This is a genomic window from Amycolatopsis sp. MEPSY49 (assembly GCF_051337345.1).
In the GTDB taxonomy this organism is placed as follows: Bacteria; Actinomycetota; Actinomycetes; order Mycobacteriales; family Pseudonocardiaceae; genus Amycolatopsis.
In genome coordinates this window covers 1-226,297 of record NZ_JBDLYJ010000009.1, presented here as the reverse complement: position 1 = coordinate 226,297, position 226,297 = coordinate 1, and the positions used below count along the sequence as shown (strand labels likewise).

The following is a 226,297-nucleotide window of genomic DNA, read 5'->3' as shown; positions in this document are numbered from 1 at the left end:
CGAGCGGCTCGCCAACTACAAGACCCCGCGGTTCGTCGCGTTCCTGGACGAGCTGCCCCGCAACGCTTCCGGCAAGGTGCTGAAGCGGCTGCTGACCGAGGAGAACGCATGAGTGAACCGGTGGTCCGCGCCGAGCGGCGCGGGCCGGTCGCGGTGGTCACGATGAACCGGCCGGACTACCGCAACGCCCAGAACTCGGCCATGACCTACGCGCTCGACGACGCCTTCACCGAGGCCGTCGACGATCCCGAGGTGAAGGTGATCGTGCTGGCGGGAGAAGGCAAGCACTTCTCCGCCGGGCACGACATCGGCAGCCCGGGCCGGGACGCGGACCAGTCCTTCGACCGCCGCGCGGTGATGTGGTGGGACCACACCGACCGGGCCGGTGGTGACCAGCGGTTCGCCCGCGAGTCCGAGGTCTACCTCGGGATGTGCCGCCGGTGGCGGGAGATCCCGAAGCCGATGATCGCGAGCATCCAGGGGGCGTGCATCGCCGGGGGACTCATGCTCGCCTGGGTGTGCGACCTGATCGTCGCCGCGGACGACGCGTTCTTCGCCGATCCGGTGGTGCGGATGGGGATCCCGGGTGTCGAGTACTTCGCGCACCCGTGGGTGCTCGGACCGCGCGCGGCCAAGGAAGTGCTGTTCACCGGTGAACGGTTCACCGTGCAGCAGGCCAAGGAATGGGGGATGGTGACCCGGATCGTGCCGCGCGCCGAGCTGGAGCAGCACACCCTCGAACTGGCGGAGAAGATCAGCGGGATGCCGCAGTTCGGGCTGGCGCTGGCGAAGAAGGCCGTCAACCAGGCCGAGGACCTGATGGGCCTGCGGTCCGGAATGGACTCCGTGTTCGGGCTCCACCATCTCGCGCACGCGCACAACGCGGAGACGTCGGAAGACTCGCTCGGCGGGCAGTCCGCGCGCTCGATGCGTGACGCGAACAAGGGGGCGTGATGGACCTCGACATCGACGAGGCGTCCGCGGCCTTCCGCGACGAGGCCCGTTCGTGGCTTTCCGAACACGTGCGGACGCTGCCGTCGATGGACACCGCCGAAGGCTTCGTGGCGCACCGCGAGTGGGAGGCCGAGCTGGCCGAGGCGCGGTGGTCGGTCGTGTCGTGGCCGCGCGAGTACCACGGCCGGGACGCCTCGATGCTGCAGTGGCTGTTGTTCGAAGAGGAGTACTACGCGTCGGGGGCGCCCGGGCGGGTGAGCCAGAACGGGATCTTCATGCTCGGGCCGACGTTGTTCGCCCACGGCACGCAAGAGCAGCGCGACCGCATCCTGCCGGCGATGGCGACCGGCGAGCAGGTGTGGGCGCAGGCGTGGTCGGAACCCGAGGCGGGCAGCGACATCGCCGCGGTGCGCAGCACGGCGGTGCGCGCCGACGGCGGCTGGCTGTTGTCGGGGCAGAAGACGTGGAGTTCGCGGGCGGCCTTCGCGGACCGCGCGTTCGGGCTGTTCCGCACCGATCCTGCCGCCCAGCGCCACCACGGGCTGACGTACTTCATGGCCGACCTGCGCGCGGACGGCGTCACGGTCCGGCCGATCCCGCAGCTGGACGGCGAACCCGGGTTCGCGGAGATCTTCTTCGACGAGGTGTTCGTGCCGGACGAGGACGTGATCGGCGAGGTCGGGCAGGGCTGGCGGGTCGCGATGACGACGGCGAACAACGAGCGTGGCCTGTCCCTGCGCAGCCCGGGCCGGTTCCTCGCCGCGGCCGGCCGTCTCGTCGACCTTTGGCGGTCCCACGGCGCTGCGGAGTCCACAAAGGACCGGGTGGCGGACGCGTGGATCGGGGCCCGTGCCTACCAGCTCTACACGTTCGGCACGGTGAGCCGCCTGGCCGAGGGCGGCGAGCTGGGCCCGGAGTCCAGTGTGAACAAGCTGTTCTGGTCGCACCTGGACGTCGAGCTGCACGAGACGGCTTTGGATGTGCTCGGTCCGGCCGCGGAGACGGACGAGGCGTGGGTGAACGGCTACCTGTTCTCCCTCGCCGGGCCGATCTACGGCGGCACCGACCAGATCCAGCGGAACACGATCGCCGAACGGCTGCTGAAGCTGCCGAGGGAGGCCCGCCGATGAGGTTCCAGCTCTCGCCGGAGCACCGGCAGTTCGCCACGACGCTGCACGAACTGCTGGGCGGGGCGGACACCGCGGCGACCACCCGGGCCTGGGCGGCGGGGGAGCACGACCGCGGCCTCAAGCTCTGGCGCGCGCTCGCCGACGTCGGCGTGTTCGGGCTGCTCGTGCCCGAGGACGACGGCGGGCTCGGCGCCGGCCCGGTCGACCTGGTCGTCGCGTTCGAAGCGCTCGGCTACCACGCCGTCCCGGGCCCGCTCGTCGAGTCGGCGGCGGTCGCCCCGGCGTTGCTGACCGGCGACCGGCTCGGTGCTCTTGCCGAAGGTGACCTCCTGGTCACCGTCGCCGCGCCGCCGGAAGTCCCCCTGGCACTGGACGCCGACGTCGCGGGAGTGGTGCTGGACCTCACCGGTGCCGAGCTGGCAGCGGAGCCCGAACTCGTCCGCTCGGTCGACCCGGCCCGGCGGCTGTTCCGGGTCCCCGCCACCGCGGCAGCCGAGACCGCCGCGTTCGACCTGGGCGTGCTGGCCGTGTCCGCCCAGCTGCTCGGCGCCGGCCAATGGCTCCTCGACACCTCCGTGGCGTACGCGAAGCAACGCAGCCAGTACGGCCGGGCCATCGGCGAGTACCAGGCGATCAAGCACCTGCTCGCCGACGTCGCGACCCGGCTCGAACTGGCCCGCCCGCTGCTCCACGGCGCGGCCGTCGCCCGAGAGACCTTCGCCCGCGACGTCTCGGCGGCGAAGGTCATGGCGGGCGACGCCGCGTACCTCGCCGCGCGGACGGCCCTGCAGGTCCACGGCGCCATCGGCTACACCGCCGAACACGACCTCGGCCTGCGGCTGACGAAGGTGCGGGCCCTCGCCGGCGCGTGGGGGACCGGGTCGTTCCACCGGACGCGGGTGCTGCTATGACCGACCCGCTGGAGACCGAGGAGGCCCAGGCTCTGCGAGACGCCGTCCGGGCCCTGCTGACCCGCCGGTCGGGGCCGGAGGCGGTGCGGGCGGCGATGGCGTCCCCGCTCGGCTACGACGACAAGCTCTGGTCGACGCTGTGCGAACAGATCGGTGTCGCCGCCCTGGCGATCCCCGAACACTACGGCGGCGCGGGCGCCGGCCTGGCCGAAGTCTGCGTGGTCATGGCCGAACTCGGCCGGACGCTGACCCCCGCTCCGATGCTGGGTTCCGCCGTGCTGTGCGGGGAAGCGTTGCTGCGCACGGGAAACGACGAAGCCTGCGAACGGCTGCTGCCGGGCATCGCCGCGGGCACCACCCTCGCCGCGTTGGCCTGGTCGGACGAGAACTGGTCGCCCGGGCTGACGGCGTCGGACACCGGACTCGACGGCCGCGCCCACTACGTCCTCGACGGCGACCTCGCGGACGTCCTCCTGGCCGTGGCCCGGACGGCGGACGGCGCCGGCCTGTTCGAGGTGCCCGTCGAGGGCGTCCGCCGCGAGCGCGTCACCACGCTCGACCCGACCCGCCGGCTGGCCGTGGTGGACTTCGCGTCGACGCCGGCCCGGCGCCTCGACACCGACGGGTTCGGCCGGCAGCGGGGGAAGCTGCGCGACACGGCGGTGATCGCGGTGGCGGCCGAGCAGGTCGGCGCGGCGGCCCGAGCCCTCGAACTGACGGTGGAGTACACGAAGCAACGCCGCCAGTTCGGCCGCCCGATCGGCTCGTTCCAGGCGCTGAAGCACCGGATGGCCGACGTGCACGTCCACGTCGAAGCCGCGCGTTCGGCGCTGTACGCGGCCATTGTGGACGGTGACCCCGAAGCCGTCACGACGGCGAAAGTCGTGTGCGGCGAAGCGTTTTCCCACGCGGCGGCGGAGATGATCCAGCTCCACGGCGGCATCGCGATCACCTGGGAGCACGACGCCCACCTGTACTTCAAGCGCGCGCACGGAACCGCCCTGCTGTTCGGCGATCCCGTGCGCGCGCTCTCGGGCTAGGAGAGGTGGTGCACCTCCTGCAGCCCGTAGACCGGCGTCGGGATGCCTTCGGCACGGGCTTTCAGCTGCAGGGCCAGGTAAAGCGAGTAGTGCCGGGACTGGTGCAGGTTACCGCCGTGGAACCACAGCCCTTCCTGCTGCGTGGGCTTCCACATGTTCCGCTGCTCGCCTTCCCACGGCCCCGGGTCCTTGGTCGTGTCCGAGCCCAGGCCCCACACCTTGCCGACCTTGTCCGCGACCTCCTGGCTGATCAGGTCGGCCGCCCAGCCGTTCATCGAGCCGTAGCCCGTCGCGTAGACGACCAGGTCGGCTTCCAGCTCGGTGCCGTCGTCGAGCTTCACGGACGTCTCGGTCAGCTCGACGACCTGGCCGTGCGCCAGCTTGACATCGCCGTTGGCCACGAGATCCGCCGCGCCCACGTCGATGTAGTAGCCCGAGCCGCGGCGCAGGTACTTCATGAACAGGCCGGAGTCGTCGTCGCCCCAGTCGTGGCGGAAGCCCGCGGCTTCGAGGCGGTCGTAGAACTCCTGGTCGCGCTCCTTGATCGCCGCGTACACCGGCTGCTGGAACGTGTGCATGATCCGGTACGGGAGCGAGGCGAACGTCAGGTCCGCCTTCTGCGTCGTCATGCCGGCGGCCAGCGCGCGCTCCGAATAGAGGTCGCCGAGGCCGAGGTCCATCAGCGAATCCGACTTCACGATGTGCGTCGAACTGCGCTGGACCATCGTGACGTCGGCGCCGGCCTCCCACAGCGCGCCGCAGATGTCGAACGCCGAGTTGTTCGACCCGACGACGACGGCCTTCTTGCCGCGGTAGGCGTCCGGGCCGGGGTGCTGCGAGCTGTGGTGCTGCTCGCCGCGGAAGCGGTCCTGCCCCGGCAGCACCGGGATGTTCGGCTTGCCCGACATGCCGGTCGCGAGCACCAGCTGCTTCGGCTTGAGCACGACCTCCTCGCCGTCGCGGTCGAGGACGACGGTCCACTCCTTCGCCTCTTCGTCGTAGGAGGCGCTCTTGCAGGTCGTCGACGACCAGTAGTTGACCTCCATGACCTTCGTGTACATCTCGAGCCAGTCGGCGATCTTGTCCTTCGGCGCGAAGACCGGCCAGTTGCGCGGGAAGTCCAGGTACGGCAGGTGGTCGTACCAGACCGGGTCGTGCAGGCACAGCGACTTGTACCGGCCGCGCCACTGGTCGCCCGGCCGCGCGTACCGGTCGACGACCACGTGCGGCACGCCGAGCTGGCGCAGCCGCGCGCCCAGCGCGATCCCGCCCTGCCCGCCGCCGATGACGACGACGTACGGCTGGCGCGTCGTGCCCAGCTCCGCGGCTTCCGCCTGCCGCGCCTCGGCCCAGGTGACGCGCTCGCGGTTGATGCCGTGCTCCGCGCCCTTCGGCCGCGCGGTGCCGAGCGGCTCCTCGTGGCCCTTCAGCTCGTACAACGTCGTCAGGAACGTGAACGCGCCTTCGTCGTTGAGCCGCAGGTGACCGCGGCCCCGGCCGACCGCCGTGTCGAACCCGATCCACGCCTCGACGATCCCGCCGGCCTCGGTCGGCTCCTCGGTCGCGTGGAAGCCGGTCGCGTCGGTGCTGTCCATGGTGGCCAGCAGCAGATCCTTGACACCGTCCCGGTTTTCGACCGTCTTGAGGTTCCAGGTGAACGCGATCAGGTCGCGCCAGAACGACGTCGTGGCGAAGAGGGCGGCCGCGCGGTCGGCGTCCCGGGCCGCGAGCGCGGCCTCGAAGTCGGCGAGCCAGCCGTCGACGCGCTGCCGGGCATCGAGGGCCGCGGCCGGTTCGAGGGTCTGGGTCATGAGCGGACCTCCCCGTCTCGGGCACCGTCGTCGTCGGCGGCGCGTTCAGCGCAGCCAACCCCGCCGGCCCGGGTCCGCGTAAGGGTTGCCCTAAGGTTGCATCAGCACGACTTCGACGCCCGGCGCGAACCGGTAGGGGCGCGCGAGCAGCAGGCCGCCGATCAGCTTGCGCAGCCGCGACAGCTCGGCGCGCACGGTCACCAGGTGCGTGCGGTCGCCGTAAAGCGTCTCCGACAGCTGCGCGGCCGACACTCCGGCCGGTCCCGCGGTCGCGATCAGCCGCAGCAGGTCCGCCTGGCGCCTGCCGAGCGGGTGCGTCCACCGCGCGGAACCTTCGACGATCGCGCGCGGCGGGCCGAGTTCGAGCGTGAGCCTCAGGGTTTCGCGCCGGCTCGGCCGCAGGAGCCAGCCCCCGGGCACCGGTTCGGGCTCGCACGCGCCGAGGCCGCGGACCGCGACCGGGACGCCGTGGCGGGGCGCGGCGACGCGGTCGATCCCGTGGACGCCGTGCTGCGCCGCGACCCAGCCGTGGTCGTCGACGACCAGCCCGGTCGTGCCCAGCAGGTGGCCGGACAGCCGGCGCAGCGCTTCGAGCCGGGCCTCGTGCCGCTGGTGCAGGACCGCCTCGGCCAGCCGCACCGACGTCCCGACCAGGGCGACGGTCATCGGGTGGACGGTCTCGGCCGGGCCGCTGACGTCGACGATCCCGAGCAGCTCGCCGGTCCGCGGGTCGTGCACGGGGGAGGCGGTGCAGGTCCAGGTGTGGTGCGAGCGCACGAAGTGCTCGGCGGCGAACATCTGCACCGGCGCGGCTTCGGCCAGCGCGGTGCCGATCGCGTTGCTGCCGATGGCGGGCTCCGACCAGATGGCGCCCTCGGTGAAGCCGAGCGAGTCGGCGCGGTGGCGCACCCGGCGGGCCCCTTCGCGCCAGAGGACGACGCCGTCGGCGTCGGTGACGACCATCAGGTGGTGCGCGTCCTCGGCGACCGACGTCAGCGCGCCGCGCAGTTCGGGCAGGACCTCGTTCAGCCGGCACACCGTCCGCCGCCGTTCGACCTCGGCGGTCCCGACGGGCTCGGGCGCGGGCGGCCGGTCGGGATCGACCCCCTGCGCGGCGACGCGGCGCCAGGACCGTTCGACGAGCCGGCGCGGCGCTTTCGCGGGCGCGCGCCCGGCGAGGACGGCGTCGTGGATGCCGGCGAGCAGCCGGGCGTGCCCGGCGACGTCGGTGCCGGGCCGGACCGCGCAGACTTCGTCGTCCACCGCCACCTCCTGGGCCTGCTTCACGGTAACCCGGGGGAGCGGGGTCGGGGCAACCTTCGCGCAACGGTGGTGCGGACGACGTGAATGACTCATTCCTGTCACCAGGCGACAGGAATGAGTCATTCACTACGTCCGGAGGTGGTCAGCCGGTGAGGCGGGCGGCCGAGCCCGGCAGCTCCCGGTTCGCCTCGTCCAGCCCGCGCGCCACCGTCCGGCACGCGCCGCAGCCGGCGATGTGGTCCGTGACCACGCTCGCCCGGAGTGGGGACAGCGCGCCCCGGACCCACGCGCCCATCCGGCGGCGGGGCTCGCGGCACACCGGCTCCTCCGCGTCGGGCACCTGGACCTGCAGGTACGCCTGCCGCAGCCCCTCGCGCGCCCGCTTCGCCAACGCCGACACGCTGTTCGGCGACAGGCCCAGCAACGGGACCGCCTCCGTCGGCGTGTCGCCCTCGGCCTCGGTCCGCCAGAGCACCGTCCGCCACCGGCCCGGCAGCGTGCAGTACGCCGACCACACGAGCTTTTCGTTCGACCGGTGCAGGGCCAGCTCGTCGGCGCCGCTCGAGCTCGTCTCGGGGACGTTCTCGCACAGCTCGACCCGGCTGCCCTGCCTGCCCCAGCGGCACACCAGGTTCCGCAGCGTCACCACGAGGTACGGCCGCAGGTCGCCGTCCGGTCCGCCGCCCGCGCGCACCACGGCCAGCACCCGGGCGAACGTCTCGGCCACCAGGTCGTCGCGTTCGGCGGGCTGCTTCGCCCACGCCGCCGCGGTCCGGCGCAGCGGCTCGGCGTGCCGGCGGAAGAGGGCGGCGCCGGCGTCGAGGTCACCCGCGCGGAAGGCCGCGAGCAGCACGGCGTCCGGCGGCTCGTCGGCGGCTGTCCACATCGGCACTCTCCGTGACCAGGCGACACTCAAAGTAAGAGGTACGGCAGTGTACGGTACGGCTTCCCCCGCCGCGCGTCCACAGTGGACTCCTGGTGCGCGAGCGCCGTCCCGCCCTTACGCTCGCGGCACACACGGGAGCGGGGGAACGGATGGGCGTCGGCACCTGGCTGGTCACCATCGGCGTCATCGTGGCGCTGCTCGCGATCGACCTCGTGCTCGCCGCGGTCCGGCCGCACCGGGTCCGGTTCGGCGAGGCCGTCGCCTGGTCGGTGGGCTACATCCTGGTCGCGGTGGCGTTCGGCGTCTGGCTGACGCTGGCCCACGGCGGCGAATTCGGCGCCGAGTACTTCGCCGGCTACATCGTCGAAAAGAGCCTGTCGGTCGACAACCTGTTCGTCTTCGTGATCATCATGACGACGTTCGCCGTCCCGGAGGAGCACCAGCACAAGGTGCTCACCTTCGGGATCGTGCTCGCGCTGGTCATGCGGGCGATCTTCATCGCGCTCGGCGCGACGCTCCTCTCGCTGTTCTCGGTGATGTTCCTGCTCTTCGGGCTGCTGCTGATCTACACCGGCGTCCAGCTGTTCCGGCACCGCGACGCCGATCCCGACATCGAGTCCAACGTCGTGGTCCGGACGGCCCGCCGGGTCCTGCCGGTCTCCGACGCCTACGACGGCGGCCGGCTGCTCACCCGCGAGGGCGGCCGCCGGGTGGTGACGCCGCTGGTCGTGGTCCTCGTCGCGATCGGCGGCGTCGACCTGCTCTTCGCCCTCGACTCGATCCCGGCGGTCTTCGGTGTCACCGAGGAGCCATACATCGTCTTCGCCGCGAACGCCTTCGCGCTGCTCGGCCTGCGTGCCCTGTACTTCCTGGTGAAGGGCCTGCTCGACCGGCTCGTCTACCTGTCCGCTGGGCTCGCGGTGATCCTCGCGTTCATCGGGGTGAAGCTGATCCTGCACTGGGCGCACGTCGACATCGACGCGCGCGTCCCCGAGATCGCCACGCCGGTGAGCCTCGCGGTGATCATCGGGGTGCTGGCCGTCGTGACCGTCGCCAGCCTGGTCAAGACCCGGCGCGACCCCGGGGCGAAGGCGCACCCGGGCTCGCTGCGCGCCTCGGACTCAGACCGCGAAGACCTGTGAGTCGTCGGCGAAGGCCTTGAACTCCAGGGCGTTCCCGGCGGGGTCGAGCAGGAACATCGTCCACTGCTCGCCGGGCTGCCCCTCGAAGCGGACGTAGGGCTCGATCACGAACTCGGTCCCGGCGGCGCGCAGCCGCTCGGCGAGCGCCTGGAACTCGGGGATCGTCAGGATCAGCCCGAAGTGGGGGACCGGCACGTCGTGGCCGTCGACCGGGTTGTGGATCCGCTCCGGCCCCTTCGGCGCCAGGTGCGTCACGAACTGGTGGCCGTGCAGGTTCCAGTCGACCCAGGTGTCGGCGCTGCGGCCCTGGTCGAGGCCCAGGACGTCGCCGTAGAAGCGGCGGGCGGCGGTCAGGTCGTCGACGGGCATGGCGAGGTGGAAGCGCGGGATCGTCATGTCTGAATGTTAACATTACGACATGAGTGCTCAAGTGGCTCCCGCGCGCCGGCGCGGGCTCGCCGACGAGGTGGCCGACCGCATCCGTGACGCGATCTTCGACGGCACCTACCCGCCGGGCGGCTCGCTGCGCGAGGTGGAGCTGGCGGACGCGCTGGGCGTCAGCCGCGGCCCGGTGCGGGAGGCGCTGCTCAAGCTCGAACGCGAGGGGCTCGTCCGCGGCGAGTGGCACCGGGGGACAACGGTGACGGCACTGTCCGATGTGGACGTCGCCGAGCTGGACAGCCTGCGGGCGGCGCTGGAGCAGCTGGCCGTCGCGCTGGTGGTCGACCGCGGGGCCGACCTGGCGGCGGTCGACGCCGTCGTCGTACGCATGGACCGCGCGGCCGACGAGCACGAGATGGTCCGCTGCGACCTCGACTTCCACGACGCGGTCTACGCCGCCGCCGGCCACCGCCGCCTGCGCGAAGCGTGGGAAGCGATCCGCTCGCAGGTCCACCTGTTCCTGCTGACCCGGATCGGCGTCGAGTCCGAGGGCTACCTCGCGGGCATCCCCGCGGAGCACCGGCAGCTCGCCGAGGCGCTGCGGGCGGGCGACCGCGACACCGCCCTCGCGCTGTTCGCCGTCCACCGCCGCCACGCGTTAGACGTCCTCACCGGAAGGTCCTGACTACGCCGGCAGGTGGGCGGCGATCCCGGCCAGCACCCGGTCCAGCCCCGCTTCGAAGCCCCGCTCCTGGCGGTCGGCGGCGTGCGGCAGCTCGGCCTCGATCATCACCCGCGTGAACCGCGGGTACTCGCCGCTGTCCATGATCATCGGGCCGTACTCGCCTTCCCGCTCCATCCACTGGTCGTGGCTGAGGCCCGACCGCCGCGCCGCCTCGCGGTCGGTCAGCTCGCCCAGCACGTGGCCCAGGACGAACGCCGAGAGCGTGCCGAGCGCGGCGAGCATCTCGTCGGTGCCGAGGTCCATGCCGTCGAACGCCGAGAGCGTGCGCTCGCGCCAGCGGAGGCTGTGCGGGCCGTGGATCGCCCGGCCCGCCACCACGTTCGCGAACCACGGGTGCCGCAGGCAGACGTCCCGTAGCGAACGGGCGATCGTGCGAAGGCCCTCTCGCCAGCCGGCGGGTAGCGCGGTGTCGCGCAGTTCGCCCAGCACTTCGTCGCCCATCAGCTCCAGCACTTCGTCCTTTTTGGACACGTACCGGTAGAGCGACGTCGTCCCGGCGCCGAGTTCGGCCGCGACGCGCCGCATCGAGACGGCGTCGAGGCCTTCCGCGTCGGCGATCCGGATGGCGGCCAGGGCGACGTCGCGCCGGGTGTGCGCGGGCTTCGGGCCGCGCGTGCCCTGCTCGGGACGCAGCCAGAGCGGTGGCTGGTCGTTCGCCGGCACCGCGGACCTCCTTCGTTATTGCGAACACTGTACCCAGTTCGCTAGCGTGATTATTACTGAGCACACTGTTCCGGGTTCTGGGGGCGAGGATGGACTTCGACGTGGTCGTGGCCGGTGGCGGCCCGGTGGGCCTGCTGCTGGCGGGCGAACTCAGGCTGGGCGGCGCCCGGGTGCTGGTGCTGGAGCGGGCGGCGGAGCCGCCGCGGGCGCGCTTCGGGTCGATGGGGGCGAGGGCGCTGAACACGCCCTCGGTGCACGCGCTGCACCTGCGTGGCCTGCTGCCCGCCGTCGAACGGGCGGCCGCGATGTGGGTCGATCCGCGGATGCTGCCGGGCCCCGGAGATTCGCCGGGCGACTTCTTCGTCGGGCACTTCGCGGGGATCGGCATCCGGGCCGACCGGCTGCGCCCGCCCGGACCGGGCGAGGAGTTCCTCGGCGCCGGGGTGATCAGCCAAGCCGGCCTGGAGGAGATCCTCCGCTCGTGGGCGGACGTGGAGGTGCGGTGCGGCGTCGCGCTGACCGGGTTCGACGAGGACGACGACGGCGTGACCGTCCACACCGGACAGGGGACCGTCCGGGCCGGCCGGCTGGTGGGCGCGGACGGCGGCCGCAGCACCGTGCGCCGGCTGGCCGGGTTCGACTTCCCGGGCGAGGACCCCGTCTTCACCGGCCGGCAGGCGGTGGTGGACCTCGACGCGCCGGAGAAGCTCGTCGCGGGCGACTGGCAGCACGGCGAAAACGGCTCATACGTCGTCGGCGGCTGGGGCGACGGTGACGAACCGCCACGCGTGCACACCGTCGAGTACGAGGTGACCGCCGACCGCGACGAGCCGGTGACGGCGGCGGAGATGCAGGCCAGCCTGCGGCGGGTCAGCGGCACCGACGTGGTGGTCACGCGCGTGCACGTCGGCACCCGGTACGCCGACACGACCCGGCAGGCCACGACCTACCGGCGCGGCCGCGTCCTGCTCTGCGGCGACGCCGCGCACGTGCACTCGCCCGCGGGCGGGCAGGGCCTCAACCTGGGCCTCGGCGACGCGGTCAACCTGGGGTGGAAGCTCGCCCTGGTCGCGCGCGGGCTCGCCCCGGAGTCCCTGCTGGACACCTACACGCGCGAACGGCACCCGATCGGCGCGTGGGTCCAGCGCTGGAGCATGGCGCAGACGGCGCTGAGCACACCGCGCGGACCGCGGGCGGAGGCGTTGCGCGAGGTGGTGGCGGACCTGCTCGACACCCCGGACGGCGCGACCCACGTGGTGTCCCGCATCGGCGGCGGCTGGCAGCACTACGACCTCCCGGGCGACTTCCCGCTGATCGGCCACCGGGTGCCGGACCTCGCGTTGGCCGACGGGACGACGCTGGCGACCCGGTTCCGTGCGGGCGGCGCGGTGCTCCTGGACACGGGGACGGGAGCGGCGCCGGTGGCGGCGGAGTGGGGGAGCCGGTGCCGGGTGGTGACGGCGCGGCCGCTGGCGTTCCCCGACGAGCGGCTGGCGGCCCTGGTGCGTCCGGACGGTTGCCTGGCGTGGGCGTCGGTCGGTGATCTTGCCGTGGAGGAGCTGCGCGCGGCACTGACGACCTGGCTGGGGCCGGCCGGCGGTTCTTGACGGCGGCGCGGTCCGGCGCGGATCGTGGATCCATGGCGACACGCATGGGCGCGCGGTTCACCGGGGACCTGACCGCGCTGCGCTACGAACCGGTGGCCAAGCGGGTGCGGGCCGTCGCGAGTGGACAGACCTTCGCCGGCTCGCGGCGGGCCGTGCTGGTCTGGGAACCGAAGCGGGTGGTGCCGTCGTACGCCTTTCCGCCGGCCGACCTGCACGCGACGCTGAGTCCGGCGGACGAAGCGGCGGCCTCGGAACACCCGGTCCGGCTGGCCGAAGGCGGCCCGCCGGTGCTCGACCCGCGCACCGCGTTCGCCGTGCACACCTGCCCCGGCGAGCCGCTGACCCTGGCCGCCGGCGGCGTGACCCTGCCGGGCGCGGGCTTCCGGCCCGACGACCCCGACCTCGGCGAGCATGTCATCCTCGACTTCGCCGCCTTCGACGAGTGGCTCGAGGAGGCCGAACCGATCGTCGGCCACCCGCGGGACCCGTTCTCGCGCATCGACATCCGGCGCGGCGACAGCCGGGTGCGGGTCGAAGTCGACGGTGTCGTCGTGGCCGACTCGGCCGCGCCCCGCATGCTGTTCGAAACCGGCATCACGACCCGGTACTACCTGCCGCGCGAAGACGTCCGGATGGAGCTGCTCACGCCGTCGGACACCCGCACCACCTGCGCCTACAAAGGACACGCCCGCTACTGGTCGGTGGGGGAGCACCGCGATCTGGCCTGGACCTACGACGAACCGCTGTCCGACGCCCGGGACATCGCCGGGCTCATCGCCTTCCTGACCGAGCGCGTCGACGTCGTCCTCGACGGCGAACGGCTGCCGCGGCCGGTCACGCCGTGGTCATAGCACCAGGTCGCCCGGGCCGCCGACCTCCCGCACCGAGCCGGTCGATTCCAGGCGCTCCAACGGATCCGCGTCCGGCAGCGCGCCGAACGACAGCCCGGTGAGCGACTCGATGCGCCGCACCGGAACCTGGTACGTGCGGTAGGCCCCGTAGCTGAACTCGCCCGCGACCTCCAGGCCGCGGATCAGCTCCTCCTGGCTCAGCAGGTACGCCGTGGCCGACAGCGTCCCGTCGGCCTTCACCATCGCGACGACCTTCCAGAACTGACGCGGCAACCGCACCCCGCGGTAGCGGTCGTCGTCCTCGGCGAGCACCGGGCCGGTCACCACGCTGACCTTCAGCGCGGAGTTCTCCGCGTTGTTCAGCACGTAGTCCTCGAGCCCGGCCCACGTCGTCTTGTTCTGGTTGAAATCCTTGTGCTGCGGCGAGCAGTTGGTGAAGTGGAACGTGTCGTCGTTGCCGAGCTGGGCGAGCGCGCCCCACGCCGGGTCGAGGCGGCGGACCAGGTGCCCGCGGTCGAGCGGGTTGGCCGTGTAGATCTCCTCGCCGACCTGCTCTCCGACGTCGACCCGGGGGTCCAGCGACCAGTGGTCGGCCTCGCGGCGCAGCGCCTGGCTGGTGCGGCCGTCGATGTTGACGGCCGTGAAGAACGCCAAGCGCCGCACCTTGTTCATGACGACGCTGAAGTGGTGGTACGGCAGGACGTACCTCGGTTCGCTCGTCGCCTGGCGGTTTTCCGCGGCCAGCGGGACGAGTGCGTCGGGCAGGGTGGGCAACGGCACGGTGTGCCGGGGCAGGAAGCCCGGGTCGTAGCCTTCGCGGTTCGAGTAGTCGGGGTCGATCCGCCCGGCCTCGGCCGTCGCGGCCGGTTCGGCGCGCAGCCGGATGTCGACCGGCGTCGTCAGGGTGAGCACCCGCGGACCGCCGTCGGCGAGCGGCCGGGCGCGCTCGGGCCGGGTGGCGAGCCGGTCGAGCAGCGCCTGCCGATCGGGCGAAAACCGTTGTGCGCGCAGGAATGCCAGCAGCCGGCTGACCCGGATCCCCTCGTTCAGGAACCCGCCGTACTCCGCGTGTCCCTCGGCCGGGACGCTGGCGTGGTGCAGGGCCACGACCTCCCACTGGTCGTTGAACACCGGCGAGCCCGACGAGCCGGGTTCGGTGTCGGTTTCGTAGTGCAGGAACTTGTCGAGGACGTCGACGATCCGGTTTTCCCGCAGCGCGATCTGCTTCTTGCCGCCGCGCGGGTGCTGGATGATGGTGACGAAGTCGCCGACGATCGCCTTGCCCTCGCTGCCGATCAGCCGGTTGAACCCGAACGGGCGCAGGTCGGCCGCGGTCGCCTTGACCGCCACGAGCGCGAAGTCGAGGTCTTCGTCGGCGACGAAGAAGCGGTCCGGTTCGAGCCCGAACGCGCGCACCGGCCGGGGCAGGCCGTCGACGCCGTCCTGGTAGTCGAATTCGACGACGCTGAACCCGGCCGTCGCGGCGTCGGGCAGCACGTGGTGGTTGGTGAGCAGGAGCTCCGGCGACACCAGCGATCCGGTGCCGTAGCCGGTCAACCGGCCGCGCTCGTCGCGGATGTCGACCCGGCCGACGGCGGCCGAAGCCGTGACGCCGCCTTCGAGGTAGCCCACGCCCAGGAGGTCGTCGGTGAGCACGATCCGTTCGAGGATCGCGCCGGCTGCGGTCATCGCCGCCGGGTCGCCGGCCGCGATCGCCGCCGGGTTCACCGGCCGGACATCGGGGTAGTAGCGGCCGAGCCGGTCGATCCGGGTCGCGACGCGGCTGGGTTCGTCGGCTTCGGCGATGCCGCCGGGCTTGCGCAGCAAGGCGATCTTCGCCCGCCGCTGCCCGGCCCGTTCCGCGGCGCGCGTGGCGGCGGCGCGTTCCTGTTCGGACTGCTGGTCCGTCTTGACGTCCACGGTGCCTCCCCGGCGAATCGGAGCACCGCGTTAGTCGTGCCGCCGCGGAATTCGTTACAGAAACCCGGGTCGACTGCCGGAAAGTTCTTTTCCAGCAGCTTACGTCCGGACCGGGAGCACGATCGCCGACGGGTGCGCCGGATCGTGGTGGACTTCCTGGTCCGCGGCTCGCAAAGTGGTCGCGGTGGCGTGCGGTTCGCCGGTGCCGGGATTGCGGGCGTAGCGGGGGAACGCGCCGCTGGACACCTGGACCCGGATGCGGTGCCCGCGCCGGAAGCGGTGCGCCGTCGGCCACATCCGCACGCTGACCGCGGCCGGTTCATCCGCGTTCCGCAAGCTCGTCAAGCCGTCGCAGACGTTGGTCGACCGGCCGCCGGGGTCGACGTCGCAGAGCCGGACGAAGACGTCGGCGAAGGGCAGGCTGCTGCGGAACCAGATCTCCGCGCTGACGTCCCCGACGACTTCGACGTCTTCGTCGAGCACGGCCGTGGTGTAGGTGAGGACGTCGGCGCGGGCCTCCAGCGCCGCGTTGTCGACCCGGCCGGCGTCCGGGGCCATGCGCACGCCGCCGGCCGCGGGCGTCGGGTCCGCCGGGTCGTAGCGGTAGCGGCCGGGCTCCGACTCCGCCGGCCCGTCCACCGACAGCGATCCGCCGCCGTGGAGGTGGAACCGTTGCGGCGCATAGCCTTCCGGCGGCCAGGAAGCGAAGTCGCGCCAGGCTTCCTCGCCCATGACGAACAACCGGACCGGCGCGCGCTCCGGCGGCTCCTCGCCGCGGGCGTGCGCGAGCCCGAAGCCGAGCGTCTCCCGGAGCGTCGCGCCCGTGCCGGCGAGCAGGTCGGGCCGGCCGGCGTGGGTCCAGGGCCCGACCGTCAGCCGGGGCCGCCGTCCCGCGTCCTGCAGCGTCCGGAAGTCGCGCAGCTGGCCGGGCAGGAAGATGTCGTACCAGCCGCCGATCGCGCTCACCGGCACGGTGACGTCCGCGACGCGCGCCCGGTGGTCGGCCGCCGCCCACCTCGGGTGGGTTTCGGGATGCGCCAGGACGTCCTGGATGTAGTCCGAGCGGTGGCCGATGGCGACGACGTCCGCCTGCGCGAGCGGCAGCGTGGCCAGCGCCCGCTCCAGCTTCTTCGCCTGGCCGCGTTGGCGCAGCAGCGCGAACCGGCGCTCCTGGACGGCGACCTGGACGCCCCAGCCGAACGGCGTCTCCAGCGAAAGGCCGTCCTCCCGCAGGAACTCCAGCGTCAACCCCGATTCGGTGACTTGCGGAACCATCGCCTTCACCTGCGGCGGCAGGCGGTCGGCGACCGCCCACTGGACGTAGCCGAGGTAGCTCGCGCCGACGAGCACCATCGCGTCGCCGAACCACGGCTGCCGGACGACCCAGTCGAGCGTCGCGAGGCCGTCTTCGCGTTCCTGCCGCAGCGGGTCGAAGACGCCGCCGGAGCCGAAGCCGCCGCGGGTGCTCTGGATCAGCACCTGGAAGCCGCGTTCGGCCAGCGGCCGGGCGAACAGCGCGCCGAACGGGCCTTTCCGCCCGTAGGGACTGCGCACCAGCGCGGTCGGCAGGCCGTCGCCGCCCGTGCGGGGCGCCCACCGGTCGGCGAGCAGCTCGGCGCCGTCGGGCATCGGGACGCGCAGGTCGCGCTGGACGACCAGGTGCCGGGTCGCCGGGGCGGGCAGCTCCAGCAGGCGTTCGAGGACACGGCTGATCACCGGTCGGCCTCCTTCGTGATCGTCGCGGTGACGACCGACCGGATCCGCAGCAGCCGGTCGGTGAATGCGTTCGCGTCGAGCGGGTCCGGCCCGCCGACGACCCAGGCGTTGACGACCGCGCCCGCCCCGCCGGTCAGGAACGTGGCCAGGTCCTCGACCTCCCGGTCGCCGAGCCGGTCGCCGAGCGCCTGGCCGAGGTGGCGGCGGTTGAGCGGGAGGAACAGGCCGGTGAGCGCCTCGGTGAACGCGAACGCGGACGTCCCGGTCAGCAGCGCGCGGTAGAAGCGCCGGTGGGCGGCGAAGTGCTCGGCGAGGGCCAGGAGCGCCGCGCGTTCGTCGCCGGGCGGGTCGGCCAGGAGTTCCCGGCGGACGAGGTCGAGCGCGGCCTCCAGGAGGAGCGCGTCGCGGTCGCCGAACTGCTGGTAGAGCACCTGGCGGCTGACGTCCGCCGCCTCGGCGATTTCGGAGACGGAGACGGCGGTGGAGTCCCGTTCGGACACGAGCCCGACGGCGGCGCCCATGAGCGCGGCGCGCGACCGCCGCACCCGTCGGTCCTTGACGGGTGCTTCGGTCGTCCAGTCGGCGCGCATGGCTTCGATAATGGACACTTGTCAATAAAATGGCAAGTGTTCGGTAACTACCGGGCGTCTTGCCAACCCGACGCCCACAGGTGCGTCGGCGACGCCTCGCCACGGAACACCGCCGCGTGCCGCCCGGCGAACTCGGCGAAGGTCGTCGGCCGGACGCCGAACCGCTCGTGCGTGCTCAGGTCCACCCGGGATTCCTCGGCGCCCGTCCGCCGCTCGGCGAACAGCTCGTCCATCGCGTCGGCGAAGAACGCTGGGATCCCGGCGGCGAGCAGCGCCGCCCGCTTGGCTGCCGCGTCGGTGTCGACGTAGCGGACCGGCCGGCCGGCGACCACGGCGATCCGCTCGGCGACCTCGGTCATCGTCAGCGCTTCGGGCCCGGTCAGCTCGTACCGCCCGCCGTCCTCGCCTTCGCCGCGCAGCAGGGCGACGGCGACGCGCGCGATGTCATCGACGTCCACCGGCGCGAGTCTCGCGTCCCCCATCGGCAGGGCCAGCACGCCGTCGCGGCGGATCGACGGCACCTCGCGCAAGTACACCGGCATGAACTGGCTCGGCCGCAGGACCGACCAGGCGAGCCCGGAACCGGCGAGGTACCGCTCGACCTCGGCGTGCATCCGCGCGAACCGGAACCCCGACCCGCTCCGGCACCCCCGCCCGGACATCTTGACGACGTGCCCGACACCGGCGCGCTTCGCGGCGTCGACGAACGCCTGCTGCGTCTCGATGAGCCGTTCGTCGGCGGAGGAGATCAGCAAGGCCCGGTCGACGCCGTCGAACGCGCTCGCGGGCGGGTCGAGCAGGTCGCCGGGCACGACGTCGACGCCGTCCGGGAAGCGGGCGGCCTTCGCGCGGTCACGGACCAGTGCGCGGACCGGCAGCCCGTCGGCCAGGCACGCGCGCAGCACCGCGGATCCGGTCAGCCCGGTCGCCCCTGTCAGCAAGATCATGGTTCTTCCTCTCTCTCGCCTAGTCGGACAACCGAGCCGCCCGAAAGTGATCGCGGAGGCGGATGCGAGCATGCAGCCATGTCGTCGACCATGCGGGCCTTCGTGCTCACCGGCCCGCGCGAAGGGGCCGTCCAGGAGGTGCCCGTCCCGGAGGCTGTCCCCGGGGAGGTCGTCGTCGACGTCGAACGGGCCGGCGTCTGCGGCACCGACGTCGAGTTCTTCACCGGCGAGATGACCTACCTGCACCAGGGCCACGCCGCCTACCCGATGCGGCTCGGGCACGAGTGGTGCGGCACGGTTTCCGCGGTGGGCGCCGGCGTCGACCCCGCGTGGCTCGGACGGCGGGTCATGGGGGACACCATGCTCGGCGACCGGACGTGCCGCCGCTGCCGGAAGGGCCACCAGCACACCTGCGAGAACCGGCAGGAAGTCGGGATCCGCGGCGGCCGGGCCGGGGCGCTGGCCGAAAAGCTCGCCGTCCCCGCGTGGTCGCTGCACGCCCTGCCCGACGAGGTCGACGCCGTGCTGGGCGCCTTGGTCGAACCCGGCGGCAACGCCTTGCGGGCCGCGCGGGCCGCCGGCGTCGGACCCGGCGACCGGGCTTTGGTGCTGGGCCCGGGGACGATCGGCCTGCTCACCGCGATGTTCCTGCGTGCCGCCGGCGCCGAGGTGCACGTCCTGGGCCTGGTCGAAAGCGAGCACGTCCGGACTCGCGAAACGCTCCCGGACCTGCCTTTCGACGCGGTCGTCGACGCCACCGGCGCGCCCGATTCGCCCGCGCTGGCCCTGGAGCTGGTGGAGCCGGCCGGCCGGGTCGTCTACATCGGACTGTCCGGCCGGCCCAGTACGCTCGACAGCCGCGCGCTGGTGCTGAAGGACGTCACGGCGGTCGGTGTCCTGTCCGCGTCACCGGGGCTGGCCGACACGATCGCCGCCTACGCCGCCGGGACGGTCGACCCGCGCCCGCTGGTCGGGGCGACCGTCGGGCTGGACCGGGTCGCCGCGGTACTGGCCGGCGAGCGGTTCGCGGCCCCGAAGGTCCACGTCGACCCGCGGCGCTGACCCTGCTGACGGCTGGCCGGACGACATGAACGACTCGTTCAGGTCGTCGGACGACAGGGTTCCGGCAAAGTCGTGGCCGCGCGGTCTGCCCGGCGTCGCGGCGATGTCATGAAAGGGTCGTTCATGTCGTCTGACGAGGTGAACGACCCGTTCATGACGTGCGGGCGACCGGATCGGCCGCGCTGACCTGACTCTGCCGGAACCCTGTCGTCGGACGAGGTGAACGAGTCGTTCAGTGCGTCGCCGCGAACGACTTGCGACCCGCGGCGCTAGCGCGGCGAGGCCAGCGTCGTCGGGCGGCTGCGCCCGCGGAGGGTGACGTCCTCGGTGGCCGTCCACCGCTCGGCTTCCTCCACCGCCGCCGCCTCGACCGCCGTCCACGACGCGAGGAGGCGGCCCGGTGCGTTCTTCGCCAGTTCGGTCAGCCGGGCGGCCTCGTTGACCGGGTCGCCGATCACCGTGTACTCGAACCGGCGCGGGTCGCCGACGTTGCCCGCCACCGCGTCGCCGGTCGCCACGCCGATGCCGGCCGGGCCGTCCGGGACTTCCAGAGCGAGCCGCCGGGCGATCGCGCGCCCGGCGGCCAGCGCGCACGTCGCGTGGTCCTCGAGCGCGGCGGGTGCCCCGAAGACCGCCAGCGCCGCGTCGCCGACGAACTTGTTGATCAGCCCGTGGTGCCGGTCGACCTCGTCGACCACCACCGCGAAGAACCGGTTGAGCAGGCCGACGACCTCCTCGGGCGGGCGGCTCGCGGCCAGCGCCGTCGAGCCGACCAGGTCGACGAACAGCACCGACACCGTGCGCACCGACCCGCCGAGCTCCGCCGACGTCCGCATGGCTTCGACGGCGACCTCGTGGCCGACGTGCCGGCCGAACAGGTCGCGCATCCGTTCCCGCTCGGCCAGCCCGGCCGCCATGTCGTTGAACCCCGCCTGCAGCAGGCCCAGCTCGGTGCCGTCGTAGACCGGGATGGCGACGTCGAACTCGCCGGCCCGGACGCGGCCCAGCGCGTCCCGCACCGACGTGATCGGGTTGACGACCGCGCGGGCGGTGAACACGGTGACCAGCAGGCCGAAGCAGAGCACGACCAGCCCGAGCGCGATCACCGACACCGCGAGCTTCGTCGTCGAGACGTCGCCGCGCACCCAGGCCAGCACCGCCGTCACCACCAGCCCGGCGACCGGCACCCCGGTGCCCAGGCACCAGAACAGCAGCATCCGCAGGTTGACCCCGCCGCTGAGCGGCCGCGGCGGCGCGGTCCCGGCCAGCGCCCGCGCGGCGTAGGGCCGCAGGGCGAACTCGCCGAAGAGGTACGCGATCGCGCACACCACGACGCTCGCGAACGCGACGACGAGGAACACGGTCAGCGCGACCGCGGGCTGCATGAGCACGGCCTGCGCCGCGAACACCACGGTCGCGACGCCCCACAGGACGGCCTGCATGAGCGTCAGGCGCAGGGGGACGCGCAGGCTGGCGACGCGTTCGGCCTCGGTCGGCGGCCGGCCCTCGGCCGCCCAGTGCAGCGTCCGCAGCGCGCCCCGCGTGCCCCAGAGCGTCCCGACGACGACGGCCGCGACGACGTACGCCGGCACCGCGAACGCGGTGACCCGCACGAGGTCGCCGGACATGCCGGGGGACGGCATGAGCAGCGCGGCGAGCCCGACGACGACCAGCGCGCCGATGACGTTCGTGGCGATCAGGGTGGCGGTCAGCAGGCGCTGGACGCGCCGGCGCAATACGGTGACGTCCTGGTCGAGGGGGCCGAGCAGGCCGGAGCCGAACGGCCCGGTGGGGATGTCGCTTCGTGGGTGCACCGGTTCCCTGCCGTTCGACGCGATTGAGTGAACGAATGTACACCGAAGCTGTGGCGGCTCGCGAGCCGGTGCACGCCGTCGGGTGGCTCACCACAGGACCGTCGCGAGCGCCGCACCGAGCAGGGCCAGGTACGCGACGGCGTGGGCGCGGTCCGGGATGGCGGGCGCCCACCGGCGCAGCACCGCGATCGCCGGCAGGGACCCCGCGAGCAGCAGGCCCGCCGCCGCCGGGTCGACGGCCGGCGGGCCGGGGGCGGCCAGGTAGACGGCCGTCGCCACCGCCGCGACCGGCAGGCTCAGCGGGTTGGCCGGCGCGGTCGCGTCACTCATCGGCAGGCCGCGGCGGCGCAGCAGCGGCACGGTCAGCACGCTGCCGCCGACCCCGAGGAACGCGGCCACCGCACCGATCCCGGCGCCGCCGGCGGACGCCGTGCCGAAGCCGAGCGGCCGCCGCGGAACCCTCGGCCGCAGCACGCTGTCCACGATGCTCGCGCGAGGCAGGCAGCGACCGACGCGTGCAGCAGCCCGTCCGCGATCCCGGGAGCGGCCAGTGCGCCGAAGGCGACGAACCCGCCCAGCGGCCAGGCGTACTCGCGGTGCGGCCGGCCCCTGCCACGGTGACCATCGCGATGAGCGAGTTGACCAGCATCACCGCGGACGTCCCGACCACGACGTGCATCGCCACTGTCACGGCGTAAATCACCGGAACGGTCAGGAATCCGCCCCCGAAGCCGAAGAGCGCGGTCGTCGCGCCAGAGCGGATCTCGAGTCCGAAAGGACGATGAAGGTGTGGGCTCGACGCGACCGCGCGACCGGTGGTGGGCATTCGCGATCGGCCACTCACCTGCTGGTTCGAGCAGGTGGGCTCGCCGGGTGCGCACCGTCCCCGTCGACCGGCTCGGCCGCGAAGTCGTGGCCATCGGCACCGGCTACCAGCCCGGGCACATCCTCGCCGAGCACCGCACCGCCACGCCGAGGTCCTGTACGGCGACACCGGATCGATGCGCGTCGACACGGTCGGCGGCGCCTGGACGGTCCCGCCGGAGCGCGCTGTCCTGATCTCCGCCGGGGTGCGGACGGACGGCGTGCACACGCGCGGTTTCCCACTCGAACCGCGGGCCGTCCCGTGGTTCCCGACCCGCTGCCGGGGCATCGCCGCTGCTGCGCGAAGCCGTCGACGTCGAGCCGCGGTACGCCGTGCGCGGGCGGGACGCGGCGGTGCTGCAGCCGGCCCTGCACGAACTGCGCCGGGCCACCCCGCTGCCGCTCGACCTCCCGCTGCCCGCCGACCCGGCGCCGAGACGGGCCTCGCGCTCGCGCTGTGGCGGCGCCGGACCTGCGTGCTGCACGCGTTGCCGCTGCTGGCCGTGGGCACCCCGGTGGCGGAAGTCGCGGCCGCGCTCGGCTACGCGGGGCCCGGGGCGTTCACGACGATGTTCCACGGCCTGCTCGGCGTCCCGCCCAGCGCGTACCGCGGCGGTTGAGTCGACGGATGTGCACCCGAACAGATATGTGTTACGGTTGGTAACAGTGAACTCGGGTAACACCTGACAAGGAGGTCGGCGATGACCAGCATCAGCGAACGCGAAGCGGAAACTGTGGTGTCTTCGGACCGCGAGACGACCGCGCGCCGGCTGCTGGACTCGTCGGAGCAGCTGTCCTACGACCCCGTCAAGGAGGTCGATTGGGAGACGCCGCTGGACACGGACTTCCACGGCGCGAGCCCCGAGTGGAGCACGCTCTACGGCACGTCCTACTGGGCCGACATGACCCCGGAGCAGCAGCGTGAGCTGACCCGCCAGGAGGCGGCGTCGGTGGCCAGCACCGGGATCTGGTTCGAGATGATCCTGCAGCAGATGATCCTGCGGGACTTCTACGCCAAGGACCCGACCGACCCCGCGTTCCAGTGGGCGCTGACCGAGATCGCCGACGAGTGCCGGCACTCGATCATGTTCGCCCGCGGCGCCGCCAAGCTGCGCGCGCCCGCCTACCGGCCGCGCCGATTCGTCGTCGAGGCCGGCCGGATCTTCAAGGCGACCGCGACCGGCGAGGCGGCCTACGCGGCGATCCTCGTGGCCGAAGAGGTCCTCGACGTGATGCAGCGCGACTGGATGCGCGACGAGCGCGTCGTCCCGTTCGTCCGGACCATCAACAACATCCACGTCGTCGAAGAGTCGCGCCACATGAAGTTCGCGCGCGAGGAGACCCGCCAGCGGCTCGAGGGCGCCGGCTGGGTGCGGCGGCAGATCAACGCGCTGGTCGTCGCGATCGCGTCCTACGTCATCGTCGGCAGCATGTGGAACGCCAAGGTCTACGAAAACGCCGGGCTCGACGGCAAGCGCGCGCGGCGCGAGGCCAAGGCCAACGAGCACCACAAGTCGATGCTGCGCTCGAGCTGCTCCGGCCTGATGGAGTTCCTGCACTCCGCCGGGCTGCTCACCAAGCCGTCGCTGTGGTTCTACAAGCGTGCCAACCTGATCTGACATGGCGTTCGCGATCACCCAGACCTGCTGCGCCGACGCGTCCTGCGTGTCGGTCTGCCCGGTCAACTGCATCCACCCGACGCCGGACGAGCCGGACTTCGGGACGACCGACATGCTCTACGTCGACCCGGCGACCTGCATCGACTGCGGCGCCTGCGCCGACGCCTGCCCGGTCGACGCGATCTTCCCGGCCGGCGACCTCACCGGCCCGCTGAAGGTGTACGAGGAGATCAACGCGGAGTTCTACGCGGGCCGGGACGTCCTCGCCGAGGCGACCGTCGCCCCGAACTTCCACCGCTGGTCCCCGCCGGCGTTCGCCCGGGTCCTGCCGAGCGACTTCGCGCCCCTGGACGTCGCGGTCGTCGGCACCGGCCCGGCGGGCATGTACGCCGTCGAAGACCTGTTGCTGCACACCAATTCCCGCGTCACCCTGATCGACCGGCTGGCGACGGCCGGCGGCTTGATCCGCTACGGCGTCGCGCCCGACCACCCGTCGACGAAGAAGATCGGCGAGACGTTCGCCCGCTTCCACGACCACCCGCGCCTGCGGCTGCGCCTGGGCACCGAGGCCGGTCCCGAGCTCGCCGAACGGCACGACGCGGTGATCTACGCGGTCGGCGCCACGGACGCGCGCCGCCTCGGCGTCCCCGGCGAGGACCTGCCCGGCAGCCTCCCGGCGGCGACGGTCGTGAACTGGTACAACGGCCACCCGGACATCGCGCCGGACGCCGTCGACCTCTCGGCGGAGCGGGTGGTCGTGGTGGGCACCGGCAACGTCGCCCTCGACATCGCCCGGATCCTGACGGCCGACCCGGAGTCCCTGGCCGGCACGTCGCTCGCTCCGGCGGCGCTGGCCCGGCTGCGGGCGAGCAAGGTGCGCGAAGTCGTGCTGCTGGCCCGGCGCGGCCCGTCGGATGCCGCGTACACGCGGTCGGAACTGGTGGCGCTGGCGGCCCGAGGCGACCTCGTTGTGGACGGGCACGACCCGCGCGTCGCCGCGGCGATCGACGCCGGGGACGGCAAAGCCGCGTTGCTGCGGGGCCTGCCGCGCGAGGCGGTGGACTGGTCGTCGCCGCCCCCGGACGGCGGGCGCCGGGTCGTCCTGCGCTTCCACTCGGCCCCGCTGGAGTTCACCGGCGACACGGAGGTCCGCGGGGTCCGGGTGACCGGTGACGTCGAGATCCTCGCGGGCCGGGTCGTCCGGGCGGCCGGGTTCCGCGGCGCGCCCGTGGCCGGTCTGCCGTTCGACGAGGCCACCGGCACGGTCCCGAACGAGTCGGGCCGGGTCTCGCCCGGGATCTACGTGGCCGGGTGGATCAAGCGTGGCCCGTCGGGTGGCATCGGCGCGAACAAGGCGTGTGCCCGCGAGACGGTCGGGGCCCTGCTGGAGGACGCGGTCGCCGGGCGGTTGCGCACCCGGCGGCGCGGACTGCTCCGCCGCGCCTGACTCAGGGCCGGTGGCTGGTGTGGGTGAACTCCACAGTGGACAGCATCGAATCGGCCGTCCTCGAGCGCTTCCGGCCAAAGGCCAGCACCTTCGCCGGCTCGACCGCGAACACCGCCACATCGTCGTGGGTGCCCTGCCGGAACCCATCGTCCGTCGCCTCGTAGACCCAGCTGCCGTCCCACTTGGCCAGCCACGCCTCGGCGAGCCGTTCCAGCGTCGCCCGGTCCGTGACGCGCCGGGCTTCGCCTTCGACCACGACGTCGAGGGCGTCGTCCCAGGAGTCGCGGCCCGTGGTCAGCACGACGTTCGGGTTCGCGGTCAGGTTGAGGTACTTCTGCTCGGTCTCGCCGGTCGAGAAGTACAGGACGCCGTCGAGCCACACCGCGACCAGCGGGGTCACGTGCGGCCGGCCGTCGGCGCGCACCGTCGTGAGCCAGCTGATCTGGGCGTTTTCCAGCGCTTGCACGGTTTCGGCCCAGCCGGTGGCTTCGGTGCCGGGGTCGCTGAATCGTTCGTCGAGCCGGGTTTCCATGGTCACTCCGTTCGGTCGGCCGCTAGCCGGCCAGCCGGTGCAGGACGGCGGCCGCCAGCGCGGTGCGTTCCATCATCCCCTCGACGCTGATGTGCTCGTGGCGCGCGTGGGCGCCGTCGCCGACCGCGCCGAAGCCGTCCAGGACGGGGTGGCCCAGCGCCGCCACGAAGTTGCCGTCGCTCGCGCCGCCGACCGAACACTCCCGCAGCGTGACGCCCAGGTCCGCGGCCTCCTCGCGGGCCAGTTCGTACAGCCGCGCGATGGCGTCCGACCGTTCCATCACCGGCCGGTTCCAGCCGCCGGTCACCTCGACCGTCGCGCGCGGGTCGTGCGCCTTCAGCGCCGCGAGGCCCGCGTCGATGCGGGCCGCCTCGGCCGCGCTGGACACGCGGACGTCGATCTCGCCCGACGCCGCGCCCGCGATCACGTTCTGCCGGGTGCCACCGGTGATCACGCCGACGTTCACCGTCGTGCCCGCGTCCACATCGGACAGCCCGTGCAGCGCGAGCACCGCCCGGGCCAGCTCGTCGACCGCGCTCGCGCCCTTCGCCGGGTCCAGCCCGGCGTGCGCCTCGACACCGGTCGTGTGCACCTGGAACAGGCCGACGCCCTTGCGCGCGGTCTTCACCGCACCGTCGGCGCTGGCCTCGAACACCAGCGTCGCGCGGGTGCCCGCGGCGGCCTCCTCGATCACCGGGCGGGACGCCGGGCTGCCGATCTCCTCGTCGCCGTTGAGGACCAGTCGCACGGCCGGGCGGGGCAGCCCCGCCGCGTCGAGCGCGCGCAGTGCCCACACGGCGTGCACCAGACCGGACTTCATGTCGAAGATCCCGGGCCCGGTCGCGCGGTCACCGTCCACGGTGAACGGCCAGCTCGCCAGCGTGCCCAGTGGCCACACCGTGTCGTAGTGGCACAGCAGGAGCACCGGTTCACCGGCGCCGGGGAAGTCGTAGACCTTGATGTCGCCGTACCGCCCGCCGTCGATGTCCCGGACGTGGTCGGGTTCGCCGAGGCGTTCGCGCAGCCACCTGTCCACCCAGGACAGTCCTGCGGCCAGCGCCGCCTTGTCGTCGCTCGGTGTCTCGATGGAGACGTAGGCGGCGACGTCGGTGAGCAGGGCGTCGCGGTGCGCGCGCACCCATTCGTGCAGTTCGCGGATCACAGCGCTCGCTCCAATTCGACGAGGTGGTCTTCGGACATCGTGGCGGCGCCGGTCTCGACGTCGCGCAGCCGGGTCAGCATCGCCCGCAGCAGCGGGACCTCCGCCGCGGCGAGCACCGGCGCGTAGTGGTGGTGCACTTCGATCGGGCGGTGCCGGACGGCGATGTCGCGCCAGATGCCGCTGCGGTCCTTCGGCTGGGTCCGCAGCCACGCGACCAGCCGGTCGGTCGCCGCCTCGCGGCCGGGCGCGCCGGGCAGGTAGGCGGCCGGGTCGAACTGGTCGAACGGTTCCAGGACCCGGTCGCCGGCCGCTTCGAGGACCTCGGCGGTGAGGGCGTGCATGAGGGGACGGTGCCGGTCGATGAGGTCGGCCATCGGCGCGTCGGCCAGCGCCGTCGTGGTGAGCATCGCGCCGAAGCCGAGCTTCGCCCACAGATAGCCCTCGACGTTGGCGGTCGCCTTCGCCGGACCCCAGGCCTGCAGGTCCGCGACGACCTCCTCGACCCGGTCGCTGATCCGGCCGTCCGGCTCGCCGACGACCAGCGCGCCGAGGCCGCCGTCCCGCACGACACCGGGCTCGACGACGTCGGCGAAGAGGTTCACGAACGCGCCGACCGTCCTTTCCGGACCGATGTGGGCGGCGATCAGGCCCTCGTTGAGCCCGTTCTGCAGCGATACGACGAACCCCTCGGCCGCCAGGCGCGGTGTCAGCCACGGCAGCACGGTCTCGGTGGCCTGGGCCTTGACCGCCAGCAGCACCCGGCCGAACGTCGGCGGGGCGTCCTCCGGCAGGAAAGCCGGCAACGCCACGGTTTCGTCGCCGTCGGGGCGGCGCAGGGTGAGACCGCGGACCGCGATCGCGGCCACGTGGGCCGGGTCGGAATCCACAATGGACACCGCGTGGCCGGCGCGGGCGAGGTGGAACGCGAGCGTCCCGCCGATCGCGCCGCCGCCGACCACGGTGTACGAGCGCCGGTCAGACATGCGCTTCCTTTCCTCGCTGGACGGCCGTCTCGCCGTCCCAGTGCAGCGGCAGGCCGGCCGCCCCCGCCGTCGAACCGCCGTCGACGCGCAGGACGGCGCCGGTGATCCACGCGGCTTCCGGGCCGGCGAGCCAGTACACGGCGTCGGCGATCTCGCGCGGCTCGCCGCGTCGCCCGAGCGGGTTGACCGACACCGCGGCCGCGTACGCCTCGGTGACCGGGTTGGCGTCGCTGTCGACGGTGACGAAGCCCGGGCTCACCGCGTTCACGCGGATGCCGTGCGGACCCAGCTCGACCGCGCAGGCCTTGGTGACCATCTCCAGGGCGGCCTTCGACGTCGCGTAGTGCGCGGCGCCGGGACGCGCCCGGGTGGCCGCACCGGAGGAGATGTTGACGACGGCGCCGGTCGTGCCGGCTCCGACGTGGGCGCGTCCGAAAGCGACGGTCGTGAGCAGCGCGGCCCGCACATTGACGTCCTGCACGCGGTCCCACACCGCCGCGGTCATCTCCAGCAGGGGAGTGGCGGGGTAGATCCCGGCCGCGTTGACGAGGACGTCGACCGCGCCGGCCCGCTCGACGAGTCCCTCGACGTAGTCGGTGTCGGCGAGATCGCCGGGCAACTCGACGACGTCTGCGGATAGCCGAGAGGCTACTGTGGACAGTTCCGCGGCACGGAGGTCGCTCAGGACGAGCCGGTCGCCCGCTTCGGCGAACCGGGCCGCGATCGCGGCGCCGATGCCGCCGCCGGCCCCGGTGACGAGCACGGTCCGCACTACAGCTCCTTCCCCTTGGTTTCCGGCATGGTGAGGTAGACCGCGACGCCGATGAGCGCGGCGACGGCGACGTAGACCCACACCAGGTTCCCGAGGTGGTGGGCGTTGAGCCACGTCGTGACGTACGGCGCGGTGCCGCCGAAGATCGCCACGGCGAGCGCGTAGGGCAGGCCGATGCCGGTGGTGCGGACCTCCGGCGGGAACTGCTCGGCCATGATCACCGCACAGTTCGCCGAGTACCCGACGATCAGGACCAGGCCGATCAGCTCGATGACGAAGACGCTCCAGAAGCTGTTGCCGAGGAAGTGGAACGCGGGCCAGGCGAACACCACGAACCCGCCGGCGAACATCGTCATCGTCGCCTTGCGCCCCAGCCGGTCCGACAGCAGGCCGCCGAAGGGCAGCAGCGCGATGAATACGACCATGGCCAGCGTGTTGGCCAGTAGGGCGGTCTTGAGCGGGATGCCGGTGGCCAGGTGGGCGTAGGCCGGCATGTAGGACACCCACACGTAGTAGATCAGCGTCCCGGCGATCGTCACGCCGGCGACGCGCAGCGCGGCTTTCGGGTGGTCGCGCAGCATCGCCACCAGCGGGTTGCGCCGCGGCTTCGCGCTGATCTTGCCGAACGCTTCGGTTTCGTGGACGGAGACCCGCAGCCACAGGCCGACCAGGCCGAGCAGCCCGGCGAGGCCGAACGCGAGCCGCCAGCCCCAGCCGCGCAGGTCGGCGTCGGACAGCGTCGAGTTGAGGATCGTGCCCATCAACGCGGCCAGCAGCGAACCGAGGCCGACCGACACCTGCTGCCACGAACCGGCGAACGCGCGGCGGCCCGGCGCGGCCGACTCGATGAGGAACGCCGACGACGAGCCGAATTCGCCGCCCGCCGAGAAGCCCTGCACGAGCCGGGCCAGCAGCAGCACGATCGGGGCGAGCACGCCGATCTGGGCGTAGGTGGGAGTCAGCGCGATGACGATCGACGCCCCGGCCATCAGCGAGATGGTGAGCGTCAAGCCCTTCTTACGGCCGCGTCGGTCGGCGTAGGCGCCGAGCACCGCGCCGCCGATGGGCCGCATGACGAACCCGACCGCGAACACGGCCAAAGTGGACAGCAGGGCGGTGGTTTCGTTACCACCGGCGAAGAACTGGCCGGCGAAGACCGGGGCGAACGTCGCGTAGACGGCCCAGTCGACCCATTCGACGGTGTTGCCGACGGCGCCGGCGACGATCGCCTTGCGTTGCTGGGCCGTCAAGCGGTGGCTGACGACGGTGTCCACAGTGGTCATGACAGCTCCTGGCGGACGTGGTCGACGATCTGCGCGTGCGTGGCGAACCAGACGCCGTCGTGGCCGGCGATGTGGTCGAGGAGCTCCGCCAGGATCGCCAGGCGCGAGCGGTGACCGATGATGTGCGGGTGCATGGTGAGCTGGAAGATGCCGCCGTCGGCGTAGGCCGCGTCGAACTCGTCGCGCCAGATGGAGAGCACGCCGCGCGGCGGGGTGTAGGGCCGCAGCGACGCGAACCGGTCCATCATGAAGTACGGCGCGTCGTCGCGGATCCACTCCACCGGCAGCTCGACGACCCCGGTCGGCTCGCCGTGCTCGAGGAGCTCGTAGCAGTCGTCGTCGGCCATCAGCGAGGAGTCGTAGGTCAGGCCCAGCTCCCGCGTGATGGCGAGGGTGGCGGCCGAGAAGTCCCAGGACGGCGTCCGGATCCCGACCGGCCGGGTACCGGCGAGGCCCTCCAGGACGTCGGCGGCGCGGAAGGCGAGGTCGCGTTCCTCGGTCTCGGTGAGCGCGGTGTTGCGCTCGTGGATCCAGCCGTGCAGCGCCACTTCGTGCCCGGCGTCCACATAGGACTTCACTTCGCCTTCGTGGAGCAGCGCCGACACGGCGGGCATGAAGAAGGACGCGGGTGCGTTGTACTTGCGCAGCAGTTTGAGGATGCGCGGTACGCCGACGCGGGCGCCGTATTCGCCCTGCGCCAGCTTGCCGGGCAGGACGTCGCCGTCGCGCAGGGCGGGCGTCTCGTGGTCGGAGTCGAAGGACAGCGCGACGGCGACCTTCGCGCCGCCGGGCCACGCGGCCGGGCGCAGCGGCCGCCCCGCGCGCACGTGCTCGACGTGCCCGCGCCACGTCTTTTCGTCCCACTGCCAGGGTTGTCCGGTCATGCGTCCTCCAAGCTGGCGGCGGGCGTCGGGGCCCACGCGCGCTTGAGCGTCGAAACCTGCAGGGTCACGTCGGCCTCCCGGAGCCCGGGCAGCGCGCCGACGACGTCGGTGGTGTGGCGGTAGAGCTCGCCGTAGTGGCGCAGGACGATCTGGCCGACGAGGTTGAACCGCCCGGTGGTGGCGGAGAGGTACTTCGTGCCGGGGTGGGCGGCGAGCTGCTGCCCGGCGCGGTCGAGCTCGCCGGGGACGACGGAGAGCCAGAGCATGAATTCGAGGGCGTAGCCGAACATGGCGGGCTCGGCGAGCGTCCGGAAGCGCAGGCAGCCGCGTTTGACGAGCGAATCGACCCGGCGGGCCACAGTGGACTCGCTGGTGCCGACCAGTTTGGACACTTCCTTGAACGGCAGCCGGCCGTCCTCGCCGAGGGCGGCGCAGAGGGCGAGGTCGAGTTCGTCGAGCTGCTCGGGCGGGCGTTCCCAGTGCTGTTCTTCGAACGGCCGGACCTCGCCGCCGCGCAGGTCTTTCGCGGCATCGGGGCTCAGCTCGCCGGAGTCCCAGTCGTGGTTGGAGGTGAAGGTCCGCATGACGGCGAAGGTCTCGGCGTCCCGGATGGCTTCGGCCGCGGGGAAGCCGTTCTCCTGCAGGCCGGCGATGTCGGCGTAGGAGGGGAGGACGAACTCGGCGGAGCAGTCGGCGCTCCCGGCGAGCACGCTGGCGTACCGCACATCGGGCCGGGCGGCCAGGGCCTCGGCGACGGTGGCGGCGGCGCCGGGCCGGCAGTTGAGCCGGGCGATGACGGGGACGCCGAGACCGCAGCGCAGGATGTCGACGACGCCGATGACCCGCAGCCGGCCGCTTTCGGTGAGCTTCTCGGCCCGCCGGAGCACGGTGGACTCGCTGGCCCCGACGTGCCGGGCGACGGCACCCCAGGACGCCCGGCCGTTGAGCTGCAGGGCTGCGACGATGCGGCGGTCCAGCTCGGAGGTCTTGGCTTCGTTCTGCACAGGAGGCATCTTGAATGCAGGAATTCGTCAAGTCAAGGGGCGGTGATGCGGGAAAGATGCACTCGGTGCGGTCGGGCGCCCCAATGTGGCCTTCGGTGCGTGAGACGCAACCAAGGCCGCCTCAGGTGCGGCAGACGCAACCAAGGCCGCCTTGGGGCGCTGGGGTCAGTGGGTCGCCGCGCGCGCCGGCCCGCCGGCGGTGATCGGGGGAGATCGGGCGGCCGGCGGAGCAGGTTGGGCCGGCCGCAGGCGGGGTTCAGGCTCGGCTGCCTGCGGAGGGGCAAGATGTCAGCGAAGTCCGGCTCAGGCCGCCCGAAAGCCAGGGCCGGACGGCCGGCGGAGTCAGGGCGCGCCGCCGGCGAACTCCGGGTCAGTCGAGCGGGAGCACCGGTGTCGCCGCCGCGAAGGCGTCTGCCGCCGCCAGGTCGAACTCGCCGTGGTCGCTGCCCAGCCCCTGGGCCACCAGCCCCGCCGCCGCGCAGCCGAGCACCGCCGCCTCGCGCAACGACCGGCCGAGGCCCACCCCTCGCAGGAACCCCGCCGAAAACGCGTCGCCGCAGCCCGTCGTGTCCACCACCGGGACCGCGAACGCCGGCACCGCCAGTGTCGACTCCGGCGTCACCACCAGCGCCCCGCGCGCACCGCGGGTGACCGCCACGCACCCGACCCCGCGCTCCAGCAGCGCGTGCGCGCCGTCCTCCAGTGAGGCCGCGCTCGTCAAGCCGAGGACCTGCTCTTCGTTCGGCAGCAGGTAGTCCACAAAGGACAACGCCGGGTCGAGCCAGGCGAGCACCCCCGGATCGCCGGGCGCCAGCAGGTCCGCAGACGTCACCACGTCCGCGGACCGAGCCGGCCCCAGCAGCGAGGCAGCCGCCACCCCGCCCATCAGCTCCGGCCCACCCAGGTGCAGGTGCGTCGCGGAAGCAATCGCCTCGAAAGGAACCTCCGCGGGCTCGAAACCCAGGTTCGCGCCCGGCACGTGGAACGCCGGCCGGCTGCCGTCGGGACGGATCGGGAGCACCGACGCCGACGTCTGCGCCCCCGTCCGCCGCAGCACCAGCGACGTGTCGATGCCGTACTGAGCGAGCATCGTCAGCAGCAGGTCGCCGATCGGGTCGGCGCCCACCGCGCCCGCCGTCCGGACGCCGGCGCCGAGCTTCGCCAGCGTCACCGCCGTGCCCGCTGCCGTCCCCGCCGGGCCGAAGCGGATCTGCTCCACCAGCGCCGCGCCCTGGCCCTCCGGGATCGCCGACACCGGCCGGACCTGCACGTCGAACACGTGCGCCCCGAGTGTCACGACGGTCTGCGTCACCGGTCCTCCACCGGCCGTGGGCGGCCGTAGCCGCGCTGGACCGCCGCGGTCACGACGGCTTCCTGCTGCACGTCGTCCAGGGCCCGTGGCACGCCGAGCGTCGCCGCCCGGACGTACAGGCCGCACGCCCACTCCAGCAGCAGTGCGTGGTCCATCGCCGCTTCCAGGGTCGGGCCGTGGACGATCGCGCCGTGGTTGGCCAGCAGCGCCGCCGCCTTGCCTTCGAGCGCCGCGAGGGTGCCCGCGGCCAGCTCCGCCGACCCGAACACCGCGAACGGCGCGACCCGGACCGAGCCGCCCAGCGCGAGCTGCTGGTAGTGCACGCAGGGCAGTTCGTCGAGCACCAGCGACACCGCGGTGGCCTGCGGGGAGTGCGTGTGCACCACCGCACCCGCGCCGAAGCGCCGGTAGATCCCCAGGTGCAGCTCCAGTTCCGAGGTCGGCGCCAGCTCGCCGTCGACGACCGTGCCGTCGAGGTCGACGACCGTCACGTCCGACGGCCCGGCCGTGCCCAGCACGACGCCCGTCGCGGTCACCGCCACGTGGTCACCGGCCCGGACGCTCACGTTGCCCGCCGTTCCGATAAGCAGGCCCTCCGCGGCGAGGCCGTTGCTCGCCCTGGCCACCGCCCGCCGGGCGTCGTCGAGCACTGAACTTCCCGCTGCCATGTCCCGAGGCTAGGATAAACCCGAAACAAAGTCACGTTCAGGTTTGGGGAGGCGCATGCCGCGGCGAGTACCGCGCCAAGCCCGGGCCCGCGAGAAGCTGGCCCGGGTGCTCGAGGCCGCGGACCGGTTGCTCGCCGAAGAGGGCGTCGAGGCGCTGACGACGACCCGGGTCGCCGCCGCGGCCGGCGTCTCGGTCGGGACGCTGTACCAGTACCTCCCCGACCGCGACGCCATCACCGAAGCGCTGGCCGACGGCTACCTCGCCCGCCTCGAAGACCTCATGACGGCCTTCACCGACCAGGCCGCGCGGGAGACCTGGGACGATCCCGTCGGCCTGCTGGTCGACGCCTTCGCCGCGCTCTACCGCGCCGAACCCGGCTTCCGCGCGCTCTGGCTGGGCCGCGGCCTCACCGCGGCGACGCGGGAAGCCGACGTCGCCCACAAGCGCGTGATGGCCGCCGGCGTGCACCGCGTGCTCGTCGCCCAAGGCCGGCTCCGCGACGACGAAGCGGCCGCGACGGCGTGCCGCACCGCGTTCCTCGCCGCCGACGCCGTGATCCAGGAGGCCTTCCGGGCCGACCCCGACGGCGCCGCCGCGCTGCTCGACCAGCTGAAGGCCATGCTCCGGGCCTATCTGGAGCGGCTCGTCTAGGCTCGCGGGCATGCCCGACACGCAGTACGAAGACCTGCTCCGCCACGTTCTCGACACCGGCGCCCGCAAGGCGGACCGCACCGGCACCGGCACGCGGTCGATCTTCGGGCACCAGCTGCGCTACCGCCTGGCCGACGGCTTCCCGTTGATCACGACGAAGAAGGTCCACTTCCGCTCGGTCGCCTACGAGCTGCTGTGGTTCCTGCGCGGTGACGGCAACGTCCGGTGGCTGCAGGACAACGGCGTCACGATCTGGGACGAGTGGGCCGCGCCGGACGGCGACCTCGGCCCGGTCTACGGCGTCCAGTGGCGGTCGTGGCCGACCCCGGACGGCGGGCACGTCGACCAGATCGCCGAAGTCCTGCGCACGCTGCGCGAGAACCCGGACTCGCGGCGGATCATCGTGTCGGCGTGGAACGTCGGCGAGATCCCGCAGATGGCGCTGCCGCCGTGCCACGCGTTCTTCCAGTTCTACGTCGCCGACGGCGAGCTCTCGTGCCAGCTGTACCAGCGCAGCGCCGACCTGTTCCTCGGCGTGCCGTTCAACATCGCCAGCTACGCGCTCCTGACGCACATGATCGCCGAGCAGGTCGGGCTCCGGGTCGGCGACTTCATCTGGACCGGCGGCGACTGCCACATCTACGACAACCACGAGGAGCAGGTCCGCAAGCAGCTCGCCCGGGACGCGCGGCCGTTCCCGACGCTGAGCCTGAAGGACGCGGGCAGCCTCTTCGAGTACACCTACGACGACATCGCGCTCGACGGCTACGACCCGCACCCGGGCATCAAGGCGCCGGTGGCGGTGTGATCGGGCTGGTCTGGGCGCAGTCGGCGAACGGCGTCATCGGCCGCGACGGCACGCTGCCGTGGCACCTGCCGGAGGACCTGAAGCACTTCCGCACGCTGACGGCGGGCGCGACCGTCCTCATGGGACGCCGCACGTGGGAGTCGCTGCCGCCGCGGTTCCGGCCGTTGCCGGGCCGGCGCAACCTGGTGCTGTCGGCCACCCCGCAGGAGGGCGTCGAGACGTTCCCGGCGTTGGCGCCGGCGGTGGACGCGGTGCAGGGCGACGGCTGGATCATCGGCGGCGCGGCGGTGTACCGGGCGGCGCTGCCGTTCGCGGACCGGATCGTCGTCACGGAGATCCGGGAGACGTTCGAGGGCGACACGCGGGCGCCGGAGGTGGGTCGGGCTCCGGACGTGACGGGGGAGTGGCAGGAGTCGTCGACCGGGCTGCACTACCGCTTCCTGACCTGGGGCTAGCGTGACCCGGATCGCGCGCGGTTCCGAGCACCTGGCCGCGGTGCTGCGGGAACGGGTCTACGGCGGCATCACGTGCCTGAGCACCCTGCTCGTCACGACATCGACGGCGAGCGCGCCGACGTCCGGCTGCTCCTGCGGGCCAGTGGCCAGATCCTCGAAGCGGCCGTGCCCGGCGTGCTGCTGGTCGCGGGCGCGCTCGGGGTCGTCGTCATCGGCCTGAAAACCGCCCACTGAGCGACTTTCCGCCATCCGCCGGTTGACGCGGGAATCCCCGGAGGTCAACAATTCACCCGTAGCCCGGAATGTTAACGCTAACATTTTTCGACGACGAAGTCGGAGCCCCGCCATGAAGCTGCGCCACGCGTTGTCCGTGCTCCTGCTGATCGCCGGCATGCTCCTGGGAGCGGGGACCGCGAGTGCCGCGGAAGCCCCGGTCCCGGCGCCCGCGATGGGCTGGGCGTCCTGGAACTCCTTCGCGGCCAAGATCGACTACTCCGTCATCAAAGCGCAGGCCGACGCGCTGGTCTCCACCGGTCTGAAGGACGCCGGCTACAGCTACGTCAACATCGACGAAGGCTGGTGGCAGGGCACGCGGAACTCCGCCGGCGACATCGTCGTCGACGAAAGCGAATGGCCCGGCGGCATGCAGGCGATCGCGGACTACCTGCACGGCAAAGGGTTGAAGGCCGGCATCTACACCGACGCCGGGCGCGACGGCTGCGGCTACTACTTCCCGACCGGCCGTCCCGCCGCGCCCGGCTCCGGCAGCGAAGGCCACTACCTGCAGGACATGTTGCAGTTCCAGCGCTGGGGCTTCGACTTCGTCAAGGTCGACTGGTGCGGCGGCGACGCCGAGGGCCTCGACCCGGTGCGCACCTACCGCGCGATCAGCGACGCCAACAAGGCCGCGACGGCGCAGACCGGCCGCACGCTGACGCTGTCGATCTGCAACTGGGGCAAGAAGAACCCGTGGAACTGGGGCGCCGGGACGGCCCCGATGTGGCGCACCAGCACGGACATCATCTACTACGGCCAGACCGCGACCCTCCCGCAGGTTCTGACCAACTTCGACCAGGCGCAGCACCCCGTCTCGCAGCACACCGGGTACGTCAACGACCCCGACATGCTCACCGTCGGCATGCCCGGCCTGACCGCCGCGCAGGGCCGCACGGAACTGGGCATGTGGGCGATCTCCGGCGCGCCGCTGCTGGCGGGCAACAACCTCGCCACGATGAGCGCGGACACCGCGGCGATCCTGAAGAACCGCGAAGTCATCGCCGTCGACCAGGACCCGCGCGGCCTGCAGGGGGTGAAGGTCGCCGAGGACGCCGCCGGCCTCCAGGTGTACGGCAAAGTCCTGAGCGGCACCGGTAAACGCGCGGTGCTGCTGCTCAACCGGACGTCGTCGGCGGCGACGATGACCGTGCGGTGGACCGATCTCGGCCTGACGCCGGCGTCGGCGAAAGTGCGGAACCTCTGGGCCGCCAAGGACAACGGCAGCTACGCCACCGGCTACAGCGTGAGCGTCCCGGCCAACGACTCCGTGCTGCTGACCGTGCAGGGCACCGACACCGCGTCCGCCCACTACCCGCCGAACACGGCGATCGCCGCGGCGGCAACGGGGTTGGTCGTCGCCACGTTCACCTACCGCGCGACGACCGCGCAGACCCCGACCCTGGCGGTCAACGGCCAGCAGCCGACCGTCCTCGCCTTCCCGGCGACCGGGGGAGCGGCCGAGACCGTCTCCGCGATCGTCTCCCTGGGCAAGGGAACTAACACCGTCACGGGCATCCCACCGCAGGTCACCGACGTCGCGATCCTGCCGCTGCCCGGTACCACCGGCGTCCAGGTGGCCGGCACCCAGTCGGGCCGGTGCCTCGACGTGAACGACAACAGCATCGCCAACGGCGTCCAGGCCCAGCTGTGGGACTGCGCCGCGGGCCCCAACCAGACGTGGGTGCCGGTGCGCGGCCAGCTCGTCGTCAACGGCACCAAGTGCCTGGACGCCTACGACAACGGAACGGCCAACGGCACCGCGGTCGTCATCTGGGACTGCAACGGCCAGCGCAACCAGCAGTGGACCCTGAACGCCAACGGCACCATCACGAACGCGTTGTCCGGGCTGTGCCTCGACGCGAGCGGCGCCGCCACCGCCAACGGCACGAAGATCATCCTCTGGGCCTGCGGCGGCGGGGCCAACCAGCAGTGGACCCGGCGGTGACCTACGCCGTCGAGTCCCGGATCACCAGCCGGCACGGCCGCGTGTGCCGGCCGGGGGACGGCTCGCCGTTGATCGCCGCCAGCAGCAGGTCGGCGGCGGTCCGGCCGAGCGCCTCCAGCTCCATGTCGACGCTGGTCAGCGGCGGCTGGCAGGCCAGCGCCATGACGTCCCAGTTGTCGAAGCCGACCAGCGCGACGTCGTCGGGCACGCGCCGCCCGGCCGCCTGCAGGGCGTCGGCGACGCCGCGGGCGATCTGGTCGCTGCCGCTGAACACCGCGTCGAACGGGACGTCGGCGCCGAGCAGGATCCGCACCGCCTGCCGCCCCCACGCCTCGCTCCACTCGCCGAACATCGGCGCGCCGACCAGGTCGAGCCCGTCCTCGGCGAGCCGTCCGGCGGCGGCGGCCGCGCGCACGGTAGCCGAGTGGTGGTGCTCGGGGCCGGTGATGTGGGCGACGCGGCGGCGGCCGGTGGCCAGGAGGTGGTCGACGGCCTTGCGCGCGCCGCCGGCCTCGTCCGGCACGACGGAGCAGTCGTGCGGGTCGGCCGAGCTGATGAACGCGTACACCACGGGGATCGGCAGCGCGGCGCCGATCGGCGGGCGGCCCTGGGTCCGGCGGCCGGTGACGATGATGCCGTCGACCCGGCGCGACAGCAGCGTGCGCAGGTAGTACTGCTCCCGGATCGGGTCGTCGCGGGCGTCGCAGAGGAAGACCGACATCTCGCCGGCGCCCAGCGCGTCCTCCGCGCCCATCATGAGCGGGATGCTGAACCGGCCGATCGTGTCGGTGGTGATCATCCCGACGGTGTACGTGCGGCCCGAGTTGAGCGTGACGGCCGCCCGGTTGGGCTGGAAACCCAGCTGCTCGGCGGGGCCTGGGCGACGGTGAGCTACCCGCCGACCGCGGGCTGGGGCCGCTTCGGCACGGTCTCGACGCCGGTGAACCTCCACGCGGGCTACAACGTGATCCGGCTGGCCAAGGGCGCGCCGTTCTTCGCCGGCGGCACCGGCTACGCCGAACTGGACTACTTGCAGCTGAACTGACGTCGTGTGTGGTGATTCGGGTCAGAACCCGAATCACCACTCGCGACCAGCCGCGGCGGGCCGGAAAATCAGTGCTGCAAGTACCGGTCGAAGAAAGCGCTCAGCGCCGCGCGCTGCCCGGCGATGCTGCGCCCCGCGTCGACGGTGCCGATGAGCGGCGCGAGCGTCGCCGGGTCGAGGCCGAGCCGGGGGAGGAGCGCCTGGTAGTCCGTGTAGCTGAAGTGCTCGCCGTCCGCCAGGTGGCGTTGGTGGACCGGCCCGCGCTGGTGGTTCAGGAACTCCTGCCACGAAGCGTCGGACGCCGCGCTGTGGTCGCCCGCGCTCAGCAGCAGGAACGGCCGGTCCAGGCCTTCGTCGGCCACCCGGCCGAAGTCGCGGGTGGACTGGGAGTACGCCATGCTGCCGTCGAGGTCGGCGCCCGCGGCGACGCGGCGGTCGTGCACCATCGTCTCGCCGGTGGTGAACCCGCCCGCGGAGTGGCCGAACATGCCGACCCGGGTGAGGTCGAGGGACAGCCCGGCGGGCAGCGCCGCGTCGGGGTTTTCGCCGCGGGTAAGGGTTTCCAGCGCGTCGAGGACGAACCGGGTGTCGGCCACCCGCGTGGCGATCAGGAGCTTGCCGTCGGTGCCCGGTGGCAGCGCCCGCCGTTCGACGCGGCCGCCGGGGAACTCGACCGCCGCCGGTTCGTGGGTGTGGTCGAGGGCCACGGTCACGTAACCCTCGCTGGACAGCTGCTCCAGCAACGCCGTCCCGACCGAACGCGGGTACTTGGCGCTCGGCGAATAGAGCACCACGGGCCGTCGCCCCGCCGCGGCGGGCGCGTCGGCGCGGGCATGCGCCGGGAAGGTGTAGTCGAGCCGGTCGGCGGCGATGCCGAGTTGACGCGCGTCCTCTTCGGCGATGAGCTGTGCGGCTCCCGGCGCGATGTACGGCGTTTTCGGGCCGCCGCCGGGCCGCGCCGGGTACCGGACCGTCACCATCAGCTCCCGCGTCGTGCCCGCGACCCACGGGTCCGGCCGGGCGTGGTCGACGAGGTGCAGCTCGGTGCGGCCGACGGCGTACGGCCCGGCCGGCGCGGGCAGGCCGAGCCGGGCCGGCGCGGCGGCGGCCGCGGAAACCGTGGTGGTCAGGAGGACGCCGGTGAGCCCGGCGAGAAGGGCTTTTCGCATGGTTCGACCGTATTGTCGCCGTGCCCGGGCGCCATCGGGACGATCACCGATTTCGTCCCGGTCAGGGTCAGCCGAGCCGGTGCGAGACCGGCAGCCCCGGCGGCGTTCCTCTCCGCTCGCGCCTCGGCACCCGTCGGCGCGGACCTGAGGTGGTCCCTCCCGCAGCTGGACAAAAGCGGGACAATCCGCGCGGGTGCCTTGTGTCCCCGTTTGTCCGCCGCCGATCGTGTGAGGAAATCGGCCGGTGTAACGAGTCCGCGGCGCTGCACGACCTGGAAGGGAGCGGGTGCCGGGGGAATCGTAAGAACAGCGCGAAGCGCGGCGAGGGCGAGCATGCACGGGAGTTTCCACTCGAAGATCGTCGATCCCGGCGTGTTCGACCTGACTTGGCTCAAGATCGCTGATCTTGGGTAGGGTGCTGGCTGTTGAGCTGCGGTTTCGTCGTGTGAACGGCGAAAATCTGCGCACTAAGCGGCCGGTTCCAGGGGTCTGCCCATCGCTTCCCGGTTACGGCTTCAGCGACAAGCCGGCCGCGCCGGGGTGGGGGATCGAGCGGATATCCGACGCGTGGTGCGAGCTGATGGCCCGGCTCGGCTACCGGCGGTTCGGCGCCCAGGGCAGCGACTGGGGCACCAGCATCGCCACGAGCATCGGTCAACGGCAACCCGATCGGGTCGCCGGCATCCATCTCATGCCGCCGCTCGCACCGCCCGATCCGGCCACGTTGGACGACCTCACCGGTGCCGAGCGGGCGGCGCTCGCGACACTGCGGGAGGCGGACGAATGGGGCTCCGGATACTCGGCGCAGCAGTCGACCCGGTCGCAGACGGTCGGCTACGGGCTGGTCGACTCGCCGGCCGCCCTCTGCGCCTGGATCGTCGAGAAGTTCTGGTCGTGGACCGACTCCGGTGGCGACCTGCATCGGGTTATTACCCGGGATGAGCTGCTCGACAACCTGATGCTCTACTGGCTGCCCGGCACCGGTGCCTCATCCGCCCGGCTGTACTGGGAAAGCCTCCGGCAGGTCAACGAATGGATCTCCGGGTCGGCCGGCGCGCCGGTGACCGTACCCACCGGCTGTTCGGTCTTCCCCAAGGAGCTGCAGCGCCCGTCTCGGCGGTGGGCGGAGCGCCGGTTCCCGAACATCCGGTACTGGAACGAGCCCGGCAAGGGCGGCCACTTCGCGGCGTTCGAGCAGCCGGCGTTGTTCGTCGACGAGGTCCGGTCATTCTTCCGGCTGGTCCGCTGATGGTCACCCGTACTCGGTAAGCGGCTGGCTAAAGATCAACAAGTGCCCATCGGGTGTCCGTACGTTGAAGTCGCGCATCCCGTAGGGCCGGTCAGCCGGTGGCTCGACGATGTCGGCGCCGCGGGCGCGCAGCTCGTCGTGGCAGGAATCGACGTCGTCGACGACAACCGTCACCCTGGCCGGGCCGACGCTGCTTTCGGCGTACAGGTGGAACTCGGCGGTGTCGCGGATCACGGCCGCGTAGCTAGGTGGGGTCTCCCAGGTGAATATGGTGTCGAATCCGAGCGCGTCCGTGAAGTATGACCGCGCTGCCTGCACATCTCGGCACGGCAGCACGGGAACCGCCACCCGCATGACCATTCCGTCACCTTACCTGACTTTGGCTCAAGATCGCTGATCTTGGGTAGGGTGCTGGCTGTTGAGCTGCGGTTTCGTCGTGTGAACGGCGAAAATCTGCGCACTAAGCGGCCGGTTCCAGGCTGTCTCTCGTGGCGTATGTGCGCACGGTGAAGACGGCGTCGGGGGCCAGGGTGGTGCAGATCGTGCACTCCTCGCGTCGCGGGTCGCGGGACATCGAGCACATCGGCTCGGCGCATGACGATGCGGCGTTGGAGGCGCTCAAGGCGGTGGCGAGGCAGCGTCTGGCTGTGGGGCAGCCCGAGCTCGACTCTGGCCCGGACTTCGCGGCGTTGCAGGCCGGCAGTGGTGCTGGTGGTGGGCCGCTTGCGATCACGTCGTCGCGGATGGGGTACCTGTGGGACGCGCTCGGCCACGCCTACCAGCTGTTGGGGTTCGAGGAGGCCGCTGGTGGTGACGAGGTGTTCCGATCACTGGTGCTGGCACGGATCGTCGAGCCGACCAGCAAGCTGGACAGTCTGCGGGTGGTCGAGGAGGCAGGTTTCGACCCGCCGGCGTACGCGACCCTCAAGCGGCGTCTGCCCGCGTTCGCGAAAGAGTCCTGGCGGCAGAAGTTGGCCGCGGCGTGCGCCCGCACCGCTGATCTGGGGCCGGCGTCACTGGTTCTCTACGATGTGTCCACCTTGTACTTCGAGACCGATGCCGGGGACGGGTTCCGTGAGCCCGGGTTCTCCAAAGAACGCCGCCTGGAGCCGCAGATCACGATCGGGCTGCTCACCGACGCAAGCGGGTTTCCGTTGATGGTCAACGCGTTCGAGGGCAACCGGGGCGAGACCACTACGATGCTGCCGACCATCCGTGCGTTCATGGATGCCCACCAGCTGGCTGATGTCACGGTCGTGGCCGACGCTGGCATGATCTCTGCGGCCAACCAGCAGGCCATCGAGGCCGCGGGGTTGTCGTTCATCCTCGGCGCGCGGATACCCGACGTGCCGTACGTGGTCCAGGCGTGGCGCCACGAGCACCCGGATGAGCAGATCCCCGACGGGCACATCTTCACCCAGCCCTGGCCTGCCGGCCCCAAGGACCAGCGCCGCGACCAGATCATCTACTACCAGTACCGGGCGGACCGGGCTCGGCGCACCCTGCACGGCATCGACGAACAGGTCGCCAAGGCCGAGCAGGCCGTCGCCGGCAAGACCGCGGTCAAACGCAACCGGTTCATCCAGCTCACCGGCGCCACCAAGAGTGTCAACCGGACCCTGGAAGCCAAGGCACGCGCCCTTGCCGGCCTCAAAGGCTACGTCACCAACCTCCCGGACGTCACCGCCGAGTTCGTGATCGACGCCTACCACCGACTGTTCCACATCGAGAAGTCGTTCCGAATGTCTAAACACGACCTACGTGCGCGGCCGATCTACCACCACAAGCGCGAGTCGATCGACGCGCACCTGACGGTCGTGTTCGCCGCCCTGGCCGTCAGCAGGTGGATCGAGCAGACCACCGGCTGGTCGATCAAGAAGTTCGTGCGCACCACCCGCCGCTACCGCACCATCAGCATCCAGGCCGGCGAGCACACCCTCACCGCCGTCGACCCGCTACCCGACGACCTCCTCGATGCCCTCACCCGCATCCACGACCGCGGTGCGCACTAATTTGAGCCAAGTCAGGCGGCGATCCTCTCCGCTCGCGCCTCGGCACCCGTCGGCGCGGACCTGAGGTGGTCCCTTCCGCAGCTGGACAAAAGCGGGACAATCCGCGCGGGTGCCTTGTGTCCCCGTTTGTCCGCCGCCGATCGTGTGAGGAAATCGGCCGGTGTAACGAGTCCGCGGCGCTGCACGACCTGGAAGGGAGCGGGTGCCGGGGGAATCGTAAGAACAGCGCGAAGCGCGGCGAGGGCGAGCATGCACGGGAGTTTCCACTCGAAGATCGTCGATCCCGGCGTGTTCGAGAAGGGCGACACGTTTTCCTTCCGCTCCCAGCCGTACCTGCGGGAGCTGTTCGAAACCGTCCGCGACCGGGAGCTGCCGCTGACCATCGTCGTCGGCGCGGGGGTTTCGATGAACTCGAGCCTGCCGTCCTGGCGCGCGCTGATCGACAAGATGACCGCGACGATAGGTGACCCCGAGGTCCGCAACCTCGCGAGCCGCGATGGCGCCGACCTCATGCGGAAAGCCGAGATCATCCTTCAGCTGATCAAGGACGAGAACCGCAACATCCAGGACCACGAGATCATCCGGGACGCCCTGTACCAACGTGATCTGCAGGTGATCCCGGGCGAACTGGCGAAGTCGATCGCCCGGCTGACCTACGCGACCCGCGCGGACACCCGGCTGCTGACGACGAACTTCGACATCATCCTCGAGGAGTCCCTGCTGGCCTACTTCGACGAGAAGGACGTCAAGTCGTTCTCGATGAGGCCCGGTGGGAGCGCGGCGTGGACGGACTGGAACCGGCACCCCGACCACGTGGGCGTTCTCCACCTGCACGGTCTGGTCCGGCAGGCGCGCAACCCGGAAGAGCCGATCATCCTCACCGAATCCCAGTTCCTCAAGTACGGCGCCCAGGTCCGGGAGATCATCTCGGCTTCCCTCGAGAACGCCTGCACCCTCTTCATCGGGCTGGGCATGTCCGACCCGAACCTCGTGGGGCCCCTCTACGAGAGCGCACCGGCGACCTCGCCCCGGTTCTCGCTCGTGGTGCCTCCGGCGGTGGACGACGTGTCACCGACGCAGGCCGCCCGCTACGCCATCAGCTCCGCGCGCTACCTCGAAAAGATGCTGGGGCTCAAGCCGATCTTCCTCAAGTCCCACTCGCAGCTGAACCAGGCGATCTCCGACCTCGCGCTCGCGGTGGTGGAGCCGGACCGCTACCGGCCCGGGGTGGAGAGCGCCGATTCGCTCGTCTACAACCGCCGGCTCACCAAGGCGCTGGACACGTGCTACACCGCGATCGGCTGCGAGCCGCTCGCGGAGATCCCGGCCGGCGACGCCGCCGAAGACCTCACCACGAGGCTGCACGACGCGCTCGAGATCCCGGGTGGGCCACTCGACGTCCTCCGCGATCTGGCCCAGGATTACGACGAGCACGCCCTCGGGAGCAACACCGGCGAGAACTTCGGCCTGTTCCTGTGGCTTCGCACCCGCGGTCAGGAGAACGGGCGGCGGCGCTACACGATCAACCTGGTCGGCACTTCCGTCTACACCCACCGCGAGGAATGGTCGCTCCGGCACCACGTGACCGTCGACCGCGGTTCGGACTTCGCGGCCGCGCAAGCCGTGTTCACGGGCGCTCCGCAGGCGGCGAACCTGACGCCGTCGCCCATCGCCCAGATCTGGCGGGGCATCCTCGCGGCGCCGATCCTGATGTCGGGGACGGGGAGCGATCAGCTCATCGGCGGCGAACCGGCCGACGTGCTCACGGTCGGGGCGATCACCTTGAATTCGACGTTCGTCGTCAACCCGAACGGGGACGAAGTCGCGCCCGGCGACCTGTCGCTGATCAGCAAGCTGGACTCCGAACGCACCAACCAGCTCCTGGTCAGCCTTCAGCTGGCCGCGGAGTACGCGATCAACCTCGGTTAGCGAGCTATTTCTTCGACGACCTGGCCTTGATCTTCGGGACCGGGCCGGGCACCGACACGTAGACGGAATTGCCGACCTTCCGGCGCGGCGACTGGTCGATGATCGATTCTCCGGGAGGGTCCGGAGAGGGGGCTTCCCGCTCGGGAGCGGCCGCATCGGTGGTCATGGCTTAGCACCTTTCGCGTCGCGTGCCGGGTACCTCTGCGGGGACGGTCTCACAGCGGCCTGGAAAAGCGGTCGAACGACACTCTGCGCTGTTCAGCGTACGCCGATCGGGGCTTGATCCCGCGATTGTCTCGGTCGAGGTCCTCATGCGATGACCCTCCGCATCGGATCTGTCGATCGGTCGTCCGGAATGCCTCCCGCGCGAGCATTCAAACGGTAGCAGTCCGCGTGCCTCGTGTTACTGCCGGTAGCACGATCGTGATAGCGGTCAGCACCCCGGAAGTCGCGTTTTTCGCGGGCGTTGTTACGTCGGCCGTTTTCACCGGGAAACGCGACAGCCCCGAGGCGCTCGCCCCGGGGCCGCCGCGCGTGCGATCAGAAGCCGTAGATCGTTTCGTAGACCTGCTGCTGGTTCGTCGCCACGAGGCCGTTGGCCCACAGCGAGTTCACCCGGGCGCGCTCGGTCGCGTTCGGCACCGCGTTGGTGCAGGACGGGCCGGGGCCGCCACCCGACATCAGTTCCGAGCACGGACCCGAGTAGTGGTCCGGCAGCCCGAGGGCGTGGCCGGTCTCGTGCGCCGCGATGCGGGTCGGGTTGTACTGGCGGGCCTGGGTGTAGTCGATGAAGATGGTGCCGCTGCCGTGCCCGTTGGTCGAGGCGTAGGAGCCGCGGGGGTCGTTGCCCTCGGTGTAGCGCAGGCTGGCGCCGGAGTTGCGCTCGACCAGTCTGACGTTGGTGACGCTGCGGTTCCAGTTGGCCGCACCGGCGTTGATGACCGACCGGAACGTCGGCGCGCTGGCGGTGCTGTAGTAGACCGTCGTGACGGCGGCTTCCTGCTGGGTGGAGGCCGGCGCGGCGGACGCGGTGCCCGCGGCGATCGGCGTCACGGCCAGAGCCAGCGCGACAGCGCCGGCCAGGGCGAACTTCCTCGACATCGGAAGACTCCTCGTGGGGGACGGGGATTTGCCGGATTTGCGCGCGCTGTCGAAAATTTACCGGTTGTTAGCCTGCGCCGGAGCCGACTTCCGTAGGGCGGTGCAAGTGGTGATTTCCCAATACTGACTACGGGTTGACAAACCGGTCGCGGTGCCCCGGCGATCAGCACCGCGGCTCGTAAGGCCGGTCGGGGATGTAGCGGGTCCATTCCGCCTCGGTGATCCGCTGCCCCACCACGGCACAGATCTGCGTCGCGGCTCGGCCGGGATCGGTCTCCCACAGGCGGATCGCCTTCTCGGCGGTGCCGGCGGTGAGCGTGTGCCCGTCCGGGGTGAACTCGACCACGAACACCGAGTCCTGCGCGGCCGTAAGCGTCGCGAGCCAGCGTGGCGCGCCGGGGTCGGTGATGTCCCAGGTCCAGACGGTGTGGTCGTACCCGCCCGCGGCCAAGGTGCCGCCATCGGGGCTGAACGCCACCGAATAGACGTAGTTCGTCGCGCCGACCAGGGGATTGCCGAGGGCGCGGGGTGCGGCCGGGTCTCCGAGGTCCCACAGCCGGACGGTCTTGTCCGCGCTGCCCGCCGCGACGAGCCTGCCCTTCGGCGCGAACACGACGGAGTGGACGTAACTGTCGAAGCCCGTGAGCGGCGGGAAAGCTCGCGGCGCCTCCGGGTGGCTCACGTCCCAGAGCCAGATCTTTCCGTCGAGGCTGCCGGCGGCGAGCAGGGAATCGTCGGCGCTGAAGGAAAGCGAGTAGACGCTGTTGCCCGGGCCTTGGAGCGTCGCCACCTGCGTGGCGGACCGCGGGTCGTGCACGTCCCAGAGGGTGACCGCCCGGTCATCCGTGCCGACGGCCAGCAGCCTGCCGTTCCGGCTGAACTCCACCGTTTCGACCAAGCTGTCGCTCGCGTGCAACGGTGGGCCGAGCACGTGGGGAGCACCGGGGTCGGAGACGTCGAAGAGCACGACGAAACCGTCGTCGAGTCCGGTGGCGGCGGTCCGGCCGTCCGGGCTCAGGGCCACCGACCCCGAGAAGGTGCCGCCGGCACCGGGATTCACCAGCGGCACACCGCGGCGCACGGGCCGCGCCGGGTTCGTCGTGTCCCAGAGTTCGGTCGTGTTCGCCACGATGCCCGCGCTGGTGATGAGGGTGTCCTGGGTGCCGGCGTATTCCAGTGAAAGAGCACTGTTGACCCGGTTCCCGATCCGCTGCCCGGGTATCGGCCACACGCGGGTGACGCCGTCGGCGGCCACGCTTGCGAGTGCCGCGCCGCCGTCGAGGAACTGCACGCCGGTCACCGGTCCAGGGTGGGGCAGGGACACGATCACCCGGCCGGTGGTCCGGTCCCAGACGCGGATCGAGCTGTCGGAGCTCCCCGCAGCAAGCGTGGTGCCGTCGGGAGCGAACGCGATCGCGTTCACCCGGCCGGTGGCCCCGGTCAAGGCCGGTACGGGCACGGGACGCCGGACGTCGGCGGTGTTCCACAGGTAGACGTTCTTGTCGGCACTCCCGGCGGCGAGGGTGCGCCCGTCCCGGGCGAAGGCGACGGCCAGCACCTTGCCGGTCGAGCCGCCGAGAGCACTGCCCAGCGGCGCCGGCCGGGCCGGCGTGGCGACGTCCCAGAGCCGGACGGTGCGATCGGCGCCGCCCGCGGCCAACGTGCGGCCGTCGGGCGCGAAAGCCACCGCCTGCACGAAGCCGGTGAACCCGGTCAACGTCGCCACGAGGGCGGGCCGGGCCGGGTCCGCCGTCGAGAACAGCCGGACGGTCTGGTCCGCCGACCCGACCGCGAGAAGGGTGCCGTCCGGGCTGAAAGCTGCTGCGTACACCGTGTTGCCGAAGCCGGTCAGCGGATCGCCGAGCGGCACCGGATTCTCCGGTTCGGTGACGTCCCACAGCCGCACCCGGCGATCGCCTCCCCCGGTCGCGAGCACGGAGCCCCGGTGGCCGAAAGCCACGGTGAAGATCGTGTCGTCCGCGGCGGAGAACGCCCGCCCGGCCTTGACCGGCGGTTCGCCGGCGCGGCGGGTCCACAACTGGACCTCACGCCCGGTGCCGCCGGTCGCGAGGAGTGTGCCACCCGGAGTGGTGGCCACGGCCTGCAGCACCTGCAGGGGACCGAGCAGCCGCGTGGCGAGCGGGCTGGCGGTCGCGTCCAGGACGCTCGCCCTGGCCTGGGGAGTCGGCGAGATGCGGTAGGCCTCGAGGCTCAGCTGCGCGGCCAGCGACACGTCGCTCGTGCGGAACCGATCGGCCTGGGTGGCGAGTTCCCGGGACTGGCTCAGGTCCCGCTGCCGGTCACTCGCCGCCGACTGCGTGATGGCATAGCTGACCATCGCACTCGCGAGCAGGACGCTGACGGCGATGATCGAGATCAGCACGCGCCGGATTCGCCGCTTGGTGCGCAGGTCGCGTTGCTCCGCGCGGTGGCGCTCGTTCGACGCGTCAAGGAAGTCGCGCTCGGTGGCGTTCAGCAGCGTGTCGTGACCCGGCTGTCCCACCCATTCGTTCGCCCCGGCGAGCAGGCCGCCGCGGTACAGCAGGTCGCTGTCTTCGCGGGATTCCCGCCACGTCTGCGCGGCCGAACCCAGTCTCCGGTGCAGGGCGTGACCGGCTCTGTCGTCGTCCAGCCAGGTCCGGAGCCGGGGCCAGGCCAGGATCAGTGCCTCGTGCGCGATCTCGACGCCGTCTTCGGCGATGGTGAGCAGGCGCCCGTTCACGAACCGGTCCAGCACCTCCGCGGAAGCGTCGTCCGCCGCGCCGGCCTCGATCTCCGCGGCGGGCACCCGGCGGCGGGTGTCCGGCAAGGCGTCGCCGGTGTGCACCAGCCGCAGGAAGATCCCGCGCGCCCGGGTCCGCCCGGCCGGCCCGAGCTCCTCGTGGATGGCTTCCGCCGTCTGGGCGACGGCCTGCCTGATGCCACCGCACTCCTTGTACCCGGCGACCGTGAGCGCGCCGTTCTGCCTGCGCTCCCAGGTCATCCGCAGCGCGTGGGCCAGCAGCGGCAGCGCACCCGAATCGCAGGCCGCGGTCGAGCCCGCCGGCGCGAGGTCACGCAGGATGAGGTCGACCAGGCCGGGTTCGAGCGAGAGCCGGGCCTTCGAAGCGGGCCCGGTGATGACCTTGGTCAGCTCCTCGCGCGACATCGGCGGGACCACGACCTGGCCGTCGTTGAGCGCGCCGGCGAGCATGGGGTCATCGGTGGCCTGGGGGAAGAAGTCGGCGCGCATCCCCAACACGACGACGGTCGGCGCGGCTCCACTGGCGAGCCCGTCGGCGAGGTAGGCGATCGCGTGCAGGAAGGCCTGGCGTTCGGTCTCGCCGGTTTCGGCGCTGAAGAGTTCTTCGAACTGGTCGATGACGAGAACTGCGCCTTCGCGGCCCCCGGAGTCGAGGCGTTCGCGAAGGGCCGGGTGCAGCAGGTGCCGGGAAAGCTCCGACGGATCGGCCTCGATTTGCCGTGCCACGTCGGCCGGGTCGACCCCGAGCAGGCCGGCGAGCCGTGAACACGGTTTCTGCCCGGGTGTCATGACCAGGACGAGCCGATCGCCGGCGCGGGCGAGAGCCGGTATTACGCCGGCTCTGAGCACGGACGACTTGCCGACACCGGACGAACCGACGACGAACAGGGGACGTCCGCGCGAGGACCGGGTGCGGATCCGGCTCAGGATCAGGTCCGTGATCCGGGTTCGTCCGAAGAACCACTCGGTGTCCTGCTCGTCGAACGCTTCCAGGCCGCGGTAGGGGACCGGTCGGCCCGCGGGTTCCGGACCGGGCCGGCGACGGATCCGCTCAATCGCGGCCAACCATTCGTCGTGCGCCTTTTCGTCATGTATACCCAATACTTTCAGGAGTGCGATGAACTCCTGACCGCGCCCGCGCTGGGGCAGATTTCGGCCGCGCACGTAGCCGTGGAGTGTTGTCACGGGCAGTCCGGTCCGGCGCGCGGCCTTGTGCAGGCTCAGGTCGGCCCGCAGGTAGAGCGCTTCGAGGGCCCGCCCGAATTCCGCACGATCGTTGATCCGCTTCGGATCGGGCTCGGGATGCGTCACGAGTCGTTTCTCCCTTCGGGTCCGAGGTGATCGCTGCCGAACTGCCGAACGCGATTAATCCGGGCGAGGACCGGCGCGCGGTCCTGAGCGTTCGTCCGAACGGCCGATCGGCGGAGTCTCCTGCTGTGTACGAGAACGTACGAGTTTCCGGACACGCGGCGCGCTGTCCGTCCGAAGATGTTCGAGGATTCGGCGCGGAGTTCCGGAGTGGCGGTGTTCGCGCTTGACTGGAGAGTGGAACCCGCCGGGGAAAGGTGCTTCCGCGATTCGGTGTCGCGGTCGCACTGCGGCATGGACGCGCCTCCGGAATTCGGGTGTTCTCCACGGAAGCGCACAGCGTGTTCGTGGTCAAGGACAGACGCTGGACAATTCTGCACACGGTGGGATCGGAGCGAAGATTTGGTGATCGAATGTGGATCTGCGTGGTCATCCGATGATTTTTCGCCGCCGCGCCGTTGGGCGGCGGGACCGCCGAGGGGGTATCGGAAATGATCGTCTACCGGCTGCCCGATCTGCTCACCGTCGAGGCGTGGGAGAGCCGCTTGAGCGGTGCCGGCAGTCCGTTCACCGGTGCCGACGGCTGGCGGCCGGAAGTGGCGGCGGAAGGGTTCCGGCTCGACTTCGCGTTGGTGGAGTTCGTCCACTTCGAGACGTTGGCGCGCGCACTGGTGCTCCTGGACGCGGCTGTCCGTGACGGTGTCCGGGCGAGTGTGGTGCTGCCCACCGGACACCTGCCGGTCGTGGAGGCCGGGGAGCGCGAGGAGCCGGCCGGCGGCGGAATCGCGTTCGAGTCGCTCGAGCGGCGGGTGGCCCGGCAAGCCCGAGCCCGGGAGGAGGCCAGGGCGTTCATGCGGGACGTCGGCTTCCTCGAAGCCTTGCACGCGTCCCACTGGCCGGAGGGCGCCGTGCGGGTCGAAGACTCCGCCGCACCCTGGCTGGGCCAACCGGGACCGGAGAGCACGCCCGGGGCCGCGCCCACCGCACTCGACGAGGCGAAGTTGCTTCGCCGCCGGCGGATCCTCCCGTTTCGGTGGGTCCCGGTCGACGCGCACGGCGCGGTGGCCGCGGATGTCCTCCGCGACGCGCAGAGACGGTTCAAGGACATGGGACTCTCGCGCTCGGACGCGCGAGCCATCACGCTCGCGGTCGTTTCGGGTCTCGTCGAGAACGTCGGCCTGCACGCGGCGTCCGGCCCGCCGGGTACGACGTACGCGCTGATCGCCGCGGTGCTGGTCGACGACGACGTCTACGTCGGCCGCGGCCGTGACCTTCCCCGTGCGGCACAAGAACTGGCCGAAGCGCTGGCGAGCGGCGTCCCCGGGGGCCAGGTGCTCCAGCTCGTCGTCGCGGATTCGGGAATCGGCCTGTTCCGGCGGCTGTCCCTCGACCGGGATCCGTCGGCGGACCGGGTGCCGACCCGCGATCTGGTGCTGCAGGCTTTCGAGCGGAACATCGCCGGCAAGGGCTCCGACGGGCAGGCGGGAGCGGTGGGGCTCTGGCGGGTCGCGCGGCTGGTCCGCAGCTACCACGGCAGCGTCGTGACGCGCTCGGCCGACGCGGCGATCGGGAAGGTGTACCCGGGTAGCACGGTCGAAGACTTCGACGAACCGCAACCGGCGTGGGCGCCGGGCACCGTCGTGGAGGTCACCTTGGTCATCCGCGACTACCTCACGCGGGCGTTGTCGGTCCCGTGGGAGTGGCGGTCCAGCGCCCGCTCCGACACCCGGTGGGAAGTCATCCCCTGCGAGTTCGACCCCGAGCACGGCATCGGGGACGCGGATCGCGCCCGGTTGGACGAGGCGGCGCTGTTGGCTCAGGACGGCGGGCGCTCGGCGGGGGTGGTGGCGACCATCGCCGTCAGGCAGGCGGACCACGCGCTCTCCGACGCCGCGGTGCAGACCGCGCTGTCGCGGGCCCTGCACGTGGCCAGCCTGACTCCGCACCAGGCCACGGTCGTCCTGGTCTTCCCGAACGCCGACCCGCGGCTGCTCGACCTCATGGTCGCCGGGCTCAACGTCGACGAGGAGCAGGAGTGGGAGCTCACCCAGTGGAGCCGCACACCGAACCCGATTCTGGTGCTGAGCGCGTCCGGTGCACCCCTGTGGTGCGGCGGCTCGGTGTGCCTGCGCGCCGTACTGGAGGGGCTGACCGCGGCGGGCGGGGCGTTGCCGGTGGCCGACGTCGTCCGGCTGTGGGCGGCGGCGGGCCGGGCGCCCGACGAGCTGTGGCCGACGCTCGGCAGGCACTCGCACCTGATCACCGTGACGGCGGCCGAGGTGATCCTGCACGTCTCCGCCGGCGACGCGGTGCGCGCCCTCGGTGATTACGTCCGGGACACGCTCGCCGAGGCGATCGGGCAGAGCGGCCCCGGGGTGGTGCCCGGGCTGTTCCGGACGCCGATGCTCCGCCTGGCCGACCGGTGGATCGACGTCGATTCCCTGTTGCGCGGCACGGTCGGGTTGGACCTCGCGGCCTTTCTCCTCGCGCGGGCGGTCGAGGAAGCATCCCTGGCCGATCAGGAGCACGACGGCTCCTTGGTGGTGGCCCGTGCCTCGACGACACCCGCACAGCTGGCGGCTCAGCTGAGCGAATGCCTGTACCGCGACGGGCGGTACTACGACCTCCCCGGCGAGCTGGATCTGGACGGTATTCCCGTCAGCGAGCAGGTGCCCCGCCGGGCGAACGTCGTCATCTGTGCCGACATCCTCGCAACGGAGAACACCGCCCGGCGCGCGGCGGCCGCGCTTGTCGGCAATCGCGCCGTGCCCGTCGCCGTGGCCTGTGTGGTCGACACGAGGACCCACTCGGGTCCGATCCGGATGTTCAACCGGGACATCGCGGTGCTCTCCCTGGTCACCGCGGAGGTTGCGGTGCCACCGCGGGCCGGTGCCGTGCCGGTCGACATCAACCCGATCCACCGGCGGCCGGTCGCGCCCGACGAGGTCGGTACGCCGCCACGCACCCCGATCACCGAAGAAACCCTGCTCGGCTGGTGCGCGAGGGACGACGACTCCCTGCGGCTCGGCCACGTCGAGAGCATTCCGCGCGCCCGCCACTTCAGTGCTTATCCGCAGCTGGACCACCTGTTGTTCGGCAAGGGGGTGAGCGACGAGGTGCGCTCCGCGATCCGCCACAGCGTGCACGACGTGACGCGCCAGTGGGAGGCGGACGGTCCGGGGGCGGGGGACCTCGGCCGGTGCCGGATCTGGCACCCGGGCGGGCCCGTCGACTACGCGGCCAAACTCGCCCAGCTGGTGCGGAGCGTCCTCGTCGAGGAGGGGACGACTGTCACCGACGTGCTGCCGATCCCGCGGGCGGTCGCCGGGAACCGGTGGATGTTCCCGGCCAGCCTGCCGGCGCCACGGGAACTGGGCACCGTGGTCGTCGTCGACTGGGGTGCGCTGAGCGCGAAGTCGATCCATCAGATGATCCGGCTCGCGGCCGAGGCAGGAGCATCCGCGATCCTCGCGCTCGTCCTGCTCAACCAGCTCGGGGACCAGGAGTCCGACGTTCTGCGGGCGGTCAGCGCGCTGCGCGCCCGCCGGAGCGGCCGGGCCAGGCCCGCGGTGCCCACCGAGGTGCGTTTCCTGGCGACGAGCAGCCTGGGCCGCATGGCGGTTCCCGACTGCTCGCTGTGCGAGACGAGAGACCTCTACGAGGAGTACGCGGAGTCGGCCCCGCGGGCTCTGCGGGGCCATGCGAAACGGCTCTGGGAAAGGACCCGGCTCCGCACCCGGACCGAAGTCTTCGGTGAGGTGCCGGTCGACCTCTTCAAGGTGCCGATCCGGGCCGAGGACATGGCCGACTACCTGCGGTGGCGGGGCCTCCTGCTCAGAGCGCTCGAAGACACGGCGGCGCGGCAGGAGGTGCTCGACCGGATCGGCGGGCTCGACGACATCGACACGGAAGCCGTGCCCCGCGTGAAGTGGACCAGGGACAGTCTCGTGCGGCTGACCGCGGCCGAGCAGAACTGGCTGAAGCTGCCGCCGCTGCGCTTCGCCGACGCGCGGGAGCGGCTGGCCGCGATCTGCGAAACCGCGGTGCGACGATCGCAGACCGGCCACGCCTGGTTCCGCACCCAGGCCGTGATGGTGATGGCCGCCGCGAAGCCGGAGACGTTCGTCGAGCTCCTGCCCAAGCTGCTCGCCCGGGCTGTCGCCATCGACGAGCGAGAGCTCAGCGACCAGCTCTTCCTCGAGTGCCACCGCCTGCTTCGCCGGCCGCTGGAGGACATGCCGATCGACCACGCCGCCCTGCGGTCGGCGCTGATCCGGTGCCGCGACCGGCTCGAATCCCTGCTCGGCCCGGGCGACACCGACGTGGTCCGCAAGTCGGTCGGAGTGGTCAAGGAACTGCTCGCGGTCGTCGACGCCAAAGCGTGGCCGCGCCCGCGCAACCCCCAGCACGGATGGTGGCTGCTGCACGAAGAGCTCAGCAGGCACGTGCAGGACCACCGGATGGAGGCGGTTCTGCTCCGGGTCCGGGACTTCGTGGAAGACCTCGTCTTCGCGCAGCCGCCGCCCCCGCGCAGCAGAGAGGCGCTCTCCGACTGGGAACAGTGCCGCACGCAGCTCTGCCAGCGAGCCCTCGTGAACATGACCGCGCTGACGGACATCATCGCCGGTGACTACGTGTCCGACCGCGTCGGGCGGCAGGACCAGCGACGACTGCTGGCCGCGATCTCCGATCCCGATTTCTCCGAGCTCCAGCGGGTGCACGACCAGCTCGAAGACATGATCGATCGACCGTGGACACCCACGGACCCGGACTGGCTCCGGGAACACCGGCACCTGCTGGCCCGGCTGCGCTGGTGGCATCGGATGTTCACGGCGACGCACCTCGACGCCGGGCGTACCGCGGTGTTCGTCGAGCTCGTGGAGTCCGCGCCGGTCGTACCCGGCCCCCGCGTCGACCGGGTCGTGCAGGGGGCAGGAGTGGACTTCGCCACCCTGGCGCGGGAAGTCGGGGACCGGACGGAGGTCTTCTGCCCGGCTTCCCTGCTCGACGAGGTCGTGACGCACACGATCGCGAACATCCGGCAACACGGGGGCGGAGCCGCGACGCCGATCGTGCGCGTCGAGTACAGCGTCTGCGAAGGCCGACGGCTGTCGCTGGTGATCCGGAACACGGGCACCCGTCCGAGCACCCAGCCCGGGCACGGTCTTCGAACGCTCAACGACAAGCTCCGCCCGTTCGGCGGTTCGATCACCGCGACACCGCTCGACGACGAGTGGACGTTCGCGACGGAGATCGGCTTGTCCGTCTGGCAGGGAGCCTGAATGGAACACGTCATCCGCGGACTGATGGTCGACGACGTCGAAAAGAACCGGAACTCGGTCAGCCTCCGGCTGAGCCAACAGCTGAAAGCGAAGGGCTGGACGGTCAACTGGACCATGGTCGGGGATCCGAACGAAGCGCATCGGCTGCTCGCCGACGAACCGCCGTTCGACCTCTGCGTGATCGATCTGCTCTTCAAACGCCCGGATCTGGACGGCGGCGACGAGCCACGAGGGCTCGAGCTGGTGCAGCGCGCCGTCGCGGTCGCCCCGGGAGCCTACGTCTTCGCGATCAGCACCGGTGACGGCCACCGGCACGATCTGTTCTCCAAGGCCGAGGAGCTGGGGGCGCACAAGGTGCTCCGGCGAGCGGAGTTCAGCACCGAGACGACGACGAGCCCGGCCGTGGTGGCCGCGGCGATCCGCAACCACCTGCTCGGCAACGGAAGGGTCACCGAGGTCGAGGTGCGAGCGGACCCCACCGACCCCGCCGTCCAGGCCCTTCTGTTCGAGGTCAAGGAGGCGACGCTGACGCAGCTGCACCGGCTCGTGCTGGAAGCCACGGACGACGTCGCCGATACCGTCGAGGTCAAGTGCCTGGTGCCCGGCGCGTCCGGGGCGAGCGTGTGCAGCACGACCGCGCGGGTACGGCGAGGACCGACCGTGCACCACGTGCTCAAGGTGAGCCGGGCCGAGGAGAACCTCGTCCGTGAGACCCGTGGTGCCCTGCACGCGCGTCAGCTGCTGCCGCAACGGTTCGTCGTTCCCCTCCAGCCGGAACGGCCGGTGGGCCCGGTGAACGGCTGGTGCGCGACGGGCGCGCACCTCGACCGGGACGCCGTGCCGCTGCACACGTGGCTGGCGGCCGGACCGGCGCCGGAACTGGTGCGGGACCTCTTCGACCTGCTGTTCTCCGATTGCCTTGGCGTGCTGTACGAAACGACCGGAGAGGATCGCGACGGAAGCGCACCCTCGCTGTTCATGCTCCCGTACTACAAACAATGCCTCGTGCTGCGCGCGCTGGAGGAGCTCGCGCCGCTGCTCATCCACCCACGGGGTGGCCGGCTCGAGGACGCGTCCACGCTGCTCGCCGACGTCGAGGCGTTCGTCACCGAGGGACGGCTGCCCGGTGTCCAGGAACGGAACCTGCCCCAGCGAAGTCATCTCTGCTTCGGCCACGGCGATCTCCACGGTCGCAATGTGCTGGTTTACCCGGGGCGCCACCCGTCGCCCGCGTTGATCGACTTCAGCGATTTCGACAAGGCGCACTGGGCGGTCGATCCGGCTCGGTTCGCGGTCGACCTCCTGATGTACGGGATCGACTCGGGCCCGGAATCGGCTTTCTTCGAAGGAGTTCCGGTGTGGCGGAAGCTGGCGGCCGCGGTCGGCGCGCTGTCCGGCGACCTGTGCGCGGTCTCCACGGACCCGTCGACGATCGCGTGCCTGAGCGGCCTCGGCTGGCTCACGGCGCAGCTCCGGCAAATCTGTCCGAAGCTGCGGGAGAAGGCCGATTTCCGGCGGAGCCGGTGGGAATGGCACCTTGCTTTGGGAAGCCAGCTGCTGCGAGTCAGCTACCACCGCGACATGCCGCCCCCGAAAAGAGTCGCCGGGTTGGTCGCGGCGCATGATCAGCTGGTCACCGCGGCGAGCGCGGTCCCCGAGCGGGAGCGGTGATCCGGCGCGCGAAGGGCGGTGACCGGGCAGTCTTCGCGCGCCGGTTGATGGATCCAAGCGCGCGTGGCGACTTCCTTGACCTTCAGTGGCACTGCGGTGTACTCGGTCGGCGCGGTTCCGCGATGCCCGTGCCGCACGACCGCCTGGTGGACCACGTCCGAGAGGGCGACGACCAGGTCCGCGCACGGCCGGCGGACGAGTTCTTCCCGCAGCGGTGCCGAATCGACCAGCCGGCACGTCAGGTTGAGGTCGGCGCCGAGCCAGCCGTACGGCCCCCGGACCACCTCGCCGGCGTGCACCGCGAGGCGGACGCGGATGCGGTGGACCGCCTCCGCCTTCGCGTTGTGCTCGTGCAGGAACGTGCTCAACTGCGGGACGAACGGCCGGACCAGCACGGCTTTGGAGACGGTCGCGGGGACGAACACGATCACGCCGTCGCCTCGATCTTCGAACACGAGCCGCGCCCGCGGCAACCCCGACGCGCGGCAGGCCGCACGCACGATCCGGTCCAGGCTGCTTCTGACCCGCACCTGGGCCGGGTCCGGGCGTCGTCCGAAGCCGGCTACGTCGATGACGATGATCGAGCGGTGCTGCGGGTCGGTGTGCCGCCGACGGTGCAAATCGCGGAGAGCGTGGTGGATTCGGAATGTCATGGGGACGGCCTTCCGCTGCGGGAGGGAATCACCGGTCGATCGTCCGGCCCGCGGGCCTGCGATCCACGAACGGCGCCATGAACTACACCGAGCTCGACGAACGCGGACGGCGATGAACGCGCTCGGTACTCCGTTCCCGCGAAACCGCTGGTGATCAGTTGACGATTTCTGACAGGGTTGAACGCCGAAGCGAGGAGACGGCGTGGCGCTCAAGCGTGAACGGACCCCGGCCGGCGCGATCACCGAGCTGTTCGACCGCCTGCACGACCTGCACCTCGACGCGGGCGAGCCGGGGGTCCGCCAGATCGCCACCGGAATCGGGCGCGGCGTCGTCAGCTACACGACCGTGCACAACGTTTTCCGTGGACCGAGGGTGCCCAAATGGGGGCACCTGGAGCTGATCGTCGACCAGCTCGGCGGCAGTCCCGAGGCGTTCCGTTCCCTGTGGCGCGCCGCGCGGCTCGCGGAACTCGCCGCGCCCGGAACCGCGGCCGAACACGTATCCGTGCCCGATCCCGCGAGCGGGGGAGTCCCGGAGATCGGCGCGGTCCCCCCTGCGGAAGCGGAGTCCGTGAGCCGGACCTTCGACTTCGTCCTGGTGACGAACCGGATACCGGTCCACGCCCACAACCGATCGCGTGCGGGAGTGCGGAACGACTACAGCCCCGGCCTGGACCAGGTTTTCCGAGATCTCGTCATCGAGCAGCATGGGGTGTGGGTGGGGTGGTCACGGCACGACGAGGATGCCGGCGGTCTCGAGCAGGCCGGCGCGCCGCCGCTCATGAGGGTGGTCTTGACCGGACGCGAAGTCGAGTGGCACATGGAGGGGCAGTGCAGCTCGACGTTGTGGCCGCTGTACCACGGTTCCATCGAACGTCCGGAATTCCGGCGGGATTGGCGTGAAGCCTATCGCGCGGTGAATGAGCGGTACGCCGACGCGGTGGCTCTCGTCGCCGCGCCCGGTGCGGCCGTCTGGATCCACGACTACCACCTCCAATTGGTTCCGGCGCTGCTGCGAGCGCGGAGGCCCGATCTGCGGACCGGCTTCTTCCTGCACATTCCGCTTCCGCCGGTCGAGCTGTTCGGGCAGCTGCCCGGCCGTGACGAAATCCTGCGCGGCCTGCTCGGCGCCGACGTGGTCGGTTTCCAACGTCCGCGGAGCGCACAGAACTTCCTCCAGCTCTGCCGGGACATCCTCGACCTGCCGACATCCGAAGGCTCGGTCCGGACGGGCACGCGAACCGTCTTCGTGGGTGCCTACCCCGTCTCGATCGACGTGGCGGCGATCGAGCGGATGGTCGGCCAGTCCCGGATCAGGCGACGCGCCCAGCAGATCCGGGCCGAAGCCGGGAACCCCGAGGTGCTCGTCGCCGGGATCGACCGGCTCGACTACACGAAGGGCATCGAACAACGTTTGCTGGCGTACGGAGAGATCCTCAACGAGCTGGGGTCCGCGGCGAACCCGCCGGCGTTCATCCAGGTCGCGACCCTGAGCAGGGAACGAGTCGCGAGGTACGCGAGCCTGCGTGAACGCGTCGACCGGCTCGCGGGACACCTGAACGGCAGCTACGGCCGGATGGGCAGCCCGGCGGTCCGCTACACGAACAGTGCTCTCGACTTCACCGAGGTGGTGGCGCTCTACCGCGCGGCCGACGTGATGGTCGTGACGCCGTTCAGCGACGGCATGAACCTGGTGTCCAAGGAGTACGTCGCGTGCCGCGTGGACGACCGCGGCGTGCTCGTCCTGAGCGAATTCGCCGGTGCGGCCGCGGAGCTCGAGGAGGCCATTCTGGTCAACCCGAACGACGCCGACGACCTAAAGGAGGCGATCCTGCGCGCGATCGCGATGCGACCGGTCGAACAGAGGCAGCGGATGCAGGCGATGCGGGAACGCCTGCGAGTCCACGGCAGCCAGGCCTGGATCGCGGCTTTCCTGAACGCCCTCGAAGGGGCCGTCCGGCCGGTCTAGTCGCCCGCCGCGGTCAGCGTCAGCTCGATGAGCTGCTGTTCCAGTTTCCGCGCCGCGGCCACCTCGAGGCCGACGCCCCACAGCGGCGCGGTGCTCGCCCCGTCCGCCGCCGAGATGACCAGGGTGACCACGTGGTCGGGGAGGCCGTCGGCGCTGAGTTCGTCGTTCCACTGCTCCGCGTCCGCGCGGGCGAGCTCCGCGATCTCGGGGATCGAAATCAGCTGGGCGACCAGGGCGATGTTCTCGCGGACGGCGATCTCGTCGTAGGAGGTGTCCAGCGACGCGCGGACGTACGCGCGGGTCAGGCGCCCGGGGGCCGTGTCCGCGGGGTCCAGCGCCGCTCGCACCTCGGCGCGGTAGGTGTCCAGGATGTCCTGCGCGAGGGCGCGCACCAGGGCGTCTTTGGCCGGGAAGTGGTACAGCAGCCCGCCTTTCGACACCCCGGCCGCTTTGGCGATGTCGTCGAGGGACGCCGAGATTCCCCGGGTGCGGATGACCGACCCGGCGGCGTCGAGCAGCGCCCGGCGCGTCTCTTCCGGGCTGCGCCCGGCTTTGCGAGGCATGCTCAGTCCTTTCCGGACGGAATGGTCCGCCAGGCGATCACCGCCGCGATCGCGGTGACGACGGCGGCCGCGGCGGACGTTACCTGCATGGCACCGGTGAACGCCTCGCGGGCGGCCTGCGCGGATCCGGACGCCGGATCGAGCACGGCCACCGCGCCGGCGAGGGAGTCCCGCGCCGCCGCGGGGACCTCCGCGGGCAGGAACGCGCGGTAGACCACGGTGACCAGCGAACCGAGGAGCGCGATGCCGAGCGCGGCGCCGAGCTCGTAAGCGGTTTCGGAGATCGCCGACGCCGAGCCGGCCTTGTCCCGGGGCACGGCGGACAGCACCGAGTCGACGGTCAAGGTCAGTGCCAGCCCGACCCCGAGCCCGACCGGCAGCAGTGCCAGCGCAAGCCAGCCGTAGTGCGACGCCCGCTCCGCCACGGTGACCAGCAGCAACCCGAGCGCGGCGACCCCGAGACCGGCCGCGACCGCGCGGCCCCGGCCGAGGCGCGCGACGACCACGCCCACCGCGGCGACGATCACGATCGAGGCCAGCGTCGCGGGCATCTCCGCCAGCCCCGCCGCCAACGGACTGAAGCCGCGGACCAGCTGCAGGTACTGGGAGAAGAAGAACAGCAACCCGGTCAGCGCGAAGACCGAAACGAAGTCCGCGAGGACGGCTCCGCTGAACGCGCGGTTGCGGAACAGGGCGACGTCGATCAGCGGGTCGGCCACCCGCCGCTGCCGCCGGACGAACGCCGTCCCGGCGGCGAGACCGATCCCGGCGGCGCTCGCGACTCGACCGTCGACGCCCGAGCCGACGGCGTGCTTGACCGCGTAGACCAGCGGGACGATCGCGGCCATCGACAGGGCGGCCGAGAGCGCGTCGAAGCGGCCGGGGTTCGGGTCGCGCGACTCCGGCAGCAGGATCGCGCCGGCGATCAGGAACACGATGACGATCGGCACGTTGATCAGGAACACCGAGCCCCACCAGAAGTGCTCGAGCAGCGTCCCGCCGACGAGCGGGCCGAGGGCGATGCCGCCTCCGGACCCGGCCGACCAGATCGCGATGGCGCGGGTGCGCTCGCGCGGGTCGGTGAAGAGGGTGCGGATGAGGGAGAGCGTCGACGGCATGATCGTCGCGCCCGCGATGCCCAGCAGCAGCCGGGCGACGACGAGGACGCCGGCGGTGGGGGAGAAGGCCGCCAGCGCGGAGGCCAGCCCGAACGCCGCGGTGCCGAGGAGCAGCACCTTCTTGCGGCCGAAGCGGTCGGCCAGGTTGCCGGCCGTGACGAGCAGCCCGGCCAGCGCGAGCGAGTAGACGTCGCCGATCCAGAGGACCTCGACGGCGCTCGGCGCGAGTTCGCGGGTGAGCGACGGGACGGCGAGGTAGAGGACGGTGCCGTCGACCGCGAGGAGGAGGACCGCGCCGACCAGCACACCGAGCGCCGCCCACCGGCGTCGAGGGCTCAGGACGGGGTTCGGCGCGGTGATGGTCATGCCGGTTACTATACCGTCCAGACGGTACAGTAACACGGGTGAAGTCGGTCACCGCGCTGGTCGGGACGCGGGGTCAGGTGCGACGCGGGTCTTCGCGTAGTTCTTCGGCGAGGATGAGGTTGACGTGCACGGCGGCGTGGCCGAGGACCCGCCGCGCGGCGGCGAGCGCGGTCAGGGCGACGAGCACGCTGGTCCCGACGAGCAGCCCGCCGACGGTGTCCCCGGGAATGACAGCGGCGATGGAGGCGGCGAGCAGCATGGGCGGCCACCACCGCGCGGGCAGGGCGTGCCGCGGCCGCCGGACGACGGCTCGGGTGCGGTGCCGGTGCATCGCCATGGGTCGCCTCCGTCCGCCGCCGGGTGGGTTCTGCATCATGACTGACCGGCTCGTCCGGGTTACCGGGTATTCGCGGTCTGTACACGATCGCCCGAAATACCCGCCGAACGGCCCAACGGTGCCTGCTGAGGGTGGCGGGTCAGCGTGTCGACGTCACCGCATCGGGGCTCGCAGTTTCTTCGATCATTTGTTAGCCGGCGGCGCCTACGATGGAGGGTGGAGGTGGACATGACGGCGGAGGAGCTGATGGTCGAGTTCGCCTTGACGCGGTTGGACCACCCGGACCTGGACCTCGAGGACCTGGCGGCGCTGGTCGTGCGGCGGGGTGGGCCGGAGCGGGTGCTGGAGTTCGCGGCGGAGAACTTGGCGGAGCGAGGCGAGCTGAGGGGAGCCCCGTTCCCGACGGCGGTCGAGCACGTGCTGCGGGTGGTGCTCACCCTGCGGGGGCCTTCGGACTGATCAGGTGGTCCGTGGGGGTGGCTGAGCTGGTCGTTCTTGCGCGCCGGGCGGTCTTCCGGCGAACTCACCAGATAGTCCACCTCGTGCCCGCCAAGGCGACCGATCATTCCCCCGCGCAGGGCGGCCTCGGGCGAACTCGCGGGATGGTTCATGGCGCGAAGGGCAAGGGCGACCGATCATTCTCCCCGCAGCGTGACCGGTCGTTCTCCCGTCAACCCTCGCCAGCCGCCCGGCGCAGACCCCGCCGGTCGAACACCAACTCCCGAGCCGTCCCCAGCGCGGTCGCGATCGCCCCCGCCAACACCGCGTCCTCACCCAGCTGCCCCGCCACGATCTCCGGCACCACCGGCACCGTCGCCGCGAGCGCCCGCCGCATCGGGGCGGCCAGCAGGTCCGCGTTGCCGCCGATCCCGCCGCCCAGCACGATCAACCGCGGGTCCAGCACCGCGGTCACCGCCGCGACCACGTAAGCCAGCTTCTCGGCTTCCTCCGCAACCACCCGCGAAGCCCGCGCATCCCCACCTCGGGCCAACCGGAAAACATCCTTCGCCGACCGCACCGTCAACCCCGAAGCCCGCGCGGCATCCACCACGGCCTGCCCCGCCGCCGCGGTCTCCATCGGACCCGGCCGGCGCGCCCCCGCGGCCGACGGCGACGGGCCGAACGGCAAATCCGCGATCTCGCCCGCCGCGCCGTGGGCGCCGCGGAACAGGCGGCCCTCCACCAGCAAGCCCATCCCGATGCCCGTCCCCACCGTCAAGCACACCAGCACGTCCACGCCGAGCGCCGCCCCGAGCGCGTGCTCGCCCACCGCGCACAGGTTCGCGTCGTTCTCCACCACGACGTCCGACCCCGCGCCGCCCAGCGCCGCCACCAGCTCGTGCAGCACCCCGCGCCGCTCCCAGCCCGGGAGGTTCGGCGCGCGGTGGACCGTCCCGGTGGCCGGGTCGGGGACGCCCGGCGTGCCGACCACCGTCGCGACGACGTCGTGCGGCATCAGCCCGGCCGAAACCACCGCCCGTTCGACCGATTCGCTTACGGTGCGCACCAAAGCGCTCGCGGAACGGCACCGGTTGGGCTCGTCGAGCCGCGCGACGATGCTGCCCTCCAGGTCCGCGACCGCGATCCGGATCGCGCGGCGTCCGATGTCGACGCCGACGACGTGGCCCGCGTCCGGCGCCGCCCGGTACACGACCGCCGCGCGGCCCGGGCCCGGCAGGCTGCGGCCAGTGGTCCGGACCAGTCCGTGCTGCTCGAGGTCGAGGAGTGCCTGTCCCACCGTGGGCTTCGACAACCCGGTCTCGGCCGCGATCTGCGGTCGGGTCGCTTCACCCTGCGTGCGCAGCCGGTCCAGCACGAGACGCTGGTTCAGCGCCCGCATGCTCGCCGGAGTTCCGACCTGCGGCCCGTTTTGCCCCACGAGTCCTCCTGTGTTGCCGCAAGTTTATCGACGGAACTCTTTCGACCCCGCCCGTTCTATGTTAAGAAACTTTACTAACTACTAGCCGGAGGCACGTCGTGAGTTCACCCACTCGTTCAGGGGAGCCGCAGCCCGCCCTTGAACGCAAGATCGGCCCCCTGCAGGCCACCGCGATCAACATGACGCAGATGTGCGGTATCGGCCCGTTCGTCACGATCCCGGCCATGGTCGCCACCATGGGCGGCCCGCAGGCGATGTTCGGCTGGATCATCGGGGCGATCGTCGCGCTGGCCGACGGGCTCATCTGGGCCGAGCTCGGCGCCGCGATGCCGGGCGCCGGCGGCACCTACCTCTACCTGCGCGAGGCGTTCCAGTACCGCACCGGCCGCCTGATGCCGTTCCTCTTCGTGTGGAGCGCGGTGCTGTTCATCCCGCTGATCATGTCCACCGGCATCATCGGGCTCGTCCAGTACCTCGGCTACCTGATTCCCGGCGTCACCGACGACGCGGGCACGACGCCACTGGGCAAGATCATCGGCGTCGGCATCACGCTCGTGATCATCCTGGCGCTGTTCCGCAAGATCGGCCAGATCTCCCAACTCACGACGGTGCTGTTCGTGATCATGCTCGCCGCCGTGCTGACGACGATCGTCGCGGCGTTCTCGCACTTCAGCGCGGCGCAGGCGTTCGCGTTCACCCCGGGCGCGTTCAGCTCGGCCGGCGACGGCACGTTCTGGGGCGGCCTCGGCGCCGGCCTGATCATCGCGATCTACGACTACCTCGGCTACAACACGACCGCCTACCTCGGCGGTGAGGTGCGCACGCCGGGCCGCACGCTGCCCCGCTCGATCATCTTCTCGATCCTCGGCATCATGGGCCTGTACTTCCTGCTGCAGGTCGGCGTGCTCGGCTCGATCCCGCTCGACCAGCTGAAGGACGCGAAGTCGGTGGCGTCGTCGGTGCTGGAACAGGTGTGGGGCACCGGCACGGCGAAGGCCATCACCGTGCTGATCGTGATCGCCGCCATCGGATCGGTCTTCGCCGGGCTGCTCGGCGGCTCGCGCGTGCCGTTCGAAGCCGCGCGCGACAAGGTGTTCCTGCCGATGTTCGGCAAACTGCACCCCAAGCTGAACCTGCCCACCGCGGGCGTGCTCACGATGGGCGCCATCACGATCCTCGGCTCCCTGTTCACCCTCACCACGGTGATCAACGCGGCGGTCGCGACGCTGGTCATCATCCAGTCGCTGGCCCAGGTCGCCGCGATCGTCGTGCTGCGGCGACGGCAGCCGGAGCTGCGGCGGCCGTACCGCCAGTGGCTCTACCCGGTGCCGACGCTGATCGCGCTCGTCGGCTGGGTCTACATCTACATCTCGGCCGACTGGCTTTCGATCGGGCTGTCGGTGGGCTGGATCGTCCTCGGCGCGCTCGCGTACCTGGTCTACGCCAAGGCCGAGCGCACCTGGCCGTTCGGACCCAAGGAGATCAAGGAGGCTTTCGCCTCCGCCGACACCGAAGGGGCTCAGGCATGACGAAGAAGCTCGCGGCGCTCGCCGCGCTGCTGCTCGTTCCCGGCGTGCTCAGCGTCGCCGGGCCCGCCGCCGCGCAGGACGCCCAGACCGAGACGGCGAAGCCGCACGGCCTCACCACGATCGGCGCGCAGGGCTGGCAGGTCCTGACCACCGCCGATGTGAAGGACGGCGGCGACAAGGTCTCCACGCCCGGGTACGCCACCCGTGGCTGGCTGCCGGTCAAGCCGGACGACGCCGGCGCGCCCGGCACCGAGATCAACGCCCTGGTGCAGAACGGCAAGTGCCCCGACGTTTTCTACTCCGACAACATGCGCAAGTGCTTCGGGTACGTCGACAAGCTCGGCCCCGTCGTAACCAAGCCGTTCGCCGACCCTTGGTGGTACCGCACCGACTTCACCCCGGACTTCAAGACCGGCCAGCACGCGAAGCTGACCATCCCGGGCATCGTCGGCGAAGGCGATGTCTGGGTGAACGGCAAGCTGGTCGCCACGAAGGACGTCGTGAGCGGCGCGTTCGCCGGGCACACCTTCGACGTCTCGAAACTGGTCAAGCCGGGCAAGAACACCCTGGCGATCAAGGTCTACCCCAACGACCCGCTGAAGATGTACACGCTCGACCAGGTCGACTGGGGCCAGATCCCGCCGGACAACAACACCGGCATCCAGTTCGCGCCGACGCTGCAGGTGGGGAACGCGCTCACCGGCGACAACGCGCACGTCGTCCAGGACAACGCCGCCGACCTGTCCAGCTCGAAGCTGACGGTGAAGGTCGACGTCACCAACGACGCCGCCACCCCGCAGACCGGCGACGTCGCCGCGACGATCGCCCCGCCGTCGGGCGCGCCGATCGTGGTCAAGCAGCGCGTGACGATCCCGGCGAACACCAAGCAGACCGTCACGTTCGCGCCGGTGAAGATCGGCAAGCCGCGGATCTGGTGGCCGTACTCGATGGGCGACCAGCCGCTGTACACCCTGAGCACCGCGGTCTCGCAGGACGGCGTGCTCTCGACGTCGTCGAAGAGCACCTTCGGCATCCGCACGGTGACTTCGCGCCTGGTCGGGAAGTCCGCGCCGCTGCCCGAGGGCGCGCGCCAGTTCACGATCAACGGCAAGGACTTCGTGTTCCGCGGCGGCGGCTTCGCGCCGGACCTGTTCCTGCGCTACGACAAGGCCGACACCGCGCACCAGATCGCGCTGATCAAGAACATGGGCCTCTCCGGCGTCCGCCTGGAAGGCCACGACATGCCGCAGGACTTCTACGACCAGGCCGACCGCGCCGGTCTGCTCGTCATCGGCGGGTTCCTCTGCTGCGACGCCTGGCAGCCCGAGGACGCTTCGACGCTGACCGAGCGCGACTACCGGATCATGCACGACTCGGCGTACACGATCGCGCAGATGGAGCGGAACCACCCGAGCGTCTTCAACTACGGCTGGAGCGACAACGAGCCGGTGCCGCGCCAGGAGTCCGAGACGCTGAAGGCGTTCGAGGAAGCCGATTTCCAGGTGCCGGTGATCGCCTCGGCGGAGTACAAGAGCACGCCGACGCTCGGGCAGTCGGGCGAAAAGGAAGGCCCGTACGACTGGGTCCCGCCGGCGTACTGGTACGACACGTCGCACTTCGACGCCGACGACTCCTCGCGCACCAACGCGGGTGGTTCGTGGGGCTTCGCGAGCGAGCAGAGCGCCGGGCACACCGTCCCGACGCTGGACTCGATCAAGCGGTTCCTGTCGCCCACCGAGCAGGCGAAGCTGTGGCAGGACCCGGAATACAACCAGTACCACGCCAACTTCGAGCCGGACCACGGCGGTTACGCGTTCGGCACGCTGTACACGCTGGACCAGTCGATCACCCAGCGGTACGGGAGGTGGAACTCGCTGAAGTCCTATGTGGACCTGGCGAACATCGCGAACTACGAGAACACCCGCTCGCAGTTCGAGGCGTTCCTGCACCACTCGACGGACAAGAACAACCCGTCGACCGGCGTCGTCTACTGGCAGCTGAACAAGGGCTGGCCGACGCTGCTGTGGTCGCTGTACAACGACGACGGCGACCAGGCCGGCGCGTTCTTCGGCGCCAAGAAGGCGAACAAGCCGCTGCACGCGATCTACGGCTACGACAACGGTTCCGTCACCCTGGACAACCTCGGCGCGGCAACACAGTCCGGCCTTTCGGTGCAGGCGCGGGTGATCGACACCGCTGGCAAGGTCCTCGACGACCGGACGGCGTCCGGGATCTCCTTGGGCAGCCAGGGCGTGCGCACCGGGGTGCTGACACCGAAGGTGCCCGCGGAGACGAAGGCGCCGGCGCCCGCGCAGGTCTACTTCGTCGAGCTGCAGGTGAAGCAGGGCGGGAAGGTCGTCGACCGGAACGTCTACTGGCTTTCGACGCAGAAGGACGTCGTCGACTGGGGCAAGACGCTGGGCAACCCGCAGGCGACGCTGTCGCAGTACAGCAACCTGCAGGCGCTGCAGAACCTGCCGAAGTCCCAGGTCGGTGCGGTGGCCTCGACGCGTTCCAGCGGTGGCGACCTCGTCTCGACGGTGACCGTGACCAACACGTCGAAGACGCCGGGGGCGGCGTTCTTCCTGCGGGCCGACGTCCGCCGCGGCACGCCGGACGGGCACGAGGCACCGGGCGACAACCAGCTCGCGAACGCGACCTGGGACGACAACGACATCACGCTGTGGCCGGGCCAGTCGCAGACGCTGACCGTCACCTACAAGGCGGCCGACCTGCGTGGCGCGGTACCGGTGATCAGCGTCGACGGGTTCAACACCGGCCGGATCGTGGTCAAGGCGGCCGGCGGGTACGGCCACCACGGGGACGCGGCCGTCGCGCCGCAGATCGAGGGGTTCAGGGAGTGACTGAGGAACGGATTCTCGGGATCGACTTCGGCGGCACGAAAGTGGCGCTGGGGCTCGCCGACCACGACGGGACCCTGCTGGCCACGCGCCGGCTGGACACCGACGCGCAGGCGGGGGCCGAGCAGGTGGTGGTGCGGGCGCTGGCCGGGGCGCGAGCGCTCCTGGCCGAGTCGGGCGCGGAGCCGGCCGCCATCGGCGTCGTCAGCCCGGGAATCGTGCTGCCGGACCGCATCCTGCTCGCGCCGAACGTCCCGGGCTGGGAGGAGCTGCACCTGGCCGAGCTGGTGGCGGCGGAGTTCCCGGACGTGCCGATTTCGGTGGGCACGGACGCGAAGGCGGCGGCGCTGGCGGAGTGGCGCTGGGGCGCTTTGGAGGGGGCGGACCCGGCGGTGTTCCTGTCGCTGGGCACGGGCATCGCGGCGGCGGTGCTGGTCGGCGGCCGGTTGCTGACCGGTGCCAACGGAGCTGCGGGCGAGATCGGGTACAACCTGCTCTCGCCGCAGGACACCGAGGGTTTCGCGAGCGGAGCGGCGCCGCTCGAGGAAGCCGTCGGTGGGCGTGGGCTGGGCGGCCGGGCGAGCAGTCTGCTCGGCCGCCCGGTCACCGCGGGCGAGTTGTTCGCACTGGCCAAGGAGAACGTCGAGGCGAAGGAGCTGGTGACGGCGGCGCTCGACGAGTTGTCGATGCACGTGGCCAACTTGGCGATCGCGCTGGACCCGCAGCGCATCGCGGTGGGCGGGGGACTGGTGCGCTCGGCGGACGTGCTGCTGCCGGCACTGGCGGACCGGCTGGCGCACGCGGTGCCGTTCCCGCCGGAGCTGGTGTCGGCGCGGTTCGACCAGGACGCGGCGCTGCTGGGCGCGGTGGCGCTGGCGCTGGGCGGGTAGGCGTCCGGGTGGTGTGCCGGTGCCCCGACCCGGCACGCCACCCGGTATCAGCTTCGCGTGGCTTCGGCCAGCTCACGTTCGGTGCGCTCGAACGCCGCCGGTGACAGGGTGAACCACACCAGCACCGCGCTGACCGCCTGGATCACCGCGGCCATCACCCACACCGCGCGCAAGCCCCAGTGCGCCGCCACGAAACCGCCCGTCAGCGCGCCCAGCGGCGTCAAGCCCCACGCCAGCGCCCGGTGGCTCGTCAACACCCGGCCGAGCAGGGGCGCCGGGGTGAAGCGCTGGCGGCTGGACTGGGAGCACACGTTCCAGATCAGCACCGTCGCCGTCAGCAGCACCAGCACCCCGCCGACCAGCGGTGGCCACGGCGGAACCAGGGCGATCAGCAGGTTCGTCACCACGCCGAAGCTCTGCCCGAACCGCATCGACCACGAGTAGCCGATCCGGTCGACCACCTTCTGCACGACGAACGACGACGCGATCCAGCCGAAGGCCAGACACGCGAGCAGCAGGCCGTAGCCGACCGAGCCGACGTGCAGGACCTGCGTCGCGTACAGCACGAACATCGAGTTGCCCGCGCTCGCGGCGAACGAGCCGAGCGCGACGTTCAGCGTGATCGACCGCAGCAACGGCGTCCGCACCAGGTGCCGCAGCCCGGCCGACAGGTCCCGCAGCGGGTGCGTCCGCGCGGCGACGACGGACTCCGAGTGGATGCGCCGGACCAGCATCAGCGCGAGCAGCGCGAAGGCCGCGGCCAGCCACGCCGGCGCCCCGGTGCTGACGACGATCAGGAACCCGGTCAGCGGCGGCACGACGAACTGCACGACCCCGCGGTCGATCACCGTGAGCCGCGCGTTGGCGTGCGCCAGCCGGTCCGGTGGGACGAGCTCGGGCACCAGCGCGCCGCTCGCGCCGTCCCCGAGCACCTGCGCGGACGTGACGACGAAGGCGACCACCAGCAGCACCGGCAGGCTGAGCAGCCCGGCGGAAGCGACCGCGGCGAGCACGACGGCGGCCGCGATCTGCACGGCGTAGGCCCACGCGAGCACGGCGGTCCGCCGCACCCGGTCGATGAGCACGCCCGCGAAGAGGGAAAGCAGCAGCCACGGCGCCTGCCCGGCGACGTTGACCAGCGACACCTCACGCGGGTCGGTGGTGACGGAGACCGCCAGCAACGGCAGCGCCGCGAGCATCAGCCCTTCGGCGGACGAACCGGACACCGCGACCGCCTGCAGCCGCACCCACCTGTTCGTCACGCCCGAAGCCCCATGATCGGCATCATGCCCAAGGGTCGTACGCAGTTCAAACGATTTATGCTCACAGCGTGACGAAGCTGCAGCTCACCGTGCCTTCGCCGCTCGTCGAGCTGCGAGACGTCGAACGCGGGGTGCGCGTGCTGCTCAAGCGCGACGACCTGATCCACCCGGAGCTGCCCGGCAACAAGTGGCGCAAGCTCAAGCACAACCTCCGGGACGCGGCCGACGCCGGCGCCACCCGCCTGCTGACCTTCGGCGGGGCCTACTCCAACCACCTGCTCGCCACCGCCGCGGCCGGGCACCACTTCGGCTTCGAGACGGTCGGCGTCGTCCGGGGCGAGGAACACCTGCCCCTCAACGAAGTGCTGCGGGCGGCGGCCGCCCACGGCATGACGCTCACCTACCTGGATCGGACGGCGTATCGCGCCAAAGCCGATCCCGATGTCCTCGACGGGCTGCGTCGCGCGTGGGGCGAGTTCTTCCTGATCCCGGAAGGCGGGGCGAACGCGGCGGGCGTCCGGGGCTGCGCCGAGCTGGTCGCCGAGATCGACCGGCCGTTCGACGTCATCACCTGCGCCGTCGGCACGGGCGCGACCCTGGCGGGGATCGCCGCCGGGCTCGGACCCGGGCAGCGCGCGATCGGGTTCTCGGCCCTGAAAGGCGGCGGGTTCCTGCGGTCCGACGTCGCCCGGTTCCAGCGCGAAGCGTTCGGGCACGAGCTGGGGGAGTGGTCGGTCGACACCGGCTACCACTTCGGGGGCTTCGCACGGCGGAGCCGCGAACTCGACGCCTTCGTCGACGAGTTCGAGCGGCGCCACGGCGTCCGGCTCGACTGGGTCTACGAGGCCAAGATGATGTTCGGGCTGGGGGACCGCATCCGCGGCGGGGAGTTCCCCGAGGGCACGACGATCGTCGCCGTCGTCGCCGGGTAGGACTCAGCGGCGTACGCGGGTGGATTCGCGGACGACCAGCTCCGGGGTGAACACCACTGCCTGGTGCTCGACCGTCGTGTCGGCGGTTTCCGCCAGCAGCAGCTCCGCCGCCGTGCGGCCCAGGCGCTGCGCCGGCTGGCGGACCGACGTCAGCGGGACCGCCGCCGCGCCCGCGAACTCGATGTCGTCGTAGCCGACGATCGCCATCTCGTCCGGGACGCGCACGCCCGCGCCGACCATCGCCTGCAGCACACCCAACGCCAGCAGGTCGTTCGCGCAGAACACCGCCGTCGGGCGGGGGATCGTGCCCAGCAGGCGGGCGCCCGCGTCGCGGCCCGATGCCACGTCGAGGCCGATCGCCTCCAGCACCGTCAGCTCGACCGCCGCACCCGTCAGCGCCGTGCGCAGGCCCTGCTCGCGGTCGCGGCACTGGGCGAGGATCGCCGGCCCGTTGACGAACGCGATGCGGTGGTGGCCGGTCTCCAGGAGGTGGCGGCCCGCGAGCGCGCCGCCCGCGATGTCGTCCACCGCGACCGAGCTGGCTTCCGACGTCGGCGCCTTGCGGTCGACGAACACGTACGGCGTGCCGCTGCGGCGGAACGCGCGCAGGGCCTCGCCGGACGTCCCGACCGGGCTCAGCAGCACGCCGCGGACCCGCTGCTCGGCGAACATCGCCAGGTAGGACGCCTCGAGGTCGGACCGCTGGCCGCTGTTGCAGGTGATGATGTTGAGGCCCTCGGCGTGCGCGGCCTGCTCGGCGCCGCGCGCGACGTCGACGAAGAACGGGTTGCCGAGGTCGAGCACCAGCAGGCCCATGATCCGGCTGCGGCCGGCGCGCAGCTGCCGGGCCGACTCGTCGCGGACGTAGCCGAGCTCCTCGATGACCGACAGCACCCGGTTCCGGGTGGCCGCGGCGACCACGTGCGGCCGGTTGACCACATTGGACACCGTGCCGATCGAGACGCCGGCCCGCTTCGCGACGTCCTTGATGCCGACCACCGCACCCCCTAACCCCTGAGAAGGGCGTGAGCCTACCACGGTACTGAAACGTTTCAGACCGACATTTTCCCGCCGTTCGTCGGATGATCGCGGCGCTAGGCTCCCGAGCGGTGTGCCTGCCGCTGGGAGGAGTCCGGGTGCGGATCTTCACGATCGTCCTGTCACTGGTGCTGACGTGGGTGCTCTCCGGGGCGGTCGCCTCGGCGGACCCCGTGCTCGAACACGACACCGACGACCCGGTGACGGCGGCGCCCGCGGTGACCCGGCCGGACACCGCGCACTGCACGGTCACCCTCGCCGACGCCTTCCGCTCCAACACCGCCGACGGCACGCCCCAGTACTACGAAGGCACGCTGGCGCCCCCGAAGGCGTGCCCCGGCCCGTGGGCGAAGGTCGTCATGGACCAGACCGTGACCGTCAGCGGCCGGCAGTACGACCGGATCGGCGACCTGCGGATCGGCGGCACCGAAGTCTGGTGGGGGACCACGGAGGAACCCAGCGGCGAGGGCACCCGGCCGATCACCTACCACTTCGACAAGGACCTCACGCCGTACACCGCGCTGCTGCGCACGCCGCAGCCGTTCCACGGCGGCATCGAGAACTACAACTCGCCGGTCTACACCGGGGTGTACGCCCAGACCGTGACGCTCACCTACTACCAGGCCGACCGGAAGCACCCCGCGCCCGAGACGGCCGACCACGTGGCCGGGTTCGCGCACGCCGACGCGACCCCGGCGGCGCCCACCGTCCACTTCAGCGCGAAGGACCTGCCGCGCAACATCACCCGCGCCTACCTCGAGGTCACCCTCGAAGGCCACGCCTGCGACGAGCAGTGGTTCGACGACGTCCCGGACGCCGTGTCGGCGAAGTACCCGGCCGCCGGGCTCTGCGGCAAGGGCCCGTACCGCGAAGCGAACTTCGCGCTCGACGGGACACCCGCCGGCAGCGCGTTCACCTTCCCGCACATCTACTCCGGCGGGATCGTGCCGCAGCTGTGGCGGCCGATCGTCGCGATCGACACGTTCAGCCTGCACGCCGAAACCTACGACATCACGCCGTTCGCGGGCCGGCTCGTGGACGGCGCCGCGCATGACCTCTCCTTCTCCTTCCCGGACATCGGCGGTGAGTTCACCGTCGTCCCGACGCTACTGCTCTACACCGACAAAAACGCCGCGCGGACCTCCGGCGCCCTGGTCCAGCACGACGTCGCCGCGGCCCCGGTGCGGCAGGAAACGGTGAAGGACATCCAGGACGGCGTGAACGTGACAGTGACGGCGAAGCGCCACGACGTGACCGCCGGCTACGTCGACACCTCCGCCGGCCGCGTGTACACCCGCGTCGAGCGCACCCGCGACTACCGCAACAGCGACGACGTCACCGGCGGCGGCTTCACCCAGCACGTCGTGCAGGGCGACTCGGGGCAGCAGACCTCGACGTCCACTGTGGACGGCCGGGTGCGCTCGGCCGCCCGGCACACCTGGTCCTACCCGCTGACCACCGACGCCACCGCGAACATCACCGACGACCAGAACCTGCGGATCTCCGGCGCGGCGCAGATGACGCAGGTCCTCGGCGACCTCACCGGCGACGGCCGGAGCTGGCGGCCGGTCCGCGCGTCGACGGAGTGGCTCGGCTCGTCCGGCGTGCTGGCCCGCACGAACGGCGTCAACACGGAGGCGGACGGCCGCTCGCGCACGTCGTACGCCGGCACCGACGACCTCGGCCGGCCATACTTCCACTACGTCGCGAGCGAGCACGGGCGGATCACCGAGAACCGGGAAGTCCCGCCGCGGAGGTGAATCCCGTCTCGCTCCGCCTCACCCGATCGGGCTAGTGCGGTACTGTCGGATCCATGGGGAGTCTCCGCTCACGGGTCCTGGGCTGGGTCGGGCGCCGGTACCTCGCGCGTCAGTCGAAAAAGGGTTTCGACCTCGAAAAGATGTCGGCCATCCTGCCGGACTCGGCGCTGGAGCCGCTGCGGCGGGAGGGTCTCGACCCGGTGCCCGCGATGGCCGAGCGGCGCGCCGAAGCCCCGATCAGCAAGCTCGACCTGCCGTTCGGGATGAACGCGTGGCTGGTCACGGGCTACGACGAGGCGAAGGCGGTGCTCGGCAAGGCGACCGGGTTCTCCAGTGACTTCGGCAACCTCGTCGGCAACGCGGGCGTCACCGCGGACCAGAACCCGGGCGGGCTGGGCTTCGCGGACCCGCCGGTGCACACGAGGCTGCGGAAGCTGCTCACCCCGGAGTTCACGATGCGGCGGCTCAGCCGGCTGACGCCGCGCATCGACGAGATCGTCACCGAGCAGCTCGACGCGATGGCCAAGACCGACGGCCCGGTCGACCTGTGGCAGGCGTTCGCGCTGCCGATCCCGTCGCTGACGATCTGCGAGCTGCTCGGCGTGTCCTACGAGGACCGCGAGGACTTCCAGCGGCTGAGCACCGCCCGGTTCGACCTCTTCGGCGGCGCGGGCGCCTCGCTCGGCGCGATGTCGGAGTCGCTGACCTACCTGCTCGACATCGTGAAGAAGCAGCGCGAGGAGCCCGGCGACGGCCTCCTGGGCATGCTGATCAAGGAGCACGGCGACGAGATCGACGACCGCGAGCTGGCCGGTCTCGCCGACGGCGTGCTCACCGGCGGCCTGGAGACGACGGCCAGCATGCTCGCGCTGGGCGCGCTGGTGCTGCTGCGCGACGAGAAGGCGTTCGACGCGGTCCGCGGCGACGAGCAGTCGGTGCACCGGTTCGTCGAGGAGCTGCTGCGGTACCTGACGGTCGTCCAGATGGCGTTCCCGCGGTTCGCCAAGGAGGACATGGAGATCGCGGGCGTGCGGATCGGCGAGGGCGACATCGTGCTGGTGTCGCTGTCGGCGGCCGACCGCGACCCGAAGCTGGGCCCGGACATGGAGAAGTTCGACGCCACCCGCGAGCCGACGTCGCACCTGGCGTTCAGCTACGGCATCCACCGCTGCATCGGCGCGGAGCTGGCCCGGATGGAGCTGCGCACGGCGTACCCGGCGCTGGTCCGCCGGTTCCCGAACCTGCGGCTGGCGGTGCCGGCGGAGGAGCTGTCGTTCCGCAAGGTGTCCATCGTGTACGGCTTGGACGAGCTGCCGGTGCTGGTGGACTGAAGGATCAGTGCGGGATGTCCCGCCGCGGCCGCCGTTCGACGCGGTCCCGGTGGGCTTCGATGACCATGGCGACGTCGACGGCGGTCTCGGTGCCGGCGAGCTCGCCGAGGTAGCCGACCCTCTCGGCGAGGGTCGGCAGATCGACGGTGAAGTAGACCCCCATCAGCGGGTTTACGAAGAGTTCGCTGCCGGCGGTCCGCGCGCTGAACTGGGCATCGCCGAACTGACCCCGCAGAGCGGCCGCGATCTGCCCGTGCACGATGCTGGGCCGCTCCGGAGTGGCGCGTTGAGCATGGGCAACGGCGTCGAGGTAGGCCTCGGCTTCCGGTGACCGCGAGGGAATGGAGAGGGCCCCGAGGTACCCGCCGACCCGATCGAGGGCGGCGAGGTTCTCGAGGACATGGGCGTGGCAGACGCCGTGAAAGGCATCGATGCCGAAGCCGAGACTGACGACGAGCCGATCGACGCCGTCGAGGGCGGCGACGGCGGCAAGGCTGGTCATGTCCTCTTCGGGCGTACCGAGCCCGGCTTCATCACCGCGAAGCAGAATGTCGGTCCCGCCATCGACGAGCACGACGGCATCGACACCGAGATGGGCAACGAGGTGCCGGTAGGCGTCGCGCAGCGGCCGGACGCCAACGCGGGGAAAGGCGTGCACAACGGAGGGCCGGCCCCGGGAATCGAGCCACCGGGCGAGGGTCCGTTCGGGAAAGTAGGCATCATCGCCGGAGCTGCCGGGCCGCACGGCGGCGACACCGGGGTAGAGCCAGTCGTCGAGATCGAGCCGGTTCAGATCACTGAAGGCAAGGTTGGCGAGGTGGACGTCTTTGCCTTGCGCGCGAAGGGCAATGGCAAGCGGAAGCCCGGCGTAGACATCGAAGCCCCCACCGGCCCCGGCAACGAGAACGCGACGAGCAGAGCGAAGCCTGCCAAAGAGGGGCGGCTCGAAAAGACTGTGCACAGCACCATGGTACGGAGTTTCGGAAAGGTCCTATGTGGACTAACCTCATCCCCGGCCCCCGGCCCCCGGCCCCCGGCCCCCGGCCCCCGGCCCCCGGCCCCCGGCCCCCGGCCCCCGGCCCCCGGGGAGTCCCTCAGTTAACCCCGCGAGGCCGGAACTGAATGCTGATCCGCGGCCCCACGGGCTTAGCCGTCTTGGGAACCGCGTGCTCCCAGGTCCGTTGACAACTCCCACCCATCACGAGCAAATCCCCATGCCCCAGCGGCCGAGCCAACGTCTTACCCCCACCGCCTCGGGGCCGCAGCGCCAAATTCCGCGCCGCCCCGACAGACAGAATCGCGACCATGGTGTCCTCCCGGGCCCCCCGCCCGATCCGGTCGCCGTGCCAAGCCACGCTGTCGCGGCCGTCGCGGTAGTAGCACAACCCCGCCGTCCGGAACGGCTCGCGCAGTTCCCGCAGGTAGTGCCGGCTCAACGCGTCCCGCGCCGCGGCCAGCACCGGGTGGGGGAGCGGCACGTTCTCGCGGTAGTAGCTCAACAACCTCGGCACGGCGACGACGCGGTCGTACATCTTCCGCTTCTCCGCCTGCCACGGCACGCCCTCGACCAGCGCCGCGAACAGCTCGTCGGCGCCCTCGAGCCAGCCGGGCTGGATGTCCACCCACGCGCCCGAGCCGAGGTCGGTCCGCTCGGGCGCGAGGGGGCGCAGCGCGATCGACCCCTGGGTGTCGAACAGCGAAGACTGGAGACCAGGGTTCATGGTCTCCAGTCTACACCAAGATCGAACACCTGTTCTAGTGAATCACGTCGTAGACGAGCTTCTGGATCCCGTTGCCGTAGGTCTCGCTCTCGACGACCTTCAGGCTCTGCTTGTCCTTGTCGGCCGCGCTGAACAGCCGCTTGCCCGCCCCGAGCAGGACCGGGAACACGAGCAGGTGGTACCGGTCGATCAGGCCGGCGTCGCCCAGCGCGCGGTTCAGGGTGGCGCTGCCGTGGACGGTGATCGGCCCGCCGTCGGTCTCCTTGAGCGCGGCGACCTCGTCGAGTGACCGCAGGAGGGTGATCTCGCCCCAGTTCGTCACCAGGTCCTGCTCGGACAGCGTCGTCGAGACGACGTACTTGGGCATCGCGTTGTAGCCCGGGAACTCCTCGGTCATGCCCGGCCACACCGGGGCGAACGCTTCGTAGCTGACCCGGCCCATCATCATCGCGGTGGATTCGCCCTGCTCACGGCCCTTGAGCTCGTAGGCCGCCGGGTCGAACTCGATGTCCTTGAAGGTCCAGCCGGCGTTGCGGTAGCCGGGCTCGCCGCCGGGGGCCTCGACGACGCCGTCGAGCGAGACGAAGGCGGTGGCGATCAGGGTGCGCATGGGTGCTCCTCGGTGGTCGTTCCGTGCTCTCGTGAGTCTGTCGAACGGCCCTCGCCGGATTCGACACCGGTCCGCGGAAAAAGTTCAGGGGGTCTTGTCGACGGCGGCTCCGGCTCGTACAGTCGTGCTCACGCCGGGTAAAGGTCTGAACCTTTGTCCGCCACCGCCGCCTCGAGTGCTACAGGAGGTTGGACGGTGCGCAAACTTCGCGGCGCGGGCGTGCTCGCGGCGGTCGCGACGGGGCTCGCGGTACTCACCCCGGTCGCCGACGCCCAGGTCGGGACCGGCCCGTGGATCTCGGACTCACCGGGTTACTCGGAGCAGGAGCGGGGGTGCGGCGACGTCTCCGGGCTCACTTTCAAGCTCACCTGCTCGACGGCCAGCGGTGACCAGCGCGCGGAACGCCGCTACACCACCTACTCCGGCGGCACCCACCAGTTCGAGGGTTCGTTCAAGATCACCAGCATGTCCGGCTCGCGGATCAGCCTCAAGCAGACGTTCCGCGACGGCTCCAGCGCGGGCCCGTACTTCCTGCTGGCGGTCGAAAAGGGCGGCCGGATGTACGCGGTGGAGGGCGGCGCGACGCTGGGCAGCGGCGCGACCGTCGGCACGTCGGTGCGGGTCAACACGATCAACCAGGTCGGCAGCTCGCACAAGGTCTATCTGAACGGTTCGCTGAAGCAGACGATCTCGAGCCCGGGCGGCAGCTACTACGACAAGTTCGGCAGCTACCGCACGAGCAGCGGCGCGGGACCGATCACGGTGCAGTGGAGCGGCATCAAGTTCTGGCACAAGTAGGGTAGGTAGGGCCTGACCTGCGGTTTTGTGGGTTTGAGGTCGTCAGGCCGTCACTAGGCCGTCTCGGGATTTTCAGGCCGCGCCGCCCCGGTGTGGCGCGGTTTGAAAATCCCGTCGGCTGCCTCTCGCGCCCGGCGACAGCTCGACGGGACCAGGTGGGTATAGATGCGGAGTGTGTAGCCCGGGTCGTGGTGACCGAGGTACTCGGCCAGCTCCTTGACCGACACTCCGGAGGCCAGGGCGACCGAGGCGTAGAAGTGCCGCATGCCGTGCATGCCGTCTCGTCGCGGGATGTAGTTGAGCCTGGCTGCAGCGTAGGCCGGCTTCCAGACGGCGAGGTTGTACTCCGGGCCGCTGATCATCCCGCTGGCGGCACGAGCGCCGAGGCGTTGAAGACCTTCGGGCTTGCGGATGAGCAGCCGGGCGGTAACCGGACGCCCTCCGGGTTCGAGCCAGGGCAGGGGGACTGTGACAGGCTCGAAGGAGGCCAGGTGTGCGTCGATTTCTTCCAGGACTCCGGCCCCGATCGGCACCAGCCGGGTCTTCCCGCCCTTCGGGGGAGCGAACACGGGCGTGTTGCCGAGCCAGCGGATCTGGCGCTGGATGTTCGCCACCATCTCCCCCCGATCGACGTCGTCCGGGCTGAACCCGAAGATCTCCATCTGCCGCAGTCCCAGGCCGGCCCCGAGTGGCACAACGACCTGTTGCGGAGCGGGCAGGGCCAGCTTCACCTGGTATACCTGAGACTCCCTCCAAGGAACTATCTTCCGCCGCTCGGGCTTGGGGCGTTTGATGCTTTTCGTCTTGCACGGGTTGCTGCGGATCCTCTGGTCCACCCGGGCGGCTTCCAGGATCGCCGAGACCATGTCGAACAGGACGGCTCGATAGGATGCGGCCAGCCCGCGTCCACCCTCACTCCTCGGGCGTTCCATCCAGCCGAGCCAGTCACGGATTGTTTCCGTCTTCTCGGCGGCTCGCAGCGACTTGTCGCCGAGAAACGGGAAGATGCCGTTGTCGAGGTGGCGGTGCTGGCGGCCACCACGCTGCTCGAATCGGGCGACGAGGAAGCGAAGCAGCTCTACCTGCCGGCGATCGCCGACGGCAGCCTGATCGCCACCGTCGCGCTGACCGAAGAGGACGATTGCTGGGACGAAAGCGGCATCACGGTGCCGGCCACGCACACCCCGGATGGCTGGACGCTCAGCGGCACCAAGCACTTCGTGCTGGACGGCCTTACCGCGAACCTCATTATCGTGCCCGCCCGCACCACGAGCGGGGTCTCGTTGTTCGCCGTCGACCCCGCAGCCTCGGGAGTCAGCCGGCGGCCGTCGACCACGCTCGACGAAACGCGCAAGCTCGCCGTCGTCGAGCTCGACACCGCTCCCGCACGGCTGATCGGCGCCGAAGGCGGCGGCTCGCCCGTCCTGCGTCGGGTGCTGGACTTCGCCGCAGTCGCTCTGGCCTCGGAGCAAGCCGGTGGCGCCCAGGCCGCGCTGGACATGTCCGTCGAGTACCTGAAGACCCGGGTCCAGTTCGGTCAGGTGATCGGCGCATTCCAGGCTCTGAAGCACATGGCCGCCGACGTCCTGATCGAGGTCGAGTCGGCGAGGTCGGCGGCGTACTACGCGCTCGACGCAGCGGCTCAGGACAACGACGAACTCCCGGTCGCCGCCTCGCCGGCCGAGGCGTACTGCAGCGAAGCCTTCGTCACGGCCGCCCACCAGAACATCCAGTTCCACGGCGGCATGGGCTTCACCTGGGAGGTACCGGCGCACCTGTACTACAAGCGCGCCCGCTCTTCCGAAATCTTCCTCGGCGACGCCTTCGCTCACCGGGGAGCGCTGGCTCAGCGCATCGGAATCTGATTCAGCCTCACGCGAGGCCGCGGACGACGTGCCAGCACTCGTCCGCGGCCTCGTCGTAGCCGTCCGCGGGAACTTGGCATCGGCGGCGGAAGGCAGCGGTCCTGAATGCCGGGTTTCTCGGTGACAGGTCGCGGAGGGCGTTGATCAGCCGTCCCAGATCGACCTCATTCGCCCAGCGCCTGCGACGAAAGCGCGGAAGGTGTCGGCTCGTAGGCGAACGCTCACCGGGTCCGGGAGTGTCGGTTGCCGGGATCGTGTCCACCGTCGGCCGCGGGTTGGCCGAGGTCGCTGGAGGATCGGTCAGTTCGACGGCATGGCTCGCTCCGGTGAACGGGGCGAATTCGGCGGTCTGATCCCGGTCCGGCCGGCGGCGGGCAAGCTCGTGGTCTGCTTGCGCGGTCACCGCCTTGATCTTGACCTGTACGACAAGCTCCGGCCCTACAGCCACCACTATCGGCTGCACGGCACGCTGTGCGAGGTCTGCCGGGCCCAGTAAGGCTGTGAGCCCGCGGCCCGCCGCCTCGCCGAATGGGCCGACTTCGACGTCATCACCCAGCACCCGTCCGACGCCGTACCGGACAGCGGGCTCGTCCTGGTCGTCCATCCGCCCGCCGCGCAGTCTTCGATCGGCCGGACCGAGCTGTACCTCGACGGCGCGCAGGTCGGCGTTGTCACGTTGTCGATGTGCGCCCCGTGTCGCATCGCCACCCTCGACAACGTCCACGTCACGGTGCGTGGACGAAGGTCGAGAAGGCGACGCCGTCAGGATTGCGGCCAGTCTGAACAGTGCCGGCGACGCTCAGGTCACCCACCCGGATCGCGGTGAGCGATCCGGCAGGAGCGCAGGCGGTGTACGCGACGGCGCCGGTCGGATCCAGAAGCATCATCTGCGGGAAAGGTGGAACGTCGCCCACGGCCGCGATGTCGAACGTCTTCAGCTCGAGACGAGCCACCTGGGCACCGCCGCGCAGGGCCACGACCAGGTTGAGCCCGTCGGGGGTCAGTGCGGTTCCGAAAGCGATGGAGGGTAGCGCGACCCAGCAGTCGATCGAGCCCGTGGTCAGGTCGACGACGGCCAAGCGCGGTCGGTGCTGGTCGGCTGTGAATGCGAAGGCGCCGTCCGCGGAGAGCGTGATGCGGTTGATCTCCGCGGCGATCTCGATCGTGCGCAGGAGAGTGCCGCTTTCGAGGTCGATCTCGGAGATCGAACCGGGACGGACGTTCGCGGTGTAGCCGCGCGTGCCGTCGGGAGACAGTGCGAGCATGTGGGACTGCGCATGCCCGGTGTTCAGGGTCCGCACGACCGACAGGGTGGCGGGGTTCAGCACCGTGACCGTCCTGGTGACTTCGGTCGTCACGTAGAGCAGGCCGTCGCCGCCGAACACGGCGCAGTGCGGACGGCAGGGCACGTTCAGCTCGATCGTCGCCTGGCGCCGCCCGCCGACGAGATCGATGACATCGATGGTGCTGCAGTCGGTGCCCGGCGCACCAACCGGGGCGTCGCTGTAAATCGGCACGTAAGCGATCGGGAGGTCGGGGTGTGCCGCCACCTCATGACCGGGGCCGCTCAGTTCAACGACATCCACGACTCTCATGGTCTGAGCGTCGACCAGTCCCAAAGTGCGGTCACCCTTGTCGACCACCAGAACGGTTCCGGCGACCGGGGTTTTCTGACCCGGCAGCGACGTCGAACTCACAGTGGACATCCTTTCGGTGCGGTCGCGTCGGAGGGGCGGCGCAGGAACATGGCCCGCCGGGTCAAAATCCCAGCAGGTGGTGCGGAGTGGTGCCGAGGATCTGCCGGCGGTCACCGGCGTCGGCGATGTGGCGGGGGAGAAGGTCGAGGAGCGGCGCGTAGTCGATGCGTTCCGGTGCACGCAGGAAGGGCCAGTCCGATCCCCACACGCAGTGGTCGGGACCGAATTCTTCGAGCAGTGCGCGGATGAACGGTGCGAGGTCGTCGTGGGGGTACGGCTCGCGGGATGCTTTGGCCAGGCCGGAAAGCTTGACGAACGCCCGTCCGGTCTTTCCCCAGCGCAGCAGTTCGCGGAAGCCGGGGGTGTCGAGCCCCGCGGCTGGGTCCGGTCGGCCGCAGTGGTCGACGAGGATGCGGGTACCGGAGGGCTCGAGCACCGGGGTGAGCTCGAGAAGCTGGTTTCCCGTCACCTGGACGTCGGCGATCATGTCGAGTGCGGCGAGGTCGCGCAGCAGCCGGCCGGCGTCGGCGTAGCGGTCGGTGCCGAGCAATGCCGCGTTGAGGGTGATTCCGGCGATCCCGCGGCTCCGGAGTTCGGCGAGCTCGGCTCGGGAGGTGCGGGTGGGGACGACCGCCATGCCGCGGTATCGGCCGGCGCCTCGCTCGAGGGTGTCCAGCAGGCAGCGGTTGTCCTCGCCGTAGCCCGAGTTCGGGCCGACGAGGAGGGCGTGGGTGACGCCGTGCGCGTCGAGCAAGGCCGTGAGCCGTTCCGGGGTGCCGAGTTCCGGTCCGGCGGGGGAATAGAACGTGTCGGCGGCGTAGGGAAAGCGCGCGGGGTCGAACACGTGGACGTGACAGTCCACGACCATGTTCGCGGTCACGCCTGTTCCCCAGCCGGGCCGCTCGACTGCCGGATCTTCAAATGGGATGGCACGACGAGCCGCTGGGCCGCGGTTTTGACCGGGGGTCTCGCCTGGAGCAGCAACTCGACGGCGACGCGACCGGCGTCTTCGAGCGGCGCGGCCACCGTGGTCAGGGGCGGGGTGCAGAAGTCGGCACCGAAGATGTCGTCGAAGCCCGCGACGCTCACCTGCCCTGGCACGTCGATGCCCCGTTCGGCCAGCCGGCGGAGGATGCCGATGGCCAGCAGGTCGTTGTGGGCGATCACGGCGGTCGCGCGCGTGCCGATGGCCGCGTCCGCCGCGGCCGGACCGCCTTCGATGGACGGTGGGAACGGCCCCAGACGGATCGCCGACATCCCGAGTTCGCGAGCAGTGCGGTCGATGGCGGCCCACCGTTTGGCGCCCGACCACGACTCCCGCGGTCCGCTGAGGAAGACCACGCCGCGGTGGCCGAGGGAATGCAGGTGCCCGACGAGCTGCCGCGGTCCCTCGGTGTGATCGGTGACGACGCTGGAGATGCCCTCGGCCTCCCGGTTGACCAGGACGACGGCCTTGTCGGCCGCGTAAGCGCGCAGCTCGGAAGTGCGCAGCCTGCTGGCGGCGATCAGCAGGCCGTCCACCGAGCCGAGAGCGCGGTCCACGACCTCGCGTTCGGCCCGGGGCGATTGCTGCGTGTCGCCCAGGATCAGGGTGTAGCCCGCGGCCGACGCCTGTCGCTCGGCGCCCCGGATGAGCGTGAAGAAGTGCGGGTTGGTGATATCGGAGACGACCAGCCCCAGCATCGACGTCTTGCCCGAGCCCAGCGCGCGGGCGGCCTGGTTCGGCCGGTAGCCCAGCCGCGTCGCCACCTCGTGCACGTGGACCAGCGTCCGGGAGTTGACCCGGCCGGGGCGGGAGAACGCGCGGGACACCGTCGAGACGGCGACCCCGGCAGCCTCGGCGACGTCGGCCAGCGTCGTCACTCGCGGCCGCTCAGGTCCGGTTTCCTGGCGCGCCATCACCGGTGCCCCTTTCCTCGCTCGTCGGACGCAGCTTAGCCAGCCGTGGCAAATAATGGCAAACGCTTGCCACATTTCTGGCCCTGATCGTAGCTTTCGTCTCGACCACGACCCTTCGTGTTGGGACGTACGATGACTGAATCGACGATGGCCGAAGACGTCCATCCGCGGCCGGCCGCGCACCCCGAGCGGACCCCGAAACGGGCCGCGATCGCCGCGTGGACGGGAAGCGCGCTCGAGTACTACGACTTTTTCTTGTACGCCTCGTCGGCGGCGCTGATCTTCCCCCATGTCTTCTTCCCACCGGGGGACCCGGCCGCGGCCACCCTCGCGTCGCTGGCGACGTTCGGGGTGGGCTACCTGGCGCGCCCGGTGGGCGCGTTCTTCATGGGGCACCTGGGCGACCGGCTCGGCCGCAAGAAGGTTCTCGTGCTGACGCTCGTGTCGATGGGCCTGTCGACCTTCCTGGTGGGGTGCTTGCCCGGGTACGGCCAGATCGGGTTGGCCGCGCCGGTGCTGCTCGTCGCGCTTCGGCTGATGCAGGGGCTTTCTGCCGCGGGCGAGCAGGCGGGAGCGAACTCGATGTCCTTCGAGCACGCGCCCGACCACCGGCGTGCCTATGTGACCAGCTGGACCCTGGGCGGCACACAGGCCGGGCAGGTGCTGGCGAGCGCGGTCTTCATCCCGCTGGCCGCCTGGCTGGACGACCGCGCGCTGTACTCGTGGGGCTGGCGGATCCCGTTCTTCCTGTCCGCTGCGATGTTCGTCGTCGGGCTGGTGGTCCGCCGGGCATTGCCCGAAACTCCGTCGTTCGTAGCCGAGCAGCAGCGTGGCACCACGCCGCGCACGCCGCTGGTCGAACTGTTCCGCCACCACCGCGGGGCGGTGCTCCGGGTGTTCTTCGCGGCGTGGATTTCCAATGTCGGAACGGTGTTCGCGGTGTTCGCCCTGGCGTTCGCGACCGATTCGAGCTACGGCGTCGGCCTGGACAAGACCCTGATGCTGTGGGTCGCCGCGGGCGGGAACGGTCTCGCGGTCGTCACCGCGCCCCTGCTGGCGCTGGTTTCGGACCGGGTCGGCCGCAAGCCGGTTTTCGTCGGCGGCATCGCCGGCAGCGCAGTGCTCACCGCCCTGTTCCTGGCGTCGATCTCGGCCGCCAGGCCCGTGCTGGTGGTGGTGACCGGAGTGGCGCTGCTCGGCGTGGCGTACGCGGCGACGGTGGCCGTGTGGCCTGCCACCTACGCCGAGATGTTCCCGACCCGGGTCCGGCTGTCCGGCATGGCGGTCGGTACCCAGTTCGGGTTCGCCACCGCGGGGCTGACTCCCTTGATCACCGCGGGCATCGCCGGGCATTCGCCGGGAGGCTGGGTTCCGGTGGCGATCTACACCGCGGCGATCTGCTTGGTGTCCGCGGTCGCCGTGCTCGCGGGACGCGAGACCTTCCGTGTTCCCTCAGCCGAATTCGACCGGAGGTAAGGGATGACGAAGTACCTGGAGGCACCCGTCGCCGTCGTGACCGGCGGGGGCGGTGCTCTCGGCGCGATCATCGGCCGGGTGCTCGCCGAGGACGGGTTCCAAGTCGTGCTCGTGGATCGCGACCGAGCGGCGGTCGAGGCGGTCGCGGAAGAGGCCGCCCCACCGGGACGCCCTCCGGTCGCGCTGGCCGCCGACGTCACCGAAGCCGCGGCCATCGAGACGATGGTCGGCGAGGTGGGCGGCCGGTTCGGGCGGCTCGACGTGGTGGTCAACAGCGCGGGGATCGAACGGGTGCACGCCCTGGAGACCATGGACGAGTCCGACTGGGACCTGACCATGGACGTCAACGTCAAGGGACCCATGCTGCTCTCGCGCGCCGCGGTGCCCTTCTGGCGCAAGCAGGGCTCGGGCGCGGTGGTCAACATCAGTTCACGAGCCTGGTCCGGCGGCTCGGCCAACACCGCCTACGCCAGTTCGAAAGCCGCGCTCGTCGGCCTCACCACCGCGATGGCCGTCGAGCTCGGGCCGCTGGGGGTGCGAGCCAACGCGGTCGCGCCGAGTTTCGTGCTGACACCGTTCAACCGGCAACGCACCGACATCGACAACCTCGCGAAGATGGTCGAGCGCTACACCGCCTTCACTCCGCTGCGACGTCTGGTCGAACCGGTCGACGTCGCCAACGCGGTCGCGTTCCTGGCCTCGGAACGGGCCCGGAACATCACCGGTGAAGTCCTGCACGTCTGCGCCGGCTCCCAGCTGCCCCCGGTGGTGGGCGAGCCTTGAGCAGCCTCACCTGCAGCGCGAACACACCTTGCGGCACGCGAGCCCGCGCAGCCGGATCGAAGCGGCCGAAACGGCCGGTTTCGGCGGAATCGGGCTGCGGCTGGACGACTGCCGGTCCGCCGGGGCCGCGCTTCGCGACCTGCTCGACGAACACGGAATGCGCGTCATGGAGCTGGAGCACATCTGGGACTGGGCCGCGCCGGTCCCATCGCCTGTCGAGCACGAGCTGTTCGCCGTGGCGGACAGGACCGGGTACCGGCAGCTGAACGTGCCGATGCTCTTCGACCACCCGATCGAAGACCTGATCGCCGGGTTCGGTGGCCTGTGCGACCGGGCGGGGCGGCACGGGCTCCTCGTCGGCCTCGAGTTCATGCCGTACAGCTCGGTGCCGACCCTCGGCCGCGCCTGGGACATCGTCGCCGGGGCGGAGCGTGAGAACGGCGGAGTGATCATCGACCTGTGGCACTGGAACCGATCCGGAGCGCAACCGCAGGACCTCGGGATGATCGACCCGGACCGCGTCACGTCGGTCCAGCTGTGTGATGTGCGCGCCGAGCCGATGCGCGACCCGGGGCACGAGGCCCGCCACCACCGCCACCTACCCGGCGACGGGGCGGGCGACCCGGCCGGAGTGCTCAGCGCCCTGCGCCGGCACGGCCTCGGTTGCCCGGTATCGGTCGAAGTCTTCTCCGACGACCTCGATGCCCTGTCGCCCGAGGAGGCGGCATGGCGTGCCGCGCGCGCCGGCGCCTCCTGCCTGGAGGCGGCCGGATGGGCTCTTCCGCCGTGGCGGACCAACCTGGAGGAAGCACCGTGAAATTCCTGATCATGCACGGACCCAACATCAACCGGCTCGGCAAGCGGTGGCCCGAGAAGTACGGTCACCACACCCTTGCCGACATCACCGCCGATGTGGACACGACCGCCAGGGCACTCGGAGTCGAGGTCGACCACGTCCAGTCCAACACCGAGGGGGACCTCGTCGGCTGGCTGCACGACCGGCAGGACACGGCTGACGGGGTCGTGCTCAATCCGGCTGGTCTGACCTACTACGGCTGGTCGCTGCACGACGGGTTGCATGACGCCGGGTTGCCGATTGCCATTGTCCACATCGGGCAGTTCTGGGCCTACGAGCGGGGCCGTCGCCCCGACATCTTCGCCGAGCTCGCGACGATCCACCTCACCGGCGCCGGCTGGCGCGGGTACCAGTTCGCGCTCAGGGCGCTCCACGGGAAGATAAGTGCTGCGTGAAGGTGGGGTTGCTTTCTTGGCTCGACTCGGTACCGGCGCTCGAACGTCGCCCACTTCGGTGCCGGAGCGGGCGACGTCCTGAGGTGCGCCGTGTTCGACAGCTAGACCACGACGATCTTGCCGGTGTTCTGGGGGAAGATCGGGTCGTTGTAGAAGAACTCGCCCTTCTTCGTGAAGGTGTGTTTGAAGGACTGTCCCGGCATCAGGGTGCCGCTGTCGAACTCGTACTCGAAGAACGAGACTGCGCCGTGGGCGAACGCGTTGCCCTGCGGGTTGACGAACGTGATCTCCGTGCCCGCCGGGACCGTCAGGTTCTGCGGCGACATCGCCGTCTGCGCCACCGTGTTCTCCACCGTGCCAGGAGCGCCCGTCGCCGTGTCCCAGACGCGGCCCAGCGTCACCGTGTTCTTGGCCGCGGCCGCCGTGACGGCCGCGGCGCGGATCTGGTTGCGCTTCGACGGGGGAGTGGGCGCCTTCGCCGGGGCGACTTTGCCGCCGAGCTTGAACGCCCAAAGGTGGTCGCCCTTGGGGATGTCCGGGTACGGGAGCCCGTTGCCGCCCGCGAAGACCGCGAGGTACTGGTCGCCGTCGATCTCGTAGCTGATCGGGCTCGTGTGGACACCGGCGCCGCACTGGAAGCGCCACAGCTCGCGTCCGTCGGTGTCGCTCATCGCCAGGAGGTTGCCGTCGGGGCCGCCCTGGAACATCACGCCGCCGTCGGTGGTCAGGATGCCGTTGCCGTGGGCCAGGGACCACTCGCTGTCCTTGCTCCACACCAGTTTGTTGGTACGGGGGTCGACAGCGGCGAGCCCGCCGGCGAAGTATTCGCCGTACGGGCGCGCGGTGTTGACCCGGCCGCCGATGGTGTTGGAGTAGGCGGAGTTGATGAGGCCGTAGCCGACGTACACCCAGCCGGTGTTGGGGTTGAACGAGACGTGCGACCAGTCCGCGCCGCCACCGGCGCCGGGGAAGATGATCGTCGCGCGGTCCCAGTGCGTGGCGAACAGGCCGCCGGTGGGGTAGAAGGGCACCGGGCGGGTCGAGTTGTCCAGCCGCGGCTCCTGCGGGACGAACGGGTCGCCCTCGGGGAAGGGCTGGGTGGGCGAGGTCTTGTGCCGCGGGTCCTGTGGCACCGGACGTTCGGTGATGCCCTGGATCGGCCTTCCGTTGGTGCGGTCGAGGATGTAGTACATCCCGACCTTGCTGCCGTAGACGACGACCTTGCGCAGCTTGCCCTCGATGCGCAGGTCGATCAGGACCGGCGCCATGACGTTGTCGTAGTCCCAGATGTCATGGTGCACGGACTGGAAGTGCCAGCGGCGCTTCCCGGTCTTCGCGTCGATCGCGACGATCGTGTTGGCGAAGAGGTTGTCGCCCCCGCGCGTGGAGCCGTTGGTGCGGGGGTAGGGGTTGCCGAAGGTCCAGTACACGAGGCCCAGTTCGGGGTCGACCGCCGGGTGGATCCACGGCACGGCGCCGCCGGTCTTCCAGGACTCGCCTTCCCAGGTGTCGTGGCCGAACTCGCCCGGGCCGGGCACCGCCCAGAAGGTCCAGGCGATCTTGCCGGTGGCGGCGTCGAGCGCGTACGCCCGCCCGCGGGCGCCGGCCGTGCTGCCCTGCATGCCCACGTAGATGAGCCCGTCGGAGTAGACGACCGCGCCGGCGAGGCTGCCGATGCTGCCGCCGCACTGGCCGTTCGCCGGGTCGCACGGCTCGGGCGTGCCCTGCGACGCGTCCTCGGTCAGCAGCTGGGTCTTCCAGACGACGGCGCCGGTCTTCTGGTCGAGCGCGTAGAGGATGTTGGCGCCGGAGGTCGAGAAGACCTTGCCCTGTCCCAGGGCAACGCCGCGCATGTTGGTCGTTTCCGTGCCGACGTTGGTCTTCCAGCGCACCGCGCCGGTGCGGCCGTCGACGGCGAAGACGTTCTGCTGGGTGGTCTGGACGTAGAGGACGCCGTTCTGCGCGACGATGGTGCTCTGCTGGGCCCGCGACGTGTCCCCGCCCTCGAGGTTGACGTGCCAGGCGCCGCCGAGCCGGTTCACGTTCTGCCGGGTGATCTGGCGCAGGGGAGTGTGGTTTTGGTTGCCGAGGTCGCCGCCCACCTTGGTGAAGTCCCGGCCGGGCTTGCCGAAGGCGTCGGGCTGGCGCGGGGTGTCCACTGTGGCCGGTGCGGCGGCGGCCGGCCGGGCGGCGAGCACGGTCCCCGCCACGGCGGCTCCCGTCGCACCGGTCAGGAATTTGCGTCGATCCATCGGTTGAGCCCTCTCTTCGTTGAGGAAGCGCGCGCTGCGACGAGATGATCCAGGCGACTAATAGGTCCATCTAGTGGTACTCTTGGACCGCTCGACGGTTGAGTCTAGGACGGCGCCGTGCGAGTCACAAGAGTGTTCGCCTCTTGTTCCGGCCGCGATCGCCGGGTACGGTCACGGAACGCTAGGCGGACCATTAGGACCGCTCTGCGGACCGAAGTTCCGTGACTCGAAGAGGAGTGCCGGTATGCCTTCTGCTGTGGAAACCGTTGTGGCGCAGGGAGACGAGCGAGTACTCCCGCTGTGGTCGGAGCCGGCGGTCGAGTGCTACGAGACTCGTCCCGAGGTCACCGCGTACGCCGGCGAGAGCGGGCCGTGGCGGGCCCGCTGAGCCGGGCGGAGCTGTCCGACGCCCTGCTCCGCCTCGAGAAGCGCTACTGGGCTCATCACCCGTTCCACCTCCGGCTGCACGAAGGCCACTGCACTCCGGCGGACCTGCGCCGGTGGGTGGCCAATCGCTGGTACTACCAGAAGTGCCTGCCGCAGAAGAACGCCGCGATCATCGCGGCGTGCCCGCTGCCCGAAGTCCGCCGCGTGTGGGTGGACCGCATCGTCTTCCACGACGGCGCAAACCCGGGCGAGGGCGGCATGGAACAGTGGCTGAGCCTGGCGGAAGCGGTGGGGCTGAGCAGGGCGGAGGTCCTCGACGAGCGGCACGTGCTGCCCGGCGTGCGGTTCGCCGTCGACGGGTACCTGCACTTCTGCCGCACCAAGCCGTGGATCGAAAGCGTCGCGGCCGCGTGCACCGAACTGTTCTCGCCGGGGCACATGACCGACCGCGTCAACGCGTGGCGGGAGCACTACGACTGGATCGCCCCGGATGGCTTCGCCTACTTCGACCGCCGGATCCCGGCTGCTCGCGAAGACAGCGCCTTGACGCTGCGTCTGGTGCTCGACCACTGCGTCACCGCGGACCAGCAGGAGGCGGCGATCCGGGCGCTGAGCTTCAAGTGCGACGTGCTGTGGGCCGTGCTCGACGCGGTGGACTACGCGGGGGCGTCATGACGGTGACCGCCGAGAGCCGCCTCGGCCTGCGCCGCGGCGTCCGGGTGGAGTTCGACGCCGTCCGCGGCCGTCCGGTGCTGCTGTTCCCCGAAGGGGTGCTGCTGCTCAACGAGACCGCGGTCGCCGTCCTGTCCCGGTGCGACACCCGCCGCTCGGTGACCGAGATCGTCGACGACCTCGCCACCGAGTACGCCGGCGTCTCCACCGGCTCGGTGCTGCGGACGCTGGCGGACTTCGAGAGCCGCGGGCTGGTGAGGGAGGGGCCGGAGGCCCGTCCGGCCCCGATTTCCCCGAGGCCTTCGGAGACGTCGGCCCCGCTGAGGTCGCCGATGCCCCTCGGTCTGCTCGCCGAACTCACCTACCGCTGTCCGCTGCAGTGCACGTACTGCGCGAACCCCCTCAACCTCGCCGACTACCGGGACGAACTGGACACGGCCACCTGGCTGGACGTGCTCGCCCAGGCCCGGGACCTCGGCGTCCTGCAGCTGCACCTTTCCGGCGGCGAACCCGGCCTGCGCCGCGACCTGGTCGACTTGGTCGCGGCCGCGCACCGGCTCGGCCTCTACACGAACCTGGTCACCAGCGGGATCTCCCTGAACGCGACCAGGATCGCCGGGCTGGCCGAGGCCGGTCTCGATCACTTCCAGCTGTCCCTCCAGGACGCCGAAGCAGCGCCCGCGGACCGGATCGCCGGGCGGGCGGCGCACGAGCGCAAGCTCGCCGTCGCCGAGGCGGTCCGAGCCGCCGGGTTGCCGCTGACCATCAACGTGGTGCTGCACCGCGGCAACGTCGGGCACATCCCGGCGATCGCCGAGCTCGCCGCCGGCCTGGGCGCGGGCCGGCTGGAGCTGGCCCACACCCAGTTCTACGGGTGGGCGCTGCGCAACCGCGCCGCGCTCATGCCCACGCGCGAGCAGGTCGACCAGGCCGCCCACGACGTCGCCGGCGTTCGGGAGCGGTACGGCTTCGAGGTCGTGCACGTCGCCGCCGACTACTACGACCCGCGTCCCAAGCCGTGCAACTACGGCTGGGGTGCGCGGCAGCTGACCGTGACGCCCAACGGGCACGTGCTGCCGTGCCTGGCGGCGGAGACGTTGCCCGGGCTGGAAATCCCGTCGGTACGGTCGGACTCCCTCGAGCGGATCTGGTACGAGTCGTCGGCCTTCCGGAAGTTCCGGGGCACGGACTGGCTGCCGGACCCGTGCGGGAGCTGTGCCCTGAAGGAAATCGACTTCGGGGGCTGCCGCTGTCAGGCCTACCAGCTGACCGGCGACGCGACGGTGACCGACCCCGTTTGCGAGCTCTCGGAACACCATGACCTGGTGCTGGACGGCGTCGCCCGCTTGTCGCCGGAGCCCGCCGTACCCCGGCGGATGTCATGAAGATCCGGTTCCTCGGCACGGCCGCCGGCGGTGGGGCGCCGCAGTGGAACTGCGGGTGCCGCGTGTGCGAGGCCGCGCGTGACGCGGACGTTTCGCGAACCCAGGACGGCCTGGCCGTCAGCGGGGACGGCGACGCGTGGTACCTCGTCAACGCCTCCCCCGACCTGCGAACGCAGCTGCTGGCGAACCCGGAGCTGCGTCCGCCCGCGGGCACCCGGGACGTCCCGATCCGCGGAGTTCTGTTCACCAGCGCCGAACTCGACCACACCCTGGGTCTGCTCGGCGTGCGTGAAGCTGCCGAGCTGGACATCTACGCGACCGCGTGGGTGCACGAGGCCCTCACGACAGCGTTTCCGCTGCAGGCCGTCCTGTCCGGCTACACCCGGGTGCGGCGGCACGCCGTCCGTGACGGCGAGCCGGTCGAGCTGGCCGGTGGTCTCCGGGTCACGGCGACCGTACTCAGTGCCAAGCAACCCCGGTACGCGAGCGCGTTGGCCGCGGGGGACTCGGTGTGCGCGTACCGGTTCGACGCCGACGGACGGTCCTTTGTCTACGCTCCGGGCCTCGCCGCCTGGAGTCCCGAGTTCGAGAAGATGATCGCAGGCGCGGATGTCGTCGCCCTGGACGGCACCTTCTTCACCGAAGACGAGATGGGCGCGACCCGCCCGGCGTCGAGCATGGGACACCTCGCCGCGCGCGATCAGCTCCCGCTGATCGAGGCCCACCCTGGGCCGTGGTACCTGTTCACCCACCTGAACAACACCAATCCGCTTGTCCTGCCGGACGCCCCGGAGCTGGCCGACGTCACCGCCGCGGGAGCGGCCGTGGCCGCCGACGGCCTGCTGCTCGAGCTGTAACCCGCTCCCTCCCCCCCATGAACCCCGTGGCACCGCCGTGCCCGGAGAAAGGTCGGAACACCATGAAGAAGAGATCAACAACGTTGGTGACGATGGTCGGCAGCGCGGTGACCGCGGCGCTGACCACGGCCGCGCTGATCGGGATGCCCGCCTCGGCCCACGACGGGAAGAACCAGCAGGGCGCCCAGGCGCTCGGCGACCCGGACTACGGCGTCTGCCGCGGCCTCGACCCGCGCTGCTATCACAACTGGGGCAATTTCGACCTCAGCAAGGGCGTCAAGGTCCTGGTCTACTCGCGCACAGCCGGACCGCGCCACGCGAACCTGGGGCCGGCGCTCGGGCCGGGCCTGAACCCGCCGCTGACCGCGGCGAACGTCGCGCAGAACGGGCTGATCGAGCTGGGCAGGAAGAACGGGTTCGCCGTCGACTGGACCGAAGACGTCACCCAGCTCGCCAGCCCGAACACCCTGTTCAAGTACAACGCGGTCATCTTCATGAGCACCACGCGCGACACCCTGGACGACGCGGCGCAGACGTCGCTGCGGCAGTACATCCGGGGTGGCGGCGGGTTCGTCGGCATCCACAACGCCTTCGGCACCGAATACAACTTCCCCTGGTACGAAGGCCTGCTCGGCGGCGCGAACTACTACGACCACGGCCCCGCACAGGCCGGCGTGGTGCAGACGGTGGACCGCAACGACGTGTCGACGAAGGGCCTGCCGAACCGCTGGGCCTTCACCGACGAGTGGTACAACCTCGTGCCGTTCCCCAGCAACGTGCGGTTCCTGGCCAAGGTCGACGAGTCAACGCTCGCCAAGGGCGTGAAGGGCTCGATGGGACATCCCGGGCACGGGGACAATCACCCGGTCGCGTGGTGCCAGTACTACGACGGCGGCCGGTCGTGGGTGACCACGCTGGGCCACGAGAGCTGGGCGTTCACGAACACGACGACCGCGGACGGCGCGGCGTACTTCCAGACGCTGATCGCGAACGGCATCAAGTCCGCCGCGGGGGCAGCGCCGTTCTGCCGCTGAAACCTCTGAGTGGCGAGACGTCCGGCCGGAATGTTCCCGGCCGGACGGTCCGGCGACCCGGCGGTCCGGACCGCCGCTAGCGCTTCACCCGGGCGCGAATCGCGAGTACCGCGAGAGCCAGCAGGAGCGGTCCCAGGAACCGGGCGATCATGACTGTCCAGTTGCCGGGACTGGTCAGCTGTTGACCCGCATCCCGAAACACCACAGCGTTCGTCGCGATCCGCAGCGACTGATCGATCCGCGGCCAGGTTCCGGCCTGGGTTGCCGGCATGCCGACGGTGAAGAGCAGCACAGCCACCGTCGAGACGAGCACGCCCAGTGCGGTGACTGCGCGTCCGGCACGCTGCCCGTACCCGGAAAGGAGCCAGTAGGCCCACAAGACCATTCGCTCGGCCCAAGGGGCTCCAAAATGCCGGCGACGTGCCTCCATTTCGCCATAGTAGAAATCCCCGGCTCCGGCCTCGTTCTTGCTGTCCTCGAGTGCTTTGCGCAGTGACCGGTACAGGCCCGCGACTCGTTCCCACGGGACGAACACCTCTATATCGGGGACGAAGGGGTGGTGTTTGAACAAGGGGCCCCCGTTCGCAAGGTACTCCTCAGCGAGCATCGTTCGCCGGGTGGCAATCCTGCGATCGGCCAAGCTGTTCCACCAGCAGTCCCCTTCGAAGCGAAGCTGATCCAGGCGGTGTGCACCGGCGAACAGACACCAACGCAAGTCGACGTCGACCAGCACGAGCTTGCTCACGTCGGTTTCACGTAGCGACAACAGCGCCGGGGTGGCTATATCCGCGTCGCGAAGCTGCTTTTCCCAGGAGGGATACCAGTCGAATTCATTCAACGCCGAAGCGTCGGCGACGGCACTCGCAATCGTCGAGGGGGCTCCCAGGACCACTCTCTCCGCGACAATCAGAGAGTTGCACGTTCGGAGCGTCACGCCGTTGTCGAACCGAGTGCCCACACAGCTCACCCAGGTGGCATGCGCTTCGATGACGACGTCCCGCGCGAACGTGGCCTCATCGAGAATGAGCCGGCGGGCAAGCAGTGGCCCGAGCTTGCCGGTATTCCCGAATTTCGCCATGGCCAAGTTGAGCTCGCCGAAGACGCCGGTTGCCTTCACGAGTTCGGCGACGAGGTCCTCATCGAGTGAAGTTCCTCGGGCATCGACGTCGGCGCCTGGTTCGAGGCGGTCGAAGTAGAGAGCGCGGTCGGTCGGGTCGAGGTGAACGAGACACCGACGGAATCCCTCGACCCGGGCTCCAGAGCACGGCTCGCTCTCGTACACCGCCAACCCGCAAGCCGGCCAGTCAACGGCCACGTGTGCCGCCGAAGTTTCGCATGCCGCATTGTAGGCGCGGCCGACTTGGGTATGCACCGATTGACACGCGGCTTCACAACTGCATTTCGTCGCTCCGCTTTCATCAACTGAGGTGAGCAGAGGGGCCGCGGTCGCCGCCGCCGCGACCCGGCTCTACCCGGTCGGCGAGCATCGACGGCGAGCTCCGGGTGGACACCTTCAGCTGCCTCCGCCGGTGCGGAGCGACGCACACCACAAGTGGGAAACGGCTCGACTGCCGCAGCACCAGCCTGCAAAGCGACGACGACACTTGCTGAGCACGGAGAAACGCCCGGCCGTGGACTCCACGGCCGGGCGCGCGACGCAAGTCCTACAACCCGAGGTAGATCTGGCGGACCAGCGGATCGTGCGCCAGCTCGGCGGAGCTGCCGGTCATCGCGATCCGCCCGTTCTCCATGACCACGCACGTCTCCGTGGCCTCGAACGTCAGCTTCGCGTTCTGCTCCACCAGCAGCAGCCCGAGCCCCGACGAGGACAGCCGCTGCAGCGTGCCGAGGATCTCCTCCACCAGCTTCGGCGACAGCCCCATCGACGGCTCGTCCAGCAGCACCAGCCGGGGCTCGGACATCAGAGCGCGCCCGATCGCCAGCATCTGCTGCTGGCCCCCGGACAGCGCCCCGGCGAGGCGGTGCTGCATCTCGCCGAGGACCGGGAACATCTCGTAGACCTCGGCGAGCTTCTCCTGCGTCTTGCCCTTCCACGAGCGCAGGTACGCGCCGAGCAGGAGGTTCTTCTCCACGCTCAGCCCGGTGAACACGTGCCTGCCCTCGGGGACGTAGCCGATGCCGTGCCGCACGATGTCCTTCGGCTTCACCTTCGTCAGGTCCTGGTCACCGAGGCGGAGCGTCCCCACCTTGCGGGGGACCAGCCCCATCAGCGCCTTCAACGTCGACGTCTTGCCGGCGCCGTTGGCCCCGATGATGCCCAGGCAGCGGCCGGCGCCGACGGTGAACGACACGGAGTTGACCGCCTGGACCCCGCCGTAATGCACGGCGAGGTCCTCGACGACCAGGTCGCCTCGGGTCGAGGGGTTCACTGCAGCGCCTCCGTCTCCACGGCTTCCACGACCTCGGCCGTGCTGAACGAGTCGCCGAGGTAGGCCTCGATGACGTCCGGCTGGACGGCGACCTCCGCGGGCGTGCCTTCGGCGATCACCCGGCCGCTCGCCAGCACCGTGACCCGGTCGCACAGCGACATGACCAGGCCCATGTTGTGCTCGATCAGCACCACCGTCACGCCACTGTCGCGAATGGACCGCACGATCTCCCGCAGCTGCCCGACCTCCTGGCCGTTGAGGCCGGCGGCGGGCTCGTCCAGCAGCAGCAGACTGGGTTCGGCCGCCATCGCCCGGGCCAGTTCGACCCGCCGCTGGATGCCGTACGGCAGTGAGCGAGGAGCGGCGTCGGCGAAGTCCGTCAGGCCGAAGCGGTCCAGCAGCTCCGCTGCCGCGCGTCGCAGCCGCCGTTCGTGGCGCCAGATGCCGATCGGCCACACCACATACTGCCACGCCGAGCGCATCGGCGTGCGGTCGAGGGCGACCAGGAGGTTCTCCTCGACCGTCATCTGCCCGAACAGCCGCAGGTTCTGGAACGTCCGCGCCATGCCGTGCTGGGACAGCTGGTGCGGGCGTTGCCCGAGTAGCTGCCGGCCACTGAAGCTCGCGGTGCCGCCGCCGGTGGTGTAGATCCCGCTGATCACGTTGAACAGCGTGGTCTTCCCGGAGCCGTTGGGCCCGACGATGCCGCGGATCTCGCCGGGCGCGACCGACAGCGTCACGCCGTCGAGGGCGCGGAGACCCTTGAACTGCTTGGTGATCCCGGAGATCTCGAGGGAACCGGCGGTCGCCTCCCCGGTGGTGGGCTCGTACGGGCGGAATTCCCGCAACACGCCCGCCTGCTTGTGCCTCCGGCGTCGCACCGCGGTCCGGATCCGCTGGGGGAGGCCGGCCAGCCCGGTGGGCGCGAAGACGACCATCAGCACCACGACGGACCCGTAGCCCAGCTGCGCGTAAACGGAGAAGTCGACCAGCGCTTCGCGCACCAGGGAGAGCACGATCGCGCCGATCACGCAGCCGACGATGCTCTGCCGGCCGCCGATGATGACCATCGCCAGCAGCAGGAACATGTTGGCCACGCTGAACGATTCGGGTGCGATGTAGTGGATCAGCCCGGCGTACAGGACGCCCGCGGCACCGCCGTAGACGCTGGCGGTGAGGAACGCCGTCATGCGCAGCAGTGACACCGGTGCGCCGACCGCGCCGGCGGCGAGTGAATCGTCGCGCATCGCCCGCAGCCGCCGGCCGAGCGCGGTGCGGACGAGGAACACGGCGAAGGCGATGGCGAGCCCGAAGACGATCAGCTCGAAGTAGTAGTACAGGTACTCGTTGGTCAGGTCGATGCCGAACAGCGGCGGGGCCGGGATCCCGTTGATACCCGACGCGCCGCCGGCGATCTGGGCGTTGGTGACCCAGTTGGTGAACGCCAGCGCCAGGCCGAGGGTCACGATGCCGAGGTAGTGCGACTGGACCCGCAACGCCGGGATGCCGACGAAGAGCCCGGCCAGCGCGGTGGCCAGCATCGCGAGCACGGCCGAAACCCAGAAGCCGAGCCCGGACGTCGTCGTGAAGATGGCCAGGGCGTAGGAGCCGATGCCGAAGAAGGCGACCTGGGCGAGGTTGATCTGCCCGGCCACGCCCATCGCGAGCCCGAGGCCGACGGCCAAGAGCGCGAACACCACCGCGATGTTGACGACGTGGATGCCGTAGGTGTCCAGCCCGTAGGGCAGGAACCAGGCGGCGACCGCGATCGCGGCGACGGAGATCACCTTGATCGCGGCGGATCTGGTACCCAGCAAGGTTGCTTTTCGGGGGTTCCGGGTGGCGGAGCCCCCGGCCCGGGGCGAAGCTCCGGATGTCCCAGTGCTCATGCCCGGTTCACCGTCCGTTCGCCGAAGAACCCGGTCGGCCGGACCATGATGATGACCGTGAAGGCCAGGAACACCACCAGGTCCGAATAGCCCTGGAACTGCCCGGAGGCGTACGAGTCGAGCAAGCCGATGGCGAGCCCGCCCGCGATCGCGCCGCCGATGTTGCCGAAGCCACCGAGGATGGCCGCGGCGAATCCTTTGATGCCCAGGGTGCCGCCCAGCGTGGGACTGACGTACAGCAGCGGGCCGACCAGCCCGCCGGCGAGGGCGGCTAGGCCCGCGCCGATGGCGAACGCGATGGCGTTGCTGCGCCCGACGTGGATGCCGACGGCCGTCGCGGCTTCGTGGTCCATGGCCACCGCCTGCATCGCGGCACCGCGCTTGGTGCGCTGCAGGAACAGCAGGAGCAGGACGGTGGCGACGGCGGCGATGCCCAGCACCACGAGGTTGTAGGTGCGGACGCGCACACCGAACAGGTCCAGCGGCCCGGTCTCCACGGGCGTGGGGACCGCGTGCCCGGTGGCACCCCAGATGATCGTGGCCAGCGATTCGAGCACGACGCCGAAGCCGATCGTGCCGATCAGCATGAGGTCGAAGTCCTTGTTCTCCAAGGGCCGCAGTACCCGCTCCATGACCAGCGCGATGAGCCCGGTCACCACCATGGCGACCACGATGGCGAGGATGAACGGGAGCCGGGAAGACATGTAGAACGTCGAGGCGGCGTAGGCGCCGACCATGACCACCTGGCCGTGGGCGAAGTTCACCAGGCCCATGGTGCGGTAGACGATCGAGAAGCCCATCGCGACGAGGGCGTAGACAGCGCCGAAGCTGAGCCCGCCGACGAGGGTCTGGAGCAGAACTTGCATGGGGGTCCTTTCACCGGCGGGGGCCGCGCGGGTCCGCGCGGCCCCTCGGGGCGAGTCAGCTGGCGGGAGCCGCGATGAGCTTGCCGCCGGTGATGACACCGATCGACGTGGCGTGGATGCCGACCCCGGTCTGGTCGAACGTGAAGGTGCCGAGCAGGCCGGGGTACTTGGTGCCGCGGATGGCGTCGGCCAGTTGCTGGCCGGTGGCGCCGTTCGAGGTCTTCAGGGCGGTGAGGAAGATGCTGGTGCCGTCGTAGGCCTTGGCGCCGTGCAGTTCCGCGTCCTCGTTGTAGGCCGCCTTGTAGGCCTGGGCGAACTGGCGGGCCGCGTCGCTGGTCTCGTTGCTCAGGTACGGGCTGCTGACGACGGTGCCCTCGGCGTTGCTCGCGCCGGCGGTGGTGAGGTACACCGTCGTGCCCATCGGGGCGGCGCCGGCGATGGTCGCGGTGATGCCCAGCTCGCGGGCTTGCTTGACGATCAGCCCCGCCTCGACCTCCTCGGTCCCGACGAACAGCACCTGCGGGTTCTTCTGCCGGATGGAGGTCAGCGCGGCGCTGAAGTCCTTCTGGTCGGTGGTGACGACCTGATCGTCGACCGGCGTGACGCCGCGACCGGCCAAAGCCTTGCCGAACGCGTCGTGCTCGCCCTTGCCGTAGGAGCCGTTGTTGGTGATGAACGCGATGTTCTTCTGGCCCTTCTGGTCCACGAGGTACTTCGCGAGCGTCTCGTCGTAGGTCGTGCTCGTCGGGCCGTTGAGGAACTGGAAGGGGCTCTTCACCGCGATGATGGACGGCGACTGCCCGGAGGTGATGCTCGGGATCTTCGCCTGCTGCAGTACCGGCGCCATCGCCACGGTGACCGCGCTCTCGGCGGTGCCGATCATCGCGATGTAGCCCTCGCTGGAGATCTTGCGCGCCAGGTTGGTGCCGACGGTGGGGTCGCCGGCGTCGTCAAAGACGTCGAGCTGGATCTTGCGGCCGTTCACCCCGCCCTTGGCGTTCCACTGGTCGACCGCGAGCTTGGCGCCCTTGTACTCCCACGCGCCGAGCGAGCTGAGCTGGCCGCTCTGCGCGTTGACCACCGCGATCTTGACCGGGCCGCTGCTGTCCGAAGTGGACTGCGAGGAGCTGCCGGGCGCGCTGCAGGCGGCGGCCGCTCCGGCGGCCAGCAGTGTCATCGACGCGACGAGTCGTCTGATTCCGGGTCGGTGCATGGCGGACACTCCGTTGTGTGCGGTGGCGGGGGTCATTCGAAGACGCCTTGGTAGATGTCGTTGATGTTCCAGTGGCCGGGCGTCGGCACCGGCTCGTTGACCATGGGGACGTCGAGCACGGCGGGGCGCCGGTTCGCGATCGCCTCACGCAGTGCGGCGGCGAGGTCCTCGGGGCGTTCGACGGTGTAGCCGTCGGCGCCGCAGGATCGGCCGAAGGCCGCGAAGTCGGGGGAGAAGGGGTTGCCGTCTTGGTCGCGGAACTCGCAGCCGAAGCTCTGGCCGAAGTTGTGGGCCTGCAGGTCCGCGATGGTGCCGTGCGCCCGGTTGTTCATCACGACGAACAGGACGGGCAGGCCCTGCTCGACAGCCAGGGGCACCGCGGGGAGCTGGGCGCTCATCCCGCCGTCACCGACCAGCGCGACGACGACCCGGTCCGGCTGGGCCAGCTGCACGCCGACGGCGGCCGCCGGGCCGAAGCCCATCGTGGACGCGCCGCCCGGGGTGATGAACCGGCCCTCTTCGGGCAGTTCGTAGCACTGGGCGACGCCGTTCTTGTTCCAGCCGACGTCGGTGACGAGCACGGCGTCCGCTGGGAGCGTCGTGCGCAGGTCCTCGAGGATCCGTTCGGGGCGCAGCGGGAAGTCGGTGCTGCGGCCGCGTTCCTGGCTCGCCGAGAAGAGGTCCGCGCGGACGGTGCCGATCTGCTCGCGGACGTCGGCCCGCTCGACGGGCTCGGGCACCAGGTCCATGACGGCGGCGGTGATGGCCGGCACGGCGTGGTTCACGTCGGCGACCGCGCCGATCTCGACGGGGTAGTTGCGGCCGATTTCGGCCGCGTCGAGGTCGATCTGGATCAGCCGGCCGGGCGGGAAGGCCCAGGTGTACTCGTCGTTCCACGAGCTGGCGTCGGTCTCGGCGAACCGGGTCGCGAGCGCGAGGACGACGTCGGCCTTGCGGGTGTACTCGTTGGTCAGCTCGAGACCCCAGAACCCGGTCATGCCCATGACGAGCGGGTGGCGGTCGGGCAGGGTGCCCTTGGCCATCAGGGAGTGGGCCACCGGGATGTCGAGGTGCTCGACGAGTTCGAGCAGGGCCGCGCGGCCCTCCGGCGAGCGCAGGCCGCCGCCGAGGTAGACGAGCGGACGTTCGGCGCCGGCCAGCACCTGCGCGATCCGCTGGGCGTCGGCGTCCGAGAGCGCGGGCTTCGCCGTGTGCGCGACGAGCGGGTACTCGACGAGCGGGACTTCGCGGGAGAAGTGGTCCATCGGGACGCTGAGCAGCACGGCACCGGGGCGGCCCGAGGTCGCCGTCCAGAACGCGCGCTCGGTGAACCGGGCGAGGTCCTCGGCGCGGTGCACCTGCCAGGCCCGCTTGACGAAGGGGCGGTAGATGGCGGTCTGGTCGGCGTCGGCGTGCAGGTTGACTTCCTGGTGCGGGTGCCGGCCGTGGTAGTACGACGGGATGTCGCCGGAGATCGTGATCAGCGGCACGGAGTCGAACGCCGCGGTGGCCACGCCGGTGACCGCGTTCATCATCCCGGGCCCGACGTGGACCAGCAGGACGCCGGGCTTGCCGGTGGCGCGGGCGTACCCGTCGGCGGCGTGCGCGGCGGCCTGCTCGTGACGCGCCATGACGAACTTGATGCTGCTGCGGCCCAAGGCGTCCAGGAAGGCGATGTTGGTGTGCCCGCACAGGCCGAAGACGTACTCGACGCCGTAGGACTCCAGCTGGCGCACGAGCGCGTCGGCGGCGGTGATGGTCGGGGCGGGGGCGCTCATCGAAGTCGAACTCCTCGGTCGCTCGGCGGTTTCGGTCACTGCTCGCCCCAGATGGACAGGTTGCGCAGCACGAGGGTCTTGACGACGGTGTAGTCGTCGATCATGGGCGCGGGGGACTCGCGGCCGAAGCCGGAGTCCTTGACCCCGCCGAAGGGCACGTGGTCCAGGCGGAAGTTCGACGAGCCGTTGACGATCAGCCCGCCGACCTGCAGGTCGCGCCACGCGGTGAAGATCGCGCTGATGTCCTGGGTGAAGATGCCGGCCTGCAGGCCGAACCGGCTGGCGTTGCACGAGGCGATCACCGTGTCGAGGTCGTCGAACGGCAGCACGGCCACCAGCGCGCCGAAGACCTCCTCGACGACGACGGTGGCTTCCGGGGAAGGGTCGGCGACGATGGTGGGCAGCAGCGTGGCCCCGTCGCGAGTGCCGCCCAGCAGTACTCGCGCGCCCCCGGCCGCCGCTTCGGAGGTCCACTTTTCGACGCGGGCCGCGGCTTCGTCGTCGACCATCGAACCGACGTCGGTGGCCTCGTCCAGGGGATCGCCGACCCGCAGGCCCTCGACCTCGGTGCGGAACGCGGTGAGGAAGTCCTCGAACCGGCTGCGGTGCACGTACACGCGCTGGACGGAGATGCAGCTCTGGCCGGAGTTGCTGTAGCCGGTGCGGGCGCAGGTCTTGGCGGCGAGGGCGATGTCGGCGTCCGCGCACACCAGCGTCGCGGCGTTGCCGCCCAGTTCGAGCACCAGCCGTTTCGCCCCGGCGGCCCGGGCGACGGCGTTGCCGGTCTCCGCGCTGCCGGTGAAGCTGATGACGGCGACTTCGCGGGCCGCGCACAGGGCCGCTCCGACGTCACCGCCGCCGTGCAGCAACTGCACCGCTTCCGGCGGCATGCCCGCTTCCAGCAGCAGTGCCACGACCGCGGCCGTGGTGGCCGGGGCCTGGGGCGGGGCCTTGACGAGCGTGGTGTTCCCGGCGGCGAAGGACGCCCCGAGCTTGTGGGCGAGCAGGTTCGCCGGCGCGTTGAACGGCGTGATCGCCAGGGCCACCCCGGCCGGGGCGCGGTAGGTCAGGGCGGTGTTGCCGACTCCGCGTTCCCAGCCGGCGACCGGCAGGTTCTCCCCGCCGATGTGGCGGGTTTCGGCGGCGCAGACGGCGAAGGTGTCGGCGACCCGGTCGAGCTCGCCCCGCCCGTCCTTGAGCGGCTTTCCGAGTTCGAGGGCGATCAGCCGGGCGATGCCGTCCCGGTGCTCGTGAGCCAGTCGCGACGCTCGCTCGAGGATCGCCGCGCGGGAGGCCGGGGCCAGGCGTGCGACGACGGGCGCGGACGCGGCGGCGTACCGGACCGCGCGGGCGACCTGGCCGTCGTCCGCGGTGAACGACGTGGACACCACTTTTCGCAGGTAGGGGCCGATGCGATCGGCCCGTGATCCGGCTCGGGACCACTGCCCGGCGACGAACGCGGCGGCCTCGATCGGGCTATCGGATTTCGCGGCTTCGAGGATCTGCTCCAGCACCGCCACACTCCCTTGTGAACCATCAAACGGCACATCTGGACCGCTCTACGGACTCCGTGTAACGTACGGTCAGCCGCCTACCGGTGGCAAGAGCGGGATCTGAAACTGTTGCCAACTGGTCCACCGGCCGGGGACCCGCAATGCGACGAAGGGTGTGCAGAGATGAAGGCTGACGGGGCCGAGGAGCAGGGCTCGTCCGGTGAGGGGGGCGGCGTCCGGAGCGTGCAGCGCGCCCTGGACATTCTCGGGTTGCTGACCGACGAACGGCCGACCGTCACGATCTCCGACATCGTGAAAGCGACAGGTCTCGCGAAGACGACGGCCATCCGGCTGGCGCAGACCTTGGAGCTCAACGGGTTGCTGTGGTCGACCAGCAAGGGCTACATGGCCGGACCCGGACTGTGGCGGTGGGCTCACCTCGCGCGGCAGAGCTGGGAGCTGCCGGCGGAGATGATGCAGCTGATGCGCGAGCTCGGCGACCGGCAACGGGAGACGGTGAACCTCTACGTCCGGCGGGACATGTACCGGGTTTGCGTTGCGCAGCAAGAAAGCCCGCAACCCCTGCGGCACGTCGTGCGGGTCGGTGACGAACTCCCGTTGTGGGGCGGCGCTTCGTCGAAAGTCTTGCTCCGCGACGCTTCTCCTGCTTTGCTGAAGAGGATCGCGCGCAGTTCCCCGGCCGGTGCCGACTACGCGGACAGCATCCACAAAGGACTGACCGAGGCGGCGGACCAGGGGTACGCGGTGAGTCACGGCGAACGCGAAGCAGGTCTGTCGGCCGTGGCGGTTCCCGTGCTCGGCAAGAACGGTGCTGTCGCCGCCGCGTTGTCGTTGAGCGGTCCCACCGTCCGGTTCTCGGAAGACCGGATCGCCGAGTTCGTCGCCGACCTCACCGAGTCCGCAACGCGGATGAGCGAGCGGGGATTCGACCATCCGTTCGCCGGCTGACTCCGGCCGGGCTCGTCGCCAGGTGCAAGGAGAGGGAATGACGAAACGACCGCTTCGCGGGATCCGGGTGCTCGACCTGACCAACGTCCTCGCCGGGCCGTACTGCAGCTACCAGCTGATGCTGTTCGGCGCCGAGGTGGTCAAGGTCGAGCTGCCGGGTTCGGGCGACCTCGCCCGGAACCTGGGGCCGGACGCGGCCCTGAACCGGGCCGGGATCGGCACGTCGTTCCTGGCGCAGAACGCCGGCAAGAAGTCGATCGAGCTGAACCTGAAGGACACCGGTCAGCGAGAACTCTTCCAGGACCTGGTCCGCGGCGCGGACGTCGTCCTCGAGAACTACCGCGCCGGCGTGCTCGACCGGCTCGGCTTCGGCTGGGAAAGCCTGCGCGCGCTGAATCCCAAACTGGTGTACTGCGCCATTTCCGGGTTCGGCCAAAGCGGACCGATGAGCCAGGCCCCGGCCTACGACCAGATCATCCAGGGCCTTTCGGGCATGATGAGCGTGACCGGCACGCCGGAGACAGCACCGCTGCGCGTGGGGTTCCCGGTCTCCGACACCGTCGGCGGGCTGATGGCGGCCCTGGCCATCTCGGCCGCCCTGGTCGGCCGGGACCGCACCGGCGAAGGGTCCTTTGTGGACCTTTCGATGCTGGAGGCGTCCATTTCGGCCATGGGCTGGGTGGTCTCGAACTACGTCATCAGCGGCGTCCCACCGGTCCCGATGGGGCGCGACAACGCGACGGCGGCGCCCTCGGGCACCTTCTTCGCGGCGGACGGCCCGCTGAACATCGCGGCGAACCGGCAGGAGCAGTTCGTCACCCTGTGCTCGCTGGTCGGGCGGCCCGAACTGACCACCGACCCCCGCTTCGCCGACCGCGAGGACCGCAAGGCCCACCGCGCGGACCTCGACGCCGAGCTGAACAAGGCGCTGCGCGCGCGGCCCGCGCTCGAATGGGAGCAGCTGCTGTCCGCCGCGGGGGTGCCGGCGGCCCGGATCCTCACCGTGCCCCAAGCGCTGGAGTCCGAGCAGCTCGCCCATCGCGGCTTCTTCACGGAACTGCCGTTTCCCGGCGAGTCCGAGCGCGTCCTGCGCGCCAGCGGCAACGGCGTCCTCCTGGACGGCGAACCGCTGCGGCCGAGCGCGCGGCCTCCGTTGCTCGGCGAACACAACGAGGAAGCCATCTTGCTGGCCCGCCGGTGGAACGACGAACCTCGAATCCCGCGGCCCGCTCCGGAACGGTCGTTCGCGCCCGTGGACAAGGACTGAAAATGGACGCCGGAACGACTGCCGTGGCCGACTGGTGGGCCACCGCGATCTGCCGCATGGAACCGGGCGTGGTCGAACTGCGCGGAATCCCGGTGCAGGAGCTGATCGGCTCCCACGGTTTCGTCGCCACGATCTGGCTGATGGTGCGCGGGACGAGCCCGTCGGCCCGGGAAGCGGCGTTGCTCGAAGCCGCGATGGTGGCGTCGGTGGACCACGGTCCGCAAGCGCCGTCGATCGCGATCGCGCGGATGACGGCGACCTGCGGAGTGGGCCTCAACAACGCGATGGCATCCGGGGTCAACGCGCTGGGCGACTCCCACGGCGGCGCCGGGCAGCAGTGCGTCGAACTGCTGTCGGCGATCGTCGAGCGCGAAGCCGCCGGCGAGTCCCTCGAAGCCGCGACCGAAGCCGTCGTGACGGACTTCCGGAAGCACGGCCGCTACCTGCCCGGCTTCGGTCACCGCTTCCACCCGCGTGACCCGCGCCGGGATCCCTTGCTGGGGCTGGTGGACGAGGCCGTCGCCGATGGTGTCGTGGCGGGGAGCCATCTGCGCGCGGCGCGTGCGGTGGAGGAACTGCTGAACAGGGGCCGGTCCAAGCCGATCCCGATGAATATCGATGGCGCCACCGCGGTGATCTACGCCGAGCTGGGGTTTCCGCCGCCGCTCGCGAGGGGGTTGTTCGTGCTCAGCCGCAGCGTCGGGATCCTGGCCCACGCCTGGGAAGAGACGACGCAGGGCCGGCGGAACAAGGGCCCGATGCCGCCGTCGATCCTGCCGACCGTGCTGCCGGCCCAGGCGTGACCGAGGTCGACCTGCTCGTCCTCGGCTCCGGCGCGGCCGGCCTCGCGGCGGCCGTCGCCGGGGCTGCCGAGGGACTTTCGGTGCTGGTGCTGGAGAAGACGGAGTGGCTGGGTGGCACGAGCGCCTACTCGGCCGGGACGTCATGGATCCCGGGCCACCGGCACCAGCCCGACCCGGCCGCCGACGTCGCGGAGGCGGGCCGGTACCTCGACGCGCTCGTCGGCGACCGGGCGCCGCGCGAACTGCGGGAGTCCTACCTGCACCACGGGCCCGAGGCGATCGAGTTCTTCGAACGGCTTGGGCTCGGCTTCCTGCACTCGGCGAGCGTCGTCGACTACCACCCCGACCTGCCCGGATCCGGTGTCGGCAGGGCGCTCGAGCCGCACCCGTTCGACGCCCGGCGGCTCGCCGGCTTCGGCCGGGTGCGGTGGCCGATACCGGAGTTCGCGTTGTTCGGCGGGACGCTCATGATCCGCCGGCGCGAGGCCGACCAGCTGGTGAAGGTGTTCGACGTCTCGGTGCGCGCGACGGCACTGGCCCTCCGCCTCGGCGCGAGGTGGGTGTTCGACCGCCTCCGCCACCCTCGCGGGACGCGCCTGACCATGGGCAACGCGCTCGTCGCCGCCCTCTACGACCAGCTCACGCGCCGCTCCGGGGACGTCTGGTTCACCGCGCGCACGACCGAGCTGACGACCGATGCCTCGGGCCGGGTGACGGGTGCGGTCGTGTCCCACCGAGGGCGGCTGGTGCGCGTGACGGCCCGCCGCGGCGTCGTCCTCGCCGGCGGCGGGTTCCCGGCGAACCCGGACCTGCGCGCCGAGCACCTGCCGTCGCCGACGCCGCAGTTCACACCGGCCGCCGAAGGCGCCACGGGTGACACCATCGCGTTGGCCCGGTCGGTCGGCGGCGTCCTGGCCGAGCCGCGCGACGACAACGCGATGTGGTTCCCGAGTTCGCTCGGGCGCCGGCGGAACGGGTCCACGGCGGTTTTCCCGCACATCTGGGATCGAGCCAAGCCGGGCATCGTGGCGGTGAACGCGGCGGGCCGGCGGTTCGTGGACGAGTCGGTGTCCTACCACCGTTTCGTCCGGGCGATGTACGCCGCGACGGACGCGATCCCGGCGTGGCTGATCCTCGACGCGCACACGCTGAAGCGGCACGGGCTGGGCATGATCCGTCCCCACGCCCGGGGGAACGTTCTCCGCCGGCACATCGAGGATGGCTACCTCCACATCGGACGGACCATCGAAGAACTCGCCGAGACGATCGGCGTCGACCCTTGTGGTCTGAAGAGGACTGTCGGTGCGGCGAACCACGTCGGAGCCATCGAGCAGCCGCCGTTCTACGCGATCGCCGTGGTCCCCACCCCGTTGGCGACCACGTTGGGCCTCCGCGTCAACGCGAACGCCCAGGTTCTCGCCGAGCACGGTGATCCGGTGCGCGGGCTGTACGCGTGCGGCAACGACGCGATGTCGACGACCGCCTCGGAGTACCCGGGGCCGGGGTGCCAGATCGGAGCCGGGCTGGTCTTCGGATACCTGGCCGCGCAGCACATCTGCCGATCCTCCTAGGGAACGTTCGTGCGGCAAAGCTGCCCTGAATACTCCCGTCCGCGCCGCGGGCCCGAGACTGCCGGCCCGTCGGGTGTACAAGGTGGTGGGGTGCGGTCGACGGGGGGACGCTGTGGAGCGGACGACGTGTTGCGTCGTGGGCGGTGGCCCGGCGGGCATGGTGCTGGGGCTGCTGCTCGCGAGGGCCGGGGTCGAGGTCACGGTGCTGGAGAAGCACGAGGACTTCCTGCACGACTTCCGCGGCGACACCGTGCATCCGGCGACCCTGCAGCTGCTCGACGAGCTGGGACTGGGGGAGCGGTTCGCACGGCTGCCGCAGACGCGGATCACCGACGTGGTCCTGCCCGACGGCGACGGCGGGGTCCGGCGGATCGGTGATTTCGGCGCGTTGCGCAGGTGGGGCGTGCGGCATCCGTACGTGGCGATCGTTCCCCAGTGGGACCTGCTGAATCTGCTCGCCGACGCCGCGCGGGCGGAGCCGGCGTTCCGGCTCGAAACGGGTACGGCGGTGACCTCGCTGATCCACGAGCGCGGCCGGGTCGCCGGAGTCCGCTACCGCACGAGCGGGCCCGGCGGCGAGGACGTCGAAGGCGAGATCCGGGCCGACCTCACGGTGGCGTGCAACGGCCGGAGTTCGGTCCTGCCCGCGGCGGCCGGGCTGGGGGTGACCGAGTTCGGCGTTCCGTTCGACACCTGGTGGTTCCGGCTCTCGCGTCGGGCAGGCGAACAGATCGGCCGGCTGACGCGGCGGCCGGGCCGGGGACGGTTCGCGATCGTCATCCCGCGGGAGGGCTACTTCCAGATCGGGTATGTCGCCCGCAAGGGCACCGACAGCCGGCTGCGTGCCCGCGGCATCGACGCGTTCCGGCGTGATGTGGCCGAACTCCTCCCGGAGTACGCCGACCGGGTCGGCGAGCTGGTCTCGATGGACGACGTCAAGCTTCTCGACGTCCGGCTCAACCGGCTGCGCCGGTGGCACGTCGAGGGCTTGATGTGCATCGGGGACGCCGCGCACGCCATGTCGCCGGTCGGGGGTGTGGGCATCAACCTCGCCGTCCAGGACGCCGTCGCGACCGCGGCCCTGCTGGCCGGGCGGCTACAGCGGGGCGCGGTGAGCGCGGTGGACCTGGCCCGGATCCGGCGGCGCCGGTTGCCGTCGCTGCTGCTGGTGCAGGCCCTGCAGCGGATCATGCACGCCGACCTCGCCGGCCCCCTCGTGTCCGGAGGCAGGCAGGTCCGGCGGGCCGGCTCATGACCGCGGCACAGTGGTTGCCGGTCCTGCGCACGTTCGCGGTGTATCTCGTCGGCGTGGGGTTGCGACCTGAGCGAGCTCCGGCGTTCGCCCGGCGCGCAGGCACGCCGGACGATCAGTTCGCCGCCTGAAACCTGACCGCGTCGAGGTGGCGGCGGGTAGCGGCGAGGGCGAGGCGGGCGTGTTCGCTCGCGCCGACTTGGGCGACGAGCATCGCGCGAGGGATCTCCAACGTGTACGGGATTCCGGGTGGGAGCGCGGCGAGGATGCCGGGCACGTCGAGGCCGCCCTCACCGGGGAACAGGCGCTCGAAGCGAGCGGTGTAGATCAGTCCGGCGGTCGTGGCGGGGATTTCGCCGGGTGCGTCGCAGACGTGGGCGAAGTGGAACCACTCACGCGGTAGTTCGCGGAGTTCGTCGATGCTGGAGCCGGACCGCGCGAAGTGCAGTACGTCGATCAGGAGCCCGGCGTTGGGCCGGCCGGCGGCGCGCAGGACGCGGACGGCCTCGGTGAGGTCGCCGGTTTCGGTCCAGGACGGAAATTCCAGGTCGAGGGTCAGGCCGAGCGGGCGGGCCAGGTCGCACAGTTCGGTGAAGTGGTCGACCTTGCGGACCGGATCGGGGTCGGGAAGTTGCGTGATGACGTGCCGCGCGCCCAGCTCGGCGCCGGCTTCGAGGACGCGCAGGAAGTCGCGTGGCTCGTCGGTGGGCCCCATCCGGGCGAGCTCGATGTCGAGGACCTCGACACCCGTGGCCGCCAGACGTGCCTTCGTCGCGCGCATGAGCGCGGGATCGGTGGCCAGCGGGTAGTGCGGTTCCTCCCGGGTCACCCGGGTCAGGCGCAGGCCGACGTAGCGATAGCCGGCGTTCGCCGCCGCAGCCACCAGTTCGGGCGGGGACAGGCTCAGCGCGGTCAGGTGGGCCAGGGAGTAGTCGTGCCCGTGGTCGTGGGCGTCCGCCGTCTCCCGGAGAGCGCTCAGCCGGCTGCGGCGGTGCGCGGCCATACGCACGGGGGTGTTGGCCGCGCCGTACCCGGCGTAGTCGTCGACGCGTTGCACCACTTCGAAGAACACTCTCGAGCCGACGATCTCGGTGTAGAAGTGCAGGTACTCGCCGTGCTCGTCGCGGTCGTAGAGCACGGAGTGCGCGCGCAGGGTGGCGAGCAGCTCGGCGGGCAGGGCGACGCGGGCGTCGAGGTCCTCGTAGTAGTTGTCCGGGATACGCAGCACACGTGCGCGGGCGGCCTTCGCGGCGGCGAAGATGTCGCTGGTGGTGAACGCGACGTGCTGGGGGTTGGGGACCGCGGGTGCCCAGTCGCCCCGGCGCAGTGGCGCGGTGTTGAGAGTGATCCGGACGTGGTGGGCCGGATCGCTCGCCGCCCGGCTGCGAATCAGCCCGAACGGCGCGGTCAGCTCGACGGTGTGGTCCGGTTCGAGCCCGAGCACCGATCGGTAGAACAGCGAGCTCTGGTCGAAGTCGTCGACCGACTCGGTGAGTGACACGTGGTCGGTACCGGTCAGCAGGGCCGAGGGAATCGCGTTGCCGGTGGGGACGAAGTCGTCCGGCCAGCCCTCGTTGCGGCAGAAGAAGATCTCCATGCCGTCGGGCGCGGCCACCGACGACAGGTCCGCCTCCTCGGGACGGCGCGCCCGGGGCAGCACGGGCGCGAGCAGGCGTTCGGCACGCCGGGCCGAACCGGCGGGGTCGCTGCTTTCCAGTGCCAGTGCGGAAATCATGGCCGTCCCCGGGGCGACCGTCCGTTGTGACCCGAGGTTCAGCAGGATTCTGGCCTCGCCCTGCTGCCACAGCTGGACGGGCTTGGAGCGGTGCTGTCCGGTGTGGGTGAACCCGAGCCTCGTCAGCGTGTGCGCCATCGCCGGGCCCGACACCTCGTCCACGGTGAGTTCGGTGAACACGTGGCCGCCGAGCAGGGATGCCGGCGGAAGGCCGCTCATCACGACGGACTCCTGCATGGCGAGCAGCGAGCGCATCGCGTCGACGGCCGCGTGCCACGGGTCGGTCTGGCGGTAGACGTCGTTGAACACCTCGAGCGACAGCGGGCCCGCGTAGCCGGTCGCGAGCACGTGGCCCGCGAAACCGGTGAGGTCGAACGAACCCTGCCCGGGGAACGACCGGTGATGCCGGCTCCACTCCCGCACGTCCATGACGAGGCGTGGGGCGTCCGCGAGTTGCAGGTGGAAGATCTTCTCCGCGGGCACGACGCGGATTCCCGCGGGATCGTCGCCGCGGGCGAGCACGTGGAAGCTGTCCAGGCACAGACCCAGCGCGGGGTGGTCGGCGCGGCGCACGATCCGCCAGGCGTGCTGGTAGGTGTCGACGAACCGACCCCAGGCCAGGGCCTCGTAGGCGATCCGCAGCCCGCGGGCCGCGGCCCGGTCGGCGAGCAGGTGCAGCTGTTCGGCGGCGAGGTCGTCGTCGTCCACCGCGTGCGGTGACGTGGACGAGCAGACCAGCAAGGTGTCCGTGCCCAGTTGCTCCAGCACGTCGAACTTCCGCTCGGCGCGGCGGAGATTGGTGGCGAGCACGTCCGGCGGTACGGCCTCGAAGTCGTGGAACGGCTGGTACAAGTCGATCGACAGGTCGAGCCGGGCGCATTCCTGGCGTACCCGACTCGGTGACCACGAGGACGCCACGAGGTCGTGTTCGAAGACTTCGATGCCGTGGAAGCCGGCCGCCGCGGCGGCGGACAGCTTGTCGTCGAGGGCACCCGACAGGCATGCCGTCGCGATGCCGAGGCGTCGCGTGCCGGCGGCGCCGGTGCTGCTGGATTCGGAAGACGAGGTCGCGCCGCGGCGCTCAACGGTGAGCATGGGCAGCCACCCTTCCTTGCGTGGTGAGCGAGTCGAAGTGACGCAGCATCCGCTCGACATCCGGCTCGAGACCGGTGAACAGACGGAAGGAGTCGGCTGCCTGGAACACCGCCATCCGGCCGCCGCCGAGCACCCGGCAGCCACGCGCCCGGGCCGCGATCAGCAACTCCGTGTCCAGTGGCCGGTAGACCACGTCGGCGACCCAGAGCTTCGGGTGGAGCAGGTCCGCGGGCAGCGGCAGGCCGGGATGTCCTTCCATGCCGGTCGGCGTCGCGTGGACGAGCCCGTCCGCGGCACGTGTCGCGTCGGCGAGCGCGGTCAGCGGTTCCGCCGTCGCCCGGCCCTCGCCGAACCGCGCGGTGAGCGAGGCGACCAGTGTCCCGGCGCGTTCGTGGTCGACATCGAACACCCGGAGTTCGCGCGCGCCCAGGGACAGCAGGGCGTGCGTGACCGCGGCCCCCGCGCCGCCCGCGCCGAGGACCACCACCTGCTCCAGTACCGCGTCCGGCAGGCCGGCCGTGAGACCACGGGCGAAGCCGGGCAGGTCCGTGTTGTGCCCGATGGCTTCCTGTCCGGTGAACACGACGGTGTTGACCGCGGCCAGCGCCGCCGCGTCGGGGGAGAGAGCATCGAGGTGGGCCGGCACGAGCTGCTTGACCGGGTGCGTGATGTTGAGTCCGTCGAACCCGGCCAGCCGAGCCGCGGCCACGACCTCGCCGACCGGAACGCCGAGTTCGTCCAGGTCCAGCAGGCGGTACTGGTAGGCCAGCCCGAACTTCCCGGCTTCACGCTCGTGCAGTGCCGGGCTCAGCGAGGTGCCGATACCCGCACCGATGAGACCGACGAGGAAACGGCCGTCTCGAGCTGTCACGTGGCCTCCTTGCCCGTGAACGTACTAGGTAGTACATATACGCCCCAGTGTCGGAACAGGGAAGGGTGCGGCCGCAGTGAGCGCTTCACTCGTTGCGGGCAAAGTGGTCGGGCGGTCCCGACTTCGGACCGGGAGACGCGTCCCGGACTGCCTCCCGGCGCGTTGAGACGATCGGGTGTATTGCGCCCGTGTCGGATTTCGTCCTATCGTTCGTCCCGTGGGTCGGTTCGCCGGGTCCACCTGGCGGACCTTCCTCGAGGTCCACAAAGGATCTTCCGGCGAGCGCTTCACCCGCACGTTCACCACCCGGGGGCGAGTACTTCTTCGACGCTCCAGCCGGCCCCGGTCCACCGGCGAGATCGAGGTGTTCCGAGATGCGCGTTTTCCTTGTCGCCGCGGCCCTTCTGGCCGGCCTGGCGACCGGTCCGATCGCGGCCACCGAATCGGCACCCGCGACCCCGCCCGCCGGCCCGGCGGTCGTGCCTTCGCCGGTGGTCACCGGGCCGATCCCGGCGAAGGCACCACCCGGTGACCCCTCCCACGACTACCCGTTCTTCGCCACCGACCAGAACCTCCGGGCGTACGGGTACGTCGAAGAGGAGTACTTCATCGATGGCACCGCCAACCGTTACACGACGCCGGACGGCGCCACCGGCACGGTCGTCGACGGCGGGCACGAGTACCGCACGAGAATCGTGGTCCGGCGCCCGATCTCACCGAAGAAGTTCAACGGCACCGCCGTCGTCGAGTGGTACAACGTGACCAACACGTTCGACTACGAGGTCGTGTGGAGCCGCTCGTTCCGGCACCTGCTGGAAGCCGGCTACGTCTGGGTCGGCGTCAGTGCCCAGGGCACCGGCGTCCACTCCCCACGCGGGCTCAAGGCGTGGAGCCCCGGCCGGTACGGCTCACTCGACCTGACCGACGGCGGCACGGTCACCGACGACGCGCTGTCCTACGACGTGTTCAGCCAGGCCGCACAGGCCCTGCGGCGTCCACGCGGCGCGAACCCAGTGCCGGGACTCGACGTACGGACGCTGATCGCGACCGGCCAGTCGCAGTCGGCGTCCCGGCTGACCACGTACGCGAACTCCGTCCACCCGATCGCACCGGTGTACGACGCCATCGCGATCGTCGACGGCGGCGTCGGACTGCGGACCGACCTGAGCACCAAAGTGTTCAAGACGGCCAGCGAGTACGACGTGCTCTCCGGCCAGGCCGCTCGCCGCCAGCCGGACACCGGCCGGTTCGTCTACTGGGAGATCGCGGGCGCGTCCCACTCCGACCGGCACGCCTACCTGGTGAACAACCCGGTCCGGCTCCGCGACGCGGGAGTGTCGGGCCTGCCGGCCGGGCCGACCGCGCCCTGTGTGGCGCCGGCCCGCAGCAACGTGCCCTACGAGTACGTGCTCGACGCGATGTTCGACCACATCGTCCGCTGGGTCGCCCGCGGTACCCGGCCACCCGCGGCCCCGCGGATCGAGGTGACCGACACCTCGACCAGGCCGGCCACCGCCGAGCGGGATGCCTATCAGATCATCAAGGGCGGTATCCGGCTCGCCGCGGTCGCCGCGCCGACCGAACGCAACACGGGCTGGAACACCGGCCTCACACCCGACCGCGACAGCGCCTGCGCGCAGGGCGGCACCTGGATCCCGTTCGACGACACCACCTTGCGCGAGCTCTACCCGACCCATGCGCAGTACGTCCGCGCGGTCCGCCAGGTCACGAACCAGAACGTCCGCGACGGCTACCTCGTCCAGGCGGATGCCGACGCCACCATCCGCGCCGCCGAAAGGGCTGATGTGCCATGAGCCGCCGCACCAACGACATTGCCGCCGGTCCGGATGGCCGCGCATCGGCGGCAGCGTGCGGGAACTCCGCCTGATGGTCAGAGGCCGAGCAGGCGGTGCGGAGTGGTGCCGAGGATCTGCTGACGGTCACCGGCGTCGGCGATGTGGCGGGCGAGCAGGTCGAGGAGCGGCGCGTAGTCGATGCGTTCAGGTCGTCGTGGGGGTACGGCTCGCGGGATGCTTTGGCCAGGCCGGAAAGCTTGACGAACGCCCGTCCGGTCTTTCCCCAGCGCAGCAGTTCGCGGAAGCCGGGGGTGTCGAGCCCCGCGGTTGGGTCCGGTCGGCCGCAGTGGTCGACGAGGATGCGGGTACCGGAGGACTCGAGCACCGGGGTGAGCTCGAGAAGCTGGTTTCCCGTCTGGTTCCCGGTGTCATCACGAAAGGCCGTCCTTGAACGCTCGCTGGTGCGCCTTTTTCGCCCGGTTGCCGCACGTCGCCATGGAGCACCAGCGGCGGTTGCGCGGCCGGCTGAAGTCCGCGAACAGAGCTCGGCAACCCGGATCGGCACAGGTGCGGATCGGGTGGCCGCCGCCGAGGGTCTCGACGGCGTCGACCGCGACCAGGGCCAGCGCCGCGTGCACCGGCCGGTCGGCCGGGAAGACCCAGCCGGCGCGGCCGTGGTCCAGCACCCGGGTCGCGCTGCTCCGGGCGGCCCACCGGTTCAGCAGGGCCTCGTCGCACGCGGTGGGCAGCTCGCCGGCGGCGACGGCGGTACCGGCGCGGTAGATCACCTCGCGCAGCTCATGAGCCGGTGTCAGCAGCTCGTCGCCGGCGGCCACGGGAGTGGCGAGCAGGCCGGCGGCGTCGAGCCAGCGCAGCAGGTCGGCTTCCGTGGCGAGCCGATCCACGGGCCGGGCACCACGCTCCCGGACCGTGGCGGTGAAGGCGAAGCAGAGTGGCGGGGAAGCCGCATCGGACACCGGGCACTCCTGGATCCGAACCGTCAGTGGGCGGCCTTCCGGCCGTGGACGAACCACACCGCTTCGACCGGGACGTCGCCCCGGTTGGTCAGGCGGTGCGGGGTCGTGGAGTCGAACGCGATCGAGTCGCCCGCGTGCAGCTCGTAGGTCTCGAACGCGAGCGCGACCTCGAGCGTGCCGCTGAGGATGTAGCCGTACTCGATCCCGGAGTGGCGGGTCAGTTTCTCGTCGGGCACCGAGCTGCCGCCCACTTCGTAGCGCACGCGCAGGAAGTCGACGGAACTGTCGTGGATCGGGGACAGCTGCTCCCAGACGACTCCGGTGTCCAGCACCAGCTGACGGCGTTCGCCGGGACGCAGCATCGGGCTCGCCTGGTCCGCCTGCTCCTCGTTGAGCTTCGCCAAGGCACCGTGGAAGCTGTGCTTTTCCGGGACCGCGACCGGCGCCGCGGCCGCGCCGGCGCTGCTGAACAGCTCGTCGATGGAGACGTTCAAGGCACTGCACATCGAGTACAACGTCGCCACCGACGGCTGCGACTTGTTGTTCTCGATCTGGGAGACGAACGCGGCCGAGACGCCGAGGTCGCGCGCGAACTGCCGCAGCGAGAGCCCGGCCGCCTGCCGGCGGGCGCGCAGCTGCTCGCCGATGTTCGCGGCCGCCGGGTGCTCGGCTGCCGCGTCGTTCTTCCCCGCCACGTCGTGCTCCTCCCCATCGGTCAACGCTGTTCACTGTAACTTGACGCCGCCTCGGGTCAAGCCGCCGGGTCGCCGGCGAGCCGGTCCCGGACGAACTCCAGCTCCCGGACCACGTAGTCGGTGATGTCGCCGGTCTTGAGGTCGTCGGGCAGCACGTCCCACGTGTAGGTCTCGATCTCGAGGTGGGTCGACTGCGGCTGTGTGCGGTGCCGGTCCAGTGCCTGTTCGACGGCGAACCTCGTGGTGCGGAACGGGCCCAGGTCGTCCAGGAACACCGGGACGTGGAAGTGGGTGCGCCATTCGCGCGGCCCGCCCGGGTCCCGCTGCCAGGCGGCGATCGCGTCGGTGAGGTTCAGGTACCGCTTGAGAGTCCCGTCGCGGATCTCGGACGTTTGGCTCAGGTAGATGGTGTGGGTGAAGCGTTCGAGTTCGCGGACGACGTCGCCGGTCACCTCGGGGACCCAGAGTGCGGCGGCCTGCTGGAGCTTGAAGATCGGCACGCCGGCCTCGGCGAGCAGGTCGAGCGAGGCCGGGATGTCGTCGAATTCCACGGCCTGGTGGCCGATGTCGAACACGATCCCGGCGTGGCGGCGCACCGCCCCGTAGGCTTCCGCCAGCGGCAGGTCCGCGAGCCCGGCGAGCGTCTCGGCGGCGGCGCGGGAGTACAGCCGCGAGGTGAAGTAGCGGACGGTCTCCTCGATGGTTTCGAGGAAGCAGAACGGTTCGGGCTCGAGGGCGAGCTTCACGCGGCGCCCGGTGCGGCGTTCCAGCCGGACGAGGTGGGCCACCACCCGCAGTACGTTGCGGGTGAACAGTTCCACGTACGGTTCGCCGGTGACCTTGGGCCGGTACGCCAGCGGCACCGTCTGGATCGTCGGCTCGACACCGTCCGCGGCGATGTCGGCGAGCACGTCGGCCACGCGCGTCGTGTAGGTGACGCGGTCTTCCGTGCTCCAGTCCGGTTCGTACACGTTCTCCATCACCGAACGGCCCTTGAACGGCCCGTGCGGGAACGCGTTCACGGTGTAGACGTACAGATCGTTCTCGGCCAGGTACCGCTTCACCTTCTCCCGCGCGGCGACGTCCCCCGCGAGCTCGTCGGCGGAGGCACCGGACAGCCGGAGTGAGACGCCGAACGGCGCGTCGGGGGACACCCGGCGCTTCACCTCGGGCAAGTAGGTCGTGAGGCTGGTGCTCATCTCGTCCCAGGTGTCGCCGGGATGCACGAGCGTCGAGTAGGTCAGGTGGCCCAGCCGGGATCCGAGGTCCATGCGTCTCCTCCGTGCGTTTGCCAGCAGTGAACAGCGCTGGGTTGCGTGATGTCAAGCTCAAACTGCCGGTGACCTCGCGCTTTGCAGAATTTGCCGGTCCGGTCTTGACTCCCGAGAACCCGCACTGTTCACTGTTGCTGCACAACGGCGTCGGACGGGGTTGACCCGGGTCACCAGACGCCCCGTCCGCGCCCGGAACACGGCTGCGGGCCTCGGTACGGGTACGAGGAGAGAAGCATGCGCGCCGCGGTTTTCCACGACAAGCACGACATCCGGGTCGAAGACGTGCCCGAACCCGCCGGCGTCGGGGCGCGCGAGGTGCGCGTCCGGCCGGCCCTGTGCGGGATCTGCGGCACCGACCTGCACGAGTACGCCGCCGGGCCGATCGTCATCCCCACGAGCCCGCACCCGCTCTCCCGTGCGTCGGCCCCGCAGGTCCTCGGACACGAGTTTTCGGGGCAGGTGCTGGAGATCGGGGCCGACGTCACCGGTGTCCGCGTCGGCGACCGGGTCGCGGTGATGCCGCTGATCTACTGTGGACACTGTTACTACTGCCGCCGCGGGCTCAACCACCTCTGCCCGGAGATGGCGTGCACGGGGCTCAGCTGGCACGGCGGCGGGATCAGCGAACAGGTGGTGGTCCCGGACTACCAGATCGCCGTGCTGCCCGAGTCGGTCACGGACGTGCAGGGCGCCCTCGTCGAGCCCGCCGCGGTCGCCGCGTACGGCGTCGACCGCACCGGCTTCCGCCCCGGGGACACCATCCTCGTCACCGGTGCGGGTCCGATCGGCGGTCTCGCCGCGCTGTACGCCCACGCGGCCGGGGCGGCACAGGTGATCGTCAGCGAGCCCAACCCCCGGCGGCGGGCCCTGCTCGACGCCTTCGGCATCGCCACCGTGCTCGACCCGCTGGCCGAGGACGTGCCGGCGGTGGTCCGCGCCCTCACCGGCGGGGTCGGCGCCGACGTCGCGGCCGAGTGCTCGGGCTCGGAGGCCGGGCTCGCCGCGGCGCTGGGCGGGCTCCGGTCGCACGGCACGGCGACCCAGGTCGGCTTGCACGTCCGGCCCGCGACGATCGACCCGATGGCCTTGTCACAGCGCGACCTGAGCCTGGTCGGCACGTGGTGCTACCCGGTCTACGACTTCCCGCGGATCATTTCGCTCATCGGCACCGGCCGCTTCCCGGTCGAGCGCGTGCTGACCGAGGTGATCGACGTGGCCGACGTCGTGCCGCGCGGGTTCGACCGGCTGCTCGACCCCGACGGCGACGCGCAGAAGCTGCTGGTGAAGGTCGGCTGAACCCACGCCGCGGGGAGACGCCCGCGGCCGCCCATTCCCGAGTGTCCACCCGATCCACTGTGGACACGATTCGTCCTGCCCGCGAACCGGTGCGAACGAGCACCCGAGGAGCACTGCGATGAGCGACACGACAGGGGTTTCCGTGATGGTCACCGAGCCATCCCCGGCTCCGGGGACCGCGAAGCCGCCCGGACGGCCCGGCCCGTTCCGGCGCACGACGCCGGTGCGTGCCTCGCGCGGATTGGTCACGATCCTGGTCGCGACCCTGCTGCTGTTCCTCGTCAGCCTGGTGCTGCAGCCGGAGAGCCTCGGCCGCAGCTCGCTGCAGGGCATGCTGCCCTTCGCGGCCGTGCTGGCCGTGGTCGCGCTCGGGCAGACGCTGGTCGTGCAGCAGGCCGGGATCGACCTGTCGGTGCCGGGCACGGTGTCCCTCAGTGTCATCATCGTGACGCACTACCCCAACGGGGACAACGGAAAACTGTTCCCGGCGATCCTGCTCGCCTACGGCGCGGCACTGGCCGCGGGGCTGCTCAACGGGCTCGTCGTCAGCCGGCTGGGCATGTCCGCGATCGTGACGTCGCTGGGGACGAACGCGCTGCTCTACGCCGTGGTGCTGGGGGTGTCCGGCGGATCGCCGGCGAGCACCACGGCCGCGCTGCACGCGATGGCCACCGGCCGGTTCCTCGGCGTGCCGTACTCGGTCTGGTTCGCCGCGGTGCTCGTCGCGGCGACCGGGTTCGTGATGAAGCGCATGGTGGCCGGACGCCGGTTCGAGGCGGTCGGCGACAACCCGGCCGCCGCGGGGCTGGCGGGGCTACGCGTGCGTCGACACCAGCTCGGCGCGTACGTGGGCGCGTCGCTGCTCTACGGCACCGCGGGCATCCTGCTCGCCGGAGTCGTGACGACGCCGGGGGCGTTCCAGGGCGACTCGCTGCTGCTGCCGTCGGTCGCGGCCGTGGTGCTCGGCGGGACGTCGCTGCTCGGGGGGAAGGGCAGCCCGGTCGCGAGCGCGGTCGCGGCGCTGTTCCTGAGCCAGCTCGACCAGTTCGTGCTGACCCTCGGGGTCAGCGCCGCGACGAACAACATCGTCCAGGCGGTCGCGCTCGGCGCGGGCGTCGCCGTCTACACCGTCGACTGGGCTGTCGTGCGCGGGTGGTTCCGCCGCGGTCCCGCAGCCCGGACCCAGCACTAGGAAGGTTCCCCATGTCCCCCAGCTCTGTGCGCCGGACACTGCTGTCCTGCGCGGTCGCGGCCACCCTCGTCACCGGTGGCTGCGCGGTCGGCGACGACGGCTCCGGCAGCGGACAGGCCGGCAAGCCGGCGAGCGCGAACGGGCCGTCGTGGTGCGGCTCGAAGCAGGTTTCGCTGGCGCTGGCCGACGGTTTCGGCGACAACAACTGGCGCAAGGTGACCGCCGCCGAGGCCAAGGCCGAAGTCGCTCAGTGCGCCAGCGTCACGTCGTTCACCTACACCGACGGTCAGGGCAACACGCAGAAGGCGATCTCCGACATCCAGGGCCTGGTGGCCAAGGGGACGCAGGCGATCGTGGTGTTCCCGGACGCGGGCCAGGCCGTGCTGCCCGCACTGCGCAGCGCGCACAAAGCCGGCGTGGTGACCGTTCCGTACCGGGTCAACCCCGGTGGCACGCCCGGCCAGGACTACGACACGTTCGTCAGCACCAACTTCGAACAGGCCGGTGTGCTGTGGGCCAAGTGGCTGGTGAAAGCCCTGAACGGCAAGGGGAAGGTCCTCAACCTCGGCGGCCCGCCCGCGAACTCGCAGAGCCTCGACGAATACAAGGGCATGCAGAGCGTGCTCAAGGACTACCCGGACATCCAGTTCGTCGGCACCACGCCGTACGAGGTGACCAACTGGGACGCCGCGCAGACGCAGAAGGTGATCACCGCCGCGCTGGCGAAGAACCCGGAGATCGACGCCATCACCACGGACTTCGGCGCCGCGCTGGCCAGCTCGTTCTCCGCGTTCGCCCAGGCCGGGCGGAAGATCCCGGCGATCGCCACCGAGGACGCCAACCAGCTCGCCTGCAACTGGCAGCAGCAGAAGGACGCCGGCAGCGGGTTCCCCCTGTTCACGGTCTCCTCGCAGAACGCCATGTCCCGGCTGGCGATCGACGTCGCGGTCGCCAAGGCCACCGGTGGCGTGGTGCCGCAGACCATCGTCTACCCGCAGTCGCCGTTCGAGGACTCGATCACCGGCCAGCCGCACCCGGTCACCTGCGACAAGGAGCTGCCGTCGGACGCCTTCGTGTCCAGCTCCCTGTCCAAGTCCGACCAGATCGCCGCCCTGAAGTAGAGGAAGCAGACCATGACCGAGGTTCCGGCGCTGAGCCTCTCCGGCGTCTCCAAGCACTACGGCCCCGTCCGGGCGCTGTCCGACGTGTCGCTCGACGTCGTCGGCGGACGCGTGCACGCGCTGCTGGGCGAAAACGGCGCGGGCAAGTCGACGTTGATGGGCATCGCCTCCGGCGCCGTCCGGCCCGACGAAGGCCGGATCACCGTCGCCGGCGAACCGGTCCCCGTCCTGACCGCGGACCAGGCGAGCCGGCTCGGCATCGCGATCGTGCACCAGCACCCGGCCGTGCTGCCCGACTTGACGGTCGCGGAGAACATCCGGCTCGCCGTGCCGGCCGAGCGGCTGCCCGCGGGCGATCCGAAGGTGTGGATGGCCGAACTGCTGCGGCGGGTCGGCTCCGACCTGCGGCTGCAGGACCGGGTGGACGACCTCGGCGTCGCGCAGAAGCAGCTGCTGGAGCTGGCGAAGGCCATCGCGCTCGAGCCCAAGGTGCTGATCCTCGACGAGCCGACCGCCCCACTCGGCCCCGAGCAGACGGAGGTCCTCTTCGAGCAGGTGCGCCGGGCGACCGCGCGCGGGACCGCGGTCGTCTACATCACCCACCGGCTCGCCGAGGTGCGGGAGATCGCCGACGAGGTGACCGTGCTGCGCGACGGCCGGGCGCGCGGCCAGGCGAACGTCGCCGACCTGACCGACGAAGAGATGCTCCGGATGATCGTCGGCCGGGAACTGGCGTCGACGTTCCCCGCCAAGCACCCCGACCCGGCGGCCGCGAAAGTGGCCCTGGAAGTCGACGGCCTGTCCGGCGCCGGCTTCCACGACGCGCGGCTGGTCGCGCACCACGGGGAGATCGTCGGACTCGCGGGCATCGTCGGCAACGGCCAGAGCGAGTTCCTGCGTGCGCTCGCCGGACTGCGGCCCGCCACCGGGCGGATCGAGCTCGACGGCGAGCGGCTCGGCGGCCGCGCCCTGGTCGGGGCGACGGCCTACATGCCGGCCGACCGGCACACCGAAGGCCTGTTGCCCGCGATGTCGGTCCGGGAGAACGCCGCGGTCGGCGCGTTGCCGTCGTTCGCTCGCGGGGGAGTGGTCGCGGCCGGCCGGGAACGCTCCGGCGTGGAGGCCGAGCTCGCCAAGCTGTCGGTGAAGACGGCCTCACCGGAAACGAACGTGATGGCCCTCTCCGGCGGCAACCAGCAGAAGGTGGTGCTGGCGCGCGCCCTGCTCGCCGCACCGCGGCTGTTGCTGGCCGACGAGCCGACTCAGGGCGTCGACGTCGGGGCGCGCGCCGAGATCTACACGATCATGCGCGACGTGGCCGCCTCGGGCGTGCCGGTGGTCGTCGTGTCCTCCGACGCCAAGGAACTGGAAGGCCTGTGCGACCGCGTCGTGGTGTTCTCGCGCGGCCACGTCGTCGCCGAGCTGACCGGCGAGGACGTCACCGAGGAGAAGATCACCGGCGCGGTCGTCAACGCCACGACGCATCGTCAGGAGACGCCCACCGCGAAGGCGGCACCGGTCAAGGCGACACGCCTGCGTGACCTCGCCAAGGGCGACTACGCGCCCAGCCTGGTGCTGGCGCTGGTGATCCTGGCCCTGGGCGCGTACACCTTCGCGCACAACGCCCGGTTCCTCGCCCCGTTCAACGTCACCTCACTGCTGACCCTGCTCACCGCGCTGGCCTTCATCAGCCTGGGCCAGACGATCGCCATCATGACCGGCGGCATCGACCTCTCGGTCGGCCCGCTCGCCGGGCTGCTCGTGGTCATCGCCTCGTTCTTCGTGACCGACGGCGCGTCCCCGGTCGTGGTCGCACTGGCGTTCGTGATCATGCTCACGGTGGCCGTGGTGTCCGGGCTGCTGAACGGCGTCCTGGTCCGGTTCGGCGGGTTCACCGCCGTCGCCGCGACCCTGACCCTCTACATCGGACTGCAGGGGATTTCCCTGCTGCTGCGGCCCTTCCAGGGCGGGTTCATCAGCGCCTCGGTCACCGACGTCGTCACGGCGTCCGTCGGGTTCGTGCCCATCGCGTTCATCGTGGCCGTGGTGGTCGCCGTCGCGCTGGAGCTGGCACTGCGGTTCACCCGATGGGGGCACGGGCTGCGGGCCGCCGGGTCGAACGAGGGATCGGCGCGCCGGCTCGGGCTCAAGGTCGACCGGATCCACGTGCTCGCCTACGTCGGGTGCGCGGTGCTCACCTTCTTCGGCGCGCTGCTGCTGATGGCCCAGATCGGCGTCGGCGACCCGACCCAAGGAGTGAGCTACACACTTTCCAGCATCACCGCCGTCGTGCTCGGTGGCGCCAGCCTCGCCGGTGGGCGCGGGTCGTTCATCGGGACGCTGCTGGGCGCCACACTCATCCAGGAAGTGCTCAACGCCACGACGTTCCTGAACCTGAACCAGAGCTGGCAGTACTTCTTCCAGGGCGTCCTGATCCTCATCGCGGCCGCGATCTACACCCGGGTGCGCCGCCGCACCCCGGCCCTCGCCTGAACCGAAAAGGAAAGAGAACGTGAGCGAATCAGCACTCGTCGTCGGGGTCACCGGGATCGCCGGGGCCGCGGTGGCCGCACGGCTGGCCGAACGCGGCTGGGCGGTCACCGGGGTCTCCCGGAGCCCGGCCGGCCTCGCCGGGGTCAGGTCGGTGCGGGTGGACCTCGAGGACCGGGCTGCCCTGGACGCGGCACTCGCGGACGTCGCACCGACGCACGTGTTCCTCACCGCGTGGTCGCGGCGTCCGACCGAAGCCGAGAACATCGAAGTCAACGCGGGCATCGTGCGCAACGTGCTGGCGGCCGCCGGGAGCAGCGCCCGGCACGTCGCCCTGATGACGGGGCTCAAGCACTACCTCGGTCCCTTCGAGGCGTACGCGGCCGGGGCCATGCCGGACACGCCGTTCCACGAGGACGAGGCCCGGCTGGACGTGCCGAACTTCTACTACGCCCAGGAAGACGAGCTCTTCGCGGCCGCCGAGCGGCACGGCTTCACCTGGAGCGTGCACCGCGCGCACACGGTGATCGGGCACGCCGTGGGCAACGCCATGAACATGGGCATGACCCTGGCCGTCTACGCGGAGATCTGCCGGGAGACCGGCCGCGAGTTCCGCTTCCCCGGCTCGGAGACCCAGTGGAACGGGCTCACCGACATGACCGACGCCGGCCTGCTCGCCGACCAGATGATCTGGGCCGCGACCACGGCCGGCGTCCGCAACGAAGCGTTCAACATCGCCAACGGGGACGTGTTCCGCTGGCGGTGGATGTGGCCGCGGATCGCCGCGATGCTCGGGGTCACCCCGGCCGGGTTCGACGGCAAGCCGGCACCGCTGGAGCAGCAGATGCTCGACGCGGCCCCGGTGTGGCGCCGGATCGCCGAGCGCCACGGGCTGCGCGAGGCCGACATCGGCCGGGTCGCGTCCTGGTGGCACACCGACAGCGATCTCGGCAGGCCCATCGAGTGCCTGACCGACATGAGCAAGAGCCGCAAGGCGGGCTTCACCGGCTACACCAGCACGGTGGACGCGTTCGCGCGGCTCTTCGAGACGCTGCGCGCGGAACGCGTCATCCCGGCCGGAGCCCGGTCGTGACCGCCCGGCTGGCCGGCCGGACGGTCCTGGTCACCGGCGCGGGCCGCGGGATCGGCGCGGCGCTGGCCCGGGGAATGGCGCAGGAGGGCGCCGCCCTGGTCGTCACCGACCGGGACGAACCCGAAGCCGCCGCCGTGGCCGGGTCCATTCGCGACAGTGGCGGCCGCGCCGTGCACGCGCGGGTCGACGTCACCGACCGCGCCGAGGTCCGCGCCGCGATCGCGCTCGCCGCGGCGGAGTTCGGCCGCCTGGACGCGTACTTCAACAACGCCGGGTTCAACGAGCCGGAGAAGTTCCTCGACATCACCGAGCCGGTGTGGGACCGGATCTTCCGGGTGAACGCCTTCGGGGTCGTGGTGGGCAGCCAGGAGGCCGCCCGCCAGTTCCTCCGGCAGGGCACCGGCGGCAAGATCGTGAACACCGCCTCGATCGCCGGACGGCAGGGCTTCGCCAGCTTCGCGCCGTACTGCGCGAGCAAGGCCGCCGTGATCTCGCTGACCCAGGCCGCCGCCCGGGCACTGGCCGGACACCGCATCACCGTCAACGCGTTCTCGCCCGGCGTGGTGCGGACTCCCTTGTGGGACAAGCTCGACCGCGACCTCGAGCGGATCGGCGAGGGGGATTCCGGGTTCGACGCGCTGGCCGGCGACATCCTCCTCGGCCGCGCGGCCGAACCCGAGGACCTCGTCCCCACGGCCGTGTTCCTCGCCGGCCCGGACTCCGACTACATCACCGGCCAGGTGATCCCCATCGAGGGCGGGATGGTCCTCGTCTGAGCGGGCCCGCGCCCGTCATCGACCCCGGCGGTTCCCGCCGCAGGAAAGGAAAGCACATGCCGATCGCCACCTTCGGGACGAACGCCGTCGACTGGGAGAACCGGATCGACCACGACCGCCTGCGCACGCAGCGGCTGCAGCGCCTGCGCGAGCAGCTCGACAAGTCGAGCCTCGGCGCCGTCCTCGCGTTCGACTTCACGAACATCCGCTACATGTCCGCCACCCACATCGGCACCTGGGCCATGGACAAGCTCATCCGGTTCTCGCTGCTGACGCGCGCGAGCGATCCGATCGTCTGGGACTTCGGTTCGGCGGCCAAGCACCACCAGCTGTACAACCCGTGGCTGGCGACCACCACCGCGGAGGCGGACGCCGACCCGCACGCGCCGCACCACGGCGCCGTGCGGCCGCGCGCGGAGTCCGGGGCGCGGGCCGGGATCTCGACCCTGCGCGGCGCGTTCCACCCCGACGCCGGCATCGCCGACGCGGTGGCGGCCAAGATCAAGCGGGAGCTGGAGAAGTTCGGCCTGCTGGGCGAGCCGCTCGGCGTCGACGTGATCGAGCTGCCGATCCTGGCCGCCCTGCAGCGCGCGGGAGTGACGGTCACCGACGGGCAGCAGGTCTTCATGGAGGCCCGCCGGGTCAAGACGGCCGACGAGATCTCGCTGCTCACCCAGGCCTGTTCGATGGTCGACGCGGCCTACGACGACCTGTACCGGTTCCTGCGGCCCGGCGTGCGTGAGAACGAGTGCGTCGGACTGGTGTCGAAGTCGCTCTACGACCTCGGTTCCGAGTACGTCGAAGGCGTCAACGCGATCTCCGGCGAACGCTGCTCGCCGCACCCGCACGTCTTCTCCGACCGGCTGATCCGGCCCGGCGACCCCGCGTTCTTCGACATCCTGCACAGCCACCAGGGCTACCGCACCTGCTACTACCGCACGTTCGCCGTCGGCTCGGCCAGCAGCGCCCAGCGCGACGCCTACGTACGGGCACGCGAATACATGGACCGCGCCATCGCGCTCGTCCGCCCCGGCGCCACGACCGCGGACATCGTCTCGGTGTGGCCGACCGCCCGGGAGTTCGGGTTCCCCGACGAGGAAGCCGCGTTCGGCCTCCAGTACGGCCACGGCGTCGGACTGTCCATCTGGGAGAAGCCGATCTTCTCCCGGCTCGTCTCGCTGGAGCACCCGGAGACCCTCGAGGTCGGGAACGTGTTCGCGCTCGAGACGTACTGGCCTTCGGCCGACGGCATCGGCGCGGCGCGGATCGAGGAGGAGCTCGTGGTGACCCCGGACGGCTGCGAGGTGATCACCAAGTTCCCGGCCGAGGAGCTGTTGATCGCCGGACCGCGCTACATCGCCGTGAACGGCGTCCTGCCGACCGCGCGGGAAGCGCAGTCGCACCTGAACACGCCCGCGGGCCGCGGGGAGGCCATCGCATGACATTGCCGTTGCAGCAACACCCCTACGGCGAGCACCCCGTGGTGCTCCCGCCGCTGGAGAACCGCGACCTGGACCGCGCCGACATCCCGCCCGAGACCCGCCGATCGTTGTACCGGCGGCTGCAAGAGCTACGTCAGTTCGAGAAGCGCGCGTACGACCTGTTCATGCGCAACCTGGTCAAGGGCACAAGTCACCTGTCGCTCGGGATGGAGGCGATCTCGGCCGGGTTCGGTGAGGCGATGCGGGCCGACGACTACACGTTCGCCACCTACCGCGGCCACGCCCACACGCTCTCCCGCGGCGTGCCGATGGCCCCCGTGCTGGCCGAGCTGATGGGCCGCTCCAGCGGCCTGCTCGGCGGCAAGGGCGGTTCGATGCACCTGACCAGCGTCGAACACGGCATGCTCGGCTCGTACGCGATCATCGGCGCGCACCTGGTGATCGCCAACGGCGCGGCCCTGTCGGCGCAGCTTCGGGGCACCGGGCAGGTGGCCGTGTGCTTCTTCGGTGACGGCACCACGAACATCGGCGCCTTCCACGAGGCGCTGAACTTCGCCGCGGTGTACGCGCTGCCGGTCGTGTTCGTCTGCGAGAACAACCTCTACATGGAGTACACCGCGATCGCCGACATCACGGCGGTCACCCGGCCCGCCGCCGACCGCGCGGCCGCTTACGGGCTCGAGGCGCGCACGGTCGACGGCAACGACGTCGACGCCGTCTACCTGGCGGCCCGGGAGGTGCTCGCCCACGCCCGCTCGGGCGAAGGCCCGTGCCTGCTGGAGGCGACGACCTACCGGCACGGCGGCCACTCCCGGGCCGATCCGGGCAAGTACCGGCCGGACAAGGAGGTGGCGGCGTGGCTCGACTACGACCCGATCACCTTGTACCGCGGCCGCCTCACCCGCGTCGGCGTGCCGGAGTCCGAACTGGCCGCCATCGACGCGCGGGTGGCCGCCGCGGTCGACGAGGCGACCGAAATCGCGCAGAACGCCCCCGAACCCGACGGTTCGGCGGCACTGACGGACGTGTGGGCCGACGGAGGATCGTCATGGCGGAACTGACCTACCGCGCGGCCGTCGCCCGCGGCATCGCGCAGGAGATGCGCCGCGACGAGCGGGTACTGCTGCTCGGGGAAGACATCGCCGGCGCGGGCGGGGTCTTCAAGACCACGCCGGGCCTGCTGGAGGAGTTCGGGCCGCGGCGGGTGATCGACACCCCGATCGCCGAGCAGGCGATCCTCGGCGCGGCGATGGGTGCCGCGATGACCGGGCTGCGGCCGGTCGCCGAGATCATGTTCTCCGACTTCTTCGCCGTCGCCTGGGACATCGTGGTGAACCAGATCGCGAAGACGCGGTACATGACCAACGGCCAGGTGACGCTGCCGCTGGTGATCAAGACCGGCAACGGCGGGAATCTGCGCTTCGGCGCGCAGCACTCGCAGTCGATCGAGAACTGGGCGATGGCGGTGCCCGGCCTCAAGGTCGTCACGCCGTCGACCCCGCGCGACGTCGTCGGGCTGATGGCCGCGGCGGTGCGCTCGGAGGATCCGGTGCTCTTCTTCGAGCACAAGGGCATGTACGCCGGCAAGGGCGACGTGCCGGACGGCGAGATCGTCGACAGCCTCGGCACCGCCGTGGTCCGGCGGCCCGGGGCCGACGCGACCGTGCTGGCCCTGGGTCTCATGGTGCCCCGGGCCGTCGAAGCCGCCGAAGCTCTGGCCGCGGAGGGCATCGACCTCGAGGTGATCGACGTGCGCTCACTCGTCCCGCTGGACACGCGCACGATCCTCGGCTCGGTGGCGCGCACCGGGCGGCTCTTCACCGTCGAGGAAAATCCGCAGCTGCTCGGCTGGGGCGCGGAAATCGTCTCCCTGGCCGCCGACGAGGTGTTCTGGGACCTCGACGCGCCCCCGGTCCGCATCACGACCCCGCACGTGCCCTTGCCGTCGGCCGCGGCCTTGGAGGATTCGGTGATCCCGAGCGTGGACCGCATCGTGCAGACGATCCGCAAGAGGCTCGGATGAGCGTGACCACGCCCTACCCACGGCCCGCCACCCCGCGCGGTGGCCCGTGGTCCCCGGCCGTGCGGCGGCTGCTGCACGAGCGCCGCGCCGACCCCGCCCGGTTCGACATCGGCCCGCACCGGCTCACCGCGCGCATCCTGACCGCGTTGCTGGACGCGCGGCCCACCGCGACCGGGGCCGCGGCTCCGACCGCCGTGCACCACGCCGCGGCCGTGGTCCCCGACGTGCCGCCGGACCGGCTGGCGGCGTTGCTCGGCGCCGCCGTCGCGCGGGCCTGGTCCGAAGCAGGTCCATCGCCGCGGATCGTCGTCGGCTCGGTGTCCGGGATCCGGACGGCCCCGGCCGCGGCGCCCGGCGAGAGCGTGCTCGCCGCCGGGGTGCCCGCCCTCGACGTCGTGCCCGTGCGCCTGCCGGACGGCCAGCCCGCGCTGGCGTGGCGCACGCGCGTCCCGCTGACGCTGGTGGCCCCGGCCGACCTCGACGGCGCGGCGCTGCTGCGCGCGATCGCCGACCAGCTGGCCGATTCACCCGACGAGAGGGGAGTTCGACGATGAAAGCACTGAGGTTCACGGCCGCGGGCACCCTGTCCGTCGACGACCTCGAAGTGCCGCGGATCGCCGCCGACGAGGTGCTCGTCGCCGCCCGGTCCGTCGGCATCTGCCACTCCGACATCGAGTTGCTCGAAGGCCGCTACATCATCCCGTTCAGCTACCCGATCATCCCCGGCCACGAGTGGTCGGGGGAGATCGTCGAGACCGGCGCCGCGGTGACGGACCTGGCCGTCGGCGACCGCGTGGTGGGGGAGTGCGTCATCGGCGACGACCACTTCGGCTTCTCGCTGAGCGGGGCCGCGGCGGAGTTCTTCGTGGCGAAACCGGCCTGGCTGCACCGGCTGCCCGACTCGTTGTCCTTCACCGACGGCGCTCTCGTCGAACCGTTCAGCTGCGGGTACAACGCGCTCGTGAAAGCCGGCAACGTCAACGCGAGCGACACCGTGGTGGTGTTCGGGGCCGGGCCGATCGGCCTCGGTGTCACGGCCGGGGCGGCGGCGATGGGCGCGCGCACCATCACGGTCGAGCCGGCGGCCGGGCGTGGTGAAGCGGCGCGGAAGCTGGGCGCCGAACTGGTCCTCGACCCGACCGCGGCGCCCATCACCGACCAGGTGGCCGAGGCGACCGGTGGCAGGGGCGGCACCGTGGTCGTCGAGGCGACCGGCCGGACGTCCGTGATGGCCGACGCGCTCGAGGTCGCCGCCCACCGCGCCCGGGTCGTGTACGTCGGCATCGACGTCGGCGGCAGCGCACCGGCGAAACTGGGCCTGCTGCAGTCGAAGGAACTGAGCGTGCGGGGCATCGCCGGATCACCCGGCGTCTGGCCGGACACGCTCCGGTTCATGCACCGCGCGGGCATCGACCTCGCAGATCTGGTGACCAGCCGGTTCCCGGTCGACCGAGCGGCCGAGGCGATCGCCGCGTCCCGCGACACGGCGAAGAACATCAAGGTGCACCTCGAGTTCGGGGCGACCCGATGAGCGGAACCATGCGGGCGGCCGTCTACCACGGCCGCCGGGACGTCCGGATCGAAGAGGTGCCCGTGCCGCGGGCTCGCGACGGCGAGGTGCTGCTCGCGGTCCGGCGCAGCGGGATCTGCGGCTCGGACGCCACCGAGTGGGCCGCGGGACCGAAGATGGTGCCGCTCACCCGGCGCCACCCCGGCAGCGGGCACCTCGGCCCGATGGTCATCGGCCACGAGTTCGTCGGCGAGGTCGTCGAGAGCGCGGGCGGGTTCGCGGCGGGAGACCTGGTGGCCTCCGGGGCCGGTGTCTCTTGTGGACAGTGCGACCGCTGTCGCGAGGGCCGCACCAACCTCTGCCGCGGCTACTACACGCTGGGCCTGAACGCACCGGGCGGGCTCGCCGAGTACGTCGCGGCTCCGGCGAGCACCCTCCGGCGGATTCCCGGCGGAGTGTCGCTCGACCACGCCGGACTGGCCCAGCCGCTCGCCGTCGGCCTGCACGCCGCTCGACGCGCGGGCGTCCGGTCCGGCGACTCCGTGGTCGTCATCGGCGCCGGTGCCATCGGCTCGTTCGTCCTCGCCGGACTCCGGCACCTGTACGACGCCGAGGTCACGGTGATCGACTTCGCCGGCGACAAACTGGAGCGCGCGAAGCGGCTGGGCGCGGCGCGCACGGTCGACGCCGCCGACGACGTCGTCGAGACCGTGCGCGGGGCCGATGTGGTGATCGAGGCGAGCGGCGCGCCCGGGCAGTTCGAGAACGCGGTCCGGATGGTCACCGACGGCGGCCGGGTCCTGGCCGTCGGGCTGCCGAAGCAGGCGCCGGTGGTCGACCTGTTCGGCCTGGTCCTGCGGGAGATCACCGTCGAGTCCACCGTCGCGCACGTGTGCGGCGAGGACTTGGCCCCGGCACTGGACATCCTCGCCGCCGGAGTGCTCGGCGGCGAGCTGCTCGACTCCGTGATCGGCCTGGACGAGCTGACCGATCGCGGACTCGTCCGGCTGGCCGCCGGGGGAGTGGACGGCAAGGTCCTCATCGATCCGGGGAGGCGCTCGTGAAGGTCGCTGTGCTGGGACTGGGCGCGATGGGCTCCCAGCTGCTGCTGCGCCTGATCGACCAGGGCGTGGACATCACCGGCTGGAACCGCGACGCCCGGCGGGCGGAGCGGGCCGGCATCCCGGGGCGGTTCCTCGCGGGCTCGGCCCGAGAGGCCGTGGCCGGGGCCGAGGTGGTGATCACCATGCTCGCCGACGGCCCGGCCGTGCGCGCGGTCCTCGGCGACGTCGCCGACGTGCTCGGCGAGGGCGCGCTCGTCCTCGACATGAGCACGTCCGGCCCCGCGATCTCCTGTGAGGTCGCGGAGACGCTGGCCGGGCGGCGGGTCCGGTTCGCCGAGGCACCGGTGTCGGGCTCGGTCGGCGCGGCCCGCGGCGGGACGTTGACGGTGCTGTTCGGCGGCGCCGCGGAAGACCTCGCCGCGGCCGAGCCGGTCCTGCGCCACCTGGGCAAGAAGACGATCCCGCTCGGGCCCGTGGGCGCCGCCTCCACGTTCAAGCTCTGCCTGAACGCGTTGCTGCACACCTTCAACGCCACCCTCGCCGAGGTGCTGGGGGCCGCGACGCGCGCGGGCATCGACCTGCGCACGGCGTACGACACGATCGGCGAGTCCGTGATCGCCGCGCCGTTCGTGCACTACAAGCGGGACGCCTTCCTGGCGGACGGCATGCCGCCGGTGGCCTTCGCCGTCGACCTGGTGCGCAAGGACCTCGAGCTGTTCCTCGCCGCGGTCACCGACCCGGGACGCGACGCCCCGACGGTCGGTACCGCCGCCGGTGTCGTGCGGCGTGCCCAAGAGGCGGGCCTCGGCTCCGAGGACATGGCCACCCTCGCTCGGCTTTACCGACCATGACGGACCGCTCACGCGCCGTTGACGGCGTGGGCGGCCCGGTAGGCGAACGCGATGATCGGCCCGAGGGTCGCGCCACCCGCCCAGTAGGCGCGCCCCGACGCGGAGGCAACGCAGTTGCCGACGCCGTAGAGGCCGGGGATCGGGGCGCCGAGGTCGTCCAGCACCCGCCCGTCCGGATCGGTGCGCGGGCCGCCCTTGGTGTCCAGCGTGCCGCCGGTGACCAATGCGGCGTAGTACGGCCCGGACGTGCTGATCGGCCACATGGTCGGGTTCGCACGGCCGGGCTCGTCCTTCACCGGGCCGTTGAACACCAGCTGGATGGCGGTCTCGCCGCGGCCGAAGTCCTCGTCTTTGCCGTTCTCCGCGAACGCGTTGAACCGGTCGATCGTCCCCGGCAGGTTCGCGGCGAAGTCGTCGGCGAGGGTGAAGCCGCCGGTCTCGGCGGCGAGGGAGGCGAGCCGCTCGCGGATCTTCGTGGTGAGTTCGTCGAGGGTCGGTGCCTCGATCACGTGCGCGTCGTCGGCACCCGGCGGGACGATCAGGCGGCCGTACTCGTCACTGGCGGAGTGGTCCTGGCTGCGCTGGTCCCAGAGCTGGACGAGCACCAGGTTCGGGTAGCTTCCGGTGGCCGGGTCCCAGTGGAAGAACGTCCGCGCGGCCTCGTTGTAGGGCAGCTTCTCGTTGGCGACGCGCACGCCGTGCCGGTTCACGAAAATCATCGAGTCGCCGGCCACGGAGAACATGCCGACCAGGTCGGGCCGCCCGACCTTCTCCAGCGGGACCGGGCACATCCAGGCGTGGTTCATGGTGCCGAGCTGCGTGCCCACGGTCGCCGCGATGCGCAGGAAGTCGCCCTCGTTGGTGATCGCCGCGCACCCCGGGTAAGCGGGCACGCCGAGGTGCTCGCGGCGCAGCTGGTCGTCGTGGGTGAAGCCGCCGGTCGCGAAGACGACGCCCTTGCGCGCGAGCACCCGGACGGTGTCCCCGGCCGCGGTCGTGGCCTCGACCCCGGCGACGCGGCCGCCGTCGAGGACGAGCCGCTGGACCCGGTGTCCCGTGCGCACGTCGACGCCGTCGCGCTCGGCGGCTCCGGACAGCTGTTCGACCGCGCGCGCACCGCCGTCGGACATCGATTCCCGCGCGTCGGCGGGTACCAGCACGCGGCCGGTCGGCGCCTTGTCCTCCGGCAGCTCCGACCAGTAGTCCGGCACGTCCGGGCAGTGCCGGTAGGTCAGCGCCCCGCGTTCGGCGAGCAGCTCGGCGGCGGGGCTCGCGCTCGTGTGGATGGCGCGCACCATGCCGGCTTCCCACTCGGTCAGCCCGGCGGTCGGGCTGTCCGGGGCATACCGGGTCGGCTGGGAGAGACGCGCGACGTACCGGAGGAAGTCCTCAAACCGGTCCTCGATGCCGAGCGCGCGCATGGGCTCGTTGTCCGGTACCCAGTACCAGAACGCGGCCTTGCGGGCCGTGCCGCCGAGTTCGGGCGCCTTTTCCAGCAGGACCACCTCGTTGCCGAGCCACCGGCTGAACAACGCCGTGGGCAGACCGGCCCCACCGCCGCCGACGACGACCACATCGGTTTCGACGTCGGCGGAGGTGAGTGGCGCCGGCCGGGCAGTCTCCCGGCGAGGTACGGATTCTGTCGTCATGCCCCCACCTTGACGGGCCCGTGACGTGCGCGGTTGTCTCACAATGAGACAGGCAGTCCGGTGACCACAATGGAGTGACGGCGGATGGGCTACGAGATTGACACGCGTGACGGCGTCGCCCGGCTGCGTCGCGCCAGGGAACTCTTCCTGACCGACCGGATACTGCCGGAAGACCTCCCCTCGTGGCTGTCGGCGGCGTGGCGCCGGTCGTGTTTCGCCGAACTGGACGTCACCCGCGACCACGTGCCGGCCGTGCCCGTCTCGTTGGAGACCCCGCTGGTCCGCGCCGCGACCCCGGTACTGGCCAAGCTCGCCGGCGATCTGGCCGGGCTCGGCGCCGCGGTGGTGCTCAGCGACCGGCTCGCCCGCGTCGTCGGCTGCTGGGCCGACGAGGAAGCAGTGGGGGCGCACCTCGCCCGGATCGGCACCCGGCTGGGGGCGGACCTGTCGGAGCGCTCCACCGGGACGAACGGGATCAGCCACGTCCTGGCCACGGGCGGTCCGTGCGTGATCGGCGGCCCCGAGCACCTTTTCGAGCTGTACCAGCACACCGTGTGCGCGGGCGCTCCCGTGACCGACCCGGTCACCCGGAAGGTCGCCGGCGCGGTCGCGGTGGTGTGCGAGCTCGACGCGCCGCTGCGGGTGCTGCACGCGATCACGACCACGGCGACCGGGGCGATCGAGCGCGAGCTGGTGCACGCCGCGTCGGCGCACGAGCACCGTTTGCTCGAGGCGTACCTGCGAGCTGGGCCCGCCCGGCATCCGATCGCCGTGCTGGACGGTCGGACCAGGCTGGTCAGCGCTGCCGCGGCGGGCTTGCTGCGGCCCCACGACATCGAGACGTTGGAGTCCTACGCGATCGAGGCGGCTCGGGACGGCGCGTTGCCCACGACCGAACTGGTCTTGGACGATGGGGTGAAGGTCCACCTCCACCCCACGTTGCCAGGCGACAGCCGGGGCGTGCTGGTCGTCGTGGAATCACCCCGGCCGCGTCCGGAACGCCGGCGCGCCAGGCTTTCGCTTTTCGCGGGCGCGGGGTTGTCCGGTGGGTCGCCGGCTTGGCGGTCGTTGGAGCGGTCCGTGGCGCGGGCCGGCACCCGGCCGATGTTGCTGGTCGGCGAACCGGGCGTGGGCAAGACCGAAGTGGCCTGCGCCGTACTCGGCGACCCCGTCGTGCTGGACGCGGCGGACGACGACGGCTGGCTGGAGGAGGTCGGGAAGGCGCTGGCACAACCTGCTCGTGCTGTGCTGCTGCGTCACGTCGAACGCCTGCGTCCCGGCCAAGCCGCTCGGCTCGCTTCTCTCCTCACCGAGGACCATCCCGGGCGGGTGATCGCGACGTTGACCACCGGTACCCGGTCAGCCTGCGCGGAGATGCTGCGCACCGGATGGGCGCCGGTCGAGATCCGGGTGCCCGGTCTGCGCGAGCGGACGGCCGACATCCCCGAGCTGGCGCGGCGGTTCGGCGGTGGCGTGCACCTCGCGCAGGACGCGCGCGAGGCCCTGCAGCGACACGATTGGCCGGGCAACCTCACCGAGTTGAAGGCCGTGATCGCGTCGGCCCGAGCGGAGGCCGCCGGACCGACCATCAGCGCACGCCACCTCCCGCGGCGGCTGCGTTCTTCCCGAGCGCACCCGGGCTTGACGGAGCTGGAGAAGGCTGAGCGGCAGGCCATCTCGGACGCGCTGCTCGCGGCGAACGGCAACCGGGTGCGGGCGGCGGCGTCGATCGGCATCGGCCGCGCGACGCTCTACCGCAAACTAGCGCGTTACGGGCTTGCCTGACCGTTCACCAGTGGCGCAACTCGAACTCGGAGTCGTGGCACCTGCGCTCAAGGTGGTCACCGCGGCAGGTGCGCTGAGTACCAGGCCGGCCTCACAAACACTCCTGCTGGAGCGACTGACGTCGGCTCGAAGTGACTCGAACGAAAACCGGAGGGTTCTGGTTCGAGTCCAGGCGGGGCGGCAAAGCCCAGGTCAAAGACTTGGGCTGTTTTGCTGCCCATGAGTAGGGACGATCTAGTGTCTATTTTGACGATCGCCCCATGATCGAGCTGCTACCGGTACTTGACTGCGGTCGATCCCCAGGTTCTCCACCTGGTGGCTGCGAACTGGCCTTGGCCTTGAGTGCCGGCCCCGCCAGCCGGAGGGCACCGTGCGGTGGCTCGAGGACCTGGAACCCCTGACCGGTGCGCGGACGAAGTTCGCGATTGTGCAGCTCGAGGCCGTTGGTCCCGGTACGCCCTCACCTCTAGGCGACTGAATTCGGCCGGGTTACCGGGTGGGGTATGAGGCGCAGTTTCGACACCTAGGTAGAGTTAGACCATGGGGCCACCGCGGATGACGTTGCCGACTCAACTCGTCCTCCACGTCCTCCTCGAGGATCCCGAGAGGGAGCTGTACGGGCTGGAGATCTGCGCGGCCGCGGAGCTGGCGAGCGGCACGATCCACCCCATCCTCGCCCGGCTGGAGAAGGTCGGCTGGGTGCTGAGCAGGTGGGAGCAGGTCGACCCCTCGAAAGAGGGGCGTCCCCGCCGCCGCTACTACCGGCTCGACCCGAACTCGGTCGGGATGGTCAAAGCCGCCTTGCAGCGTTCGAGTGCCAGCGCGCGTTCCTGGGGACGTCTCCGTCCGGGTGTCGGAGAGGTCTGCTGATGGCACCGTCCACGCCCGTGTCCGAAGAGCGGGAGCCCGAGGACTCCCGCGGGGACCTTTACGACAGCTACCACCACGGCCTCCCCGAAGCCAGGGGCCCCTGGGTGAGTGGGGCGAGGCCCTATGTGGCGGGGTTCGTCGATGAGCCCGGATCCTCGTCGGTTTCCCCGGCGCACGAGGGGGCGAGGATTCGGACTCCCGATCCTCTGCTGGGCGCTGCCAAGCCGGCCCGTGAAGCCAACCGGACGACAGGGGCTGCGGACGTCCTGGCCGTGCCGGAGAGCCGTGGTCCGGCTGTTTCGCAGGGCACCCGGTGGCTCACCCGGTCTTCGGCGGCGCTGCTGCCCGCCGGAGTGCGCGCAGAGTACGAGGAAATCTTCCTGGGCGAGCTGATGGAACTCGCGGAGACCGGAACATCGAAACGAGGTCAAGTGCTGCACACGCTGCGTGTGCTCCTCGGGATTCCGTGGCTGCGGGCTGCTCTCCGCCGGCCGCGCTCACGGCGCAGGGGGATGACGTGAACCACCGCCCGGACCCGGAGCGCGCCAACCCGCACGGCTGGCTCGGGTACGTGGTGTCCGACCGGCGGCGGACCGACAACGCCATCCGCCTGGGGCGGTCGGTTGCGCTGTGCGTGCTGGTGGTGATCATTTTCGCGGCGATCTCCCTGGCAATCGTGGCGACGGTGTCGCCCGTGGCCGCGTGCGGGATGGTCAGTCTGGCCACGGTGGGCGCCGGTGCGGTGGTCCGTCGCCGCGGCCGGCGACGGTGAACGGCGTCCGGAAGAGCAGCCGACACGGGTGCCGGGACGCCCGCCCGCTGCTTGTTCCGCCGGACGGCGTCTGGCTCAGTGACAATCGCGCGACCTCGTCGGCGCGATCGCGCAGGGCGCGCCGGGCACTGCCCCACCGGATCATGTGCTGCGCGCGGCCGGGAGCCATTGGACGTCGACGCCTCCGCCTACAGCGCTCCCGAGCCGCGCCGTGCCGCTATCAAGCCGGTCGTGGTCGAGGACGTCGTTCCGCCGGCTGGTGCCGTTGAGTCAGCTGGCCCGTTTATCGTGCTGAGAGCAACGCTCGGGCAGGAAGGATGAGACCGGTGTCCGGGCTTCCGAGCGTGTGGCGCGATCCCGGTCTGTGGATCACCGGGCGCTCGGGTCGGGCACGGAAGACTTGCACACCCCTTTGTAAGCCAACGATCGAACCGCTTTCAGCAGGCCGTGTCCGCTGTGGACGGCCAGACAATGTCTTCGGTTATCGCCAGGGCGGACACTTCGATCGCAGGAACGAACTCGCGGCAGTAGCCGTCTGCTGCCGCGAGGGCGATTTCGAACGGGGCGATGTCTTCGATCCCCGAAATTCCCAGGGGGTTCGAGGTTGTCAAGTCGATCAACTCGTCGTTGCCGAGCTGCAGAACGAGGTCCGTCTCGATCAACTGGGTCCGCAACGGTGGGGCGGGGGGCATGGGCTGGCCCGTCAGCGCCAGTCGGGAGCCCCTGGTGCCAGCAGCGTCTCGATCTTCAGCTGAACCTCGCGCATGACGGACACGATGCGGGATTCGTGGTCTGCTGTGAGCCTGGCCAGCGGGACCGAGCAGCTGATCGCGTCGATGGCGGGGGTGTCGTAGCGCAGGGCAAACCCGAAGCCCGCTATCCCCGGCACGGTTTCCTCGTGTTCGATCGAGTACCCGCGCTCGCGGACCTGCGCCAGGTCGGCCAGCAGTGACGCGCGGTCGGTGTGCGTGTTTTCGGTCAGCGCGGTGAGCGGCTCGGGGAGGTTTGCGAGTTCGGCGTCGGGACGTTCGGCGAGCAGTGCCTTGCCGAGCGCGCCGGCGTGAGCCGGGATCCGGCGGCCGACCCGGCTTATCGTGCGGACGTATTCGTGGGACTCGCGGGTGGCGAGGTAGACGACGTCCGGGCTGTCGAACCGGGCCAGGTGGATCGTCTCGCCGAGCGCGTCCGAGGCCTCGTCCAGGTAGGGGCGGATCACGCGCACGCGCCGGTCGGTGTCGAGGTAGCTCGTGCCCGTGAGCAGGGCGCGGATGCCGATCCCGTACAAGGAGCCGGTGACGTCCGTGCGCACCCAGCGACAGGCGACGAGGGTCTGCAGCAGCTGGTACATGCTGCTGCGCGGCACGCCCAGCTCCGCGGCGAGCTCGTCGAGGCGAGCAGGCCGATCGCCTCGCGCGGCCAGCAGCTCCAGCAGCGCGACGGTCCGAGCCGCCGACTTCACTCCGCGGACTCCCGTGGCCTGGCCTTCGTCACCCTCCGACATGCCTCCATCGTAAATCCGGCCCGGAGCGGCCATTGACCCTCGGCGTTCACCTGTCTACCCTCCATCTGCATACATAGACGCCATCTGCATACGAGGACGACGTTCATGGATATGATCAACGCGCGCACGCCCGAAGCCGTTGCCGAGCGGCTGCGCGACGGCATGGCGGGCGGCGTTCTTTCCTTCCCCCTCACCAGCTTCCGGGACAACGGGGACCTCGATCCGGATTCGTACCGGACGTACCTGGGCACGCAGGTCGCCGCGGGGCCGGGGGCGGTGTTCCCGGCGTGCGGGACAGGGGAGTTCGGCGCGCTGGACGAGGACGAGTACCGCTCGGTCGTCACGACCGCGGTCGAGGTGGCAGCCGGCCGGATGCCGGTGGTCGCGGGCATCGGCTACGGCTGGGCTCAGGCGCGGCGGTTCGCCCGGATCGCGGAGGACGCGGGGGCGGATGCCCTGCTGGTGCTGCCCCACTACCTGGTCACCGCCCCCGAGCACGGCCTGGTGGAGCAGCTGCGCCGGGTCGCCGACGGTACCCGGCTGCCGCTGATCGCCTACCAGCGCGACCAAGTTTCCTTCACCGCCGCCGGCCTGCGCCGGATCGCGGAGATCCCGGCTGTCATCGGCCTCAAGGACGGGCGCAGCGACCTCGACCGGCTCCAACGCCTCACCCTCGCCGCGCCGGAGGGCTTCCTCTTCTTCAACGGCGCGGCCACCGCCGAAATTCAGGCTCGCGCCTATGCCACGGTGGGCGTTCCGGCCTATTCCTCGGCTGTGCACGCTTTCGCGCCCGAGATCGCGCGCGCCTTCTTCACCGCCCTGACCGCAGCGGACGACGATGCCGTGGACCAGTTGCTGCGGGAGTTCTACGTGCCGCTGGTGGAACTGCGCGACCGCGTGCCGGGTTACGCCGTCTCGCTGGTCAAGGCAGCCGCCCGGCTGCGCGGGCTGCCGGTCGGCCCCGTCCGGGCACCCCTGACCGACCCCGGGTCGGACGACCTCGCCGACCTCGCGAAGGTCCTCGACGCCGGACTCGACCTCGTGGCAGCCGCACGCCGGCTCGCCTGACGAACCCACCGCTTCTCGACCCACAGTTCAAAGGGGAACTGACATGCCACTCGTCGTGGTCGGTATCAGCGTTCTGATCCTGCTCCTCCTGATGACGAAGCTGAAGCTGAACGGCTTCGCCGCGCTGCTGCTCGTCGCCGTAGGCGTCGCCATCGTCCGCGGGATTCCGCTGGTCAAGATCCCCGACGTCCTCTCCGAAGGCATCGGGGACCAGATCGGCGACACGATGCTGACCATCGGCCTCGGCGCGATGGTCGGCCGGGTGATGGGCGATTCCGGCGCCGCACAGCGGATCGCCGGAAAACTCCTCGACGCCTTCGGCCCGCGGTGGGTCCAGGTGGCCATGGTCGTCACGTCCATGCTCATCGGCGTGACCATGTTCTACGAGGTCGCCTTCGTCATCATCGTGCCCATCGCGTTCACCCTGGTCCGGGTCACCGGAGCGAAACTGCTGTGGGTGGGGCTGCCGATGTCGATCGCTCTGTCCACGATGCACAGCTTCCTGCCGCCCCACCCCGGCCCGACCGCCGTCGCCGCGACGTTCCACGCCTCGGTCGGACTGACCTTGTTCTACGGACTGTTCATCGCCATCCCGGCCGGAGCGCTCATCGCGCTGGTGTGGCCGCGGCTGCCGTTCGTCAAGCAGATGGACCCCGCCGTCCCCACCGGACTGGTCGGCGAGCGCGAGTTCACCGACGAGGAAATGCCCGGCCTCGGCTGGTCCCTGGGCGTCGCGCTGTTCCCCGTGGTGCTGATCGCCGGCGCCGCGGTGGCCGAACTGGCCGTCTCCAGCGACAGCCACTTCATGCACCTGATCACCTTCATCGGCTCGGCTCCGATCGCGCTGCTGCTCACCCTCCTGCTGGCGATCTGGGTGTTCGGCCCGCGCATCGGCCGGAGCTTGGAAGAGGTCGGCGGCTCCTGCGCCTCGGCGGCCAAGGCGATGGCGATGATCCTGCTGGTCATCGGAGCCGGCGGCGCGTTCAAGAACGTTCTCGTCGAAGGCGGGATCTCCGACTACATCAAGGACCTCACCCACAGCTGGCCCATCTCGCCGCTCATCCTCGCCTGGCTCATCGCGGTCATCCTGCGCGTGGCGCTCGGCTCGGCCACGGTCGCCGTCGTCACCGCCTCCGGCGTCGTGCTGCCGCTGGTGGCGGGCAGCGGGATCCACCCCGAGATGATGGTGCTGGCCGTCTCCTGCGGCTCGATCGCCTTCTCCCACGTCAACGACCCGGGATTCTGGCTGTTCAAGGAATACTTCAACCTCTCGGTCGTCGAAGCGATCAAGGTCCGGACCAGCTACACCACGGTTCTCGCCATCCTCGGCCTCGGCGGCGTCCTCGCCGTCGAAGGCATCCTGGGCGCCCTCAACATCTGATCACCTCGTCACAGAAAGACATCCATGAGCGTCAAGCAGCCGATCATCACCGCGTTCTCCGTCTACCCGGTCGCCGGCCTGGACTGCATGGAGCTGAACCTCTCCGGCGCCCACGGCCCCTACTTCACCCGCAACATCGTCGTCCTCGAAGACTCCGAGGGACGCACGGGCCTGGGCGAGGTTCCGGGCGGGGAGAAGATCACCCGGACGCTGCGTGACGCCGAATCGCTCGTCCTCGGCGCGAAAGTGGGTGACTACAAGCGCGTCCTCCGCGAGATCGGTGACCGGTTCGGCGACCGCGACACCGCCGGCCGCGGCGCCCAGACCTTCGACCTGCGCACCACCGTCCACGCGGTGACCGCGGTCGAGGCAGCGATGCTCGACCTGCTGGGGCAGCACCTCGAGGTGCCGGTCGCGGCGTTGCTCGGCGACGGGCAGCAGCGCGACTCCGTCCGGGTCCTCGGTTACCTGTTCTACGTCGGCGACCCCGACCGCACCGACCTCGACTACGCCCGCGAACCCGGCTCGGCCACCGACTGGTACCGGATCCGGCACGAAGAAGCCCTGACGCCGGAGGCGATCGTCCGCCAGGCCGAGGCCACCTACGACCTGTACGGCTTCCGCGACTTCAAGCTCAAAGGCGGCGTCCTGGCCGGCGCAGAAGAGGTCAACGCGATCCTCGCCCTCAAAGAACGCTTCCCCGAGGCCCGGATCACGCTCGATCCGAACGGTGCCTGGTCCTTGCGCGAAGCGATCCAGCTTTGCCGGCCCCTGCTCGGTACCCTCGCCTACGCCGAAGACCCGTGCGGCGCCGAGGACGGCTACTCCGGACGCGAAGTCCTCGCCGAATTCCGCCGCGCGACCGGTCTTCCCACCGCGACCAACATGATCGCCACCGACTGGCGGCAGCTGACCCACGCCCTGGCCCTGAACTCGATCTCCATTCCTCTGGCCGATCCGCATTTCTGGACCATGCAAGGGTCGGTCCGCGTGGCTCAGCTGTGCCACGCGATGGGCCTGACCTGGGGGTGTCACTCCAACAACCACTTCGACATCTCCCTGGCCATGGTCACCCACTGCGGCGCCGCCGCGCCGGGTGAGTACAACGCCCTGGACACGCACTGGATCTGGCAGGAAGGCCTGGAACGGCTCACCGTGGCCCCACCCCGCATCGTCGACGGTGAAATCGCGGTTCCCGCCGTGCCGGGTCTCGGCGTCCAGCTCGACCGGGACCGGCTCCTCGCCGCCCACGAGCTGTACCGGGAGAAGGCACTGGGAGCCCGCGACGACGCGATCGCGATGCGCTACCTGGTTCCCGGCTGGGAGTTCGACAGCAAACGTCCCTGCCTCCTGGGGTAATCGCATTGCCGACGACCGCGCCCGGGTCGAGGGGATGCACGCCGGGGGAGGCCGCGAGGGTGCTGTCCGAGCCGGGCCGCTCAAGCTACGTGTGAACGCGATCCACGTCCAACTCCATGCGGAGCAAGGCGCGGGCGGGGAAGGACGTGGCGTCAGCTGAGCGGGTGGTGGATGGTCTCCACGCCGCCGGTGGCGCAGTTCGGCACATCCGCCGTGACCGCCTCCGAGCTGCGCGCGGCGGCCATCGCCTCGGCGGACTACTGCGAGGGTGACCGGACCACAGGGGAACGCTCCGGCCCTTCCGTCCCTTGGCGAGCTGATCGGGAGGACCGGCTGGCAGCAGAGGTGCCGCTCCTCGGAACGGTGCCGCTGTTCCAGCGCCTCCGGCGTTCTCCGGTGGGTTTGCGGCCCGCGTGGGATCGATCCGTGGTTGACACGTAGGTGGTCCTCCGTTAACTTTTTTCTGCAACCGATCTCAGCAACCGATCTCACTGGGGGGCACGTGACCACTGGCCCTGGCGATCTGCATGGCCGCTGCGTAAGTCGCGACGCGCTGCCCGAGCCGTCGCACGCAGACGCAGATGACCGGGCTCTTGGTGTCGTCGATGGCCCCGGTGATCGTGCGTTGGCCGGGCGCCGCCGGGCCCCGCGGGCCGGCCGGCTCGCCGATGGGATATTCAGCCGCAGTGGTGCGCAGACATGAAGAAGGCCAAGACGATCGTCCTCGGCGCGTCGCACTGGCATGTGCCCCTGTGCGCGGACCGGATCGCCGAGCAGCACGACGTCGTAGGGGTCAGCGACCCGGACCCGTCGCGCACGGAGCACCTCGCGCGGCTCTGGAACGCGCCTCTCTACCCGTCCTGGGAGGAAGCGCTTGCGGCCCACGGGGACGCCGAACTGGCGTACGTCTTCGTCCCGCACGACGTGATGCGCGAGGTCTGCCTCGCTCTGGTCGCCCGGCGCATCCCGCTCGTCGTGGAGAAGCCGGCCGGGGTGTCGTTGCAGGAGCTGGTCGACGTCCGCGCGGCCGCGGGCGCCGCCGGGGTACCGATCGCCGTGACTCTCGTGCAGCGGGGAGGCCCGACCGACCGCTGGCTGGCGAGAGCCGGCCGCTCGGTGTACGAGAGCGTCCAGTTCATCGCGGGCCCGCCCGACCGCTACCTCGTCAACGGCAGTCCGTGGATGCTCGACGCCGAGCGCGCCGGCGGCGGCTGCATGGTCAACCTCGCTCCGCACTTCGTGGACCTCTTCCTCCACTCGGCCGGTACGGCGGAAGTCGCGGTGACGGCGGCCTTGTCGTCGACGCTGCACCGCCGCGGCGTCGAGGACTACGCCTCGATGACGCTGACCACGGCCGACGGACGGATCGCCACCATCGAGGTGGGCTACGCGTTCCCCGGGTCGCCGCTGAAGCGCCACTGCTCCTTCATGCGGATCGGCGCCGCGGGGACCGCGACCATCGGGTCCGACGGAAACGCGTCGTTCACCTCCGTCGACGGCGTCACGGAGACCGCAGTCATCGACGTGGACAGCGATCCGTTGTACGGATTGTTCGTCGACCAGGTGGCCGAGCAGCTGAGACGTGATTTCGTGGAACTCCCGCGGATCGGCGATCTCGAGGCCACGATGGCCGTCATCTGGGACGCGTACGCGCACGGCCGACAGGAGAGAACCGGTGTCCACACCCAGCATCGATGAGGTAGCGGCGGCAGCCGGGGTCCACCGGTCGACGGTCTCGCGGGCGTTCTCCCGCCCCGAGGCCGTCAAGCGGGAGACCCTGGACCACGTACGCAAAGTGGCGGCCTCCATGGGTTACAAGATGAGCCCGCTCGCGCAGGCGCTCCGGACCAAGGTCAGCACCCTCGTGCCGCTGGTCGTCCCCGACATCACCAACCCGTACTTCGCCGAGCTCGCGAAGGCCATGACGGCCGCCGCGGGGGAGCGTGGCTACCAGTTGGTGCTGTGCGTGACGGAAAACGAGGCGGATGCCACGGCCCGGTACCTCGAGGCCATGCAAGCGATGTACGCGCCGTTCGCGGTGATCGCGCCCTACACCCGCGTCTCGTCCGCCGAGTTCGAGTCCTCGGGCTTCGGGAAGCGGCTGGTCGTCATCGACCGGGTCGAGTCCGGCGATCAGACGTCCACGGTGACCGTCGACAGCGCGACCGGGATCGCGCTCGCGTTGGACCACTTGTTCGAGCTCGGGCACACCTCCATCGCCTACGTCTCGGGGATCGCGGGGACGCACACCGCCGCCGACCGACGCCAGGCCTACCGGACGCTGGCGGAGAAGCACGGGATGACGCCGATCGAGCTCGACGGCAACGGGATCGGCGTCGGCGCCGGCGAACGTGCCGCAGAAGAACTCGTAAGCCTGCGTGAGCGGCCGACCGCCGTCATCGCGGGCAACGACCTGGTCGCTTTCGGACTCATCAGCGCGCTCGGCTCGCGGGGGATGTCGGTCCCCGGCGACGTCTCGGTGGTGGGCTTCGACGGCCTGGCGTTCGGCGCCCGCAGCAACCCGCCGCTGACCTCGGTGCAGCAACCCATCGCCGAGATGGGCCGCATCGCCATCCGGCTCGCCGAGCAGGTGGCGAACGGCGGCTCGGTCGAGCACGTGGTGCTCCAGCCGCAGCTCCTCGTCCGCTCCTCGACCAGGCCGGTCCGGTGACCGGCCGGCTGCTGCCCGGGCTCCGGCACGTGGACCATGCCGCGTACACGGTCCCCGACCTGGACGAGGCGGTGCGCTTCTTCGTCGAGGTCCTCGGGGCGGAGGAACTCTACCGCTCCCGGCGCGGACCCGACCCGTCGTTCATGCCGGCGAACTTCGACGTCCCGCCGGACGCTGCCCTCGAACTCGCCATGCTGCGGCTCCCGCCGAACCTGAACGTCGAGCTGTTCGAGTGGCGGTCCGCGGACCAGCGGACCCAGCACCCTCGGCACAGCGACCGGGGCGGTCATCACCTGTGCTTCGTGGTCGACGACGTCGACGCGGCGATCGCCCACCTCGGCACGATCCCGGACGTCCGGGTCCTCGGCGGCCGCAAGGAAGTCGGTCCCGACAGCCCCCTCGTGGCCGGCAACCGGTGGACGTACTTCGTCACCCCCTGGGGCCTGCTGATGGAGCTCGTGGACCGGTCCCGGGTGCAGCACCCCCCGAACCTCGTCGGCCCGGCGGACTGGAACCGCCCGCCACAAAGGAGCAGCCCTCTCTCATGATCATCGCCGGACACACGCTGGGCACCCCGGGCCGTGACCTCGCCGAAGCGCTACGCCTCTTCGGCGCGGCGGGTCTCGACGCCGCCGAGGTCATCTACCAGGACGACTACCCGGCGGCCATCAGCCCGTCGGACCCGCGGTCCGCGCGGCGGGCCGCCGCGATCGCCGACGCCGAAGGTGTCCCGATCGTCGCGCTCACCCCGTACACGACCTCGATCAACAGCGTCGACGCGGCGAGCCGGCAGCAGGGGATTGACGAGTTCCGCGCGTGCATCGAGGCCGCGCACACCGTCGGTGCGACCCGCGTCCGGGTGTACGCCGGCGCCTGGCACCCGGGGGACACCGAGCACGCCCGGCACTGGGAGCAGCTGCGGAGCGCGCTGACCGTCCTCGCGCCCGAGGCCGCGGACGCGGGCGTCGTGCTCTGCGTCGAGAACCACTTCGGCACCATGACGCAGACCGCGGCCGACACCGCCCGTCTCGTCGGCGAGGTCGGCTTCCCCTCCGTCCGCGTCCTGTACGACCAGGCCAACCTGACCTTCACCCATGACGAGACCTGGCAGGAGGCCTTTGCCGTCCAGGGCGAGCTCGTCGGCCACGTGCACGTGAAGGACCTGGTCTTCAAGGACCCGGAGGCGCCCTTCCGGGCCTCGGACACCGCCCGGGTCAAGGCCGAGGAACGCGCCGTCCGGTCCCGGGTCGTCGGTGCGGGCGTCGTGCCGTGGCCCGACATCCTCGAGGAACTCGTGCGCCGCGGCTACGACGACGTGCTCTCCCTCGAGTACGAGTACCGGTGGCATCCGCAGGACCTGCCCGACCCCGCGATCGGCTTCAAGGACTCCGCGCTCGCGCTCCGCAAGATGCTCGCCGCGGTGGTGCCCGCGTGACGAATGGAGACGTGCTGCGCATCGGGGTGGCGGGCGCCGGAAACATCGCGAGCATCGCCCAGCTCCCGACCCTCGTCGCGCGCGACGACGTGGAGCTGCGGGGCCTGGTCACCCGCAAGGACGACCCGGAGCCCCTGATGCGGCGCTGGGGCTTCCGCCGTGCCTATCCGACGGTCGAGGCGGTGCTCGAGGCGGAGGAACTGGACGCGTTGTTCGTCCTCACGCCCCGGTCGGAGCACGTCCGCGCGACGCGACTCGCGCTGGAGGCCGGCGTCGACGTCTTCTGCGAGAAGCCGCTGGCGACGAGCGCGTCCGACGCGCAGTCCCTCGCCGAGCTGGCCGCCGCACGGGAACGGGTGCTCATGGTCGGGTTCAACCGCCGCTTCGCACCGGTGTACGAGGCCGGCCGCGCGGCGTTCGGGGAGGGCGGCGCGAGCTTCTGCGTCGCCCAGAAGAACCGGGCGGGCTCCGAGTACCGCGCCACCTTCGAGAACGCGATCCACATGGTCGACCTGCTGCGCTGGTACTGCGGGGGAGAGCCCGTCGACGTGAGCGCGCACGCGGCCGGTGAGGACCGCTGGCAGGAGGACGGCGTGGCCGCGCTCGTCCGGTTCGACAACGGTCACACCGGCGTGCTCGTGGGGGCCCGCGACGCGGGCGGCTGGAGCGAGAAACTCGACGCCCACGGAGGCGGGGCGAGCGCGAACGTCACCGCGCCCGACCGGATCTCGATCAGCCGGCCCGACGGGACGACCGTGCGCGAGATGTCGCCCGAGGCCTTCGGCTGGGCGACGGCGACGCAGACGTTCGGCTTCGCCGGAGCGGTTCACCACTTCCTCGACCGGGTCCGGGACCGCGGGGAGCCCTTGACGTCCGGGGCGGACGCGGTGAAGACCCAGCTCCTGCTCGATCGCATCCTCGCCGCCGCCGGGCTTCCCACCGAAGAGCAACCCGGCCGGGCCTGGACCAGCCACGCCAAGAAGTGAGGGATGTTCCGGCGTGATCATCAACACCTTTTCGTATCTGTGGTCGGCCACGGCAATCGATGCCATCGCGGAACTGGTCGAGAACGGATACTCGACGTTCGAAGTCCCGATCAGCTCTCCGCACTGCTGGCCGGACGAAATTTCCGGCACGGAGCGCTCGGCCATAAAAGCAAGGCTCGGTGAGTACGGCGCGAGTATCCGATCGCTCAACGCCGGTGGGTACGACATCAATCTGGCGAGCCCCGGCGCGAACATGCGCCGCAAGAGTATCGAGCACATCAAGTCGGTGATCGACCTGGCTGTCGCTTGGGATGTCGCCGACGTCGTGATATCCCCCGGTACGCGACGCCCCATGATTTCACCTTCGCTCGAAAAAGCTTACGGATGGATGTACGAGAGCCTGGGCGATCTGGTTCCACTGGCCAAGCAGGCCGGTACGCGGCTACTTCTGGAAAATACTCCGTATTGCTTCACTCCGACCGTCCGGGAGCTGGCGGGTATCGTCAGTGCGGTCGACGATGACGCGCTCAAGATCGTGTACGACGTCGCCAATGCCGCTTATGTAGAGGAGGATCCCGTAGCGGGTTTGCGCTCGCATCAGGAGTCTATTGCACTTGTGCATATTTCTGATACGGGGTTGGAGACGTGGGGTCATGATCCGATTGGCACCGGGGTGGTGGATTTCGAAGGGTTGGGCGACGCTGTCGAAGCAACGTGCGGAGTAAGCAATGTTGTTCTTGAGGTGATTCGCGAAGAAAACACTCTGTTCGAGTTCGGTCAAGCAATGCGCGACCTTGCCGATAAAGGCTGGAAATTGGGAAACTGACTCGACCACGAGAGGTATCGGTTTCGCAGTGTTCTGACTTGAGGCATGCTGCTGGCACAGTCCTGCTGCCGGCTGGTTCAGCGTGCGGTGTTCTCGTGGGCTCCGCGGGGAGCGAGCAGTTCGGGCAGGTGTTCGCGGGTCCAGGCGCATTGGGCGGCCATCGGCTCGAAGAGGGTGTGGCCCAGCGGGGTCAGTTCGTACTCGACCCGGGGCGGGATCTCGGGGGGCGAACAGATCGACCGGACTCTCACCTTCCTCGCCCACCTCAACCGTGAGGCGCCGGTCTGGTACCGCAATGGCAAGTCAGATGAGTGGGTAGCCGTGGCGATTGTAGTGGCTGAGCCGGCTTGGTGTTGTCGCCGCCGACGCCGGCGGACCATGCCAGACATGGTCGAAAGCGTTGGTGACACGCAAGACGATGTCGGTCGGGGTCGGTGAGCGGCGGGCGAGCCAGTGCCCGGGCTGCCGGCCGATCCGGATCGGCACCCGCGCCCGGTCGTATTCGCTCGGTCCCCAGGCTCCGGCCGCGACCGACAACTGCGATCCACCACAACGCCACTGACTGTCGTTGCGGTATCAGGAGTTGGAGCTCGGCCGGCCGGGAATATGGCTGAGAATGGACTTGGAGAAGCCGCCGTCGACGCAGATGTCTTGCCCCGTGACATAACTCGACAAGGGATTCACCAGGAACTCGATCACATTCGCGATATCCGCGGGTTCGCCGATCCGCGCCAGCGGAATGATGTCTTCCCTTGCTTTCTTGATCTGGGGGTCGGCGTACATCTTCTCGGTCATGGCGGTATGGGTCATGCCTGGGGATACCACGTTCACGCGGATACCGTCGGGTGCCCACTCCAGAGCGAGTGTCTGGGCCAGCATGGTCAAAGCGGCTTTGCTGGGGCTGTAAGCACCTGATCCGGCATGGGGCAGCTGACCGGACATCGAGGAGGTGAAGCAAGCCGAACCGCGGCTGCGCTTCAGATGCGCGTAGCTTGCTTTGGCGAGAAGCCACGCGCCGCGGAGGTTGACGGAGAACATGTCGTCCCAGTCCTCGACGGACAAGTCGCAGATTGCGCCTGGGCTGGCGATTCCGGCATTCGCCACCAGCGCGTCCAGGCCACCGAATTCGGCTACGGCGGCTTCGACGAGCTGACCTGGCACGTCGGGATCACCGAGGTCGCCCACCAACGCGATGGCAGTACCGCCCAGCGACTGAATCGAACGGACGATCTGCTCCTGGGTGGTGGTCAATTTATGGCCGCACACCGCGATCTGCGCCTTCTCGCCCCGGGCAAGAGCGGCCTCGGCAAGCCTCACGCATGTCGACGCGCCGATGCCGCTGCTTCCACCACTGACCAAAGCTCGCATTGTGCACACTCCTCTTGCTGGGGATCAGAAGTCACGGTCGCCGCGCGGCTGCGCGCAGCGCGTCGGGCGTGGCGCCTTCGAATCCGAAGAACTCCAGGTAGGCGGGAATCAGCTCGAACAACATGTCGCTGCCGACCTGGATCGTGCAGCCCTTGTCCGCGGCTGCTCGCAACAACGGGGTGATGTCGGTCTTGAGCACCACATCTCCGACGTACGCACCGGGGGCGACGCGGTCGACGTCGACCGGCAGCGGATCGTCGTCGTTCATTCCGAGGGGGGTGGCGTTCACGATCAGGTCGTAGCCCTCGGGATCCCTCGATCCCAGCACGACCCTCACGTCCGAGTAGTGCCGGCCGATGCGCTGGGCGAGCGCTTCGGAAGCGGCTATGTCGGGATCGAACAAGCCGATCTCGGCCAGGCCGAGGCCGGCCAGCGACGCGGCGATCGAAGAACCGACCCCGCCGCTGCCGACGACCAGCGCGCGTTTCCCGGCCGGGTCGAAACCCTTGCGCAGCATGCCGTGGACGAAGCCGGCGCCGTCGAACTGGCCGGCGAGCAGCGACCCGTCCTCCCGCCGCAGGACGGCGTTCGTCGCGCCGGCGATCACGGCGGCCGAGCTGATCTCGTCCACCAGCTCCATGGTGGTGACCTTGTGCGGCATGGTGACCAGCGCGCCGCGGATGTTCGTGATGGTGAAGAGCGATCGGAAGAAGCCCGGGTAGTCCCCGGCCTTGATCCCCATCGGGACGACGGCGGCGTCGATGCCGTTCTTCTCGAACCAGGGGTTGCAGATCAGCGACGACGTGAACGTGTGCGTGGGGTGGCCCAGGTGCGCGATGAGGGTGGTCGTTCCGCTGATCATCGGGCCTCCTGCGCGTCGTTGGATAGCTCCGACAGCCGTACGCCGACCCACGCGCACTGCAGCCCGCCGTGCACCGCCCAGTACTCGTCCCAGTGGGCGAGCTTGACCTGGTCGCGTTCGAGGGCACGCTTGCGCAGCCGGTCCCGGAGTGTCCCCGGGGAGACGCGGACCCGTATCACCTCCACCTCGATCGGCGGCCAGTCGAAGCGCGCCGCGGCCGTGGTGATGAAGGTGGGGTCGGACAGGTAGGGGCTGAAGGGTGCGTCGACCACTACGGGGCGGCCGAGGCGGAGGTTGGCCCCGGCGACGTCGAGCAGCGAGTCGTACTCGAGGGGCAGGATGTGGTCGCGGTAGAACGGGTTGGCCTCGCGGTCGCCGGGGTCGTACCCGGCCGACACCAGGGCGGCCTCGACAAACCGGGCGCTCATCGCGTCCTTGTCGAGGTACGCGGCGCCGTGCTGGCGGGCGAGGCGCTGGGCGATCGTCGACTTGCCGGAGCCCGCCGTGCCGATGACGATGTGCAGGGTGGGTGCGTTCATCCGCGCGCGTCCCGCACCGCCGTCAGGAAGTCGCGGGCGGCTTTGGTCACCCGGGTGAAATCGCCGTCGGGCTGCCAGGCCTTGGTGACGGCGCTGCCCACACCGACGCCCGCCACGCCTGCGGCGAACCACTCCTTGACGTTCTCCGCCGTCACCCCGCCGGCGGGCATGAGCGGCAGGTGCGCCAGCGGCGCGAGCACGGCCTTGGCGTAGGGGATACCCGCGTTCTCGGTCGGGAACATCTTGACGATGTCCGCACCCGCCTCGGCGGTCTCGAGGATCTCGGTCGGGGTGAAGGCCCCGCTGATCGTCGGCACCTGGTAGCGGTTGGCGACGCGGATCATCTCGGCGTTGAGCTGCGGGCTGACCAAGAAGGCCGCACCGGCTCGGATGCACTCGTACGCGGCATAGCCGTCGAGGACGGTTCCCGCTCCCACGGCGACACCGTCCGGTGCGTACCGCGTGGCCAGCCGTCGGACGAGCTCGACGGCCCCGGGGATGGAGAGCGTGATCTCGAGGGCGCGGAACCCGCCCTCGATCGCGGCGTGCGCGACGCGTTCCGCGCTGTCCGCGTCGGGCAGCCGGACGATGAGCACAGCGCCCGACTCGTCGATCGTGCGCAAGGTCGCAAGCTTGGTGAACACCGGTGTCCCGTCTGGTCGAGAGCGTGATTGACAAATACTCGCACGCTCCTTACGGTCTCTGCAACCGATCTCAGCAATCGATCTCATTGTGGAGCGCTCAATGACGACGAACTCCTCAGACGCCTCCGGGACGGCAAGCCCTCCCGAGCTCACCGAGGTTCTGGAACGCCCTCGCCGCCCGGTCAACATGGTGGCGGGCACGATCGGCCACTTCGTCGAGTGGTACGACTGGTACGTCTACGGGCTGCTGGCCGCCGTGTTCGCCCCGCAGATCTTTCCGAGCCACTCCGCGTTCGCCTCGCTCATCGCGGCGCTGCTCACGTACGCGATCGGGTTCGTGGTCCGCCCCTTCAGCGGGATCATCGTCTCGCCGCTGGCCGATCGCTACGGCCGGCGGGCCGTCCTCACCCTGTCCGTGTCCGGGATGGCACTCGGCGCCCTGATCATCGCGCTCACCCCCGGGTACAGCACGATCGGCTACGCGGCGCCCATCCTCTTCGTGGTGGCCCGGATCCTGCAGGGCATCTCGGCCGGCAGCGAGCAGCAGAGCGCCATCTCGTTCATGGTCGAGCACGCCCCGCCGAACCGGAGGGGCCTGTTCGGGTCCTTCTCGAACATGGCGAGCGGCCTGGCGACCCTAGCCGCGACCGGGGCCGCCGCGATCAGCACCTCGGCCTTCACTCCGGACGACCTCGCGGCCTGGGGCTGGCGCGTCCCCTTCCTCGTGGGCGGCCTCCTGGGTGTCGTCGGCCTCGTCCTCCGGGCCCGCGCCGACGAAACCTCCGAGTTCGAGGCCAGTTCCCTCGTCGACAAGAAGTCGGCACCCGCACGGCTGCTGGCCCTGCTCCGTGAGCATCCGAAGGCCCTGCTGCAGACGGCGGCGCTGTCCGCGCCGGCCGTGGCCTACTACACGTGGGCCACCTTCCTGCCCACCTACGCCCAGCTCACCAGCGGACGGGACAAGTCCTCCACCTTGGTCGGCAGCGTCATCGGGCTCATCCTGCTGGTCATCATCGTGCCGATCTGCGGCGCGCTGTCGGACCGGCTCGGCCGGCGCAAGATCTTCCCCATCGTGGGTGCGGTCGGCATGATCGTGCTCTTCTACCCGCTGCTGCTCCTCCTCGACCAGCCGGGCTTCTGGGTCTACGTCGTGGTGGCCGCATCGGGGTGGATCGTCCTGGGCATCTGGCAGGCGGTGTACCCGACCATCCAGGCGGAGCTGTTCCCGGCGTCGGTCCGGGTGTCCGGCATCGGCTTCTCCCACCAGCTGGTGATCGCCGTCTTCGGCGGCACCGCCCCCCTGATCGCCGCCGCGTTCGTCGGCGCCGGGCACCCCATGTACGTCGCTATCTACATGATCGTGGTGATCGTTGTCTGCCTCGCGGTCTACTTCACGCTCCCGGAGACAGGCAGCAAGACGCTGCGAGCGACCGTCGCGCTGAAGGACCCGGAGGTCGTGGAAGGTGAGCTCGAGGAGGCCACTGTGCGCACTCCGACGAAGCGTTCCCTGTCCTAGGTGCCGCCTGCCTCCGCGAGCAAGACGCACTTCGTCGACGAGAGTCGCTTCGCATCGAGGCCGGAGGCTGGTGACACTTCGCTGAGCGCTTGAACCGACGAGGGCCTCCGTGTGACGGGATGCGTGTCCGGCTGTGGATCGATGCGATCGAGCACGTACTCCAAGCTCTGCAGACGGGCCTGGCTCGGAATGTTGATCAGCGGTTTGTTCCGGGCTCAGCTCACGACGCGTGGCGCGCGGTCGGCGGCCCGGCCGTGGCCACGCGCGACCACTTCGCCGCGCACCCGTGGGCGCCGGGTGAGACCCGGCTGCACAGCAGCACGGACGAGCCGAAGCGTGCCCGCCGAATCCTTGTGGGATCGGCGCGGCAGAACCCTTGCGACACTGGACCCGGGGTCTCAGCGTGCTGATCGCGAGTGTGTTCTTGAGGCCGGTCGGTGTCCGGAAGCTCTTCGCGGTCTCACTGCACTTGTCGTTCACCTGTCGGCCGCCGCCGCAAACTGCTGCCACGTGCTTCCCAGACGCCCGCAGCGGCGTCATGATCCGTTCCCGAGATCCTGGTCGTCGTCGACACACCCGAGAACTTCGCGAGGCTGCTTTGCGGGGGCGTGGGGTATCGGCTCAGTCGAGCAAGTGCAGAGCAGCGCAGCGGCGGCCATTGCGTCTCGGCCAGGCACGCCCGGCCGCGGAGGCCGGGCGTGCGCCTGGGGGCAGTTGAATGCTCCTCAGAGAGGACCGACTTTGTTGCACCCTTCACCGGTGTACCAAGCGCCTCGGGTGTTGACGCTCGCCGCCAGGTAGGTCACTCCCGGCGCAACGCAGTACCATCGGTCCTTCTGCAGCACCTCGTCGATCTTGATGACGATCAGGGATCCGTCACTGGTGCAGTGGTTGTACCAGGAGTGCCCGTCGGATTCGGAGTATCCGCATGGCTTCGGTGCCAGCTCGGTCGCGGCCGCGATCCCGGCCGAGGTAGCCATCGTCAGCAGGGCCGCCGCGACGATGGTCGCCGGCCGCCGAAGGGTGGATGAGCGAGTCATGATCTATCCCTCCTCGTGGTTCATCGGGGAAAGACCGTGCGCACACAGATCCCCGGTGTAGTACGCGTTGCGGTAGTTGGCCGACGGTCCGATGATGAATAGTCCCGGTCCAACGCACGTGGTGGAGTCGGGGGCGAAGACGACGTCGATCTTGATCCAGATCCAGGAGCCGTCACTGGTGCAGTGGTTGTACCAGGCGTTTCCTTCGGATTCGGAGTAGCCACAGGGCTTTGTCGCAGCCACCTCAGCCGCCGCGGCGGGGCTGGCCGCCGCAAGGCTCAAACTCGCTGCGGCGAGCGCTGTCAAAGCTCCGAGCACAATCCTTTGTTTCATGGCAAATCCTCTCGATCCTGACCTGTGGGAGCTTTTCTCACCGACAACTCAGGTGCCATTGTTACTTTCGGACATGGCCGGATTCGGACACCGTCAGTCCGAGTACGGAAGCGTCGGCCAGGTGGATTCGCCGCCGGCGGTTCGCGAGCTCCGCGACCGCCGCAGCAGCGTGTAGTCCCGCGTACGACGGTGTCAACGCGTCCTGCGGCTGATCTGGGGACGCAAGGAGAACCGCGTGGACTGCTGGGCGAGAATCTCCAGATCGTTCTGCCTGCGCGGTCAGGTCTCGCGGACAAACGGTCGATCGGGGCAAGCCGGGCTCGAAAGTTCACTGGATGAGCGATCGCGGTGGCATCTCGCTGTCGGTGGTTGCTTCCGCGGCCGACCGCAACGACCACCTGAGTTTCGAGGCGGTGGTCGATGCGGTCGAGTCGGTCGCCGCGCCGGTCGGATGGCCTCGGCGCCGGCCGCGCAAGCTGCACGCGGACAAGGGCTGCGACTATGCGGCCTGCCGGAAGGTGCGGCGTCGGCGGGGCATCGTTGCTCGGATTGCCCACCGGGGTATGGAGTCGGCCAAGCGGCTGGGGCGTCATCGAGCGGACCTTGGAGTGGGTTTCGCGGTTCCGGCGGCCGGCACGCCGCTACGAGCGCAAGGCCGCCCACTTCGTGGGCTTCACCCAGTTGGCCTGCGCGGTTATCTGCTACCGCCGAGCCGTCAAGCTGGACCTTCTCGCCCACAACAAGCCCAAATGAGATGGTCTCAACCGGCATGACACCTCGCTTCAGGGAATCGTCGATTGCTCATGATCCCGGCCAGGACCCCAGATCTACCCACGCCGCCGGGAGTTCAGGGTGACGACGGCTGGAGACCGGTTCCTCGCCGTGAACTGTCGGCCTGCCGAGCACGGACCAACCTGCGACGTGACCGGAGTGCAGGGTGGTGCCCGGCCAGGCGCTCAGTCGGCCGGTCTCATGCCCCGGGAGTCGTTCGCGCGGACCCCTGCCTGGCGCGTCACCACGGCGTCACACCTGCCGGGGCCTGAGACGCGTCCTGCTCGGTTCCGGCGACGTGCGCCACGATCCGGGCTACCGACGTGTCCACCGATGAGGCGGTGGCGATGATCTGCTCGCCGGGCACGTCGAGACGCCCGCTCGCTGCGTACCAGCCGTGCATGTCCTCGGGGGTGAACTCGCTCGCTTGAGGGCGTGTGGCGTGGCGGCGCACGGTCTCGGCGAAGGGCACGTCGAAGTAGAAGAAGCTGGTGTGGCCGCGGTGGTCGGTGGCGAGCCGGCGCAGCATCGGTCCGTACCGGGCGGCACTGAGGATTCCTTCGAGGATGACGTGGTAGCCGGCGTCGAGGCTGAATCGGCACACGGTCGCGATGAGCGCGATGTTCAGCCCGCCGGGGACGTCGTGCTCGCGCAGCACGACGCGGCGCAGGATGTCCTGCTGGACCAGTGCAACGCCGCGGCCGAGCCGCGCGCGGACGGCCGTGGCTACGGTGCTCTTGCCTGCGCCGGAGGGGCCCCGGAGCACGACCAGTCGAGTGCGGGACGAGCCAGTTGGCCCGGCCGGCGGCTCCGGCGGTGTCGCCGGGCTCGCAGCGGCGGCCTGAGCTGCGGGATGGCCCTCGCTTGAGCGGGTATCTGCGGTTTCGGTGTGGGTGTTGTCGCTGTCCGTGGCCACGAAGACAACTAATACCCGCGTGACCCGAAGACGCTGGATCGGGTCGGGCTCACCCGGAGCGTGCCGGCCAGATGCATGGGATGCGGCGATGGCTGATGCAGCGCCGGCGCGGGGCGGGGTAGAACGCCGCGTACGCCGTTCCGGGCCGCGGCGCCGCATCGAGTCCGAGGCCGGGGGCCGAGGAACGACCCTTCAGGCCGCCGCTCGGGCTGAGCGCGGCGACGACCGATCAAGGAAGATCGCCATGACCGTTGCAGCACCGGCCAAATCCCACGGCGCCGACCGGCTGGCCGGCCGGATCGCCCTCGTGACCGGCGGCGTCGGCCGGGCCTTGGCCGTCAAGCCGGCACAGGACGGCGCCCCCGCCTGTCCGGTGAGCACGGCCGACTTCCTCGAGTAGCGACCTGGTGCGCACGGCCGTGCCGGTGGCGGGGTCCAGCGTGATCATCGGCGTCCGGCTGAAGCTTCTGTCGGGAGTGCTCTTGGCCACTGTTCAAAGCGTCGGCGCCGGGGTATTCGCGAGACTGGAAGCAGTCGAAAGGACCGACGTGAACGAGAACTCCACGCCCCGGCTCGTCGCGAACCCGAACCGCATCCAGGTGCGGACCGAAGCGGACCTGCGCCGCGGGGCGCCGCCCGCGGAGCCCGAGGTCGAAGCAGTGCGCGAGCGGCACTGAGCCCGGTCCGGTGTGGAGTGTCCACACCGGACCGGCTCCGCTTACGGGGCCCAGGGGGCCGCGACGGTCCAGCTGCTGTCCGCCGTCACCGTCTGGGGACGGTCGGAACCCGTTCCGCCACCGGAAGCGATGTAGACGGCGGAATCGAAGTGCCGCAGGAACGCGCCCGGGATGTTGAGCGACTCGAACGTCACGCCGGTGCCGCCCAGCCCCGGCCGCGTGCAGAACGTCGCGTCCGCGTGCATCAAGGCCGATCCGTCGTTGACCGAGTTGCGGACGCGCCCGTCCTGGTGCCGCAGGAACTGCCCGGGGTAGTTCACCGACTCGAACGAGTAGCACGACGACTCGCCGAGCCCGCGCCGCACCGTGTACGTCGCGTCCTGCTTGAGCAACGCGCTGCTGCCGCTGGTGACCACCTCGGTGTAGGCGAGGCCGCCCGCGTGGCGCAGGTAACGGTCGGTGTAACCCCACGTCGTCACCCGCAGCGACTGCCGCGCGTTCACCGCCAGGGGCACCGAACTGCGCCACAGCGCCGGCGCCGAGACGTCCCAGGTCGCGTCGGCGGCGAAGCTCGTCGCGGTGTCCCACGGGTTCGGGCCGCCGCTCACGGCCAGGTACACGGTTTCGTCGTAGTGCCGCAGGTACCGGCCCGGCAGGTTCAGCGACTCGAACGACGTCCCGCCGGCGGCGAGACCCGGCCGGTCGCACCAGGTGGCGTCCGCGGCGAACGCGCCGCCGGTGTCGCTGTCGATCCGGACGCGGTTGTCGGCGTGCCGCAGGAACTTCCCGGGGAAGTTGACCGATTCGAACGAGAAGCACCGCGGATTCGCGAGGCCCGCGACGGTCCGGAACGAGCCGTCCTGCCGCGGTCCGTCGGCGCTGCCCGTGGTCAGCACGTCGGTGCGGGCGAAGGAGTCCGCGTGCTGCAGGTAGCGGTCGGTGTACCCGGGCGTGGTCACCCGGAACGACCGGATGTGCCCGAGGGTCAGCGGCACCGCGGCGTTCAGGTTCTTCGAGGCGTTGATCAGGTCGGTGTGCGCCGCGCGGACCAGCGCGGTGTCGACCTTCTGCACCCGCCGGTCGTAGGTGAGCAGCCCGTTGTACTCGCCTTCGACGTCGGTGATCTCGGTGTAGACGAACGCCGACAGGCCCTTGGTGGTCATCAGCTGACGCGCGTCCCGGACCATGCCGGTGTAGCGGTCGTTCAGCTGCGCCGCGCTCGCCATCTGCTCGTAGGCGAAGAACTTGCCGGTGGGGCTGTACTCGTGCCCCGGGTTGCGCAGGCCGAGCCCGCCGAACTCGCCCAGCACCGAGACCCGCGCCCCGGCCGGCCGGGGCGCGTCGGGCCCGGTGTACACGTGCCAGTCGATGATGTCCCCGGTGCCCGGATCGCCCTTCGACAGGCAGCAGTTGAACCCGCTGTGCGCGTCGACCAGCCGCGTCGGGTCCTGGTTCTTGATGTTCGTCGTGACGCGCCTGGTCTCGGCGAGGTTCCACTCGCCCCAGCCTTCGTTGAACGGCACGTAGGTGATGACGGCGGGGGAGAAGCGGTGCTCGTCGACGATCTCGCGCGCTTCGGTCTCGAACTCGGCGATCTGCGCTGGTGTGCGGTCGGCGTTCGCGTTCGTGGTCGACGGGATGTCCTGCCATACCAGCAATCCCAGCTTGTCGGCCCAGTAGTACCAGCGGGCCGGCTCGACCTTGATGTGCTTGCGGACCATGTTGAAGCCCAGGTCCTTGTGCTTCTGCAGGTCCGACGCCAGCGCGGCGTCGGTCGGCGCGGTGTACAGGCCGTCGGGCCAGAAGCCCTGGTCCAGCGTGCCGACCTGGAACACGAACTCGCCGTTGAGGGTCGGGCGCAGCACGCCGTTGACGTTCTTCGTGCCGACCTCGCGCATGCCGAAGTAGCTGACGACCTGGTCGACCGTCGTGCCCGCGGCGTCGCGCAGCGACACGCGCAGGTCGTAGAGCAACGGGTCGTCGGGTGACCACCGCCGCGCGTTCGGCACCGGCACCGAGAACTCGGTGAAGCCGCCGGTCGCGCTGCCGGCGACGGCGCCGCCGGTCACCGCCTCGGCGAGCACGGAGTAGCCGCTGACGTCGCCGCGGCCGAACACCCGCACGCGTGCGGTGTTGTCGGCCAGGTTCGGGCGGATGTCGACGGAGTAGATCGACGTCGGCGCGGTCGGCTCGAGCCAGACGGTCTGCCAGATGCCCGAAGTCGGCGTGTAGAAGATGTCCGACGGGGTGGTCGCCTGCTTGCCGACCGGCTGCTTCTCGTCGCGGCCGTTGGTCGGGTCGTAGACGCGCACGACGATCTCGTTCGCGCCGCCGTTGAGCCGGGCGGTGATGTCGGCTTCGAACCGGTCGTAGCCGCCCTTGTGCGAAGCGACTTGGACGCCGTTGACCCACACGGTGGCTTCGTAGTCGACGGCGCCGAAGTGCAGCTGCACGTGCCGCCCGGTCCAGGCTGCCGGCACGGTGAAGGCGCGGCGGTAGAACATCAGGTCGCGGTTGTCGTTGCGCATGATGCCCGACAACGCCGACTCGACCGGGTAGGGGACCAGGATGCGCTCGGGCAGGGTCTGCCCGAGCGGCGGCGCGGCGTAGCGGTCGACGCTGCCGTTCGCGCCGGTGGCGGGGTTGAGGAACTCCCACTCACCGTTGAGCGACTGCCAGTCGGGCCGCGTCAGCTGCGGTCGCGGGTACTCGGGCAGCGGGTTCGTGGTGCTCACCTGAGAGGTCCACGGCGTGGACAACGGCGGTGGCTTGGGTGCGACGGCGGCGTCGGCCGCGGGCACCACGGGAAGGATCGTGCACAGCAGTGCGAAAACCAGGACGAAGAGACGGCGCATCGGACTCCCCTTCGGACGCGCACGGAACCGCGTACCGGCCTGGCGGGGACGGCGAAGCACTCCGGGCGGGCGGCCACGCCGAGCCCGGAGCACTACCGCGGGCCCGTCAACCGAACGTAACACGGAACACGGACAAACGGAACAGAGCAGAATTCACCAGACAATCAACACGTGACGGCCGGGCTGCTCCCTTCACGCGCGAAGCCCACCGGTGGTTGAGTCCCCGTCGTGGGCGTCGGTCAGCAGGTCCGCCAAGTCCTCCGGCGCGAGGAACGACGGCGAGGGGCGGCGGGCCCCACGCGTAGAGGCCTCTTCTCGCCGGCGACCACCCGCGGTTCCCAGAGCTTGCTGTGGTCACCACGGCGCTGGCTGGTCTCTATCTCGCCTGGCGCGGCGGCCGTCCCGGCTCGAGCCCGCCTCGGCGCGAGTGAGTTCCTTGACGGGTGGGACGGCGCTCGTGCTCGCGAGACGATGATCATTCTTGAGTGGCGCAGCGCCGCGGCCACGCGTCTGTGTCGTGGTCGGTCAAGCTCCGGCGTGTCGTTGCCTTCTTCTCCGAGTCGGACGCTGATCTCCTCGACGAGGTAGTCCTCGCGGATGTAAAGCGTCTTCGGCCGCGACTGGCCCGCGCACTGAGTGCTGTTGTAGCCGTGACGGCAGCGGTAGGTCGCACGTCCGTGGTTCCAATGCGAATCCAGCCGCCGGTCGCAGACACCGCAGTGAATCAAGCCGGCCAGGGCGAACCGGCGAGCCCGGCCGTCACTGGCCGGTCGCGCCGCACGGATCTGCTGCGCGGCGATGAAGTCCTGTTCGGTGACGACCGCTAGATGGGCGGCCTTCGCTGACAGGGCCGGCGTTGCGGCTGGGCCTCTGGTGTCGGTGGCGCGGCGGTTCCAGGTCTGGCGGCCGGTGTAGCGCGGGTTCGCCAGGATCACGGCGACCGTGCGCAGCGTCCAGGCTCCGCGGGTGCGGTGCCGGTTGCGGTCCGGGTCGGCGCTCGATGGACAGGGCGCACCACGCTCATCGAAGTGTCGGGCGATGCTGGCGACGCTGTGCCCGGCCAGGCGTTGCCGGAAGATCCAGGCTACGTGTGGCGCGGTTCGTGGGTCGGGTGCGAGGCGTTGGAGGCGTCGGCCCCAGCGGGCGTCGGCGGGGTTGGGGTGGGGACCGGCGTCGACGAGCTGGTAGCCGTAGGGTGGTCGGCCGCCGAGGTAGCGGCCTTGCCGGGTGGCCTGGTTGTTGCATCGCCGCCAGTACCCGGCGGCGGGCGCGGAGGACTTCGCGCTGGGACTGGGTGGCCAGCAGCGACATCAGTGCCCGGTGATCGCGGTTGCTCAAATCGACCGGACCGGCTGTCTCGGGGAACCAGAGCTGAATACCGTGGCGGTTGCACCAGCTGTAGAGGGTGGCGAACCGGGTGCCGGTGAAGGCGCGTTCGTATTCACCGACCACGATCGCATCGATCGCGGACTCCCGGCCGGAGGTCTCGGTCATGAGCTGGGCAGCCTGCGGTCGCTGGTGGGATCACGCTGGACGGATGTCGCGGCCGTTGGGTCATGACGGCGCGCTCTGAGCGGTTCGTCCGATCAGCGCCGTCAACGCGTCATCTAGCCCGCGGCGCTCCCGACGCACGCGTCTTCCGCGGCTCCGGAGGTGAGGGTGGGTCGTCGTCTCGCAGGCTCGCCGCCAGCCAGTGACAGTGAGCGCTCATGTCGTAACTCAGCTCGGGGCGACGTCGTCCCACGTCTCTACTTGCTCCGAACGAGTGAACTTGAAGTTTCAATTTATTACCCTAGGTAACGGCGGTGAGTCAGTCGCTCACTGCGGTCACCAGCGGAAATGATCGTGAACATCGCCGGCTGAGTCCTTTTCGTGACCGGAAGCGGCTTTCGGGCACTGTTACGCGCGGGATGCGGATGTCGACGAATGCCACAGCGTGACGCGTTCCGTTGCGTCGCCGCTGGACTGAAAGAGGCAGCCCCGTGTCTTACGCCCCCATGCCGCCGTCGGTGCCGATGCCGGTGGCGAACCACCCCAAGAACGGCCTCGGCACGGCCGGGTTCGTGCTCGGCCTGATCGGGTTGATCTTCGCGTTCATCCCGATCATCGGGATCGTCGCGTGGCCGCTGACGATCCTCGGGCTGATCTTCGGCATCGTCGGGACGCTGCGCGCCAACCGGGGCCAGGCGAGCAACAAGGGGCTGGCCATCACCGCCGTCGTGCTGTCGGCGATCGGGCTGGTCATCTGCGTGCTCTGGACCGCGGCCTTCGGCAAGGCGGTCAACGACGCCGCCAACGGGATGCCCGCCGCTGCCCTGACCAGCTCGGTCGCCGCGCCCGACCACATTCCGACCACCAGCCCCAACCTGAACGACGCCGCCGCTTCGGCCGCGGCCACTGCTCCGGTCGAGCCGCCGGCACCCACCACGAGCGAAGCACCCAAGTTCCCGCCGCAGGTCGAGCAGGCCCGCGCCTCCGCCCAGAACTACCTGAGCTTCACCGCGTTCTCGCGCAACGGCCTGATCCGGCAGCTGTCCTCGTCGGCCGGCGACGGGTTCCCGAAGGATGTGGCGACCCAGGCCGTCGACAGCCTGTCGGTGGACTGGAACGCGCAGGCGGTCAAGTCGGCGGAGAACTACTTGAGCTTCACGTCGTTCTCTTGCTCGGGGTTGAAGCAGCAGCTGTCATCGTCGGCGGGTGACGGCTTCACGAAGGCCCAGGCCGCCTATGGGGCTGGCCAGACCGCAGCCTGCAAGTAGATCCGCCGCAACCAGCGGGAGTAACGGATGTCCTCACCCATACGACCTGTCGCGGAATTGGTCGCCGATCGTCGCCGAGCACGGGAAGCCGAGCGTCTCGCGCCGGGAAGCGGGTAAGGCGTTCCAGCAACGCGGCCGGCGTCTTCTATGGGGGCGCGTCGCGTTGACCATCGCCTGACGCGTAGCCGGAAGTAGCGGGCGGGGTCCTCGCGGAGGCCTCGGGTAACGGCGACGACAAGTGGACCAGGTTGTCGTCCATGACCGCGTGGAAATGCGAAACGGGCAAAGGAATCTGTGGTTCAGATGCTGCGGTGGGTGCTGACAGCGGCCCGGAGTTCGGCGAGCTTGGGCGCGAGGGCGGCGTCGACGGCGAGTGGATCCCGGGCGTTGAGCTCCTGCATCGCACGGCGTTCGGGCAGCTGGGTGTTGATGTCGATCCGGCGCTCCTCCAGCCCGGCCACGATCTCCGCGACCACCTCGTCGACGGGCCGCAGGCCGTAGCCCAGGTCCGCGCCGGCTCGGGTCGTGGCCATCATGGGCGTGTCGACCGGGCCGGGGTAGACCGAGGCGACGTGGATGCCGCTGCCGTACAGCTCGCGCCGCAGGGCTTCGCCGAAGCGCATGACTCCGGCCTTCGTGGCGGCGTACGTCGCGTAGAACGGCGTGCCGACCAGGCCCGCGGCCGAGGAAATCCCGACCAGGGCGGCGTTTCCGTGCGCCGCGCCCGCGGCGCGGAGGTGCGGTAGCGCTGCCCGGGTCGTGAGGACGGGGGCCAGCAGGTTGAGGGCGACCATGGCCCGGATGTCCGCCACGTCGATGTCCTCGAGGGGTGCCGCCCGGACGTTCCCCGCGTTGTTGATCAGGACGTCGAGGCCGCCGAGCGCTTCGACCGCGGCGGCGACCACGCGGTCCGGTTCGCCGTCGGCGGTGAGGTCGGCGGTGATCGGGTGCGCGATGCCGCCGCGTTCGGCGACCAGTGCCGCCGTTTCGGCCAGAGGCTCGGCGCGGCGGCCGGCGAGGGCCAGCACGCCCCGCCGGGACGCCAGCTCCAGGGCCAGCGCGCGGCCGATCCCGCTGCCGGCTCCGGTGATCAGGGTGCGGCGTTCCCGCAGGTCGAGCAGGGGAGGACTCATCTTTGACACAGCTGTCATGTTTGGAACGTAGCTCATCTTTGATCGACCTGTCAAAGATGGGGTAGGCTGACGCCGTGGCGGGCAAGCGGCAGTTCGACGAGCGGCGCACCCTCGAGCTGGCGAGGGACATCTTCTGGGCGAAGGGGTACGGCGCGACGTCCATCCAGGACATCGCGAACGCCTCGGGCGTCCTGCGCGGCTCGCTCTACAACGCCTATCAGGACAAGGAAACCCTGTTCCTGCAGGTGTTCGAGGACTACGCCCGCGACTTCCTCGCCAAGGCGGCCCGCGTGCTCGCCGATCCGGACGTCGACCGTGCCCTCCGGGCGTTCTTCGACTTCACGATCACGTCCATGACCACCGGCGAGCCCGCTCGCGGGTGCCTGACGACCAAGACGGCGATCGACTCGAAGGCCGACGGCGAACGGATCAACGCCGCGTTGCGCCGTCTGCTCGACGGTCTGGAACACCTCGTCCGCGATCGGCTGTCAGCCGAAGACACCCGGCTCGCGCTCCCCGCGGCCGACGCGGCGCGGGTGCTGGTCACCATGACCCGTGGCATCGTCGTGATGGAACGCGTCTACCAGGATCCGGACCGGCTCCGAGCCACCGCGCGGTCACTGATCGACGTGGTGCTGGCCGGTCAGCGGCGAGCTGTGCCGAACCGGCGCTGATAGGCGGCCGGGCTGATCGACAGCTTCTTGGCGAAGACCCGCCGCAGGCTTTCGTAACCGGGGAAGCCGGCGAGGGTCGCGGCCTGTGTCGCGGTGTGCCCCTGGTCGAGCAGGGCCCTGGCCAGTTCGAACCGGATGTTTTCGACGTAGCGGGCCGGCGTCGTGGCCAGCTCGTCGTGGAAGAGCCGGGTGAGGTGCCGGGTGCTCACGTTGAGGTGCTTGGCGAGCCCGGCGAGCGAGTGGTCCCCGCCGGGATCAGCCGTCACCAGGTCGGTGATCGTGCGCAGCGCCGGCGAGCGGGGTGGTGTCCCCCGCAGGGGCGCCGAGAACTGGGACTGGCCACCCGCCCGCTGCATGTACACGACCAGGGCGCGGGCGACGTCACGCGCCAGGCTGGGCCCGTGGTCCTCCTCGACCAGGGCGAGCGCCAGGTCGATGCCGGCCGTCACGCCCGCCGACGTGTAGGTGGCGCCGTCGCGGACGTAGATCGCGTCCGGCTCCACGCGGCAGGTCGGGCACCTGGTGGCGAGTTCGTGCGCGACCTGCCAGTGTGTGGTCGCGCGTTTGCCGTCGAGCAGGCCCGCGGCGGCGAGGACGAACGCCCCGGTGCAGATCGACGCGACCCGGCCGGCCGCCGAGGCCGGTACCCGCGCCGCGTCCGCCAGGTCGCCGGGAACACGGGCGCGCGGATAGACGTCGGAGCCGGCCACCAGAAACGTGCCCGGAGCCGGTTCGGCCGTGACGGCGGCGTCGACCGCGAGCCGGACCCCCCAGGCTCGACGTCACGTCCGCGCCGGTGGGCGACAGCAGCACGATCCGGTACTCGGCGCCGAACCGGTTCGCCTTTTTGAAAACTTCCGCGGGACCCGCGAGGTCCAGCAGGGTCACCCCGTCGTAGACGAGGAACGCGACACGGTGAACGGGCACAGGTCATTCGTAGCACGTCCGGATTCGAGGGGTTCCTGGCCGGACGAAGGCGGCGCCGGGCGGCGATCGGCGAGCAGCATGGAAGCATGTCAGAGGTCATCGCAGAGCTGGAAATCCCGGATACGCAGGCGGTCGCCGAGGCGACTTCGCACATCCGGGAAACGACCAGCCCACTCATCTACCACCACTCGCGGCGGGTGTTCTTCTTCGGCCTGCTGCACGCGGACCGGCTCGGTGTGCAGCCGAATCCGGAGCTGCTCTACCTGGCGGCCATGTTCCACGATGTCGGTCTAGGAGTCCCGTTCTCCGAGGCCGAGCAGCGTTTCGAAGTCGACGGCGCCGACCACGCGGAAGTTCCTGCTGGACCGCGGTTTCCCGGCCACCGCCGCCGAGACGGTCTGGACGGCGATCGCCCTGCACACCACCCCGGGCATCCCCGGCCGGATGGCCCCGGAGATCGCGGTGACGTACTACGGCGTCCTGACCGACGTGCTCGGCTTCGGCTTGGACGAACTGGACCGTGAACGGCTGGCCGAAATCCTCGCCGCCCACCCGCGGGGGGACTTCAAGAACGAGTTCCTGCGTACCTCCGTCGACGGGTTGAAGAACCGCCCCGACACCACGAACGGCACCGTGAGCTCCGACTACCTCGAACACTTCGTTCCCGGCTTCCGGCGCACGACGACGGTCGAGCGCATCACCGGCTCGCCGTGGCCGAGCTGACCCTCCGGAAAGGACTCGAGTATCCCCGATTCGCTCAGCCAAGGATCTTCCGGTAAGCATCCGAGTGGGGGGGAAGGTACGTCGAGCCGGCAAGCCGGAGGAGGGCGCGGTCGCGTGGTCGACGAGCGTGCGTCGCGAGACGCCGGGCAGGCGGACCGGCTCGGTGCCGAGTGGGAGACGCATCGGCCCGCGGTCTTCGGTGTGGCGTACCGGCTGCTGGGAAGCGTGGCCGATGCCGAGGACGTCGCCCAGGACGTGTGGCTGCGGGCGGCCGGTTCCGATCTCCGCGAAGTGGACGACCTGCGGGCCTGGCTGGTCACGGTGGCCGCGCGCCGGGCCTACGACATCCTCAAGAGCGCTCGCGTGCGCCGGGAAGCCTATGTCGGGCCTTGGCTGCCGGAACCGCTGCTGACCGGACCGGACGCGTCGGAGCCGGTGCTCGTCGACGAGTCGGTCAGCGCCGCGATGCTGCTGGTCATGGAGGAGCTGACCCCGCCGGAGCGGGTGGCCTTCGTCCTGCACGATGTCTTCGAGTTGGACTTCGGCCGGATCGCGGAGGTGCTGGACGTCTCCGTGCCCGCGGCCCGGCAGCTGGCCTCGCGGGCGCGGCGGCGGGTGGCCAAGGCGAAGCAGTCCGCTCCGCGGGCACCGAAGGCGGAGCGCGAACGGGTGCTGGCGACCTTCCGCGCCGCCTACCAATCCGGTGACCTGGCCGGCTTGGTCAGGCTCCTGGACCCGGACGCGGTCTACGTCACCGACGGCGGCGGCAAGGTCTCGGCGGCCCGCAAGCTCATCCACGGCGGCGAGCGCATCGCCGAGGTAATGGTGCGAGTGGGCCGCCAGTGGCAGGTGGACCGCATCGACCTCCTCGAAGTGGGCGGCGAGCTTTCCCTTGTGTGCTACCGGCACGGTCGCATCTACTCCGTCGACACGGTGCAGATCACCGACGGCCGGATCACCGCGTACCGCCGGGTCATCAACCCGGACAAACTTTCTCACCTCTGACTGTCACACCCGGAGGAGCTACCTCGTCTCCCTGACGAGAACGAAAAAGGGAGCCGAGGGAACGCTCGCGAGCAGGCCCGTTCGCGCATTTCCCCTCCCGGTGAGGAAAGTCATGAAATACACCAGGCCCGGACTGCGGATCGCCGGCGGTGTCCTGGCCGTCGCCGCGGTGACCGGGGTCACGGCCTGCGCGGCCGCGGACCACCCCGCCTCGGCAACGACCCCGACAACCGCGCCGGTGGCGCAGCCACCCGCGGAGACCCTGAAACCCTTGCTCCAGCAGGCACTTCCCGGCGTGCAGGGAAAGACCTTCACCTCGGCGATCGTCACCTTCCCTCCCGGCGCGCACGCGGCACCGCACCGGCACGGCAGCGCTTTCGTCTACGCCTACGTCCTCGAAGGAACTGTGCGCAGCCAAGTCGACGACAAACCCGCCGGCACTTTCCGCACCGGGGAGAACTGGACCGAGCAGCCGGGCGCCCACCACGTCCTCACGGAAAACCCGAGCGGAACGGAACAGGCCAGGCTGCTGGTCGTCTTCGTCGCCGACAACGGAGCCGAGCTCAAAGTCGACGACGCCCACCAGTGATATCCAAGAAATCGGAGAAAGTGATGACGAACACCCCACGCGTCAGCATCGACAAACAGCACCCGGCTGCCTACAAGGCACTCATCGGCCTTTCCTCGGAAGCGGAGAAGGCCGCCGTCGCGGCGGGTCTCGACCCGCTCCTGGTCGAGCTGGTGCGGATCCGCGCCTCCCAGCTCAACGGCTGCGCGTTCTGCCTGCGGATGCACACCGGTGACGCCCTCAAGAAGGGGGAGAACCCCGACCGGATCGCCGTGCTGCCCGCCTGGGAGGAGACGGGCTACTTCTCCGACACCGACCGGGCGGCGTTGCGGTTGACCGAGGCCATCACCCGGGTGGCGGACGGGCACGTCGGCGACGAGGACTACGCCGCCGCCGCGTCGGTGCTCACCGCGGAGCAGATTTCGGCTGTCGCGTGGCTCACCACGGTGATCAACGCGTTCAACCGCGTGGCCATCACCAGCCGGCACCACGTCGCGGGCTGACGTCCCCCGCTTCCGGACAGCCTGGGGACCCGGGCTGTCCGGAGGGCTCCCGCTCGCCGCAGCCGGCGAGGTCTTCGACCAGGAAGGGGTCCGGTGCGGAATCCCGCCGGGCCACGCTCACCCGGCCGTCGGCCTCGAGGACGACCCAGGCGACGTCGTCGAGGCGGGTGATGCCGGCCAGCCGGAGGTGCTGGCGCAGTTCGTCCGGGGTGATCCGGGCGTGCAGCAGGCCGGCGCGGCGGACCTGCGGACCCTCCATGAGCAGAATCGGCTCCAGCCGCAGCGCCCTGCCGAACCAGCGGCTCTTCCGCGCGAGTGCGAACAACCGCTGCAGCACGAACAAAGTCACCATCGCGACCACACCCCCGGCCGGCGTCGGGACGCTCAGGAGGGCGGTCCGGCCGAGTACCGCGCCGAACGCCATGACGGCGGCGGTGTCGTAGACCGACATCGCCGCCAGGCTGCGCCGGCCCATGACCCGCACCAGCACGAGGAAAACCCCGTACATCGCGACCGTCGTGAGCGCGACCGCGAGCACACCTCCCGGAGTGATCGACCGGATTTCGGCCAGTGTGGGCACGGGCACCTCCACGTCAGGGCCGAACGCCGTGCCAGGCTCCGGTGAGCAGTTCCAGGATTTCCTTGCGGGTCAGCGGCTGCGGGTTCGGGTACGGCGAGGCGGTCACCTGGTCCGCCACCTCGCCGAGATCGCCGAGGCCGAGGCCGAGCGAGCGCAGGCTCGTAGGACCGTCCAGCCGTTCGATCAGGTCGAACACGCCCGAAGGCGCGTCGGGCGTGTCCAGCGCCCGGCCGATCCGCTCCATCACCTCCGGCACGGCCGGTGCGTTGTAGCTCATCACGTGCGGGAGGACCACGGTGTGCGTGCTCGCGTGCGGCAGCCCGAAGCTGCCGCCCAGCACGTGGCAGAGCTTGTGGTGCAGGCCCATGCCCACCGAGGCCAGGCACATCCCGGCCAGCCACGCTCCCCGGAGCAGATCCGACCGCACATCGAGGTCGGTGGGCTCGTCGGCGAGGCGGCGCAGTCCGGTTCCGATGCCGGAGATCGCGTCGAAGGCCCAGCCGTCGACGATCGGGTTGGCCTGGGCCGGATACAGCGCCTCAACCGCGTGGGCGAGCGCGTTGACCGCGCTCGTGACGGCGATCGGCACGGGTAGCCCGCGGGAGAGCTCCACGTCGTAGATCACCGTTTCGGGCAGGATCGACGGCGACGATCGGGTGGTCTTCTTCCCGCCGGCGGTCTCGCCGAGCACCGGGGTGACCTCGGAGCCCGCGTAGGTGGTGGGGAGGATGACCTGGTCGACGCCGGTCCGGGCGGCCAGCGCCTTCGACAGCCCGGTCGTCGAGCCCCCGCCGACCGCGACCACGCAGTCGGCGTCGCTCGCGCGCAGGTGTCCCATCGCCTCCTCGGTCACGCCGACCGGGGTGTGCAGGGCAGCGCCGTCGAACCGGGCGACGCACAACGGCCCGAGCAGCTTTTCGACCCGGTCGCCCGGTTCCGCGAGATCGCCGGCGCTCAGCAGCAGCACGCGGGACCGGCCCAGGCGGGTGACCTCGTCGTCGACCTTTTCCAGCAGCCCCCGGCCGAAGAGGATGCGGTAGGGGAGGCCGACGTACTCGAACCCGGCCGTCACGGCGTGGCCCGCGGGTGGCGGGTGTCGTGCAGGATCGTGCCCCCGACCATGACCTCGGTGTCGGGCACCTCGACGAGCCAGACCCGGAATGCGCTCTCCGGCGTTCCGGTGGCCTCGGCGGCGGCCGCGGACACCGCGGCCAGCAGGTCGCGCTTCACGGACGGGTCGTGTCCCTGGGCGATGGTGATCTGGATGAACGGCATCAGGCCACCGGCTTCGTCAGGCCGCCGTCGACGCGCAGCACCTGGCCGGTGATGTAGGACGCGTCGTCGGAGGCGAGGAACGCGACCGCGGCGGCGATCTCTTTCGGGTGCGCCCAGCGGCCCAGGTGGATCCCGAGCGCGTCGGCCATGTTCGCGCGCACCGCGTCGGCGGTCAGGCCCTGCTTCCCGGCCATCGCCTCATGGCGGGCGAGCCAGCCTTCAGTCAGCGTCATCCCCGGCGACACGGCGTTGACCCGGACGCCGCGGGGCGCGGCTTCGGCCGCCAGGTAGCTCGTCAACGCCACGACCGCCGCGTTGGTGATCCCGGTGACCGCGGCTCCCGGGACCAGCACGTGCGCCGTGGCTCCCGCGATGTTGACGATCGCGCCCCCGGTCATCTTGGGCAGCGCGGCCTTCGCGACGCGGACGAAGCCGCGGAGCTTCGTGTCGAGCGCACCCCCGAGCACCCCGTGCTCGGTGTCGGCGAGCGGCGCCGAAGCGATCTGGGGGCCGGCGCAGTTGACGACGACGTCGAGCCGGCCGTGCCAGGCGTACGCCTGACCGACGGCGGCGTCGACGGACTCGCCGTCGCGCACGTCCGCGGGCACGGCCAGCGTTTCCCCGCCCAGCCGGACCGCGGCGTCCTTCAGCGCGGTCTCGTCACGGGCCAGCAGCGCGACCGCCACGCCTTGCTCGGCCAGGTGCCGCGCCACCGCGTAGCCGATCCCGCGGCCGGCTCCGGTCACCAGCGCCGTGCGCCGCTCCGCCTGCTCCCTGCGTGCCACCATTCGGGTCTCCTTCGGCTTGTCCCCGGCAGTTCGGCCTCCACTGCACCGCGAGCCGGCCGGCGCTGACAAACCGCGCTAACAGGGCCGTTCACACCGTGCCCGCCGGCGAGCCGAGCGGCTCTCGCGCCGCTAACACGCGGCGGGGCACGATCGGCGGCTTCGAGCCCGGAACGGGGGAGGAACCATGGAAAGTCCCGGAGTTGTCCGGACCCCGGACAGCGCACCCGCCCGCCTCGTCGACATCCGGCAGGTGCGGCCGGGCCGCCGCGCGGTCGCGGTCGGCACCTTCGACGGTGTCCACTTGGGACACGCGCGGGTGATCGCCGGCTGCGAGACGGTGCTGACCTTCGACCCGCATCCGCACCCGCGTTCGGTGGTGCGCCCCGGCGGCGGCCCCCGGCTGCTGACCGACGTGGCCGGCAAGCGGCGGAGACTCGCCGCGCTCGGCGTGCGGGAGGTCGTGGTCATCCCGTTCGACCGCGAGTGGGCGGCGCTGGCCGCGGCCACGTTCGTCGACGAGGTGCTCCTCGGCCGGCTCGGCGCGGTCCGGGTGGCGGTCGGGGCGAACTTCCGGTTCGGCGCGCGCGGCGGGGCCGACGCGCAGCTGCTGCAGGCGGACCGGCGGTTCGCCACCACCGTCGCGGAGATGGTGACCGTCGGGGAGGACGTCGTGTCCTCGTCCCGAATCCGGGACCTGGTCGCCGCCGGTGACGTCGAGCGGGCCGCGCGGCTGCTCGGCCGGCCGCACGCGCTGCCCGCCCGCGCATCCGGCGACGACCGCCTGGTGCTCGATCCGGCTCTGGCGATTCCCCGCCCGGGCCGGTACACGGCGGTCGTCGACGGCGTCGCGACCCCCGTGACCGTTCTCGGCACCGGCGTCGTCCAACTGGCGCGGCGGCGGGCGGCACAACCGGCCGAAGTGGCTTTCCTGCACCGGGACTGAGGCCGAACCAGGCCCGTTAATCCGCGCGAAATCCCGCGTTGCCCACCCGTGGTGCTCGGGAGACACTGCAGAGCGGACGAGCCGGACGCGAGGGGAGGTGCATCGCGTGGCGCCTTCCGAACCCGGCGCGACGCCGGAGCCGGGTGCGCGGACCATCATCCGGCGGAAGCTGGCGCCGCCGGTCGTCGGTGACCGGCTGGTCCGGCGGGACCGGCTGACCGGCCGCATCCACGCCCTGCTCGGGCGGGCGAACGTCCTCGCGGTGTACGCGGCGGCGGGCTCGGGCAAGACCACCGCCGTCGCCATGGCGCTGCAGGACCTCGACCGGCCGGTGGCCTGGCTGTCGCTGGACGGTACGGAAGCGGCGGCGGGACGCCTGCTGCTGTACACCGAGGCTGCGGTCGCGCCGCACGCTCCCGAGGCGCGGGGCGCGGCGACCGACGCGCTCGCCGCCGGCATCCTGATCGGCGAGGCGGCGGGACTGCTCGCCGAAAGCCTGCACGGCACCGGGCTCGTGCTCGTCTGCGACAACGCCGAGCGGATCGCCGGCAGCGACGAGGCACTGACCGTCCTGTCCGCACTGGCCCGCTACGCACCCGCGGACGTCGGGATCATCCTCCTTTCCCGGACCGCCCTGCCGCTGGACACCGGTTCGACCGGGGAACTGACCCGGGTCGCCGAGCTCACCGGTCCGGACCTCGCCTTCGACCTCGACGAGGCCGCGGAAGCGTTGAGCCTGGCCGGCCGGCCGGCGTCGGAGGCGGCCGAGGCCATCCGCGTCACCGGCGGCTGGGCGGCGGGAATCCTCTTCGCCGACGGTGCCGTCGCCGACGCACCGCACCGGTTCCGCGACTACCTCTCCACGCACGTCCTTTCCGGACTGTCCGAACCGGAGCGGCGGTTCCTGGTGTACACCAGCCTGCTGGACGAAGTGACCGTCGACGACGCGCTCGCGCTCGGCTGTGGACGAACCGCTTTCGGAGCATGCGCAGCCTTCCGCTGCGCAGGAGGAACGGCAGCAGGTGGTGCCGGCCGATCACGAAGTGGCCGGCCGGATGTCCGGATCGGACGGTGGCGGCAGTGTGCCACCGACGCCCGCCACGCCCGCGGCGAGCGGTGCCACCTCGGTGGCGTCGGCCGGGCAGCACTGCGGTGAGTCCGCCGTGACCGGGTCCGGTTCGAGCATGCCGGGCACGGACCGCACCTGGCGGGCCCCGCCGGGTGGCCCTCCGTCGTTGTACTGGCTGGTCTTCTATGGAAACGACCATCCGAGCTGACGAACCCTTTCCATCCTCAAATCCACAATGGACAGAGAGTGTGAAAGGGAAGTCATGCACAAGTACGTACGACGCGGCCTGACCGCCGCGTTCATCTCCGGCGGGTTCGTCCTGCTGGGTGGAGCGGTGGCCAGTGCGGACACCGGGAACGCGGGCCCGCTGGGCGGGCTCGGGAACACGCTGCACTCCGTGGTCTCCGGCACCTCAGCCGGCGGCAACGGCGGCGACTCCGGTTCCGGCGGCAACGCGAGCAGCGGCACCAACGCTGTCAGCGGGGACTCCGGCGACTCGGGCAACTCCGGCTCGACCGGCGGGAACAGCGCCTACGGCGTCTGCGTCCTGGCCAAGTGCAGCACCTCGGTGTCCTCGGCAACTCCGGGAACACGGGCGCGACCGGCTCGACCGGGAACGCCTCGAACACCAGCGCCACCACCGGCGGCCACTCCGGGAACGCCGGCCACGGCGGCTCCGGGACGTCGGCGGCGTCGGGCGAGAACATCGCGGACTCGCGGGGCACCCGCGGCGTCCTCGGCTCGGTGACCGGCACCGCGAAGGGCGGCAACGGCGGCAACTCCGGCGACGCCGGGAACGCCACCAGCTCCGACAACGCCGTGTCGGGGAACTCGGGCAACTCCGGGAACTCCGACTCGACCGGCGGCAACAGCGCCTACGGCCTCTGCCTGCTGGCGCAGTGCTCCACCACGGTGACCTCGGGTGACTCCGGGAACACCGGCGCCACCGGTTCGACCGGCGACGCCGGCAACACCAGCACCACCACCGGCGGGAACTCCGGCAACGCGGGCAACGGCGGCGATGCCGCCACGATCGCGTCCGGCGACAACTCCGCCACGAACAACGGTGGGCACGGCCGGAAGCACCGGGGCGGCGACACGGGCGTCCTGGGCTGGGTCACCGGCACCGCCAAGGGCGGTAACGGTGGCAACTCCGGCGACGCCGGAAATGCCACCAGCCACGACAACGCCGTGAGCGGCAAGTCCGGCAACTCGGGTGACTCGGGCTCGACAGGCGGCAACAGCGCCATCGTGTGGACCGTGGGCGACCAGAACAGCGGCCGCGGGAACCACGGCGGCTGGAACCACGACTGTGGCTGGAACAACCGTGGTGGGAACCACGAGAACGGCACGAAGTCGGCCACCACGGTGACCTCGGGCAACTCGGGTGACACCGGCGCCACCGGCTGGACCGGTGACGCGGGGAACCACAGCACCACCACCGGCGGCAACTCCGGTCGGGCGGGCAACGGCGGCGACGCCGGCGTCCTGTCCCATGGCTGGAACACCGTCGCGCACAGCCCGCACACCGTCTGACGGTTCGCGGGAGCACCGAGGAGCGGGGCATCGGAGGAATCCGCTGCCCCGCTCTTTCATGCGCGAGAAGGCGAGACGAAGGCGGCGGGTCAGCCGACTGTGAGGTTCGCGATCGACGGGGTGGTCGGCCGCAGCGATCCGGTGGCGGGCTCGACGGTCACCGCCACACCGTCGACGCCTGCGGGGAGGGCGACCTCGATGGTGCCGTCGGGTCCGACCAGCCCCGCCGACCGCGGCGCACCCGGCCCGGTCAGCCACACCTCGTAGGCGTGCCCGGCGTCCAGCGAGGGGAGCGACTGGGCGACGAGGACCTTGCCCAGCCGCCGGGAGATCGTGGCCGAGACCGAGCCGCCACCGGTTGCGGCCGTGCGCACGGTGGTCGCGTCGGGCGCGGACGTCACCGCGCCGTCGGCCACCGGCACCGGACGGCCGGAGACCGGCTGGTCCAGCCCGATGCCGATTCCCCCGACGAGCAGAGCCCCTGCCGCGGCGACGGACGTCACGCCGATCAGCGCACGCTTGCGCCACGGCGCGCGACGCGCCGAGACGGCCGGTTCGGCGGTGACCTGGGGCGGGAGCTGCCGCGTCTGGACGACCTCGGCGAGCACGCGCCGACGGAGGCTCTCGTCCGGGCCGACGGCAGCCGCGGTGCCCAGCAGAGCGGCGGTTTCGCGGAAGCCGGCGACTTCCCCGGCGCAGACCGGGCATTCGCCCAGGTGGCGGGTGAAGGCGGCGCGTTCGAGGTCGTCGACCGCGTCGAGGGCGTAGGCGCCGGCGAGGATGTGGGCGTCGGCGGTGGTCATCGGTGCACTCCCAGAGCGTCGCGCAGGCGGATCAGGCCATCTCGCATGCGGGTCTTGACGGTGCCGACCGCGACACCGAGTCGTTCGGAAACCTCCCGGGTGGTGTAACCCTGAAAGTAGGCGAGCAGGATCGACTCCCGCTGGAGCTCGGTCAGAGCCGCCAAGGCGGCGCGGACCTGTGCCCGGTCGAGGCGGTCCAGCGTCGTCTCGGTGACGTCGTCGTAGGGACGACGCGGGTCCAGCCGGTCGGCTCGGTCCTCCCGGTTGACGCACGCCTGCTCGGTCCGGACCCGGTCGATCGCGCGCCGGTGGGCGATGGTCAGCGCCCAGGTCTGCACGCGTCCGCGTGCGACGTCGAACGTCGCCGCCTTGCGCCAGATCTCGAGCAGGACCTCCTGGGTGACCTCCTCGGCGTGTGCCCGCGAGCGCAGCACCCGCAACACGGTGCCGAAGATCGGCCCGGCCAGCTGGTCGTAGAGCGCGGCGAAGGCCTGCTCGTCGCCGCGGGCGGCGAGGGCGAGCAGCTGTTCGGGTGTGCTCCGCGGTTCCGTCACCGGATCGGTGACGGCGCGGAGCGCGACTGCGCGGGCGGTCATGGCACCTGTCCTTCCGGGCGCCGCGGTCGGCGGCGTGCCATGAGGAGTTCGGTTCGGCCGGCCTCGCGGATTGGCGCTGTGACGGAAAACCCAGCTCGTCACCCACAGGGAGCAGTGCCTATTCGCTGTCCACAGTGGATCGAGCGAAGCGCGGACCAATACTTCGACCGGCCGGCTCCGAATCCTCCCTATGACCGTCACCGAGCTCGACGTTCCAGACGCTTCCTCAGCGCCACAGCGCGGTCGGCTGCGTTTCTTCGCCGCCGCGTTCACCGGCGTCCTCGCGCTGGTCGCCGCGCTGGCGGCCGGGCATCTGGTCGCGGGGTTCATCAGCGTCAACGCCTCGCCCTACCTCGCGGTGGGCAACGGCGCGATCGACCTGACACCGGTGGAGTTGAAGGACTTCGCCGTCCGGACCTTCGGCACCTACGACAAGCTGGTGCTGCTGGGCAGCATGGCCGTGGTCATGCTGGGCGTCGCCGCGCTCGCGGGAGTCCTGTCGCGACGGTCGCCCGTTCCCGGCACCGTGCTGATCGCGCTCTTCGGCCTGGTCGGTGCGTTCGCGGTGTTCGAGCGGCCCGACCTGACCGCCGTGGCGCTGCTCGCGCCGATCGCCAGCCTGGTCGTGGGCATCGCCGTCTTCCGTCTCCTGCACCGGATCGCGCCACGCGTCTGGCGGGAAGCCGGATCCGACGAGAAGACCGGGACGTCGCGGCGGGCGTTCCTGCTGGGTGGGGCCGGGGTCGTCGTCGGCGCCGGCGCGGCCGGGCTCGGCGGTCAGCTGATCGGCTCTTCCCGGGACGCCACGGCGTCCCGGGAAGCGGTCGGCAAGCTCGTGCCCGCACGCACCGCGCCGATGATCCCGGCCGACGCCGACTTCGCCAAGCTCGGCACTCCGCCGTTCGTGACGCCGAACGACAAGTTCTACCGCGTCGACACCGCGCTGTCGGTGCCGCAGCTGCGCACGGAAGACTGGAGCCTGCGGCTGCACGGCATGGTCGACCGCGAGATCCGCTACAGCTACAACGACATCCGCAACCGTCCGTTGGTCGAGCGGACGGTGACGATGACGTGCGTGTCCAATGAGGTCGGTGGCGACTACGTGTCGACGTCCAACTTCATCGGCGTGGACCTGGCCGACCTGCTGGCCGAGGCGGGCGTGAAACCCGGCGCGGAGCAGCTGTTCTGCACCAGCGTCGACGGCTGGACGTCCGGGACGCCGGTCGCCGCGGCCCAGGACCGCGGCCGCGGCGCGATGCTGGCGATCGGGATGAACGGGGAACCGCTGCCGCTGGAGCACGGGTTCCCGGCCCGGCTGGTCACCCCGGGGCTGTACGGGTATGTATCGGCGACGAAATGGGTCGTGGACATCGAAGTCACGACGTGGGGCGCCCGCCAGGCTTACTGGCTCAAGCGCAGCTGGGCCCGTGAGGCGCCGATCAAGACCGAGTCGCGGATCGATTCGCACCGCGGCTTCGCCACCGTGCCCGTGGGCAAGGTTCGCGTCGCCGGAGTCGCGTGGGCGCAGCACACGGGGATCGAGAAGGTCGAGGTCCGCGTCGACCAGGGACCGTGGCGGGAAACCACGCTGTCGCACGAGGTCAACCTGAACACGTGGCGGATGTGGTGGACCGAAGTCGACCTGCCCGCCGGCGTGCACCAGGTGTTCTGCCGTGCCACCGACAAGTCCGGCTACACCCAGACCGACCAGCGTGCGGGCACGGTGCCGGACGGCGCGACAGGGTGGCACAACGTCACGTTCACCGCAGCCTGAGAAAAAATCGGCGATCGACCAATCCGTTCCGCGGCAAGCACCGAATCACTGGCAACAAGAGGTTCTCGCCGACTCGGCAGCCTCAGCCGCGTAATCAATTGGAGTGAATTCTCGTGCGTAACCTTCGTATTGCCGGTATTGGTCTGACCGCGGCGGCGGCTCTCACACTGACCGCGTGCAGCGGCAGCGACACCGCTTCTTCCGGGAGTTCCAGCAGCGCCCCGGCCCCCGCGCCGTCGTCGATGGCCGCGCCGTCGTCGAGCATGGCCGCCGGGGACGGCGTGACGACCAACGCCGACGTCTTCGGCCCCGCCTGTTCGCAGCTGCCGCAGGGTTCCGCGCCCGGTTCGCTGGACTCGATGGGCCCGCAGCCGGTCGCTTCGGCCGCGTCGACCAACCCGCTGCTGACCAAGCTGGTGGCGGCGGTCAAGGCCACCAACCTGGTCGACACGCTCAACAGCCAGCAGGCCATCACCGTGTTCGCCCCGGCCGACCCGGCGTTCGCGGCGCTGGGCGACGCGAAGTTCGCCGAGCTGGCGGGCAAGCCGGCCGAGCTGGCGCCGATCCTGCAGTACCACGTCGTCGGCAAGCGCTACGACGCCAAGGGTCTCGAGTCGGCCGGCACGCTGGAGTCGCTGAACACCGGGGGCGGGCCGCTGAAGATCGAGGGCTCGGGCGACAACCTGACCGTCAACGGCGCGAAGGTCCTGTGCGGCAACATCCCCACGAAGAACGCGACGGTCTTCGTGATCGACAAGGTGCTGACCCCGGGCACCAACAGGTAACACCGGCTTGGCCGCCGACGGGCGGCCGGCACCGGACGGCTGCCTCGAGCTTCCACCTACTTCGTGGAGCCCGGGGCAGCCGTCCTTCGCTCGTCTTGACTCGGACAGCGATCGCAGTCTGGCGGCGGGTAGCAGGAGATCCGCTGCCGGGGACGCCGAAGCGGCGGCGTCCGCCGGTCGTCGCCACCGCCGGATCACTCCAGGGTCGTGGCGGCGACCGGCCCTTTGACCGGTTCGGACAGCTCAGTGCCAAACGGCGGGGAAGAGCCTGAACCGGCACCAGTGCCCAGACGCTCGATGCCGGTGTGCACGCCGAGGTTTCCGGTGAGGTCGCCGAGCGCGCCGGTGACGGTGGTGACCGGGTCGGCCTGGCCGCCGCCGACGTGGTCGATGCTGCCGGCGAGGTCGCCCGCGGCGGTGAACGGGTCGGTGATGTTCTGGGTGAGGGCCTTGAGCTGCTCGACCGCACTGGCCTGGCCGGTGATCGAGTCGAGGTCGAGGCCGTTCTCGCCCGCCGAGGTTGCCGACCGGCGCGAAGTCCAGCAGGCCGGCGCCGGCGGCGTCTCGCCCTCTGTCAGTGACGTGACGCTGGTCGCGCCGTGGTGAGCTGCTCGCGCAGGAATGCGCTCCAACGGCAGAAGTCCGGGGCGGCTATGGCCGCGGGTGGCGCCCTGCCGGGTTGTCTCGAACCCAGGAGCGACCGTGCACGGTGGGCCTGTGGGCGGCGGCCAGGTTGCCGGTTCTACGCTGCTGGAGCGCATCGTGGATGTTACGGCCCCGCCGTGCTCTCGTGCTCGACGGCAACTCCACCGAAACGGTCAGAAAGGTTCGAGAGTGACATCTGGAGCCAGTGATATCGGCAAGGCCGCCGGCGTCCTGCGCGCCGGGGGCCTGGTCGCCGTCCCCACCGAAACGGTGTACGGGCTGGGCGCCAACGCCGAGGACCCCGCCGCTGTGGCGCGGGTGTTCCAGGTCAAGGGCCGCCCGCCGACCCACCCGCTGATCGTCCACCTCGGCGCCGCCGAGCAGCTGGGCGACTGGGTCGCCGACGTGCCCGAGACAGCACTCGTGCTGGCCGAGCGCTTCTGGCCGGGACCGCTCACGCTCGTCCTGCGACGCGGTCGCCGGGTGCCGCTGGAAGCGACCGGCGGTCTGGAGACGGTGGCCATTCGGGTGCCTGCCCACCCTGTCGCACTCGAGCTGCTGTCGGCCTTCGGCGGCGGTGTCGCGGCGCCGTCGGCCAACCGCTTCGGCTCGGTCAGCCCCACCACGGCCGACCACGTCCGAGCCGAGCTCGGTGACGCCGTCGACTTCGTACTGGACGGTGGTTCCTGCGACGTGGGTGTCGAGTCGACCATCGTCGACGCCACCAGCGACACCCCGAGCGTCCTGCGGCCCGGCGGGGTCACGCCGGAGGACCTCGAAGCGGTGCTCGGACGCCCGGTCACAGCCGGTGCGACGAGCGCCATCCGGGTCCCCGGCCAACATCCGTCGCACTACGCGCCCCGCGCAAGGGTCGTCCTGGTCGAGCCGGAGGAGATCGCCACCGCAGCGCAGGCCGCGCAAGAGCAGGGACACCAGGTGGGCGTCTTTCTCCCGCCCGCCTGCGCCGACGTTCCGGTGAAGGCGCACGCCGTGGTGACGGTCCCGGACTCGATGGCCGGCTACGCGCGCGGGCTGTACGGGTTCCTGCGAGAACTCGACCAGCTGGGATGCGACCTCATCGTCGCGTCCCTACCGGTGGAGGAAGGACTCGGCCTCGCGATCGCCAACCGGCTTCGTCGCGCGGCCGGACCCCGCGAACTCCGTTGACCGGCGCCGAGTCCGGTCAGGGCGCGGAGCCGGCGGTGACGTCGAGGCCGCGGGCCGCCACCACGTCGGCTCGGCCGTCGGCCAGCCGGTAGCACAGGCCCACGACCGCGGCCCGGCCCGCGTCGACCCGGTCGGCGAGCACGCGGGAGCGCTCCAGCAGCAGGTCCACCGTGTGGCGAACGTGCTCGGCGAGGACCTCGTCCGGTTCCACCCGCCCGGCGGCCCGGGCGGCCAGCACGCTGGGCGTCACGCGCTCGACGACGTCCCGGATGTACCCGCTGGGCGTCACCCCGTCCTCCAGGGCGGCGGACGCGGCGCCCACCGCGCCGCACGAGTCGTGACCGAGGACCACCACCAGCGGGCAATCCAGCACCGCGACCCCGTACTCGATGCTGCCCAGCACCTCGGAGCCGGCCACGTGCCCCGCGGTGCGGACGACGAACAGGTCACCCAGGCCGCGATCGAAGATGATTTCGGCGGCCAGCCGGGAGTCCGAACACCCGAACAGCACGGCGAACGGCCGTTGGCCGGGCGCGAGCTCGGCGCGGCGGGCCGCGTCCTGGTTGGGGTGCTCCGGGGTACCCGCTACGAAGCGGTGGTTTCCGGCGCGCAGCAACTCGAACGCCTCGGCCGGGGTCAACGAATCGATCATGGGCATGGCTTGCAGCCTAAGCCAAGACCGGCGCAGCGGACGAGTTCGGGCGAAGCCGGCAATCACTGCGGACCCCCGCCGGCGGACCACCGGCCCGGCTGGGTGGGGAGCCGGTAGCCGCGCACTGGCGACGGCGAGGCAAAGTGGACACCCACCGACCTCCACTACGTCACCGAGGCTCCCCGTCCGCCGGTTCGGAGCCGCAAACGCCGGGGGCATGCGGCTGCCGCATACCCGCCGATCGACCGGCCAACCTCACGGTCGGTCTCGGGCGCCCGTTCCGCCGACGGCGTCGCTGACCTCGACCAGGTGTCGCCATGACGGTTCAGAAGGGGCCGGATCGGCGATGGCGCTCAACGTGGATGACCTTTCGCCGATGTCCCGCGTGGGCTTGCACCCGGGATGTCGCGAACCGAGCGGTGTTCGTTAGCGCGTGCGACGAGTGCTCGTGCCACGCCGTGGCGGAACAACCGGAGCCCCGGGCAAGCGGCTCAGCGTGGAGGCAGGGCTGTCCAGCGGACGGTTAAGCCGGTGTCGTCGTGGTGGAGCGGTCGGCGGGCAGGAGCCCGCCTTGTGGGTGAGTGGTGTGCTTCACACGATCGGGTCGTGACGATCGTCCCGCTCGGGTGTCTGTCCTGTGTGGAGGAAGCAACCGAAGTCGGTTCCTCCGTCAACAGAAGACATCCGTTCCGTGCTAAGGAGACACCGCGATGACCGCTGCTGCCACCAAGGTTCCCGCGCAGACCACCTCGTCCCAGCCCGCCGCGAAGACGGAGGGCGCACTGGTGAGTGCTCAGGGCTCGACGTCGATCTCCGACGTCGTGGTGCAGAAGATCGCCGGCCTGGCCACCCGCGAAATCCCCGGCGTGCACGCCCTCGGCGGGGGTGCGGCCCGGGCGTTCTCGGCGATCCGGGAGCGGATCCCGGGCGCGACCGCCTCGGCCGGTCAGGGCGTGTCGGTCGAGGTGGGGGAGAAGCAGGCCGCCGTCGACCTGCAGGTGGTCGTCGAGTACGGCGTCGCCATCGCCGACCTCTCGCGTTCCGTGCGCCGCAACGTGATCACCGCGGTCGAGCAGATGACCGGGCTGGAGGTGGTCGAGGTCAACATCCACGTCGGTGACCTCCACCTGCCCTCCGACGACGACGGCGAGACCACCGACACCGGCCGGGTGCAGTGACAGCCGAGCCCGACGCCGCCCGGATCGCCGCCGCCGTGCGGGCCTTGCCCGGGGTGGCCGGCCTGCACGGCGGCCGGTTCGGGGAGATCGCCACCCTCGACCCGCCGCGGCGGATCGAGGGCGTCCGGGTCCGCGAGAACGACGTCACCATCGCCGTCACCGCGCACGTTCCAATGGTGGCCGCCGAGCTCGCCGCGGCCGTGCGGGCCGCGGTCGCCGTCACCGGGCGGGCCGTGCACGTCATCCTGGCGGACCTCGCCGAACAGTCCACTGTGGAGCAGCAAGCGAAGGAGAAGGTGTCGTGAATTCCACCCAGCTCGGCCTCCTGGCCGGCCTCGCGCTCGGCCTGGCGGTCGCCTTCGGCGGGTTCGGGGCGTTCGCCGCCGTCGCCGTCCTCGGCGCGATCGGGTTCCTGGTCGGCCGCGTCCTCGACGGCAAGCTCGACCTGTCCCGGCTGTCCGGGCGCGACCGGGGCTGAGCGCCGTGACCGCCACCCTCGAACGCGGCACGCTGACCGTCGCCGATCAGGCCGTGCACCGCCTGGCCGCCCACGCGGTACTCGAGATCGACGATGTCGGCGGCGCCGTCGGCCGGGTCCTCGGCGTCAGCCTCGGCGCCGAAGACCCCGGCCGTTCCGCCAAGGTCACCGCCCACGTCACCGGCGGCGAGGTGACGCTGGAGGTGCGCCTCTCGATCACCTACCCAGCCTCCGTGACCCGGACGAGCGAGCGGGCCCGCGCGCACCTCGAGCGACGCGTCGAGGAGCTGACCGGGCTGACCGTCACCCGCGTCGACCTCACCGTCACCGCCTTGCACACCACCGCCGCCAGCTCTCGGAGGGTCGAATGAAACGCCGTCCGCGCCGCAGCGTCCCGGCCCTGCTGAGCGCGCTCGTGCTGCTGGCGGTGTGCGTGCTCGTCGCCGTGAGCGCCATCCAGCGCATCCTCGGCGAGCGCCCCTGGATCAGCTACGACACCGTCGCCGCCACCCTGCACGACCTGCGCTGGACCGATCTCGCGACCGCCGTCGCCGGAGGCGTTCCGGCGCTGACCGGCTTGGTGCTGCTGCTGGCCGCGATCCTGCCGGGGACGGCCACCGTGCTGCCTCTGGCCGGGCGGTTCGACTCCGGCGTCGCGCGCGGCGGCTACCGCACGACCCTGCGCGCCGCCGCGGCCGGCGTCGACGGCGTTTCCGCGGCCCGGGTGAAGCTCGGCCGACGGCGGGTCAAGGTCCGCGTCGACACCGCCCGCACCCGTCCCGACGGCCTGGCCGACGCCGTCCGCACGGCGGTGGCCGGCCGGCTGGACCGCATCGGCCCGGCCACCCGCCCCGCGGTGACGGTGCGGGTCCGCGCCCCGAGGAGGACGACATGACCGACCTCAACCGCCCGGCGCGGCTCAACCGCACGGTCCTGGCCGTGCTGGGGCTGCTCCTGCTGGTCGCCGGCGGATTCGCGGTGGCGACGCACTTCGGGCGCCTGCACGTCCTCGACCCGGCGGCCACGCTGGTGCCCGGCACGGCCGCGCCGCCGACGTGGGTCTGGTACGTCACCGCCGCGGTCGCGGTGCTGCTGGGCCTGCCGGCGCTGCGCTGGATCCTCGCCCAGCTGACCCGCCGGCCACCGACCGGGACGTGGCGCTTCGACACCGACCCGGACCGCGGCCGCACCGAACTGGCCGCCGACACCGCCGTCGTCCCGTTCACCGAAGAACTGCGTGCCCATCCCGGCGTCCACCAGGCGCGGGCAACGCTGGCGGGAACCCGCGACACCCCGACGCTGGCCTTGGTCGTCACACTGGCCCACGACGGTGACCCGCAGGAGGTCCGGGAACACCTGGCGGCGGAGACCCTGCCCCGGCTGCGCCAGGCGCTCGACCTGGAAGCTCTCCCGGTGAGCGTGGAGTTCCGCTTCGCCTCCGCCACCGGGCGCGGCCTCGGCTGAGGGGACGGGGGTGGCCGGAGGGCTGGTTGCTCAACCGTTCGGCCACCTCGCTTCCCTGAGCCCCGGGCGTCGCCGCAAGCAGCGGAAGTCGGGGTTTGACCCGTCCGCTGTCCGGGTACACGCGTCGACGGCGCCGAAGAGGCTGCCATTGTCGGTGTGCCCGGAGAAGGGAACGAGCCGGTGAACGACGACGTCGCCGACCACATCCAGATCGACGACGCCGTGCGGCTTTCCCTGCGCGAGGAGACCTCCTCGGGGGCGCTGGTGCTGGCCGTGGCGGGCGAAGTCGATCTCCTCACCACCGACCGGCTGACCGACGCGGTCACCGCCGCACTGGCCCGGCGACCCGCCGTGCTGGTGATCGACCTGACCGCGGTGACCTTCCTCGACTCCTCCGGCCTTTCGGTGCTGGCCCAAGCCCACGCCACCGGCGGGCAGGACACCGCGGTTCGGGTCGTCACGATCCAAGACAGCCTGGCCCACCGCGCCGTCACCCTCACCGGGATGGACCAGCTGCTGCCGGTTTTCACCAGTAGCGCGGCCGCGTTCGCCGCAGACGCCGCGCGATGACCGGTTCCCCGCTCCACCCTCCTGGGCGGCCGCGGGTTGCCGCTGATCCACCCTCTGGCCGATCAAGCCCTGGTCGAAACAAGCGCGCGGCGTCCCCGGTTCAGGCCGGGGGCGCCGCCCACGCGTCGAGGTCGTCCCAGGCGGTCAGGCGCAGTCCGCTGGTGAAGCGCCGGGGCGTCCCGGTCACCGGGTCGTCGAACGCGACGACCCTTGCCAGCAGCTGCAAGGGTTTCGTGAAGTCGCCCAGCGGCTTTTCGCGCAGCGTCGGGTAGAAGTCGTCGCCGAGGATCGGGATGCCCAAGCCGCTCAGGTGGACGCGCAGCTGGTGCGTCCGGCCGGTCGACGGCAGCAGCCGGTAGCGGCCCAGGCCGTCACGGTGCTCGGTGAGCTCGACGTACGTCTCGGCGTTCGGCTCGCCCGGCACCTCCTGGGCGGCCAGCACCCCGCGTTCCTTGACGATCCGGCTGCGCACGGTCCGCGGCAGCTCCAAGGCGGCGTCGAAAGGCGCGATCGCCTCGTACTCCTTGTGGACCTTCCGGTCGCGGAAGAGTGTCTGGTACTTCCCGCGCAGCTCCGGCGTGATCACGAACATCACCAGCCCGGCCGTGACGCGGTCGAGGCGGTGGGCGGGGGAGAGGTGCGGCAGGTCGAGGTCCCGGCGCAGCCGCACGAGCGCCGTCTCGAGAATGTGCTGCCCGCGCGGGATGGTGGCCAGGAAGTGCGGCTTGTCGACGACCAGCAGGTGCTCGTCGCGGTGCACGACGCGGATCTCGAACGGCACCGGCACCTCGTCCGGCAGGTCGCGGTGGAACCAGATGAACGAGCCGGGCGCGTACGGGGTGTCCACGCCGAGCGGGCCGTCGGAGCCGTGGATGCGCTCTTCGCGCAGCATCTGCTCGATGCGGTCCGGCGTCACCCGCGGCAGCCGGTCGACGAGGTGCGCCAGCAGTGTCGGCCACTCGCCGTCGGGCAGTTTCAGCCGGGCGGGCTCGAGCCCGTGGCGGGGCGGGATCGGGGGCCGGAGCTTGCGTCTCATCGTCCCCCGACTGTAGCTAACCCTCCGACGGCGTCCGGTAGCGCGCGAGGTAGCGGGCGGTCGCCTCGGCGTTCTTCGCTTCGGCGGCCTCGGCGCGGATGCGGCGGCCGGTGTGGTGCGGGAAGCCCTGCCTGCCGAGTCGGTGCTCGACGCTCTCCTCCATGTACGCGCAGGAGTAGAAGTACGCCACGAGCGCGGCCATGAGGACCAGCGAGAGCCGGAGCCAGATCGAGCCGGGCAGCAGCAGCCACACCGCGCACAGCGGCACGATGCCGACCGACCGCTGCAGCACGTACCGGGCCCGCCAGTGCTTCGACGTCGCGTCGTGCAGGGCCCAGTCGTTGAAGCGGGCCGGCAGCTTGACGCCGACCGCGTAGCCGAGCCAGCGGAGTGCACCAGGTCGTTCCATGACGCCTAGCGTACACTAATAGTTAGTGTACTAATTGTCTCGTGGGCCACGTTAGGATCGCGCCATGATCGACCTGGGTGAAGACCCGCTGAAGCTGGACCGGCAAGTGTGCTTCGCGCTGTCGGTGGCTTCGCGCAGCGTGATCGCGATCTACCGGCCGCTGCTGGAGCCCTACGGCCTGACCCACCCGCAGTACCTGGTGATGCTCGCGCTGTGGGAGCGCTCGCCGCGGTCGGTCAAGGACCTCGGGACGACGTTGCGCCACGAGCCGGCGACGCTGTCCCCGCTGCTCAAGCGGGTCGAGGCGCTCGGGTACGTCACGCGCAGCCGGAGCCGGGAGGACGAGCGGCAGCTGACGGTCGAGTTGACCGAGAAGGGCCGCGCACTGCGCGCCGAAGCCGAGAAGATCCCGTACAAGGTGGTCGAGACGCTCGGGATGGACGTCGCCGAGCTGGAGGCGCTCCACGGCGTGGTTACCCGGGTCATCGACGCCACGGCCTGAGGAATGCCCCGGAGCAGAGCCGGGTTGTGCACTGTGTGCTGAAGATCAGGCTGGGTGTCGCGCCGGCGGCGGGGACCGGGCCGGCGGAGTTCGCCGGGCTGGCGCGGCGGCTGGAGGACGCCGGCGTCGACTCGCTGTGGCTGTCCGAGCTGGTGTACTCGCCCGAGGTCGACCCGATGATCGGCATGGCGCACGCGCTCGCGCGGACGTCGAAGCTCAAGGTCGGCACCGGCGTCGCGATCCTGCCCGGCCGGCACCCGGTGCTGGTGGCGAAGCAGCTGCTGACGCTGGCCGGGCTGGCGCCGAAGCGGGTGCTACCGGTGTTCGGGTTGCGTCCGGCGCGTACGGCGGAGCACGACCTGTTCCCGGTGCCGCCGGGCCGTCGCGCGGCGGTGTTCGACGAGTCCCTGATCTTGCTGCGCCGGCTCCTCGAAGAGGACGAAGTGTCCTTCGACGGCGAGTTCTTCCAGGTGTCCGAAGTCGGTCTGGGGCCACGTCCGGCGAAGCGCCTGGACGTCTGGCTGGGCGGCTCCGCCCCGGCGGCCCTTCGCCGTACGGGCCGCTTGGCGGACGGCTGGCTGGGCAGCTTCCTCAGCCCGGCGCAGGCGCGCGACGCTCGGCTGGCGATCCAAGAGGCCGCGGCCGAGGCGGGGCGCGAAATCGAAGAAGACCACTTCGGGCTGAGCTTGGCGGTGGCCGAGCACGGCGTGCCCGGCGAGCTGGTGGCCGCGGCGGCCCGGCGCAACCCGGGCGTGCCGGTGACCGACCTGGTGGCGACGAGCTGGGCCGAGGCGCGCAGGCTGGTGGAGCAGCACATCGAGGCCGGCCTGTCGAAGTTCGTGATCCGGCCCGGGCACGGCGACTTCGAGAACTTCCTGGAGAAGTTCCAAGCCGAGCTGGTGCCACTCCAGAACTGACGGCTGAGGCTGTCGAGAAGAACAAGACTGCACTTCTCGCGAGTTCGCGGGCACCCTCGTCGGCATGCGTGAACTCGCCGTCGAGCAGGACCACCTGAACACCCTCTACGCCCGCCTCGACGCGATGCGCGAGGAAGCGGCCGACGCGCTCGCTCGCGGGCACGCGGCGGACGTGTGGCGGGCGGAGCTGGCGCGGCTGACGGCGGCCGAAGACGGGCTCTGCTTCGGGCGGCTCGACCTGACCGGCGGCCGGCGGGTCCACATCGGACGGCTCGGGCTGTTCGAAGACGACGAGGCCCTGCTGGTCGACTGGCGCGCCCCCGCCGCCCGGCCCTTCTACACCGCCACCGCCGCCGAACCCGGCGACGTCGTGCGCCGGCGGCGGATCACCACGCGCGGGCGGACCGTCGTCGCGCTGGACGACGAACTGCTCGACCCCGACGCACCGGGCGACGGGCTCGTCGGCGAGGCGGCGCTGCTCGCCGCGGTGACGGCCGAGCGCACCGGGCGCATGCGGGACGTCGTCAACACCCTGCGGGCCGAGCAGGACCGCATCGTCCGCGACCGCGCCCGCGGAGTGCTCGTCGTGCAGGGCGGGCCGGGCACCGGCAAGACCGCCGTCGCCCTGCACCGCGTCGCCTACCTGCTCTACACCCACGAGCACCTGCGGACCCGCGGCGTGCTCGTCCTCGGCCCCAGCCGCGTGTTCCTCGATTACGTCGGCCAGGTGCTGCCCGGGCTCGGGGAGGACCGGGTGGTCACGGCGACCGTGCCCGACCTCGTCCCCGGCGTCGTCGTGAGCGAGGTGGACTCGGCCGAGGACGCCGTCCGCAAGGGCCGTGCGGAGATGGCGGCCGAGCTGGCCGGGCGGGTGCGCGCGACGGTCCAGGTGCCCGGGGAGCCGGTCGACGTCGAGTTCGAGCAGCAGGTGCTGCGCCTGGAGCCGGCGGTGGTCCGCCGGGCCGTCCGGAAGGCGCGGGAGACCGGGCTGCCGCACAACCCGGCGCGGCTGGTGTTCCACCGGGAGGTCGTGGGCACGCTCGCCGGGGAACTGGTCGACCGCATGGAGGCGGTCGTGTTCACCGAGACCGGCGAAGCGCTCGACGGCGGCAGTGCCGACGGCCGGCTCAGCGAAGCCGACCTGCGGGCGCTGGCCGGTGCGGGCGTGGTGCTGGGCCCCGAGGACGACGAAGGCCCGCGTCTACTGCTGGACGACGTGGACCGGGAAGCCGTGCGGACGGCGCTGCTCGGCGACGCCGGTGTCCAGGACGTGCTCGACGAGCTGTGGCCGCCCCTGACCCCGGCCGACGTCGTCGCGGGGCCGTGGAGCGCCGCGGACGTCCCGTTGCTCGACGAAGCCGCGGCACTGGTCGGCGCGAGCGTCCCGGTGTTCGGGCACGTGGTGGTCGACGAGGCGCAGGAACTGTCCGAAATGGACTGGCGAATGGTGGCGCGCCGCTGCCCGTCCCGGTCGATGACCGTCGTCGGCGACCTGGCGCAGACCGGGACCGCGGCGGGCGCGACGTCGTGGGACCGGGTACCGCGGCCGCACCGGCTCGCCGAGCTGACCGTCAACTACCGCACCCCGGCCGAGATCATGGCGGTCGCGGCCGGGCTGCTCGCCGCGCACCACCCGGCGCTGCGGCCGCCGCGGTCGGTGCGCGAGAGCGGCGAGATGCCGTGGCGGGTGGAAGCCGTGGACGTGCCCGGCACGCTCGCCGCGCTGGCCGGCGCGCACACCGAGGGCAAGCTGGCGATCATCGCGCCGCGGACGGACGAGCTGGCGGCCGCGCTGGCGCTGCCGGTGCCGCCGGACCTCACCGACGACGTCGTGCTGCTGACGCCGGCGGAGGCCAAGGGCCTGGAGTTCGACGAGGTCGTGATCGCCGACCCGGCGGCCATCCTCGCGGGCAGGCCGGCAGACCTGTACGTCGCGATGACGCGGGCCACCCGTGGACTGGGCGTCGTGCACCCGGGCCCGGTGCCGCCGGAGCTGCGTTCGCTGGCCGTCCGGCGCGCCTAGAACTCCAGCTGTTCGGTCTTGCGCGGCATGAGCAGCAGCGCGACCACCGAAACCACCGCCACCACCAGCAGCCCGACGAAGACGTAGTGCGTCGCCTCCGCCAAGGCGCCCCGCACGAACGTCGCCACCGGCGAATCCGAATGACTGCCCAGGACCAGGCTCGTCGCGTCCACCGACGGCGGCAGTTTGCCCGCGACCTCGGCCGGCGGGTTCGCGAACCGCGAGGCCAGCGTCGCGTTGGCGATCGCGCCGAAGACCGCCGCGCCGACCGCGCTGCCCAGGGACCGGCTGAACAGGTTCGTCGCCGTCACCACGCCGCGGCGGTCCCAGCCGACCACCGACTGGACCGCCACCAGCGTCGGGCTCGACGTCATGCCCAGGCCCAGCCCCAGGACGAACGCCGCCAGCGCCGCCGCCCAGATCGACGACGACGCGTCCAGCAGCACCACCAGGACGCCGCCGCCGACGACGAACACCGTGCCGATCAGGGCCGTGTCGCGGAAGCCGATGCGCAGGTAGACCTTGCCGGCCAGGGACGCCGAGATCGGCCAGCCGACCGTCAGCGCGGCCACCGCGAATCCGGCGACCAGCGCGCCCGCGCCGAGGACGCCCTGGGCGTACGTCGGCAGGTACGACGTCAGGCCCATCAGGACCGCGCCGACCACCACCGCGAGGAGGTTGCCGCCCACCAGGATCCGGCGGGTGAACACCCACAGCGGCAGCACCGGCTCGGCGGCGCGCTTCTCCACCAGCACGAACGCCACGAGCAGCACCGCGCCGGCGGCGAAGATCGCCACGCTCGGCACGGACCCCCACGCCCACGCGACGCCGCCTTCGAGCAGGCCCAGGATCACCAGCGAGCAGCCGATCGTCAGCAGCGCCGCCCCCGTGTAGTCGACCTTGTGGGCCTTGCGCTCCACCTTCTCGGCGAAGTTGCGGTGCAGCATCAGCGCGGCGATCGCGCCGAGCGGCAGGTTGACGAAGAAGATCCAGCGCCAGTCGAGGTACTCCGCGAACACCCCGCCGAGCGTCGGGCCGACGACCGACGCGATGCCCCAGACACTCGCGACGTAACCCTGTACCCGAGCGCGTTCCTCCACCGTGTAGAGGTCGCCGATGATCGTCATCGACATCGGCTGGATCGCGCCGGCGCCGATGCCCTGCACCGCGCGCGCCGCGATCAGCACCGGCATGCTCCACGCAGCTCCGCACAGCACCGAGCCGACCAGGAACGCGGCGATGCCGAAGAACATCACCGGGCGGCGGCCGAGGACGTCGGCGAACTTGCCGTAGAGCGGGACGGTGACCGCCTGGGTGAGCAGGTAGATCGAGAACAGCCACGGGAACTGCGAAAACCCGCCGAGGTCGCGCACGACCGACGGGACGGCGGTCGCGATGATGGTGCTGTCCAGCGCGACGAGCGCCGTGCTGAGCATGACCGCGACCAGCACCGGGCCGCGCTCGGACCGGAAACCGACCCCTTTCACGCTGGTGGCGGCGTCGGTCGTCATCGGCGGGCTGCTCCTCGGGGTGGTCATGACCGGGGTCAACTACTTTGCAGTCCTAAGCATTCCATCCGGGGACCCCGTACCCCAGTGAATTTCCGTCACAGTGCGCATCACGCAAGATGGGTGGGATGAACGACTGGATCCGCCCGATCGGGCAAGGGTGGGTGGTGCGCGACGCGGTGCCCGGCCCCGACGTCGACGAGTTCGCCGAGCCCGACCGCGTGGTCGCCGCGCTGGCCGTGCCCGGCGCCGCCGACAGCCTGCTGGCCGTGCAGCACCCGGCCCGGACGCCGGCGGCGCTGGCGCGCGGGCTCGGCCTGGCCGACGCGGTCCCGGTCGCACGGGCCGTGCTCGAACGGCTCCGCAAGCGGTCCTACCGGCCGGTGCGCGAAGTCGTCGCGCCCTACCGGATCGACGGGCCGGACGGCGTGGCACTCGGCTTGCTCTGCCTGGTCGACCCGGCGGCCGTCACCGACGACGGCGCCGCGCGGGTCCGGCACACCGAGGACGTCTACGCCGACGTCGTGGCCGAACGCGCCGCGGTGCTGGCCGGGCTGGGCTGCGCGACGAGCGCGGCGATGCTCGTCCCGGCCTCGGGCGGCGACCTGCTGACCGAGCAGGTCGAACGAGCCTGCGCCGGGCTGGGCCTGCCCGATCTGTCCACAACGGACGCGGCCGGGCGGCGGCACGAGCTGTGGGTGGTGCCTCCGGGCCCGCTGCAGAACCGGCTGCTGGCCGCGGTCGCCGCGGCGGACCTGCTGGTGGCCGACGGCAACCACCGGGTCGCGGCGGCCGCGGCGGCCGGCCACGGCGCGCTGCTGGCCCTGGTCACGGCGGGCCCGCAGCTGCGGATCGGCGCGATCCACCGGGTGCTGACGGGCACCGGGCTCGGCCCGGAGGACCTGGTGACGCGCTGGTCCGCGGCCGGCCTCGACGTCCGCTACGACGAGCACGCGGTGCCGGTCCCGGGTGAAGCGGTGGTCCGCGCGGGCGCGGCGGTGCTGCGGGTCCCGCTGCCGGTCCCGGACTGGCCGCGGCCGGTGATCGACCACGAGGTCGTCGAGCGGGTGCTGTTCGCCGACGCGCTGGGGGTGGACCCGGACGGGCCGTGCGTCCGGCCGCTGCCGGCGGGACGTCCGGTGCCGGCCGGCGCGGACGCGGTCGTCCTGCTCGCGCCGGTGCGGTACGCGGACGTTCTGGCCGTGCACGCGGCGGGCCGGCGGATGCCGCGGAAGGCCACCTACTTCACGCCGAAGCCGCGCAGTGGATTGGTGCTGGCGGAGCTTTGACGGGGCCGAAATGACGTGAATGACTCATTCATGTCGTCAGGCGACATGAATGAGTCATTCACGTCATCAGGGGGAGCGGCGGCCGGGCGTCCCACCAGTTCAGGACCCGGGTCGCGAACAGCGTCAGCCACTTCGACGGCTCGCCCGGCGGCACGTCCACCTCGAACCACACCCGGCCGGGGTGCCGCTCGGTCCGCAGCCATGTCCCGTCCGGCTGCCGGGCCGCGCGGATCAGCTCGATCGCCTCCGCCAGGCGCGGGTCGGGGCGGTCCGCCGCGCGGAAGTACTCGGCCGCGTTCAACGCGGTGAACCGCCAGCGCATCGGGTAGGAGAACTCGCCCACACCGGGCACGATCGGCTCGCCGGTCGACAGCCGCCGCAGGAGGTGGCGCTCCAGCAGGTACTCCTCGCCGCCCCGGCGGGCTTCGCGCACGGCGTCGGTGCCGCCAGTGGCCCGCTCGAACGCCAGCAGGCCCTTCAGCGAGTTGAGTGTCGAGTGGACGGACGAGCGCGTCGACCCCTCGACCCACTCGCAGTTCCAGCCGCCGTCCGGCAGCCGGTGCTCGACGAACCACTCCGCGATCCCCATGACGCCCGCGCCGAGCCAGACGCCGTTGGCCAGCGTCCAGGCGTTGATGCAGCAGTCGACCTCGCCGTCCCAATAGGGCAGGTTTTCGTACTCCCACCGGGAGTTCTCGGCGAGCAGCTCCGCGGTTCCGCGCACCGCGTCAGCGTCCACACCCCATTCGCGCAGGGAATTCAGTGTCCACGTCGTCGCCGTCCACGGCTGGGCCTCGTCGCCCTGGAAACCCGCCGGGAAGAACGCGCCGCCCGCCCACTGGCCGTCCGCGTCCTGCAGTGCCAGCAGCCGCGCGCCGAAGCCTTCCGTGGCGACCCGGGCCCGCGTCGCCTCCCAGACCTCGGGTGGTTCGCCCGCCAGGTCGCGCTCGACCTGCCAGCGCAGGGCCGGATCGGAGTCGCGCAACCAGGCGAGCACGTCCATCAGGCCCCCGTGACCCCGTCGATGGCTTCGCGGAGGAAGTCCGCATGGCCGTTGTGCCGCGCGTACTCGTGGATCATGTGCAGCATGACCAGTCGCAGTGAGACGTCCTCGCCCCAGCGCGCCTGGTACCCGGTGACGTCCAGGGACTCGGCCGCTTCTTCGATCTTGCGCGATTGCTCCACTTCGGCCTGCCACGCTTCGAACGCTTCCGCGCGGGTCGAGGTGCTCGCGTCGTAGGCGGCCTGGAAGTCCCCGTCGGGTGACCACCGCAGCGGGATGTCCTCGGCGTTGATCACCCGCCGGAACCAGGTGCGCTCGACTTCGGCCATGTGCCGGACCAGGCCCAGCAGGGACAACGTCGAGGGCGGGCTCGACGCCCGGCGGAGGTCCTCGTCGGACAGCCCGTCGCACTTCATGGCGAGGGTGGCGCGGTGGAAGTCGAGGAACGTGCGCAGCATCTCGCGCTCGCCCCCGGTCAAGGGTGGTTCGGGTCGTTCGGTGGTCACGAGGGAGTGTGTAACACACCCTGCTCTGTCTTTCTCAAGGAATTGTCGTACCCGTGTTTTAAGCTCGCGCGGTGGACTTGCCCGTGATGCCGCCCGTGCGGCCGATGCTCGCGAAAGCCGTGCACGAGGTGCCTCGTGACCCGGGGCTGCTCTACGAGCCCAAGTGGGACGGCTTCCGCTGCGTCGTGTTCCGCGACGGCGACGAGATCGAGCTCGGCTCCCGCAACGACCGCCCGCTGACCCGCTACTTCCCGGAGCTGGTGGAGCTGCTGGCGGCCGCGCTGCCGCCGCGCTGCGTCGTGGACGGCGAGATCGTGCTGGTCACGCCGGCCGGGCTCGACTTCGAGACGTTGCAGCTGCGGCTGCACCCGGCGGCTTCGCGGGTGCGCAAGCTGGCCGAGGAGACGCCGGCCAGCTTCATCGCCTTCGACCTGCTCGCCCTCGGCGACACCGATCTCACCGAGGCGCCCTTCCGCGAGCGGCGCAAACAGCTGGAAAGCATCCTCCGCACCGACGCCGAAGGCCTCCAGCGCGTCCACCTGACGCCGTTGAGCGACGACCCCGCCCAGGCCGAGGACTGGTTCACCCGGTTCGAGGGCGCGGGCTTCGACGGTGTCATGGCCAAGCCCGGCGACCTGCCGTACGAGCAGGACAAGCGCGTCATGCTGAAGGTCAAGCACGAGCGCACGGCCGACTGCGTCGTGACGGGCTTCCGCTGGCACAAGGACGGCGTCGGCGTCGGTTCGCTGCTGCTCGGGCTGTTCGACGAGGAGGGCGTGCTGCACCACGTCGGCGTCGCGAGCAGCTTCACGAAGGCGCGGCGGGCCGAGCTGGTCGAGGAGCTGGCGCCGTTGCGGGAGAACGCCCTGGAAGGGCACCCGTGGCGGTCCTGGGCCGAGTACGAGCCGCCGGCCGGCCGGCAGCCGGGCGCGAACAGCCGGTGGGCGCCGCAGAAGGACCTGTCGTGGGAGGCGTTGCGCCCCGAGTGGGTGGCGGAGGTCCGTTACGAGCACCTGCAGGGCGGCCGGTTCCGCCACGGCGGGCGGCTGGTCCGGTTCCGGCCCGACCGCACGCCGGAGTCGTGCACGTACGCCCAGCTCGACGAGGCACCGCCCGCCGAGCTCGCGAAGCTGTTCGGGGAGGCGAGATGAGCGAGGCGATGCTGCTCGACGTCGACGGCGTCGAGGTCAAGATCAGCAGCCCGGACAAGGTCTACTTCCCCGAAAACGGCCAGACGAAGCTCGACCTCGTCGAGTACTACCGGGCGGTCTCGGGGCCGCTGCTGGCCCGGCTCGGCGGGCGCCCGCTGCTGCTGGAGCGCTACCCGGACGGCGCGGGCGGCAAGAACTGGTTCCAGAAACGCGTGCCGAAGGGCGCGCCGCCGTGGCTGAGCACCACGGTCGTCTCGACGCCGAACGGCACGACGAGCGACGCGCTGGTGGCCAAGGACCTGGCCCACGTCCTGTGGGCGGTCAACCTGGGGTGTCTCGGCTTCCACGTCTGGCCGTACCTCGCGGAGACACCCGAGGTGACCGACGAGCTGCGCGTCGACCTCGACCCGTCGCCGGGGATCGGGTTCGACGAGCTGCGCGAGGCCGCGCTGCTGACCCGGGAGTTCCTGGCCGAGCACGGCATCGAAGGGCACCTGAAGACGTCCGGGTCCCGGGGGCTGCACCTGTACGTGATGCTCGAGCCGCGCTGGGACAGCTTCCAGGTGCGGGCCGCGGCCGTCGCGCTCGCACGCGCGCTGGAGCGCCGGCACCCGGAGAAGATCACCGCGCAGTGGTGGAAGGAGGAACGCGGCTCGCGCGTGTTCGTCGACTTCAACCAGAACGCGCCGCACAAGACCGTGTTCGGCACGTGGTGCGTGCGGCCGCGGGTGGGCGGCCAGGTGTCGACGCCGATCGCCTGGGACGAGCTGGACGGCGTCGAGCCGGACGCGTTCACGTTGAGCACGGTGCCGGCGCGCGTGGCCGAGCGCGGCGACCCGTGGGCCGGGGCGGGGGAGCGGCCGCAGTCGATCGAGCCGTTGCTGGAGATGTCCGAAGCGGACATGGCGAACGGGCTGATGGACGCGCCGTGGCCGCCGGTGTACCCGAAGATGCCGAACGAGCCGCCGCGGGTGGCGCCGAGCCGGGCGAAGAAGGCGTGAGGTGGCCACGGTCGCGGAGTGCCCGGCCGACGACGGGTTCCTGCTGGCACTGCTGACGGCGATGACGGCCGAGCTGGTGGTGGCGTACGACCTGCCCCCGGACGCACGCCCGCGACCGCTGGCTCCGGCGAGCCGTTTCCTGTTGGCGCGCGAGGGTTCCCGCGCGATCGGCTGCTGCGCGGTGGAGCCGGTTGCGCCGGGCGTGTACGAGCTGAAAAGGATGTTCGTCGCCCCGGACGCGCGGGGCACGGGGGTGTCGACGGCGCTGGTGGCGGAGTCCGAGCGCTTGGCCCGCAGCGGGGGTGGGGTGCGGATTCGCCTTGAAACGGGGGTTCGCCAGCCGGCGGCGATGCGGTTGTACGAGCGGGCGGGGTACCGGCGGGTGCCCAACTTCCCGCCGCACGAGGGTGATCCGGAGTCGGTCTGTTACGAGAAGGAGTTGGCTTAGCCGGCCGGTGGCGCGAGCCGGGGCGAAAACTGAATCCAGGCAACCAAAGCCACCACCGCCGTCAACCCGAACACCGCCGCCTGCCCGATCCCGGAAGCCGCGGCACCGGCCAACGGAGCCGCCGCGGTCTGGCCGGCGCCCAGCCCCGCGAACGACCACGTCACCCCGCGCGCCGGCCGCTCGGGGAACAGCCGCGCGGCCCACAGGATGCACAGCCCCGTCAGTGCCATGTACGTCAACCCGAACAGCGCGCTCGACACCAACGCCCCCGGCAACCCCGGCCGGGGCAAGGCCAGCAAGCCGATCCCAGCCGCCGCCAAGGTCCACACCGCCACATTGGCGGCCCGCAACCCCGTGCGCGCGGCCAGCCGACCCGCCAGACCGCCGAACAACCCCGCCACACCGATCACGCACCAGCAGCACGTGGCCGCGACCGGGCTCAGCCCCGCCTCGGTGAGCCGGGAACTCGAGAACGTCCAGTACGGCGCGCTCGTCACCCCGATCAGAACCGAGTTGACCACCAGCGGCGCCATCCCCCGGGCCGAGCCGGAGTCCGGAACCACCGCCGCCGCCCGGGGCAGCACGCGCCAAGCGAGCAACGTCACCACCACGCCGAGGCCGGCGAACGCGGCCCAGATCGCGGGCCAGCCGAACGCCAGCAGCGGTGTGAACGCCGACGCCGCCAGCCCGAGCCCGGTCCCGGTGTTGGCCCAGGTCTGCGCCCGGTCCCGCACAGCAACGCCGACCGTCCGGCCGATCAGCTGGGCGACGCCGGGCGAAACCAGGCCCGCGCCGGCGCCCGCGACGACGATCCCCGCCCCGAACACCACCACCCCCGGGGCCGCCGCCATCAACGCCAGCCCGAGCGTCGCCGACGTGCCGGCCAGGACCACCGTGCCGTGCGCTGACCGGCGCGACGTGGCCGGCGACACCAGCAGGCCGAGGCCGTACCCCGCCGTGGACAAGCCGCCGAGGACGCCGACCCCGACGGTCGTGAGCCCGAACGTCTCGCTGAACCGCGGCACGAACAGCCCGTACGCGTAGCGCGCGAAGCCGTAGCAGAGGGCGATCACGCTCGCCCCGGCCGCGGCGGTCGACCACCACGTGGCCGTCGTCTTCCGTTCCGTTTCGAGGGCCATACGTCCACCAAACAGACAGGTCTGTCTGTTGTCAAACGATGGTACGATCAGTGCAGGCCAGAGTCATACCGATCAGTGGGGAGAGACGCTGTGGGCCGCACCCCTCCGGGCGCCGCGCGAGCCAAGGTGCTCGAAGCCGCGTCGACGCTCTTCTACCGCGACGGCATCCACGCCGTGGGCGTCGACACGGTGGCGGCCGAGGCGGGCGTGACGAAAGCGGCCCTCTACGGCAACTTCGGCTCCAAGACCCGGCTCGTCGTCGCCTACCTGCGGGAGCGCGACCGGCGCTGGCAGGAGGAGATCGACCGGATCACGGAAGCGCACGCCGGCCCGCGCGATCGCGTGCTGGCGGTGTTCGACGCCTACGAGGCGTGGCTGGCCCGCGACGACTACCGCGGCTGCGCCTTCCTCAACGCGACCTCGGAGTTCCCCGACCCCGGCGACCCGGTCCGCGAGGTCGTCCGCCACCACAAGACCGCGTTGCACGGCTTCCTGCGCGCCCAGCTCGAACGCGGCGGACGCGCCGACGCCGGAACGCTCGCGGACGAGCTGATGCTGCTGCTCGAGGGCGCCGCCGTCACGGCCGTGGTCGCCCGGAACGCGCAGCCGTTCCGCACGGCCAAGCGGCTCGCGGAGACCTTGACCGCCTAGACTCCCAGGTCCAGCGAGAGCTGGCCGAGGTCGTCGCCGGACGCCGCGACGCGAACGCCCGCCGGGGGCGCGGGCAGCGTCGCCACGCACGCCGGGCAGGGCGCCACCTCCGACGTCGTCAGGTCCACCGGCTTCCAGCTGCGGGATTCCCGTTCACCGCACGCCGAACGCCGGTAGCGCAGGTCGCCGGAGCGGGTCATCAAGTGCGCCAACGGCACTTCTTCGGGCAGCACGCCGACCAGGTACCAGCGTGGTGCGCTCACCGCGGTGGTCGTCATGGCCGCCAGTCTCCGTCGCCGCTCCCGCGCCTGCGGCGCATTTGCCGATCTTCGGCGTGGCGGGGCGTCAGGCCTGGTCGGGGAGGTACCGGAGGATGTGCAGCAACCCGCGCTCGTCGACCACCGACGGATCCGGCGCGACGCACGCCGCCAGCTCGGCGAGCACCGCGCCGGCGTCGATGCCCGCGCCGATCAGCACCAGCTCCGTGCGCGGGGGTTCGTCCGGCGGCCAAGCCGACCGCTCCAGCTGCACGAACCCGCCCACTGTGTGCAACCGGAAGCGCGCGTCGGCGCCGAAGTCCGCCTGGCCCTTCATCCGGTAGAGCCCGGCCGGACGCCGCTCGAGCCACTCGACGAACGCCTTCGGCGCCAGCGGCGTCTCCGCGGTGAACGTCACGGTCTCGTACGCGGCGTGCAGGTGCTCGGCGTGGTCGTGCTCGTGCAGGTCGTCGAACGACAGCTGGCCGACGCGCTCGCCGCGGGGTTCGGGGTCGAAGAACAGCCGCGGGTCGACGCGCCCGTGCGAGGTGACCAGCAGTGGCCGGCCGGGTGCGAGCTCCTCGACCGTCGCGGTGACCTTGGCCAGCTCCTCCGCGGGCACCCGGTCGGCCTTGTTCAGCACCACGAGGTCGGCCAGCCGAACGTGGTCGGCCAGTTCGGGGTGCCGCTCGCGGGCGGACTCGAACTCGGCGGCGTCCACCACCTCCGCCAGCCCGCCGTAGCGGATGTCCGGGTTCTCGCTGGCGATCATCAACCGGATCAGGTCGCGCGGTTCGGCGATGCCGCTGGCCTCGACGACGATGACGTCGATCCCCGCCTCGGCCGACGAGAGCCGCCCCAGCATGGCATCGAGCCCGCTGGCGTCGACCGCGCAGCAGAGGCACCCGTTGCCGAGCGAAACCATGGTGTCGACCTGGCCGGCCACGGCGAGCGCGTCGACGTTCACGCTGCCGAAGTCGTTGACCACGACGCCGACCCGGGCGCCCTCGCGGTTGGCGAGCAGGTGGTTGAGCAGCGTCGTCTTGCCCGCGCCGAGGAACCCGGCGACCAGGACCACGGGGATCTTGCGCACAAAACGACTCTAGCGCCGCGCGCGGGCGTGCGAATACACGGGGGACCGGCGCCGGAGAAGGCCTTCGGGCGAATATGCTCGAAAAGACGAAACCGGTCCGCCGGCAAAGGATCACGCCGGTTCGACTGTCCACAGTGATCGATTGACGAAAAATGCGTTCCGGCATGTCCGGATAACGCTTGGTAGCAGTTATTTTTCCGACGTTTTCGCTGGCGGGAACGGAATCGGCGGACGCGACGCGACGCTGTTCACGTCCGGTGGATTGCGTCCGGGAGAACGTGGGGTACTCTCCCCGGCCTGGCCGGAGTCGCTGTGGTGGCAGCGGCTTCGGCCTGCCTCGTTGCCGGCGACCATCGGAGGAACGGTGAACCTTTCCGTCGGGATGCAGCAGACGATTCCGGAGAGTGGGGAAGCTCGATGACGGTTACACCCGAGCGGGTGACGCCCTCGCTGCCGATCTACCAACGCGTCTCGGGGGAGCAGGACGTCAATTCCGCGGCGGCGGAGGAATTCCTGGACCGGATGTTCGCCGAAGGCGCCGCCGACGAAGGCGACCGCTTCGAGACCCGCCTCGCGGAGGTCCGCGCGGAAATCGCCGAAACGGGCACCTACCGGCACACCGCGACCGAGCTGGCGTACGGCGCGCGCGTCGCGTGGCGCAACTCCGCCCGCTGCATCGGCCGGCTGTACTGGCACAGCCTCCGGATCCGCGACCGGCGCCGGGTCACCGGCGCCGCCGCGATCGCCGGCGAGTGCGTCGCCCACCTGCGCCAGGCCACCCGCGGCGGCCGGATCCGGCCGACGATCACCGTCTTCGCCCCGGACACGCCCGCCGGGCCGGGGCCGCGCATCCACAACGAGCAGCTGATCCGGTACGCCGGGTACCGCCTGGACGACGGTTCGGTCCTCGGCGACCCGCGCTACGCCGAGTTCACCGAGCGGGTGCGAAGACTCGGCTGGCGGCCGCCGGAACGCAGAGGCTCGTTCGACGTCCTGCCGCTGCTGATCGAGGCCGAGCCGGGCGAGCCGCGGCTGTTCACGCTGCCCGCGGACGCCGTCCTGGAGGTGCCGCTGACCCACCCCGACCACCGCTGGTTCGCCGGGCTCGGCCTGCGCTGGCACGCCGTGCCGGCGATCAGCAACATGCCCCTGGAGATCGGCGGCGTCACCTACCCGGCCGCGCCGTTCAACGGCTGGTACGTCGGCAGCGAGATCGGCGCGCGGAACCTCGCCGACGAGCAGCGCTACGACCTGCTGCCGGTCGTCGCCGAGCTGATGGGCCTCGACACCGCCTCCGAGCGGACGCTGTGGCGCGACCGGGCGCTGGTCGAGCTGACGCTCGCCGTGCAGCACTCGTTCGACGCGGCCGGCGTGACGATGGCCGACCACCACACCGAATCGCGGCGGTTCCTGTCCCACCTGGACCGCGAAGAGCGGGCCGGCCGGCGGTGCCCGGCCGACTGGAGCTGGATCGTCCCGCCGCTGTCGGGCGGCCAGACCCCGGTCTTCCACCGGTACTACGACCCGCCCGACCCCGGGCAGCGACCCGCGTTCCTCTCACCGGACTGAGTTGCCGAGGCGGGCCGGGAGCCACGGAGAGCAACGTCGGAGCGCCCGTATGGCGGATCGTGAGCGGCCCGCGGCGCAAGACCGCGCGGCAGGGCCGACAATGGGACGCATGACCGCAGTCCTCGTCGCCTACGCCGGGCGCCACGGCGGAACCCGGCAGATCGCCGAGGTCATCGCCGCCGAGCTCGGCGAAGCCGGCCTGAGCGTGGACGTGCGCGACGCCGCCGACGTCGCCACCGTCGCCCACTACGCCGCGGTCGTCGTCGGCAGCGCCCTGTACTACCACCGCTGGCGGCCCGAGGCCGTCCGGCTGCTGGAGCGCAACGCCCGGGCGCTCGCCGAGCGCCCGGTGTGGCTGTTCCACAGCGGACCGTGCGGCCCGGGTGCCGCCACCCACCAGGTCAGCCTGCCGGCGAACGTGGCGCTGCTCGCCGCGCGCATCGACGCGGAGCGCACCGCGACCTTCGGCGGCCGGCTGGACCCGGCGACCGTGCGCGGGCTCATCCCGCGGCTGATGGCGTCGGGGCAGCGCGCGGGCGACTTCCGCGACTGGGACCGGATCAAGGCGTGGGCCCGCGACGTCGGCCGGCGCGTCCGGACGCGCGTGACGCTGTAGCCCTTGCCCGCGCGGGCCGGTGGGTGCTAGACCAGCCCTGAGGTCTTCCGGTGAAGAACCGACGGGACGGGGCAAACGTGACGGAACGGCAGGCGGCGCCCGCAGGAGGAAAGAAAGCGCTTACATCCGATCAGCGCAACGCGTTCCTCGCGGCGCTGCTCGGCTGGAGCATGGACTCGTTCGACTACTTCCTCGTCGTCTTCGTCCTCGCGGACATCGCGAAGGACAAGTCGTTCGGCGCGACGGCGTCCCAGCTGGCGTTCATCACGACGGCGACCCTGGTGATGCGCCCGGTCGGCGCCCTCCTCTTCGGCCTGTGGGCCGACCGGGTCGGCCGGCGGATCCCGCTGATCGCCGACGTCCTGCTGTACTCGGTGGCCGGCCTGCTCTGCGCGTTCGCGCCGAACTTCACGGTGCTGCTGGTCCTGCGGTTCGTCTACGGCGTCGGCATGGGCGGCGAGTGGGGTCTCGGCGCGGCGCTGGCGATGGAGAAGATCCCGGTCGCGCGGCGCGGGTTCTTCTCCGGCCTGCTGCAGGTCGGCTATTCGATCGGGTACCTGCTGGCCGCGCTCGCGTACCTGCTGTTCCACTCCGCGCTCGGCCTCGAGTGGCGCTGGATCTTCGTGCTGAGCATCTTCCCGGCGCTGATCACGCTGCTGATCCGCGCTCGGGTGCGCGAGTCGGAGGTCTGGGAAGCGACCCGGGAAAAGCTGAAGGTGACGCGGACGTCGGTCAAGGACGTCCTGCTGAACGGAAAGGTGATCCGCCGCTTCGGGTACCTGATCCTGCTGATGACGGCGTTCAACTGGATGAGCCACGGTACCCAGGACGTCTACCCGAGCTTCCTGAAGGCCCACGACAACGGCGGCGCCGGGCTGAGCGCGTCGACGAGCACGTGGATCGCGGTGCTGTACAACGTCGGCGCGATCATCGGCGGCCTCACTTTCGGCACGCTGTCGGAGCGGCTGGGCCGGCGCCGCACGATCGTGACGGCCGCGGTGCTGGGCCTGCCGGTGATCCCGATCTTCGCGTTCGACCACGGCGCCGGGATGCTGGCGCTGGGCTCGTTCCTGATGCAGATCATGGTGCAGGGCGCGTGGGGCGTGATCCCGGCGCACCTGACGGAGATGTCACCGGACGCGATCCGCGGCTTCTACCCGGGCGTGACCTACCAGCTGGGCAACCTGCTGGCGGCGCTGAACCTGCCGATCCAGCAGGCGATCGCGGAAGCCCACGGGTACTCGTCGGCTCTCTTGTGGACAGTCGTGCCGGGACTGGTGGTGGTCGCGGTCCTGACGGCGATCGGCAAGGAGGCCAAGGGAATCCGCTTCGGCGAGTCGGCGGTGACGACCGCCCCGGCGGGGACGACGTAGCCCGGCGGACGCGGGTGGCGCGGGAGCGTGTCAGTGCAGCGTCTTCAGCCGTTCCAGGAGCCGGAGCCACTCGATCGCCTCGGCCGTCGTGAAGTGCAGCGGGAGAGCGTCACCCAGGCCCAGTGCGTCGATCGCCCGGCGCACCACGGGGGCGCAGCCCACGATGGCGAACGGGACGCCGGCTTCGGCGGCGTCCGAGGTCGCCTCGACGAGCACGGCGACGCCCCGAGCGGAGCAGTGGGTGGCGCCGGTCAGGTCCAGGACGAGCACCGCCGGGTGCAGGCCGAGCTCCTCGGTGAGCCGCGACCGCAGCCGCAGGCTGCCGGCCAGATCGAGGTCGCCGTGCACGGAGAGCACGCTGACCTCGGCGGTCGTGGTGACGACGAGCTCCATCCCGGGCTCCGGGTCACCGCGCAGGCTGGCGTAGTAGCGGGCCATCAGGGCGTCGATGCCCAGGCCGGCGGGATAGGGGACGGCGTCGATCTCCCGGGCCCAGGCGCGGAGGGCCGCCAGCACCTCGCGGTGCCGGGCATCGTCCTCGGGCCACACCATGTCGGTTACATCGCTGCGGGGCCACGATTCGCAACACGGGGGTCACCCACTCGGCGCAATGACATCGTTACGGCGGCGGGCGGGTGGGCCCGGCCGGGCTCGAGTCCGGCCGCGCCCCGGGCGGCCGGTCTCGGTTGGGCAGCCTTTACGTTGAGGCGCTCGCTCCTGCGTGAAGTTCTCGCCTCGCCGGCCGGGGCGGCCGGAAACCCGGCCGCCCCGGAGGTTTCAGCTGCAGTGCTCGAACTCGCTGTTGTAGGCTTGACCGTCCACAGCGCCGCCCCACTTGACGCACTTGTCCGCCGCGGCCGCCGTCACCGGGCCGGCGAAGTACGAGAACGCTCCCGAGTCCGTCACCCGCGTCGAGCCCTGGACCTCCAAGTACGCCGACGTCTGCGTCGCCGTGCCCGCGTTCGTGCTCTTCATGGCGCTCACGCAGTTCTTGCCGTTCGACGCGTTGTACGACAGGTACACCGTGCCCGCCGTGCCGAGCGGGGCCTGGTCGATCACGCTGTAGCCGCCGCCGCACGCCGGGGCGCCCAGCTGGGCTTCCGACACCGCCGCGTAGCGGATCGTGTCGTTCGCGTGGAATTCGGGGCCTGCCTCGAACAACACGCCGATCGAGGACTGCGACAGCTGCACCATGTCCGAGTACGCCGCGTCGTCGCCCCACACGAGCAGGCTGCCCGCCGTGCCCGTCCAGTTGGCGCCCTCGTCGAACGACGAGTGGATGCGCAGCTCCTTGCGGCGGTCGCAGGTGGACGGTGCGGCGAAGACGATCCGGTTGTACTTGCCGCCGGTGTCGGTCGCGCTCATCCGGGCCGTGGAGCCCTCGACCGTCGGGGTGACGAGGTCGGTCGCGAAGGCGAACTTCGAGCTGAACGTCGCGCCGCCGTCCGAGCTGATCGCGAACGCGCGGTTGTGCGTGCCGTCCGAGAGGCACTTGTCGTCGCTGTTGGCGTCGTTGCGCGCCGCGGCGTAGATCCGCCCGTCCTTCAGCTCGGTGACGCTGATCTCCTGCGGGTTCATCAGGTCCGAAGTGGACGTGTCGGTCGCGCCGCGGTGCCAGGTCGCGCCCTGGTCGTCGCTGTACACCAGCGATCCGGTGTTCTTGCCGCTGATCGTGTAGCTCATCCCGGCGACGATCCGCCCGGCGTGCGCACCGCGCGTGAGCACGATGCCGTGCGACGGGCCCGTGGCCAGCCAGCCGGGCGCGCTCGCGAACCCGAGTTCGGTGGTCAGGACTCTCGGGGCGCCCCAGGTCTTCCCGTTGTCCTCGCTGATCGACACGCGCGGGACGCGGCCGCAGGAGGGGTTGGTGTAGCACTGCATGGTGGACAGCAGCACGATCCGGTTGCTGCCCGGGATGACGATCGGCGCCGGGTTGCCCTTGGTGTCGCCGTTGGCCTTGATGACGGTCTGCAGCGCGCCCCACGTCTTGCCGCCGTCGGTCGAGCGCTTCAGCACGAGGTCGATTTCGCCGAGGTCGGCGCACGTGCTGGCGCCGCCGTTGCGGCCTTCGGCGAAGGCGAGCAGATCGCCGTTGTTGCCCTTGACGATGGTCGGGATGCGGTAGCAGTCGTGGCCTTCGGTGTTCTTGGTGAACACGAGCGTGCTGGCGACGTCGGCCGACGCGGTCGCGGCGCCGACGGCCGCCGGGACGGCGACGGCGGCGCACCCCAGCAGCCCGGCCAGCAGGCCCTGGGCGAGTCGGGTGATCTTCACGGTGAAAGCTCCCTACGGATTCGTTCTACGTCCTACGTCTCGGCGGTAGCGTCGACGCGACCCGTACAAGACCCGTACAACCCGGCGTATAACGAACTATTCATGGCCGGGTGGGAAACATCAGGTGAACGCGGCCAGCGTGCCGAATCCGGTCGCCACCACGAGAAGCGTGGACAGGAGACCCAGGAGCAGCGCCCGGCCGCCGCCGCGCAACAGCGAGCCGAGCCGGACGGCGCAACCGAGGCCGAACAGCGCGCCGGCGAGCAAGAGCGTCGACGCCGTCTTCGCGACGTCGAGCGCGAACGCGGGAACGAGCCCGGTACTGCGGACCGCGACCATGGCGAGGAACCCGAGAACGAACAGCGGGACCAGGGGAGCGTGCCCGCCGCGGCGGGTGCGTTCGGCGGCGCCGACCAGCGCGACCACCGGCGCCAGCAGGACGACGCGGCTCAGCTTGACCACGATCGCGACCGCGACCGCCGCCGCGCCTGCGGGTCCGGCGGCCGCGACGACCTGCGCGACCTCGTGCACCGAGATCCCGGCCCAGCTGCCGGTCCGGGTCGCGTCCAGGCCGAGGACGTGCGCGAGCAGGGGAAGCACGCCGAGGGCGAGGCTGCCGTAGCAGGTGACGAGCGCGACGGCGGTCGCGACGTCTTCGTCCTCGCGGTCGACGACGCCCTCCATCGCCGCGATCGCCGACGCGCCGCAGATCGAGAACCCGGTGGCGACGAGCAGGGCGAGGCCGCGCCGCACGCCGACCAGCCGGCCGAGGGCGAGGGTGCCGAGGAAGGTGACCGCGACCGTCACCACGACGGCGGCGAGCGTGCCGGCGCCGAGCGCGAGCACGGCGGGGACGGCGAGCTGCAGCCCGAGCAGGACGACGCCGGCGCGCAAGAGGCGTTTCGTGAGCCGGGCGACGGCCTTGCGGTGCTCGTCGGTGAGCACGGGCGCACTGCCGGCGACGATGCCCAGCACGACGGCGACGGTGAGCGCGCCGGCGACCGGCCAGACCGAGCTCAGCGCGTAAGCCGCGGCGACGCCGAGCGCGGTGATCGCGAGACCGGAGGTTTTCGCCGACGTCATGGCCATGCTGCCAGCGTCGCCGGGTTCGCGTGCGCGCGGTAGCCGTCGGTCCGGCAGGAGGTCATAGACTGAGGCTATGACCGGACCGGATCTGGACTCGTTGCGCCTGCTGGTGCTCGTCGACGACCTCGGCAGCATCGGCCAGGCGGCCGCGGCGCTCGGCATCGCCCAGCCGTCGGCGAGCAAGCGGTTGTCCACTTTGGAGAGACAATTGGGACTGTCCCTGGTGGACCGGACCCGGCGCGGCTCCGCGTTGACCCCGGACGGCCGGGTGATCGCGGGCTGGGCCCACCGCGTCCTGACCGAAGTGGACGGTTTGCGCACGGGTGCGGAGGCGTTGCGGACCCAGCGCGGCGCGAAGCTGCGGGTGGCGGCGAGCATGACGCTGGCCGAGCACTTCGTCCCCGCGTGGATCGGCGAGGTGAAGCGGACCGGGCCGGACACGTACGTCGGGCTCGAGGTGGTGAACTCCGAGCACGTCGCCGACCTCGTCGCGCGGGGGCGGGTGGACCTGGGGTTCGTCGAGTCGCCGGGGCCGTGGCCGGGCCTGGCGACTCGCCGGGTGGCGACGGACCGCCTGGTGGTGGTGGTCCCGGCGGGCCACCCGTGGGCGCGCCGCCGCCGTCCGCTCACGGCGGCGGAGCTGGCGGCGACGCCGTTGGTGGTGCGGGAGCCGGGGTCGGGAACGCGCGACACGGTCGAGGCGGCGTTGCGCCGGGCGGGGGCGGGGCCGGTGACGCCGTTGCTGGAGCTGGGGTCGGCGTCGGCCGTGCGGAACGCGGTGATCGCCGGGGCCGGGCCGGCGGTGATCAGCGAGCTGGACGTGGTGCGGGAGGTCGCGGGCCGGAGGTTGGTGCCGGTGGCGGTGGCGGGGGTGGAACTGGGCCGGGTGCTGCGGGCGGTGTGGCCGGCGGGGCGGCGGTTGACGGGGCCGGCGGCGGAGTTGCTGACCTTGGCCGTGAAGTCCGGGGCGGTTTGAGGCCGGCGGGGGGATGAGCGGTGCGGGGTTGGCCGGACCGAGCGTGGTGTGGGTTGGCCGGGATCGCGCGGAGTGCGGGTCGGCAGGGCCGAGCGTGGTGGGGTGACCGGGATCGAGCGGAGTGCGGGGTTGGCCGGGTCAAGCGTGGTGTGAGGTGACCGGGACCGCGCGGAGTGCGGGTCGTCAGGGCCGAGCGTGGTGTGGGCGACCGGCACCGAGCGGGGGCGGCCTGGGTCTGCCAAAACGGTGCGGTGGTGAAGTCGGCCCGGGCCGAACCGGCCGTGACCGCTGGTGTGGGGCGTTCGATCCGAGCCGGAGGTTGCCGTCGATCGGACGGCGATATATCGTCGTAGTGTCGGCGATACGGCGAACCGAGGAGGCACCCATGGAGATGAGCGCAGGCGCGAACCGGATGTTCGGTGGTTTCGGAGGCGGGCTGTTCGGCGGGCACGGGCCCGCGGGACACGGTCACCCCGGCCACGGGCACGATCACGGATTCCCCGGCCACGAGGACTTCGACCCCGGCCCCGACCTGGCCCGCGGCGGCTTCCCGCCCCGCCCGCCCCACCCACCGCAGCCGCCGGGGCCGCCCGGGGCGCCGGGTGGGCCCGGGTTCCCCGGTGGGCCCGGCTCCTTCGGCGGGCCTGGCGGCTGGTTCGGCGGGGCGGGCCCGTTCCAGCGGGTCCAGGAGTTCCGTGGGCGCGGGCCGAGCCGTCCGGTTCGGCCGGCCGTGCTCGCGCTGCTCGCCGAGGAGCCGATGCACGGCTACCAGCTCATGCAGGAAATCCGGCGCCGCACCAACGAGCGGTGGCGGCCCAGCCCCGGGTCCGTCTACCCGATCCTGCAGCAGCTGGAGGACGAAGGCCTGGTGCGCACGGCCGAGACCGGCGGCCGCCGCGTCGCCGAGCTGACCGATGCCGGGCGGGAGCACGTCGCCGGTCGGGAGGCCGAGTTCGCCGCCCTCTGGGAGGAACCCGACGAGGCGCCCAACGCCGACCGCTTCGCCGCCTTGTGGCACGCCTTGGGCGAGCTGTCCGGCGCGGCCGCCCAGGTGGGGCACAGCGGCACGGAAGCGCAGGTCGCCGAGGTGAAGAAGATCCTCGCCGACGCGCGGCGCCGGGTCTACGCGGTGCTCGCCGACGCCGGTCTCGAGGACGAGGAAGCCTGACGGCAACTGGTAGGTGCCTGAACCCGGCCGGGCGTCCTGGCCGCTGGGTGCTTGACGGGTCGGCCGCCGGCCCGCCGTGGCCGGTTTGGCCGCCGGGCGCTTGATCGGTTCGCTGCCGACCGGCCTGCGGCCGAAGTCGGGTCGGCCGCTGGTTGCCGGAGAAGTCCGCGGCGGGCGCTCGATCGGTCCGCTGCCGACCGGGCCCCGGCCGAAGCCCGGGTCGGCGATCGAGTCCGCCCTGGCCAGTCGGGCTGCCGGTGCGCTCAGGCCGTCCGAACGGCCGACCGGGCACGCTGCCGCCCCGCGCCGGGCGGATCGTCCACTTCGGACGGTCCGCCCGGCCGGTAGACTCCGGTCGCATGGAGGAACAGGACTTCGCGGCCCACCTCACGGCTACCCTGACCGGCAGCGCCCTGACCATGCTGCTCGGGATCGGGCACCGCACCGGGTTGCTCGCCGCCGCCGCTCGGGGGCCTGCCACCAGCCCTGAACTGGCCGAACGCGCCGGCCTCCACGAACGGTACGTCCGCGAATGGCTCGGTGCCATGGTCACCGGTGGCATCTTCACCCTCGACGCCGGGAAGTACACCTTCCCGCCGCAGCACGCGAAGTTCCTGCTCGGCGAGACCGCGTCGAACCTCATGCCGTCGCTGCTGACGCTGAGCGCCTTCACCGGCATCCTGCCCGACCTCGAACGCAGCTTCGCCGAAGGCGGCGGCGTCCCGCGGTCGGCCTACGGGCCCCACCTCGAAACCCTCGGCGCGAAGACCGGCGACAGCTGGAAGCACATCTACCGCGAGCACCTCGTGGACGGCTTCTTCGGCGCGGTCCCCGGCCTGAAAGACCGGCTCACGGCGGGGGTGCGCGTGCTCGACCTGGGCTGCGGCACGGGAAACGCCATCGCCGTCGCCGCCCGCGCGTTCCCCGCGTCGCGGTTCACCGGACTCGACATCAACGAAAACGTCGTCGAGCAGGCGCGGGAGACCGCGGAAGACTTGCCGAACGCCGAGTTCGTCGTCGGGGACGCCGCGTGCCTGGCCGGCGAATACGACGTCATCACCGCCTTCGACGCCGTCCACGACCAGGACCGGCCGGACGTCGTGCTGCGCCGGATCCGGGGCGCCCTGGCCGAAGACGGTCTGTTCTTCATGGTGGACACCAACTTCTCGAGCCACGTCGAGAACAACGTCGGCAACCCGATGGCCGCGCTGTGCTACTCGATCAGCCTCATGTACTGCACCACGACGTCGCTCGCCGAAGGCGGGGCCGCGCTCGGAGCCATGTGGGGCACCGAGAAAGCCACGGAAATGCTCGCGGACGCGGGGTTCGGGCACGTGAGCGTGCTCGAGTCCCCGCGTCCGCAGAACTGCATCTACGCCTGCCGGCCGTGACTCACTGCTGGTACGGCGCCGCCGCGGCCTTGGCGGCGGTGATCAGCGCGCCCTTGTTCTTCGGCCAGAACGTGCTGTCGACGCAGGTGTACCTCGGCAGGAAGCCGCCGCACGTCCCGCTGGAGCCGCCGACCTCGAACGTCACGCTCGCGACGCCCAGTTCGCCGTAGGTGAAGTCGTCGGTGGTGCCGCTCGTGTCGTAGCCGACGGTCTCTTCGTTGGTGCCGACGAGGTAGCCGTTCGACGCCGAGTACTTCGCGCCCAGCCGCCGGTACTGCGCGTCGTTCGGCGAAGTGGCCTGCGTGAAGCCCCACGGGATGATGATGTCGTTGCCGTAGCTGTGCAGCGTGATCATCGTGCCCTTGGCGGTCGACGGCGCGGGGTCGTTGTTCCCGGTGCCGCGCTGATCGGGGAAGATCGCGCGGGCCAGCTTCTCCAGCGCCTGCACTTCGGGCTCGGAACCGGCGCTCACGCCCTGGTAGGTCTCGGCGCAGGCGGAGTTCGAGTCGGCGCCCCACTTGAACGTCGAGTTGCGGTTGAGGTCGACGCCGATGTTCGTGCCCGTGCAGCTGCCGCGGGAGTTGTTCGCGTTCTTGCGCTGCAGCTTCGGCGAGTTGCCGCCGGAGGCGACGATGTCTACGCCGTCGGGGTTGGCGATCGGCACCACCCAGACCTCGGTGGTGTCCAAAATGGACTTCGCGGTGGCGTCGGTGGCGTACCCGTCGGCGAGGTAGTCGATCCAGCGCCAGGCGAGTTCGCCGGTCGACAGCTCGCGCGCGTGGATCTGGGCCATCAGGAAGAACTTCGGCTTCGGCGACGTCGTCGAGAGCGTGCAGTCGCCGGACTGCTTCTTGGTGAGGCAGAGGGCCTGGATGTCGTGCCCGCCCTGACCCTTCGTCTTCTTCCACGACTGGCCGATGGTGTACTTCGTGGCCAGGTCGGGGTGCGCGGCCGCGACGGCGGTGAGGTGGTTTTCGTGCGCGGTGACCGTGCGGTACCCGCCGTAGTAGGTGTCGGCCTCCAGGGAATTGCCCCGCGCGGGGAGTTCTTTGTAGACGGTGTCGTGGTAGGACGGCCGGAAACCGGCGGCACGCAGCTGGTTCGCGACGGCCTGCCCGCCGACGACGAGGACGGCGCCCGCGTCCCCTTCCTCGACGTCGAACCCGGCCGCCTCGAGTGCCTGTGCCTGGGCGGCGGTGGCCGGGACGCGCCAGAAGACCGGCGTGTCCGCGGGCTGCGCGGTGGCCGGGCCGCCGAGCAGGGTGGTGAGCAGGACACCGGTCGCCGCGAGGGCGAGCCGGGACAGGGACCTTGACGCCATCGGGGGATCTCCTCACGCCGCACGGATGGAGGCTCGGTCGGCACCCGTGGTCACCGTACCGGCACGCACAGTGTGTCGGGCGGGGACAAAACCGCCATACCCCCGAAAGTCGCGAAGCGCCGGAATGCCGAAGGGCGGCACTTTCACGTGAAAGTGCCGCCCTTCGCAAGACGCTGCTACTGCTTCAAGCCGTGTTCGATGGCCTCGATGATGCGCGGCCGCAGCTCGGCCGTGCTGATGATCGCGTCCACCGAGCCGACCTCCACCGCCCGCTGGATGCTGTGGACCTTGTCGAACTCCGCCGCGATCTCGCTGACCTTCTCCGCGCGGACCGACGACTGGACCTCGGCCAGCTGGGCGCTCAACGCCGCCCGGGAAGGCGCGTCGGCCGCGGAAACCCGGTTCTGCAGCTCGGTCACCCGCGGGTCGTTCGCCGTGCGCTTGGCCACCTCGCCGGCGAACACCACCGCCGCCGCCGGGGCGCCGCCCAGCACCGAGGCGAACGAGCCCTCCAGCGCCAGCACCGTCATGTTCGGGTTCAGCGCCTTGGAGAACACCACGAACGCGCCGCCGTGGTAGCGCGAGATCACGGTGAACACGATCGGGCCCTCGAAGTTGACGATCGCCCGGCCGATCTCCGCGCCGTACTCCAGCTGCAGCTTGCGCAGCGACTCCGGGGAGCCGTCGAAGCCGGACAGGTTCGCCAGCACCACCAGCGGCCGGTTGCCCGACGCCGCGTTGATCGCGCGCGCCGTCTTCTTCGACGACCGCGGGAAGAGCGTGCCCGCGGTGTAGGTGTCCGGGCCGTCGGTGGGCGGGAAGCCGCGGCGGGGGACCGACCGCGACTCGATGCCGACCAGGCAGACCGGGCGGCCGCCGATGTGCACGTCCTGCACCGCCGCGGTGTCGGCGTCGGCCATGCCCGCCCAGCGCTCCAGCACCGGGTGGTCCTGGTCGGACAGCGCGCGCATAACCGTGCGGATGTCGAACGGCTTCTTGCGGTCCGGGTTGTGCTCGGCCGAGAAGATCTCGCCGACGGTCGTGAAGTCGCTGCCGACGATCGCGTGCGGGAACGTCGAGACGTCGCGGTCGACCGGGTCGTTCGTGCCCACCTTGCGCGGCCCGGCCTCACCCGGCACCACGTACGTGTGGTCGTAGTGCGCCATCAGCACTTCCCGCGCGGCCGGCAGGTTCGGCGCCCAGTACTGCGCCTGGCCGTTCGGGCCCATCACGCGGTCGTAGCCGCCGATGCCGAAGTTGTCCTCGGCCGACACGCCACCCGAGAAGTCGAGCGCCTGCTTGCCGGTGAGCACCATCGCCGAGTCCGGCGTCATCACCAGGACGCCCTTGGTGTGCATGAGCATCGTGGCTTCGGCGTTCCAGTACGGCTGGGCGCCGACGTTGATCCCGTTGACCACGATGTTGATCTCGCCGCCGTCCTGGGTGAACGTGACGATCCGCTTGAGCGCCGCGGCGACCCAGTCCATGTTCTCGGTGCCCGAGGACATCGAGATCCGCGCGCCCGAGGACAGCGCGAACCACTCCAGCGGGACCCGCATCCGCTCGGCCAGGTCGAGCGCCGCGATGACACGCGAGCACTCCGGCTCCGACAGCGCGCCGAGCGACTTCGTCGGGTCGCCGAGCAGCACGACCCGCGTGACGCCCTCGGGGTGCCGCGCGGTCGGCGTCGTGACGACGCCGGCGACGATCGCCGCGCTGTTCTGCCCCTTCGGCCGGTCCACCGGGACGAGGACCCCCGAGGAATCCAGGTCGTGCTCGGCGAACGTGCCCTCGGCGCCGGCGAGCAGGTCGGTCAGCTCGTACGGGTAGACGTTGCCGCGCCGCGCCGCGCGCAGCACCTTCAGGCGGTAGTCGTCGAGGGGCTTGACCGGCTCGGTCGACGGCGGCCCGACGTGCAGCCGCGCGCCCTGGCTCGGGTCGAAGGTGATGCGGACGGCGAGCTCGGCCAGCTTGCCCGCGTCGGTGCGCCGGCGGGCCAGGAACTGGACCTCCTCCAGCCCGGCGCCCACCGACGTCGGCAGGATGCGCTGGACGAGGGTGTTCAGCTCGTCGGTCGTCAGGTCCGTCTGCGGCCAGACGTACATCATGATCCGGTTGGTGTCGAATCGCTTGTTCTGCGGCCGCTGCGCCTGGATGTTGCGGATCGCGTCGAGGCACGCGGTGACGGCGTCCTCGAGCGCGGGCAGCGCCACCAGCCGGCCGTCGGCCTCGCGCAGCGGCGTCAGGTCGCGGACCTGGCCCATCGCGATCAGCCGCTCGTCGGCCGGGTTGCTCTTCGCCACGGCCTTGAAGAGGTAGATCTCCTCGTCCGAGGACGGCAGCCGGGTCAGGTCGAACTCGTGCAGCCGCTGCAGCTGCAGGCGGTTCGCGATCTGCGGGTGCAGGCCGCGGATCAGCCGGTCTTCGGCGAAGGCAGTCAAGCCACTGTCGTCGCGGCGGAACGTGAAGTGGTGGTGCATCACCGCGCCGCCGGTGCCGGCGACGGTGACCACGATCCGGCGCACGCTCGCCGGCACCCCGTGCTCGGCCAGCAGCGCGCCGAGCCGCTGCGCGGTCGCGTCGACGTCCGGCTGGTCCTCCCAGCGCAGGTACAGGTCGGCGACGACGCCTTCGGTGGCCACCTCGCCGAGCGCGCGCAGCGCCTCGGGCAGGGCGGCGAAGTCGACGGCCGTGGTGACCAGCGGCAGCGCGCCGTCCGGGGTGTTCAGCTCGGCGGTCAGCCACCGGGAGCCACCGGCGTCGCGCACGACGACCCCGGACAGCCTGCGGTTGCCGTAGTAGCGGCGGGTCAGGACTTCCAGCAGCGGCGCGTGGTCGCGGCCCGGGCGGCCGATCCGCTGCCCGATCAGCCGGACCAGGGGCTGCGAGCCGGTGATCATGGCCTGGATCCGCTCGGCGCGGTCCGCGGCGTCGGGGTGCTGGTCGAGGTAGCGCAGCTCGGTGCGGACCGCGGCGTAGACCTCGGCGCGGTGGCGGCGCAGCAGCGGCTGGGCGAACCAGCGGAAGACCACGCCGCGGGCCAGGTCGGACACCGCGGGGAAGCGGACCTGCGTGGCCTCGACGACGTGCTCCAGCGTCCGGCCGGCGCGGTCGCTCAGCGCCTCCGCCGGCGGCGGCCCGGTCAGCCACTGCCGTAGCAGCTCGGAGACGACGGCGACGTCGGCCGAAGTCCGTTGCTGCGCCAGGAAGATCCGGAAGACCGCGGCCTCCAGCTCCGGCGTGCGCTCCAGGTCGGCGACGCCGTAGTGGCCGAGGACCTTGGCCAGCTTGGCCTGGAAGCCTTCGGTGACGCCGGCGCGCTCGACGTCGAGGCTCTGCAGGTAGCTGTGGAAGAACTCGCGCGGGCTGTGCACCGCGCCGTTCGGGACGGTGTCCTCGCCGCCCGGGGTGTTGCGGCTCAGCTCGGACAGGTCGGCGAAGACGGTGAGCAGCTCCAGTTCGCCTTCCACCGGACGGCCGCCCAGCTCGGCCCGCGCCGCGGTGTACGCCGCCAGGACGCGCTTGCGCTCGCCCGGGTCGACGTCGAAGCCGAGCAGCAGGCTGCGCAGGTCCTGCAGGCCGCGCTCGACGCGGTCGGCCGCGGACACGTCCGCCGCCTCGGCCGGCAGGTCGATCTCGACGGTCTCGGTCTCCTCGGCGACCTCGTCCTCGGCGCCGTCGGCCAAGGGCTCCAGGCGCATCAGCGGCGCGCCGGTCTCGACCTGGCTGCCGACCGACACCGGGCACTCGCGGACGCGGGCGCGGAACGGCGCGCGCAGCACCGTTTCCATCTTCATGCTCTCCAGCACGAGGATCGGCGCGTTCGCCTCGACCTCGTCGCCGACGGCCAGGGGAGTCGCGACCACCAGCGCGGGCGCGGGGGAGCGGACGACGCCGCCTTCGTCGCGGCTGACGCGGTGGGTGACGCCGTCGACCTCGACGAGGTGGATCGGGCCGTGCGTGGCCGCCACCAGGCGGAAGCCCTGGCCGTTGACCCGGATCCGGCCGCTGTGGGCGTCGAAGCGGTCGATCTCGACGTCGGCGTGGTGCACCTCGGACGTCCCGGCCGAAACGCCGACGCGGAAGCGCTTCTGGCCGATGCGCGCGACGCCGACGCGGTAGCCGACGCCGCGGAGCTTGAGGTCGAGCGGGCGGCCGGTCTCGTGCTGGACCTGCGGGCGCCCGCCGTGCGCGGTGGACAGCAGCCGCTGGACGGAGACCTCTTCCCCGTCCTCGTAGGCCTCGATGGCGGCCGCGGCGAGCGCGACGGCGGAGTGCCGGTGGGTGACCAGGCGGCCTTCGGCGCGGACGCGGTCGATCCAGCCGGTGTCGGCGCTCGCGTCGATGACCTCGGGCTGGTCGAGCAGCTCGAGCACGAAGCTCTTGTTGGTCGCGCCGCCCTCGATGATGACGGTGGTCTCGGCCATCGCGCGGCGCAGGCGGCCGAGCGCCTCGTCGCGGTCGCGCCCGTAGGCGATGATCTTGGCGATCATCGAGTCGAAGTCGGCGGGGATGGTGTCGCCCTCGCTGACGCCGGTGTCGACGCGGATGCCGGGCCCGGCGGGCAGTGCCAGCCGCGCGATGCGGCCGGGGGAAGGGGCGAAGTCGCGGTCGGGGTCCTCGGCGTTCAGCCGGGCTTCGACGGCGTGGCCGAGCTCGGCCGGCTGATCGCCTTCGAGCTTGCCGCCGCCGGCGACGTGCAGCTGCAGCTTGACCAGGTCGGTGCCGGTGGTGATCTCGGTGATCGGGTGCTCGACCTGCAGGCGGGTGTTGACCTCGAGGAAGGCGAACAGCTTCTCGCCCGGGTGGTAGAGGAACTCGACGGTGCACGCGCCGCGGTAGCCGACGGCGACCGCGAGCCGCTCGGCCGACGCCTTCAGCTCGGCGGTCTGCTCGGGCGCGAGGACGGGGGAGGCCGACTCTTCGATGATCTTCTGGTTGCGCCGCTGCACCGAGCAGTCGCGGACGCCGAGCGCCCACGCCGTCTCGCCGTCGGAGATCACCTGGACCTCGACGTGCCGGGCGCCGGTGACCAGGCGCTCGAGGAACACGACGCCGGACCCGAAGGCGCGCAGGGCTTCCTGGCTGGTGCGCTCGTAGGCGTCGGCGAGGTCCTCGCCGGAGGCGACCATGCGGATGCCGCGCCCGCCGCCGCCCGCGGTGGCCTTGAGCATCAGCGGGTAGCCGATTTGCTCGCCGGCCTTCAGCGCGTCCTCGAGCGTGGCGACCTCGCCGCGGCTCCACGGCGCGACCGGCACACCGACCTCTTCGGCGATCAGCTTCGCGCCGATCTTGTCGCCGAGCTTGCGCATCGCGTCGGCGCTCGGCCCGACGAAGGTGACGCCGACCTTCTCGCACAACTCCGCGAAGGCCGGGTCTTCGGCGACGAAGCCCCAGCCGACCCACGCGGCGTCGGCCTTCGTCTCGACGAGGGCCCGCTCGAGCTTGGCCAGGTCGAGGTAGGGGCGGGCCGAAGCGGGCCCCAGGTCGTAGGCCAGGTCGGCCTCACGGACGAAGGTGGCGGTGCGATCGGCATCGGTGTAGAGGGCGACCGTCTCGATCTTCGTGCCGGTTTCCGCCGACAGATCCCGGACGGCGTGGATGAGCCGCATCGCGGCCTCTCCGCGGTTGACGATGGCGACACGATTGAACACCGGCTGAGCCTCCCAAGTACCCACGCACAGAAGGCGACGCACCTGTCCTGGGGCGTCGCCTGCACCTGTCTACACCCTGCTGGATTACCGAGGGGTAGACCAATGTCCGCCATGGCGCATGCCGAGGCGGCTGCGTTGTGGAGACCCCACAAAAAGCGACCCGCGCCACACCGGTGCGGCCGCTTTTCTCGCGAGGACTCTCACAAAGCACGCTGCGCAGCTTACGGCGGCGACCGCTGGGGAAACATCCGGTGACGCGGAAGTACGGGCCCCTGTTCGCAGGCTCCGCGGCAGGGGTCAGGAAGCCAGCAGGACGTTCGGGTCGAGCACCTGTCCCAGCTCACGCCGTTCCGCTTCCGACAGCGGAACCGCTGCGACGCTGCACCGGCCGTCCGGACCCGGGGCCGTGGTGATGGCCAGCACCGGCCGGCCGTCGATTTCGCGCAGGGTCACCCGGCCGCCGCAGGAGAGGTCGACGCTGATCCCCGGGCGGTCGCGATGCCTGCCCAGCCAGCGGCCGACGAAGTCGAAGGTCATCGCGGTCTCCCCTCGGTACGCACTCCCCGTCGAAGCACAGGTGTTGCCGGTTAATGCCCCGGATACCCCGGGTTTACACCCGATGGTGGGGAAAAGTCGGTCATGATGGCCTGATGAAGCTGGGGCACCTGGCCGCGACCGCGCGGGACCTGTTCACCGCCAAGCTGGTCTACGGCGATCCGGTGGAGCGCGACGGGACCGTCGTCATCCCGGCCGCGGCCGTCTTCGGTGGCGGGGGCGGTGGTGGCGACGACACCGGCGCGCTGCCCGTGCGCGAAGGTGCCGGGTTCGGGGTGTTCGCCCGGCCCGCCGGGGCTTTCGTGGTGCGCGGGGAGGCGGTGACCTGGGTGCCCGCCGTCGACCGCACGCGGCTCGGGCTGGCCGCCGCCGTCACCGTCGTCGCGCTCGCCAAGATCCTTTCGCGGCGCTGACCCGACGCCGGAAGTTCACCGCCGGTTCGCGCCCGCGTTCGCGTCGCTCACCTAGCGTCGGGGCGTCTTTCGATGCGGAGGTACGCATGAATTCTGGGGACTTGAGCCGGCGCACGCTGCTGCGCGCGAGCGGGGTGGCGGCCGCGGCGGGGCTGCTTCCGGGCATCGCGTTCGCCGACCAGCCGGGCGGCACCGGCAGCCAGACCCGGACGGTCACCGGCACGCTGAAGCCGGACGTCCCGGACTGGTACTACCTGCCCGTCGACGTCCCGCGCGGGGTGCGGCAGATCGACGTCGTCTACTCCTACGACAAGCCGCCGGTGCCCGCCGGCACCCGCGGGAACGCCTGCGACATCGGGATGTTCGGCCCGGAAGGCCACGACCTGGGCAACGCCCGCGGCTTCCGCGGCTGGTCCGGCGGCTTCCGCGACCGGTTCTCGATCAGCGCGGCCGAGGCCACGCCGGGCTACCTCGCCGGCCCGATCAAGCCGGGTCGCTGGCACGTCATCCTCGGCCCGTACACGGTCGCGCCGCAGGGTTTGAACTACCAGGTGGACATCACGCTCACCTTCGGGCCGGACGCGGCGCCGTTCACGCCGAACCCGGCGCCGGAGTCCGCGCCCGCCCGAGAGCGCGGCCGCGCCTGGTACCGCGGCGACGGCCACCTGCACACCGTCCACTCCGACGGCCGCCGCACGCCGGACCAGCTGGTCGCCGACGCGCGTGCCGCGGGCCTGGACTTCATCGTCTCCACCGACCACAACACGTCCAGCTCACAGCTCGTCTGGGGGAACTACGCCACCGACGACCTGCTGATCCTCAACGGCGAAGAGGTGACGACGCGGTCCGGGCACTGGCCCGCGATCGGCCTGCCCGCCGGCACGTGGATCGACTGGCGCTACCGCGCCGCCGACCCGCGGGACTTCCGCCGCTTCACCGACCAGGTGCACCGCGCGGGCGGCCTGGTCACCGCGGCGCACCCGTTCGCCAACTGCTTCGGCTGCACCTACGAGTTCGCGTACGAGATCGCCGACCTGGTCGAGGTCTGGAACGGCCCGTGGACCCAGGACGACGAGGCGAGCGTCATCCACTGGGACGGGCTCCTGCGCGGCGGCCGGTTCATCCCGGCGATCGGCGACTCCGACGCGCACAACCCGGACCAGCGCGTCGCGCTGCCGCACACCGTCGTCCTCGCCGACCGGTTGCGCCGCAAGGAACTCCTCGAGGGGCTGAAGGCGGGCCGGTCGTGGCTGGCCGAGTCGTCGGCGGTCCAGCTGGACTTCACGGTGTCCGGCGGCGGGCGCACGGCGGGGATCGGCGAGCGGCTGCCGGCCGCCACCGGGACCCCGGTAACGGTCCGTGCGGTGGTCGGCGGCGTCCCGGGGACGACGGTGACGTTCCTCGACCAGCTCGGGCCGGAGCACACGGAGACGATCGGCGACGGCGGCGCGGCGACGGTCACGTGGACGACGTATCCGCGCTACTCGCGGTGGGTGCGCGTCGAGGTCCGTCGCCCGTCCGGAGGCCCGAACACCACCCAGCCGAACGCGATGGTGGCGATGTCGAACCCGATCTTCCTGGGGGCCGACCACTGAACCTCCGCCCGGTGCGCCGCGTCCTTTGGCAGACTGGTGCGAACGGGTGAGAGCGGGGCAGGGTGCGCGGGTGTGGTCTGAAGGTGGCGATCTTCCTGGGGGCGGTCGTCGTGCTGACCGCGGGGATCGTCGTGGTCGTGGTGCTGACGCGCAGCCCGGTGCGGACGCCGGGCTGCACGGTGGCCCTGCCCGGGCAGACGTCGTACACCTTCACGCCCGAGCAGATGGACAGCGCGGCGACGATCGCGGGCGTCGGGACGAAGCTCGGCCTCCCGCCGCACGCGGCCACGGTCGCGCTGGCCACGGCGCTGCAGGAGTCGAAGCTGCGCAACCTCGAGGGCGGTGACCGCGACTCGGTCGGGCTGTTCCAGCAGCGGCCCAGCCAGGGCTGGGGCACGGTGGCGCAGCTGCGCGACCCGGTCTACGCGGCGACGGCGTTCTACGAGAAGCTCGAGAAGCTGCCGGGCTGGGAGACGCTGCCGATCACCGAGGCGGCCCAGGAGATCCAGCGCTCGGGCGTCCCGGACGCGTACGCGCAGTGGGAGCCGCAGGCGCGCGCGATGGCGGCGGCGTTCACCGGCCAGTTCCCGGCCGCGATGACGTGCCGCAACCTGACGTTGGCCGCCCCCGGCGACCTGGCTTCCGCGGCGACGGACGAGCTGGGCACGGCCCGCTTGAGCGGCGCCCACCCGGCGGCGCAGGGGTGGGCGTACGCGAGCTGGCTGGTCGGCCGCGCGGAAGCGCTGGGCGTCGACAAGGTGAGCTTCGCCGGCCAGACGTGGACGGCGAAGTCCGGGGCCTGGGCCCAGGACTCCGCCGCCGGTCCGGACCTGTCACTGCACCAGGCCCCGGCGGCCCAGCCCAGCCAGTAGCCGTCACTTTCGCTACGAAAGTGCTCCGGAACCCGGCTGTGGACGTCACTTTCCCTACGAAAGTGATCCGGAGTTCCGGCTCCGGTGGGCACTTTTGGGTGGAAGTTACGGCACCAGGATCGCGCGGCCGCGGATGCGGCCCGCCTCGAGGTCGTCGAGGGCCGTCTGGAACTCCTCCAGGCGGTACCGGGCCGTGTGCAGCTTCACCCGGCCCTGCGCCGCCAGCACCATCAGCTCGCACAGGTCGTTGTACGACCCCACCAGGTTCCCGATCAGGTTGATCTCCGTCGAGATGATGTCGATCGTCGGGACGTCGATGTTCTCGCCGTAGCCGACGACGTGGTAGTCGCCCGCCCGCCGCAGCATCGCGATCCCGTCGCGCGTCGCCCCGCCCTCGCCGACGAAGTCGATGACCGCCTCCGCGCCGTGGCCGCCGGTGAGGTCGAGCACCTGCGAAACCGGCGAGCCGGTCACGCCGTGGTCCGCGCCGATCGACACCGCCAGCTTCACCGCGTCCGGGTTGCGGTCCACGACGATCAGCTCCGCCGCCGAGATCGCCTTGAGCACCTGGATCCCGATGTGCCCGAGCCCGCCCGCGCCGATCACGACGCACTTGTCGCCCGGACGCAGCCGCCGCGCCGCCTTCGCCGCCGCGTGGTACGCCGTCAGCCCGGCGTCGGCCAGCGCCGCGACGTCCGCCGGTTCCAGGGAGTCGTCGATCTTGACGACGCTGCGGGCCGACGTCTTCAGGTACTCCGCGTACCCGCCCGCGGTGTCGATGCCGGGGAACCGCGACTGCTCGCAGTGGACGTCGTCGCCGAAGCGGCACGCCCGGCACAGCCCGCACGTGATCAGCGGGTGCACGATCACCTTGTCGCCCTCGGCGACGTTCGTGACCGCGCTGCCGATCGCGTGCACCCAGCCCGCGTTCTCGTGCCCGATCGTGTAGGGCAGCGTGACGCCGGACTTCTCCTTCCACTGCCCTTCGAGGATGTGCAGGTCGGTGCGGCAGACGCCGGCGCCGCCGATCCGCACGACGACGTCGAACGGGCCGGTGACCGACGGCTCGGGGACGTCGGTCATCCGCAACGGCGAGTCGTACCCGACGACCTGGACGGCTTTCACGCTGGTACCTCCACAGTGGACTCGGGGTAGCGGGTGCGGAGCAGGCCGCGGCAGAAGTGCGAGTTGCCCTCGATGGAGATCCGGACCGACCGGGCGAACCGCAGCCGCAGCGGGATTTCCTCGCGGGGGAACGGGGTTCCGTCGTGGTCGACCAGCACCGGCGACGCCGGATCGGCCGGCAACCCGAGGGCCGCCCGCCGCCGCAGCAGCGCCGCCGAAGCGGGTACGTCCGGCAGGTCCGCGAGGGTGACGCCGTGCAGGTCGACGTCTTCGTCGGCGCGCAGCAGCCCGGTCAGCGCGCGTTCCATCGCCGCCTGGTGGGCCTTGCGCCGGAACGTCTCCCGCAGCTCTTCCAGGTCCTGGTCGGCCTCGTGGCCGAACGTTCCCCGGTAGCCCGCGTCGGCGGCGAGACCGGCGTTGATGAGGTCCGAGTCGTGGTGGTCGTCCAGCTCCACCACGACTTCGGTCGTCCACGGCAGCGCCGTCAGCACGTCCTTCGCGTCCGACGCCATGAGGTAGGCGAAGTTCGGCGCGCAGAACGACGTCGGCAGTCGCAAGTGGACGGTCACCCGCCCGCCGTCGACGGCCAGCGATTTGACGAAGCCGAGGTCGGTGATGGGCTCGTCCAGCTCCGGGTCGAGTACCGCGTCCAGCGCGGTGTACGCGTCCACGTCAGGCCACCGAGACGGCCTGCGGCTCGACCGGGGCCAGCCGGAGTTCCGACGGGACCGGGATGTCGTACATCGCCGCCGCGTTGAGGCCGAGGATCTTCTTCTTCTGGTCGACGGTCAGCGGCGCGTACTCCGGCATGTCCTCCGGGATCTGGAAGTCGACGAACCGCTCGATCAACCAGCGGGGTGTCCAGAGCGCGTAGTCGCTGGAGAACTGGATGCGGTCCTCGTCGAGCCAGTACAGCAGCTCGCCGATGATCTGCGCGAAGTACCGCGGCCGCGTGTGGATGAACGGGATGGCCACCGCGAGTCCCGCGTGGACGTTCGGCTCCTGCGTCGCGATCCAGCAGAAGTCCTCCAGCCGCGGCAGGCCGCAGTGCTCGACGACGAAGTTGAGGTCGGTGAAGTCGGTGGCCGCGTGGTCGACGTCGGCGACGTCGAAGGCGTCGCGGTCGAGAGGCCGGATTGTCGGTCCCTTGTGGACGTGGATGTTCTTGATCCCGAGTTCCTGGCAGGCTTCGAAGTACTTGTACGTCCACTTGTCGTCGAGCTTGTAGCCGCGCGAGTCGCCCTGCCATTCCGCGGTGTAGAGCTTGACGCCCTTGAGGTTGAACCGCTCCGCGTCGCGCCGCAGCTGGTCGATGCCGGCCTGCTCGAAGCGCGGGTCGAAGAAGTGGTTGTAGGTCAGCTTTCCTTCGTGCTTCCGCGTCAGGGCGAAGGCTTCCTCGGTCTGCCCGAAGCCGTTGTTGTAGAATGCGCCGAGGTGGGCGGGCTGGAAGATCGCGTGGTCGACGTACCCGTTCTCGAACAGGTCCCGCATCAGCCGCTCGCCGCCTTGGTAGAGGTAGTCCTCGTAGGGCCAGACCTCGGACTCGGGGCTGAGGTTGCGGTGGTAGTCGTAGAAGCAGTCGATGAACTGCTTGCCGTGGATGTTGCGCTGGTTCTCCGGGCGCGCGTCCCAGAGCGCCACGTGCGCGTCCACGATGAAGTACGTCTCGCCGTCCTTGCTGTACATGCGGTCCCTCCACGTCTTCGTGTGTTGCTGGGACGGTAGGGACGTCGGGGCTGGTCAGGGGCCCGCCGGGTGTCTCGATATGAGACAGCTCGGGCCGCCGTCACCCGGGCGGCGGACGTAGGCTGGACGGAGTCCGACGCAGCGGCGCGTCCGGAGGAGGTCGAGTGGAGAACCCGCAGGTGTCCGTCACGCGGTCGTTCGACGCGGCCCGGCTGCGGGCGTCGTGGCAGCGCAGCGAGCGTTACGGCGTCCCCGAGGACGAGGTCCTGCCGGTGTTCTCCGGCGCGGTCGACACCGGGTCGCTGCTGTACGAGTGCGGCACGGAGGTGCTGCGCGGCCTGCAGGCGACGCTGGCCAACGAGCCGATCAGCCTGATGATCACCGACAGCGAAGGCCTGGTGCTGAGCCGGCTGTGCACGGACGCGTCCATCAACCGCTCGCTCGACAAGGTGCACCTGGCGCCGGGCTTCTACTTCGCCGAGAGCAACGCCGGCACCAACGGGCTCGGGCTGGCGCTGGCCGACCGGGCGCCGTCGCTGGTCCGGGCGAGCGAGCACTACTGCACCGACCTGCGCGGTTACACCTGCGCGGCGGTGCCGGTGCTTGACCCGCTGACCGGGTCGCTGGCCGGCAGCGTCAACCTGACCACCTGGTCGGAGCAGTCGTCGGAGCTGCTGCTGGCGCTCGCGCAGGCCGCCGCCGGCAACACCGCGGCGCTGATGCTGGCCCGCGCGTCCGGGCGCACCGCCCGGCCGACCCCGCGCGGCGAGGTCTTCCGCGTCTACGCCGACCGCGTCGACCCCGGTGACCTGCCGCGGCTTTCGCCCGCCTGGACCACCGCGGTCGGTTCGGCGCAGACGGCCTTCGCGGCGGGTCGGGTCGTCGCGGTCGTCGGCGAGCCCGGCGCGGGAAAGACGGCGCTGGCGTCGCTGGCCCGGCGTCGGCTTCGACCGCGTGAGCGCGTGCTGAACGCGCGCCCGCCGGCGCCCGACGACGTCGACACGTGGCTGACGCTGTGGACGCCGGAGCTGGCCAAGGACGGCACGTGCGTGATCGTGTCCGGCGTGGAGGCCCTGCCGGCGTGGGCGGCGGAGGAGCTGGCGCGGCGGTTCGCCGACGTCCGCGGCGACGGGCCGCCGCCGTTCGTGCTCACCGCCGAGGACGCCGGTGCGCTGCCGGCGGCGCTGCGGCCGCTGGTCGACCGGGTGGTCGAGGTCCCGGCGCTGCGGTTTCGTCCCGACGACGTCCTGCCGCTGGCCCACCACTTCGCCCGCCGCGACCGCGGACGGGACGTCACGTTCACGTCGGCGGCTTCGCGGGCGTTGGCGGCTTACGACTGGCCGGAGAACGCGAAGCAGCTACGTCGGGTTGTGCGCGAAGCGGCTTCGCGGTCCGGCGTGGTCGATGTGGGGCATCTGCCGGCCGAGGTGTTCAGCGCGGCGGGACACCGGTTGAGCCGGCTGCAGGCCCTGGAGCGGGACGAGATCGTGCGGTGCCTGGCCGAGCCCGGGGCGACGGTCGTGCAGGCGGCGGCGAAGCTCGGCATGGGCCGGGCGACGCTCTACCGCAAGATGGCGCAGTACGGGCTCAACGCGCGGCAGCTGAAGTCCTAGGCCGCGCGGCGGCTGGTGGTGGGCGGCTCGGGTCAGCGCGCGGCGGCTGGTGGTGGGCGGCTCGGGTCAGCGCGCGGCGGCTG

210 protein-coding genes and 5 pseudogenes (1 of these 215 cut by a window edge) are annotated in these 226,297 nt (G+C 71.1%); 118 read left to right on the top strand and 97 right to left on the bottom strand.

The features are described from left to right. The 5 genes in view from ABFJ78_RS34230 to ABFJ78_RS34210 are tightly spaced (each overlapping or abutting the next) and all read left to right on the top strand, a layout consistent with a single transcriptional unit that may run on beyond the window. Positions 1–112, top strand: the 3' portion of a protein-coding gene (locus ABFJ78_RS34230; protein ID WP_436391126.1) for a FadD3 family acyl-CoA ligase. It extends 1,421 nt beyond the left edge of the window; 112 of the gene's 1,533 nt are visible here — the last part of the coding sequence; its start codon lies off the left edge, out of view; the stop codon is at positions 110–112. Next, the gene (locus ABFJ78_RS34225; RefSeq protein WP_436391124.1) at positions 109–954 is read left to right on the top strand and encodes an enoyl-CoA hydratase; all 846 of its coding nucleotides are present in this window, start codon (positions 109–111) and stop codon (positions 952–954) included. The genes ABFJ78_RS34230 and ABFJ78_RS34225 overlap by 4 nt, the downstream gene beginning before the upstream one ends. Beyond that, the gene (locus ABFJ78_RS34220; protein WP_436391123.1) at positions 954–2,084 is read left to right on the top strand and encodes an acyl-CoA dehydrogenase family protein; all 1,131 of its coding nucleotides are present in this window, start codon (positions 954–956) and stop codon (positions 2,082–2,084) included. The genes ABFJ78_RS34225 and ABFJ78_RS34220 overlap by 1 nt, the downstream gene beginning before the upstream one ends. Further along, the gene (locus ABFJ78_RS34215) at positions 2,081–2,995 is read left to right on the top strand and encodes an acyl-CoA dehydrogenase family protein (RefSeq protein ID WP_436391121.1); all 915 of its coding nucleotides are present in this window, start codon (positions 2,081–2,083) and stop codon (positions 2,993–2,995) included. The genes ABFJ78_RS34220 and ABFJ78_RS34215 overlap by 4 nt, the downstream gene beginning before the upstream one ends. Next, the gene (locus ABFJ78_RS34210; RefSeq protein WP_436391120.1) at positions 2,992–4,035 is read left to right on the top strand and encodes an acyl-CoA dehydrogenase family protein; all 1,044 of its coding nucleotides are present in this window, start codon (positions 2,992–2,994) and stop codon (positions 4,033–4,035) included. The genes ABFJ78_RS34215 and ABFJ78_RS34210 overlap by 4 nt, the downstream gene beginning before the upstream one ends. Here ABFJ78_RS34210 and ABFJ78_RS34205 read toward each other — a convergent pair. From ABFJ78_RS34205 to ABFJ78_RS34195, 3 genes are all read right to left on the bottom strand, one after another. Further along, positions 4,032–5,846 (bottom strand): flavin-containing monooxygenase, encoded by a 1,815-nt coding sequence (locus ABFJ78_RS34205; RefSeq protein WP_436391119.1) that lies wholly within the window; start codon positions 5,844–5,846, stop codon positions 4,032–4,034. The two genes, ABFJ78_RS34210 and ABFJ78_RS34205, sit on opposite strands and share 4 nt — an antisense overlap. Positions 5,847–5,936: 90 nt before the next feature. Further along, positions 5,937–7,109, bottom strand: a complete 1,173-nt coding sequence (locus ABFJ78_RS34200) for a GAF domain-containing protein (RefSeq protein ID WP_436391117.1) — start codon at positions 7,107–7,109, stop codon at positions 5,937–5,939. 142 nt (positions 7,110–7,251) lie between these two features. Beyond that, positions 7,252–7,995: a zf-HC2 domain-containing protein gene (locus ABFJ78_RS34195; protein ID WP_436391115.1), complete on the bottom strand. Its 744-nt coding sequence runs from the start codon at positions 7,993–7,995 to the stop codon at positions 7,252–7,254. A 149-nt stretch (positions 7,996–8,144) separates the two neighbouring features. On the opposite strand from ABFJ78_RS34195, the gene ABFJ78_RS34190 reads away from it, so the two are divergent. After that, positions 8,145–9,137: a TerC family protein gene (locus ABFJ78_RS34190; protein ID WP_436391113.1), complete on the top strand. Its 993-nt coding sequence runs from the start codon at positions 8,145–8,147 to the stop codon at positions 9,135–9,137. Here the strand turns inward: ABFJ78_RS34190 and ABFJ78_RS34185 are convergent. Continuing rightward, complete coding sequence (locus ABFJ78_RS34185) at positions 9,117–9,533, bottom strand: VOC family protein (RefSeq protein WP_436391112.1); 417 nt, start codon at positions 9,531–9,533, stop codon at positions 9,117–9,119. The genes ABFJ78_RS34190 and ABFJ78_RS34185 overlap by 21 nt on opposite strands. A gap of 22 nt (positions 9,534–9,555) precedes the next feature. Here ABFJ78_RS34185 and ABFJ78_RS34180 point away from each other — a divergent pair, with 22 nt between their 5' ends. Continuing rightward, entirely contained in the window at positions 9,556–10,203 is a 648-nt protein-coding gene (locus tag ABFJ78_RS34180) for a GntR family transcriptional regulator (RefSeq protein WP_436391110.1), read from the top strand. On the opposite strand, the gene ABFJ78_RS34175 is transcribed toward ABFJ78_RS34180, so the two are convergent. After that, complete coding sequence (locus tag ABFJ78_RS34175; RefSeq protein WP_436391108.1) at positions 10,204–10,926, bottom strand: TetR/AcrR family transcriptional regulator; 723 nt, start codon at positions 10,924–10,926, stop codon at positions 10,204–10,206. 89 nt (positions 10,927–11,015) lie between these two features. On the opposite strand from ABFJ78_RS34175, the gene ABFJ78_RS34170 reads away from it, so the two are divergent. Continuing rightward, a complete protein-coding gene (locus tag ABFJ78_RS34170; protein ID WP_436391106.1) occupies positions 11,016–12,533 on the top strand; it encodes an FAD-dependent monooxygenase in 1,518 nt (505 codons plus the stop codon). Between the two features lie 32 nt (positions 12,534–12,565). Further along, positions 12,566–13,384 (top strand): DUF427 domain-containing protein, encoded by an 819-nt coding sequence (locus ABFJ78_RS34165; RefSeq protein ID WP_436391104.1) that lies wholly within the window; start codon positions 12,566–12,568, stop codon positions 13,382–13,384. Here ABFJ78_RS34165 and ABFJ78_RS34160 read toward each other — a convergent pair. The 4 genes from ABFJ78_RS34160 to ABFJ78_RS34145 all read right to left on the bottom strand — a co-directional run bounded on the left by ABFJ78_RS34160 (position 13,379) and on the right by ABFJ78_RS34145 (position 18,557). Then, a complete protein-coding gene (locus tag ABFJ78_RS34160; protein WP_436391102.1) occupies positions 13,379–15,304 on the bottom strand; it encodes a DNA/RNA non-specific endonuclease in 1,926 nt (641 codons plus the stop codon). The genes ABFJ78_RS34165 and ABFJ78_RS34160 overlap by 6 nt on opposite strands. 99 nt (positions 15,305–15,403) lie before the next feature. Next, a complete protein-coding gene (locus tag ABFJ78_RS34155; RefSeq protein ID WP_436391100.1) occupies positions 15,404–17,020 on the bottom strand; it encodes a CocE/NonD family hydrolase in 1,617 nt (538 codons plus the stop codon). Then, a complete protein-coding gene (locus ABFJ78_RS34150) occupies positions 17,017–17,610 on the bottom strand; it encodes a TetR/AcrR family transcriptional regulator (RefSeq protein WP_436391479.1) in 594 nt (197 codons plus the stop codon). Before ABFJ78_RS34150 ends, ABFJ78_RS34155 begins: the two co-directional genes overlap by 4 nt. Before the next feature lie 47 nt (positions 17,611–17,657). Further along, positions 17,658–18,557, bottom strand: coding sequence for an SDR family oxidoreductase (locus ABFJ78_RS34145; protein WP_436391098.1), 900 nt, complete (start codon positions 18,555–18,557; stop codon positions 17,658–17,660). Positions 18,558–18,635: 78 nt separating this feature from the next. On the opposite strand from ABFJ78_RS34145, the gene ABFJ78_RS34140 reads away from it, so the two are divergent. After that, on the top strand, positions 18,636–19,619 hold the full coding sequence (locus tag ABFJ78_RS34140; protein WP_436391096.1) for a zinc-dependent alcohol dehydrogenase: 984 nt from the start codon (positions 18,636–18,638) through the stop codon (positions 19,617–19,619). A gap of 269 nt (positions 19,620–19,888) precedes the next feature. Here ABFJ78_RS34140 and ABFJ78_RS34135 read toward each other — a convergent pair whose 3' ends face one another. Next, entirely contained in the window at positions 19,889–21,433 is a 1,545-nt protein-coding gene (locus ABFJ78_RS34135) for an adenylate/guanylate cyclase domain-containing protein (RefSeq protein WP_436391094.1), read from the bottom strand. Between the two features lie 87 nt (positions 21,434–21,520). After that, a complete protein-coding gene (locus ABFJ78_RS34130; RefSeq protein ID WP_436391092.1) occupies positions 21,521–21,907 on the bottom strand; it encodes a TSUP family transporter in 387 nt (128 codons plus the stop codon). Between the two features lie 41 nt (positions 21,908–21,948). On the opposite strand from ABFJ78_RS34130, the gene ABFJ78_RS34125 reads away from it, so the two are divergent. From ABFJ78_RS34125 to ABFJ78_RS34105, 5 genes are all read left to right on the top strand, one after another. Further along, positions 21,949–22,131 carry a hypothetical protein gene (locus ABFJ78_RS34125; protein ID WP_436391090.1) on the top strand — a complete coding sequence of 61 codons (183 nt, stop codon included), beginning with the start codon at positions 21,949–21,951 and terminating at the stop codon, positions 22,129–22,131. Between the two features lie 175 nt (positions 22,132–22,306). Continuing rightward, entirely contained in the window at positions 22,307–22,492 is a 186-nt protein-coding gene (locus ABFJ78_RS34120) for a hypothetical protein (RefSeq protein WP_436391088.1), read from the top strand. A gap of 281 nt (positions 22,493–22,773) precedes the next feature. Next, positions 22,774–22,917, top strand: coding sequence for a helix-turn-helix domain-containing protein (locus tag ABFJ78_RS34115; protein WP_436391086.1), 144 nt, complete (start codon positions 22,774–22,776; stop codon positions 22,915–22,917). Positions 22,918–22,998: 81 nt separating this feature from the next. Continuing rightward, complete coding sequence (locus ABFJ78_RS34110; RefSeq protein WP_436391084.1) at positions 22,999–23,916, top strand: AurF N-oxygenase family protein; 918 nt, start codon at positions 22,999–23,001, stop codon at positions 23,914–23,916. Between the two features lies 1 nt (position 23,917). Next, a complete protein-coding gene (locus ABFJ78_RS34105; protein WP_436391082.1) occupies positions 23,918–25,363 on the top strand; it encodes an FAD-dependent oxidoreductase in 1,446 nt (481 codons plus the stop codon). Between the two features lies 1 nt (position 25,364). On the opposite strand, the gene ABFJ78_RS34100 is transcribed toward ABFJ78_RS34105, so the two are convergent. The 9 genes from ABFJ78_RS34100 to ABFJ78_RS34060 form a co-directional block, all read right to left on the bottom strand. Beyond that, entirely contained in the window at positions 25,365–25,895 is a 531-nt protein-coding gene (locus ABFJ78_RS34100) for a pyridoxamine 5'-phosphate oxidase family protein (protein ID WP_436391080.1), read from the bottom strand. 22 nt (positions 25,896–25,917) lie between these two features. Beyond that, complete coding sequence (locus ABFJ78_RS34095) at positions 25,918–27,057, bottom strand: M20 family metallopeptidase (RefSeq protein WP_436391078.1); 1,140 nt, start codon at positions 27,055–27,057, stop codon at positions 25,918–25,920. After that, positions 27,054–28,040 carry a ketopantoate reductase family protein gene (locus tag ABFJ78_RS34090; protein WP_436391076.1) on the bottom strand — a complete coding sequence of 329 codons (987 nt, stop codon included), beginning with the start codon at positions 28,038–28,040 and terminating at the stop codon, positions 27,054–27,056. Before ABFJ78_RS34090 ends, ABFJ78_RS34095 begins: the two co-directional genes overlap by 4 nt. After that, positions 28,033–28,812, bottom strand: coding sequence for an SDR family NAD(P)-dependent oxidoreductase (locus ABFJ78_RS34085; RefSeq protein WP_436391074.1), 780 nt, complete (start codon positions 28,810–28,812; stop codon positions 28,033–28,035). Before ABFJ78_RS34085 ends, ABFJ78_RS34090 begins: the two co-directional genes overlap by 8 nt. Continuing rightward, entirely contained in the window at positions 28,812–30,095 is a 1,284-nt protein-coding gene (locus ABFJ78_RS34080) for an MFS transporter (RefSeq protein ID WP_436391072.1), read from the bottom strand. Before ABFJ78_RS34080 ends, ABFJ78_RS34085 begins: the two co-directional genes overlap by 1 nt. After that, positions 30,092–30,979: a polysaccharide deacetylase family protein gene (locus ABFJ78_RS34075; protein ID WP_436391070.1), complete on the bottom strand. Its 888-nt coding sequence runs from the start codon at positions 30,977–30,979 to the stop codon at positions 30,092–30,094. Before ABFJ78_RS34075 ends, ABFJ78_RS34080 begins: the two co-directional genes overlap by 4 nt. Beyond that, on the bottom strand, positions 30,976–31,992 hold the full coding sequence (locus ABFJ78_RS34070) for an Lrp/AsnC family transcriptional regulator (RefSeq protein WP_436391068.1): 1,017 nt from the start codon (positions 31,990–31,992) through the stop codon (positions 30,976–30,978). Before ABFJ78_RS34070 ends, ABFJ78_RS34075 begins: the two co-directional genes overlap by 4 nt. A 361-nt stretch (positions 31,993–32,353) precedes the next feature. Next, positions 32,354–33,295, bottom strand: coding sequence for a carbohydrate kinase family protein (locus ABFJ78_RS34065; RefSeq protein WP_436391066.1), 942 nt, complete (start codon positions 33,293–33,295; stop codon positions 32,354–32,356). Further along, the gene (locus tag ABFJ78_RS34060) at positions 33,292–33,963 is read right to left on the bottom strand and encodes a class II aldolase/adducin family protein (protein ID WP_436391064.1); all 672 of its coding nucleotides are present in this window, start codon (positions 33,961–33,963) and stop codon (positions 33,292–33,294) included. The genes ABFJ78_RS34065 and ABFJ78_RS34060 overlap by 4 nt, the downstream gene beginning before the upstream one ends. A 55-nt stretch (positions 33,964–34,018) precedes the next feature. Between ABFJ78_RS34060 and ABFJ78_RS34055 the strand changes: the two genes are divergently transcribed. The 5 genes from ABFJ78_RS34055 (at position 34,019) to ABFJ78_RS34035 (ending at position 38,099) form a co-directional block, all read left to right on the top strand. Then, a complete protein-coding gene (locus ABFJ78_RS34055) occupies positions 34,019–34,615 on the top strand; it encodes a TetR/AcrR family transcriptional regulator (RefSeq protein WP_436391062.1) in 597 nt (198 codons plus the stop codon). A gap of 10 nt (positions 34,616–34,625) precedes the next feature. Continuing rightward, positions 34,626–35,423: a thymidylate synthase gene (locus ABFJ78_RS34050; RefSeq protein ID WP_436391060.1), complete on the top strand. Its 798-nt coding sequence runs from the start codon at positions 34,626–34,628 to the stop codon at positions 35,421–35,423. Then, positions 35,420–35,878, top strand: coding sequence for a dihydrofolate reductase (locus ABFJ78_RS34045; RefSeq protein WP_436391058.1), 459 nt, complete (start codon positions 35,420–35,422; stop codon positions 35,876–35,878). Before ABFJ78_RS34050 ends, ABFJ78_RS34045 begins: the two co-directional genes overlap by 4 nt. A 72-nt stretch (positions 35,879–35,950) precedes the next feature. Further along, a complete protein-coding gene (locus ABFJ78_RS34040; protein WP_436391056.1) occupies positions 35,951–36,112 on the top strand; it encodes a hypothetical protein in 162 nt (53 codons plus the stop codon). 112 nt (positions 36,113–36,224) lie between these two features. Further along, a complete protein-coding gene (locus ABFJ78_RS34035) occupies positions 36,225–38,099 on the top strand; it encodes an RICIN domain-containing protein (protein ID WP_436391054.1) in 1,875 nt (624 codons plus the stop codon). A 1-nt stretch (position 38,100) separates the two neighbouring features. On the opposite strand, the gene ABFJ78_RS34030 is transcribed toward ABFJ78_RS34035, so the two are convergent. Continuing rightward, positions 38,101–38,898 carry a substrate-binding domain-containing protein gene (locus tag ABFJ78_RS34030; RefSeq protein WP_436391052.1) on the bottom strand — a complete coding sequence of 266 codons (798 nt, stop codon included), beginning with the start codon at positions 38,896–38,898 and terminating at the stop codon, positions 38,101–38,103. An 87-nt stretch (positions 38,899–38,985) separates the two neighbouring features. On the opposite strand from ABFJ78_RS34030, the gene ABFJ78_RS34025 reads away from it, so the two are divergent. Beyond that, positions 38,986–39,144: a hypothetical protein gene (locus tag ABFJ78_RS34025; RefSeq protein WP_436391050.1), complete on the top strand. Its 159-nt coding sequence runs from the start codon at positions 38,986–38,988 to the stop codon at positions 39,142–39,144. A gap of 68 nt (positions 39,145–39,212) precedes the next feature. Here the strand turns inward: ABFJ78_RS34025 and ABFJ78_RS34020 are convergent, their stop codons facing one another. Beyond that, positions 39,213–40,313 carry an alpha/beta hydrolase family protein gene (locus ABFJ78_RS34020; RefSeq protein WP_436391048.1) on the bottom strand — a complete coding sequence of 367 codons (1,101 nt, stop codon included), beginning with the start codon at positions 40,311–40,313 and terminating at the stop codon, positions 39,213–39,215. Between the two features lie 415 nt (positions 40,314–40,728). On the opposite strand from ABFJ78_RS34020, the gene ABFJ78_RS34015 reads away from it, so the two are divergent. Continuing rightward, positions 40,729–41,562 (top strand): alpha/beta fold hydrolase, encoded by an 834-nt coding sequence (locus tag ABFJ78_RS34015; RefSeq protein ID WP_436391046.1) that lies wholly within the window; start codon positions 40,729–40,731, stop codon positions 41,560–41,562. A 3-nt stretch (positions 41,563–41,565) separates the two neighbouring features. On the opposite strand, the gene ABFJ78_RS34010 is transcribed toward ABFJ78_RS34015, so the two are convergent. Next, a complete protein-coding gene (locus ABFJ78_RS34010) occupies positions 41,566–41,922 on the bottom strand; it encodes a VOC family protein (RefSeq protein WP_284742606.1) in 357 nt (118 codons plus the stop codon). Between the two features lie 128 nt (positions 41,923–42,050). On the opposite strand from ABFJ78_RS34010, the gene ABFJ78_RS34005 reads away from it, so the two are divergent. Then, positions 42,051–43,574, top strand: a complete 1,524-nt coding sequence (locus ABFJ78_RS34005; protein ID WP_436391043.1) for an IS1634 family transposase — start codon at positions 42,051–42,053, stop codon at positions 43,572–43,574. A gap of 249 nt (positions 43,575–43,823) precedes the next feature. Next, positions 43,824–45,503, top strand: coding sequence for an SIR2 family protein (locus ABFJ78_RS34000; RefSeq protein WP_436391042.1), 1,680 nt, complete (start codon positions 43,824–43,826; stop codon positions 45,501–45,503). Between the two features lie 4 nt (positions 45,504–45,507). Here ABFJ78_RS34000 and ABFJ78_RS33995 read toward each other — a convergent pair whose 3' ends face one another. From ABFJ78_RS33995 to ABFJ78_RS33985, 3 genes are all read right to left on the bottom strand, one after another. After that, positions 45,508–45,669, bottom strand: coding sequence for a hypothetical protein (locus ABFJ78_RS33995; RefSeq protein ID WP_436391040.1), 162 nt, complete (start codon positions 45,667–45,669; stop codon positions 45,508–45,510). Between the two features lie 374 nt (positions 45,670–46,043). Next, entirely contained in the window at positions 46,044–46,604 is a 561-nt protein-coding gene (locus ABFJ78_RS33990) for a snapalysin family zinc-dependent metalloprotease (protein WP_436391038.1), read from the bottom strand. A gap of 163 nt (positions 46,605–46,767) precedes the next feature. Beyond that, a complete protein-coding gene (locus ABFJ78_RS33985; RefSeq protein WP_436391036.1) occupies positions 46,768–50,658 on the bottom strand; it encodes an nSTAND1 domain-containing NTPase in 3,891 nt (1,296 codons plus the stop codon). A 488-nt stretch (positions 50,659–51,146) separates the two neighbouring features. Between ABFJ78_RS33985 and ABFJ78_RS33980 the strand changes: the two genes are divergently transcribed. Further along, positions 51,147–55,937: a hypothetical protein gene (locus tag ABFJ78_RS33980; RefSeq protein WP_436391034.1), complete on the top strand. Its 4,791-nt coding sequence runs from the start codon at positions 51,147–51,149 to the stop codon at positions 55,935–55,937. Continuing rightward, complete coding sequence (locus ABFJ78_RS33975) at positions 55,938–57,608, top strand: phosphotransferase (RefSeq protein ID WP_436391032.1); 1,671 nt, start codon at positions 55,938–55,940, stop codon at positions 57,606–57,608. Here the strand turns inward: ABFJ78_RS33975 and ABFJ78_RS33970 are convergent. Then, a complete protein-coding gene (locus ABFJ78_RS33970; RefSeq protein WP_436391030.1) occupies positions 57,563–58,261 on the bottom strand; it encodes a hypothetical protein in 699 nt (232 codons plus the stop codon). The two genes, ABFJ78_RS33975 and ABFJ78_RS33970, sit on opposite strands and share 46 nt — an antisense overlap. Positions 58,262–58,463: 202 nt before the next feature. On the opposite strand from ABFJ78_RS33970, the gene ABFJ78_RS33965 reads away from it, so the two are divergent. Further along, a complete protein-coding gene (locus ABFJ78_RS33965) occupies positions 58,464–60,230 on the top strand; it encodes an alpha,alpha-trehalose-phosphate synthase (UDP-forming) (protein WP_436391028.1) in 1,767 nt (588 codons plus the stop codon). Here ABFJ78_RS33965 and ABFJ78_RS33960 read toward each other — a convergent pair. The 3 genes from ABFJ78_RS33960 to ABFJ78_RS33950 all read right to left on the bottom strand — a co-directional run bounded on the left by ABFJ78_RS33960 (position 60,227) and on the right by ABFJ78_RS33950 (position 62,614). After that, entirely contained in the window at positions 60,227–60,793 is a 567-nt protein-coding gene (locus tag ABFJ78_RS33960; RefSeq protein ID WP_436391026.1) for a TetR/AcrR family transcriptional regulator, read from the bottom strand. The genes ABFJ78_RS33965 and ABFJ78_RS33960 overlap by 4 nt on opposite strands. Before the next feature lie 2 nt (positions 60,794–60,795). Beyond that, positions 60,796–62,277: an MFS transporter gene (locus ABFJ78_RS33955; RefSeq protein WP_436391024.1), complete on the bottom strand. Its 1,482-nt coding sequence runs from the start codon at positions 62,275–62,277 to the stop codon at positions 60,796–60,798. A 73-nt stretch (positions 62,278–62,350) separates the two neighbouring features. Then, positions 62,351–62,614, bottom strand: a complete 264-nt coding sequence (locus tag ABFJ78_RS33950; RefSeq protein ID WP_436391022.1) for a hypothetical protein — start codon at positions 62,612–62,614, stop codon at positions 62,351–62,353. A 228-nt stretch (positions 62,615–62,842) separates the two neighbouring features. Between ABFJ78_RS33950 and ABFJ78_RS33945 the strand changes: the two genes are divergently transcribed. Then, a complete protein-coding gene (locus tag ABFJ78_RS33945; RefSeq protein WP_364453870.1) occupies positions 62,843–63,073 on the top strand; it encodes a hypothetical protein in 231 nt (76 codons plus the stop codon). A gap of 211 nt (positions 63,074–63,284) precedes the next feature. On the opposite strand, the gene ABFJ78_RS33940 is transcribed toward ABFJ78_RS33945, so the two are convergent. Further along, entirely contained in the window at positions 63,285–64,454 is a 1,170-nt protein-coding gene (locus tag ABFJ78_RS33940; RefSeq protein WP_436391478.1) for an ROK family protein, read from the bottom strand. Between the two features lie 137 nt (positions 64,455–64,591). Here ABFJ78_RS33940 and ABFJ78_RS33935 point away from each other — a divergent pair, with 137 nt between their 5' ends. From ABFJ78_RS33935 to ABFJ78_RS33925, 3 genes are read left to right on the top strand one after another with little or no spacing between them, the layout of a single operon-like run. Then, the gene (locus ABFJ78_RS33935) at positions 64,592–66,022 is read left to right on the top strand and encodes an APC family permease (RefSeq protein ID WP_436391020.1); all 1,431 of its coding nucleotides are present in this window, start codon (positions 64,592–64,594) and stop codon (positions 66,020–66,022) included. Further along, positions 66,019–68,886, top strand: a complete 2,868-nt coding sequence (locus ABFJ78_RS33930) for a glycosyl hydrolase 2 galactose-binding domain-containing protein (protein WP_436391018.1) — start codon at positions 66,019–66,021, stop codon at positions 68,884–68,886. Before ABFJ78_RS33935 ends, ABFJ78_RS33930 begins: the two co-directional genes overlap by 4 nt. Next, positions 68,883–69,773: an ROK family protein gene (locus ABFJ78_RS33925; protein ID WP_436391016.1), complete on the top strand. Its 891-nt coding sequence runs from the start codon at positions 68,883–68,885 to the stop codon at positions 69,771–69,773. Before ABFJ78_RS33930 ends, ABFJ78_RS33925 begins: the two co-directional genes overlap by 4 nt. Positions 69,774–69,820: 47 nt before the next feature. On the opposite strand, the gene ABFJ78_RS33920 is transcribed toward ABFJ78_RS33925, so the two are convergent. After that, positions 69,821–71,035 carry an MFS transporter gene (locus tag ABFJ78_RS33920; RefSeq protein WP_436391014.1) on the bottom strand — a complete coding sequence of 405 codons (1,215 nt, stop codon included), beginning with the start codon at positions 71,033–71,035 and terminating at the stop codon, positions 69,821–69,823. A 68-nt stretch (positions 71,036–71,103) separates the two neighbouring features. Between ABFJ78_RS33920 and ABFJ78_RS33915 the strand changes: the two genes are divergently transcribed. Continuing rightward, positions 71,104–71,967, top strand: a complete 864-nt coding sequence (locus tag ABFJ78_RS33915; RefSeq protein ID WP_436391012.1) for a 1-aminocyclopropane-1-carboxylate deaminase/D-cysteine desulfhydrase — start codon at positions 71,104–71,106, stop codon at positions 71,965–71,967. 3 nt (positions 71,968–71,970) lie between these two features. Here the strand turns inward: ABFJ78_RS33915 and ABFJ78_RS33910 are convergent, their stop codons facing one another. Next, positions 71,971–72,966, bottom strand: a complete 996-nt coding sequence (locus tag ABFJ78_RS33910) for a LacI family DNA-binding transcriptional regulator (protein WP_372662786.1) — start codon at positions 72,964–72,966, stop codon at positions 71,971–71,973. A 137-nt stretch (positions 72,967–73,103) separates the two neighbouring features. Here ABFJ78_RS33910 and ABFJ78_RS33905 point away from each other — a divergent pair, with 137 nt between their 5' ends. Together ABFJ78_RS33905 and ABFJ78_RS33900 are read left to right on the top strand one after the other, a co-directional pair. Continuing rightward, positions 73,104–74,765, top strand: coding sequence for a peptide-N4-asparagine amidase (locus ABFJ78_RS33905; protein ID WP_436391010.1), 1,662 nt, complete (start codon positions 73,104–73,106; stop codon positions 74,763–74,765). Positions 74,766–74,818: 53 nt separating this feature from the next. Beyond that, complete coding sequence (locus ABFJ78_RS33900) at positions 74,819–76,096, top strand: cytochrome P450 (RefSeq protein ID WP_436391008.1); 1,278 nt, start codon at positions 74,819–74,821, stop codon at positions 76,094–76,096. A 4-nt stretch (positions 76,097–76,100) separates the two neighbouring features. Here ABFJ78_RS33900 and ABFJ78_RS33895 read toward each other — a convergent pair whose 3' ends face one another. The 3 genes from ABFJ78_RS33895 to ABFJ78_RS33885 all read right to left on the bottom strand — a co-directional run bounded on the left by ABFJ78_RS33895 (position 76,101) and on the right by ABFJ78_RS33885 (position 78,427). Further along, the gene (locus tag ABFJ78_RS33895) at positions 76,101–77,057 is read right to left on the bottom strand and encodes a DUF1152 domain-containing protein (protein WP_436391006.1); all 957 of its coding nucleotides are present in this window, start codon (positions 77,055–77,057) and stop codon (positions 76,101–76,103) included. A 133-nt stretch (positions 77,058–77,190) separates the two neighbouring features. Next, entirely contained in the window at positions 77,191–77,817 is a 627-nt protein-coding gene (locus tag ABFJ78_RS33890) for an alpha-ketoglutarate-dependent dioxygenase AlkB (RefSeq protein ID WP_436391004.1), read from the bottom strand. 34 nt (positions 77,818–77,851) lie between these two features. Next, entirely contained in the window at positions 77,852–78,427 is a 576-nt protein-coding gene (locus ABFJ78_RS33885) for a dihydrofolate reductase family protein (RefSeq protein ID WP_436391002.1), read from the bottom strand. A 219-nt stretch (positions 78,428–78,646) separates the two neighbouring features. On the opposite strand from ABFJ78_RS33885, the gene ABFJ78_RS33880 reads away from it, so the two are divergent. Next, on the top strand, positions 78,647–79,225 hold the full coding sequence (locus ABFJ78_RS33880; protein ID WP_436391476.1) for a hypothetical protein: 579 nt from the start codon (positions 78,647–78,649) through the stop codon (positions 79,223–79,225). 53 nt (positions 79,226–79,278) lie between these two features. On the opposite strand, the gene ABFJ78_RS33875 is transcribed toward ABFJ78_RS33880, so the two are convergent. After that, on the bottom strand, positions 79,279–80,091 hold the full coding sequence (locus ABFJ78_RS33875) for a tyrosine-type recombinase/integrase (protein ID WP_436391000.1): 813 nt from the start codon (positions 80,089–80,091) through the stop codon (positions 79,279–79,281). Between the two features lie 153 nt (positions 80,092–80,244). Between ABFJ78_RS33875 and ABFJ78_RS33870 the strand changes: the two genes are divergently transcribed. Next, positions 80,245–81,090 carry an acyl-CoA dehydrogenase family protein gene (locus ABFJ78_RS33870; protein ID WP_436390998.1) on the top strand — a complete coding sequence of 282 codons (846 nt, stop codon included), beginning with the start codon at positions 80,245–80,247 and terminating at the stop codon, positions 81,088–81,090. Between the two features lie 7 nt (positions 81,091–81,097). Here the strand turns inward: ABFJ78_RS33870 and ABFJ78_RS33865 are convergent, their stop codons facing one another. From ABFJ78_RS33865 to ABFJ78_RS33850, 4 genes are all read right to left on the bottom strand, one after another. After that, entirely contained in the window at positions 81,098–81,814 is a 717-nt protein-coding gene (locus ABFJ78_RS33865; RefSeq protein ID WP_436390996.1) for a hypothetical protein, read from the bottom strand. Position 81,815: 1 nt separating this feature from the next. Further along, complete coding sequence (locus ABFJ78_RS33860; protein ID WP_436390994.1) at positions 81,816–82,787, bottom strand: YncE family protein; 972 nt, start codon at positions 82,785–82,787, stop codon at positions 81,816–81,818. A gap of 61 nt (positions 82,788–82,848) precedes the next feature. After that, positions 82,849–83,667, bottom strand: a complete 819-nt coding sequence (locus ABFJ78_RS33855; protein ID WP_436390992.1) for an amidohydrolase family protein — start codon at positions 83,665–83,667, stop codon at positions 82,849–82,851. After that, on the bottom strand, positions 83,664–84,686 hold the full coding sequence (locus tag ABFJ78_RS33850) for a LacI family DNA-binding transcriptional regulator (RefSeq protein WP_436390990.1): 1,023 nt from the start codon (positions 84,684–84,686) through the stop codon (positions 83,664–83,666). Before ABFJ78_RS33850 ends, ABFJ78_RS33855 begins: the two co-directional genes overlap by 4 nt. Positions 84,687–84,818: 132 nt before the next feature. Here ABFJ78_RS33850 and ABFJ78_RS33845 point away from each other — a divergent pair, with 132 nt between their 5' ends. From ABFJ78_RS33845 to ABFJ78_RS33830, 4 genes are read left to right on the top strand one after another with little or no spacing between them, the layout of a single operon-like run. After that, the gene (locus ABFJ78_RS33845; protein WP_436390988.1) at positions 84,819–86,162 is read left to right on the top strand and encodes an MFS transporter; all 1,344 of its coding nucleotides are present in this window, start codon (positions 84,819–84,821) and stop codon (positions 86,160–86,162) included. 3 nt (positions 86,163–86,165) lie between these two features. Further along, positions 86,166–86,945 (top strand): SDR family NAD(P)-dependent oxidoreductase, encoded by a 780-nt coding sequence (locus ABFJ78_RS33840; RefSeq protein WP_436390986.1) that lies wholly within the window; start codon positions 86,166–86,168, stop codon positions 86,943–86,945. Positions 86,946–86,973: 28 nt separating this feature from the next. Further along, on the top strand, positions 86,974–87,762 hold the full coding sequence (locus tag ABFJ78_RS33835; RefSeq protein WP_436390985.1) for a sugar phosphate isomerase/epimerase family protein: 789 nt from the start codon (positions 86,974–86,976) through the stop codon (positions 87,760–87,762). After that, positions 87,759–88,196 carry a type II 3-dehydroquinate dehydratase gene (locus ABFJ78_RS33830; protein ID WP_436390983.1) on the top strand — a complete coding sequence of 146 codons (438 nt, stop codon included), beginning with the start codon at positions 87,759–87,761 and terminating at the stop codon, positions 88,194–88,196. The genes ABFJ78_RS33835 and ABFJ78_RS33830 overlap by 4 nt, the downstream gene beginning before the upstream one ends. Positions 88,197–88,297: 101 nt before the next feature. Here ABFJ78_RS33830 and ABFJ78_RS33825 read toward each other — a convergent pair whose 3' ends face one another. Beyond that, positions 88,298–90,448, bottom strand: coding sequence for an outer membrane protein assembly factor BamB family protein (locus tag ABFJ78_RS33825; protein WP_436390981.1), 2,151 nt, complete (start codon positions 90,446–90,448; stop codon positions 88,298–88,300). A gap of 244 nt (positions 90,449–90,692) precedes the next feature. Here ABFJ78_RS33825 and ABFJ78_RS33820 point away from each other — a divergent pair, with 244 nt between their 5' ends. The 5 genes from ABFJ78_RS33820 (at position 90,693) to ABFJ78_RS33800 (ending at position 94,783) form a co-directional block, all read left to right on the top strand. Further along, positions 90,693–90,836: a hypothetical protein gene (locus tag ABFJ78_RS33820; protein ID WP_436390979.1), complete on the top strand. Its 144-nt coding sequence runs from the start codon at positions 90,693–90,695 to the stop codon at positions 90,834–90,836. Next, positions 90,821–91,510: a pyrroloquinoline-quinone synthase PqqC gene (gene pqqC / locus ABFJ78_RS33815; RefSeq protein ID WP_436390977.1), complete on the top strand. Its 690-nt coding sequence runs from the start codon at positions 90,821–90,823 to the stop codon at positions 91,508–91,510. Before ABFJ78_RS33820 ends, pqqC begins: the two co-directional genes overlap by 16 nt. Continuing rightward, on the top strand, positions 91,507–92,892 hold the full coding sequence (gene pqqE, locus ABFJ78_RS33810) for a pyrroloquinoline quinone biosynthesis protein PqqE (RefSeq protein ID WP_436390975.1): 1,386 nt from the start codon (positions 91,507–91,509) through the stop codon (positions 92,890–92,892). Before pqqC ends, pqqE begins: the two co-directional genes overlap by 4 nt. Further along, entirely contained in the window at positions 92,889–93,749 is an 861-nt protein-coding gene (pqqB, locus tag ABFJ78_RS33805; protein WP_436390973.1) for a pyrroloquinoline quinone biosynthesis protein PqqB, read from the top strand. The genes pqqE and pqqB overlap by 4 nt, the downstream gene beginning before the upstream one ends. A 62-nt stretch (positions 93,750–93,811) precedes the next feature. Beyond that, positions 93,812–94,783, top strand: a complete 972-nt coding sequence (locus tag ABFJ78_RS33800) for a ThuA domain-containing protein (RefSeq protein ID WP_436390971.1) — start codon at positions 93,812–93,814, stop codon at positions 94,781–94,783. A 76-nt stretch (positions 94,784–94,859) separates the two neighbouring features. Here ABFJ78_RS33800 and ABFJ78_RS33795 read toward each other — a convergent pair whose 3' ends face one another. The 7 genes from ABFJ78_RS33795 to ABFJ78_RS33765 form a co-directional block, all read right to left on the bottom strand. Further along, positions 94,860–96,065 carry a hypothetical protein gene (locus ABFJ78_RS33795; RefSeq protein WP_436390969.1) on the bottom strand — a complete coding sequence of 402 codons (1,206 nt, stop codon included), beginning with the start codon at positions 96,063–96,065 and terminating at the stop codon, positions 94,860–94,862. A gap of 382 nt (positions 96,066–96,447) precedes the next feature. After that, entirely contained in the window at positions 96,448–97,173 is a 726-nt protein-coding gene (locus ABFJ78_RS33790) for an ABC transporter ATP-binding protein (protein ID WP_436390967.1), read from the bottom strand. Further along, positions 97,170–98,990: a branched-chain amino acid ABC transporter ATP-binding protein/permease gene (locus tag ABFJ78_RS33785; protein ID WP_436390965.1), complete on the bottom strand. Its 1,821-nt coding sequence runs from the start codon at positions 98,988–98,990 to the stop codon at positions 97,170–97,172. Before ABFJ78_RS33785 ends, ABFJ78_RS33790 begins: the two co-directional genes overlap by 4 nt. Positions 98,991–99,058: 68 nt before the next feature. Beyond that, positions 99,059–99,928: a branched-chain amino acid ABC transporter permease gene (locus ABFJ78_RS33780; RefSeq protein WP_436390963.1), complete on the bottom strand. Its 870-nt coding sequence runs from the start codon at positions 99,926–99,928 to the stop codon at positions 99,059–99,061. A 55-nt stretch (positions 99,929–99,983) separates the two neighbouring features. Further along, complete coding sequence (locus ABFJ78_RS33775; RefSeq protein WP_436390961.1) at positions 99,984–101,141, bottom strand: ABC transporter substrate-binding protein; 1,158 nt, start codon at positions 101,139–101,141, stop codon at positions 99,984–99,986. A 32-nt stretch (positions 101,142–101,173) separates the two neighbouring features. After that, on the bottom strand, positions 101,174–102,919 hold the full coding sequence (locus ABFJ78_RS33770) for a thiamine pyrophosphate-binding protein (protein WP_436390959.1): 1,746 nt from the start codon (positions 102,917–102,919) through the stop codon (positions 101,174–101,176). Positions 102,920–102,954: 35 nt separating this feature from the next. Beyond that, on the bottom strand, positions 102,955–104,433 hold the full coding sequence (locus ABFJ78_RS33765; protein ID WP_436390957.1) for an aldehyde dehydrogenase family protein: 1,479 nt from the start codon (positions 104,431–104,433) through the stop codon (positions 102,955–102,957). A gap of 162 nt (positions 104,434–104,595) precedes the next feature. On the opposite strand from ABFJ78_RS33765, the gene ABFJ78_RS33760 reads away from it, so the two are divergent. The 5 genes and pseudogenes from ABFJ78_RS33760 to ABFJ78_RS33740 all read left to right on the top strand — a co-directional run bounded on the left by ABFJ78_RS33760 (position 104,596) and on the right by ABFJ78_RS33740 (position 110,405). Next, a complete protein-coding gene (locus ABFJ78_RS33760; protein WP_436390955.1) occupies positions 104,596–105,381 on the top strand; it encodes an IclR family transcriptional regulator in 786 nt (261 codons plus the stop codon). A 37-nt stretch (positions 105,382–105,418) separates the two neighbouring features. After that, complete coding sequence (locus ABFJ78_RS33755; protein WP_436390953.1) at positions 105,419–106,648, top strand: CaiB/BaiF CoA transferase family protein; 1,230 nt, start codon at positions 105,419–105,421, stop codon at positions 106,646–106,648. A gap of 2 nt (positions 106,649–106,650) precedes the next feature. Continuing rightward, positions 106,651–107,451 carry a citryl-CoA lyase gene (locus tag ABFJ78_RS33750; RefSeq protein ID WP_436390951.1) on the top strand — a complete coding sequence of 267 codons (801 nt, stop codon included), beginning with the start codon at positions 106,651–106,653 and terminating at the stop codon, positions 107,449–107,451. Then, the gene (locus tag ABFJ78_RS33745) at positions 107,448–109,022 is read left to right on the top strand and encodes an FAD-dependent oxidoreductase (RefSeq protein ID WP_436390949.1); all 1,575 of its coding nucleotides are present in this window, start codon (positions 107,448–107,450) and stop codon (positions 109,020–109,022) included. Before ABFJ78_RS33750 ends, ABFJ78_RS33745 begins: the two co-directional genes overlap by 4 nt. Before the next feature lie 157 nt (positions 109,023–109,179). Continuing rightward, positions 109,180–110,405 (top strand): annotated as a pseudogene (locus tag ABFJ78_RS33740) (FAD-dependent oxidoreductase). Here the strand turns inward: ABFJ78_RS33740 and ABFJ78_RS33735 are convergent. The 3 genes and pseudogenes from ABFJ78_RS33735 to ABFJ78_RS33725 form a co-directional block, all read right to left on the bottom strand. After that, positions 110,390–111,145: pseudogene (locus ABFJ78_RS33735) on the bottom strand (sugar phosphate isomerase/epimerase family protein); the annotation flags it as partial. The pseudogenes ABFJ78_RS33740 and ABFJ78_RS33735 overlap by 16 nt on opposite strands. A gap of 102 nt (positions 111,146–111,247) precedes the next feature. Further along, positions 111,248–113,023, bottom strand: a pseudogene (locus ABFJ78_RS33730) (TIM barrel protein); the annotation flags it as partial. Positions 113,024–113,090: 67 nt separating this feature from the next. Next, positions 113,091–113,975, bottom strand: a complete 885-nt coding sequence (locus ABFJ78_RS33725) for a shikimate dehydrogenase (protein ID WP_436390947.1) — start codon at positions 113,973–113,975, stop codon at positions 113,091–113,093. A 374-nt stretch (positions 113,976–114,349) separates the two neighbouring features. Here ABFJ78_RS33725 and ABFJ78_RS33720 point away from each other — a divergent pair, with 374 nt between their 5' ends. Further along, positions 114,350–115,789: an alpha/beta hydrolase domain-containing protein gene (locus ABFJ78_RS33720; RefSeq protein WP_436390945.1), complete on the top strand. Its 1,440-nt coding sequence runs from the start codon at positions 114,350–114,352 to the stop codon at positions 115,787–115,789. Here the strand turns inward: ABFJ78_RS33720 and ABFJ78_RS33715 are convergent. The 4 genes and pseudogenes from ABFJ78_RS33715 to eboE form a co-directional block, all read right to left on the bottom strand. After that, positions 115,701–116,336, bottom strand: coding sequence for an amidohydrolase family protein (locus ABFJ78_RS33715; RefSeq protein ID WP_436390943.1), 636 nt, complete (start codon positions 116,334–116,336; stop codon positions 115,701–115,703). The genes ABFJ78_RS33720 and ABFJ78_RS33715 overlap by 89 nt on opposite strands. Beyond that, positions 116,236–116,748, bottom strand: a pseudogene (locus ABFJ78_RS33710) (CGNR zinc finger domain-containing protein); the annotation flags it as partial. The pseudogene ABFJ78_RS33710 and the gene ABFJ78_RS33715, both read right to left, overlap by 101 nt. A 23-nt stretch (positions 116,749–116,771) precedes the next feature. Then, on the bottom strand, positions 116,772–117,467 hold the full coding sequence (locus tag ABFJ78_RS33705) for a helix-turn-helix domain-containing protein (protein WP_436390941.1): 696 nt from the start codon (positions 117,465–117,467) through the stop codon (positions 116,772–116,774). A gap of 32 nt (positions 117,468–117,499) precedes the next feature. Beyond that, positions 117,500–118,714: a metabolite traffic protein EboE gene (gene eboE / locus ABFJ78_RS33700; protein WP_436390940.1), complete on the bottom strand. Its 1,215-nt coding sequence runs from the start codon at positions 118,712–118,714 to the stop codon at positions 117,500–117,502. A 237-nt stretch (positions 118,715–118,951) separates the two neighbouring features. Here eboE and ABFJ78_RS33695 point away from each other — a divergent pair, with 237 nt between their 5' ends. From ABFJ78_RS33695 to ABFJ78_RS33635, 13 genes are all read left to right on the top strand, one after another. Further along, the gene (locus ABFJ78_RS33695) at positions 118,952–120,013 is read left to right on the top strand and encodes a 2,3-butanediol dehydrogenase (protein WP_436390939.1); all 1,062 of its coding nucleotides are present in this window, start codon (positions 118,952–118,954) and stop codon (positions 120,011–120,013) included. Between the two features lie 118 nt (positions 120,014–120,131). Next, positions 120,132–121,205, top strand: coding sequence for an ABC transporter permease (locus ABFJ78_RS33690; RefSeq protein WP_436390938.1), 1,074 nt, complete (start codon positions 120,132–120,134; stop codon positions 121,203–121,205). Between the two features lie 11 nt (positions 121,206–121,216). Then, positions 121,217–122,326 carry a substrate-binding domain-containing protein gene (locus tag ABFJ78_RS33685; RefSeq protein WP_436390937.1) on the top strand — a complete coding sequence of 370 codons (1,110 nt, stop codon included), beginning with the start codon at positions 121,217–121,219 and terminating at the stop codon, positions 122,324–122,326. Between the two features lie 12 nt (positions 122,327–122,338). Next, complete coding sequence (locus ABFJ78_RS33680) at positions 122,339–124,819, top strand: ATP-binding cassette domain-containing protein (protein ID WP_436390935.1); 2,481 nt, start codon at positions 122,339–122,341, stop codon at positions 124,817–124,819. 19 nt (positions 124,820–124,838) lie between these two features. After that, positions 124,839–125,909, top strand: a complete 1,071-nt coding sequence (locus tag ABFJ78_RS33675; protein ID WP_436390933.1) for an SDR family oxidoreductase — start codon at positions 124,839–124,841, stop codon at positions 125,907–125,909. After that, complete coding sequence (locus ABFJ78_RS33670) at positions 125,906–126,685, top strand: SDR family NAD(P)-dependent oxidoreductase (RefSeq protein WP_436390931.1); 780 nt, start codon at positions 125,906–125,908, stop codon at positions 126,683–126,685. The genes ABFJ78_RS33675 and ABFJ78_RS33670 overlap by 4 nt, the downstream gene beginning before the upstream one ends. A gap of 56 nt (positions 126,686–126,741) precedes the next feature. Further along, positions 126,742–128,127 carry a M24 family metallopeptidase gene (locus ABFJ78_RS33665; RefSeq protein WP_436390929.1) on the top strand — a complete coding sequence of 462 codons (1,386 nt, stop codon included), beginning with the start codon at positions 126,742–126,744 and terminating at the stop codon, positions 128,125–128,127. Next, complete coding sequence (locus ABFJ78_RS33660; protein ID WP_436390927.1) at positions 128,124–129,188, top strand: thiamine pyrophosphate-dependent dehydrogenase E1 component subunit alpha; 1,065 nt, start codon at positions 128,124–128,126, stop codon at positions 129,186–129,188. Before ABFJ78_RS33665 ends, ABFJ78_RS33660 begins: the two co-directional genes overlap by 4 nt. Then, positions 129,176–130,150 carry an alpha-ketoacid dehydrogenase subunit beta gene (locus tag ABFJ78_RS33655; RefSeq protein WP_436390925.1) on the top strand — a complete coding sequence of 325 codons (975 nt, stop codon included), beginning with the start codon at positions 129,176–129,178 and terminating at the stop codon, positions 130,148–130,150. Before ABFJ78_RS33660 ends, ABFJ78_RS33655 begins: the two co-directional genes overlap by 13 nt. Next, on the top strand, positions 130,147–130,704 hold the full coding sequence (locus ABFJ78_RS33650) for a hypothetical protein (protein ID WP_436390923.1): 558 nt from the start codon (positions 130,147–130,149) through the stop codon (positions 130,702–130,704). Before ABFJ78_RS33655 ends, ABFJ78_RS33650 begins: the two co-directional genes overlap by 4 nt. Next, on the top strand, positions 130,701–131,681 hold the full coding sequence (locus ABFJ78_RS33645) for a zinc-dependent alcohol dehydrogenase (protein ID WP_436390921.1): 981 nt from the start codon (positions 130,701–130,703) through the stop codon (positions 131,679–131,681). The genes ABFJ78_RS33650 and ABFJ78_RS33645 overlap by 4 nt, the downstream gene beginning before the upstream one ends. Beyond that, positions 131,678–132,724, top strand: a complete 1,047-nt coding sequence (locus ABFJ78_RS33640; RefSeq protein WP_436390919.1) for a zinc-dependent alcohol dehydrogenase — start codon at positions 131,678–131,680, stop codon at positions 132,722–132,724. Before ABFJ78_RS33645 ends, ABFJ78_RS33640 begins: the two co-directional genes overlap by 4 nt. After that, entirely contained in the window at positions 132,721–133,575 is an 855-nt protein-coding gene (locus ABFJ78_RS33635) for an NAD(P)-dependent oxidoreductase (protein WP_436390917.1), read from the top strand. The genes ABFJ78_RS33640 and ABFJ78_RS33635 overlap by 4 nt, the downstream gene beginning before the upstream one ends. 8 nt (positions 133,576–133,583) lie before the next feature. Here the strand turns inward: ABFJ78_RS33635 and ABFJ78_RS33630 are convergent, their stop codons facing one another. After that, the gene (locus ABFJ78_RS33630; protein WP_436390915.1) at positions 133,584–135,224 is read right to left on the bottom strand and encodes an FAD-dependent oxidoreductase; all 1,641 of its coding nucleotides are present in this window, start codon (positions 135,222–135,224) and stop codon (positions 133,584–133,586) included. Positions 135,225–135,308: 84 nt separating this feature from the next. Between ABFJ78_RS33630 and ABFJ78_RS33625 the strand changes: the two genes are divergently transcribed. From ABFJ78_RS33625 to ABFJ78_RS33615, 3 genes are all read left to right on the top strand, one after another. Next, a complete protein-coding gene (locus tag ABFJ78_RS33625) occupies positions 135,309–137,009 on the top strand; it encodes a sigma-54-dependent Fis family transcriptional regulator (RefSeq protein ID WP_436390913.1) in 1,701 nt (566 codons plus the stop codon). 540 nt (positions 137,010–137,549) lie between these two features. Further along, complete coding sequence (locus tag ABFJ78_RS33620; RefSeq protein ID WP_436390911.1) at positions 137,550–137,879, top strand: PadR family transcriptional regulator; 330 nt, start codon at positions 137,550–137,552, stop codon at positions 137,877–137,879. Positions 137,880–138,396: 517 nt separating this feature from the next. Beyond that, complete coding sequence (locus ABFJ78_RS33615) at positions 138,397–138,651, top strand: hypothetical protein (RefSeq protein ID WP_436390909.1); 255 nt, start codon at positions 138,397–138,399, stop codon at positions 138,649–138,651. A gap of 437 nt (positions 138,652–139,088) precedes the next feature. On the opposite strand, the gene ABFJ78_RS33610 is transcribed toward ABFJ78_RS33615, so the two are convergent. Then, complete coding sequence (locus tag ABFJ78_RS33610) at positions 139,089–139,313, bottom strand: hypothetical protein (protein ID WP_436390907.1); 225 nt, start codon at positions 139,311–139,313, stop codon at positions 139,089–139,091. 41 nt (positions 139,314–139,354) lie between these two features. Beyond that, positions 139,355–140,152, bottom strand: a complete 798-nt coding sequence (locus ABFJ78_RS33605; RefSeq protein ID WP_436390905.1) for an IclR family transcriptional regulator — start codon at positions 140,150–140,152, stop codon at positions 139,355–139,357. A gap of 105 nt (positions 140,153–140,257) precedes the next feature. Between ABFJ78_RS33605 and ABFJ78_RS33600 the strand changes: the two genes are divergently transcribed. The 9 genes from ABFJ78_RS33600 (at position 140,258) to ABFJ78_RS33560 (ending at position 149,878) form a co-directional block, all read left to right on the top strand. Further along, on the top strand, positions 140,258–141,220 hold the full coding sequence (locus ABFJ78_RS33600) for a 5-dehydro-4-deoxyglucarate dehydratase (RefSeq protein ID WP_436390903.1): 963 nt from the start codon (positions 140,258–140,260) through the stop codon (positions 141,218–141,220). Positions 141,221–141,263: 43 nt separating this feature from the next. Then, positions 141,264–142,601 (top strand): gluconate:H+ symporter, encoded by a 1,338-nt coding sequence (locus ABFJ78_RS33595; RefSeq protein WP_436390901.1) that lies wholly within the window; start codon positions 141,264–141,266, stop codon positions 142,599–142,601. Between the two features lie 24 nt (positions 142,602–142,625). Then, positions 142,626–143,960, top strand: coding sequence for an enolase C-terminal domain-like protein (locus tag ABFJ78_RS33590; protein WP_436390899.1), 1,335 nt, complete (start codon positions 142,626–142,628; stop codon positions 143,958–143,960). Positions 143,961–144,659: 699 nt separating this feature from the next. Then, entirely contained in the window at positions 144,660–145,658 is a 999-nt protein-coding gene (locus ABFJ78_RS33585) for a Gfo/Idh/MocA family protein (RefSeq protein WP_436390897.1), read from the top strand. Continuing rightward, complete coding sequence (locus tag ABFJ78_RS33580) at positions 145,636–146,631, top strand: LacI family DNA-binding transcriptional regulator (protein WP_436390895.1); 996 nt, start codon at positions 145,636–145,638, stop codon at positions 146,629–146,631. The genes ABFJ78_RS33585 and ABFJ78_RS33580 overlap by 23 nt, the downstream gene beginning before the upstream one ends. Further along, positions 146,628–147,179, top strand: a complete 552-nt coding sequence (locus ABFJ78_RS33575; RefSeq protein WP_436390893.1) for a VOC family protein — start codon at positions 146,628–146,630, stop codon at positions 147,177–147,179. The genes ABFJ78_RS33580 and ABFJ78_RS33575 overlap by 4 nt, the downstream gene beginning before the upstream one ends. After that, positions 147,176–148,066 (top strand): sugar phosphate isomerase/epimerase family protein, encoded by an 891-nt coding sequence (locus tag ABFJ78_RS33570; RefSeq protein WP_436390891.1) that lies wholly within the window; start codon positions 147,176–147,178, stop codon positions 148,064–148,066. Before ABFJ78_RS33575 ends, ABFJ78_RS33570 begins: the two co-directional genes overlap by 4 nt. Next, a complete protein-coding gene (locus ABFJ78_RS33565; protein WP_436390889.1) occupies positions 148,063–149,052 on the top strand; it encodes a Gfo/Idh/MocA family protein in 990 nt (329 codons plus the stop codon). The genes ABFJ78_RS33570 and ABFJ78_RS33565 overlap by 4 nt, the downstream gene beginning before the upstream one ends. A gap of 13 nt (positions 149,053–149,065) precedes the next feature. Then, positions 149,066–149,878: a sugar phosphate isomerase/epimerase family protein gene (locus tag ABFJ78_RS33560; protein WP_436390888.1), complete on the top strand. Its 813-nt coding sequence runs from the start codon at positions 149,066–149,068 to the stop codon at positions 149,876–149,878. 77 nt (positions 149,879–149,955) lie between these two features. Here ABFJ78_RS33560 and ABFJ78_RS33555 read toward each other — a convergent pair whose 3' ends face one another. The 5 genes from ABFJ78_RS33555 to ABFJ78_RS33535 form a co-directional block, all read right to left on the bottom strand. Continuing rightward, on the bottom strand, positions 149,956–150,258 hold the full coding sequence (locus tag ABFJ78_RS33555) for a winged helix-turn-helix transcriptional regulator (RefSeq protein WP_436391474.1): 303 nt from the start codon (positions 150,256–150,258) through the stop codon (positions 149,956–149,958). Positions 150,259–150,454: 196 nt separating this feature from the next. Continuing rightward, a complete protein-coding gene (locus ABFJ78_RS33550) occupies positions 150,455–151,246 on the bottom strand; it encodes an SDR family NAD(P)-dependent oxidoreductase (RefSeq protein WP_436390886.1) in 792 nt (263 codons plus the stop codon). Between the two features lie 31 nt (positions 151,247–151,277). Continuing rightward, complete coding sequence (locus ABFJ78_RS33545; RefSeq protein WP_436390884.1) at positions 151,278–152,108, bottom strand: shikimate dehydrogenase family protein; 831 nt, start codon at positions 152,106–152,108, stop codon at positions 151,278–151,280. After that, positions 152,105–152,647 carry an AAA family ATPase gene (locus tag ABFJ78_RS33540; protein WP_436390882.1) on the bottom strand — a complete coding sequence of 181 codons (543 nt, stop codon included), beginning with the start codon at positions 152,645–152,647 and terminating at the stop codon, positions 152,105–152,107. The genes ABFJ78_RS33545 and ABFJ78_RS33540 overlap by 4 nt, the downstream gene beginning before the upstream one ends. After that, complete coding sequence (locus ABFJ78_RS33535; RefSeq protein ID WP_436390880.1) at positions 152,644–153,270, bottom strand: bifunctional 4-hydroxy-2-oxoglutarate aldolase/2-dehydro-3-deoxy-phosphogluconate aldolase; 627 nt, start codon at positions 153,268–153,270, stop codon at positions 152,644–152,646. The genes ABFJ78_RS33540 and ABFJ78_RS33535 overlap by 4 nt, the downstream gene beginning before the upstream one ends. Positions 153,271–153,391: 121 nt before the next feature. Between ABFJ78_RS33535 and ABFJ78_RS33530 the strand changes: the two genes are divergently transcribed. Continuing rightward, positions 153,392–154,807, top strand: a complete 1,416-nt coding sequence (locus tag ABFJ78_RS33530; RefSeq protein WP_436390878.1) for an MFS transporter — start codon at positions 153,392–153,394, stop codon at positions 154,805–154,807. Between the two features lie 725 nt (positions 154,808–155,532). Here the strand turns inward: ABFJ78_RS33530 and ABFJ78_RS33525 are convergent. From ABFJ78_RS33525 to ABFJ78_RS33515, 3 genes are all read right to left on the bottom strand, one after another. Then, complete coding sequence (locus ABFJ78_RS33525; protein WP_436390876.1) at positions 155,533–155,847, bottom strand: DUF6355 family natural product biosynthesis protein; 315 nt, start codon at positions 155,845–155,847, stop codon at positions 155,533–155,535. Between the two features lie 3 nt (positions 155,848–155,850). Next, entirely contained in the window at positions 155,851–156,180 is a 330-nt protein-coding gene (locus ABFJ78_RS33520) for a DUF6355 family natural product biosynthesis protein (RefSeq protein ID WP_436390874.1), read from the bottom strand. A gap of 1,012 nt (positions 156,181–157,192) precedes the next feature. Continuing rightward, positions 157,193–157,867, bottom strand: a complete 675-nt coding sequence (locus ABFJ78_RS33515) for a kinase (RefSeq protein ID WP_436390872.1) — start codon at positions 157,865–157,867, stop codon at positions 157,193–157,195. 244 nt (positions 157,868–158,111) lie between these two features. Here ABFJ78_RS33515 and ABFJ78_RS33510 point away from each other — a divergent pair, with 244 nt between their 5' ends. After that, the gene (locus tag ABFJ78_RS33510) at positions 158,112–158,267 is read left to right on the top strand and encodes a hypothetical protein (protein ID WP_436390870.1); all 156 of its coding nucleotides are present in this window, start codon (positions 158,112–158,114) and stop codon (positions 158,265–158,267) included. Between the two features lie 148 nt (positions 158,268–158,415). Continuing rightward, positions 158,416–158,544 carry a hypothetical protein gene (locus tag ABFJ78_RS33505; protein WP_436390868.1) on the top strand — a complete coding sequence of 43 codons (129 nt, stop codon included), beginning with the start codon at positions 158,416–158,418 and terminating at the stop codon, positions 158,542–158,544. A gap of 41 nt (positions 158,545–158,585) precedes the next feature. Here ABFJ78_RS33505 and ABFJ78_RS33500 read toward each other — a convergent pair whose 3' ends face one another. Together ABFJ78_RS33500 and ABFJ78_RS33495 are read right to left on the bottom strand one after the other, a co-directional pair. Next, complete coding sequence (locus tag ABFJ78_RS33500; protein ID WP_436390867.1) at positions 158,586–161,399, bottom strand: AbfB domain-containing protein; 2,814 nt, start codon at positions 161,397–161,399, stop codon at positions 158,586–158,588. 239 nt (positions 161,400–161,638) lie between these two features. Further along, positions 161,639–162,463, bottom strand: coding sequence for a recombinase family protein (locus ABFJ78_RS33495; protein WP_436391472.1), 825 nt, complete (start codon positions 162,461–162,463; stop codon positions 161,639–161,641). 163 nt (positions 162,464–162,626) lie between these two features. Here ABFJ78_RS33495 and ABFJ78_RS33490 point away from each other — a divergent pair, with 163 nt between their 5' ends. Beyond that, the gene (locus ABFJ78_RS33490) at positions 162,627–162,959 is read left to right on the top strand and encodes a hypothetical protein (RefSeq protein ID WP_436390865.1); all 333 of its coding nucleotides are present in this window, start codon (positions 162,627–162,629) and stop codon (positions 162,957–162,959) included. A gap of 422 nt (positions 162,960–163,381) precedes the next feature. Continuing rightward, on the top strand, positions 163,382–164,158 hold the full coding sequence (locus ABFJ78_RS33485; RefSeq protein ID WP_436390863.1) for an Ltp family lipoprotein: 777 nt from the start codon (positions 163,382–163,384) through the stop codon (positions 164,156–164,158). Between the two features lie 299 nt (positions 164,159–164,457). Here ABFJ78_RS33485 and ABFJ78_RS33480 read toward each other — a convergent pair whose 3' ends face one another. Then, a complete protein-coding gene (locus tag ABFJ78_RS33480) occupies positions 164,458–165,309 on the bottom strand; it encodes an SDR family NAD(P)-dependent oxidoreductase (RefSeq protein WP_436390861.1) in 852 nt (283 codons plus the stop codon). Between the two features lie 56 nt (positions 165,310–165,365). Between ABFJ78_RS33480 and ABFJ78_RS33475 the strand changes: the two genes are divergently transcribed. Beyond that, positions 165,366–165,965: a TetR/AcrR family transcriptional regulator gene (locus ABFJ78_RS33475; protein ID WP_436390859.1), complete on the top strand. Its 600-nt coding sequence runs from the start codon at positions 165,366–165,368 to the stop codon at positions 165,963–165,965. Here the strand turns inward: ABFJ78_RS33475 and ABFJ78_RS33470 are convergent. Next, positions 165,935–166,675, bottom strand: a complete 741-nt coding sequence (locus tag ABFJ78_RS33470; protein WP_436390857.1) for a GlxA family transcriptional regulator — start codon at positions 166,673–166,675, stop codon at positions 165,935–165,937. The two genes, ABFJ78_RS33475 and ABFJ78_RS33470, sit on opposite strands and share 31 nt — an antisense overlap. Positions 166,676–166,978: 303 nt before the next feature. On the opposite strand from ABFJ78_RS33470, the pseudogene ABFJ78_RS33465 reads away from it, so the two are divergent. Next, positions 166,979–167,170: pseudogene (locus ABFJ78_RS33465) on the top strand (diguanylate cyclase); the annotation flags it as partial. Between the two features lie 12 nt (positions 167,171–167,182). Here the strand turns inward: ABFJ78_RS33465 and ABFJ78_RS33460 are convergent. Then, complete coding sequence (locus ABFJ78_RS33460) at positions 167,183–167,314, bottom strand: hypothetical protein (RefSeq protein WP_436391492.1); 132 nt, start codon at positions 167,312–167,314, stop codon at positions 167,183–167,185. A 22-nt stretch (positions 167,315–167,336) separates the two neighbouring features. On the opposite strand from ABFJ78_RS33460, the gene ABFJ78_RS33455 reads away from it, so the two are divergent. From ABFJ78_RS33455 to ABFJ78_RS33440, 4 genes are all read left to right on the top strand, one after another. Continuing rightward, a complete protein-coding gene (locus tag ABFJ78_RS33455) occupies positions 167,337–167,615 on the top strand; it encodes a hypothetical protein (protein ID WP_436391490.1) in 279 nt (92 codons plus the stop codon). Between the two features lie 114 nt (positions 167,616–167,729). Then, positions 167,730–168,620: an RNA polymerase sigma factor SigJ gene (gene sigJ, locus ABFJ78_RS33450; protein ID WP_436390855.1), complete on the top strand. Its 891-nt coding sequence runs from the start codon at positions 167,730–167,732 to the stop codon at positions 168,618–168,620. Between the two features lie 112 nt (positions 168,621–168,732). Then, a complete protein-coding gene (locus ABFJ78_RS33445) occupies positions 168,733–169,209 on the top strand; it encodes a cupin domain-containing protein (RefSeq protein WP_436390853.1) in 477 nt (158 codons plus the stop codon). A 23-nt stretch (positions 169,210–169,232) separates the two neighbouring features. Continuing rightward, on the top strand, positions 169,233–169,691 hold the full coding sequence (locus ABFJ78_RS33440) for a carboxymuconolactone decarboxylase family protein (RefSeq protein ID WP_436390851.1): 459 nt from the start codon (positions 169,233–169,235) through the stop codon (positions 169,689–169,691). On the opposite strand, the gene ABFJ78_RS33435 is transcribed toward ABFJ78_RS33440, so the two are convergent. The 4 genes from ABFJ78_RS33435 to ABFJ78_RS33420 are packed head-to-tail and all read right to left on the bottom strand — an operon-like array spanning position 169,663 to position 172,334. Further along, complete coding sequence (locus ABFJ78_RS33435) at positions 169,663–170,271, bottom strand: DUF421 domain-containing protein (protein ID WP_436390849.1); 609 nt, start codon at positions 170,269–170,271, stop codon at positions 169,663–169,665. The two genes, ABFJ78_RS33440 and ABFJ78_RS33435, sit on opposite strands and share 29 nt — an antisense overlap. Positions 170,272–170,284: 13 nt before the next feature. Next, the gene (locus ABFJ78_RS33430; protein WP_436390847.1) at positions 170,285–171,343 is read right to left on the bottom strand and encodes a maleylacetate reductase; all 1,059 of its coding nucleotides are present in this window, start codon (positions 171,341–171,343) and stop codon (positions 170,285–170,287) included. Further along, positions 171,340–171,546, bottom strand: a complete 207-nt coding sequence (locus tag ABFJ78_RS33425) for a tautomerase family protein (RefSeq protein ID WP_436390845.1) — start codon at positions 171,544–171,546, stop codon at positions 171,340–171,342. The genes ABFJ78_RS33430 and ABFJ78_RS33425 overlap by 4 nt, the downstream gene beginning before the upstream one ends. After that, positions 171,546–172,334 (bottom strand): SDR family NAD(P)-dependent oxidoreductase, encoded by a 789-nt coding sequence (locus ABFJ78_RS33420; protein ID WP_436390843.1) that lies wholly within the window; start codon positions 172,332–172,334, stop codon positions 171,546–171,548. The genes ABFJ78_RS33425 and ABFJ78_RS33420 overlap by 1 nt, the downstream gene beginning before the upstream one ends. A 184-nt stretch (positions 172,335–172,518) precedes the next feature. Here ABFJ78_RS33420 and ABFJ78_RS33415 point away from each other — a divergent pair, with 184 nt between their 5' ends. The 3 genes from ABFJ78_RS33415 to ABFJ78_RS33405 all read left to right on the top strand — a co-directional run bounded on the left by ABFJ78_RS33415 (position 172,519) and on the right by ABFJ78_RS33405 (position 175,882). Next, positions 172,519–173,277 (top strand): FAD synthetase family protein, encoded by a 759-nt coding sequence (locus ABFJ78_RS33415; RefSeq protein WP_436390841.1) that lies wholly within the window; start codon positions 172,519–172,521, stop codon positions 173,275–173,277. Between the two features lie 106 nt (positions 173,278–173,383). Continuing rightward, positions 173,384–174,433: a hypothetical protein gene (locus tag ABFJ78_RS33410; RefSeq protein ID WP_436390839.1), complete on the top strand. Its 1,050-nt coding sequence runs from the start codon at positions 173,384–173,386 to the stop codon at positions 174,431–174,433. 468 nt (positions 174,434–174,901) lie between these two features. After that, positions 174,902–175,882, top strand: a complete 981-nt coding sequence (locus ABFJ78_RS33405; RefSeq protein ID WP_436390838.1) for a hypothetical protein — start codon at positions 174,902–174,904, stop codon at positions 175,880–175,882. Positions 175,883–175,971: 89 nt separating this feature from the next. On the opposite strand, the gene ABFJ78_RS33400 is transcribed toward ABFJ78_RS33405, so the two are convergent. Together ABFJ78_RS33400 and sigK are read right to left on the bottom strand one after the other, a co-directional pair. Further along, positions 175,972–176,685, bottom strand: coding sequence for an anti-sigma factor (locus tag ABFJ78_RS33400; protein ID WP_436390836.1), 714 nt, complete (start codon positions 176,683–176,685; stop codon positions 175,972–175,974). Next, on the bottom strand, positions 176,682–177,281 hold the full coding sequence (gene sigK, locus ABFJ78_RS33395) for an ECF RNA polymerase sigma factor SigK (RefSeq protein WP_436390834.1): 600 nt from the start codon (positions 177,279–177,281) through the stop codon (positions 176,682–176,684). The genes ABFJ78_RS33400 and sigK overlap by 4 nt, the downstream gene beginning before the upstream one ends. A gap of 190 nt (positions 177,282–177,471) precedes the next feature. On the opposite strand from sigK, the gene ABFJ78_RS33390 reads away from it, so the two are divergent. Both ABFJ78_RS33390 and ABFJ78_RS33385 read left to right on the top strand, forming a co-directional pair. Further along, on the top strand, positions 177,472–179,055 hold the full coding sequence (locus tag ABFJ78_RS33390) for a molybdopterin-dependent oxidoreductase (protein ID WP_436390832.1): 1,584 nt from the start codon (positions 177,472–177,474) through the stop codon (positions 179,053–179,055). A gap of 113 nt (positions 179,056–179,168) precedes the next feature. Next, on the top strand, positions 179,169–179,840 hold the full coding sequence (locus ABFJ78_RS33385) for a fasciclin domain-containing protein (protein WP_436390831.1): 672 nt from the start codon (positions 179,169–179,171) through the stop codon (positions 179,838–179,840). A gap of 194 nt (positions 179,841–180,034) precedes the next feature. On the opposite strand, the gene ABFJ78_RS33380 is transcribed toward ABFJ78_RS33385, so the two are convergent. Next, positions 180,035–180,601, bottom strand: a complete 567-nt coding sequence (locus ABFJ78_RS33380) for a hypothetical protein (protein ID WP_436390829.1) — start codon at positions 180,599–180,601, stop codon at positions 180,035–180,037. Between the two features lie 73 nt (positions 180,602–180,674). Here ABFJ78_RS33380 and ABFJ78_RS33375 point away from each other — a divergent pair, with 73 nt between their 5' ends. Further along, positions 180,675–181,652 carry an L-threonylcarbamoyladenylate synthase gene (locus ABFJ78_RS33375; protein WP_436390827.1) on the top strand — a complete coding sequence of 326 codons (978 nt, stop codon included), beginning with the start codon at positions 180,675–180,677 and terminating at the stop codon, positions 181,650–181,652. A 16-nt stretch (positions 181,653–181,668) separates the two neighbouring features. Here the strand turns inward: ABFJ78_RS33375 and ABFJ78_RS33370 are convergent, their stop codons facing one another. Next, positions 181,669–182,310, bottom strand: a complete 642-nt coding sequence (locus tag ABFJ78_RS33370) for a carbonic anhydrase (protein WP_436390826.1) — start codon at positions 182,308–182,310, stop codon at positions 181,669–181,671. Between the two features lie 704 nt (positions 182,311–183,014). Here ABFJ78_RS33370 and ABFJ78_RS33365 point away from each other — a divergent pair. From ABFJ78_RS33365 to ABFJ78_RS33335, 7 genes are all read left to right on the top strand, one after another. Continuing rightward, positions 183,015–183,482: an Asp23/Gls24 family envelope stress response protein gene (locus ABFJ78_RS33365; RefSeq protein ID WP_436390824.1), complete on the top strand. Its 468-nt coding sequence runs from the start codon at positions 183,015–183,017 to the stop codon at positions 183,480–183,482. Further along, complete coding sequence (locus ABFJ78_RS33360; RefSeq protein WP_436390822.1) at positions 183,479–183,787, top strand: hypothetical protein; 309 nt, start codon at positions 183,479–183,481, stop codon at positions 183,785–183,787. Before ABFJ78_RS33365 ends, ABFJ78_RS33360 begins: the two co-directional genes overlap by 4 nt. Next, positions 183,784–183,960, top strand: a complete 177-nt coding sequence (locus tag ABFJ78_RS33355) for a hypothetical protein (RefSeq protein ID WP_436390821.1) — start codon at positions 183,784–183,786, stop codon at positions 183,958–183,960. The genes ABFJ78_RS33360 and ABFJ78_RS33355 overlap by 4 nt, the downstream gene beginning before the upstream one ends. 5 nt (positions 183,961–183,965) lie before the next feature. After that, positions 183,966–184,331: an Asp23/Gls24 family envelope stress response protein gene (locus ABFJ78_RS33350; RefSeq protein ID WP_436390819.1), complete on the top strand. Its 366-nt coding sequence runs from the start codon at positions 183,966–183,968 to the stop codon at positions 184,329–184,331. Then, entirely contained in the window at positions 184,328–184,855 is a 528-nt protein-coding gene (locus ABFJ78_RS33345; protein ID WP_436390817.1) for a DUF6286 domain-containing protein, read from the top strand. Before ABFJ78_RS33350 ends, ABFJ78_RS33345 begins: the two co-directional genes overlap by 4 nt. Beyond that, positions 184,852–185,424, top strand: a complete 573-nt coding sequence (locus ABFJ78_RS33340; protein WP_436390815.1) for an alkaline shock response membrane anchor protein AmaP — start codon at positions 184,852–184,854, stop codon at positions 185,422–185,424. The genes ABFJ78_RS33345 and ABFJ78_RS33340 overlap by 4 nt, the downstream gene beginning before the upstream one ends. A gap of 156 nt (positions 185,425–185,580) precedes the next feature. Continuing rightward, on the top strand, positions 185,581–185,994 hold the full coding sequence (locus ABFJ78_RS33335; protein WP_436390814.1) for an STAS domain-containing protein: 414 nt from the start codon (positions 185,581–185,583) through the stop codon (positions 185,992–185,994). Between the two features lie 100 nt (positions 185,995–186,094). On the opposite strand, the gene ABFJ78_RS33330 is transcribed toward ABFJ78_RS33335, so the two are convergent. Both ABFJ78_RS33330 and ABFJ78_RS33325 read right to left on the bottom strand, forming a co-directional pair. Next, positions 186,095–187,030, bottom strand: a complete 936-nt coding sequence (locus ABFJ78_RS33330; protein WP_436390812.1) for an RluA family pseudouridine synthase — start codon at positions 187,028–187,030, stop codon at positions 186,095–186,097. Positions 187,031–187,046: 16 nt separating this feature from the next. Next, on the bottom strand, positions 187,047–187,439 hold the full coding sequence (locus ABFJ78_RS33325; protein ID WP_436390810.1) for a DUF5313 domain-containing protein: 393 nt from the start codon (positions 187,437–187,439) through the stop codon (positions 187,047–187,049). Positions 187,440–187,503: 64 nt separating this feature from the next. On the opposite strand from ABFJ78_RS33325, the gene ABFJ78_RS33320 reads away from it, so the two are divergent. From ABFJ78_RS33320 to ABFJ78_RS33310, 3 genes are all read left to right on the top strand, one after another. Beyond that, a complete protein-coding gene (locus tag ABFJ78_RS33320) occupies positions 187,504–187,941 on the top strand; it encodes a MarR family winged helix-turn-helix transcriptional regulator (RefSeq protein ID WP_436390808.1) in 438 nt (145 codons plus the stop codon). A gap of 35 nt (positions 187,942–187,976) precedes the next feature. Further along, a complete protein-coding gene (locus tag ABFJ78_RS33315) occupies positions 187,977–188,858 on the top strand; it encodes a TIGR03854 family LLM class F420-dependent oxidoreductase (RefSeq protein ID WP_436390806.1) in 882 nt (293 codons plus the stop codon). A gap of 64 nt (positions 188,859–188,922) precedes the next feature. After that, a complete protein-coding gene (locus ABFJ78_RS33310) occupies positions 188,923–190,881 on the top strand; it encodes a HelD family protein (protein WP_436390804.1) in 1,959 nt (652 codons plus the stop codon). On the opposite strand, the gene ABFJ78_RS33305 is transcribed toward ABFJ78_RS33310, so the two are convergent. Beyond that, a complete protein-coding gene (locus ABFJ78_RS33305; protein WP_436390802.1) occupies positions 190,878–192,392 on the bottom strand; it encodes an MDR family MFS transporter in 1,515 nt (504 codons plus the stop codon). The two genes, ABFJ78_RS33310 and ABFJ78_RS33305, sit on opposite strands and share 4 nt — an antisense overlap. Before the next feature lie 125 nt (positions 192,393–192,517). Between ABFJ78_RS33305 and ABFJ78_RS33300 the strand changes: the two genes are divergently transcribed. After that, positions 192,518–193,678: a DUF1015 family protein gene (locus ABFJ78_RS33300; protein ID WP_436390800.1), complete on the top strand. Its 1,161-nt coding sequence runs from the start codon at positions 192,518–192,520 to the stop codon at positions 193,676–193,678. Between the two features lie 58 nt (positions 193,679–193,736). Here the strand turns inward: ABFJ78_RS33300 and ABFJ78_RS33295 are convergent, their stop codons facing one another. Together ABFJ78_RS33295 and ABFJ78_RS33290 are read right to left on the bottom strand one after the other, a co-directional pair. Further along, positions 193,737–194,681, bottom strand: coding sequence for a squalene cyclase (locus tag ABFJ78_RS33295; RefSeq protein ID WP_436390798.1), 945 nt, complete (start codon positions 194,679–194,681; stop codon positions 193,737–193,739). Next, entirely contained in the window at positions 194,681–195,187 is a 507-nt protein-coding gene (locus ABFJ78_RS33290) for a DinB family protein (protein WP_436390796.1), read from the bottom strand. The genes ABFJ78_RS33295 and ABFJ78_RS33290 overlap by 1 nt, the downstream gene beginning before the upstream one ends. A 71-nt stretch (positions 195,188–195,258) precedes the next feature. On the opposite strand from ABFJ78_RS33290, the gene ABFJ78_RS33285 reads away from it, so the two are divergent. The 3 genes from ABFJ78_RS33285 to ABFJ78_RS33275 are packed head-to-tail and all read left to right on the top strand — an operon-like array spanning position 195,259 to position 197,787. Then, positions 195,259–196,338: an ATP-dependent DNA ligase gene (locus tag ABFJ78_RS33285; RefSeq protein WP_372672496.1), complete on the top strand. Its 1,080-nt coding sequence runs from the start codon at positions 195,259–195,261 to the stop codon at positions 196,336–196,338. Then, positions 196,335–197,339, top strand: coding sequence for a non-homologous end-joining DNA ligase (gene ligD / locus ABFJ78_RS33280; RefSeq protein WP_436390794.1), 1,005 nt, complete (start codon positions 196,335–196,337; stop codon positions 197,337–197,339). The genes ABFJ78_RS33285 and ligD overlap by 4 nt, the downstream gene beginning before the upstream one ends. A gap of 1 nt (position 197,340) precedes the next feature. Then, entirely contained in the window at positions 197,341–197,787 is a 447-nt protein-coding gene (locus ABFJ78_RS33275) for a GNAT family N-acetyltransferase (protein ID WP_436390792.1), read from the top strand. Here ABFJ78_RS33275 and ABFJ78_RS33270 read toward each other — a convergent pair. Continuing rightward, positions 197,784–198,926: an MFS transporter gene (locus ABFJ78_RS33270; protein WP_436390790.1), complete on the bottom strand. Its 1,143-nt coding sequence runs from the start codon at positions 198,924–198,926 to the stop codon at positions 197,784–197,786. The genes ABFJ78_RS33275 and ABFJ78_RS33270 overlap by 4 nt on opposite strands. Before the next feature lie 90 nt (positions 198,927–199,016). On the opposite strand from ABFJ78_RS33270, the gene ABFJ78_RS33265 reads away from it, so the two are divergent. Then, on the top strand, positions 199,017–199,577 hold the full coding sequence (locus tag ABFJ78_RS33265; protein ID WP_436390788.1) for a TetR/AcrR family transcriptional regulator: 561 nt from the start codon (positions 199,017–199,019) through the stop codon (positions 199,575–199,577). Here the strand turns inward: ABFJ78_RS33265 and ABFJ78_RS33260 are convergent. Together ABFJ78_RS33260 and ABFJ78_RS33255 are read right to left on the bottom strand one after the other, a co-directional pair. Beyond that, positions 199,574–199,855: a hypothetical protein gene (locus tag ABFJ78_RS33260; protein WP_436390786.1), complete on the bottom strand. Its 282-nt coding sequence runs from the start codon at positions 199,853–199,855 to the stop codon at positions 199,574–199,576. The two genes, ABFJ78_RS33265 and ABFJ78_RS33260, sit on opposite strands and share 4 nt — an antisense overlap. Before the next feature lie 67 nt (positions 199,856–199,922). Next, on the bottom strand, positions 199,923–200,927 hold the full coding sequence (locus ABFJ78_RS33255; protein ID WP_436390784.1) for a CobW family GTP-binding protein: 1,005 nt from the start codon (positions 200,925–200,927) through the stop codon (positions 199,923–199,925). A gap of 417 nt (positions 200,928–201,344) precedes the next feature. Here ABFJ78_RS33255 and ABFJ78_RS33250 point away from each other — a divergent pair, with 417 nt between their 5' ends. From ABFJ78_RS33250 to ABFJ78_RS33240, 3 genes are all read left to right on the top strand, one after another. Continuing rightward, positions 201,345–202,496, top strand: coding sequence for a nitric oxide synthase oxygenase (locus ABFJ78_RS33250; protein ID WP_436390782.1), 1,152 nt, complete (start codon positions 201,345–201,347; stop codon positions 202,494–202,496). 109 nt (positions 202,497–202,605) lie between these two features. Further along, a complete protein-coding gene (locus tag ABFJ78_RS33245) occupies positions 202,606–203,112 on the top strand; it encodes a flavodoxin domain-containing protein (RefSeq protein WP_436390780.1) in 507 nt (168 codons plus the stop codon). Between the two features lie 77 nt (positions 203,113–203,189). Next, on the top strand, positions 203,190–204,485 hold the full coding sequence (locus ABFJ78_RS33240; protein WP_436390778.1) for an MFS transporter: 1,296 nt from the start codon (positions 203,190–203,192) through the stop codon (positions 204,483–204,485). Positions 204,486–204,515: 30 nt separating this feature from the next. Here the strand turns inward: ABFJ78_RS33240 and ABFJ78_RS33235 are convergent, their stop codons facing one another. From ABFJ78_RS33235 to ABFJ78_RS33225, 3 genes are all read right to left on the bottom strand, one after another. Beyond that, on the bottom strand, positions 204,516–205,037 hold the full coding sequence (locus tag ABFJ78_RS33235) for an STAS domain-containing protein (protein WP_436390776.1): 522 nt from the start codon (positions 205,035–205,037) through the stop codon (positions 204,516–204,518). Between the two features lie 225 nt (positions 205,038–205,262). Then, positions 205,263–206,759: a sialidase family protein gene (locus ABFJ78_RS33230; RefSeq protein WP_436390774.1), complete on the bottom strand. Its 1,497-nt coding sequence runs from the start codon at positions 206,757–206,759 to the stop codon at positions 205,263–205,265. Between the two features lie 120 nt (positions 206,760–206,879). Next, the gene (locus tag ABFJ78_RS33225) at positions 206,880–207,848 is read right to left on the bottom strand and encodes a YeiH family protein (RefSeq protein WP_436390772.1); all 969 of its coding nucleotides are present in this window, start codon (positions 207,846–207,848) and stop codon (positions 206,880–206,882) included. Positions 207,849–207,918: 70 nt separating this feature from the next. On the opposite strand from ABFJ78_RS33225, the gene ABFJ78_RS33220 reads away from it, so the two are divergent. The 3 genes from ABFJ78_RS33220 to ABFJ78_RS33210 all read left to right on the top strand — a co-directional run bounded on the left by ABFJ78_RS33220 (position 207,919) and on the right by ABFJ78_RS33210 (position 211,380). After that, the gene (locus ABFJ78_RS33220; RefSeq protein WP_436390770.1) at positions 207,919–208,821 is read left to right on the top strand and encodes a LysR family transcriptional regulator; all 903 of its coding nucleotides are present in this window, start codon (positions 207,919–207,921) and stop codon (positions 208,819–208,821) included. Between the two features lie 385 nt (positions 208,822–209,206). Further along, entirely contained in the window at positions 209,207–209,989 is a 783-nt protein-coding gene (locus tag ABFJ78_RS33215) for a PadR family transcriptional regulator (RefSeq protein ID WP_436390768.1), read from the top strand. 359 nt (positions 209,990–210,348) lie between these two features. Beyond that, positions 210,349–211,380, top strand: a complete 1,032-nt coding sequence (locus tag ABFJ78_RS33210) for a class I SAM-dependent methyltransferase (RefSeq protein ID WP_436390766.1) — start codon at positions 210,349–210,351, stop codon at positions 211,378–211,380. Between the two features lies 1 nt (position 211,381). Here ABFJ78_RS33210 and ABFJ78_RS33205 read toward each other — a convergent pair whose 3' ends face one another. The 3 genes from ABFJ78_RS33205 to ABFJ78_RS33195 all read right to left on the bottom strand — a co-directional run bounded on the left by ABFJ78_RS33205 (position 211,382) and on the right by ABFJ78_RS33195 (position 218,892). After that, positions 211,382–212,701 carry a M14 family zinc carboxypeptidase gene (locus tag ABFJ78_RS33205; protein ID WP_436390764.1) on the bottom strand — a complete coding sequence of 440 codons (1,320 nt, stop codon included), beginning with the start codon at positions 212,699–212,701 and terminating at the stop codon, positions 211,382–211,384. Between the two features lie 176 nt (positions 212,702–212,877). Then, positions 212,878–218,355 (bottom strand): biotin carboxylase N-terminal domain-containing protein, encoded by a 5,478-nt coding sequence (locus ABFJ78_RS33200; protein WP_436390762.1) that lies wholly within the window; start codon positions 218,353–218,355, stop codon positions 212,878–212,880. A gap of 297 nt (positions 218,356–218,652) precedes the next feature. Then, complete coding sequence (locus ABFJ78_RS33195; RefSeq protein ID WP_436390760.1) at positions 218,653–218,892, bottom strand: hypothetical protein; 240 nt, start codon at positions 218,890–218,892, stop codon at positions 218,653–218,655. 113 nt (positions 218,893–219,005) lie between these two features. Between ABFJ78_RS33195 and ABFJ78_RS33190 the strand changes: the two genes are divergently transcribed. From ABFJ78_RS33190 to ABFJ78_RS33180, 3 genes are all read left to right on the top strand, one after another. Next, entirely contained in the window at positions 219,006–219,323 is a 318-nt protein-coding gene (locus ABFJ78_RS33190) for a hypothetical protein (RefSeq protein ID WP_436390758.1), read from the top strand. 86 nt (positions 219,324–219,409) lie between these two features. After that, a complete protein-coding gene (locus tag ABFJ78_RS33185) occupies positions 219,410–220,918 on the top strand; it encodes a CehA/McbA family metallohydrolase (RefSeq protein ID WP_436390756.1) in 1,509 nt (502 codons plus the stop codon). A gap of 83 nt (positions 220,919–221,001) precedes the next feature. After that, positions 221,002–221,790 (top strand): hypothetical protein, encoded by a 789-nt coding sequence (locus ABFJ78_RS33180; RefSeq protein WP_436390754.1) that lies wholly within the window; start codon positions 221,002–221,004, stop codon positions 221,788–221,790. A gap of 105 nt (positions 221,791–221,895) precedes the next feature. Here ABFJ78_RS33180 and ABFJ78_RS33175 read toward each other — a convergent pair whose 3' ends face one another. From ABFJ78_RS33175 to ABFJ78_RS33165, 3 genes are read right to left on the bottom strand one after another with little or no spacing between them, the layout of a single operon-like run. Further along, the gene (locus ABFJ78_RS33175; protein WP_436390752.1) at positions 221,896–222,915 is read right to left on the bottom strand and encodes an NAD(P)-dependent alcohol dehydrogenase; all 1,020 of its coding nucleotides are present in this window, start codon (positions 222,913–222,915) and stop codon (positions 221,896–221,898) included. Continuing rightward, entirely contained in the window at positions 222,912–223,586 is a 675-nt protein-coding gene (locus ABFJ78_RS33170) for an iron-sulfur cluster assembly protein (protein WP_436390750.1), read from the bottom strand. Before ABFJ78_RS33170 ends, ABFJ78_RS33175 begins: the two co-directional genes overlap by 4 nt. A gap of 1 nt (position 223,587) precedes the next feature. Continuing rightward, positions 223,588–224,601, bottom strand: a complete 1,014-nt coding sequence (locus tag ABFJ78_RS33165; RefSeq protein WP_436390748.1) for an amidohydrolase family protein — start codon at positions 224,599–224,601, stop codon at positions 223,588–223,590. 164 nt (positions 224,602–224,765) lie between these two features. Between ABFJ78_RS33165 and ABFJ78_RS33160 the strand changes: the two genes are divergently transcribed. Beyond that, entirely contained in the window at positions 224,766–226,214 is a 1,449-nt protein-coding gene (locus tag ABFJ78_RS33160) for a helix-turn-helix domain-containing protein (RefSeq protein WP_436390746.1), read from the top strand. Positions 226,215–226,297 lie beyond the last annotated feature (83 nt).

What these genes read in the sequence shown, in the direction of transcription:
- ABFJ78_RS34150 (WP_436391479.1), bottom strand. Translation starts at nt 17,610, where the DNA reads ATGCGCGCCGACTGGACGACCGAAGCACCCGTCAAGGACCGACGGGTG.
- ABFJ78_RS33600 (WP_436390903.1), top strand. Translation starts at nt 140,258, where the DNA reads ATGGATATGATCAACGCGCGCACGCCCGAAGCCGTTGCCGAGCGGCTG.
- ABFJ78_RS33950 (WP_436391022.1), bottom strand. Translation starts at nt 62,614, where the DNA reads ATGGCGATGCACCGGCACCGCACCCGAGCCGTCGTCCGGCGGCCGCGG.
- ABFJ78_RS33990 (WP_436391038.1), bottom strand. Translation starts at nt 46,604, where the DNA reads ATGTCGAGGAAGTTCGCCCTGGCCGGCGCTGTCGCGCTGGCTCTGGCC.
- ABFJ78_RS33775 (WP_436390961.1), bottom strand. Translation starts at nt 101,141, where the DNA reads ATGCACCGACCCGGAATCAGACGACTCGTCGCGTCGATGACACTGCTG.
- ABFJ78_RS33270 (WP_436390790.1), bottom strand. Translation starts at nt 198,926, where the DNA reads ATGGCCCTCGAAACGGAACGGAAGACGACGGCCACGTGGTGGTCGACC.
- ABFJ78_RS34195 (WP_436391115.1), bottom strand. Translation starts at nt 7,995, where the DNA reads ATGTGGACAGCCGCCGACGAGCCGCCGGACGCCGTGCTGCTCGCGGCC.
- ABFJ78_RS33340 (WP_436390815.1), top strand. Translation starts at nt 184,852, where the DNA reads ATGACCGACCTCAACCGCCCGGCGCGGCTCAACCGCACGGTCCTGGCC.
- ABFJ78_RS34210 (WP_436391120.1), top strand. Translation starts at nt 2,992, where the DNA reads ATGACCGACCCGCTGGAGACCGAGGAGGCCCAGGCTCTGCGAGACGCC.
- ABFJ78_RS33885 (WP_436391002.1), bottom strand. Translation starts at nt 78,427, where the DNA reads ATGCGCACCCTGATCGCCACCGCCTTCGTCTCGCTCGACGGCGTCGTC.
- ABFJ78_RS33190 (WP_436390758.1), top strand. Translation starts at nt 219,006, where the DNA reads ATGAAGCTGGGGCACCTGGCCGCGACCGCGCGGGACCTGTTCACCGCC.
- ABFJ78_RS33825 (WP_436390981.1), bottom strand. Translation starts at nt 90,448, where the DNA reads ATGGATCGACGCAAATTCCTGACCGGTGCGACGGGAGCCGCCGTGGCG.
- ABFJ78_RS34030 (WP_436391052.1), bottom strand. Translation starts at nt 38,898, where the DNA reads ATGATCACCACCGACACGATCGGCCGGTTCAGCATCCCGCTCATGATG.
- ABFJ78_RS33545 (WP_436390884.1), bottom strand. Translation starts at nt 152,108, where the DNA reads ATGATCAGCGGAACGACCACCCTCATCGCGCACCTGGGCCACCCCACG.
- ABFJ78_RS33425 (WP_436390845.1), bottom strand. Translation starts at nt 171,546, where the DNA reads ATGCCGTTCATCCAGATCACCATCGCCCAGGGACACGACCCGTCCGTG.
- ABFJ78_RS33415 (WP_436390841.1), top strand. Translation starts at nt 172,519, where the DNA reads ATGGAAAGTCCCGGAGTTGTCCGGACCCCGGACAGCGCACCCGCCCGC.
- ABFJ78_RS34050 (WP_436391060.1), top strand. Translation starts at nt 34,626, where the DNA reads ATGCCCGACACGCAGTACGAAGACCTGCTCCGCCACGTTCTCGACACC.
- ABFJ78_RS33625 (WP_436390913.1), top strand. Translation starts at nt 135,309, where the DNA reads ATGGGCTACGAGATTGACACGCGTGACGGCGTCGCCCGGCTGCGTCGC.
- ABFJ78_RS33390 (WP_436390832.1), top strand. Translation starts at nt 177,472, where the DNA reads ATGACCGTCACCGAGCTCGACGTTCCAGACGCTTCCTCAGCGCCACAG.
- ABFJ78_RS33845 (WP_436390988.1), top strand. Translation starts at nt 84,819, where the DNA reads ATGACTGAATCGACGATGGCCGAAGACGTCCATCCGCGGCCGGCCGCG.
- ligD (WP_436390794.1), top strand. Translation starts at nt 196,335, where the DNA reads ATGAGCGAGGCGATGCTGCTCGACGTCGACGGCGTCGAGGTCAAGATC.
- ABFJ78_RS34225 (WP_436391124.1), top strand. Translation starts at nt 109, where the DNA reads ATGAGTGAACCGGTGGTCCGCGCCGAGCGGCGCGGGCCGGTCGCGGTG.
- ABFJ78_RS33345 (WP_436390817.1), top strand. Translation starts at nt 184,328, where the DNA reads ATGAAACGCCGTCCGCGCCGCAGCGTCCCGGCCCTGCTGAGCGCGCTC.
- ABFJ78_RS33420 (WP_436390843.1), bottom strand. Translation starts at nt 172,334, where the DNA reads ATGGTGGCACGCAGGGAGCAGGCGGAGCGGCGCACGGCGCTGGTGACC.
- ABFJ78_RS33250 (WP_436390782.1), top strand. Translation starts at nt 201,345, where the DNA reads ATGACGGTTACACCCGAGCGGGTGACGCCCTCGCTGCCGATCTACCAA.
- ABFJ78_RS33840 (WP_436390986.1), top strand. Translation starts at nt 86,166, where the DNA reads ATGACGAAGTACCTGGAGGCACCCGTCGCCGTCGTGACCGGCGGGGGC.
- ABFJ78_RS33320 (WP_436390808.1), top strand. Translation starts at nt 187,504, where the DNA reads ATGATCGACCTGGGTGAAGACCCGCTGAAGCTGGACCGGCAAGTGTGC.
- ABFJ78_RS33235 (WP_436390776.1), bottom strand. Translation starts at nt 205,037, where the DNA reads ATGGTGTGGCCCGAGGACGATGCCCGGCACCGCGAGGTGCTGGCGGCC.
- ABFJ78_RS34075 (WP_436391070.1), bottom strand. Translation starts at nt 30,979, where the DNA reads ATGACCGGACAACCCTGGCAGTGGGACGAAAAGACGTGGCGCGGGCAC.
- ABFJ78_RS33640 (WP_436390919.1), top strand. Translation starts at nt 131,678, where the DNA reads ATGAGCGGAACCATGCGGGCGGCCGTCTACCACGGCCGCCGGGACGTC.
- ABFJ78_RS33760 (WP_436390955.1), top strand. Translation starts at nt 104,596, where the DNA reads ATGAAGGCTGACGGGGCCGAGGAGCAGGGCTCGTCCGGTGAGGGGGGC.
- ABFJ78_RS33380 (WP_436390829.1), bottom strand. Translation starts at nt 180,601, where the DNA reads ATGCGCTCCAGCAGCGTAGAACCGGCAACCTGGCCGCCGCCCACAGGC.
- ABFJ78_RS33930 (WP_436391018.1), top strand. Translation starts at nt 66,019, where the DNA reads ATGACGAAGAAGCTCGCGGCGCTCGCCGCGCTGCTGCTCGTTCCCGGC.
- ABFJ78_RS34080 (WP_436391072.1), bottom strand. Translation starts at nt 30,095, where the DNA reads ATGACCACTGTGGACACCGTCGTCAGCCACCGCTTGACGGCCCAGCAA.
- ABFJ78_RS33585 (WP_436390897.1), top strand. Translation starts at nt 144,660, where the DNA reads ATGAAGAAGGCCAAGACGATCGTCCTCGGCGCGTCGCACTGGCATGTG.
- ABFJ78_RS33800 (WP_436390971.1), top strand. Translation starts at nt 93,812, where the DNA reads ATGAAGAAGAGATCAACAACGTTGGTGACGATGGTCGGCAGCGCGGTG.
- ABFJ78_RS34165 (WP_436391104.1), top strand. Translation starts at nt 12,566, where the DNA reads ATGGCGACACGCATGGGCGCGCGGTTCACCGGGGACCTGACCGCGCTG.
- ABFJ78_RS34060 (WP_436391064.1), bottom strand. Translation starts at nt 33,963, where the DNA reads ATGGCAGCGGGAAGTTCAGTGCTCGACGACGCCCGGCGGGCGGTGGCC.
- ABFJ78_RS34110 (WP_436391084.1), top strand. Translation starts at nt 22,999, where the DNA reads ATGACCAGCATCAGCGAACGCGAAGCGGAAACTGTGGTGTCTTCGGAC.
- ABFJ78_RS33300 (WP_436390800.1), top strand. Translation starts at nt 192,518, where the DNA reads ATGAACGACTGGATCCGCCCGATCGGGCAAGGGTGGGTGGTGCGCGAC.
- ABFJ78_RS33660 (WP_436390927.1), top strand. Translation starts at nt 128,124, where the DNA reads ATGACATTGCCGTTGCAGCAACACCCCTACGGCGAGCACCCCGTGGTG.
- ABFJ78_RS33570 (WP_436390891.1), top strand. Translation starts at nt 147,176, where the DNA reads ATGATCATCGCCGGACACACGCTGGGCACCCCGGGCCGTGACCTCGCC.
- ABFJ78_RS33295 (WP_436390798.1), bottom strand. Translation starts at nt 194,681, where the DNA reads ATGGACGTGCTCGCCTGGTTGCGCGACTCCGATCCGGCCCTGCGCTGG.
- ABFJ78_RS33590 (WP_436390899.1), top strand. Translation starts at nt 142,626, where the DNA reads ATGAGCGTCAAGCAGCCGATCATCACCGCGTTCTCCGTCTACCCGGTC.
- ABFJ78_RS34070 (WP_436391068.1), bottom strand. Translation starts at nt 31,992, where the DNA reads ATGCCTCCTGTGCAGAACGAAGCCAAGACCTCCGAGCTGGACCGCCGC.
- ABFJ78_RS33215 (WP_436390768.1), top strand. Translation starts at nt 209,207, where the DNA reads ATGGAGATGAGCGCAGGCGCGAACCGGATGTTCGGTGGTTTCGGAGGC.
- ABFJ78_RS33500 (WP_436390867.1), bottom strand. Translation starts at nt 161,399, where the DNA reads ATGCGCCGTCTCTTCGTCCTGGTTTTCGCACTGCTGTGCACGATCCTT.
- ABFJ78_RS33720 (WP_436390945.1), top strand. Translation starts at nt 114,350, where the DNA reads ATGCGCGTTTTCCTTGTCGCCGCGGCCCTTCTGGCCGGCCTGGCGACC.
- ABFJ78_RS34145 (WP_436391098.1), bottom strand. Translation starts at nt 18,557, where the DNA reads ATGATCTTGCTGACAGGGGCGACCGGGCTGACCGGATCCGCGGTGCTG.
- ABFJ78_RS33595 (WP_436390901.1), top strand. Translation starts at nt 141,264, where the DNA reads ATGCCACTCGTCGTGGTCGGTATCAGCGTTCTGATCCTGCTCCTCCTG.
- ABFJ78_RS33630 (WP_436390915.1), bottom strand. Translation starts at nt 135,224, where the DNA reads ATGACGACAGAATCCGTACCTCGCCGGGAGACTGCCCGGCCGGCGCCA.
- ABFJ78_RS33260 (WP_436390786.1), bottom strand. Translation starts at nt 199,855, where the DNA reads ATGACGACCACCGCGGTGAGCGCACCACGCTGGTACCTGGTCGGCGTG.
- ABFJ78_RS34190 (WP_436391113.1), top strand. Translation starts at nt 8,145, where the DNA reads ATGGGCGTCGGCACCTGGCTGGTCACCATCGGCGTCATCGTGGCGCTG.
- ABFJ78_RS33305 (WP_436390802.1), bottom strand. Translation starts at nt 192,392, where the DNA reads ATGACGACCGACGCCGCCACCAGCGTGAAAGGGGTCGGTTTCCGGTCC.
- ABFJ78_RS33225 (WP_436390772.1), bottom strand. Translation starts at nt 207,848, where the DNA reads ATGGCCATGACGTCGGCGAAAACCTCCGGTCTCGCGATCACCGCGCTC.
- ABFJ78_RS33890 (WP_436391004.1), bottom strand. Translation starts at nt 77,817, where the DNA reads ATGAACCCTGGTCTCCAGTCTTCGCTGTTCGACACCCAGGGGTCGATC.
- ABFJ78_RS34055 (WP_436391062.1), top strand. Translation starts at nt 34,019, where the DNA reads ATGCCGCGGCGAGTACCGCGCCAAGCCCGGGCCCGCGAGAAGCTGGCC.
- ABFJ78_RS33440 (WP_436390851.1), top strand. Translation starts at nt 169,233, where the DNA reads ATGACGAACACCCCACGCGTCAGCATCGACAAACAGCACCCGGCTGCC.
- ABFJ78_RS33310 (WP_436390804.1), top strand. Translation starts at nt 188,923, where the DNA reads ATGCGTGAACTCGCCGTCGAGCAGGACCACCTGAACACCCTCTACGCC.
- ABFJ78_RS33945 (WP_364453870.1), top strand. Translation starts at nt 62,843, where the DNA reads ATGACGGCGGAGGAGCTGATGGTCGAGTTCGCCTTGACGCGGTTGGAC.
- ABFJ78_RS33655 (WP_436390925.1), top strand. Translation starts at nt 129,176, where the DNA reads ATGGCGGAACTGACCTACCGCGCGGCCGTCGCCCGCGGCATCGCGCAG.
- ABFJ78_RS33685 (WP_436390937.1), top strand. Translation starts at nt 121,217, where the DNA reads ATGTCCCCCAGCTCTGTGCGCCGGACACTGCTGTCCTGCGCGGTCGCG.
- ABFJ78_RS33605 (WP_436390905.1), bottom strand. Translation starts at nt 140,152, where the DNA reads ATGTCGGAGGGTGACGAAGGCCAGGCCACGGGAGTCCGCGGAGTGAAG.
- ABFJ78_RS34170 (WP_436391106.1), top strand. Translation starts at nt 11,016, where the DNA reads ATGGACTTCGACGTGGTCGTGGCCGGTGGCGGCCCGGTGGGCCTGCTG.
- ABFJ78_RS33205 (WP_436390764.1), bottom strand. Translation starts at nt 212,701, where the DNA reads ATGGCGTCAAGGTCCCTGTCCCGGCTCGCCCTCGCGGCGACCGGTGTC.
- ABFJ78_RS33370 (WP_436390826.1), bottom strand. Translation starts at nt 182,310, where the DNA reads ATGCCCATGATCGATTCGTTGACCCCGGCCGAGGCGTTCGAGTTGCTG.
- ABFJ78_RS34140 (WP_436391096.1), top strand. Translation starts at nt 18,636, where the DNA reads ATGTCGTCGACCATGCGGGCCTTCGTGCTCACCGGCCCGCGCGAAGGG.
- ABFJ78_RS34105 (WP_436391082.1), top strand. Translation starts at nt 23,918, where the DNA reads ATGGCGTTCGCGATCACCCAGACCTGCTGCGCCGACGCGTCCTGCGTG.
- ABFJ78_RS34180 (WP_436391110.1), top strand. Translation starts at nt 9,556, where the DNA reads ATGAGTGCTCAAGTGGCTCCCGCGCGCCGGCGCGGGCTCGCCGACGAG.
- eboE (WP_436390940.1), bottom strand. Translation starts at nt 118,714, where the DNA reads ATGGACCTCGGATCCCGGCTGGGCCACCTGACCTACTCGACGCTCGTG.
- ABFJ78_RS33995 (WP_436391040.1), bottom strand. Translation starts at nt 45,669, where the DNA reads ATGACCACCGATGCGGCCGCTCCCGAGCGGGAAGCCCCCTCTCCGGAC.
- ABFJ78_RS33695 (WP_436390939.1), top strand. Translation starts at nt 118,952, where the DNA reads ATGCGCGCCGCGGTTTTCCACGACAAGCACGACATCCGGGTCGAAGAC.
- ABFJ78_RS34100 (WP_436391080.1), bottom strand. Translation starts at nt 25,895, where the DNA reads ATGGAAACCCGGCTCGACGAACGATTCAGCGACCCCGGCACCGAAGCC.
- ABFJ78_RS33940 (WP_436391478.1), bottom strand. Translation starts at nt 64,454, where the DNA reads ATGCGGGCGCTGAACCAGCGTCTCGTGCTGGACCGGCTGCGCACGCAG.
- ABFJ78_RS33365 (WP_436390824.1), top strand. Translation starts at nt 183,015, where the DNA reads ATGACCGCTGCTGCCACCAAGGTTCCCGCGCAGACCACCTCGTCCCAG.
- ABFJ78_RS33165 (WP_436390748.1), bottom strand. Translation starts at nt 224,601, where the DNA reads ATGTACAGCAAGGACGGCGAGACGTACTTCATCGTGGACGCGCACGTG.
- ABFJ78_RS33525 (WP_436390876.1), bottom strand. Translation starts at nt 155,847, where the DNA reads ATGACTCGCTCATCCACCCTTCGGCGGCCGGCGACCATCGTCGCGGCG.
- ABFJ78_RS33665 (WP_436390929.1), top strand. Translation starts at nt 126,742, where the DNA reads ATGCCGATCGCCACCTTCGGGACGAACGCCGTCGACTGGGAGAACCGG.
- ABFJ78_RS33980 (WP_436391034.1), top strand. Translation starts at nt 51,147, where the DNA reads ATGATCGTCTACCGGCTGCCCGATCTGCTCACCGTCGAGGCGTGGGAG.
- ABFJ78_RS33955 (WP_436391024.1), bottom strand. Translation starts at nt 62,277, where the DNA reads ATGACCATCACCGCGCCGAACCCCGTCCTGAGCCCTCGACGCCGGTGG.
- ABFJ78_RS33195 (WP_436390760.1), bottom strand. Translation starts at nt 218,892, where the DNA reads ATGACCTTCGACTTCGTCGGCCGCTGGCTGGGCAGGCATCGCGACCGC.
- ABFJ78_RS33900 (WP_436391008.1), top strand. Translation starts at nt 74,819, where the DNA reads ATGGGGAGTCTCCGCTCACGGGTCCTGGGCTGGGTCGGGCGCCGGTAC.
- ABFJ78_RS33645 (WP_436390921.1), top strand. Translation starts at nt 130,701, where the DNA reads ATGAAAGCACTGAGGTTCACGGCCGCGGGCACCCTGTCCGTCGACGAC.
- ABFJ78_RS33510 (WP_436390870.1), top strand. Translation starts at nt 158,112, where the DNA reads ATGACCGTTGCAGCACCGGCCAAATCCCACGGCGCCGACCGGCTGGCC.
- ABFJ78_RS33185 (WP_436390756.1), top strand. Translation starts at nt 219,410, where the DNA reads ATGAATTCTGGGGACTTGAGCCGGCGCACGCTGCTGCGCGCGAGCGGG.
- ABFJ78_RS33245 (WP_436390780.1), top strand. Translation starts at nt 202,606, where the DNA reads ATGACCGCAGTCCTCGTCGCCTACGCCGGGCGCCACGGCGGAACCCGG.
- ABFJ78_RS34090 (WP_436391076.1), bottom strand. Translation starts at nt 28,040, where the DNA reads ATGTCTGACCGGCGCTCGTACACCGTGGTCGGCGGCGGCGCGATCGGC.
- ABFJ78_RS33210 (WP_436390766.1), top strand. Translation starts at nt 210,349, where the DNA reads ATGGAGGAACAGGACTTCGCGGCCCACCTCACGGCTACCCTGACCGGC.
- ABFJ78_RS34010 (WP_284742606.1), bottom strand. Translation starts at nt 41,922, where the DNA reads ATGGTCATGCGGGTGGCGGTTCCCGTGCTGCCGTGCCGAGATGTGCAG.
- ABFJ78_RS34035 (WP_436391054.1), top strand. Translation starts at nt 36,225, where the DNA reads ATGAAGCTGCGCCACGCGTTGTCCGTGCTCCTGCTGATCGCCGGCATG.
- ABFJ78_RS33650 (WP_436390923.1), top strand. Translation starts at nt 130,147, where the DNA reads ATGAGCGTGACCACGCCCTACCCACGGCCCGCCACCCCGCGCGGTGGC.
- ABFJ78_RS34215 (WP_436391121.1), top strand. Translation starts at nt 2,081, where the DNA reads ATGAGGTTCCAGCTCTCGCCGGAGCACCGGCAGTTCGCCACGACGCTG.
- ABFJ78_RS33750 (WP_436390951.1), top strand. Translation starts at nt 106,651, where the DNA reads ATGGACGCCGGAACGACTGCCGTGGCCGACTGGTGGGCCACCGCGATC.
- ABFJ78_RS34205 (WP_436391119.1), bottom strand. Translation starts at nt 5,846, where the DNA reads ATGACCCAGACCCTCGAACCGGCCGCGGCCCTCGATGCCCGGCAGCGC.
- pqqE (WP_436390975.1), top strand. Translation starts at nt 91,507, where the DNA reads ATGACGGTGACCGCCGAGAGCCGCCTCGGCCTGCGCCGCGGCGTCCGG.
- pqqB (WP_436390973.1), top strand. Translation starts at nt 92,889, where the DNA reads ATGAAGATCCGGTTCCTCGGCACGGCCGCCGGCGGTGGGGCGCCGCAG.
- ABFJ78_RS33780 (WP_436390963.1), bottom strand. Translation starts at nt 99,928, where the DNA reads ATGCAAGTTCTGCTCCAGACCCTCGTCGGCGGGCTCAGCTTCGGCGCT.
- ABFJ78_RS33680 (WP_436390935.1), top strand. Translation starts at nt 122,339, where the DNA reads ATGACCGAGGTTCCGGCGCTGAGCCTCTCCGGCGTCTCCAAGCACTAC.
- ABFJ78_RS33770 (WP_436390959.1), bottom strand. Translation starts at nt 102,919, where the DNA reads ATGAGCGCCCCCGCCCCGACCATCACCGCCGCCGACGCGCTCGTGCGC.
- ABFJ78_RS34000 (WP_436391042.1), top strand. Translation starts at nt 43,824, where the DNA reads ATGCACGGGAGTTTCCACTCGAAGATCGTCGATCCCGGCGTGTTCGAG.
- ABFJ78_RS33520 (WP_436390874.1), bottom strand. Translation starts at nt 156,180, where the DNA reads ATGAAACAAAGGATTGTGCTCGGAGCTTTGACAGCGCTCGCCGCAGCG.
- ABFJ78_RS33755 (WP_436390953.1), top strand. Translation starts at nt 105,419, where the DNA reads ATGACGAAACGACCGCTTCGCGGGATCCGGGTGCTCGACCTGACCAAC.
- ABFJ78_RS34185 (WP_436391112.1), bottom strand. Translation starts at nt 9,533, where the DNA reads ATGACGATCCCGCGCTTCCACCTCGCCATGCCCGTCGACGACCTGACC.
- ABFJ78_RS34220 (WP_436391123.1), top strand. Translation starts at nt 954, where the DNA reads ATGGACCTCGACATCGACGAGGCGTCCGCGGCCTTCCGCGACGAGGCC.
- ABFJ78_RS33530 (WP_436390878.1), top strand. Translation starts at nt 153,392, where the DNA reads ATGACGACGAACTCCTCAGACGCCTCCGGGACGGCAAGCCCTCCCGAG.
- ABFJ78_RS33325 (WP_436390810.1), bottom strand. Translation starts at nt 187,439, where the DNA reads ATGGAACGACCTGGTGCACTCCGCTGGCTCGGCTACGCGGTCGGCGTC.
- ABFJ78_RS34020 (WP_436391048.1), bottom strand. Translation starts at nt 40,313, where the DNA reads ATGCGAAAAGCCCTTCTCGCCGGGCTCACCGGCGTCCTCCTGACCACC.
- ABFJ78_RS33480 (WP_436390861.1), bottom strand. Translation starts at nt 165,309, where the DNA reads ATGACAGCTGTGTCAAAGATGAGTCCTCCCCTGCTCGACCTGCGGGAA.
- ABFJ78_RS33455 (WP_436391490.1), top strand. Translation starts at nt 167,337, where the DNA reads ATGGCCCCGGAGATCGCGGTGACGTACTACGGCGTCCTGACCGACGTG.
- ABFJ78_RS33330 (WP_436390812.1), bottom strand. Translation starts at nt 187,030, where the DNA reads ATGAGACGCAAGCTCCGGCCCCCGATCCCGCCCCGCCACGGGCTCGAG.
- ABFJ78_RS33540 (WP_436390882.1), bottom strand. Translation starts at nt 152,647, where the DNA reads ATGAACGCACCCACCCTGCACATCGTCATCGGCACGGCGGGCTCCGGC.
- ABFJ78_RS33960 (WP_436391026.1), bottom strand. Translation starts at nt 60,793, where the DNA reads ATGCCTCGCAAAGCCGGGCGCAGCCCGGAAGAGACGCGCCGGGCGCTG.
- ABFJ78_RS33975 (WP_436391032.1), top strand. Translation starts at nt 55,938, where the DNA reads ATGGAACACGTCATCCGCGGACTGATGGTCGACGACGTCGAAAAGAAC.
- ABFJ78_RS33620 (WP_436390911.1), top strand. Translation starts at nt 137,550, where the DNA reads ATGGGGCCACCGCGGATGACGTTGCCGACTCAACTCGTCCTCCACGTC.
- ABFJ78_RS33550 (WP_436390886.1), bottom strand. Translation starts at nt 151,246, where the DNA reads ATGCGAGCTTTGGTCAGTGGTGGAAGCAGCGGCATCGGCGCGTCGACA.
- ABFJ78_RS33400 (WP_436390836.1), bottom strand. Translation starts at nt 176,685, where the DNA reads ATGACCACCGCCGACGCCCACATCCTCGCCGGCGCCTACGCCCTCGAC.
- ABFJ78_RS33970 (WP_436391030.1), bottom strand. Translation starts at nt 58,261, where the DNA reads ATGACATTCCGAATCCACCACGCTCTCCGCGATTTGCACCGTCGGCGG.
- sigK (WP_436390834.1), bottom strand. Translation starts at nt 177,281, where the DNA reads ATGACCGCCCGCGCAGTCGCGCTCCGCGCCGTCACCGATCCGGTGACG.
- ABFJ78_RS33820 (WP_436390979.1), top strand. Translation starts at nt 90,693, where the DNA reads ATGCCTTCTGCTGTGGAAACCGTTGTGGCGCAGGGAGACGAGCGAGTA.
- ABFJ78_RS33850 (WP_436390990.1), bottom strand. Translation starts at nt 84,686, where the DNA reads ATGGCGCGCCAGGAAACCGGACCTGAGCGGCCGCGAGTGACGACGCTG.
- ABFJ78_RS33445 (WP_436390853.1), top strand. Translation starts at nt 168,733, where the DNA reads ATGAAATACACCAGGCCCGGACTGCGGATCGCCGGCGGTGTCCTGGCC.
- ABFJ78_RS33220 (WP_436390770.1), top strand. Translation starts at nt 207,919, where the DNA reads ATGACCGGACCGGATCTGGACTCGTTGCGCCTGCTGGTGCTCGTCGAC.
- ABFJ78_RS33690 (WP_436390938.1), top strand. Translation starts at nt 120,132, where the DNA reads ATGAGCGACACGACAGGGGTTTCCGTGATGGTCACCGAGCCATCCCCG.
- ABFJ78_RS33875 (WP_436391000.1), bottom strand. Translation starts at nt 80,091, where the DNA reads ATGGTCTCGGCGATCCTGGAAGCCGCCCGGGTGGACCAGAGGATCCGC.
- ABFJ78_RS33555 (WP_436391474.1), bottom strand. Translation starts at nt 150,258, where the DNA reads ATGGTCCGCCGGCGTCGGCGGCGACAACACCAAGCCGGCTCAGCCACT.